Here is a 230,686-nt window from a genome sequence, read left to right on the forward strand (position 1 = left end):
CCGCTGATATTCCTTACTTCCTATCCCGACCAGGAAACCTTTGCACGAGCCCGGCAAGTGGGGCCCTTCGCTTTCCTGGGCAAGCCCTACAACGGGCCCCTGCTGGGCCATAGCATAGAACTGGCTTTGCAGCACTTTGCCACCGCGCTGGGCTTACCGGCCGATGCTTCCGGCAGCCATCTGCCTGATGGCAGCGTGCTGCTGGGGGGCGTGTTCGTGCGGGAAGGCAGCCGGCTGCTGAAAGTCCCCTTCCGGCAGCTGCTGGTTGCCGAAGCCGACCACTCCTACCTACACCTGCACACGGAGGGGCGCAAACACACGGTGCGCAGCAGCCTGCGCGAACTGGAAGAAAAGCTGCCGGCTCGCCAGTTTGTACGCATCCACCGCTCCTACCTGGTGCAAATCAGCCGCATCAGCGCCTACGACTACCACACCGTGACGGTGGGGCCGCACGTGCTGCCCCTGGGCCGCGCCTACCGCGAGGAACTGCTGGGCCACCTGGAACAGTTGCGCTAGCCCGGCCGCGCCCCGCTGCTTCTGCTACTACCCGGCCCCGCAGTCCAACCCCAGCCCGGCCCGAGCGGTACTTGCCGGCCCGTAACCGGTCGTGTGGGCAGCCCGACGGTTGGTCGTTGATATATAGAATATGGTCGTTGAGCTATTTAGCTCACCAGGGGAGCCTCCGGCGCATTAGCCTTGCGCTATGAAAATGCTTGCGACTCATTTGCGCCGGGCCGTGCTGCTGGCGGCCCTGCCCACCGTAGCGCTGGCCCAAACCGCGGGCCGCCCTGCCCCCACCACGCGGCTGAGCGCCGATGGCACGCCCTACCTCATTCGCCTGCCCGAAGCCGGGAGTGCTGCGGCCCGTACCCTGCCCACCACCGGGGCTGCCCTACTGCACCAGCAGTTGGCGCTGGGTGCGGCCGACGAGCTACGGCCCCTGCGCCAGGAAACCGACGCCCTGGGCCAGCGCCACGAGGTATTCCAGCAATACTACCAAGGCGTAAAAGTTGAGCACGGCCGCTATACCATTCACTACCGCCAGGGCCGGCCCGAGCTGCTCACCGGTGAGGTGAAGCACCCCACCTTATCCACCACCCCCGCCCTCGGGGCCGCCGCCGCCCGGCAGCGCGCCGAGGCTGCCGTGGGGGCCACCCGCTACATGTGGCAGGACGCCCAGGCCGAGCAGCAGCTCCGGGCCCTGACCGGCAACCCCCGCGCCACCTACCTGCCCGCCGGCGAGCTGGTGCTGGTGGAAGACTTCCGCCGGCCGGTGGCTGCCCGCCCCCTGGTGTTGGCCTGGAAATTTGATATCTACGCCCAGCAGCCCCTGAGCCGCGCCGATGTATACGTGGACGCGCGCACGGGTGAAATCGTGCTTACGAATGCCACCATCAAGCACGCTACCGGTCCGGCCGCCACGCGTTTCAGTGGTACTCGCACCATCACCACTGAGCAGTTGAGCGGGCCCACCCGCTACCGGCTGGCCCAGCCCACCCGCACCCGCAACGGAGTGAGTGGCAACGGTATCCACACCTACAATTCGGCGGGCACCAATACTTTCGCCACCACCGATTTCATCGATACGGACAACAACTGGACGGCCGCCGAGTACAACAATGCGGCTAAGGACAACGCCGCCCTCGACGCCCACTGGGGCGCGGAAGTCACCTTCGACTACTGGGCCGACGTGCACGGGCGCAACAGCTACGACAACGCCGGCGCCCGCCTCATCAGCTTCGTGCACTACGACAGCTCGCCCGGTGATGGGGTGGGCATGAGCAACGCCTTCTGGAACGGCAGCGTAATGGCCTACGGCGACGGCAGCAGCCTGCGCCCGTTCACCGTGCTGGATGTATGCGGCCACGAAATAGCCCACGCCGTATGCCAGGCCACGGCCAACCTGGTGTACCAAAACGAGTCGGGGGCGCTGAATGAGGGCTTTTCCGACATCTGGGGTGCCTGCATTGAGCGGTACGCCGCTGCCCGCTACGGGCCGCTCCCGGGCAAGTCTACCTGGTTGGTAGGCGAGGAACTGAACGGGGGCGGCGGCCTCCGCTCCATGAGCGACCCCAACGCCGGCTCCTCGCCCGACACGTACGGCGGCACCTTCTGGGTAACCGGCACCTACGACGGCGGGGGCGTGCACTACAACTCCGGGGTGCTCAACCACTGGTTTTACTTACTAAATGAGGGCGGCAGCGGCACTAACGACGTGGGCTTTGCCTACAACGTAACCGGCATCAGCCCCAGCGGCAGCCCGGCCACCCTCAACGACGCCGCCCGCATTGCCTTCCGGGCCGAAAGCCTGTACCTGACGGCCAACGCCACCTTCGCCCAGGCCCGGATAGCCACTATTCAGGCGGCCGTCGATTTGTTTGGGGCCGGCTCCCAGCAGGTGGTGCAGGTGGGCAATGCCTGGGATGCAGTGGGCGTGCGCGACGCCAGCCAGGCCCTCATCATTACCGCCTTCAGCCCCACGCAGGCCGCTGGCAGCTCGGCCGCTACCATCACACTCACGGGCAGCAACTTCACGGGCACCACCGGCGTGAGCTTCAACGGCACTCCTGCCCCGGGCTTCGTGGTGGTAAATAACACGACGCTGACCGTACCCCTGCCCGCCGGAGCCAGCACTGGCAAGATTGTGGTGAGCAAGTCCGGCACCCGGGCCAGCAGCGCCACCGATTTTATCGTCAACACCGGGCCGCTGGTTAGCAGCATCAGCCCGGCCAGCGGCCCGGTAAGCCAACTCATTACTATTACGGGGCAGAACTTTGTAGCCGGGGCCACAACAGTACGCGTGGGGGGTGTGCCGGCTACCAACGTGGTCGTCAGCTCTGCTACCGCGCTAACCGCGACGGTGGGCCTGACTACCCCCGCCGGACCCCAGCCCGTGGTGGTAACCACCGCCCCCGGCGACAGCAACCCTACCGTACTGTACACCGTGGTGGTGCCCGCACCCACGCTCACGGCTTTCACGCCCGCCACCGGCCCCCCGGTGGGCGGCGGTACGTTGCTGGTCACGGGCACCGATTTCGGGAGCAGCCCGCTCACGGTGAGCGTAGCTGGCCAGCCGGCACCGCTGGTTACCGTTGTGTCTTCCACCCTACTTCGCGTGACGCTGCCCCCCGCCACGGCCGGCACTACGGGCCCCGTGGTGGTCACCACGCCCGGTGGTACGGCTACGTCGGCCGGCAGCTACGCCTACCAGGATGTGCTAAGCCTGGCCTACTTTAGCCCGGATGCGGGCACGGCCGGCACCACCGTCACGCTCTACGGCGCTCAGTTAGCCGGCACCACGGATGTGCTGCTCAACGGGGTGGCGGCCACCATCACGGGTCGCACGGCCAACAGTGTGCGCTTCGTGGTACCGGCCGGCGCCCCGGCCACGGGTACTACCACCGTTACCACGCCCACCGGCAGCACCAGCAGCCCCGAGTTCCGGGTGCTGCTGCGCCTGCTCGGCCGGAGCCCGGCCAGCAACGGCCGGGCGGCTCCCCGCGCCAACTCCGGCGTACAGCTCACCTTCTCGGAGCCGGTAACGGCCGCGACGGCCGCCAATGCGCGCGTGTTTTCCAGCCAGCGCGGGGGCCGCAAGGCCGGCACCTGGAGCAGCAGTGGCACTACGTTTAGCTTCGCGGCGGCCGCGGGCACGCCTCAAACCGACTTTCTACCCGGCGAAACGGTGCGCGTGAGTCTTCCCGCTACGGTGCAAAGTGCGGGTGGCGCCACCCTGCCCGCGCAGATGTATCAGTTTACCACGGCTACCGCGGGCACCGGGCGCGGCAACCTCACCGCGGGCACCACTGCTACCAGCGACGGCAACGCTCTGACCACCAACGTGGGAGATATCGACGGCGACGGCGACCTGGACCTGGTGCTGGTATCGGCCGGCGCGCCCTCTATTCAGACCCTGCTGAACGGGGGCGACCAGACGGGCTCCAACACGGGTGTGTTCAGCAACGGCACCCGGTTTTCGACCTCCGTACGTCTCAACGGTAGTACCCTGGGGGATGTGGACGGCGACGGCGACCTGGACCTGCTCGCCACTACTTCCTTTCCGAATGACCTACGGGTATACCTCAACAATGGGCTGGGCGCATTCTCGGCCGGCAGCGTACTGGCCACGGCATTCCGCACGTACGACCTGAGCGTGGGCGACCTGGATGGGGACGGCGACCTGGACGTGGTAACCAACAACAGCAACTTCGCTCTGCTTACCATCTGCCTGAACAACGGCAACGGCATTTTCAGCAGTGGCGGCACCGTAGCCACGGGCCCCAACCCCGGCAACATTGCCCTGGGCGATGTAGACGGCGACGGGGACCTGGACCTGGCCTGTGGCCTTCAGGAAAACGGCGATACCAAGTACGCCGTGGCCATTCACCTGAACGGGGGCGACAATACGGGCCTAAACCAGGGCACCTTCCCCAAGATGCAGCTCGTGCCGGTGCAGGCAGCCAACTGCCGGTCCCTGCTCGGTGATGTGGACGGCGACGGCGACCTGGACCTGCTGGCGGTGGGCGTGAGCGGCGGCCGGGCAAGCCTACGCCTGAACGGGGGCGACAACACCGGCTCCAATACCGGCAACTTTCTGAACGGGGGTAACCTGCTGCTGCCCCCGGCCGCCGCCAACTACTGGAGCGGCAGCCTCGGCGATATGGATGCCGATGGGGACCTGGACCTGGTGCTCCCCAGCATTGCCAGCCGCAGCGTGTACGTGCTGCGCAACGACGGCAACGGCACGTTTGGCAATGCCCTCACCTACCCTTTCACCACTACGTTTGACCCCTACTTTGCGGCCCTGGGCGACTTGGACGGTGACGGCGACCTGGACGTGGTAGCCACTGATGTAAACCGCGCGCCGGTGCATATCCTGCTGAATCACCCTTTATCGGTACCCTTACCGGTGCAGCTGACTACGTTTACGGCCGTCGGGGTTGGGCCCGGCGCTGCCCGCCTGGCCTGGACCACGGCCAGCGAAAAGAACAGTGTCCGCTTTGAGGTGCAGCGCAGCCCCGATGGAGAAACTTTTGCCACCATCGGGACCGTAGCTGGCCAAGGCCACAAAAACAGCCCCACCAGCTACAGCTTTCTGGATACTCATCTTCCCACTACCACACCCCAGCGCCTGGCTTACTACCGCCTGCAGCAGGTTGACGCCGATAACGCCATCCACTATTCTCCCGTCCGAACGGTGGCCCTGCCCCAACCAACGGCCCGCCTCGAACTCGCCCCGAACCCGGCACGGGGCCACGCCACGCTCCGGGGCAGCACCCCCGGTGCGGAGGTGCAGGTATTCGACGCCTTGGGTCGCCTGGTCTTGATGGCCGCGGCAGACAGTACCGGCACTTCCGCGCTGCAACTGCCGGCCGGACTGCCCGGCGGCGTGTACGTGGTAAGGACTTCCGGGCAGAGCCTACGCCTGCTGGTGAAGTAAGCCCGGGCCGGGCGTAACAACCCGGCCAAGCCGTGTGGCCGCGCTTTCTGGCTAAAACCCCAGCCGCTCCCCCTGTTGCGGAAAAACGAAGCGTAGCCTCAGCATATTAGCCGCGGTCAATTGCTGCTCGATCTGAGCTTCGTTCTTGGCTGTGAGCTTGCGGTGCGTGACAACTACGGGTAGGCCGCGCATGGCCGCGGGACCCGCCAGTTGGGTCAACACTGCCAGCTCCTGCAGCAGCAGCCGGGGCGTGAGGTGGCCGAACAGCTGGTTTTCGGGCTGCTCGTTAGGGTACGAGGCTTCGATGAACAGGGCCTTCAGCTGCCCGCGCTGCACCAGCGGTGCTACCACCTGCCACAGCTCCCGCAGCCGTTGGGACTTTTCTACCGCGTCGGCGCCGGTGTCGCCCAGGTAAAGCAGGTAGGAGCTGTGGTGGCGCACCAGGAAAGCCGCGCTTTCGTAGCCCGGGCCGTGGCTGAGCGGGAAAACGCGCACGAACAGCGCAGTGCCCGTTAGCGCCTGTTCGGAGCCGGGCGTCAGGGGCTGGAACTGGTATTTGCCCAGGGCCGGGGCCGCACCACCGGGGCCGAAGTTGGGCCAGGCCTGCCAGTTGAAGTAGCTTTTCTGCAGCGTTTCGAGGCAGCCGGGCAGGCCGTAGAGTAGCTTTCGGGCGTCGTCGGGGGCGTTGAGCAGCAGGCCCACTACGTGGTCGAGGTGCGGGTGCGAAAGGCAGTAGCCCCGGATAGAGTCGCGCAGGATGGTTTCCAAGGGCGCGCGGAAAGCCTGGGCCGCTACGGCCTTGGCTAAGCCGGCGCGCACGGTGCCCGCATCAAGCCCAATGTAGGCGGAAGTGCCGGCCGCCGCCACCAGGTAGCTGGAGAGGTTGCTTTCATCACCCCCGCCCCGCACGCCCAGGGGCACGACGGTGAAAGTGGTTTGGGCAATGGCCGGCTGGGTTAGCAGCCACAGCATCAGATAAATCCAACCAGTTCGTTTGTATTTCATGGCTGGTTCCTAGCTGTAATGTTATATGGCAGACTCTTCAACTCCTGTTTGGCCTCGCGGTGCCCAGCACCAGCAGCTTTGCCAAACCAGAAGGCTGCCCAACGGTCGGAGGCCGCCACGCCTTCACCAGACAGATAGCACAAGCCTAAGTTGTATTGCGCCTTCCTATCTCCATTTCGGGCTGCTTTCCGGTACCAGTACACAGCCTGAACGAAATTCTCTAGAACACCCAAGCCCTGCATATAGCAGTAGCCCAAGTCGCGCTGAGCATCTGCATCTCCAGCCTCGGCAGCCCAACGGAACCATGATACCGCCAACGGCAGGTCCTGCTCAATGCCCTCTCCCTCTCGTAGGCTAAATCCGACGTTGTAGGCCGCGTCGATGTGCCCTTGTTCCGCTGCCTGCAGAAAATACTGGTATGCTTGGTGCAAATTGATGGGTACTCCTCTACCGTGTTCGTAGCAAGTTCCTAAGTAGAATAATGCGCGGTCATGCCCCTGCTTCGCTGCTGTTTCCCAATAATGCAGCACCTTTCCCCATTCCACCGGGCGAGGCCGCTGGCGACCAAAAGCCAGTCGGTAGCCAAGCCGAAACAAGGCATCAGCGTCCCCAGCATCAGCCTGTTTTTGCAGAAAGCGGGTAGTTTCCATTATCCTTCCTGTTTAGCCCGCTCCCATTCCGCCTTCGTGAGTTCAAAGCGAACCTCACCGCTGCCAGTGCGGCCGGTTTCCTGCCAGCCCTGGCGGCGGTAGAAGGCTTCGGCGCGGGTACCGGGGGCGGTGCTCAGCCAGACGGTTTCGGGAGTTTGCAGGAAGTACCAGTCGAGCATGAGTTGCTGCAGTCGTTTGCCAATACCGCGCTGGTCGAAATCGGGGTGCACGAACAGGGCCCAGATGCTGTGGTCCTGCAGATCGGCAATGGCAAAGCCGACTACCGCCCCGTCTACCTCGCACACCCAGCCGTGGCCCCGGCGCGTGAGGTAATCGAGGCAGTGCGCCTCGGTGACAAGGGCGCGGTTGCGCAGCACGTTTTCGCGCACGGCAAAGCGCACCGTCATCAGTTGGGGAATGTCCTCGGGCCGGGCGTCGCGAAAATGCATGGCAGTTGCTAGCGGAAGTTGTAGGGGTAGCCGATTTCCTGCAGGTCGTTTTCCAGCTGATTCCAGTCTTCCAGCGGGTCGATGAAGGCCTGCACCAGCTCGCGCGTCAGAGGCTCGTGCTGGTAGATGCGGGCCACGTCGGCGGCGTCAATCGGGTCCCGGTCGGTATCTTCAATGAAGTACTCGTTGGCCCAGTCGGCGTAGGTTTCGGGCTGGCCGTCGAAGATGAACAGCAGCTCCTCGGAGCCGTCGTCCTCGTCCTCCACGACGCCCGTTTGCCAGCCGTGGGCCGGCGTATACCACAGGCAGAACGTGGTGCCCAGAGAATTTACCGGCTCCCCAAACATAAACTCCTCAAAGGCCTCGGGCAGGCCGCGCGTCACCTGGGCTTTATCGGGCTGGTCGTATTCCTGCAAAAGCCCGTTGATGCAGCAGCCTTCGGGCCGAAACAGCACCAGCAGCTGGTCCCCTTCCCCGTCGTTCATCTCAAAAAGCTGCTCCTGGGCGTCCCAGAGCGGGTCGTAGGTAAAGTAGCGGTATTCCGGGTCCTGGGAGTTGATGGCGTCGAGTACGGCCAAGGCCTGACAAAGGCGCTGCAGAGCAGGCGCGGCGGGCAGGGCGGCGTAGTTTTGGGTGGAGAGCATGGCAGCAGCTAGGACGTAGAAGGACGGGGGTGAAATCCCGCATACGGGCCCCGGGCGCAAATTGCCGATTGGCGGCTCCCCGTGCAAGCCGCAAGCCGAACCATACCTTTTTCCGGCGGTGGCCGTATCTGTGCCCGATTGTCTTTTTTGTCGGACCTTGCAGTTGGTTTTATAACCCCAGGAGGCGCTACGCTGAAATTCCCACGGCTTTGCTCTACTCCTTTTCGTATGTCTATTTCTCCCCGCCGGAGCCGCGTTGCCGTTAGCGCGTTGTTTTTTCTTAGTGGACTGTGCTTTGCCAGCTGGGCCTCCCGCATTCCCGATATCCGTCTGCAGCTGGGCCTCTCCGAAGGGCAACTGGGCCAGCTGCTGTTGGCTATGCCCCTGGGGTCCCTGCTGGCCTTGCCCCTGGCCGGCTGGCTTACTGATACCTACGGCAGCCGCCGCGTGGTGCAGCTGGCCTCGGCCCTCTACGCGCTGGCCCTGCCCCTGCTGGGCTGGGCCCCCACTACCTGGACGCTGGCCGCGGCCCTGGTGCTGTTTGGCAGCGGCGGCAACCTGCTCAACATTGCCGTAAATGCCCAGGCCCTGGAAGTGCAAAAAAGCTACGGCACCCAGGTAATTATGGGCTCTTTCCACGGGCTGTGGAGCCTGGCTGGCTTTCTGGGTGGCATCATTGCTACGTGGCTGGTGGGCTGGCACCAGCCGCCCCTGATTCACTTTGCGGGCATCAGCGCGGCGCTGCTCGTACTGCTGCTGGTCGTGCGGGGCGCCTTGCCTCAGCCTACGGGGCACGCCAGCGGCACCGGTCTGGTGCTGCGCATGCCCGATGGGCAACTGCTGCGCCTGGGCCTTATTGCCTTGTTCGGATTGCTCTGCGAAGGCTGCATGTTTGACTGGAGCGGGGTGTACTTTCAGAAGGTAGTGCAGGCCGACAAAGCCTGGGTGACCAGCGGTTACGTGGCCTTCATGAGCACCATGGCCCTGGGCCGCTTTGGCTCCGATTTTCTGACCAGCCACTTGGGCGTGGCCCGCGTGCTGCAGCTCAGCAGCGCCCTTATCTGCCTGGGGCTGCTCACGGCGGTGCTGTTTCCGAGTTTGCCCACGGCCCTGCTGGGCTTTCTGCTGGTGGGCTTCGGCACCTCGTCGGTTATTCCGCTCACCTACAGCGCGGCGGGCCGCGTGGAGGGCATTTCGCCGGGCGTGGCCCTGGCCCTGGTTTCTACGGTAGGCTTCTTCGGCTTCTTGGCTGGTCCTCCCCTGATTGGCCTGCTGGCGCAGATTTCCAGTTTGCGCCTGTCCTTTGCCTTTGTAGCCTTGATGGGTGCGGCCATTGGCGTGCTGGCTTTCTGGATGCCCGGCAGCCAGAAGGAGCCCGCCGGGCACTCCGCCCCGGAGCCGCAGCCCCTGGCCGAAGCAGTGGCGAAGTAGACATTTAGCGTTCAGCTAGCCTTAAGCCCCCATAACCATACCAATGCAAAAAAGCCGGCCCCAAATCAGGGAGCCGGCTTTTTTGCATTGGTATGGTTATGGGGGCTTACTTTTTCAGGTAGCCCACCATCAGCTTGGCCGCTTTTTCGGCGGCGCGCTGCCGGCCCAGCTTCTCCCGGATTTCGGCGTAGCCCTTTTTCTGCTGGGCAATGAAGGCTTCATCTTCCGTTACTTTCTTGAGCTCGATAACCAGGTTGCGGGCATTGAAGTCGCCCTGAATCAGCTCCTTCACCACTTCTCGGCCGGCTACTAGGTTCACCAGGGAAATATACTTCACCTTGATAAGCGCCTTGCTGATGGTGTAGGACACGGCACTGGTGCGGTAGCAAACCACCTGGGGCACATCAAACAGGGCCGTTTCGAGGGTGGCGGTGCCGCTGGTAACCAAGGCCGCTTTAGCGTGGGAGAGCAGGTCGTAGGTCTGGTCGAAGATGATGCGCACGTTGTTGCGCTCGAAGTGGGCGTAGTAGTTTGGGTCCAGGTTATCTACGCCGGCCACGAGGAACTGGTAGTTGAGGAAAGGCGGGATGATGGCCGTCATTTCGTACAGCATCTCCTCAATTTCCTGCTTGCGGGAGCCGGGCAACACCGCAATAATAGGCCGCTCCGGGTCGAGGTGGTTGCGCTGGAAAAAGTCGGGGCTGGGCACGTGCTCGGCTACGGCGTCGGCGGTGGGGTTGCCGATGTAGTCGACCTTGTAGTCGAAGCGCTGATAGAACTCTTCCTCGAAGGGCAGAATCACGAACATCTTATCTACTACTTTCTTCACCTGGTGCACCCGCCCCTGGTTCCAGGCCCAAATCTTGGGCGAAATGTAGTAGAACACCTTGATGCCATTGGCCTTGGCAAACTTGGCGATGCGCATGTTGAAGCCGGCGTAGTCGACCAGAATCACCACGTCGGGCTTCCAGGCCAGCAGGTCGCGCTGGCACTCTTTCAGGTAGCCCCGGAACTTGAGCAAACTGGTAGCGGCCTCCCAGAATCCCATAATGGCCATTTCCTGGTAGTGGTGCACCAGTTCCCCGCCGGCGGCCTGCATCTGGTCGCCGCCCCAGCACCGGAAGGTGGCCGCGGCGTCCTGCTGCTGCAAGGCCTGCATGAGGTGCGCCGCGTGAAAATCCCCGGACCGTTCGCCCGCTATCAGGTAGTACTTCATGGTTGGATTTAAGAATTAAGCATCAAGAAATAAGAATTGCCGGCCATGAGAGTTGGCTTTCCACTTCCGGCAGCCAATTCTTCATTCCTCATTCTTAATTCTTAATTGACTACTCCCCGTAGTACTCTACGAAATTGCGGGGTGTCTCGTACAGCTTGATGCAATGTAGCTGGGCTGTGGTAATGCGCGGCAGCTCCCGCACCAGAATATCCCAGAAAGCCAAGACCAGGTTTTCGGTGCTGGCCAGCTTGCCCGACATGAAGGGCACGTCGAGGTTCAGGTTTTTGTGGTCGACCTGGGAGATGATGTGCTCCCGAATCAGGGTACTGAGGGCTTTTAGATCAACGACGAACCCGGTTTCCGGGCTGGGCTGGCCTTTCACCGTCACAATAAGGTCGAAGTTGTGGCCGTGCCAGTTGGTGTTGGCGCACGGGCCGAACACTTCTTTGTTGCGCTCCTCGCTCCAGGCGGGATTGTAGAGCTTATGGGCGGCGTTGAAGTGTTCCTGTCGGCTGACGTAAATCATTGGGGTGCTGGGATCTTGGGGTCCTGGGGTCTTGGATGTGCTGGCTCAAGCTCCCGGAAGAACATCAACCAAGATCCTAAGCCCCCAAGACCCTAAGACCCTTGTTTTCGCAGCAAATATACGAAGAACGGTACGCCGAACAGGGCCGTGACAATGCCCACGGGTACGCCGGCCGGCGGATACAGGAGGCGGGCCAGCAGGTCGCAGCCGAGCAGAAAGCCCCCGCCCAGCAACGCGCACACCAGTAGGTTCCACCGGCCCGTGGCCCCCAGCAGCCAGCGCGTGACGTGCGGAATCATCAGCCCCACAAACCCAATGGGGCCGCACAAGGCTACTACGCAGCCCGTTAGCGCCGAGGCCGTGACCACCAGCAGCCAGCGCAGGCGCACTACCGGCACCCCCAGGGCGGCGGCCCGCTCTTCTCCCAGCAACAAAATGGCCACGTCCTTCTGCAGAAAAGCAAAAACGACCAGCGTAGCCACCAGGGCCACCGCCGGGTAGGGCAGCAAATTCCAGCCGGCCCGTTCGAAGCTGCCCATGGCCCAGAAGGTGACGGTGCGCAGCTTGTCGGGGGTGTCGGACAGAAACGTGAGCAAGCCCCCCAAAGCTGTAGCCAGGGAGCCAACGGCCACGCCGCTGAGCAGCAAAGGGGCGGGCCGCAGCTGGCCCCGATCCATGCCCAGGGCCAGTACCACCAACGTGGTGCCCAGGGCACCTAGCAGCGCCGCCACCGGTGGCAGGTACACGCCGGCCCAGGTAAGCGTAGGCAGCAGGGCAAAGCAGAGTACCGCGCCCAGGCCCCCGCCCGAGGCCGTACCCAGCAGGTAAGGGTCGGCCAGGGCGTTGCTCACCATGGTTTGCATGAGGTAGCCGCTCACGGCCAGGCCCGCCCCGGCCAGCACGGCCAGCAGCAGCCGCGGCAGCCGCAGCTCCACCAGCACCAGCTGGGCAGGCTCCGTGGGGTCGTAGTGGTGCAGCACGCGGCGCATCAGCTCAAAGTCGATGGCAAAGGAGCCTACGCGCAGGCCCAGCACCAGCAGCCCTAGCAGCAGGCCCACGCTTAGCCCCAGCCAGAGCCCGGCCCGGGCGGGCTTCATGGCTGCGCCGGCTGCCGCAGCAGCCCCTGCAGCTCCCGCACCGACTCCACCACCCGGGGCCCAGGCCGTTCCATCAGGTTGCCCGTCACGGCAAACACCCGCTTGGTCTGGTAGGCGTTGATGCGACGCAGCTCGGGGTAGGCCTTGAAAAACGTGCTGTCCAGCTGCCCGAAGCGCCCACCCAGCAACACATCGGGGTTGAGGCGCAGGATATACTCGCGGGTGAGGGCCGGGTAGGGCTGCGCAAACACTTCCTGCAACGCATTCTGCCCCCCGGCCAGCCGTATTTTATCGGTAAACAGCGTATTCTGCCCGTACACGTAGATGGGGTCCTGCCAGGTAATAGCCAGCACCCGCGGAGCGGGCCCGGGAGTTGGCGGCGTTTTCTGCAGAGCAGCCAGGGCCGTGCGCAGGGAGTCCGTCAGGTGCCGGGCCTGGGCGGTGCGGCCCAGCAGCTGGCCTAGTTGCTGCATGCCCCGGAATACGTCCTCCACAGTAGTATACCGCTGAAAATATACCGGCACGCCCAGCTGCTGCAGGCGCGCGGCGTCGTCCTGGGACGTAATGCCCTCCACGGTAAACACCACATCGGGGTGCAGGGCTACCAGCTTTTCCAAGTCCAGGGGGTAGCTATTGACTACAGGCTTGTGGGCCACGGCGCGGGGAAAGTCGCAGACCTGAGTGCGGGCAACGATGGTCGCAGTATCAGCCACGGCGTACAGCATTTCCGTCATGGAAGGTGCCAGGGCCATAATGCGGCGGGGCTGCACCGGCAGCTGCAGGCGGTGGCCCAGGTCATCGGTTACCCAGTGGGTGGTGGCCGGCAGTTGGGCAGCCGCCGCGGGCTGGGAAGAAGCGGGTTGGTCGGATTGGCAGGCCAGGAGCCCGCCCCCGAGTACTACGGAGAGCAGTAAGCTTACGGAAAAGCGCATGCGGGCAAAGATAGACCACAGATGCAACGGATGCATGAACGGATAGAACGGAAGGATACGGTTCCGGTACCCCCCGATCTGCTCTGCGCGAATACCGTTAACTAAAGCCTTGCAATTTGGGGGAAGGCCGGCGCGGCAACTGGCACTTGCCCCGTCATTTGTTTTCCGGCGGTCAACCATCCGTACTTGGCCGGCCGCTGGCAGCCCGACTCACAACCTGCTGCCAACCGCTAATTCCGGCTACCTTTGCCGTAAACGTACTACTCTATGATCGTCGTCACTGGTGCGGCCGGCTTTATTGCCAGCTGCCTCGTCACCCGCCTGAATGCGGCCAACTTCCATGATATCGTGGTAGTGGACAACTTTTCCGTGGAGCGCAAGCTCGCCAATCTCCAGGGCAAGCACCTGCGGGAATACGTCGACCGGGGCGAGTTTTTCGGCTGGCTTGACCTGAACCACGAGCAGGTAGAGTTCATCTTCCACCTCGGGGCCCGCACTGATACCACGGAGCAGGATTATGCCGTGCTGGATTTGCTCAACCTCAACTACTCCAAGCGGATGTGGGAGGCGTGTTGCCGCTACCAGCTGCCCCTGGTGTACGCCTCCTCGGCGGCCACCTACGGCTCCGGCACGCTGGGCTACTCCGACCAGGACGAGGCCCTGCTTCCCCTCTACCGTCCCCTGAACCCCTACGGCGAGTCGAAGAATAACTTTGATAACTGGGCCGTGCAGCAGGCAGAAAAGCCTTTTTTCTGGGCCGGGCTGAAGTTTTTCAATGTATACGGGCCCAACGAGTACCACAAGGGGCGCATGGCCTCCGTCATTCTGCACGCCTTCGAGCAGATCCGGCGCACGGGCTCCATGGAGCTTTTCCGCTCCCACAACCCCGCCTACACCGACGGCGGCCAGATGCGGGACTTCATCTATGTAAAGGATGTGGTGGAGGTTTGCTTTTTTCTGATGCAGCACCGCCAGCACTCCGGCATTTACAACCTGGGCACGGGTGAGGCCCGCACCTTCCTGGACCTGGCCCTAAATACCTTTGCCGCCCTCGACCAGCCCGCCGACATCCGGTTTAAGGACACGCCCGAAGACATCCGTGACAAGTACCAATACTTCACCGAGGCGGATATGCGCAAGCTGCGCAGTATCGGCTACGAGCGGCCCTTCACCCGCCTGGAGGATGGCATCGACGATTACGTGCGTAACTACCTGATGCCGGGCGCTTACCTGTAGCACTGGGGCTGGTTTGTAGCCGTAATCTTACACATCGGGGCTAATCTCCTGATTTTCCGACTCCTGCCGCTGCCGCTGGAAAATACAGTAAGCCTGAAAGCCCCCTGGTGCCGCGCATCAGGGGGCTTTCAGGCTTACTGTATTACCTTATAACCGCGTAGGCTGCCTGACCTGGCTACGCCCGGTCCCTACGGCCGTCGACCATTTCTTTTAGCCTTTCTACTTTTTCTGGCAGTGCAACGCAGCGTTATTACGATTCTGGGCGGAGGGTTTTCCGGTTCGGCGCTGGCGGTGCACCTGGCTCACCTGCCAGGGCAGTACACCGCCGACGTGCATCTGGTAGAACCCCGGTCAGCCCTGGGCCCGGGGCTGGCGTACAGTGGCGAGCGGCCCGAGTATCTGCTGAATGTACGGGCCTGTTCTCTTAGCCTGCTGGCCCAGGAGCCCGGCCATTTCACAGCGTGGCTCAGCCAGAACGGGGTGCAGAAGGCGGCGCAACAGTTTTTTCCGCGTCAGCTCTACGGGCAGTACGTGCAGGAAACCGTGGCGCCGCTGCTTACGGGACCGGCGGCCAATGGCCTGCGCTTTTTCCGCCATGCCACCTCGGCTACGGCCGTACGACCCCTCGCCAATGAACAAGCGGCGCAGGTAGAGCTAGCCGATGGGCAGCGCATTCTCAGTAACCACGTGGTGCTGGCTTTGGGCAACTTCCCGCCCCTGCCACCTACCCAGATGCCCGAGCAGCCCCCGGGTTTTCATCCCAACCCCTGGGCCCCCGGGGCCTTGGCTACTATTGCGCCCACCGACTCCGTGCTGCTGATTGGCTCTGGGCTTACCGCTGTGGATGTGCTGCTTGGGCTGCGGGCAACCGGTCATCAGGGTCCGCTTACGGTAGTTTCCGGCCACGGCCACTGGCCAGCGGCGCATCTGGGCCCGCAGGCGCCGTATCCGAGTTTTTACCACCATTCCTTGCAGAACCTTACTACCGTAAGCCAAGTGCTGACCGCCGTGCGACAGGAAATCCGGCAGGCAGCCCGCGCGGGTATCGATTGGCGCCCCGTGCTGGATTCCCTGCGCCCAGACCTAGGCCGTATTTGGGCGGCCTGGCCGCCGGAAGAACAAAGCCGGTTTCTGCGGCACCTAGCCTCACTCTGGACCACCGTGCGGCACCGCAGCCCACCCCAGAATGCTGCTTTTATAGCGGGGATGCTGAGCAGTGGGCAGCTCCGGCAGCATGTTGGCCGCGTCCAACACCTGGAGCCCGCTGCCGAGGGCCTGCGGGTGCACACCCGGCATGCGGGCCAGCTCACCACGCTCTTCGCCCGTCACGTTATAGCGTGTACCGGGCCGCTGCTGGATTATACCCGCATCCCGGATCCGCTGATTGTGCAGATGCGTACCGAAGGGCTTTTGCTCCCCGATGCTCTGCGGCTGGGAATTCTCACCAACGAGCATGGGGCGCTGCTCCAGCGCCACGGGGCTGCCTCGCCGATGTTATTTACCCTGGGTGCCAGCCGGCGGCCCCAGTCGTTTGAGTCGACGGCTGTGCCGGAGCTGCGCCAGCAGGCCGCAGACCTGGCCCTTCACCTGGCTGCTTTACTGCCCGCGGCCTGAAAAGCAGCGGGCCCAATTGCCAAGGGAATGGGCCCGCTAAGGGAGTCTTTTGATAGATTACGCGGCCAAATCTTCGTCCGCGTACAGGGGTACCACGGGCCTTTCGGGAGCAGCCGGCAGTGTGTTGGTGTCCTCGTTGGTATGGTGGCGGCGCAGGGCCCGCATCAGGAGGTAGCGGTAACGCTCCGCATCCGCCAGCGCGGTTTCTACCGCCCGCACCGCGTCGTCGTAGGTCACAACCGGCACCGACTCGGCGGCATCACCCGTTGGATACGACAAATAAAGAACTGGAGCGTCGATGTATTCGGCAGGTGCTTTCATGGGAGGAATTTGAGCGTCAAAAAAGCGTTTCAGATGTTCTCCTGGTAAACAGCTACGGCCCTCATTTCATTCCGAAAGAGCGCTGAATTTACGTACCCATAGGCAAATTAAACATTCTGTTTATCAGCACATTACTTGATCCGCCTTACTACTTTAACCCTCTATCCTTTGCTGCTTGATCAGCCCGGAATCTGCAGTACAATTTTCCCAAACTGCAGCCCCTGATCCATGCGGCGCAGGGCTTGTTCGCCCTCAGCCAACGGCAGGATTTCGTCGATAGCCGGAACGATGCGGTGGTGCTCCACCAGGGCCACCATCTGCGCGAAGTCGGCCTCGGTACCCATTGTCGACCCCAGGATGGAAAGCTGCTTCCAGAAAATCTTGGCCGGGGGCACCTGGGGAATGGCCCCGTGCGTGCCGCCATAGAAAACAAGGCGCCCCCCGGGGGCAGCAGCGTCTAGCAGGTGGTTGAACCCCGGGCCGGCAGCGCTGTCCACTAGCACGTCGAAGGCCCCGCCTGCTTGCTGGGTGAGCTGGGCCGGCCACTTCTCGGCGGTATAGCTGATGCCCCCTTCAGCGCCGAGAGCTACGGCCTTGGCAATCTTCTCGGCTGAGCTGGACGTGACCCACACGCGGGCACCCGCCGCTACGGCCATTTGCAAAGCCAGCAGGGCCACGCCCCCTCCCACCCCGTTGATGAGCACCCGCTCCCCAGCCTGCAGCCCAGCCCGCGTAAACAAGGCCCGGTAGGCCGTAACGCCACCCAAGGGCAAAGCCGCCGCCTGCTCGAAAGACAAATGAGTGGGCTTAGGATGCACGGATGCGGCCGACACGCACACATACTCGGCAAAGGTGCCGTTGTGCGGCAGCCCCAGGATAGTAAAGCTGCGGCCCTGAGCTGCCGGGTTATTGCCCCACTGCTGCCCCGGATTAATCAATACCTCCCGCCCAAGCAACTGAGCATCAACACCTGCACCTACAGCTGAGATGATGCCGGCCCCGTCGGAGCCGAGGATAATCGGAAACTTTACCCCGGCGTACTGCCCTTTCTGAATCCAGACGTCGCGGTGGTTGAGGGCGGCAGCCCGCAGGTGCACCTGTACTTCGCCGGGGGCGGGCTGGGGCGTGGCGGTTTCAGAAAGCTGGAGGGGCTGCTCCAGCCCGTTGAGAATCAATGCGTGCATGTGGGTGGGACTTGGTGACGCGGCACAGGCCGAACTGGGCGCCAAATTCAGTAAAAAACCCGACAGCCTAGGCGCTCAGAAACCGACTCTTCAGCTCGGGTGTGGGCAACAGGCAGGCTGCTTGCCGGCCAAACCACCGGTACCGGTTGCGCGCAACCCAGCGGTAGGCGGCATCGCGCCAGGCCCGGGGTACTACCACACCGGCCCCCAGCAGCGGCCAGAGCCCACTCAGGTGCCGGGCAATCTGCAGCACGGCCGTGGAGTGGGTGTACACTTGTCCTGCTTCTACCAGCACCACCGAGTCAGGGTCAAGAGTGGTGGGTAGCGTAACTCCCTGGGCCCGCAGCAAAGCCTGTCCTTCCGCCGATTGCAGGGCCGCAAAGTGGAAGTACCCCCGGGAATCGTGCCGGATAACGAACTGCACAAAGCCGTTGCACAAGTTGCAGACGCCATCGAAGAGAATAACTGCGGAGGATTTTTGCATGTTGAATCAAGCTGGCGGTGACGACTGCGCACGGGCGCTGCGGCCCTGCATACGCAGGAGCAAAGGGTTGGATACGGCCGCGCCCCGGCTAGAGAAAAGGCAACTTACGACCTCCTTGCCCCTAGGTGCACCAGCAAACCATTACCCAGTACCAAGGGTTTTCGCTCGACGAATAAAGCTGAACAGTACAGAGCCAAAGGCGGAGTCAAAAGTAGATTATGAACAACTTTTCCTGAACAGATGCAGTATTCCTGCTCTAACCTGTTCTTTCTATTTCTAATACCAACTCGCCTTTTCCATGAAAAAGTCACTTTTCCTGGCCGCTGTACTGGCCGCTACCAGCCTGGGCTTCAGCTCGTGCTCCAGCACCAACCCCGACTCGACCACGACGAATTCTGACATGAACTCGACCTCGGGCAGCTCCACTTCCGGCACCTCAACGGACGGAACCACTTCGGGCTCTACTACCACCGGAACCACTTCGGGTACCAGCACGTCAGGTAGCACCACCACGGGCACCAGCACCTCGGGAAGCACCACTACGGGCACTACCTCGGGTAGCACTACCACGGGTACCACCAGCGGCTCTACCACTACGGGCACCACTACCGGCACACCTAACTAATAGCGCCGGTGCCCTTGTGGTAGCATAACGAACATCTGCGAAAGCGGAGAGGCTCTACTTACACGCAGTAGATGGCCTTTCCGCTTTCCGTTTTTCTGGCAAGTAACGCCTTGCGGCAGCCGAAGCATGCGTCGACTTTTACCTGCCCTCCAAAATCCTTTTGAACTGGACCTGCGGGCCCTGGCCCTGTTGCGCATCGGTACCGGGGCCGTGGTCCTCACGGACCTGATCATCCGCAGCACTGATCTGGTGGCGCACTACACCAACCTGGGCGTACTGCCCTTGCACGTACTCTACCAGTATGGCTGGAACCCTTACGTGTTTTCCCTGCATACCAGCAGTGGCTTGTGGCAGGTGCAGGCCCTGTTGTTTGCTTTAGCGGCCCTTACCGCCGCCGCCCTGGTGCTGGGCTACAAAACGCGCTGGGCCACGGCTATTTCCTGGCTGCTGCTGATTTCGCTGCAAAACCGCAACCCCCTCATTGTGCAGGGCGGCGACGACCTGTTGCGGATGCTCTTGTTCTGGGGCTTTTTTCTGCCGTGGGGCCGCGTGTATTCTCTTGACAGCCGCAAACAAGCAGCCCCTAGTTCTTACCGGTATTTCAGTATGGTTACGGTGGCCTACGTGGTGCAGCTGGCCTTGGTATACTGGTGCACGGCCCTGCTCAAGAATAGCCCTGAGTGGACGCAGGATGGCACGGCTATCTACTACGCCCTCAGCCTTGATCAAATTCTGATGCCGCTGGGGCGCCTGTTGTACCCACACGCCGAGCTGCTGCGCGGGCTAACGTTCCTGACGTACTACACTGAGCTGCTGTTGCCGTTTCTGCTGTTTCTACCCTTCCGTATCACGTGGTGGCGCCTGCTATTTGTGGGCGTGCTGTACGCATTTCACCTGGGCATCAGCCTCACGCTCTTTGTGGGGCTGTTTTACCTGATCAACATGGCCTCAGTGCTAGGGCTGCTCCCCGCGCATGTGCTTGGTAAACTGGCTGCTTGGCTGCACCCGCGCTGGGCGCAGCTGGCGGCGCGCACGCACACCTGGCGCCGCAGTTGGGTTACCTGGCTCCCAGTGCGCATAAACGTGCACGTGCAGTGGTACCCGGGCAGCCGGCGCCTGTTGCGCGCCGGGCGTGAGGCAGCTGTAGGCGCTTTGCTGGTGTATATCTGCTGGTGGAACCTAGATACGCTCCCGCAGTTCCGCTGGAAAATGACCGAGCCTATGCGCTGGTTTGGCTATATGTTTCGCGTCGATCAGCGCTGGGGCATGTTTGCGCCGGCCGTCTTCAAAGATGACGGCTGGTTTATCCTGGACGGTACTACCACCGCTGGCCAGCACCTCGATCTAAACCGCGAAGGCCAGCCGGTAGAGGCCACCAAACCGGCCTCGGTGGTTGCCCTGTTCAAGAACGACCGATGGCGCAAGTATTCGGAGAATTACCTATTTGTGGCGAATAGCTATATGCGGCCTTACTATTGCAATTACTTACTCCGCATCTGGCACGAAAACCCGGCGCACCCGCCCCTGCGGCAGCTGGAAGTCGTGTACATGAAGGAAGTGACCTTGCCCAACTACCGGGTTGCGCCGCCCGTGCGGGAAGTGCTGTGCACCTGCGCTCCGGCGCCGCGCCCCTAGCTTAGGCCGGCAACAAATCCTGAAACCAAAAGCCTACCTCCTCCGCTCCTTGGGCAAGAGCGGGATACGTGCGCCGCACCCGCTCTCCCAATCGAAAGGCAATGGGCTCCGGGAAATAAGGTGCGTCGAAAACAAAGGAATGGTACTCTCCATTCTCCCCGCAGGGGTCGACGCCCGGGGGCAGGTCGCGCACAAAATCCCGGTCCAGGAGCCGGCCGCAGAACGACTCTCCCAATAGCTGCTCGTTTACGCACACCACGATGGCCTGAAAGCCTGCCTGCCAGAATTCCTCCAGCAACTCCAGGGAGGGACGCTGCCAAAGCGGAAACACCGCCTGCAGCCCTACCAGCTGTAGCTGCCGCTCCCGGTAAGCGCGCAAATCCTCCAGAAAAATATCCCCAAACGCGGCGTGCGTAATGCCCTGGGCCTGCAATGGGGCCAAGGTATCGCGCATCCACGATTCGTAGATGGCCATGTCGGGCATGTCAGGCAGGCAAAGCTGGGTGAGAGGCAGGCCGAGATGGCGAGCCTGGGTGGCCAGCAGCTCGACGCGCACCCCATGCATGGCCACCCGCTGGTGGGGCGCCGACACGCTGGTGAGCAGGTCGGTGACCTGGTAGTCAGGATCTTGCCGGAGGTAGTGCAGGGCCAGGGCCGCATCTTTTCCCCCGCTCCAGTTCATCAGCGTACGGTGTGCCATGGCGCAAAGCTACGCCCGGAGTAGCCTTTCGGAAGAAGTTGCGTATAGCACAGGGTAACCTTTCCCGGCATTCAACCTCTTTCCCTTATGAAACGACTTTCAGCCCTGCTGCTCACCGTGGCGGCCACAGCCTCTCTCGCGGCCTGCGACTACAACAACACCCCTGGCAAAGACCCGCAGGCCAGCCAGGATTTCACGGAGGCGCCCCCGGCCCGTAAGATGGAAACCGAGCGGGACAGCATCAACGGCCAGCAGGAGGCCCACACGCCCATTGGCACCGGCTCGGCCGCCGACCAGAAGACCTCGGCCGATGCCGCTCTGGAAGGCTCACCCAGCAACCCCAATTCCCCGGCCACAACTCTGCCTAAGGAGTCAGCGCAGCAGCGCGGCGCGGCCCGCGAGGAGTAGTCTACCTTACGTCCTACGCTTATTTGCACTGCCCGTCAGGCCATTGGCCTGGCGGGCAGTGCGCGTTTGGGAGCGGGCCCCAGGCCATCGGCCGCTCCCGGCAGCCCCGGGTACCGCCGAGCTTCCGGCGTTGTGGATTTGGCAAATATTCGGCCGCTTCGGGAGAATAAGCGCAATAAATATTTGGTTTTATTAATAATATCAATAGATTGAAAATCATTGTTTTACATAGATCATATTTCCAAATTGTTAAGAAACTATTAGGCTAGCCTACTTAACAATTTGTTCATGACCTTTGCGGCGAAATTCCGGGGAAGTGCCCTGGATAAATAAAAAAGCTCCCCTTATGAAAAACAGACTCCTTCTGTTTTTACTGCTCGGCTTTGTGCTTTTCACGAGCAGCCCGCCCGTCTTAGCCCAAGGCGTAACTACCGCCGCCATGAAAGGCATTGTGCTGGACGCCAAAGGCCAGCCTTTGCCCGGCGCTACGGTGGTAGCCACCCACCTGCCCTCTGGCACCCAGTACGGCACCGCCACCCGCGAAAATGGCCAGTACGACCTGCTCAACATGCGCGTGGGTGGCCCCTACGAGCTGAAAGCCTCGTTTGTGGGCGCCCAGACCTACACGGCGACGGGCATTCAGCTGGCTTTGGGCAAGACCTTTGAAAGCCGCATTACCCTGGCCGACAACACCCAGGCCCTGGGCGAGGTAGTGGTGCGCGGCAACCGCGACGGGCAGATCAACAAGGACCGGACGGGGGCTTCTACCAACGTTAACAACACCGCCATCCGGACGCTGCCTTCCATCAGCCGCTCCCAGGAAGACTTTACCCGCCTCACGCCGCAAAGCAGCGGCCTGAGCTTCGGGGGGCGCAACACGCTCTACAATAACTTCTCCCTCGACGGCTCCATCTTCAACAACTCTTTCGGGCTGGATGCGCCCACGCCCGGTGGTCAAACCAACTCCCAGCCCGTCAGCCTCGACGCCATTGAGCAACTGGAAGTGAGCCTGGCCCCCTACGATGTGCGCCAGGGCGGCTTTACGGGTGCCGGCATCAATGCCGTAACCAAGAGCGGCACCAACGACTTTAAGGGCACCGTGTACTCCTACTTCCGCAACGAAAGCCTGATTGGCAAGAAAGTGGGCGACGTGGAGCTGCGCAACCCCGACCTGAAGTTCAACCAGTCGGGCTTTGCCCTGGGCGGGCCGCTGGTGAAGAACAAGCTGTTTTTCTTCACCAACGCCGAGCTTACCCGGCGGGATGACCCGGGCCTGACGTTCCGGCCCGCTACCAGCGAAGCCGAGGCCCAGGCGGCCCTCAACGGCCAGGCCCCGGGCGTGAGCCGGGTACTGGAAAGTGACCTGCAAAGCATCCGCCAGCGCCTGATCGACGTGTACGGCTACGACCCGGGCACCTACCGCGACTTTGTATATGCGACGCGCAGCGACAAATTCCTGGTGAAGCTGGACTGGAACATTACCCCCAAGAACACCTTCTCGCTGCGCTACAACTACCTGAAAAGCTCCCGTGAGCAGGGCCCCCACCCCATTGCCATTGCGCCGTCGTCGCGGGTGCAGGGCGTGAACACGCTGCAGTACGCCAACTCGGGCTACACCATCAACAACAATCTGAACTCGGTGGTGGGTGAGCTGAACTCCCGCATCGGGGAAAAGCTCAGCAACAAGGCCCAGCTCAGCTTCTCGGCCTTCCGCGACTTCCGCGACCTGCCCGCCGCCAAGCTATTTCCGCAGATTGACATCACCAAGAACGGCACCACCTACGTGAGCGTGGGCACCGAGCAGTTTTCGGCCGAAAACGTGCTGGACCAGAACATCCTGCAATTCACCGACAACCTGAGCTACTTTGTGGGCGCCCACGTGCTGACGGGCGGCGTCACCTACGAGCAGTTCAAGTTCGTGAATGCGTTTAACCTGCAGCGCTTCGGCTACCCCTTCTTCGGGGGCCTGGACGTAGCCCGCTTTTTTGAGGTGACGGACCCCAACAACCCTGATTTTGTGGACCTGAACGCCATTGCCACGGCCGGCGGCCAGAAGCGGGTGAAGTCGGTAGACGTAAATGTGGGCCAGCTGGGCTTCTACGCCCAGGACGAGTGGAGCCTGACCCCGAAGTTTAAGCTGACGCTGGGCGTGCGGGCCGACATGCCCATCTACAACACCACGGTAGCCCAGAACGAGCAGGTGCTGAATGCCCCTCTGCTGGATGCCAGCGGCCAGCCCGCCAAAGTAGACGTAACGCAGTTCCCGAGCAGCAAGCCCCTCTGGTCGCCCCGCCTGGGCTTCAACTACTCCGCCGGCGAGGGTGAGTACACCACGCAGGTACGTGGGGGCACGGGCATCTTCACCGGCCGCATCCCGTTTGTGTGGATCAGCAACCAGGCTTCTAACTCCCAGTTCGACCCCGGCTACACGTTCCAGATCAACGGTACGGCCAAGGACTTCAAGTTCCCGCAGGTGTGGCGCTCCAACCTGGCCATTGACCAGCAGCTGCCCGGCGGCCTGGTAGCCACCGTGGAAGCCATTTACTCGAAAGACCGCAACGCCGCCATTCACCGCAACTACAACCTGGTAACGCCCACGGAGCAAGCCGCCGGCGCCGACAACCGCCAGATTTACCCGGCCGCCGGCCCGCGCATTACGCCCGGCTTCTCCGGCCCCGACGGGCAGTTCAGCTTCCTCGACGCGGGCGTGATTGTGCTGGAAAATACCAATAAAGGCTACCAGTACTCGCTCACGGGTCAGCTGAAGAAGGACTTTGCCAACGGCCTGTACCTGATGGGGGCCTACACCTTCTCCCGGGCCAAGGACGTGACCTCCAACCCCGGCGAAATTGCGGCCGATGCCTTTCAGCGCAACCCCGTGATTGGCAACGCGAATGCGCCCATGCTGGCCTACAGCGACTTTGGCCTCCAGCACCGCGTAATTGCGGCGGCGGGCAAACGCTTCAGCTACGCCCAGGACAAGCTGGCCACTACCCTCAGCTTCTTCTTTGAAGCGGCCCAGGGCAACCGCTTCTCCTACACCTACGCCGGTGATATGAACCGCGACGGTATCTTCGGCAACGACCTCGTGTTTGTGCCGGCCGCGCAAAGCCAGATTACCCTCGTCGACATCACCAACAGCCAGGGCGACGTGCTGGTATCGGCCGCCCAGCAGTGGCAGCAGCTCGATGCCTACATTCAGCAGGACAAGTACCTGAGCGAGCGGCGCGGCCAGTACGCCGAGCGCAACGGCAGCCTGAGCCCCTGGTACACCCAGCTGGACATGAAGGTGCTGCAGGATTTCTCGCTGACGGCCCTGAAAAAGAAGCACACCTTCCAGCTGAGCCTGGACGTGCAGAACCTGGGCAACCTGCTCAACTCCGACTGGGGTGTGCGCCAGAACGTGGCCAACAACCGCCCCATCGAGTTTGTGGCCTACCAGGGCAACACGCCCACTTACCAGTTTCGGGGCGGTAGCCAGACGTTCCTCAACAACACCGACCTCAACAGCCGGTGGCGCGCCCAGCTTGGGCTGCGCTATATCCTGGACTAGCGTTTTTTGCTAAGAGCTGGTGGCTGTTAGCCCCAGGCTTCAAGTGCCAAGAGAAAAAGCCCCGCAGCAAGTTGCTGCGGGGCTTTTTCTGGTCTGTAGTTGATGGAATGAGCGACTGTGAAGCAGCTGTCTGCCCTTTACTTCTGCGCAGCAGCCCAGGCATCCATCTTGCGCTCCAGCACGGCCAGGGGCATCACGCCATCCTTGAGCAGCTCGTCGTGGAAGTTGCTTAGGCTGAACTTGCTGCCCAGCTGCTTTTCGTAGCGGCTGCGCAGCTCCCGAATTTTGAGCTGCCCTATTTTGTAGCTGAGTGCCTGCCCGGGAATAGCCATGTACCGCTCAATTTCGGCCGTGGCTCCATCTTCGCTGATGGCCTCGTTGGCGAGCATGTACTCAATGGCCTGCTCGCGCGTCATGTTCTTGGTGTGCATGCCCACGTCTACCACCAGGCGCACGGCGCGGTGCATTTCGTCGCCGAGGGCGCCCATGCGTTGGTAGGGGTCGGTGTAGAGGCCCAGCTCTTTGCCCAGGCTTTCGGTGTACAGGGCCCAGCCTTCGCCCATGGCGCCGTACCAGGCAAAGCGGCGGAACTTGGGCAGACTTTCATTTTCCTGCTGCAACGACGTCTGGTAGTGGTGGCCCGGAATGGCTTCGTGCAGGAACAGGGACTCCATGCCCGAGGTCACGTTGAACTTGGTGGCATCCACGATGGGCACGTAGAAAATGCCGGGGCGGGTGCCGTCGGGGCTGCCCTGGTTGTACTCGGCCGAGGCCGAGGCGGCGCGGAAAGCTTCCGTCTGCCGGATTTCAAACGGCGTTTTGGGGGTGCGCCCGAACATCTTTTTCAGATTGGGGTCAATCTTGGCCTGAATAGCCCGGAAAGCGTCCAGCACCTCTTTCGGGGTTTTGTAGGGCATGAGCTTGGGGTCGGCTTTCAGCTGGGCGAAAAACGCCTTCAGGTCGCCCTTGAAGCCTACCTGCTGCTTTACCTGCTCCATTTCCGTGCGGATGCGGGCCACTTCCTTCAACCCCGTCTGATAAATCTCCTCGGGCGTTTTCTTGGTAGTGGTCCAGTATTTCACCAGGTAGCGGTAGGTGTCGGGCCCCTCGGGAATAGCCGCAATGCCGGTGCTGGTGCGGGCCTTGGGCAGGTATTCCTTCTCCAGGAAATCGGCCAGCTTCTGGTAGGTGGGCGAGAGCTGGGTGAGGATAGCCTCCTGGTACGCCGACGACAGCTGCTTGCGCTCGGCTACCGTGAATTCCTTGGGAAAGCGGTTGATGGGGCCGTAGAACAGGCTTTTGGCAGCATCCTTCACCACCAGGTCGCGCATCTGCGGTATCATTTTCACTACCAGGGCTTTGGGCAGCACCACGCCGGTGCGCATGCCTAGGCGAAAATTGCTGATGGCCGTATCGGCCCAGGCCGGAAACTGCCGCACGCGGCCAAGCCAGTTTTCGTAGTCTTTTACCGTCTTGAAGGGTTGCACGCCCTCACCCGAGCCGTACTGGCCCAGCGTGAGCGGCAAGCCCCAGAACTGCTGAAACGGTAGCATCCAGGCGTTCAGCTTGAGGCCCGCCAGCCGGCTCTGCATCTCGTACTCGAAGATATCGTAGCTGATCTGGTCGTTGGCCGAGAGGCTGGCCCGGTCGAACTTGTGCAGCTGATCCAGGTAGCTTTGGTAGGTGGTGCGCTGCTTTTCGCGGAAGGCGCGGGTGCCGTCGTTGGGCAGCTGGTCGTTGTAGCGGTTGTCGCCCTGAGAGGTGGCATCCAGCGGGTAGAGTTTGGCATTTTCCTCCCAGTAGCTGTCGAACAGCTTGTTGAGGTCTTGCACAGCTGCGGTGGCAGTGCTGCCTTCAGCTTGGGTTTCGGCTGATTTCTGGGGGGAACAGCCCACCAGCAGGGCCCCGGCCACCACGGTGGCCCAGGTTAGATGCTTCATTGGCGCAGAAAGAAAATAGGTAAATGGATGGTCGGGCAAGCTAGCAGAAATTCCGGCGCCAAGCATGGCCTGGTGCGACTATGCCGGGGGTCGGGTACGGGGCAAAGCGCGTTACCGGATTGAAGAACACCGGCTAGCAAGCAGGGCTGCTTTGAAGCCCTGAAGCAGCCTTGGTTGCCGGCAGTAAAAACTACGTATGCTTTTATACCAGGCCGTTTGCGCTACCCCACCGAAATAGCGGCAGCTTTTCCGGCCCACTCTCCCAACCCAAACCGTATACGCCGGTTATAGAGCCTTCATCATCCTTCTAACACCACATACTTTATGAATTCCATTGCTGGCAAAATTGCCCTCGTCACGGGCGCAGGGAAAGGCATTGGGCGCGCCGTAGCGCTGGCCCTGGCCCAGGAGGGGGCCCACGTGGCCTTGCTGGCCCGCACCGAAACCGACTTGCAGGCCGTAGCCGAAGAAATCCGCCGCCTGGGCGGAAAAGTTGCACTGACCGCCGCCGACGTGGCCGACCGCGCTGCCGTAGACGCCGCCGTGCAGCACTTCACCGCCGAACTTGGCCCCATCGACATTCTCATCAACAACGCCGGCATTGGCACCTTCGCCAAGTTTCTCGACATGGACCCTGCCGAGTGGGAACACATCATTCAGGTGAACTTGCTGGGCACGTATTACGTGACGCGGGCCGTGCTGCCCGGCATGATAGAGCGCCAGCTCGGCGACATTATCAACATTTCCTCCACGGCCGGGCAGCGCGGCGCGGCCACAACCAGCGCCTACAGCGCCTCCAAGTTTGGGGTGCTGGGCCTTACCGAGTCGCTCATGCAGGAGGTGCGCAAGCACAACATCCGCGTGTCGGCTCTCACGCCCAGCACCATTGCCACGCCCCTGGCCCTCGACAACAAGCTCACCGACGGCAACCCCGACAAAGTAGCCCAGCCCGAAGACCTGGCTGAGCTGATCGTGGCTCAGCTAAAACTCAACCGCCGGGTTTTCATCAAGGAAGCCGGCATGTGGAGCACCAACCCGTAGTGGGGAATGTGTGATTGAGTAATTAGTGTCATCCTGAACGCAGTGAAGGACCTTAGCACGGCTGGACGAATCGTTAGTTTCGATTTCGTTCTACCGTGCTAAGGTCCTTCACTGCGTTCAGGATGACACGCCTTTTGCATGCACCCCACACTTACAGCCTTACCGCACCACGCCGTCGGGGCCGATGCGGAAGATAACGTCGCTCTTGGCGGGGGCTTTTTTAACCATGGTGCCGAAGGCCCCGCGCTTTTCGAAGGCGGCAATTACCTCATCCTCGACGGGGGTACGCTTCACGGCCGAGTTGCTGGCCCAGAACTCGGGGTTGTACTTCACGCTCCGGATGGCATCCAGGTCCCGGTCGTCGAGGCTGGGGCGCTCATAGGCCAGCGCAGTGGGCGTGGTGGAGGTGTCGTAGAAGAAGGTAAAGGCCTGCACTTCCACCGGAATGGGTGCCTTACCGGGCTGGGTGAGGTCGGCCGTCACGTTCATTTTGAAGAACGAGAGGGGCGCTACGGCGTCGGGCGTGGCGGGCTCCTGAAACGACATATCAATCTGGCGCAGGGCGTTGCGGAATTTCTGGCTGGGGTTGGTAGACGTGAGCGTGACGTTGGGCGAGGCCGTCTGGAAACGCACCACGCGGTAGGTGTCGGTATCAATCCAGATAGTGCCCTCGGAGCGGTATTTCACCTCGGGCCGGGTTTCGTACTTGATTTCGGCCACGCCACCCTTCGTGGAGTCGGCTCCGGACACAATGCCCTTGATTTCGACCAAGTAGTTCTGGAACGTGTTGGGGCTAAGCAAGGCTAGGGAGTTCACAGAATCAACCGAGAAAAGGCCGTAGGAGCGCGTAAACACCGAAAAGTTGCTGAAGTTGGTGGCGGCCTGCACGCCGGCGTAGCGGCCCTGGGCTAGCGTGGTCCCCTCGATGCGGGAAGAGTTGGACTTCACGTTCCAGATAACTTCCTGCAGCTCGCTGGGCTGCCCGCTCACCCGCGTTACCTGCCGGTAAAAGGCTTTGCCGTAGAACTTCTGGCGGTTGTCGCGCAGGAGCTTGCGGTAGGCGCGGTCTACCAGCTGAAATGCGTAGCTGCCCACTTTCACCTCGGGCAAGGTAATGGAAGCCGTCTGCAGCTCAATGACTAGGGGCGCGGCGGCGCTGGTCACGCGCACCGTGTCTTTCTGGTGGCTGAGCTCGGAAACGACTAAGGTGCGGGGTAAGGAGGGCACGTTGAGCGAGAACTCGCCGTTTTCGTTGCTGGCCGTGCCCAGCGTGGTGCCGCTCACCCCAATGCTGACGAAGGGCAGCGGCTCGCGCGTGTCTTTGTCGATGACGGTGCCACGCAAGGTTTGAGCAAATGAGCTACTGGCAACGAGTAACAGCGCCAACAACAACGCGTATGGCAAGCGAAACAGCGGAAGGAAGCGGAAGGAAGTAGCCAAAGCAATACAAGGTTTGAATCGGTGCGCCAGTTAAACAAGCTAACGAAGTTACGGCCATTCTAGTCAGTGTAGCTTCGGACTTAGCCCGAAAACGGCGCTTCCCTACATGAGCGTAACCTTTGTCAGCAAACAGTAATCGTGCCGCTCCGCTTCATCATAGATGAGTGACTGGCGCAGCCTCCGAACTTTTAGCGGACCTCCGCGCTCCTCCAGCTCGGATGCTTTAAATAATCCAGCAGCTTAGGCAGTAGCCTCTGTAATGCGTTGCCGCCCGGCACCTCCACAAACCGATAGGCTCCCCACGCCAGTAGCATGACAAATGCCAGAGCCAGAAAAACCGGTATGTAGCCTGGCAAATGCCCTTGCAGAAGCAGAATGCCTACTCCTACATTATGAAGCAGGTACAGAGAATACGTAAGCTTACCCAAGGTAGCCCAGATACGTGGCCCCGGCAGGGCAATACGTTTTCGTGAGCTGAGTAGCAGCAGCAGGCCCACACCGAAAAATAGCGCTACGGCAATAGCCAGTTGAAAGGGCTCCGGGTCGTGGTGGTAGATCTGCATCCGAAAACCCTCCGACCGCAGACTTCGAATTGCTAGGCCCCCAGCCAGTAGCATGGCGGTGTAGAGTAAGGCCGGTGCTCCGGCCCGCTTTTCATACAGGTACAGGAGCATGCCCAGGATAACATAGGGGCTATAGCCCGGGAACAACAAATGCTTAAACAAGCCATTTGGAGGTTCAGGTCCTGCTACCATCGTCACGGCTAGCCACCCAAAAATCAAGGGTAGCAGATAAGACCACAGGCGGCACCCAATCACCATGGCGACAAGAAAATAAAAGGCCAGCTCCACCGTCAGAGTCCAGAAAACCCCATTCAGGGAAGTCTGACCAAAAAATTCCTGGAGCATCGTCAGATTTACTAGCAGAAGTTTGGTGGTAGGCACGGGGGAGATGCTGGTGGTGCCCCAAAGTCGCAGACCAGCAAATGTTAGCAAGCAGCTAAGCCAATAAACTGGGTAAAGGCGCGCTGCCCTGGCAACGACAAATTCCCGCAAGGACTTATGCCGGGCCGATTTCAGGATCATGTACCCACTGATCATGAAGAAGATATCAACGGTGATGTAGCCGTAGCGAATGACTTTGCTGAACGCCCCGATTGGGGGGCCGATATGCAGGATTCTTGGGCAGGAATACACAAAATGAAACAACACAACAGCTAAAGCAGTCGTGAAGCGTATCATGTCAACCCCTGGCAAATAGCCGGATCTTGAGTACTCAGAACCAGCGACAATACTTTTCATAAAAATGATGTAGTAACAGCTTATGAAGCATTTGGTAAGCTCTGGTAGCGGGCCAGGGCCTCCAGGCAGAAAGCCGTGGTCAGTTCCTCGGAGCCCCAGCCCCGCAGCCGTTTGCGCCCACCGTAGTACAGGCGCCAGCGGGGCCATTCCCCGGCTGGCTGCTGCTGGGCCAGCAGAAACTCGATGGCGGCAGCTAATTCCGGCGGGTAGCTGCCCCAGGAAAGCAGGGCGCAGGCGGCCAGGGCCGTATCGAGTACCGTTTCGCCCAGGCGCCCATCGGGCTGGGCGGCCGCGCAAATGCGCGCGGTTACGCTGGACCGGGCCGGCGCCAGCCCGGTAGCCCCGTTGTGGTAAGCCCGCCCAAAGAAGTAGTAGACCGAGTACACATTCAGGTACCACTTATCACAGCTGGCTTCGCGGCCTTCTGCGATGATGCGCAGCAGATAGGCCTCCACCGCCCGGGTTTCGGCCCTTTCCCCGAGGTAGTACAGCACGTTGGCATTCACCACGGCATCTACATCCTGGCGGGCCGCTTCGGCCCGCCAGAAGAGTACACTCTGCCGCACCGACAGCAGCTGGGGCAAGGTAAGGCGCCAGTAGGGGCCGTAAGCTACCGGGCGCAGGCGAGGTATCAGCCAGGTATAAAAGAGGCCTTCCCGATTGCGGTTTGCCAGCAGCAGCGGGATATTCGTCGGCTTGGGACAGTCAATGCCGCGGGCTTGCAGCAGGGCGGAAATACAGGCGGTATCGTCGAGGTCAGGGGGGGAAAAGGCGTAAAAGGGGTGCCAGCCAGGAAAGTGCTGCCATACCCCGCCCCGCTGCATCTGGTACTGTAAAAACCTGGTAGCCCGCGTCAGCATTTCCTCCGCCCTTGGCTCACCAGCCACGTATAGCAGGCAATTGCTCACCAGCACGGTCGGGAACAAGCTGGGGTCGGGCAGGCAATAACCAGCTTGCATAGCCTCGTCGGGCGAGATATACGCGCAGAACTCCCCGTGCGGGTACTGGTGCTGGTGCAGGTAGTCCAGCGCCCGGTCGATGCCCACCGCCAGGCGGCGTTTTACGTCAGCTGAGGTGCGGCCAGATGCGTCCATTCTACCTCCAGGGTAACGAGTTGGCGGATAATCTGCTGATAATTTTTCTCCAGGCTGGGCGGGGCCTGCACCGAAAGCTGCGCGGGGGCATCTTCCCAGCCCAACATCGCCACCGGCTGAATAAGGTTTACGTCGTAGATAGATGCTCTCACCAAGTAGTCCCCAGCCGTGAGCGGGCAGCGCAGGATGCGGGCGTGCAGCGTATGCCGCCCGGCAGGCAGCTGCAGCGCCTGGGTGGTGTAGCCGCCAGTGATGCAGATCGAGCCGTCGTTGGTGTAAATCAGGAAAGACCAGGCTACCCCGGGCAGGGCTTGCAAGGAATTATACGTCAGCTGCACCCGGATTTCTTCGTCGGGCTCAACGGGCCCGCCCTGCGGGCCCGTGAAGGTAACGCCCTCAATAACAGCCGGGCGGCTGGCAGTAGGCGTCAGGCGCCCGGGGCCGCTTCGGGCGCCCGAGCCAAACTGTTGGGCGAAATAATGGTCCAATGCTTCGGTAGCGCCTCCCTGGAAGGCTACCCGGCCTTTTTCGAGCACCAGGCCGCGCTGGCAAACGGCCTGCACGTGGTGGGCGGCGTGCGAAACCAGAATAATGGAACCACCCCGGGCCAGGTAGCCCATCATATGGTTCAGGCACTTGCGCTGGAAATTGAAGTCGCCCACGGCCAGCACCTCGTCTACCAGCAGGATGTCGGGGTTGAGGTGGGCCGCCACCGCGTAGGCCAGGCGCGCCGACATGCCGGAGCTGTAGAACTGCACGGGCATCTCAATGGCGTCGCCCAGTTCGGTGAAGGCAATGATTTCGGGCAGCAGGGGCAGCACCTGGCTGCGGGTAAAGCCCAGCAGGGCCGCCCGCACGAAGATATTTTCCCGGCCCGACAACGTGGGGTCAAGCCCGACGCCCAGCTCAATGAGGGCCCCTACCCGGCCGCGCACCTGAATCCGGCCCGCATCGGGCTTCATCAGCCCGTTGAGCATCTTGAGCAAGGTGCTCTTGCCGGCTCCGTTGGTGCCCAGAATAGCCAGCGCTTCGCCGGCCCGCAGCTCAAATGTCACATCCTGCAGGCTCCAGAACTCGTGCCGGCGCAGGCCGGTGGCTGCGGCCTTAGCCCGGGGCCAGAGCTCGGACCCTATATCCAACAGCCCGTACCAGAGCGCGGTGCGTAAATGGCGGCTAAACTTTTTGGACAGGCCTTGGACGGATAGAACAACGGACGCAGACATAACAGAAACAAAGAAGATGGCTATACCGGCGCAGTACAGCTAACAGGCAGAGTGGCCAGGGCCCGAAAATGGTCGGAAGGGAAATACTGGGCGGGCTCCAGGGGGGCAGCCGCGCGCAGGCGAGGGTGCGGCAGCAATACTTCTACCAGCACTTGCTGGACCAGGCGGCGGGTTAAGAAGGCCCCGATGCAGTGGTGGGCGCCGCCGCCAAAAGCCAGATGCCGCTGGGCCGGACGCTGCATATCCAACTCATCGGGCCGGTCGAATACCTCTGGGGCCCGGTTAGCGGAGCATAAGCTCAAAAGCACTACCGTGCCCGCCGGCAGCCGTTGCCCACCTAGTTCAACCGCTTCCGTGGTAACACGGTGCAGCAGCATTTCGGGGGGGTCGAGGCGCAGGCATTCCTCGATAAAGCGGGGTAACAGCTCCGCCGACGCCCGCAGCTCTGCCGCCAAAGCCGGGTGCATCAGCAGCTGCCGCATGGCACTGCTAAGCATGGCACTGGTGGTAGCGATACTGGCCAACCAGAGCAGCCGCAGCAGCTTTACCACGGCCTCGGTGGTAAGCGTCCCCTCCGCCAGCTGCCGCAACAGGTGGGCGGTTACCCCAGGCTGGCCCACCGCAGGGTGGTTCTGCAGCCACTGGGTGAGCACCTGTGCCACCCGATCAATGTAGCTAAGCTGATAAACATAGCCGGCCTGCTCTTCCTGAAGTGAGGCTATTACCGCCGCTGGCAAGCCAAGGAGTTGGTTAGCTACGGCTTGTGCCAAAGGCATAGCCAAGGATGTCACAAAATCAAACGACGGCTCTTGTTCCAAAGCGGCGAGGTGCTGGCGCGTCCACTGCACAGCGTAGCCGGTGAGGTCTTGCAGGGCCGCCGGCGTAAAGAACCCTTGCATCTGCTTGCGCATGAGCCCGTGGTAAGGCGGGTCGGCCCCCAGCAACGCTGCTTCGAACTGCGCATGCACCTGGCTGGAGAACTGATGAGGCTCCTTGAGAATGGTATCCACCAACGAGTAGTCGAGCACCAGCCAGGCGTTGTAGTTCGGCAGGAAGTAGAGTGGGGCTGCCCGGCGCAGGTAAGCCAGCACCGGAGACGGGTCCGTCAGGTAATGGGTGCTACCTAGGTCGAGCTGTTCAGCATAAACCTGCGGGGTGAAAGATATTGGAGCGCCCCCCAAGCCCGTGCGGCGTAACTGGCGGCAGGCCTGCTGAACCATGGCAGCTTCCGGCTGTCCTTGTTGCATGGACTCTATAAGGCGTGGTGGCTGCGGCAGGCGGCGTAAGGTTTTGGTGAGCTGGCTTTTTAAAAAGGAATGTCCCACGTACACCCAATTGGAAAACCCTGCCGCCGACGTTACCTGCAATTGAGTATGGCTGTAGGTTGGGCTAGCCAGCATGTCGTACCAATAACTGGCAGGCAGTACTGTACCGCGAGGAATCAATATTTCCCGGAAAGCACAATAGAAATCCACCCGCAGCGGCTCGGGGCGTATGTGCTGCAAATGCTCCCACATTTTTGCTTGATGTGGAGCTATCAGCGGGGTGTGGTAAGGCCAGGTTGGGCTGCCGGGCATTACCTGAGCCTGCACTCCTTGGGTACGCAGGTAGCGTAGGGCGGCCTCTTTATCATTTTGGTGGCAGAGGGCCATGATTTTTTCTGGACCTGACTCATAAATAGGCAGCAGGGGCACCGGGCAAGCAGCTAAGACTGGAGCAGCGGCAGCCATACCCAGCAGAATAAGCAGCGGAATATAAGTGGGAGGGCCAGTCTTGTTGACCTGCGTTAGGGCGCAGTTGATCCGTACGGCATCTTTAAGGCTTAGTCCGCCCGCGGCATACACCGCTGCTACCTCCCCCTGGCTCTGCCCTAGCGTGGCCGTCGGCACAATTCCCTTTGACCGCAACAGGGCACATAGGCCCAGTTGGCTAGCCAGAATGTGGTAAACTATTTCGTGCTCGGGCAAGGCGTTGGGCTCCAACGGTACTTTCTCGAAGCCCGCCAGAATAGTTTCGTTGGCGAATTCCCGGTGGTACTCATCAATTTCCTGGATAGTAGCCCGGAATACGGGTTCCTGAGCATACAGCTCCTTTCCCATGCCCGGCCAGTTTTCATAACGCCCGGCAAACAGAAAGAGGCTGGTTTCTGGGGGAGCCTCAAACCAGCTTGCAACCCGAGTGGCTGCCTTGCGGGGCTGGCGCAGGGCCTGGTAGGCAAGATGGGCGAAACGAGGCAGGGCCATGAGAAAAGATGAAAAAGCAAGAAAAGCACATTGGTGGTGGCCGCTACATGCGGGCAATAAGGTGGGGCCGGGCCACCCGGTACACCAGCCAGCTAACCAACAGCAGCGCGCCTGAGCCCAGCAATACGTAGTTAAACCCCAGGGTTGGCAGCAGGCCCTCGCCCAGCAGCCAACGCCGGGTAGTAGCCAGCAGCGGCGCTACAGGGTTGAGGCGCAGCCAGCTCGCCAAATGAACTGGGGGCGTATACACCACGGGCGTCACCAGAAACCATAGATTCAGCGCAATGGCCAGAGCATTCGACAGATCGGTGTAGAGCAGGCCCACGGGTGCCAGCAGCCAGCCCAGAGCCAGCCCAAACAGCAGCAGCGCCCCCACCCCCACGGGCACCAGCAGCAGCGTGGGCGACCAAGTCAGGCCAAACAAGGGCAAAACCAGCACCAGCAGCAGCAAGCGCACTACCTGGTTGAAAACGACCACGCCCATGCCCGCTACCAGAAAGGCCTCGTGGGGTACGCGCACCTTCGCCAACGTAGCCTTTACAGCTGTGAGCTGTTGCAGGGGGCACTGTACTGCCTCCACAAAGCCCTGCCACAGAAACACCCCGGCCATGACGAAGACAGGATATGGCACACTCAGTTCCTGCTGCGAAACAATGCGGGCCCTGCCCAGAAACGTCCAGACCAACCCCACTACGATGGGTGGAATCAGCATCCAGGCGTAGCCCAGCACGCTCTGGCGCACCTGCACTTTGAGGTTGCGCACAAACAGCTGGCGGCTTACGGGCAGGATCACGCGCAGGTCGCGGCGCAGGTCGCGCAAAAATGCCCGGGGCGTGGCTACGGCGGAAGCAGAGGTGTAGATAGTTTCTTGCATTCTACTTCAGGGTAACGACTTTAGTGGGCCGGAGCCGAATGATTAGAATCGGAAATTTACGGTGCTCCGCACAGATTCTGGTACACCCCTGCTATACTAGCCTTCTTTTTTACTGTTCATGCCTCCTGCTTCATCCCGCCTACGCACTTGGTTTCCGCAGCTTTCGGGGCTGGCCCGGGCCCAGGAATGGTGGGAATACAAGCTGGCGCCCATTCTGGCTACGGCCTACGCCACTACCCTGGTCACGGCGGCCCCGCTTGGCCGCTTACCCACGGGCCTGCTGTTTCTGCTGGCCTCCTTGATTGTGGGCGCCACCTACGTGAGCCTGCTCAACGATTTCACCGACCGCGCCGAGGACCAGGCCGCTGGCAAGCCCAACCGCCTGGCCGCCGCCTCCCCCGGGCTGGTGCGCGCGTTGTTTAGCCTGTGCCTGGGTAGCGGACTGCTTTTCGGTTGGTACGCGGCACGTTTAAGCTCTCTGGCTGCGCTGTTGTATTTAGGTGCCTGGGTGGCCTACACGCTCTACTCCCTCCCCCCTTTCCGGTGGAAAACCCGGGGCGCCCTGGGCCTGCTGGCTGATGCAGCCGGGGCGCACCTGTTTCCGCAGCTCTTTACGGTGGCGCTGGTCAGTGCCTGGCTAGGGCGGGCAGTGCCCCTACCCTGGCTGCTGCTGGTGGGCGTCTGGTCTCTGGCTTGTGGCGGGCGCAACATCATCTGGCACCAGTTGCACGATGAGGCAAACGATGTCCGGACGCAAACGGCCACGTTTGTAGTTCGCTGGGGTGCGCGATGGGCCCGCCATTTGGCCGAAAGAATCTTGTTTCCGGTGGAGGTTGTGGCCTTTGCAGGGCTGCTCTGGCTGGGGCAGGCTCCGTTGGCCTGGCTGGCGCTGCTGGTATATGGCGGGCTGGTGTGGTTCCGGTTGCGCCAGTGGGGCATTGTACCCGTGGTGGCGGCCCCCCGCGCCAAGTACCAGCTGTGGCTTAATGAGTATTACGAAGGGCTATATCCGCTGGCCATGCTGCTCACCGCAGCCTGGCCGCTGCGTGCGGTCGGCGCGGGCCTCCTGATCGTGCATGGGTTGCTGTTTTCCCAGCGCCTCCGGCAAACGGCACTAACGCTCTGGGCAGGGGCCCTCACATTGGGTGCCCGGCTGCGGCGGGTTTGGCGGCTGCGCTAGCCGGCCGGCATCAGCTACAGGCTTTCTGAAGCCAGCTCGTCGGGCCGGAAGCGGTTGCGCAGAAACAGCCAGAGCATGGTGGCTCCGTGGTAGCTGCTTTGCAGCGGAGCCAGGGCAAAGGCCTTTTGTATGGAGAGGCGCACCTGCCCGGAGTGCCCGCCGCGCTTCCACAGCAAGTGGGCAAAATTGAGATGATGCGTAGCTAACTGGCGCTGCAGTAGCCGCCGCTCGGCCAGCGTTACTTGTCCGGCAAACCGCTCGGCCAGCAGCATCCCGTCGTGCAGGCCCAGGCGCTCTATGACTTCCAGGTTTTCCCGGCCATCGTACACGTTGTCGCGCTGCATACACTTCACCCACGAGGGCTGCAGCGTGAAAGCCGCCTTACAAGGCCGGTTCATCACCATATCCAGTATCAGGCACCAGTCGTCGGCAATCAGCATGCGCTCATTCCAGTTGCTCACCATGGAGCTACGACGAATAACCAGGGCCGAAGACGGCGCCGGGCACGTTTCCAGGAACAGGCGGCGTACCAGCGTCGGGCTCAGCAGCCACCACTCCCCGGCTGGCTGGCGCATATACCGGCGCCACCAGCTTTGTGTGGCCAACTGGCTCAGGTGGCTAGGGTTACGAGAATCGCGGTGGTGATTCAGAAATACAAAATCGAGCTGGTGCTGCACCAGGCAGTTGATGCTCTTAGCCAGAAAGTCGGGCTCCCAGGTATCATCGGAGTCCAGGGAAGCAATAAACTCCCCCCGGGCATACTGCAGCCCTTTGTTACGGGCCGCTGCCTGCCGCTGGTTGGCTTGGTAGTAGTACTCCACTTCCGGGTAGCCGGCTAATAGTTCCCGGGTATTGTCCGTCGAGCCATCATCTACCACAATTAGCTGTATAGCCGGGTACGTTTGCGCCCGCACGCTGGCCAAGGCTTTTACTAGTAAGGCCGACCGATTATAGGTAGGAATAATAACGGAAACCAGGGGGTGATGCATATCAGCACTAAAGATAGCTATACCAACACCCGCTCGCGCAACAGGCAATCAGCAAAATACCGGGCCGGATGCGGCACCGTCTGCTGCCGGGCGTATGCGGCCGCCCGCTGGCCCATGGCGCCCCAGTGCTCCCGGTGGTCCCAGGCGCGTTCCAGGGCTTCATCCAATGCCTCGGGGGTAGCCGCCGCCGCCAGAAATCCGGTTTCGTTATCCAGCACCAGCTCGGCATTCCCCCCGGCGGCCGTAATGATGGCGGGCCGGCCACAAAGCATGGCTTCTACCAGGGCCAGGGGCAGTCCCTCGCTGCGCGAGGGCAGCACCAGGGCGTGGTGCGTGGCCCACACCTGCGAAATATCGGCCACCTGCCCGCCCAGCGTGAGGTTGCGTACCCCCAGCATGGCGGCCATTTCCTCTATGGCCAGCCGGTCGGGGCCACTCCCAAAGAGCGTGACGTGCACGGGCCGCTCCTGCCAGTGCGGCTGGGCCAGCACGCGCAGCAGAATATCCTGGCCTTTGTCGAGCAGGTTGAGACGGGCTACGCAGGCCAGGCGCAGTACCTCGCCCCCGGGAAAGGGCAACTCGCCCTGAAAGGGCACCTGAAACGGGTTGCGGATAACCTGGGCCTGGGGCAGCTCAAAGCCCAGCTGCCACTGCGTGAGCTGGCGGTTGTGCTCCGAAACGAAGTAGCAGCGCAGAGCCCCACGGTACACCTCCTGAGCTTGGTGCCGCTGGTGCGCAGGCGGAAAAAAGAAGTCAATGGCTTTCTGACACACCAACACGTAGGGCACGTTCTGGGCCAGGCACTCCGCGGCAAATTCCACCCCATCGAAGTTGCAACCCTGCGACACCACCACCAGGCTTGGCTGAAACCGGGTGAGGGCCTGGCGTATCACCTGGCAGCCGTAGGCGCGCAGGGTAGTCTGGCGCGACGTGGGCAGCAAGCGGTTGGTGAGGCGCGTGCCCCAGGAAGGCGTAGCTTCCAGATCGATAACGGGGCACCCCGCAGCCTGCAGGCGCTTTACGGTGCCGTGCTGGTTGTCGACGGTGGTTTTGAGTACCCGTACCTGGTGTCCCTGCCCCAGCAGCTCCAGCGCGGCCCCCGACCAGAGCTCTTCGCTGCCGCCCCAGGCATCGGAGCAGGAGCTGATGACCAGCAGGCGCAGTACTTCTTTTTCTTTCACAAGGCAGAGGGAAAAACTATAGGTCCCAGGCAGACAGCTGCTGAGCTTGCGCGGTCCTGGCCGACCAAAAATAAAGAATTATGTGCTCACCTTTACGCCAAACTACGAAAGCAACCATGCAGACCGGGAGAGTAACAAGAAACGGAGGGTATGGGCGCCGGGCGCTTTGGCTGCTGCTGCTGCTGGCAAGCTGTACTACGACTACCCAACCGCCAGCCACCGCCGAGCTGCGCCTGGCCTTCGGCTCCTGCAACCGCCAGGACCTGCCCCAGCCGCTCTGGGACGATATTGCGGCCGACAAGCCTCAAGTCTGGATCTGGCTGGGCGATAATATTTACGGGGACTCCGACGACCCCCAGGTGCTGCGCCAGAAGTACGAAACCCAGTTCACCCAGCCCGGCTACCGCCACCTGCGCGAGCAGGGCACCCACGTCATTGGCACCTGGGACGACCACGACTATGGCCGCAACGACGGGAACAAGCATTACCCCTTCAAGGCCCAGAACCAGCAGCTAGCCCTCGACTTCCTGGAGGAGCCGGCCGCCAGTGCGCGCCGCCGACAGGAGGGTATTTATGCCGCCTACGAATACCCGGTGGGCCGCCGGAAAGTGAAAGTCATCCTGCTCGACGACCGGTATTTCCAAGACACGCTCTACCGCGACAAAGCCCTGGTCTACCACCCCAATCTCACCGGCGACATTCTGGGGGAAGCCCAGTGGCAGTGGCTGGAGCAGCAGCTGCGCGGCTCCACGGCCGATGTTCATATCCTGGCTTCGGGCATCCAGTTTCTGCCCCAGGAGCACCGCTACGAGAAGTGGAGCAACTTCCCCCGAGCCCGTCAGCGCCTGCTGGATTTGCTGGCGGCCACCAAGCCTAGCGGCGTGCTGCTCATCAGCGGGGACCGGCACATTGGGGAAATGTCGCGGCTCACGCTGCCGGGGCTGCTCCAGCCCATTTACGAGGTGACGTCCAGCGGCCTCACCCACCCGGCCACCCAAAACCAGGGGGAACCTAACCAGCTCCGGGTGGGACCACTGGTGAATCAAAAGCACTACGGTTTGTTCCGGTTTCGGGCGCAGGGCCGACAACTGCGGGTGTCGGCCGAGTTAAAAGGAGAAGAAGGCCAAGTGTTCTACGTGCAGGATATCCAGTTGCAGTAGTTTTTGGTTGCTGGTTCAGATCGTCATGCAGAGCGGAGCGAAGCATCTCGCTAGGGTAGTAAAATCAGTTGCCATTACAACATCAGCACGCGAGATGCTTCGCCCCGCTCTGCATGACGGTCTGAGGCTCTTTTCAACAGCTTCTTTCTGAGACCAGCAACCGGAAACGAGAAACTAGAAACCAGCAACTATAAACCAGCAAGGCTAACTTCGCAGCTCACGCTATTTCTGCCGCCGCTTGCCCTTGCTCCGTTTTCTTTCGCTCCTGCTTCTGGCTTTTGCGCTGCTGCGCCCCACCGACACGCTGGCTCAGCGCCGGAAAGCCACCCCTGCCAAGCCTAAACCCGCGGCCCCGGTGGCCGCTAAGCCCGCTAAGCTGCCGTTGCCCTTCGCCGCCCAGCTCAGCCAGTCGCGGTGGGTTGACTCGGTGATGCTTACGCTCACGCCCGACCAGCGCGTGGCCCAGCTGTTTATGGTGGCCGCCTACTCCAACCGCCAGCGCATCGATGAGGACTCGGTGTCGGCTCTGATTCAGCAGTACGGCATTGGGGGGCTGATCTTCTTCCAGGGCGGGCCGGTGCGCCAGAGTCGCCTGCTCAACCGCTATCAGAGTCAGTCCCGGGTGCCGCTGCTGGTGGCCATGGATGCCGAGTGGGGCGTGGGCATGCGCCTGGATAGCGTGGTGCGCTTCCCGTTTCAGATGAGCCTGGGCGGCATCCAGGAAAACCAGCTCCTCTACGACATGGGCACCGAGGTGGCGCGGCAGTTCCGCCGCCTGGGCATGCACGTGAACTTCGCCCCGGTGGTCGACATCAACAACAACGCCGCCAACCCCGTCATCGGCTTCCGCAGCTGGGGCGAGGACCGCGCGAACGTGACCGAGAAAAGCTACCAGTACATGAAGGGCATGCAGGACGCGGGCGTGCTGGCCGTGGCCAAGCACTTCCCCGGCCACGGCGACACCGACACCGACTCCCACCTGGCCCTGCCCCTGGTGCGCGTAGATGAGCGTCGCCTCGATACCCTGGAAATGTACCCCTTCCGCAGCCTGATGCAGCGCGGCCTGGGTGGGCTGATGATTGCCCACCTCAACATCCCGGCCCTCGACAGCACCGGCACGCCCTCCACCCTCTCACGCCCCATCGTTACGGACCTGGTGCAGCGCAAGCTGGGCTTCGAGGGCGTCATCTTCACCGATGCCATGAACATGAAGGGCGTCATCAGCAAATACCCGCCCGGCGAGGCCGATGTGCGCGCCCTGCTGGCCGGCAACGACGTGCTGGAGTTCAGCAAGAACATTCCGCTGGCTATTCAGATGGTGCGGGCCGCCATTACCCGGGGCGAGCTAACCCAGGCTGACATCGACCGGCGCTGCCGCAAGGTGCTGGCCCTGAAACAGTGGGCCGGACTAGATAAGTACCGCCCTATTGAGCTGCGCAACCTTACCCAGGACCTGAACCCGGCCCACGCCCAATACCTCAGCCGTCACCTTTCCGAGCTGAGCGTGACCTTACTGCGCAACCAGAAAAACCTGCTCCCCCTCCCCCGCCTCGACACGTTACGGCTGGCCACGCTTACCATCGGCACCAAGGACACCACCGACTTCCAGCGCATGGTAGCCGACTATGCCCCGGTGCGGCACTTCTGGCTACCCGCCACGCCCACGCTGGATGAGCTGGCCCAGATGCGCGAAACCCTGCGGCCCTACAACACCATCTTGGTAGGGCTGAACAACCTGGGCCGCCTGCCGGCCACCAACTTCGGGGTGACGGCGGAAACCAACGTGCTGCTGCGGGAGCTGGGCGCGGCCCGGCAGCGGATGGTGGTGTGCGTGTTTGGCTCGGCCTACGCCGTGGCCAAGGTGCGCGACCTGGACCGCGCCGACGCCGTGATTGTGGCCTACCAGGAAAGCCGCAACGCCCAGGAAAAGGCCGCGGAGCTGATCTTTGGTAGCTTCGGCGCGCAGGGCAAGCTCCCCGTTACGGTTTCCGACCGGTACAGCTACGGCAAAGGCCTGCGCACCCAGCCCGGGCAGCGGCTGCGCTTCGGGGCGCCCGAAGACGTGCAGATGGATGCCCGCCTGGAAGCCCGCGTGGACTCGGTGATGGCGCAGGCCCTGGCTGCCCGCGCTACGCCGGGCGCGCAGGTGCTTATTGCCCGGCGCGGCACGGTAGTACTGCGCAAAAGCTACGGCACCCACATCTTCGCGGAGCCTGGCAAAGCCGCCCGCCCGGTGCGCAACACCGACCTCTACGACCTGGCTTCTTTAACGAAAGTAGCGGCCGCTCTGCCCGCCCTGATGAAGCTGCAGGACGAAGGCAAGTTCAGCCCCGACAAAACCCTGGGTGAGTATTTCCCCGAGCTTCAGAAAACCAACAAGGCTAACCTGAAGCTGCGCGACGTGCTCACCCACCAGGCCGGCCTGAAAGCCTGGATTCCTTTCTGGAAAGACTACGTGAACAAGCAGGGCCAGCTCCGGCGCCGGTATTTCCGGCAGGATTCGTCGCGGCGCTTCCCCTTGGAGGTGGCTACCGGCGTGTGGGCGCGACGCACCCTGCCCGCCCGGCTGGTAAAGACCATTGGCGAATCGGAGCTGAACGCCAAGCCGGGCTATGTGTACTCCGACTTGTCGTTTTACCTCTACCCCCTGCTGGTGCAGCGCCTCACCGGCAAGCCCTTCGACCAGTACCTGCGGGAGGAAATCTACCAGCCTCTGGGCGCTACCACCCTGGGCTTCAACCCCACCAACCGCTTCCCCCTCAGCCGCCTCGTGCCCACGGAGTACGACTCCCTGTTCCGGCGTCAGCTGCTGCACGGGACCGTGGACGACGAGGGCGCGGCGTTGCTAGGTGGCGTTTCGGGCCACGCGGGCTTGTTCGGCTCGGCTACGGATTTGGCCAAGCTGGTGCAGCTTTACGCTAACGGCGGGCAGTTTGGGGGGCAGCAGCTCCTCAAGAAGGAAACCCTGACCGAATACACGCGCTGCCAGTTCTGCCCCCAGAACCGCCGCGCCCTGGGCTTCGACCGCCCTGCCTCACCGCCCGCCGGCAACACCGCCCACGATGCCAGCGCCAGCTCCTTTGGCCACTCCGGCTTCACGGGCACCTATTTCTGGGTAGACCCCGAGCGGGAGCTGGTGTACATCTTCCTTTCCAACCGCGTGAACCCCTCGCGCCGCAACAACAAGCTCTCCGATCTGAACGTGCGCACGCAAATTCTGCAGCTGGCTATTGAGGCGGTGCGGAAGTAGCGTTTCGCGCAGGGTTTCGCAGTGTTAGCGTATTGCGGCACGCACGTTAACCACCACGCACCTCGCCTCTTCAACGGTACTCAAGAGCCCATAGCCCAGCACAAAAACCCAAGCAGGCATCTTACTTTTCTACAATTATCAGCCCCATCCCAACAGCCCTTCAACCCACCCTTTCACCGAAGGCACAGCGAAGGCATCCCGAACACAGGCCGAAAGCCGCCTATCGGGAAAGTACCATATCACATACTCATGCTATTGATAGCCGGCCGGTGACCGGGTAAGTTTGCCGCTGTATCCTGTCTGCTGCTGTATGTCTTTACCTTGCACTCCTCTTTTTGCCTGGCCCCGTTCGTTTAAGTTTCAAAAATCGGCGGCGGCGCTGTCAGTAGCAGTTGCTTTGGCCCTCAGCGGCTGCGGCTGGTTTGGGGAAAGCGAAGAAAACCTGCCGCATTTCAAGCTCACCGAATTCCAGAAGCAGTGGGCCGCCCCGTACCAAAAGGGGGCCGAGTGGAAATTCCGCAGCCAGCAGACGGGATATGTGCGCACGTACGTGGTAGAGCAGTACAAACACCAGGAGCATAAAATGGGCCCCGGTGGCTGGACGCTGGAGAAAACCCACTACCGGGAGGAAATTGATGCCCTGCTGGTGCGCAAGGACTCGACTTTTGTGCTTCCCGGGGCGTTTCTGTACACGTTTGCGCTGACTGCCCAGGTAGACGAAGGATACTCCGGCTACTCGCACAGCGCCGGTTACTCCAATATCGGCCAGTGTAAAGTGCAAGGCTTTGGGGTAAGCATGTCCTTGCCGCTGCGGGAGCTGGAAACGGGCCAGCTGGCACTCTCGCCGCCCTACTCGCTGCTGCCCCAACTCACCCTGAATGGGCGCACCTACCAGCGGGTTATTTCCCGCATACCCACTACGCCAATGCCCGACGCCGGCCGTCAAGTACTCTATACCCAAGCCGAGGGCGTTTTGCAGTTTGAAGAGTTGGGCCAGGTGTGGGTGCGCGAATAACCCGGCGTGCCCGGCACTGGTACGAAAAGACCAGCTCGGGGTAGTACTACGGCACCGGCACAAACTAGCCATTTTCTGCTTAGCTTGAGGCACTCCTCCCACCTCACCTGCCCTACCCGATGCTAGGAATGATGATGCAGGAGCCCTTGCGCATAGCCGGGCTCATCGAACACGCCGCCAAATGGCACGCCGACACCGAAATTGTGACGCGCCTGGTAGAGGGCGGCATCCACCGCTACACCTACGCCGCTGCTCACCTGCGCAGCCAGCAGCTGGCCAACGCCCTTAAGGCGCTGGGCGTGCAGTGGGGCGACCGGGTGGGCACCCTGGCCTGGAACACCCACCGCCACTTCGAGCTGTACTACGGCGTGTCGGGCATGGGGGCGGTGTGCCACACCATCAACCCGCGCCTGTTCCCGGAGCAGCTGGTATACATCATCAACCACGCCGAGGACCGGCTCATCTTCTTCGACCTTACCTTTCTGCCCCTAGTCGAAAAGCTGGCCCCGCACTGCCCGCTGGTGGAGGGCTGGATCTTGCTGACGGACCGCGCCCACATGCCCGAGGCCACCACGCTGCCCGGCGGAGTGCGCTGCTATGAAGACCTGCTGGCGGCCCAGCCGGCCGAGTTTGCCTGGCCGGTGTTTGATGAGCACATGGCCTCCTCGCTGTGCTACACCTCCGGCACCACCGACCAGCCCAAGGGCGTGCTTTACTCCCACCGCTCTACCCTGCTGCACTCCTACGCCGCCGCGTTGCCCGACTGCTTTAACTGCTCGGCGCGGGACGTGATTCTGCCCGTGGTGCCCATGTTCCACGTCAATGCCTGGGGCATACCGTACCTGGCGCCCATGATTGGGGCCAAGCTGGTGCTGCCAGGCCCCGGGCTGGATGCGGCCAGCTTGTTCGAGCTATTTGAAAACGAGGGCGTCACGTTCTCGGCGGGCGTGCCCACCATCTGGTTTGGGCTGCTCACGTTTATGCGCGAGAAGAAAGCCCGGTTCAGCTCCCTGCGCCAGATGATTGTGGGCGGCGCTTCCTGTCCGCCGGCTTTGCTCAAGGCCTTTGACGAGGAGCTGGGCGTAACCATTCGCCATGCCTGGGGCATGACGGAAACCTCCCCCCTGGGTACCGTGTGCACCCTCAAGCCCCAGCAGCTGAGCCTGAGCCCCGACGAGCAGTTTGCCATTCAAACCAAGCAAGGCCGCGTCATCTTCGGGGTGGACATGAAGATTGTAGACGACGAAGGCCAGGACCTGCCCCACGACGGCGTGGCCTTCGGCGACCTGCTCGTGCGGGGCCCCTTCATCGTGGCCGACTACTTCCGGAGCGGGAAGCTGGGTGAGCTGACGCCCCAGGGCTGGTTTCGCACCGGCGACGTGGCCACCATCGACCCGGCGGGGTTCATGCAGATTACGGACCGCTCGAAGGACGTTATTAAGTCGGGTGGGGAGTGGATTTCGAGCATCGAGCTGGAAAACCTGGCCGTAGGGCATCCGGCCGTGGCCGAAGCCGCCGTGATTGGGGTGCCGCACAGCAAATGGAGTGAGCGGCCCCTGCTGGTGGTGGTCCGCAAGCCCGGCCAGGACGTATCGGCCCAGGAGCTGCTGGCGTTCTACGAAGGCAAAGTGGCGAGCTGGTGGACGCCCGACGCGGTGGAATTTGTGGACCAGCTGCCGCACACCGCCACCGGTAAGCTCCTCAAGACCCAGCTCCGCCAGGATTTTGCGGGCTACACGCTGGGCGAATAGTTTTTTTTAAGAACGCGTCATGCTGAGCTTGTCGGAGCATCTCTACTGCTTCGTTCGCACGAAATCGTTCAGTAGAGATGCTTCCACAGGCTCAGCATGACATTCGGTTTTTGCTAGGCCTGACGGCCTTATGCAGCTGTGCTGTTACTCCTGCGCTTTCATCTTCTCCTCGATCATGCGCTGGAGCTCCGGCAGGTTTTCCTGCACCCGGCGCTGGCCCAGCTGCATGCCCGACTGGAGCAGCAAATTCTGCTTGCTCACATACTTCTGCCCGGTACTCGACTGGTAGAACTTGGTAAGTTCCTTGAGCTCTTTCTCCGTGAACTCGCGGGCGTAGAGCTGCACCATCTCATCCTTGAGTGAGGCCCAGCTCATGTACTTGGCCATGAAGGCGCGCATCTCGGGCTCTACTTTCTTAAGGTTGGGGTTTTGCTCCACCTGCAGGGTCAGCATCTGGTCGATGGCCTGATTGGTGGTTTTCTCGGACTGCATCACTTCCAGCAGGCTTTCGGCCGCCTTGCGCTGGCTCGCCGATACGGGGGCCGCCGTTGCGGGCGCAGCCGGGGCCGCGGTAGTATTCTGGGCCTGTATGGCCGGGGCCGTGAGCAACAGCGTAGCAACTACCAATACGCCGCCCCGAAGAGCAGCCGAAAAATCAAACGAAGCCATAAAACAACGATGGGCGTGAACGAAGGTATCAGCCTCGAAGGTCCGAAAAATAACCCGGATGCGTCCGTCGGCTACAGCTTCACTACAATGCGCCGCTGGTATAAGAGCCAGAGCACCCCGTACCAGATAAGCGCGCACACCACCGCACCGGCCAGCGAGGCCACGTAGGGGGAGCTGAAATACGGCACGATAAACTGCCCATACAACCAGTCCTTCATAGCTACGGGGCTGCCACTGGGCCCAGCTACCGTCCAAATATTGAAAGTACGCGCTACCAGCGTGGAGCCCACAAACACGAGCAGGGCATTTACGCCCGCTACTTGCGCCCACGCCAGCCCACGCCGCCAGCCCTGCACGTCGCAGAGCCAGTAGAGCGTAGCCAGCAGGGCCAGCGCGAGCCCGCCCACAAACAGCACGAAGGAGCTGGTCCACAGCGCCTTGTTGATGGGAAACCACAGGTTCCAGAGCAGGCCCAGGGCCGTGAGCAGCACCGCATCCACAAACAACCAGGCTACCTTGGCGGCCGGCTCCACATCCTTGCGGCGCAGCCACTGCCCGGCCAGCACGCCCAGCAGCCCAGTGCCCACAGCGGGCAGGGTGCCCAGCAGGCCTTCGGGGTCCCAGGTGCGGCTGTACTGCCAGAGGTGGTTTTCGGTGAAGACGAGCCGGTCGAGCCAGGCGCCGAGGTTGGTTTCGGGCTCCAGGTTGGCCGGGCCGTGGCCGGGCACGGGCACCAGCTGCATCAGCACGTTATAGCCAATCAGCAGCGCGGCCACTAGCCAGAGCTGCTGCCGGCGCGAAGTATACAGGAACAGGGTGCCGCATATTCCAAACACCAGCCCAATGCGCTGCAGCACGCCCGGCAGCCGTACGGTGCTGAACTCGAAATAAGGCAGCAGCGTCACCAGAATGCCCACCGCAATCAGCAGGCCAGCCCGGCGCCATACCCCAACCACTGCCGCCCGGCGCCGCTCCGGCTCCTGCCGGCTGCGGTCCAGAGCATAAACCGCCGACACGCCCACAATGAACAGGAAAAACGGAAACACCAGGTCGGCCACCGTGCAGCCGTTCCACTTGGCATGCTCCAGCGGCTCGTAGATGTGGCCCCAGTCGCCGGGGTGGTTTACGAGCAGCATCGTCAGCACCGTCAGGCCCCGGAACACGTCGAGGGAAAGCAAGCGGGCGGAGGAAGCCTCTACCAGCGGCTCGGTACCGGTAGTCTGGAAGGCAGCTTGGGTAGTACCGTTCATAGCGAAGCTGGCGGGCAGCACTTGCTACCCAGACCGCACTAAGCTAGCTAAACGGTGGTATTTATAGCTTTTAGCCCGCTTATTTCCCAAACAGCCGCCCGAAGAAGCCCCGCTTTTTCGGCTTTTCCTTCACCTTGACTTTGGTAGGGCCAGCCTGATTTCCTGGCAGCGGGCGGGCCGGGCGGGCGGCAGTAGCTACGGGCTTCTCCGGAAGCGTCTCGGGCAGGGGCGGCGTGGCCGTAGGCGGCTCCTGCGTTATAGCCTCGGGCTGCGGACTCAGGGTGGTCACGCGGGCTGGGCGGCTTTCGTTGTGCAGCCGGTCTACAGCCGTGATGTAGTAGGCATACTCCTGCCCGGCGCGGGCGGCCGTATCCTGCAGCTGCTGCACTTGCCCGGCGCGGTGGCGCACCAGGGCTACAATGTGGCGCGGGTCGTCGGGGCCGGGCGTTTCGCCTTCGGCAAAGCGGTACACCACAAAGTAGCGGGCCTCGTCCCCGTCGGCGGCGGGCGGGCCAGCCTGCCAGCTCAGCCTCACGGGGCCACCGGCGCGGGTGATAAGCACGTTCTGCGCGGACCGGGGCGGCACGGCATCCATCCAGGGCATGGCCGGCACCAGGGCCGGGTAGCGGAACAGGTTCAGGCGCAGGGAATCGGTGGTGTGCAGGGGGTTAGCCATGAGCGAGCGGGCCGAGAAAAACAAGCTGCCACTCACGTCGGTGGGGTACGCACGGTTCATCCGGATCTGCCGGGGCAGCTCGCGGGGGTTGCGCCAGGTGGTGTCGCCGCGGGTATTTTCCAGCATGCGGTACATGCCGTGCCCAATGTAGAGGTGGCGGTCGAAGTGGTTGCGGGCCCACCAGTCAAGGATAGTGGCGTAGGGCACCAGCTTGAAGTTGGAGCTCCAGTACAATTGGGGCACTACGTAGTCAATCCAGCCCTGCTGCAGCCAAAGACGGGTATCGGCATAAAGATTGGCGTAGCTGGGCTGGCCGGCGCGGGTGTCGGAGCCCTCCGGGTGGGCCGACTTGTTCATCCAGACCCCAAATGGGGAGATACCAAACTTCACCCAGCGCTTGGTGTGCCGGATAGAGTCGTGCAGGCTCTCAATCAGCAGGTTGACGTTCTGGCGCCGCCAGTCGGCCAACGCCAGGTTTTGGGGGTTGTAGCGGGCGTAGGCATCCTCGTCGTGGATTTTCTGGCCCGGCTCGGGGTACGGGTAGAAGTAGTCGTCGAAGTGAATACCGTCCACGTCGTAGCGGCGCACCACGTCCAGAATCACCTGGGTGATGTAGGCGCGCACTTCGGGCAGGCCGGGGTTATAGAGCAGCTTGCCGGCGTAGCGAATAAACCACTCGGGGTGCTGCTTGAACTGGTGGTTGGAAGCCAGCCGCCGGGTCACCGAGTCGAGGGAGGCCCGGTAGGGGTTAAACCAGGCGTGAAACTCCATGCCCCGCTCGTGGGCTTCCTCGATGAGGAAGGGCAGCGGGTCGTAGGCGGGTGAAGGCGCCCGGCCTTGCTGGCCCGTCAGCCACTTGCTCCAGGGTTCCAGCTCGCTCTGGTAAAAGGCGTCGGAGGCGGGGCGCACCTGCACAAATACGGCGTTGATGCCGGCCTGCTGGCCTTTATCCAGCATGCGGCGGTACTCGCGGCGCTGCTGTTCGGGCGTGAGGGTGCGGGAGCTGGGCCAGTCGATATTTTCTACGGTGGCTATCCAGATGCCGCGCAGCTCGCGCTTGGGCGGCACGGCGTCCTGGGCTACGGCCGGGGCCCCGCAGGCCGACAGCAGCAGCATGATAACCAAACCCCCAACAACAGCCCTACCCGCAGCAAAAAATTGAAACATCAGCACCAGAAACGAGAAATCAGCCCCGAAATTACGCAGCCCAGGCCAGAAGCACCGGGGTTTCTTTCGGGGTAAGGCCGCGGCAGCCTGGTTATAACGCCGAGAAGGGCAAGTCCAGCAGTCCAAACTCGCCCCAGCGGGCATAGTCGTAGTGCCACCACTCGCCGGGGTAGTTCTGAAAGCCGTGCGCCTGCATGGTAGTCAGCAGCAGGGTCCGGTGCCGGCGTACCAAGGAAGACACGGGCTCAAAGCTGGTATGCGCGGCCGGGCTCAGCGCGTCGAAATCGGTGGGCATGGGCAGAGGCTGGCCGGTGCTCAGCTCCACCAGCCCGACATCCACGGCGCAGCCCCGGTTGTGGCGGGAGCCGCGCCAGGGCGGGGCCGCGTAGTGCTCATCTTGCACCGCTTGGTAAAGAGCCACCGTGGCCGAATAAGGCCGGTAAGCATCATAAACTACCAAGCCTACGTCCTGCCGGCGCAGGGCCTGCTGCACCTGGCCCAGGGCTTCAGCGGCCGGCTGGCGCAGATAGGCGGCCGGTTGTGGGTAGAGCGGGCGCCCCAGCAGATTGTGCGGGGTAGCATACCGGATGTCCAGGCGCAGACCGGGTACTATGGCGGGCAGGCTGAGCAAAGCTTGCTCGGGGTGGGCGCGCACCAGCTCGCGGTAGCGGGCGGGGCTGCGCAGCACTACTAGGCCGTAATCATCGGCAGGCGCTTCGCGGGGAATACTCATGGTCGGGCCTGTTCGTAGCGGGGATGCCAGTACGCGCTGACGTGGCGGCGACGGCGCGGGGAGGTGCGGGTAAGCTCATGGGCATACACCAACTGACCCAACCGGCGCAAAAAGGGAAAACCCAGGGTATCATAGTCGTAGTGGTCATCGTTGAGCACTTCGTCGTGGTTGACGTACACCACGGCGGCCAGCAGAAACTCTACGCCGCTTATCGTATCGACGATGCAGGCATTATCGAGCAGAAACCCGTAGGCCTGCCCGATTTTGTTGTAGATGCGCACGCCGGGGGGCAAGGCAGCCGGGGGCCCGCCCACCAGCAAAAACTTGGCGTAGTTATCCGGGTACGCGGCCGAGTCGTAGCGGGGCCACTGACTTTGGCGGGGCAGCAGGTGCAGGTACTTGCGCAGGAAGGCGTAGTCGTCGGGCATCAGGCCAAAGCGGCGGGCGGGCGGCACAGCGGCCGGATACAGCAGGCTCTTGAGCAGATGCTGCTGGTCACGGACCGGGAAGGCATTTTTAGCGCCAAAATCAAAAGGCTGACGCACCAGCGTGTCGCCCTGGTAATACCCCGCGCCCACCTGCTGGTGGCGTGCCCGCAGCGGGGGCAGCGGAGCCGTATTAACCAGAGCTGGGTGCCGTTGGCTTACCGCGGTGCCGGCGCTGTCCACAAAAAACGTGAAGGGGTTGGTATGGCGGGAGCCGGGCTCCTGGTCGCCCACGGAAAGCCGATGAACCAGGCGCGTCCGGCGGGATGTGCGGGGCTGCAGTGCCGCGTTCAGGTACTGCTGCCCCAAAAACTCATAGAGGCGGTTGTAGGCGTCATTGTCACTCACCAGCAGCACTTTCCGGATGTAGTGCCCGAGCGTAGGCCGCCCGCCCGGCGCAGTACTATCGGCCACCACTCGCGTTTGACCGGCAAAGGCCGAGTCAATCTGCAGTGGGGTTTCGCGGCCCGGCCCCCCTAAGGGCACCCGCTTCATGCCTCCCAGGGGCCGCTGGCCCAGGCGTAGGGCTTCCAGCGTGAGGGCGGCGGCGGCCAGCTTCACCGTGCTGGCCGGGTAGATGTATTCCCCGGGGCGCCCCCGGAAGGTGAAAGTGCGGAAATGAGGCCTGCCGCGCCGGTCGCGGCGTACTCGGGTGTAGTACACCTGCACCCGATGCTGGGCCGGGGCCTGGAGCACGGTGCGCACGGCCGCGGCCGTATCCTGCCGCAGCAGGCGGCGCAGGGGGTTACCAGGCTGGGCCCGGGCCGCTGCAGCCGAACACATCATGCCCCAAAGCAAGATTACCAACCTCCTGTAAAGAAAAAACGTCCGCATAGCGACCCGAAGATACTGGCTTCGGATTGCTATGCGGACGTTGCTCGGAGAGATGGGGCCTTAGTCGCCTACGCCGCCGCGGGTGAGGTCGTTGTGGGGTTTGGGCTCCTCGCCCCCTTCCATGCCGTTGGTTTGCTCGGCGTTGCCGTAGCCGCCGCGGATGCCGTCTCCGTCGCCCATGTTTTCCTGGGTGCTGGTGGTAGCTTCGGGGTTGCCGGAGGCGTTCTGGTCCTGATCGGGGCCGGGAATTACGCCGCCGGTGCTGGCTTGCGGGTTCTGCGCGGCCTCGGGGCTCTGGTGCTTGTCGTGGTCGGAGGGCTGCTGTTGTTGGCTCATGGTGGGATTCGTTAGGGAAAGTGGAAAGAAAGGTTAGAGGGTTACCTGACCGGTTGCGCCCCCCGATACGCCGGTGCCGCTGCTGGCCGTCCCTCCCCCGATGGGGCCTTCGGCCTCGGGGCTGACGTTTTTGCCCTGGATGGGCTTGCCGCCCTCGGTGCCGCCGCTGCCGGAGTTATCATCGGCGTTGAGGCCTCGCAAGGCTTCAGGGCTGCCGGCGCCCTGGCGGCCTTCGGGCTGAAAGTTGCGGGCCCGCTCTTCGTTCTCGGTTTCCGAGTCGAGCGGGCCGGTGGGATGCTGCGAAGTAGCCATAACAGAAAAGTCAGAAGTGAAACAGAACGCTACGGGCTATACGGCCGGCCCGGCCGACGGTTGGCCGGCTCAGGCTTTTGCGTATCTTGCTCAGCTATTCTTTCCGCCTATTCACGCCTGCTCGTATCATGTCAGCGCCTACCAATTCGGGAGCCGATTTCACTGCCCAAAAAACCACGGAGGAGCTTTTGTTCCTGGCCCGCAACCCTTCCCTGTACCACCAGAGCCTGGTCGACTCGGCCCGCCGCGAGCTGCAGCGGCGCGGACAGCTGCCCGCCCCCGAAGGCCCCGCCGAACCAATGCTGCCCCTCGATGGCTGGGAGGATGAGCCCGACGCAGTGTACAGCTGGCCCCGCCTAGTGCTGGGCGGTGTGGCCACCCTGGCCGTAGCCGGCGGCTTGTGGTGGGCGGCCCGCGGCAACGCACCTGCCCCCACCCCCGCGGCCGAGTCATCCGGACCGCCGGTGCTGGTATCGGTGGAAACCCATCAGATACCGGCTTTTACGGCGGAAGTAGAGTCTGACCTGAAAACGCTGAAACGGCAGCTGCCCAACCAGGAGCGGCGCGACACCACCGCCACCCGCAAATACTTGCTGCTGGCCCGCCGCTTCTGGACCGCCGAGCATCAGACTGCGTACTTCCTCGAGCACCTGCCCCAGGTAGCGGCCGACTCCACCCTGACCGGGCAGGCCGAGCTTATCGACCAGGAGTGGCACCGCCTCACCAGCGTGCTGGTGTACAACCACAAGCTGCGCCCCGTGATGACGGAGCGGCTGGCGCTGATGCGCGATATTGCCCACCGCCGCATGGAGGCCCTTATTCTGCTGAAGGGCCGCTACAGCCAGGGCCTGCCCCTGGGCGGCAAGGAGCTACAGGCCACCCTGCAACCAGTGCCCAACCTGCTGGCCGAGCTGCAGGGCCAGGAGGCCACTATCGAAGGCGGCCAGTTGGGCGGGTAGCCAACATCTGGCGCACGCGCAGGTTATCAGGCCATGGCTGACCTCCCTCCCGACCCGCCTTCCCTGGCCGAGGTGCTGGCGCAGAAAACCGACGCCGAACTGCTGTACCTGGCCCAGCACGCGCACCGCTACCCCCCGGAGCTAGGCCAAGGCGCCGTGCGCGAGCTGCAGCGCCGGGAGCTGATTCCCGACGAGCTGCCCTCCCCCCGCCGCGCCCCGCAACCAGCGGCCGACGAGCCGACGGAATCCTGGGCGCATCTGCTGGGCCAGGTGGCGGCGGGCGTATTACGGCCGCGCCCGGGCTATTTCGTCACGCCCATTCTGCTAGTGGCCAACCTGGCGGTGTTTCTGCTGATGGCCGCCAGCGGCGTAAATGTATGGGAGCCTCGGGGCGCCGAGCTGGCCGCCTGGGGGTCGAACTTTTCGCCCCTGGTGCCCACCCAGCCCTGGCGCCTGCTTTCCTGCCTGTTTGTGCACGCCGGCCCGGCGCATCTGCTGCTGAACCTGGGTGCCCTCCTGTTACTGGGTTTGCTGGCCGAAGGCAAAGTGGGCTCGGGGCGCTGGGGGCTGGCGTACCTAGTGAGTGGCCTGGGTGGTAGCCTGGCTAGTTTGTGGTGGCACACCCGAGGCATCAACTCAGTGGGAGCTTCGGGGGCTATTTTTGGGTTGTATGGCCTGCTGCTGGCATTGCTCCTGACCCGCGCCCTGCCCGTCACCCGCGAAGACCGGGGCGGCATTATTGGGCTCCTGCTGTATTTTGCCCTGGGCAGCCTGGTGGGGGGCCTCGAAGGCGCCAACACCGACAACGCCGCCCACATCGGCGGTATGTTGACGGGAATTTTCGTGGGCTTGGTGCTTAGCTTCAGCCGGTCGAAGCCTTCGTCTCATTCGCCTTCGAACTAAGGCTCTAGGTTAGGCGCTTTGCTTTCCGTAAACTACTACCCCTCAGCGGGCTGAATGCTGCTGGTTCATTTTCCGTCCCATTTCCATGACCACTACTTCGCCCACCAACGACGATGCTCCGCAGCCCGACAAACGTCCCTCGCGCCTGCGACGCGCGGCGCAGGCCGTCAGCCGGGCCGCCCGCCTGCCCTTCGATGGGCTGGGCTACCTGTACCGCACGGGCCAGGAAAATAAGCACTTCACCCTGCCGGTGCTCAACGGTGCCTTTGGCGACCAGCTGGCCGCCCGCCACGACCCGCGCGCCATCCGCCTGAGCTTCCGCCGCCACGATGCTGACGTAGCCGTGGCTGACTTGCGCCTTTCCGCGGAGCGCCATAAAACGGTGGTATTCCTGCACGGCCTGATGGGCGACGAGTACATCTGGCAAACCGGGCCCGAGCCAGCCGTGCGCTACGGCCCGCGCCTGCAGCAGGAGCAGCCGGTACACTGCCTCTACGTGCGCTACAACACCGGCCTGCACATTTCCGAAAACGGCCGCGCCCTCCACCACCTGCTTGCGGAGCTGGTGGCCACCTACCCCGCGGCTACCCGGGAGCTGGTGCTGGTGGGCCACAGCATGGGCGGGCTGGTTGTCCGCTCGGCCGGGCACTTCGCTGCAATGAAGAATGAGGAGTCAGGAATGAGGAACGCAGCCAGCGCGCTTCCCCAACCCGAAACCCGAAACCCAAAACCTGAAACTGAAAATTGGCCCCAGCGGCTGAAGTCGGTTTTTCTGCTGGGCGTGCCCAACGACGGGTCGTTTCTGGAGCAGAACAGCCACCTCACGTCCACCATCCTGCGCAAAATCAACCTGCGGCCCACGCGCTTTATCAGCGGGCTGCTCGATAGGCGCAGCAACGGCATCAAGGACCTGCGCCACGCCCGGCTGGTCGACGAGGACTGGCTCAGCCCGCACGCCGACGACCTGCTGCCCCCGCGCACCGTGGTGCCGCCCCTGCCCGGCGTACACTACCACGTGCTGGTGGCCTCCGTGCTGAAATCCGTGGGCTCGGCCCTGGCCGACTACTTCGGCGACGGATTGGTGGGCACCGGCAGTGCCCGCGGCACCGTCTTCGGCGACCCTGCCCTGCCCCTGGACATCTACGTGAGCACCCGAACCTTCGCCCAGCAGCACCACGGCACCTTGCTGGCCAACGAGGAGGTGTACCAGTACCTGCGGGCGCAGGTATAAGACCATTGTAAAAACAACGCCCCACCAGCGCAGGCTGGCGGGGCGTTGCTCAAAAATCTTCTCATAGCCCGGGCCGGGCAGGCGGGCAGATAGGCACCAGTATCCGTGTTGCGCTAGTGCTTTACTACACGCTTGACTACCAGGCCCTCGCGGGTGTGCAACTGTAGCAGGTACAGGCCAGCGGGCAGGTCCGCGAGGCTTATTTGCTGGCTGATGCGGCCCTGCTGCACAGGCAGTACAATGGTGCGCAGCACCTGGCCCAGGGCGTTGGTGATGGTGGCTGCTACGCTTGCCTGCTCCCGCAGCCCGGCCACTGCAACGGTCATGTAGCCGCTGGTAGGGTTGGGATACAAAGAGGTAGCTGCTTCCAGGCCCGTAGCGCGGCGGGCGGCCAGCGCAACGAAATTGGCATAGGTTTCCACGGAGTAGTTCTCGTAGCGCTCTTGCTCGGGGTTATACTCCTGGGTTAGCTTGCGGCGCAGCTGGTTGGTGGCTGTGTAAGCGAGCAGGTAGCGGTAGGAGTCTACAATTTGCCAGCTGTTGTCTATCCACTCATCTTCCTGTTCCAGCGTGGGGTTTCCGTAATCATCGTTGGTGTTGATGTAGCGGCCCTCATTCACCCATACGTTGGGGGCCGTCATCACCTGGTGCACCACCGTTGTGCTGCCGTTGGGCTCATACGTGAGCGTGTAACGCTCGTCGCCTTGCCAGGTCCCAGACGTGGCATCCCAGGTCTGCTGTTCGTAGTAAGAAGGGCTAAGCTCCTCCCAGTTATGCCAGGCAATGTTGCGGATCCGCTCGTCGTTCACGTACTTCTGCAACTCACCGTCCCAGTCCTCAAAAAGCAGGTCCGTCCACTGGTTGGCGGCGCTGAACGAGTAGGTCTGTCGGCTATCGGGCAGCCAGGCGTTGGTTTCCAGGTCGAAGTCTTCGAACACCTGGCTGGTGAGCAGGCCAGCGGGGTTATACGTGTTGGTAGTTCGGTAGCTGCCGTTAGTTTCCCAGGCGCCATCTACCCACTGCTGGTACGTGTAGAGCGTTTCGTTTCCCTGGGCGTCGTATGTTGTCTGCGAGCGGGAGCTATTGATGTAGGCCGTACCATCCCAACCCTGGTAGCTGCTTTCTGTCTCGTCGCCCCGGGAGTTGTAAGTGACCTGGTAGCGTCCGTTAATGGTGTTGGTGGCCGAATCGGTGTACACTTCCTGCGTCACCAAGCCCTGGGCGTTGTAGGTATAGCTGGTGATTTGTCCGGATACCCAGGCACGGTCCTCTTCGTCCCAATAGTGACGAATAGCCCGCCCCGGCAGGCTTACTGATGCCGTTCGCTGGTGGCGGGTGGCTTTCTGCGTGCCCCGCTGGCTGGCTTGGCGGTCAGGATGCCGCGCCTCCCGGCGAAAAAGCTTGTTGACCAATTCATCCCGCGACAGTTGCTGTGCGTGGCTGGGGCTGGCGGCCGCTAGTGCGGCAATCAGACAGGAAAAGAGTAATAGGTGCTTCATAAGTGACTAAAAATTGGTAAAAGGATCCGATCCTGTAATGTATAACACAGCCCGCACACTAGCCATTGCATCCTCCATTATTCATCCAAAATCCTGTTAATGAAGACATAAACGTTAGCTCCACGCCCAACATCAGCCTACGGCTTCTTCCCCTTACGGACACGCACCCGGCAGAAGCGCTGTTGAGGCAATCAAAGAAAAGGCCCACAACGGAGTGTTGTGGGCCTTTATCTTGGCTGTTTTGGCGAAAAGTGGTGGGCCTACCGGCGGGTTTGGCCTGCCCAGTCTGCTGCACGTACCGGCTAGCCTACCTTCAGTTCCCCAAACCCAGCCGGTATCACCACCTGCGGCAGCGTCAGGCCGGTTTCGAGGGTGGCGGGAGTAGCTTCGGCAGTCTGCCCATCTACCACAAGCGTATCGACGGCGGAGGGCAGGCCGTGCAGCACCACGCGGTAGGTGGTGTAGGTGGGCTGGTAGTCGCCTTCGATTTCCTGCTGCACGGTTAGCCCCTGGGCGGAGCCGACGACGCGGAAGCGGCGGGTGGTACGCTGGCCCTGCTCGTAGCCGTAGCCTTCGCCCCCGTCGTCGTAGAGTACGCTCTGCTCTTCGCCTTCGGTGTAGTACACGTGCAGGGTGAGCTGCTCCACTACTTGCTCGCCCACATACTGCATCACGGGGTACATGGGTACCACGGCCCCGGCGCGCACAAACAGCGGAATCCGGTCGAGGCCGGCGCTGGCCCACACTTCGGCGCCCCCGGTCTTGGGCTCGTCGGTCCAGTAGTAGAACCACTCCCCGCGCGGCAGGTACATCCAGCGGCCATCGGCCCCGGCCTGAGTGATGGGGCACACCAGCAGATGGTCGCCGAGGCTGAACTCGGCCATGCGCAGGTAGGTATCGGTGTCGGTCTGGTCGAGGAAAGCCAGGGGGCGCAACATGGGCGTGCCTTCCGTGACGTACTGCCAAAAAGTGGTGTACATGTAGGGCAGCAGGCGGTAGCGCAGCTCAATAAAGGACTTAGCCAGCTCCATGTACTGCTCCCCGAACGACCAGGGCTCCTGGTCGCCGTGGTCGCCGGAGCTGTGGGTGCGGAAGAACGGGTGAAAGGCGCCCAGCGCTACCCAGCGCACGTACAGCTCCCCGTCGGGCGTATCGATAAAGCCGCCGATGTCGGAGCCGATAAAGCTGAAGCCCGAGATGCTCAGGCGCTGGCACTGGATGTTGGCCAGCCAAAGGTGCTCCCAGGAGGCAATGTTGTCGCCGGTCCAGCCGGAGGAGTAGCGCTGCCCGCCGCTGTAGGTGCTGCGCGTGATGGTGAAAGGCCGGTTGGGATAGGCAAAGCGCTTCACGCCGTCGTTGGTGGCGCGGGCCATCTGCATCCCATAGATGTTGTGGGCCTTTTTGTGGGTAGCGGGCTGCCCGTCGTAGTCGAAGCGCACGTCGTCGGGGAAGGTGCCTTTCTCGAACACGGCGGGCTCGTTCATGTCGTTCCACACGCCCTTCACGCCGGTTTCCTGGATGAGGCCCTTAAACAGGCCGGCCCACCACTCACGCACGTCGGGGCGGGTGAAGTCGGGGAAGTTGCAGAGACCGGGCCACACGGAGCCTTTCATCAGGGGCCCGTCGCCGCGGCGGCAGAAGTAGTCCTTTTCCAGCGCCTCGGTGTACACCGAGTAGTCAGGGTCAATCTTGATGCCGGGGTCGATGATAACAATGGTCTTGAAGCCGTCCTCGGCCAGCTCCCGCACCATGCGCTGGGGCTCAGGAAAGTGCTGGGGGCTCCAGGTAAAGCACCGGAAGCCGTCCATGTAGTCGATGTCGAGGTAGATGGCGTCGCAGGGAATTTGCCGGTCGCGGAAGCCCTGGGTTATCTGCTTTACGTTGCTCTCGGGGAAGTAGCTCCACTTGCACTGGTGGTAGCCCAGGGCCCAGAGCGGGGGCAGCTCGGGCGTGCCCGTGAGGCGGGTGTACTCCTGGGTGACTTCGAGCAGCGTGGGGCCGTAGATGAAGTAGTAGTTCATTTCCCCGCCCATGGCCCAGAAGCTGGTCACGTCGGCGCGCTCGGCGGCAAAGTCGAAGTACGACTTAAAGGTGTTGTCGAAGAAGATGCCGTGGGCAATCTTCTGGTGCAGTTCCAGGTAAAACGGAATGTTCTTGTAGAGCGGGTCGGAGCCCTTCACGTAGCCGTACGTGTCGGTGCCCCAGTTGCTGTAGCGCTTGCCGCGCAGGTTCATGTTGTCGGGCTTGTCACCGAGACCGTAGTAGTGCACGCCGCTTTGCACCTGCTTGCTCATCTTCACGATGTCGTTGCCGGTTTCGTACTCGTACTCCCAGTGGAAGCCCTTTTCGTCGGCGGAAAGCAGCGTACCCGAGCGGTCCAGGATGCGCACCCCGGCGTTTTCCTTGCTGATGGTGCAGATCAGCCGCTCGGTGGTGATGCGGAAATGGTCGGGCTTTTCCTTGAATTCCAGGAACTCCAGCTCCCGGCGGGCCTGCTCGGCCGGAATGGCGTAGCTGAAGTCGGGGGCAAAGCCCCCATCGGCGGCGTAGCGGAAGCGCAGAATTTTGTCGGTAACTACATACAGAGCGAGCTGCACGCCATTGTCGCAGCGGAACAGGAAGCCTGAATCGGTGCTTTGGCAAGAAATAACCCGGCCGGGGAAGTGCTCCTGCTTCCGCGCCGCCAGGTCGTTGATCATGTAGTTGTTATCCTGGATATTATCAGCCATTGCGGAAAGGTGCGAAACAGAAAAAAGGTCGGAGCGGGCCTAGAGCGGCCAACTTTATCGTGCAAGGTAAAAACGATTAAGAGGATTTTTCGCTAACATTCGCCGTAGCTTGCGTAAAGCACGCGACAAGCTCCTCCGTTGGGGTTTTTCCTTCGTCTATTTTCACCGTTCCAGCCATGGGAACCCCGAATTTGAAAGTCTTACTGTTGGGCTGGGATGAGCCGCTTCCGGATGCGGAGGCTCCCACTCCCCAGGCGCTTGCCCAGGCCTTGGTCCCCCAGACCGACGTTACCGTACTCATGCCCCACCTGTCGGCCGAGGCGGCCCCCTTCCCGGCTTCGGCCAACGTAACCAGCCTGGGCAACCTGACGGCCGCCGAAGTACAGGCCGCAGTGGCGGCCATGCGCCAGGCCACCCCCGGCCGCACGGCCTGGAATGCCCCCGCTGCACCCTACACCGGCTCCAGCCAGGACGCCGGCCCCGGGCTGGATGAGCAGGCGGCCCCGCTGCCGGCCCCAGTTCAGCCAGCGGAGGCAGAAACGGCGACGGACGTAACGGTTCCTGCGTTGCTGCTGCCCGATGCCTTCGAAATTGAGGGGGCGGAGCCCAGCGCGGCCGAAGCCGCGGCGCTCAGCCAGGCCGAGGATAATTTAACATTGGACCAAGCCCCAGAAGCCACCCCGGAAAACATTCCGGAAACAACCGAGGAAATCAGCCTGGGGCCCAAGCTGGCCGCTGCGGCCGAGCGTGCCTCCACCGACGACGCCCTGGCTATTCTGCGCAACGAGGCCGGCGCCCCCGGCGACCTTAACTTCCGAGTGATTCAGTACGCGCGGTTTGCTACCCCGCTGGCGGCCGGCAAACAGTTTGAGGTCATCTACGCTACCGACTGGCCTACCTGGCTGGCGGCGCTGGAAATCCGGCAGCGTACGGGCCGCCCCCTGGTGTTACAATTGCACTCCCTGGCTCAGGACCGCGCTTCGGCCGACGACCGGGGCTGGATCCAGGCCCTGGAGCGCCTGGCCCTGCGCCGCGCCGATGTTGTGCTGGTGAATTCCGAAGAACTCTGCCACCGCGTGCGGGCCATCTATAAACTACCTTTGCGCCGTATGCGCGTGCAGCCAGACCCGGCCGACGCTACCGAAGTAGCCCGGATTGTGCAGGCGGCCCTGACTGAGCTGGCTGGTTCCGCGACCTGATTTTTTGCTTATGACCCCCGAACACACTTTTGATGCTGAGCTGGAACTGGATGGTGAAAGCGGCGGCGTCTACGTTCTCATCCCATTCAGCGTGCCCGATACGTACGGGGTACGCGGCCCGCTCCCGGTAAATGCCACCATCGATGGGTTTCCCTACCGGGGCAGCCTCACTCCCCTCGGCGACGGCGCGCACGCGCTGCTCGTACAAAAGCAGATCCGCAACGCCATCGGCAAAACCTGGACGCAGTCGGTGCACGTAACCCTTTCCCGCGACACCGAGGAGCGGAGCGTGGAAGTGCCCGATGACCTGGCCGCAGCCCTCTCCCGTGCCGGCCTGCGCCAGCGCTTCGACGAGCTTTCCTTCACTCACCGCAAAGAGTTTGTGCAGGGCATTGAGCGCTCTAAGAAGTACGAGACCCGCCTGCGCCGCATTTCCGATGCCGTGGAGCGCATAGCCGCGGGCCGCAAGCCGTAAGCAACGCTCTTTCAAAATCAAGGCGCGGGCACTATGACATCAAGGATGATGTCATAGTGCCCGCGCCTTGATTTTGAAAGAGCGCCTAGGGTAGTCGCTGGAGTACCAGCACCGTGCGGTTGGTCACATACAAGCTCAGCTTGTTTACGCCGTCTTCCTGGAAGGTCTCGTACACGTAGCTATTGTCTACGCGCTGGAAGCCGCCAAACGCCGCATCGTCGGAGTTGAGGATGATGCGGTAACGGCCAGCGGTGGGCACAAAGAAGCGGTAGTCGGGCACGCTGCGGTCTACGTGGAAGCTGAAGACGAATACCAGCCCACCCCGCTCAAAAATCATGACCTGGTTGGTGGCATCGATGTTCAGTTCCTGGGCCGGGGCGGCAGCCAGCAGGCGCTGGGTGCGGGCCGTGGTGACCATAGCCTTGTCGAAGGCCTGCAGGTACTGGTACTTCAGGTCGGGGTTGTCGGCCAGGCTCCACTGGCGGCGGGCGTAGTGGTGGCTCCAGTTGTTGCCGGCCCGTGGGAAATCTACCCACTCGGGGTGGCCAAACTCGTTGCCGATAAAGTTGAGGTAGGCCTCTCCTCCCAGCGCCAGGGTGCTGAGCCGGATCAGCTTGTGCAGGGCCATGCCCCGGGCCACAACGGGGTCGGGGTCGTCTTTGTGCATGTGGGTGTAGATGGACGCATCCATCAGCCAGTGGGCCAGGGTTTTGTCGCCCACCAGGGCCTGGTCGTGGCTTTCGGCGTAGGCCACGGTTTTCTCGCCGGCGCGGCGGTTGGTGAGGGTCCACCACAGGTCGCGCAGGTTCCAGTCCTCGTCGCGGGTGTGTTTGAGCAGCTTGATCCAGTAATCGGGGATGCCCATGCCCAGGCGGTAGTCGAAGCCCACGCCACCTTCGGCTACCGGGCGGCACAGGCCGGGCAGGCCGCTCATATCCTCGGCAATGAGTAGGGCGCTGCGCTTTAGCTCGCGCACCAGCGTGGCGGCCAACTGCAGGTACAGAATAGCGTCTTCGTCGGCATCGGGGCCGAAGTACTGGTCATAGTGCCCAAAGGCTACGCCCTCGCCGTGGTGCTGGTAGAGCATGCTGGTTACGCCATCAAACCGGAACCCGTCGAAGTGGAACTCCTCCAGCCAGTAGCGCAGGTTGCTGAGCAGGAACTGCTGCACCTCGGGCCGGCCGTAGTTGAACAGCTTAGAGTCCCAGCCAGGGTGGTTGCCGCGGCTGCCTTTGTGGAAATACTGCCCGCCCGAGCCATCAAAGTCCGCCAGTCCTTCGGCTTCGTTTTTCACTGCGTGGGAGTGCACCACGTCCAGCAGCACGGCCAAGCCCCGGTTGTGGGCTTCGTTAATGAGGAATTTCAGGTCCTCGGGCGTGCCGAAACGGGAAGAAGCCGCAAAGAAGTTGGCTACGTGGTAGCCGAAAGAGCCGTAGTAAGGGTGCTCCATTACGGCCATCAGCTGCACGCAGTTGTAGCCCAGGGCCTGCACGCGCGGCAAGATGGTTTCGGCAAACTCGCGGTACGAGCCCAGGCGACCTTCCTCCGTGGCCATGCCCACGTGGCACTCATAAATGAACGGCTCCCGCACCACATTGGGAATGCGAAACTTCTGGTCGGTCCAGGCGAAGGGCTCGGCCCGCCACACCTGGGCGGCAAAGTCCTTGGTTTCCTCGTCCTGCACGGCCCGGCGCAGGGTGGCCGGCAGGCGGTCTTTGCCGCTCTGGCTGGTGCGCACGTGTACTTTGTAGCGGCTGCCGTGGGTGAGGCGGCCCGCGTAGTCTTTATCGGCCAGGAAGGTTTCCCACACTCCATCGGCGCGCCGCTGCAGAGGCGTGGCGCTCCGGTCCCACTGGTTAAAGTCGCCTACCAAAGACAGGGCCTCGGCGGCCGGAGCCCACTCGCGGTACCAGTGGCCCCGGCGCCGCGCATCGTAGTTGAGGCCGAGCTGCTGGTGGGCCGATGCGAACTTGCTAAGGGAGCCGTACTGCTGCTTGATTTCGGCCAGGCGGGCCTGCAGGCGTTCCTGTCGCGCCAGCAGCACCGGTTCATAGGGGGCCAGCCAGGGGTCGTTTTCGACGAGCGTCAGGTGCGGCGTTTCGGAAGCGGCGGTGGTTGAATTGAGCGACATAGCAGTAAGGGTTTGGCCCAAAGCTACGAGGCCCGGCGAATTATGAGGAGTTTCTGCGCTTTATATCTCCAAAGGCTACTGCCGACCTTCACCGACCGACCCAGGGCAGGCCGCTACCCAAGGCATCTGGCGTCTGTGACGTTGATACTGGTTCGCAGCCGGGCCTGTATCTTCGCTTACCATGAAACGACACGCCCTGCCCCTGCTGCTGGCTTCCTTGCTGGCCTGCACTACCGCGCCCCCCGCTACCACCTCTGCTCCCACCCCACCGCCAGCTGTACCCGTGGCGGCTGCGGCGCCTGTAGTTACCGGTAAGGCCATGGTGGTTTCGGCCCACCCCGAGGCTTCCCGCATCGGCGTAGAAATTCTGCGAAAGGGCGGCAATGCCTACGATGCGGCCGTGGCAGTACAGTTTGCGCTGGCGGTGGCCTTGCCGGTGGCCGGCAACATTGGCGGGGGTGGCTTCCTCCTCTACCGCGCCGCCGATGGGCAGGAAGGCGCGCTGGACTTTCGCGAAACGGCCCCCGTGGCGGCTTCCCGCGACATGTACCTTGATGCGCAGGGCAACGTGGTACCGGGCCGCAGCACGCTCGGCCACCTGGCCGTAGGCGTGCCTGGCACCGTAGCCGGCATGGTGGAATTGCACAAGAAGCTGGGCCGCCTCCCCTGGCAGGACGTGGTGCAGCCTGCCATCAACCTGGCCACGCTGGGCGTGAAGCTGACGCCGAAAGAAGCCGCTGCCCTCAATGGCAACCAGGCCGCATTCCGGGAACTCAACGCCGGCCATTTGCCGGCCTACGTAAAGCCCCAGGGCGAGTGGCAGGCCGGAGAAGTTATCTACTACCCCGAGTTGGCGGCGGCCCTCACCCGTATCCGTGACCGGGGCCGGGCCGGGTTTTACGAGGGCGAAACGGCCAGCCACATCGTGGCCGAAATGCAGCGGGGCAAAGGCCTCATCACCCGGCAGGACTTGGTTAGCTACCGCGCCAAGTGGCGCACGCCCCTGCACGGCCGTTACCGGGGCCACGAGGTGCTCACGTTTCCGCCACCCAGCTCCGGCGGCGTGGCCCTGTTGCAGATGCTGCAGATGCTGGAGCCCTACAACCTGCAAGCTGCGGGCTGGCACTCCCTGCAGGCTACGCATTGGATTACGGAAGCCCAGCGCCGGGTGTACGCCGACCGCGCTACCTACCTTGGCGACCCCGACTTTGGCCACGTGCCGGTAGCCCAGCTACTGGAGGCCGGCTACAACCGCCAGCGGATGGCTTCTACCCTGTCCTACCGCGCCACGCCCAGCACGGCCGTAACGGCCGGCGCGGGTTTGCCGGGCTATGAGTCGGACCAGACCACGCACTATAGCATTGTGGATGCCCAGGGCAATGCCGTGAGCTGCACCACCACCCTGAACGGGGCCTACGGCAGCAAGGTAGTAGTGGCCGGCAGCGGCTTCCTGCTCAACAACGAAATGGACGACTTCAGCAGCAAGCCCGGCACGCCCAACGCCTACGGGCTGGTGGGCGGCACGGCCAACGCCATTCAGCCCGGCAAGCGCATGCTTTCCTCCATGACGCCGACCATCCTCACCAAAAGCGGCAAGCTTGTGCTAGTGACGGGCACACCGGGCGGCAGCACCATCATCACCTCGGTACTGCAAAGCATCCTGCACGTGCTCGACTATGGGATGAACGCCCAGCAGGCCGTGGCGGCCCCACGCCTGCACCACCAGTGGCTCCCCGACCAGATTGAAGTAGAAGAAGGGGCCCTATCACCCACCGTTCAGGATTCGCTCCGGGCCCGCGGCTACGTGCTGAACCCGCGCGGGGGCTGGGGCCGGGTAGATATCATCCGGGTACTGCACAACGGCCAGCTCGAAGGCGGCGCCGACCCGCGCGGCGACGACTCAGCCCAGGGGTATTGATTTAGAGCCACATTGGCCTACTGACAAACGAAAAGCCGCCCTTATCAAGAGCGGCTTTTCGTTTGTTAGCTGTTTGGCTACGACATTTTCATGTTGCCGGCGGCCGTGACCAGCAGCTGGCCGAGGTGGCGGAGCTGGTCGCCGAAGCCGTCGTGCAGGTTGGCGGCGGAGCGGGAAGCTTCTTCGCCCAGGAGCTGCAGGGTATGCGCGGCGGCCAGCTTGTCGCCGTTTTGCAGCTGGCTGCGCAGAGCTTCTACGTTGGTATTGAGGCCACCGGAGCTGGTATGCTGCCAGGCATCCAGGGCTTCCATGATTTCGGAGCCGTTCAGGTGGCCGTGGTTGATGCTATTGCCGAAGGCATTGTTGGCGGCTTCGAGGCGGCCGGCGTGGTTGTTGGCGTGGTCCATATGGCGGGAAAATGCAGAAAGCGTACGAGGAATAGGTTTCCTGTGCTTTACGCCGGCGCGGCGCGGGCTGTTGCCCCCGAGCTCAGCTTTTCTGGGTAACGCTGGTGCAGCGGCAGTTCGTAGCCCTATCTTGCCCTTTCACCCGAGCTCCCCAACCCATGCTTTCCTGTATCCGTCGCGCCCTGCCGTTGTTGCCGTTTCTGCTGCTCCCGCTACTGCCGGGGGCCCTGGCCCAGCGGGCAGGCAGCGGCCCACCCACCCAGGACCCGTTCGGGCAAAAGGAAGCCGCGGTGCCGGTGCGCAGCCTGGGCAACTACCAGAGCCATAGCTATACCAATGGCATCATAACCATCAAAAGCAACACAGGTGCTACGTTGCGTGTGCGGCCTTGGGTTGAAGGCGTCGTACGGGTCGAGTTCTTTCCTTTGGGCCAGCCCGTGCAGGAAATTACGTCGGTGAGTGTAGTGCAGTCACCGGTGCCACCTGCCCCCGAGGCGGCACGGGCCGTTCAGCGCCTAACCGGCTCGTCCAACAGCGGCGCGTTGCGCAATGAAGCCAATGCATTAGTATGGGCGCTGCCTGAAAGCTTTGGCACCTCTTACGCTACCGTCACCATTCAGAAAAACCCGCTTCGCGTCAGCTACCAGCGTGGCTCAGAAACCCTGATAGCCGAGGCGGGCGGCGCGTTTGAGCAGCTGACGCCCACCGACGGCACGGGTGTTTCCTTCCGCCTCGCCCCCGATGAGCACCTTTACGGCACCGGCTCCCGCGCCCTGCCCCTGGACCGGCGCGGGCGCAAACTTACCCTTTACAACGAGGCCCACTACGGCTACCAGAACGGCGAGCCAACCCTGAACGTGAGCTTGCCCACCGTTGTCAGCAGCCGGGGGTACATGCTATTTTTCGACAACCACGCCCCCGGCACCCTGGACCTGGGCGCCACGGAAAAGAACACCCTTGAATATCGGGCCGAAGGGCTCCGAAACTTGGCTTACTACCTCATTACCGGCGACTCCTACGCCGAAATCCTGAGCCGCTACACCGCCCTCACGGGCCGGCAGCCCCTGCCCCCGCGCTGGGCCCTGGGCCTGGTGCAAAGCCGCTTCGGGTATCAGTCGGAGCCGGAAATGTACCAGGTAGCCCGCCGGATGCGCCAGGCCGATTTCCCCCTGGATGCCTTGGTGCTGGACCTCTACTGGTTTGGGGGCACCACCCGGCAGGGCGACTTTCAGTGGGTGCAGCCCAACTTCCCCAACCCGCGCCGCCTGCTACACCGCCTCGACTCGGCCGGGGTGAAAACCGTGCTCATCACCGAGCCTTACATCATGCGCACCTCCCGCCACGATGCCCTGGTGCGCAATCAGGGTCTGGTGGGTCGAGACCAAAATGGGCAGCCCTACACGGTTGAGTCGTTTTGGGCGGGGCCGGCTACGCTGGTGGATATGTTCCGGCCCGCGGCCCGGCAGTGGCTCTGGCAGCAATACGATCGGCTCAAGCAGGACGGGGTGGGCGGCTGGTGGAGCGACCTGGGGGAGCCCGAGAATCAGCCTGCCGACATGCACTACGATGCCGGCTCCACCCGCCAGATTCACAACGCCTACGGGCAGGCCTGGGCGGGTATCCTGAGTGAAGGCTACGCCCGCCAGTACCCGCAGGAGCGACTGTTCAACCTGGGCCGCTCGGGCTGGGCGGGCATGCAGCGCCACTCCCTGTTTCCGTGGTCGGGGGATGTGAGCCGGTCCTGGAGCGGGCTGCAGGCGCAGATACCCATCATGCTGAGCATGGGCCTGGGCGGGGTGGGCTACATGCACTCCGACGCGGGCGGCTTTGCCGGCAGCATCCCCGACCCTGAGCTGTACACCCGCTGGCTGCAGCTGGCCAGCCTCGGCCCCGTGCTGCGCCCCCACGGCTCCGGGGTGCCACCCGAGCCGTATTGGTACCCCGAGCCTTACCGGAGTGCCGTGCGCCGCTTCACGCACCTGCGCTACGAGCTGCTGCCCTACCTCTACACCCTGGCCTGGGAAAACAGCCAGACCGGGGCCCCGCTTACCCGGCCAATGAATTTCGGGGAGACGCAGCTGGTAGCCTCGGGCCTGCTGGAGCCCGACGACACAACCACTCCCCCGCTGGATTGGAGCTGGCAGACAGATGCCTCCTCGGCCTGGGGCCGGGAACGGCGCCTGGTTCGGCAGCGGCAGGCCTTTGCGCGCAGCAACCAGCCGCATTTCACCAACGTCAATGACCAGTTTCTGCTGGGCTCCAACCTGCTGGTAGCTCCCGTGTTGCAGCCCGGGCAGCGCCGCCGCAACGTGGTGCTGCCGGCTGGCAACTGGGTGGATTTCGACACTCACCAGACCCTGCCCGGCAACCAGACGGTGGGCCGCAACGCCCCGCTGGCGCGCATTCCGCTGCTGGTGCGGGCCGGGGCCATTCTGCCCCTGGCACCCTACGTGCCCACCACCGCCCGCTACCGCACCGATACCCTGCGGGTGCGCTACTACGCCGACCCCAGCGTGCGCGAATCCAGCTTCACGATGTACGAGGACGACGGGAAGTCCAGGGAGGTAGCGGAGCAGTTTCAGCTGCTGGCTTTCGAAGGCAGCACCAGCACCACGGGCACGAGCCTGCGCGTGGCCGTGCGCGGCACCTACCCCGGCGCCCCAATTAGTCGCACCGTAGAGCTGCTCATTCCGCGCGTCGCCGCGGCTCCTGCGGCTATCCAGCTAAATCAAGCCGCTTTATCGGCTACTGACTGGCAGTATGAAGAAGCCACGCACGCGCTACGGGTACGTTTCCCGCTCGGTGCCCAGCCGGTGCAGCTCACAGTGCCCGGGCTGCAGCTCGATGTTACACCCGCCGCCGACCTTATCCCCGAAGTAGTAGAACTGCAGACACCCTCCAACCGCACCTTTGGGAGCAGCACCCAACTCAATTATGCGCTGTATCAGCCTGGCCACTATGTTTTGACGATTCGCAACAGCCAGGGAGAGCTGGTGAAAACGTTGCCGCTGGCAGCGGAAGCCGGCCCCCACCAAGCACCTTGGAACGGCGACGATGCCCAGGGCCACCCGGTGCCCGGCGGGGTGTACTGGGCCGAGCTGCTGGGCCAGCACCAACGCCTCGTGCTGGTGCGTTGAGGAGTTAGGACAGACTGCTCGGTGTGCTTTCGAGCCTGCGAAACCGCCTTCCAGGCTTATTCGGCTATGCTTTTGTCGGCCACTACGTCAAATGCCAGCTGGAAGTCGTTGCGGATGGCGTAGGAGCCGAGATTCTGGAAAAAGCTGCTGGAATTGTGGTTGACGCCAAACAGGGTGCGGTCGAGGCGGGCAGTGCCGGTGATGCGCAGGCGGCCAGCGGGCAGGCGCTCTACCAGCAGCGGGAACTGCACGAGCCGGGTGATGCCGTGCAAAGTAAGCTGGCCGCGGGCTGTTCCCTTTTGCACATCTTTCAGCACGAAAACCGCCGTTGGATATTTTTCTACATCAAAGAAATCGGCACCGCGCAGGTGCTCGGCCAGCTGTTCTTGCTCCTGCGCCAGGGTGCGCATGTCAAACTCGAAGCGGCCGTTGCGCGGGGTGCGGCCGTCGTATTCAAAGGTACCCCGCCGCAACAGCACGGTGCCCGTGGGTGCATAGGTACCTACCTCGGCATAGCCCGTCCAAGTGATGCGGCTCGCGGCGGAATTGACTTGGTAAGTGGAAGCGGCGGGCCGGGCCGCCGCCAGCGTGAGGGTGAGCAGGAAGGCAAGAAAGCGTTTCATAGTAATAGCAGGAAAAGGTGGGCGCAAAACTTTTACTCACGCCCGGTGCAGTAGAGAATTTAGGAGAGGAAATGGCACAACCCGCGGGCGGCTTCAGCGCACGGTTGCTTCGGTTTCAATCAGGCCCATGCCCTTGTAGAGCTTGCCGGCTTTGTCTTTGGCGAGAATGTACCAGAGGGCGTCGCCGCCGTAGAGGCGCTGGGCGCTGTCGGCGTAGCGGTAGTTTTTGGCGAAGGTGTAGGTGCGGCCGGGCATCAGGCGGCCATCCGGGCAGCCGAACAGTTCCGCAAACTCGGCGGGCGTTTCGCGCATGTTGGCCTGCCAGCCCGCCTCGCTATACCAGATAAAGCTGCCACACTCTACTATTTGCAGCTCGCCCACCTCCGAGCGCACGAAGGTGCTGTGCTTCCACACGTAGGCCCCGGGCTTGTCGGGGTTGGGCTCGGGGTAGTTGGGATTGGGCGTGTGCCAGAGCGTGAGGCCTACCGGCACCTGCCGTAGCTTGTCGGGCAAGGCGCGGCGGTGGTCGGTCCAGGCACTGGGTGTCTGGGCTTGCAGGAACGTGATAGGTGCGGCGGCCAGGGCTGCCAGCAGAAGCAAGGTTTTCATGGGCCAATCGGGGGTAGAATGAACGACCCAAAGGTGACGGGCTCCTCCTCCGCAAACGCCCCATTTTTGTCCCTGGGGCGTCCCACATTATGCAATGGGACGCCTTTTTGGCTTTATTCGCCTTGGTTGGCAACCGCGCCGGGTTGGGCCGGAAAGTCACGCGGGGCCACGCCGGTATACTGCTTGAAAATTCGGTTGAAGGTAGTTTTGGAGTTGAACCCGCTTTCGAAGGCAATGCCCAGAAGCGTCAGGCGGTGCACATCGGGCCCGGCCAGGCGGCGCTTTACTTCCTCCACCCGGTACTGATTTACTACTTCATTAAACGACTGACCCAGCCCGTGCCGGATGGTGGAAGAAACTAGCCGGGGCGCCAGTCCGGTGTGCTGGGCCAGTTCGGTCAGGGTCAGCGTCGGATTCAAGTAAAGGCGCTCCTGCTCCAGAGCTTGCCGGATGCAGGCCAGCGCCGCCGCATCAACCGTGGTGAGGGGAGTATCCGGGTTGGAAACACCAGGCGCAATGCGCGGCCCGGCCGTGAGCGTGGGTTGTTCAGTTTCCGGCTCGGGCTCAAACGACACCGCCTGCATGTCGGCCTGCCGCAGCCCCACCACGCCCACCAGAAACAGCACCACCCCCAGCAGCTCCGTGGAGTAGTCGTATTGGTAGTACAGCCCCAGAAACTCCCGCATCACCAGCTCCCCCAGCCACTGCAGGCCTACCACGCCCACCAGCACCAGCAGCACACGCAGCCACTGCAGCCGCAGCTGGGAGGTTTCGGAGAAGTTGTCGGCCAGCCACCGCCGGTAGACCCGCAGCCGCCGCAAGCACAGCCCCAAGTAAAGAAGCAGCGAAATCCAGGTTCCTATAAACTCCAGGCGGTAGGTATAGGGCCGGTGCACGTGCTGCCAGAACCAGTTTCGGTACTCGTAGTCCTGCCCGCGCAGCCACCAGTAGAGAGCGGCCTGCGCCAGCACCGGCCCAAAGTGCCACAAGTGGCGGGACTGAAACCGGAAGTCGTGGTTGACGAGACTGCGCACGTAGAAGTACAGCAGCGGCCCGAAGGCGAAGGAGTAGTAGATGGGCGCGAAATACCAGTCGGGATTCTGGCTGTAGATAGTGCCCACGCGGAAAAAGCCATCCAGCAGCCAAAGCGCAATGCTAAGCATCAGCAAAGCCAGGAAGCGGTTGGACGCACGGTTGGTGGGAGCCGCCGCCAGCAGCCCCGCCGCCAGTAGCGCCTGGGCTACCACGGCCAGCAGTCCGAGTACGAGGGGCGTAAAAGGTATCTGCATGGGCGGAGAGGAAGCTCAACGGGTTCGTGCCCCAAAATACTGTTTTCTATTGGCCAGCCGGTTCTCCGATGGGGCTCCTTCTACCCACACGGGGCCGCCAGGGCTGGTATCTTTGCTACCCCCATCTGCCCCCACCATGACTGCCAAACTTCGTGAATGGCTTCGCCGCTACCTGCCCGCCGAGGTTCTATCGGTGGTTGCCACGCTGGTGGGGGCAGGCCTGGCCTGGCGTCTGGCCCCCGGGCAGGAGTGGTGGGCGGCGCTGGCCGCTACCTGGGCGGGCAACGTGGCCTATTTCGGCTGGCTGCTGGGCCAGGATATGCGCCTGGCCCGTCGGCAGCTGCAGGCCCGGGGGCGGGGCTACACCCTGCGCAGCTTCGGCCGCAACGTGCAGGCCCTGGTCGTGGAGTTTGGGCTGGCGGAACTGCTGGATTCGCTGCTCATCCGGCCCGCGCTGATGGTGTGGCTGCCCCGCTGGCTAGGCCACCGCGCCGGGGGCATTCTGCTGGCCAAGTTTCTGGCCGACGTCACGTTTTACTTACCCGCCATTATCAGCTACGAGTTCAGCAAGAAGCGCCTGCGCCGGTTCGACGACGAGTAGTTGCTGCTGCAGCCCACCGCACCTCGGCTATCTACCTGGCTACCTGCATTCTGCTTCCGAAACTTACTTATGTGCCGGCGGTTTAATGCCGAGCTTGTTATGGTTGAGCTTACCGTGTTAAGCCAAGGCTATTATTAGAAAAATTCAATAAATATCATTTGAAAATCATCCAACCCAACATAAGCCGAATATTAATTTAATCTTATATAAATCAGCATTATTCGTATAATAAAGCCTTATATCTTAACAAAAGGGCAGAATTCTACCGGTTTTATTTCATCGATTCGATTTAAGTTTTTACTTTACTGCTTTCCTTACCACACCGTTCAGCTTTCCGCGCTCTTGTTTTAGTTTTATTATGACCGATGAAGAAAGGATTACCAGAAAAATAGCCGAAATAGCCGCCACCGCCGACCAATATCCCGCCGTAGTTATCATTCATCATGTACCCACGCAAACCGTGCGCTACCTCTCAGAGTGGGGGTTGGAGCTGCTGGGCGCTAGCCTGGAGGAGCTAACGGCTCTGGGCCCGGCTTTCTCGCCCACGTATTTCAACGCGGTGGAGTCAGATGAGTACATGGCGCGGGTTTTTCAGCTTATGTACCAGCACGAAGCTCCCGCGGTGCATACCTTCTACCAGGAAGTGCGCACCACCGAGCGGGCTGGCTGGAGCTATTACCTTACCTCCATACGCCGCCTGCTGGCAGACGACGGGGGTAATCCGCTGCTGGTGATGGGGCTGGCTATTCCGCTGCACCCCGAAAACCACTTTTCCACCAAAGTGCAGCGCCTGATTGAGGAAAACCAGTTTCTGCGCCAGCACAACGCCATATATGCTACCCTCTCTAAGCGGGAGCGGAGCGTGCTGCGCCTGCTGGCCCTGGGCCACAGCGCCCCGGAAATAGCCGACGAGCTGAACATTTCGGAGCAAACGGCCGCTACTCACCGCCGCAATGTGCGCCAAAAGCTGGGGGCCAACACGGTCTTTAAGCTGAGCCAGTACGCCCGGGCTTTCGACCTGATTTAACGGCCCAACGGCTGCTTTGCCCGACTACCGTTGGGCCGGGGACGGTGTGCCTAGTGCACTGCGTGCCCGTGAAGTTCCCGTAGCCTCGTCTTGTTCCCATTTCTTATCTCATTCCCGCCATTCCGGCGCTTTATGTCCGATTCCGTTACTTCCCCTCCTTTGCTGGTGCCGGCTCCCAGCCAGCAGCCTATTTCCCACCTGCAGCAGCGGCGCATCGACGAGGCGGTGGCCGAAATAGCCCAAACGGCCGACCTACATCCGGGCGTTATCATCGTAGCCAACCTGCTCATCGACCGGGTAGAGTACATGTCGAAACGGGGGCTGCATGAACTGCGCACCACCCTGGACGAACTTCGGGCCCTGGGCCCGGGCTACTGGGAAAAGTATTTTAATCCCGCCGATGCCGCGGACCTCCTGCCCAAGGTGTACGCCATGATTCAGAACCCGGACCCCTGGGCCTCCGTGAGTATCTTTCAGCAGGTGCGCAGCGCCCCGGACGGCAGCTACGTGTGGCACCTGAGCGCCACGCGGGTGCTGCTGCGCGACGAGAGTACCGGGCAGCCGCTGCTGCTGGTAACTTCCTCCGTGCCCATCGACCCGCTGCACCACGTCACGCACAAGGTGAGCCGGCTGCTGGAGGAAAATAACTTCCTGCGCCTGAACGGGCGCCGCTTCGCGACCCTCTCCAGGCGCGAGCGTGACGTGCTGCGCCTGGTAGCCCTGGGCCACAGCGCCCCTGAAATAGCCGACGAGCTGAACATTTCAGAGCAAACGGCCGCCACCCACCGCCGCAACGTGCGCCAAAAGCTGGAAGCTAGCACGGCCTTCGAACTAAGCCAGTACGCCCGGGCCTTCGACCTGATCTAAAGCATTATGGGGTAGTGGACTAGGCAAAATTACCTACTTCCGGGTATTGTCCCTGGCAGGGAAGAGGCGGACCTTCGAGGCTTTGTTTCACCTCTTTCTTCTAACCTATGCAAATTATTACCCGAATACGCTCATACAGTTGGGTTGGGCTACTGTCATTTTTACTACTGCCCAGCCTGTTGGTAGCACATGCCGAGGTGCCAAAGACACCGGGGGTGCACCGGGTTGCGGCCCCAACTATTTCCTCGTTTACGCCCAGCAGTGGCGCCGCTCAGACCACTGTGGAAGTAACCGGGACTAACCTGAATAATATTTCCGGTATTGCCATCAACGGCGTTGCTTACACGGGTCCTTTCATCACGGATGGCACCGGCAACTACGTTTCATTTAGCGTGCCGAACGGCGCTACCACGGGCCGTATTACCATAACCACCTCGGGGGGTACGGCTACGTCCGCCACTGATTTTGTGGTAGAGGCTTCCGGCGCGCCGGCTATTGCCGATTTATCGCCAACCAGCGGCTCCGTAGGCACCCAATTTATCATCACGGGCACCAATTTGGCCAGCGTCGACCAAGTACTGTTCGGTGGGGAGCTTTCCGCTACGTTCACCCACGATTCGCCTACCCAACTTACCGTTACGGTACCAGCCAGCCTTGTCCCTGGTACCTACGATGTTACCATAAGCGGCCCTAATGGCTCTGAAACGGCTTTTAGCGGTTTCACGGTGACCAATGCCAGCCACTCCATAACTTCCGTAAATCCCACCAGCGGATCCGTGGGCACCAACATCAGCATTTTTGGAACGGGCTTCGTGGGGTCTACGGCCGTGTACTTTAATGGCATATCGGCGAACTTCAGCGTAGAAAGCGACGAAGGAATTACGGCGCAGGTGCCCACTGGTGCCACCACTGGCCCTATCACTATAGCTACTCCCAGCGGCACCGCTACCAGCCCCAGCAACTTCACGGTAACGGTGCGGGCCACTCCCACGATCAGCAACGTGACGCCAGCCAGTGGGCCCGTAGGTACACAAATCATTATCACCGGCACCAACCTGAACACTATCCAGCAGGTGCTTTTCATTCCTGGCACAACGGCTAGCTTCACTATCAATTCTGCTACCCAGATTACGGCCACTGTACCTGCCTCACTTACGCCAGGAAATAAAACCCTTATTCTGAATGGTTCGCAGGGTTTTGCCCAAGCTTCGGGTGGTTTCACTGTTACGGCGGCCAGTACGCCGGCTATCAGCAACTTCTCCCCGCAAAGTGGTCCGGCTCAGAGTAACGTGACTTTGTCCGGCTCAGGGTTCACGGGGGCTACGGCCGTAAAGTTCAACGGCGTAGATGCGCTTTTCTTCAACGTGGTGAATGACGGACAGATTTCCGCTACTGTACCTACCGGTACTTCCAGCGGCCCGATTACGGTAACGACCCCCAACGGCACGGCCACCAGCAGCATTAACTTCACGGTAGTAGGCGACCCGGTGGTCTATTCCCTTTCGCCCGAGGAAGGACCCGTTGGCGAGACGGTTGTCATCACGGGCGAAAACTTCACGACGGGTTCGTTCGTGACTTTTGGTAATGCCGTGTTGGCCTCCCGCGTGGTTAATTCCTCCACCAAGATTACGGCAACGGTGCCGGCCGGCGCTACCACCGGGCCCGTGGGCGTAAACACCGGCGGTACGACGGGCTTTAGCCCCGGGGTATTCACCGTCACCCCCACTCCTGCGCCTACGTTCACCTTTTTCAGCTCGGGCAGTTCCGGACCATTACTGGGCCGCATCAGCCTAACGGGCACCAACCTCAAGGGCGCAACCTTGATTACCTTCAGTGGCACCAGCAACAACACCGTAGCTGGTCCCTTTACTACATCCCCCGACGGCACTACCCTCAGCAACGTGCAGGTACCGCTGGGCGCTGTAACAGGCCCCGTTACCATCACCACGGCCGGCGGCACCAGCAACAGCCAGACCTACACAGTTATTCGGGACCTGGTTATCAGCGGCCCTGGTACGTACGGTATAGACCAGGGGACTTACCGCACGGTAACTATCCGGAATGGCGGTACGGGTATGACGCTGAATGGCACCACTATCGAACAATCATTCACGGTTGAAAACGGTGGGCGCGTAGAACTGATGACGGGTGAGAACACGCCCATCAGCGGCCCTGGCACCTTTGAAGTGCAGGCTGGTGGCATTCTGGAAATCTATTATGATGGTATCTATAAGACCGGCGCGAAAGGCGTCATCCAGACGGCTAACCGTATCTTCTCCACGGATGCCATTTACGAGTTTGAGAGCATCGGTGACCAAAGCACCTTCACCGGCACCGGCCTGCCTTCTACTGTCCGCACCCTCAGCATCAGTTCCGGAGAATCAGTTATTCTTAGCCAGCCGGTATCTATTCGTCGGGAGCTGCGCCTGAACTCCGGCACCCTGGATCTGCGCGACAACCGCCTGACATTGCTCAGCGACGCGACGGGTACCGCCCTGATTGTGAGTAACGGGGGGACTCTGGAAAATAATGGCGTAACGCTTGAAATTCCGGCTACTGTTCAGCGCTACATTGACCCCAGCCAGAACGCCGGCCTGGGCTACCGCCACCTGAGCGCGCCCGTCAGCGCCGCTACCGTGGCCGACTTTGGCAGCGGCGGCACCACGCCTAAGGTGAATGCAGAATACAACACCTCCCCTACCCCCGGCAAAGCCAACCCCTTCCCCACCGTCTTCGGCTACGACCAGTCGCGGCTGGCTTCAGCCACCAATGATTTGTCGGCGTTCAGCAAGGGCTGGGTTTCGCCAGAGTCTTTGGCAGAAGCGCTGCCCGTGGGCCGGGGCTACTCCGTAAATACCCCGGCTGGCCAGACCCTGAAATTTGAGGGCAAGCCCAACGATGGCACCAAAACGCTGACGCTGGCCCGCAACGCCGGCGCTACCGCCGATGACGCCGGCTGGCACCTGGTGGGCAACCTCTACCCTTCTCCACTCGACTGGAGCAAGGTAGCCGCCGCCGACCGCCCCAACCTGGACGCCGCCATGTACGTGTTTGAAAGCACCAGCCGCTACGGCGGCGAGTACCGCACCTACGCCAACGGCGTGGGCGACAACCCGCTGATTGGCCTGGGCCAGGGCTTCTTCGTGCGCGTGAGCAAGGGCCAGACCAGCGGCTCGCTCACCTTCCGCAACACCCAGCGCGTAACCAGCTACGCCACCCAGGCGCCCGTGCGCCGCGGCTCCGACGACCTACGCCCCCTGGTGAAGCTGACGCTGGGCACGGCCCAGGGTGCCAGCCAGGATGCCCTCTACCTCTATGCCGAAGAAGGAGCTACCACGGGTCTGGATGCCAGCTTCGACGCAGCCAAGCTGCGCAACACCTCGGGCCTGAACCTGGCGGCGCTGACCACTGCAGGAGAAGAGCTAGCCATTCAGGGCCTGCCTACTCTGGCCGGCGAAGCACGCATTCCGCTGCTGGTACAGGTGCCTGCCTCGGGTACCTACTCGGTACGGGCTCCACAGTTGGCCAACCTAGCGGCCGGTACCAAAGTGTATCTGGAGGATGCCACCACCGGCCAGCGCACGGACCTGCAGGCCACCAATGCCGCCTATAGCTTCCAGGCCGATAAAGCGCAAACCTTCACTGGCCGCTTCTGGCTGAACGTAGGCGCTGCCACCCCGCTGGCTACCCGTGGTGGGGCTTTGGCCGCTACCCTGGCCGTATACCCTAACCCCGCACACGGGCAGGCTACGGTGCTGCTGTCCGCGGGCAGCAAGGCTGCCACGCTCACCCTGCACGATGCCCTCGGCCGGGCAGTGCGCTCCGCCAAGCTGCCCGCGGGTGGTGGCGCGGCTCCGGTAAGTCTCACGGGTCTGCCCGCCGGCGTTTACCTGCTTCAGGTACAGGCGGGTGCCGAACAGGCCACGCGTCGCCTGGTGGTGGAGTAACCCGGCCCTACCTACGGGGCTGCTGCCGTGCTATTCACGTCGGTAGCCCCGTTCAGTGGCCGACCGGGCTGCCTTGTTTTCTTCCCTAGTAACTCTTCATTTTGCGCATGCTACGTCACTTACTTCGCGGCCTATTCGTTGCCGCTTTGCTCTTATCCGTTCAAACAGCCTGGGCCCAGGGTGAGCCGCCGGAAGGAGGTCCGGAGCCCGATAGCCCCACCGATGTACCCATTGATGGGGGCGCCTCTTTGCTGCTGGCCGCTGGGGTGGGTATGGGCTTACGGCATTTGCGCCGTGGCAAAGCCCAGTAACCATCCCTCAAGTGCCCTGCGGCGGCCCCGCACTGCCGGGTTTGCAGCCACCCTAAAAAACAATTCCTGAAAAAGCCCCGCATGCCAGGCATGCGGGGCTTTTATTTGCAGCAAGCAAATTCATGGTTACAAGCCCCTGCTATTGGGGCAGCGCCTTATCTTCTCCGCATGAAGTCACCAGCCTTGCCTGTACTTACGCTGGAGTCGTTTCCGCAGGGGCGGGCGCGGCGGCCCTGGTACCTGGAGCGGCTGGCCCAGCACGTGGCCAACTTCCCCGGCGTCAGCCAGCCCCACGCCCACGACTTTTACCTGCTGCTCTACGTCACCCGCGGCCACGGCACCCACACCATCGACCTGGTCACCTACGACCTGCAGCCCGGGGCGCTGTTTTTCATGACGCCGGGGCAGGTACACCACTGGCAGCTGCCCTACGATGCCCAGGGCTACGTGGTGCTGTTTGAGGCCGACTTCTATCTATACCGCTACCCGGGGGGCCGGCTGTTTGAGTACCCTTTTTTCGACCACCGCCAGCCCCCGGTGCTGTATCTGCCCGAGGCGGAAACCCACATTCCCTGGCTGATGGAGCGCATGTGGCAGGAAAACACCCAGCCCGCCCCGGCCCAGGATGACGTTTTTCGCTCTTACCTGCACATTTGCCTGGAGCTGGCCGCTCGGCAATACCCAGCCGCGCCAGCCACCTTCTCGCCCGAAGAGCCCCTGCACGCACAAACCCTGCTGCGGGCTTTCGGGAGTCTTATCAACCAGCACTTTCGCACCAGCCGGGAAGTACAGCATTACGCCGACCAGCTGCACGTTTCCCCCAACCATCTGAACGCGCTGTGCCGCCGCCACCTGGGCAAAACGGCCAGTGCCCTGGTGCAGGAGCGCGTACTGCTGGAAGCCCGCCGCCTGCTGCGCCACTTCCCGGCCACCATTGCCCAGGTGGCCGACGCCCTGGGCTTTGAGGATGCCTCCTACTTCAGCCGCTACTTTCGCAAGCACAGTGCCCAGACCCCGGAGGCATTTCGCCAGCAACCGTGAGGTGCCGGCCGCGTTGATTTGTGCTAGACAAACCCGCGAATTGCCCTTACCTGGCCGACCTGCGTAGAGTAATTTTGTTTACTGCTATTCTTGCAGCTTTCTTATGGAAACTACTGATTCTACGGTCCTGGCTATTCTGCAGCAACGCTGCCCGCGCTGCCACCAAGGGCCACTTTTCTCGCATTCAGCCATCAGCACCAAGTTCACTGAAATGCCCGAGCACTGCCCCGTGTGCGGACAGGCCTACGAGCCTGAGCCCGGCTTTTACTGGGGTGCCATGTACATCAGCTTCGTGTTTTCGACGGGCATTATGCTGGTGATAGGCTTCGCGGTGTACTTTCTGCTGAACGACCCCGACACCTGGGTGTACATCCTGAGCGTGGCCGTAGCGTCGTTGCTGTTCATGCCATTTTCCCTGCGCTATTCCCGCACCCTCATGCTTTACTTGTTTGGCGGGGTGCGCTACGATGCCGCGCGGGCCCGTACCAAAAGCTAAGCGGCGCCACCCGGAGCTGACGGAAAAAGCGGTATGTTTCGCCATGTACCGCTTTGCCCTATTCTCTCTGGTCGGCTTACTCAGCCTGCTGGCCTCCTGCCAATCTGCCTACGACAACATCACCGACTGCGCCCCGGCTGCTCCCCCGCAGTACACCATCCGGCACCCGCAGTGGGCCGATTCGGCCAGCATCTACGAGGTCAATATCCGGCAGTACACGCCGGAGGGCACGTTTCGGGCGTTTGAGCAGCATCTGCCGCGCCTGCAGCAAATGGGCGTGGGCATTCTGTGGCTGATGCCGGTGCAGCCCATCGGGCAGCTAAACCGCAAAGGCACCCTGGGCAGCCAGTACTCCATCCAGGACTACCGCGCCGTGAACCCCGAATTTGGGACGATGGAGGACCTGCGCCACCTGGTGGGCGAGGCCCATAAGCGCGGCATGCACGTAATTCTCGACTGGGTAGCCAACCACACCAGTTGGGACAGCCAGCTGGCCCGGCAGCACCCCGAGTGGTTTACCAAGGGCCCGCAAGGGCAGTTCGTGCCGCCCGTCGCTGATTGGCAGGACGTCATCGACCTCGATTACTCCAAGCCAGAGCTGCGCCGCTACATGCAGGAAAGCATGGCGTACTGGGTGCAAGAGGCCGACTTCGACGGCTTCCGCTGCGACGTAGCCGGCCTGGTGCCCATGGATTTCTGGGTGCAGACGCGCCAGCTCCTGGAAAAGCGGAAGCCCGTGTTCATGCTGGCCGAGTGGGACGAGCTGCACAGCCCGCCCTTCCTCAAGAAAGACGAGTTTGACCCCAACACCGGTATGCTGGAAAAGGCCTTTGATGCCACCTACGCCCTGCGCATGCGTTACCTGCTCGACAGCATCAGCCGGGGCCGGCAGCCGCTGGCCGCCCTGGATGCCTACCGCGCCGTGGAGCGGAGCCGCTACCCGGCCAGCGCCTACCTGATGTATTTCACCAGCAGCCACGACATCAACAGCTGGGACGGCACCGAGTACGAGCGACTGGGCAAGGATGCCCTGCCCCAGGCCGTGCTCACCGCGCTTTTGCCCGGCATTCCCATGGTGTACAGCGGCCAGGAAGCAGCCCTGAAAAAGCGGCTGCGCTTTTTCGACAAAGACACTATTCCGTGGCGGGATTATCCGCTGCAGGACTTCTATACCAAGCTGCTCCAATTAAAAAAGCGCCATCCCGCCCTGCGCAATGGCGACGCCTGCAGCCAGTTTGCGAAGCTGGAAGACGGCAGCCCGAAAGTGTATGCCTTCCTGCGCCGCAAGGCCAAAGCCGCCGTGCTCACGGCCGTGAACTTCGACAGCCAACCCCACGAGCTGGCCTTGGGCATCGTGGCCCCGGGCGTGTACCGGGAGCTGTTCAGCGGACAGGTATTGCGCCTGGGTGCGGGCTCGAAGCTGCTGGTGCCCCCACACGGCTACCGCGTGTATGAGCGCCTCCCCGACCCGCCGCGGCAGGGCCTGTGGTAGCTGGTAAGGCGGCCGCCAATAACCCCGGTGGCTGCGGGTCGTTCAAACCTAGCAAACACCTTTGCTATGTCTGCCCCAGAACCCCTGCACCCGCACAGCCACCTGTTCCAAGTTCGTCACCCGGAGTGGGCGGCCAATGCCACCATTTATGAAGTAAACCTCCGCCAATTCTCGCCGGAGGGTACCTTTCGAGCCTTCGCGGAGCACCTGCCCCGGCTGGCGGCCATGGGCGTGAGCATCGTGTGGCTGATGCCCGTACATCCCATCGGCGAAGTCAACCGCAAGGGCACGCTGGGCAGCCAGTACGCCGTGCGGGATTATCTGGGGGTGAATCCGGAGTTTGGCACCCTCGACGACTTACGCCATTTGGTGCAAAAGGCCCACGCCCTGGGGCTCAAAGTTTTGCTGGACTGGGTGGCCAACCACACCAGCTGGGACAACCCGCTGGTAGCCCAGCACCCGGAATGGTACCAGCACGATGCCCGGGGCCAACTGGTGCCGCCCGTGCCCGACTGGACCGACGTGGTAGCCTTCGACTACGCCCAGCCGGGACTGCGCCGCTACATGACGGACGCTCTACTTTACTGGGTGCGCGAGGCGGATATCGACGGGTACCGCTGCGACGTGGCCGGGCTGGTGCCCACGGATTTCTGGGACGAAGCGCGCCTGGAGCTGGATGAAGTAAAGCCCCTGTTTATGCTGGCCGAGTGGGACGAGTTATACCCCAGCGGGGGCCTGAGCTGGGCGGAGTTCAACTCCGATACCAAGCTGCTGGAACGGGCTTTCAACATGACCTTCGGCCTGCGCCTGCATTATTTACTCGACCACATTGCCGAAGACAAGAACGCGCTCAGCGACATTGACATCTACCTCGCGGCCGAGCGGGCTAAGTATCCGCCTTCGGTGTACCTGATGCACTTCACCAGCAACCACGACGTGAACAGCTGGGATGGTACCGAGTACGAGCGGCTGGGGCCAATGGCGCTGCCCTTTGCCGTGCTTACGGTGCTGCTGCCCGGCATGCCCCTGGTGTACACCGGCCAGGAAGCGGCCCTCAACAAGCGGCTGGCGTTCTTCGACCGGGACCCGGTAGACTGGCAGGAATATCCCCTCCAGGACTTTTACACGCGCCTGCTGCAGCTCAAGCGCCGCCACCCGGCCCTGCGCAACGGCGACCCGACCAGCCGCTTCCTGCGCCTGGAAACCGCTCCAGAGCTGTATGGCTTCCTGCGCCGGAAGGATGCAGCAGCAGTACTTTGCGTTGTCAATGCTGCTCCGGCTGAGCGCACCTTGGTTTTACCCGAATTAGCCGCCGGCACTTGGCTGGATGTATTCAGCGAACAGCAGCTGGAGCTGCGCGCCGGGGACGTAGTAGCAATTCCCGCCCAAGGCTGGCGGGTGCTGGAGCAGGCCCCGTAGTGGGGCCAAATCAGTAACCGGTAATTCCCGGCCAATGAGGCGCTTACCTCCAACTGCGCCATTGTACAAATTTTTGCCTTGACATATATTGATATGTATATTTTTGATTTATCTTCCTCTAAAAGTGTACTTTTGCTTTTCCTTGGGAGCTTACCCCGAAGCTATGCAGCGACAAACAATAACAAATCCAACCAGAGTATACCCCTCCCGGCGGCTCCGTAAGCCCTGGCTGATCGGGCTACTGCTGCTGGTTGGTATGGGCATAACGCTGGTACTTGATTACGACATTGACCAGACCGTAACGGCCGAAGACGAACAGTATATTCAGCTGTACCTGCAGGGTATTCCCTCGGGCCCGGCCTCGGCGCAAACCTACGAGCAGCAGCTAGCCCTGATCAAAGCAGCGCAAAACGTGGTGCTCACGCACTCCGCTACGGGGGTGGCCATTGCCCTGGGTCAGCCCCGGGAACCCAAGGACGTGTACACGTCTCACCTGGGTTTGTGCTACGACCGCAGCCGGGTGCTGGAGAAGATATTTATGAAGCTGGGTTACCAGACCCGGCACGTAACCCTCTTTGCCGATGTGCCCGCTTTATCAAAGCTCCAGGAGCTGACTACCGCGGGCGTGCCCAGTCATGCTATTACGGAAGTTCTCACCAAAAAGGGCTGGCTGGCCGTTGACTCCAACCACCGCTGGGTAGCCATTGACGCGCAAAGCCAGCCCTACTCCATGGAGAACCTGCAGGCTAAGCTCCGCGAAGGGAAAGCCAGCGTCTGGCTTACGCAGCCGGAGCACGACTACCAGCAGTTCTATTCGAAGCCCTGCACGTTTATTTATGGTCTGTACTCCCGCCACGGCCAGTTTTACCCTCCCTACACTCCTGGCATTCCCGATTATAACCTGCGGGAGCTTCTCTACAACTTCTAAGCTGGTTGGACTGCTGCGCCTTGCTCCGCTCATGAAAATGCCCTGGGTACTCTCCCAGGGCATTTTTGCATCTGATAGCCGGCCCTGACCAACCGGTCCCAGGCTGTTGCCAGCGGTTTTTGCTATGCAACCTGCAACCTTGAGCGCCGCTCAGGGTCCGTTTATTTTGTTGTTAACTCAATACAATGCGGGCATTTGGCGTTCTTTGCCTGGCCCTGAAACCGACACGCCACCTGCTTCGGGCGGCGCTATTGATGAACCCTTTTTAAGCAGCACCACGTTGCGTACCTATGGCAACTTCCAGTAAACGTACCCGTCCTCGCGCAGCCGCTGAAACCACTGCGCCTGCTCTCTCACATGCCGATCAACTACAGGCGCTCCACACGCGGGAGGAAGGCAAAACTGTTATGTACAAACAGGATGCCTGGGGGCACATTGAAACCCGTTTCGTTCGAACTCAGAATGTGGCAGCTTGGGAAGCCAAAGGCTTCTTTGTACGCTAGCCGGTCCCACTCTACTTTCTTTTTTATCCAAAGCCCCTACCCCTGGTTGGGGCTTTTTCTATGCCCATCGTTTCAGCCAGCACAGCCACTCTGCCGCTCGCACTTAGACTCTGAGGCAATTGGCGACTTTTTTTACACTTTTTATAAAAATTTTTAGCAGGTCGTATTGATAACTTTAAGTTATAACTAATAACAACAGGTTATTTTACAGGAATTCTGTTTGCCAGCTATAGTCTCTCACTGGTTTAGGGTGGCGTGAAAACTGAATCTGCACGACGAGGAACTGTAAAAAGCCTGAATAAGGGCTATTGAAGTCAATTATTGTTGTCGTGCAGCCATGATTCTGAAAATGACTGCCTGACTTCGAACACGGCTGAATCGGCAGGTTTGGGTATAAAGTTTAGTTATGAAAAGTAGGTCTGACACGTACCCTTTTCAGGGCTTAAAGAGGCATTTCTCAGGGTCTTGGGCCCGGAAACGGCTTGTATTTCAAAAGAATCCTCCTCTACATTTGTCGCACTACTCTTCTACAAAACAGAGAAGATGGGATGTACGCAAAGCAGAAACGAACCTGGCTTTGCTACGCATCGGTACGCTGGGATAACCCTGAAAACCGATGAAGGCTTCGTCCTATTAAAGCAAGTTGCTATGAACCTCACTGGCCCTTCTGCTGCTTATTTCGCCACTCCCGAGTTGGTAGAGCGGTGTTGTTGCGGCGCAACTGCTGTGTTCGTCAGCCAGGGAGCCGCATAACTGCCAGCATACCGGCACACCGCTTCCTGACCCAGGTAAGCCACCTTCCCGACAAGCATGGGGTGTCCGGCTGCAGGGTGGCCTAAGCCAAGCTGGATTGCACTTTTTCCAGGCGGCTACTTATAGCCCGGATTACCGACACGCTGTTTCCTACTAAGGTCTGTAACTGGAAAATCCGTCCACTACCTTCCTCTGGGTTTACGGCTGCGACCTGTACTTGCCGCAGCCTACCAGACGGAAAACCGGCCCTTTAGCGCCTCTGGAGCGCACCGATGAGCAAGCCCTTAGCCTGGTAATTGTTCTATTTTCTCAGCCACGGGCATCGGCCTGCTGACTGCTTGCGCTTTACGCCCTCATACCGCCTTTCCCTTGCCCTATGCAAGCCGAAAGCTACATGGGAGTAGGTAGGCTCAGCGGCAGCGCAAGCCAAATCCTTTCATTCCCGAACACCTGATAATTCAAAGTATCCGGTAACCCGGCATACCAGGCTTACTCGCGAAAACTCAGTTAGGGTTTGCGCGGAGCCCTGCGCATGGCAACAGGCAGCGCATGCTTCGGCTGACCCTATCACACCCTTCCTCTCTTCTTTTCATGAACTACTCTCTACTTCCTATTGTGCTGGCACTGGGTACCGTTGGGGCGCCGTCGGCAAGCAGCGCTCCACGGCCAGGTCACTACCTGGTTGCGGTAACGCCTGTAACCGGAAAGGTGCTCGACGAAAATGGCCAGGCCCTACCCGGCGTGACGGTGCGGGTAAAAGGCACTGCTACGGGTACTACCACGGCTGAGAACGGGGAGTTCAGCCTCAGTGAAACCCCAGAAAACGCCACGCTTATCTTTTCCTTTATCGGCTATAAGTCCCAGGAAGTCAAAGCCGGGCAAGCTGGCAGCCTGACGGTGCGCCTGGTGCCGGACCAGGGCCAGCTAAACGAAGTGGTAGTGGTGGGCTACGGCACCCAGCAGCGCAAAAACCTGACGGGCTCCATCGTGAAGGTTGACCCCACCGATACCAAAGAGCTACCCGTGGGCAGCTTCGACGCGCAGCTCCAGGGCAAAGTGTCGGGGGTGCAGATTTCTTCCAACTCCGGGGTGCCGGGCGGGGCCGTGAACGTGCGGGTGCGCGGGGCCACCACCATCAACGGCTCCAACACGCCGCTATATGTGGTGGACGGTGTATTTATGAACAACAACAGCCTGCAAACCATCAGCACCGGGGGAAAAGCCTCGTCGCCCATTGCCGACCTAAATCCGGCCGACATTGAAAACGTGGAGGTGCTCAAGGATGCCGACGCCACGGCCCTATACGGGGCCCGGGGCGCCAACGGAGTTATCCTCATCACCACCAAGCGCGGCAGCTACAACCAAAAGCCGCGGGTGAGCTTGAACGTGTCGCAGGGCTGGGCCAAGGCGGCCAAGCTCTGGGACCTGGCTACCGGGCCGGAACATGCCCAACTCGTCAACGAAAACTGGCTGAATACCACTGGATCTACCCCGCACACCTACGAAAACCGGCCCTACCGCCCCGTTTCGGAGGGTGGCCGCGGGCTACCGGAAGAGCAACCAACCTACGACCGGTTGGGGCAGATATTTCGCACGGCCCGTCTGCAGAACTACGACCTGGCCGTGACCGGGGGCAGCAGCAGCACCCGCTACTACATTGGCGGAGGTTATACCAAGCAGGAGTCTATTCTGCGGCCCATCGACTTTCAGCGCGCCAGCTTCAAGGTGAACCTTGATCAGCAGATTTCCGACCGGGTGCAGATTGGCGTCAGTAACTCCTTTTCGCGCACGTACCGCAACGAAGGGCGCGCCGGGGACGGCCCCGCGGGCGGCTTGCTGCAGGCCGCTTTGCACACGCCCACTCTGCTTTCGCCCTACGATGCCAACGGGCGGCTGGTAGGCCGCGCCAGCTTCGACAACGTGGAGCTGCTCATCAACAACTACGACGTCAACTCCACTAGCCTGCGCTACATCGGCAACTTGTACGGCGATGTACAGCTGCTGCCCACTCTGAAGTTTCGCACCAGCTTCGGCGTGGACTACAACAACTACGACGAAGAGGAATACTGGAACACGCTGCTGATTGCGGGAGCTGGCGTAGGCGGCCTAGCGACGTCGAGCATCACGCAGTACACCTCCCTGCTCAACGAAAACACGCTCAACTACCGGCAGCAGTTTGGCAAGCACGGCCTGGGGCTGCTCCTGGGCCAGGGCCTGCAGAGCGACACAAACGGCCGCACCTTTGCCCAAGGCACGGGCTTCCCCAACAATGCCTTTAAGGAAATATCGGCCGCTTCCGTCACGAGCAGTACCCGGAACTGGTCGGGCTACCGGCTAGCCTCCTTTTTCGGCCGGGCAGACTACAACTTCGACGACCGGTACCTGCTGAACGTGAGCTTCCGGGCCGATGGCTCCTCCCGCTTCGGCAAGAAAAATCAGTGGGGCTACTTCCCGAGCGTGGGCGCCGCCTGGCGCGTGAAGCAGGAAAGCTTTCTGCGTGACGTGCCCGTGCTCAGCGACCTGAAGCTGCGGGCTTCGTATGGGCTGACGGGCAACCAGAACGGCATCGGCAACTTCGCGGCCCGGGGCCTGTGGAACGGTGGGGCCAACTACCTGGGCGCGGCCGGCATTGCACCCCAGCAGCTGGCCAATGCCGACCTGAAATGGGAGCAAACCTCCCAGGCCAACGTGGGCGTGGACGTAGCTTTCTGGGACGGACGCGTGGCCCTGGAATTCAACGCGTACTACAAGTACACCAAGAACGGCCTGATTCAGCTCACGAAGCCCGCCACCACCGGTTTCCCCTACTACTGGGCTAATGCCGTGGAAGTGAGCAACAAGGGGGTGGAGTTTGCCCTCAACACCGTGAACGTGCGGCAGGCCGATTTCAGCTGGAATACCAGCTTCAACATTGCCAGCAACGCCAACAACATCGAAAAGCTGGCCACGCCCACCAAATTCGGCAGCCGCGACCTGATTCTGCAGCAGGAAGGCCACCCCCTGTACTCGTTCTGGGTGTACAAGCAGCTGGAGGTAGATCCAGAAACGGGCAACGCCGTGTACGATGACGTGAACCGCGACGGGAAGATTACGGCCGCCGACCGGCAAATTGTGGGCAGCATCTGGCCCAAGTTCTTTGGCGGCCTGAACAACACCTTCACGTACCGGGGCTTCGACGCCAGTGTGCTGGTGGCCTTCCAGTACGGCAATAAGGTGTACAACCACAACCGCTTCTTTGGGGAAGGCGGCGGGGCCCGCGACGAAGCCCGCGTCATCTTCGCCAGCAACCTGGACCGCTGGCAGCGGCCTGGCGACCAAACTGACGTGCCCCGCCCCGATGGCATCAACGTGAACAACTACCTCGATGGGGGCAGCCGCTGGCTGGAAGACGGCTCGTTCATTCGGCTGCGCAACGTGAGTGTGGGCTACACCCTGCCCGAGCGCCTTACCCGGGGCCTGCACGGCAGCTCCATTCGGGTGTACGCCCAGGGCACCAACCTGGCCTTGCTCACCAACTACTCCGGCCTCGACCCCGAGTCGGCGGCCAGCAGCGACGCCAACCAGCAGGGCATCGACCTGGGCACTCCCCCGCAGCCGCGCAGCCTGCAGATAGGCATCAGCGCTACTTTCTAACTCTTTCTTCGGAAGGCTTCTGCCGCGCGTTACCGCCCAGCATTCCGGAACCAAAAAACCAGAAACCAGCATCATCATGTCTACCGCCTACTTAAAAACCGTCGCTTTTTTCGCTTCCATAGCCGTAGCCTTCAGCGTATCGGCGTGCGCGGACTTTCTGGATGTAGAGCCCCGCGAATCCATTGCCGATGACCTAACCGTGACCGACCAGAAGTCGGCGGCGACGGCCCTGAACGGGGTGTACAGCGCCCTGGCCAGCGGCGGCTACTACGGCACCAGCTTCCAGAGCATCGGCTACCTCACCGGCGACAACGTGCAGTGGACGGGCACCCAGTCGCAGGTGCAGGAGTTCATCAACCACAACGTGCGGGCCGATAACTCGACTATCAGCACCGTGTGGTCGGCCATTTACGTGACCATCAACCGCGCCAACCACGTCATCAGCAAAGTGCCCGCCGTGACGGACCCGCTGCTGACGGAGGCCCTGCGCAATCAGTACGTGGGCGAGGCTTACTTCCTGCGCGCCCTGGCTTATTTCGACCTAGCCCGCACCTTCGGCGGGGTGCCCATTATCACGGAGCCTACCTTATCGGCTACGGCTAACCAGGGCATACCGCGGGCTACTCAGGCGGAAACCTACGCCCAGGTGCTCCGCGACCTGGAAACCGCCGAGCCGCTGCTGCCCAACCCGGCCACCGTAGCTACCAACGACCGGTACCGGGCCACCCGCAAAACGGTGTGGGCCCTGAAAGCCCGGCTATACCTGTACCAGCAGAACTGGGCCCTGGCCGAGGAATACGCCACCCGCCTCATCAGCGACAACGCTAACTACCAGCTGGTAGCGCCCTTCAACGCCTGGTTTACGGGCAACGTGCGCGGCACCCGCGAATCGGTGTTTGAGCTGTTCTACAACGGTACTACCGAAGTGAACGGCCACCGCGGGCAGTGGCAGCCCACCGTGAACGGCGGCACCCGCCAATGGGCCCCCAACCAAGCCCTGGTTTCGTTGCTGACCACGGAGCCCAACAATGCCGCCAATGGACGTAGCGCGCTGATTGCCGCCGTGAACAATACCACCTGGTACGGCAACCTCTACTACCGCAGCCCCGGCTCCGACCCCAGCTACATTTTCCGCATTGCCGAGCTGTACTTGATTCGGGCGGAAGCCCTGGCCCAGCAAGGCAAGCTCCCCGAGGCTCTGGCCGACCTGAACGCGGTGCGCGGCCGGGCCGGGCTGGAAGCCAGCCCGGCCGCCACTCCGGAGGAAGTGCTGCTCGCCATTGAGCAAGAGCGGAGACTGGAGTTTGCCCTGGAGCCCCACCGCTGGTTTGACCTAGTTCGCACGGGCCGCGCCACGGCGCTTTTCAAAGACCCGCTGGATGTCAACGCTCCGCTGCCCAGCTTCCGCTTGGTGCTGCCTATTCCTATCAGCCAGCTCCAGGTAGATGCGGCCCTGAAACAGAACGAGGGCTACTAGGCCGCTATTAGAATTCTATTCAGAACGTCATGCTGAGCGAAGTCGAAGCATCTCTACCGAACGATTTAGCTTGAACGAAGCGGTAGAGATGCTTCGGCTCCGCGGACGCCAGATGAAGCATGACAATTCCCAAACACAGGAATTGAATTTTCTGCTACCTCACACCACTACTCCCATGAGCACAACCCTTTCACCCGCCGCGCCGGCCTCCGTAGCTGGCTTGCCCATAACAGCGCCCTCTCCAACCGCCGAGGCGCCGTGGTCGGAGTTCGAAAAAGCGGTGTTCCGCCTGGCCTTCCTGTACTTTTTCCTACAGATACTGCCCCTCGACTGGAAATACTACCGCGACGTAGCCGCCAACTGGCACGGCTTTTCGTTCGGGGACATTTTCCGGCTGGCGCATTACTCCCCCCGCGTTTTCAACGGGCCCGACTCCTTCGTGAACTGGGCCGTGGTGGCACTGGTAGCTGTGGTGGGCGCCATCATCTGGAGCTTTTTTGACCGTCAGCGCACGGAATACAACACGCTTTACTACTGGTTGCGCGTGCTGGTGCGCTACCGGCTGGCGGCGGCCCTGCTGGCCTACGGCTTCCTGAAGTTCTTTCCGCTGCAAGCCCCGGCACCTTCGCTCAGCCACCTGAACACGCATTACGGGGACCTGAGCAACTGGAAGATTTTTGCCCTGAGCCTGGGCATTGTGCCTTCCTACCAGTCATTTCTGGGGCTGGTGGAAATTACGGCGGCCCTGCTCCTACTCAACCGCCGCACCGCCAGCATTGGGGCCTTCCTGAGCTTGTCGTTTCTAGGCAACGTGTTTCTTTCCAACCTGGCTTATGAGGGCGGCGAGTACGTGTACAGCTTCTACCTGATTGCGCTGGGTTTGCTGGTGCTTTGGTACGATGCCCGCCGCGTGAACGACCTGCTCACGCTGGAGCGCCCGGCCACTCCCAACCGCTTTCGGCTGCGGCTGCCCGAGACCTGGCAGCGCACCACGCGACAGGGGCTGAAATGGGGCTTCGTGCTGCTGTTTGTGGGTGTGTATGGCACGAAAACTTACGCAGCTTACCAGCGCGGCTCCTACCACTACCCCGCCGCGACGGGCCTGGCTAATGTGGCCGGCCTCTACAACGTGCGCGAATTCCGGCTGGCCGGCCAGGTACGCCCTTACTCGGCCACCGACCCAGAACGCTGGCAGGATGTGGTGCTGGAAAAGTGGAATACACTCAGCATCCGCTCGAACCAGCCCGTGGTGCTCGACCACAGCAACACCGAAGCCATTCACGCCCAGGACGCCGACCGCAACTTCGAGTATGCCGGGGCGGCCGGCCGCCACTACTACGCCTACCAGCTCAGCCCCGATGGGCAGACGCTGACTTTGCAAAACCGCAACCCGCTGGAAGGCCCAGGCAAGCTAACCCTGCGCCTCACCCGCCCCGACGCCCGCACCCTCACGCTCAGGGGCACCGACGAGCAGGGCCGCGACCTGCAGGTGGTGCTGGAAAAGCGCGACAAGAAATACCTGCTCGAGGAAGCCACCAAAACCGGCCGCCGCGGAGGCCTGAAGCTCTAGGTTCTCTTCACCTGAAACGACTACTGCTATGTCTACTACTTCTTTCACCGTCGCGCCGGCCCCCGACACCCTGATAGCCCCAGCCACCCGCTCCGGGTACGCGCCGCCCACTAAAGCTACTGCCAACCGCCAGCCCTGGAAACCCTGGCAGCGCGTACTTTTCAGAGTAGCCTTCCCATTTTTCGTGCTCATGTCCTTGCCCAGCGACCTGGGCTGGTACAAGAACCTATTCACCATCGACTGGCTGCACGGACATTACCGCGACGTGTACGACATTGCCCGGTTCTCGCCCACGTTCTTTCTGCGGGGCGGAGCCGAAGACGGCACGCCGGCCTTGCTGGGCTACGACAAGTGGTTTATTGCCCTGGGCATTTCGCTGGTCATTGGGCTGATCTGGACGCTGCTTTCCCGCAAAAAGGAAGAATACGAGGTGCTTTATTACTGGCTGCGCGTGATTGTACGCTTCCGGGCCGGCATCGGCATCATCGGGTTCGGCTTCACCAAGGTATTTCCCACCCAGATGCCCTACCCGTCCCTTGGCCTCCTCAACAGTGACTTTGGCGACATGACGGCCCAGAAAATCTTCTGGCTGCAAATCGGTATCGTGCCCTGGTACCAAGTGTTTACGGGCGTGGTGGAAGTGCTGGCCGGGGCAATGCTGTTTTTCCGGCGCACCACCTTCCTGGGCGCGGCCCTGCTGCTGGGAGCCCTGGGCGACATTGTGTTCGTAAACTTTGCCTACGACGGTGGCGTGCACGTGTACAGCTCCTACTTTGTGCTGTTGGCAGCCTTTCTGATGGTGCAGGACATTCCCAACCTCTACAACCTCCTCATTCGGGAGCAGTACACCGTGCCCCAGCACTACCACCCTACGTTCCGGGAATCCTGGCTGCGCTTTACCCGCCTGGGACTGAAGGTGGCTACTTTCGGCATCTTTCTGGTGTACCTGACTTACCTCGAATACCTCAACTTCACCTTCGACCCCTACAAGCAGCCGGCCCAGAAAGGAATTACTGAGCTGCGCGGACTTTACAACGTGGCCGAGTTTCGCCTCAACGGGCAGGTGCTGCCTTACACCCCGCTCGACAGTGTGCGCTGGCAGCAGGCCACCTTCGAGAAGTGGACTAGTTTTACCTATAAAGTAAACCGGCCGCACAAGCTCGACCTCTCCAACGGCGGCGGCGCGGCCATGCGCGACATCAACCGCACCTTTGAAACTACGGGCCTCGCGGGCGGGCAGCGCGTATTTTACTATGATGCTGACCCGCAAACCCGCACGCTCTACCTGCAAAGCAAAGTGCGCACCGGCAAAGACGAGCGAGGCCGCCGCCGGGAGCAGGAAAAAGCAACGGCCCAGGTGCGGGGCAGCAGCATCCCGGCTAGCCACAGCAATGGCTACGGCGGCGACTATGGGGGCAGCTACGTAGGCGGCAAAGAGGCCCAACAGCAGGCGCAATACCAGGCTTCTCTGGCCAGCTGGATCAGCCTGGAGGCCCAGGACCGCATCGGCGACGAAACCCAAAAAATCGACGCCCGGGCCCTGAGCACGCGGCGGCAGCGGGGCATCAAAGCCGAGCAGAAACCCGAGCAGCGTGACCGAATGACGCTAACTTACCGCACCACCGACGGGGGCCGGCATGTGGTGCTGCGCGGCCTCAACGAGCGGAAAGATTCCCTCTACGTCGTGCTGGAGCGCGTAGATCGAAAATACACCTTGTCGGAATCGACGCTGTCGGCCGGCCAATACTAAAAGCTGATGCGTAATCCTGAGTATGATGCGGTAGTGGTGGGCTCGGGCCCGAACGGGCTGGCGGCGGCCATTGTGCTGCAGCAGGCTGGCTTGTCGGTGCTCTTGCTTGAAGGCAAGGACCAGCTGGGCGGCGGCCTACGCACGGCCGAGCTGACTTTGCCCGGCTTCCACCACGACATCTGCTCAGCCATTCACCCGCTGGCGGCAGCCTCGCCCTATTTCCAGACCTTGCCCCTGGCTCAATACGGGCTGGAGTACATTACCCCGCCGGTAGCCGCCGCGCACCCGTTTGACGACGGTACGGCTGCCATGGTGGTCAACTCCCTGGCCGACACGGCCCATAGCCTGGGCGTTGATGAGCAGGCCTACCAGCAGCTGTTGGCGCCCGTAGTAGCCAGCTGGCCTCGCATTGCCAACGATGTGCTGGCCCCGCTGCGCTTTCCGAAGCATCCGCTGGATCTGGCCCGGTTTGGTTTCTCGGCCCTGCAGCCCGCTACGCTGCTCGCCAACCGTTTCCAGACCCGGGAAGCGCGCGGGCTGCTGGCGGGCATGGCGGCCCACGCCATTCAGCCGCTGCAAAATCTGACGACCTCCGCTATTGGCCTGGTGCTGCTGGCGGCGGCCCACCGCAAGGGCTGGCCTTTGCCCAAAGGCGGCTCTCAGTCTATTGCCAATGCCCTGGCTGCCTACTTCAGGGCCCTGGGTGGGCAGATAGAAACCGGCACCTTCGTCCGGTCGCTGGCACAGCTGCCGGACGCCAAGGCCGTGCTGCTGGATGTGACGCCGGCCCAACTCCTGCAAATGGCCGGGCACAAGCTCTCGGGCATTTATGAGTGGCAGCTGCGGCGCTACCGCTACGGCATGGGCGTGTTCAAGGTAGACTGGGCACTGGATGCTCCCATTCCCTTTACAGCTGAGGGCTGCCGCGAGGCCGGGACGGTGCACCTGGGCGGTACCCTGGAAGAAATTGCGGCCAGTGAAAAGGCGGCTGCCGGCGGCGCCCACCCCGACAAGCCCTTTGTGCTGCTGGCCCAGCAAAGCCTCTTCGATGCTACCCGCGCCCCGGCCGGCCAGCACACGGCCTGGGCCTACTGCCACGTGCCCAACGGCTCGACCCAGGACATGACCACGGCCATTGAGTTGCAGATTGAGCGGTTTGCCCCGGGGTTCCGGGAGCGAATTATCGGCCGCCACACCTTCAATACCGCGCAAATGGAAGCGCACAACCCCAACTACGTGGGTGGCGACATCAACGGCGGTCTGCTCGACCTCACCCAGCTCTTTACCCGGCCAGCCTTGCGGGCTTCGCCCTACCGCACGTCCCAGACGGGGCTGTACCTGTGCTCCTCGGCCACCCCGCCCGGCGGGGGCGTGCACGGCATGTGTGGGTACCACGCCGCCAGTCGCGCCCTGCGGGACATCTTCCACCTGGCTCCGCCCCCACTCTACCAGGAAAGCGCCGCCCCGGCGCTACCCCACCGTTAACCTCTCTCATTTGCTTTCGACGCCTCTTTTCTATGTCAACTGCCGTTAAATCTGTTCCTGTTAAAGCCACGTTCACCCTGCACGAAGATTGGGTAGTAGTGGTGCTAGGCGCCCTGCTGATTGGGCTTTCCCTGTCGGGCCTGCCGTTTGCTGTGCCGGTGTTCAACTGGGATACCGCCGCCGACTTGACCGGCAAAGTGCTTAGCCCCGCCAATCTGCTGCTGATATTAACCCAGTTTGGGTACCTGGCAGCAGTAGCGGCCGTGGGCGCCTGGCTTACCAACCGGCCGTTGCAGCAGTACGCGCTTGGCTTTCCCACGGTGTATTTGCTTACCCTGGTGGCCCTGGTAGCGGCGGGTAGCAAAACGGCGCGTAACCTGGGGTTAGAGGCCGTTATTTTCAGCTTGCTGGCCGGGCTGCTCATCGGCAACCTCTTCCGCCTGCCCGACTGGCTGCGGACCACGCTCACGACGGAGCTGTTCGTGAAAATCGGGCTGGTGCTGCTGGGCACCAACGTCATCTTCACCGATATTCTGAAGGCTGGCTCCCTGGGACTGGTGCAGGCGCTGGTGGTGGTGCTGTCGGTGTGGTACTTCGCGTTTTGGCTGTGCCGCAAGCTGAGGGTGGATGAGGAGCTGACGATGATGATTGCCAGCGCCGTATCCATCTGCGGGGTGTCGGCGGCCATTGCTACCTCGGGCGCCATCAAGGGCGATGGCAAGAAGCTGTCCTACGTCATTTCCCTGGTGCTCATCACCGCCATTCCGATGATGCTGCTCATGCCCTACGCGGCGCACTGGCTGGGCCTCTCCCAGGAAGTAACGGGGGCCTGGCTGGGGGGCAGCATCGATACCACCGGCGCGGTAGTGGCCTCCGGTACGCTGGTGGGCGAAGAGGCCCTGAAAATCAGCACCATCGTGAAGTTTTCGCAGAATGTGCTGCTGGGCGCGGCCGCCTTTGCCATTTCCATGTACTGGACCTACACCAGCCACCCCAACGCCGCCGAGCCCGATACCAAACCAACGCTGGGCGTGATTTGGGAGCGGTTTCCCAAGTTCGTGCTGGGGTTTGTGGCCGCTTCCCTGCTATTCTCCTTCGTGCTTTCGCCCGAAACCACGGAGGCCGTGAAGGGTGGGCTGAAAAGCGCCCAGGGCCTTTGGTTTGCCCTGGCTTTTACCAGCATCGGACTGGAAACCAACTTCAAAGACTTGTTTAAGCACGAAAACAAGAAGCCGCTCTACGCCTTCCTCCTGGCCCAAACCTTCAATATCTTCATCACGCTACTCATTGCTTCCCTGCTATTCCGGTAGCAGGCGGTGCTTTCTTTCCTTAGCCTAACTTTTCAGCTGTGTCCACCCGCCGCTTTGCCATTCTTACTTGCATGGATGCCCGCCTCGACCCCACGCGCCTGCTGGGGGTGCCCGAAGGCAGTGCCCACGTCCTGCGCAACGCCGGGGGCCGCGTCACCGACGAAACCCTGCAGGCCCTCCTCCTTTCGCATCAGGTGCTGGGCACCCGCGAGTGGTTTCTCATCCAGCACACCGATTGCGGCATGCGCCTCTCGGATGAAATGCTAGCCGCTGCTCTATCCGACAAGGCCCCGGTTATCGTTACGGGGGCACCCGCATCCTTCCCCGAGCTGCGCCAGGCCGTGGTCGAGGACCTGGCGCGGGTGCACCGCCACCCCCACCTCCCGGTTGGCGTGCGGGTGTTTGGGTACGTTTTCGATGTGCGCCACAACCAGCTCTTGGAAGTGCGGCCCATCCGGGTTGCCCGGGCGTCCGCTTCCCCTAGCAGCGCTTCCTGATGGCTAACTCCCAGAAGCTTGATCTGCTCATGCTGGCTGCCCACCCCGATGATGCCGAGCTAGGCTGCGCGGGCACCCTGCTGCGCTATGCGGCTGCCGGGCGGAAAGTAGGCGTGGTTGACTTGACCCGGGGCGAGCTGGGTTCCCGCGGCTCGGCTGAGCTGCGCGACGAGGAAGCCGCCGAAGCTGCCCGCATTCTGGGTTTGCACGTGCGCGAGAACCTGCGCATGCGCGACGGTTTTTTTCGCAACGATGAAGAGCATCAGCGGCGCATCATTGAGGTAATTCGCCGCTTCCGGCCCGAGCTGATTCTTACCAATCCCAACATCGACCGGCACCCCGACCACGGCCGCGCCGCCGACCTGGTGCATGACGCTGCCTTCCTGGCGGGTTTACCCAAAGTCCAGACCCAATGGGAAGGCGAGCCGCAGGCGCCCTGGCGGCCCCGGCTCCTGCTTCAGGCCATCCACAACAGCTACGTCCGGCCGGATATTGTGGTAGAATATTTCCGCCTTCTGGGAGCAGAAGCTGGCGGCCCTCACGGCCTTCCGCAGCCAGTTTTACCACCCGGAGTACCAGTCGGAGGAAATCAGCACCTACATATCCACCCCCGACTTTCTGGGCGTGCTGGCCGCCCGCAACCGGGAGTTGGGCAGCTACATTGGGGTGCAGTTTGCGGAAGGCTACACCAGCCGGCGCCCCCTGGGCCTTGATGACTTGTTTTTGCTGCGCTAAGCCCGCAATGACGTGGTCAGGCCGTAGTGGGAGTTTGAACCCCGGCTTAGCGGTACAGCCTTAAAGCAGTGCGCGCCCGAACCATAATGCGGCCACGGTGCCGGCCCCCGCCAGGGTATTCAGCAGGTTTACTACATTGTTGGACAGGATGCCCCGCCGCTCTAGCGTGGCACCCAGCACCGAATCCGTCAGGTTGCCTACCGTGCCGGCCACCGGCAGCCACCACAGCCAGGGGCCGTAGCCCGCCGCTAAGCAGTAAATGGCCGCCAGCACCACGCTCCCTGCGGCTCCCAGGGCCGTGCCTTCCAGGCTCACCACCCCATTCTCGCCCCGCGTGTCGGGCCGAAAAGTGAGGATGTTCACGTACCGGGTGCCGTACACGTTGCCCAACTCCGAAGCCAGGGTATCGGCCGTAGCGGCGGCAAAGCTACCCGCCAGCATGAGTAAGCCCAGGGTGGCAAACGCCGGAAACAGCCAGCTCAAGAGCCCCAGCAGCCCGGCCACGCCGGCGTTGGCCAGCACCTGCCCGGCCGTGCGCCGGCCGCGGTTTTCTTCGGCCAACCCCAGTCGGCGTTTATCGGCTACCCGCCAGGCGGAGGCTGCCGTGCCCAGAGCAAAAAACAGCGCCAGCAAGCCCAGCCCGAGGTATCCGGCACCCAGAAAAATAAGCAGGCCCACGGCCCCACCCGTCCAGACGGCGGCGCCCGTGAGCTTGCGGGCCCGGTAGCTGTAGCTCATGCCCAGGCCCAGCAGCACAAGCACCGGAACCAGCTGAAAAAGTACGGTCATGGCCGGAAGATACGGCGGCCGAGCGAAGACGCTAGGTAAACGCTGCGCTGCCGAAAACCTCGGCAGCCACCCATACAAAACCGGCACGGAGTACCGGCTGGTTGTCTCAGCCGATACCCCGTGCCGGTAGCACAGTTCACTGGTTATTGCCAGCCGCCGCCCAGGGCCCGGTACACGTTCACCGAGGCGTTGAGCTGCTGCATCTTGGTTTCAATCAAATCAAACTTTGATTCCAGGGCGTCGCGCTGGGTGAAGAGGACTTCGGTGTAGTCGGCGCGGGCCGAATTGAACAGGCTGTTGGAGATATTAATGGAGGTGTTCAACGCCTGTACTTCCCGAGCCTTAGCCTTGTAGCTGTTCTGTAGGTTGCTGATGTTGGCCAGCTGGTTGGCAACTTCGATGTAGCCATTCAGGATGGTCCGCTCGTAGTTGTACACGGCCTGGGTTTGCCGCGCGTTGGCCGAGTAGTACAGGGCCTTGATGCCGTTCTTGTTGATGAGCGGAGCCGCCACATTGCCCGCCAGCATGATCAGCATCGACTCCGGCGCATTCAGCAGCAGCCCGGGCTTCAAGGCCTGCAGCCCAAGCCCCGCATCAATGCTCAGGCGCGGGTAGAAGTTGGCGCGGGCCACCTGTACATCGAGCTTGGCGGCCGTCAGGTTCTGCTCGGCCTGCCGGATGTCGGGGCGGTTTTGCAGGAGCTGGGCCGGCACGCCGGTTTGCACGACCTTGGGCACCAGGTCGGTAAAGTTCTGCGCGTTGCGCGCTACCGGCTGCGGGTAGCGCCCCACCAGGAAGTTGATGCGGTTTTCCGTTTCCGTAATGCGCTGCTGAATCAGGTACTGGCGGCTGGTGGTGTTCTGCACTTGGGCCTCGAAGCGCTGCACGGCCAGCTCCGTCACCCGGGCCGCATCTTTCTGCAGGCGCACGGCCTTCAGCGCATTGGTCTGAATGCCGATGTTCTGCTGCAGAATGGCCAACTGGTTATCGAGGGCCAGCAGCTCGTAGTACGAGGTAGCAATTTCCGCTACCAGGTTGGTCACGGTGAAGTTCCGCCCTTCCACCGATGCCAGGTAGCGGTTGGTAGCCGCCTGTTTAGCGGTGCGCAGCTTGTGCCAGATGTCCACTTCCCAGGAGGCAAACGCCCCGGCCTGGAAGTTCGTCAGTGGGTCGGGGGTGGGCTTTTCGTGGATGGGTACGTTTTCCTCCGTGGCACCCTGCAGGGTGTAGCGGCCCACCCGGTCGGCGGCGGCCTGCACGCCCAGGCCTACCGTAGGCAGGTACTCGCCCTTGCGGGCGCGCACTTCCTGCCGGGCAATGTCAATTTCCTGCTGGGTGATGTTCAGCTCCTGGTTGCGTTGCAGGGCCGTGTCAATGAGGGCAACGAGGTTGGGGTCGGTGAAGAACTCCCGCCACCGCACCTTGCCGGTGTTGCTGGCCGAGTCCGGGGCGGCGCCCGTGAAGCTCACGGGCACCGCACGGTTTTCCTTTTTTACGGCCAGCTGGGGCGTTTTGCAGGCTCCTACCGCGAGGGCCAGGCCTGCTGCGCCCAGGTAGTTATACAAGCGTTTCTTAAGCATAAGGCTCCATTTCTTCCAGTTGCACGCGGGGCTCTACGCCTTCGAGGATGGGGGCTTCGTTTTCGTCCCGAATCAGTTTGCTGTTGCCGGCCAGCGTGCCGAAGAAGTAGTACAGGCCGGGGATGATGATTACCCCGAACACGGTGCCGAACAGCATGCCGCCCAGGGCCGAGGAGCCAATGGTACGGTTGCCGATTGCTCCCGCGCCGGTAGCTACCACCAGCGGAATCAGGCCGGCAATAAATGCGAAGGACGTCATCAGGATGGGGCGGAAACGTACCCGCGCGCCTTCAATGGCCGCGTCGCGGACGCTCATGCCTTCCTCGTGCTTCAGGGCCGCGAATTCCACAATCAGTACCGCGTTTTTCCCCAGCAACCCGACGAGCATGACCAGGCCCACCTGGGCGTAGATGTCGTTGGCCAAGCCAAATATCTTAATGAACAGGAAGGACCCGAACACGCCCGCTACGAGAGAGAAGATAACGGCCAGCGGCAGCAGGAAGCTTTCATACTGCGCGGCCAGCACCAGGTACACGAACACCAGCACGACCAGGAAAATGATGGTCGACTCGTTGCCGCGGCCTACTTCGTCCTTCGACAAGCCGCCCCAGTCGATGTCGTAGCCGTGGGGCAGGTCCTGGGCCACTTCCTGCACCGCCTTGATGGCCTCGCCCGAGCTGAAGCCGGGAGCTGCGCCGCCGCGGATGGAGGCCGTGGTGTACATGTTGTAGCGGTTGATTTCGTTGGCACCCTGGGTCTTCACAATCTTCATGAAGGCCGAGAAGGGCACCATTTCGCCTTTGTCGTTTTTGGCCCACATGTTCAGCACGTCTTCGGGCAGCTTGCGGTACTCCGGCGAGGCCTGCACAAACACCTTGAAGAAGCGCTGGTACTTGATGAAGCCCAGCTCGTAGGTGGAGCCTACCAGCACCGACAGGGTGTTCATGGCGTTGCCGATGCTCACGCCCTTCTGCATGGCCAGGTCGTTGTCAATCTTGAGCTCGTACTGCGGATAGTTGGCCGAGAAGAAAGTAAATAGGCCGGTTAGCTCCTTGCGCTTCTTGAGCTTGGCCATAAACTCGGCATTCACTTTTTCCAGGGCTTTGTAGTCGCCGGAGTTGGTTTTGTCGAGCAGTTGGAGCTGGAAGCCGCCCGCCGCGCCGTAGCCAGGTACTGCTGGTGGCTCGAAGAACTCGATGGTCGCGCCCGGAATTTCGTGGGCCTTTTCCTCCAGCTTTTCGATAATTTCAGCAATGGACTCCTTGCGCTCTGACCACGGCTTCAGGTCAAGCAGCAAGGTACCGGCGTTGGAGCCGCGGCCTTCGGTGAGTACTTCGTAGCCCGCCAGCGAGGAAATATTGGCCACGCCGGGAATGTCCTTGGCTAGGCCCGCGAGGCGCTGCGACACGGCGTTGGTTTGCTCCAGCGTGGTGCCCGGCGGGGTTTGCACGATGGCGTAAATCAGGCCCTGGTCTTCGCTCGGGATAAAGCCCGCCGGCAGCTTGGCCGTAATGGCCCAGATGCCCAGCCCAAAAGCAATGAGCATTACAAAGGTGACCACGCGGTTTGCCACAATGCGCTGCAGCAGACCGGTATAGGCGTTGGTAAGCTTTTCGAAGCCGCGGTTAAACCAGTCGAAGAAACGCTGCAGGGGCGTCTGCTTCTTGGGCTGGCCGTGGTGGTTTTTCAGGATCATGGCGCAGAGCACCGGCGTCAAAGTCAGCGCCACCAGACCCGAAATCACAATAGCCGTGGCCATGGTGATGGAGAACTGCCGGTAGAAAATGCCCACCGGGCCGCTCATGAACGACACCGGGATGAACACGGCCGTCATCATGATGGTGATGCCGATGATGGCCCCGCTGATTTCGCCCACCACGAGGCGCACCGCGTTGTAGGGCGAAAGATGCTCCTCCTCCATCTTGGCGTGCACGGCCTCAATCACCACAATGGCGTTGTCCACCACAATGCCAATCGAAAGCACCAGGGCAAACAGCGTAATCATGTTGATGGTGAGCCCAAAGGCCTGCATGGCCATAAAGGATCCTACCAACGACACGGGCACGGCCAGGGCCGGGATGAGCGTGGAGCGCCAGTCGCCGAGGAATAGGAACACCACCAGGGCCACCAGGATGAAGGCGTCGCGCAGGGTGTGGATTACGTTCTCAATCGAGGCGTCGAGGAAGTTCGACACGTCGTAGGTGATTTTGTAGTCCATGCCGGGCGGGAAGCTCGTTTTCTTGAGCTCCTCCAGCTTGGCCTTCACTTCTTTAATTACGTCCGAGGCGTTGGAGCCGTAGGTTTGCTTGAGCACAATAGCCGCCGAGGGATACTGGTTCAGGTTGGAGTAGATGTCGTAGTATTCCGAGCCCAGTTCCACGTTGGCCACGTCGCGCAGGTGCAGGCTTTCCCCGTTGGAATTGGCCCGCAGAATCACGTTTTTATACTGCTCCACGTCGTTGAAGCGGCCCTGGTAGCTGAGCACGTACTCCAGGGACTGGGCGCTTTTGCCATCGGCCCGGCCGATACGACCCGGGGAGCCAATCACGCTCTGCTCTTCCAGGGCCTTCATCACGTCGTCGACGGAGATATTGTAGGCGCGCATCCGGTCGGGCTTGAGCCACACGCGCATGGCGTACTGCCGGCTGCCCAGGATGCTGGCGCGGCCAATGCCGTTGAGGCGCTGCAGCTCGGGTATCATGTTCACCCCGGCAAAGTTGAACAGGTACTTCATGTCCGTGTTTTTGTCTTTCGAGTACAAGTTCACGTACATCAGCATGTTGGGCACCACGCGGTTCACAATCACGCCCTCGCGCTGCACCAGCAGCGGCAGGCGGTTGAGCACCTGCGCAATGCGGGTATTCACGTTCACCACGGCCTGGTCGGGGTTGGTGCCCAGGTTGAACACGATTTGAATGTTGGCCTCGCCGGCCGATACGGCGTCGGAGGTCATGTACTTCATGCCGGGCACGCCGTTTACGGCCTGCTCCAGCGGAATCAGCACCGACTCGGTCAGTACCTTGGCGCTAGCCCCGGGGTACGAGGCACTCACCATCACCAGCGGGGGCGAGATTTCCGGGAACTGCGAGGTAGGCAGCTGGAAGATGGCCAGCGCGCCCATCAGCAGGATGGACACCGAGATGACGATGGCAAAAACCGGCCGTCGAATGAATTTACTGAACATAGAATGGCTGTTCTTTTCGTGGAAAAGGTCATGCCGAGCGGAGCCGGAGCACGTCTGTCTCAGGCTACCTCAATCGGGAAAACAAGGCGAGGGAAATGCGTTGGCTTCGCGCAGCACGAAAGGCTACTTCAGGCTGTGTCCTACTCGGCAGATACTTTCAGGTGCGAGATGACACCCTGCGGGGCGGTAAACGTGGAGGCTATTTTGTCGCCGTCCTTCACTTTGCGCAGGCCTTCGAGCATAATCCGGTCGTTGGCCGTGATGCCGGATTTGATGACGTACAGGTCGGGCATTTCCGAGGCAATGCCGATTTCCTGCTGGTGCACCACGTTGTCTTTGCCCACCACAAACACGTACTTCTTCTCCAGCACCTCAAAGGTGGCTTTCTGCGGAATGATGAGGGCGTTTTTCAGGGGCACCGTCATCAGCACCGAGCCCGTTTCGCCGTTGCGCAGCAGGCCTTTAGGATTCGGGAAAGTGGCCCGGAAGGCAATGTTGCCGGTTTCGTTGTTGAAGTCGGCCTCAATGGTTTGCACCACGCCGGTCTGGTCAAATTCCTCGTTGTTGGCCATGCGCAGGCGCACGTGCGCGGCCTTGTCGCTGGCTTTGGCGTGGGCCTGGTAGGCCAGATACTCGGCCTCAGGCACGTTGTAGTACACCCACATCTTGCTGTTATCCGACAAGGTGGTGAGCAGGTCGCCCTCGTCTACCAGGGAGCCTAGCCGGGCCTGGAAATGGTCCATGATGCCGGTAAACGGCGCCCGGATGGTGGTGAATCCCAGGTGGGTCTTAGCTAGGTCAACTTCCGCTCGGGCCTTGTCCAGCTTCGCTTCCGAGAGGGCCAGCTCGTTGCTGGACACGACGTTGCCGCTGGCCAGCTTTTTCGTGTTCTGGTACTCGATGCTCACGTATTTGGCCTCGGCCTCGGCTTTCTTCAGCTCGGCCTGGTAGAGCAGCGGCATGATCTGGAACATGAGCTGCCCCTGCTGCACGCGCTGTCCTTCGTCCACGAAGATTTTCTGGAGGTAGCCTTTCTCCAACGCCCGCACCTCAATGTGCTGGAAGGCGTGAATCTGGGCCACGTACTCCTTGGTGATGGTCGTATCCTGCTGCAGCGGACTGGTTACCAGATACTTTACCTTTTCTTCTTTGGCCTCATGCTTCTCGGCGCAGCTACTCGCCCCGTACACGATACCCACGCTCATGAGCGTGAGCAGAAATCTTCTTTTCATAAAGCGCAGTAAGTGCCTTCCAATGTGAACGGCACAAAACAACCCCCAGACCCATGAAGACCGGATGAAGCCTCTTATTTTCTACTATTTGTCGGTTTACCGCGAAGAATTCTAGCCGCGCCTACTTAGTAGCCGCCGTCTTACCGGGCTTGAATACTAGCCGAAAGGCCTGCAAAGCCGCCGGATGATAAATAGTGGCGTGGGTTTCTTCCGGCATGGCCTTGTAGTGCCAGGTAAGCGCCGGCCGGGCACTTTTTAGGCCTGCCGTAAAGCGGCGTGTAGTGGGTGCCCCCAGGGCATCCTTACTGAAAGCCACATACAGCGTCTTGGCTGGCCCTGTGTAGCTGCTCAGTCGGCTACCGGCCTGCTCGGCTAGGCTGCCGTTGTTCCACCACACGCTCGGGTCGAAGGCCAGGTAGGTGTCAAACAGGTCGGGCTCCAGCAAGCACGTTTCCACCACGAACAAGCCCGCCAGTGACTCGCCTACAATGGCGGTTTCCTGGGTAGTGCGGTAGCGTTGGCGGATGGCCGGCATCAGCTCGGTGCGGATAAACTTGCGGAAGGCGGCCGACCCGCCCACGCGCGGGGCTATTTTCAGGTCTTCCGCGTTTGTCGTCGGCCCGGTCATATCACGCCGGCGCGCGGTATTCTCGATGCCCACCAGGATGAAGGGGCGCATGGTGCCGTTGCCGGTGCCCACCTGCACCAGGCCGGCCACGTGCAGGAAGTCCTCGGCCATTCCCCCGTCGGGCATGTACAGCACCGGGAGTCGCGAGGTAGCGGAATCGGTGTAGGCCGCGGGCAAATACACGTTGATGCGGCGCGTTTCTCCCAGCGTAGCCGATTCTAGTGTAAACGTCTGCCCAATGGCCAGCGGCGCGGCGGGTGCCTGGGCATAAGCAGCAAGGCTACCGATTACACTCAGCAGGAGCAGTATCAGCGGCGACCGAAAAAGCAGATGGTGCATCAGGCAGGCTTTAAAAAGGAAATGTATCAGAAACAGGTTGCTGAACGTCGGTTCGGCTTACCTATCCAGCAAGTTAGCTGATGATAACCAGCACGAGTGGGCAATACGAACCTGTCGTGGCTGCCGTTCAATGGAAAGGAACAGGAAAAACTGCTTAGCGGGTCCGGCTTTTTCTCTGGATAGGCTCCTTCACCCCACCTTTCGTTAGCCTTAGGCCATCTACTTTTCCGCGCTTGTTGATCAGAAACTCCACGGTTCGGTCGGGCTTATCCGGTCGAAAAAACTTCCGCCCAGACTCCGGCACCAAGGGCGTGTTCAGGTCCTGCAAATAGAGCTGACCGTTGGCATAGCGGATAGTTACGCTGCTATACTGCCCCGCCAGCGCCGCCAACTGCTCCGGCGCCACGCTGATGGCCCGGTGGACGTAGGGCAACTCCACGTCTTTGCCAAATAAGATGCCCGCCAGCCCGTAGCTGATCCAGTTTGACTCGGCCTCGTTGTTAGACAGCACCGTCACCAGAATATCATCCTCCGGGTACCGGTCCCAGGTAGTCATGGCCCCAAAAAAGCCCCCGCTGTGCGTGAGCAGGGCATGGCCGTGGTTGTAGTACGGATTCACGAACAAGCCATAGCCATACCGGTCGAGAAAGCCGTTGCCCGCAAACCGTTGATTGTGGGGCGTGGCCATGAGGGCCTTGGAGGCTTCCGAGAGCAGTTGCGTGCCGCGCAGCGCCTGGTCCAGCCGGGCCAGGTCGCCCACAGTGGAGTACAGCCCGTCGTGCCCCACGTTCAGGCCCCAGTTGATGTAGGGGTTCTTGACGAAGCTCTCCCCTTCCTGGTAATACAAGCGGGCCAGTTGGGGAACCAGGACGGTGTTGCTGTTCAGGCCGGTACTGGTCATGCCAGCCACATCCAGGATATGGCGCTGCAGGTATTCGCCATACGGGAGGCCCGAGGCCTTTTCAATAATCTGCCCCAGCAGGTAGTACCCCACGTTGCTGTAGCCTACCCGCGCGCCCGGGGCAAACTGCACGGGCAGGCGCTGGATTACGGCCAGGGCAGAGTCGCGGGAAACGTTCGTATAATCCAGGTACTGCGCTTCAAAGTCGAGGGCCAGGCCCGCGGTATGCGTCAGCAGCTGGTGCAGGGAAATAGCGCCGCCGTTGGGGAAGCCGGGGAAAAACTTACTGAGCTTATCGGTAAGCTGTAACTGGTCCCGCTCCGCCAACTGCAGAATAGCCAACGCCGTGAAGGTTTTGGTAATGGAGGCCAGGGCAAACTTGGTATCTACGGTGTTGGGCGTGGCCCATTCGTAGTCGGCCAAGCCGTATGCCTGCTGTAGCAGCACCGAGTCGTGGCGGGTAATGAGCACCACCCCGGCAAAGTGGTTGACGGCAGCCTGCGCCTGCATGTAGGCGGCTAGCCGTGGCTGCACCGTGGGCTGCGCTGACGCTTTATTGAGACCCAGCCACCAGCCGAGCATCAGGCACCAGAGGAGCTGCTTCATTTCGGTAGCGCGCAATTTCCGATGATTTTAAGCAGTACCTGCTCGAACTGTTGCAACTCGGCCTCCGTCAGGCCCGCCAGGGCCGTGCGCTGGTTAAGCCGTATGGTGTCGCGCAGCTGAGCCAGAATATCTCTGCCCTGAACCGTAATTCGCAAGGCAAACTTGCGGCGGTCCGTGTCGTGCAGGTGCCGGGTGAGCAGGTTCTTTTTAATCAGCAGATCAATGATGCGGGTAATCGAGGCTTTGTCCTTGAATACCCGCTCCGCCAGTTGGTGCTGACTAAGCTCCGGGTGCTTATCCAGCACAATCAACGTCAGGGCCTGGTCTACGGTCAGGTCGCTCATCACGGCATCAACGTTGTGTTGGCAAAGCCTACGGTAGGTTTTGATGGCTTGCTCAAGGGTATACAGCAGGCTTTGCGTGGGGGTATCAACTAACATAGCATCTTGTTTGATACAATAATAGTTGATATATCAACTAAGTAGATCTTCCCTAACTTCTTTTTCTTTTTTCTCAGACATTTCCCTTTATAAATCAGCAAATTATCAGTAAGCAAAACACCCTTAGTTGCTTCACTTAAGTTTATGCTTTCCTGTAGGCAAGGCTGTAGCTGTTGTAATGCACGAAAAAGCCCCGCCAAATAAGCGGGGCCTTCTTGAAACTTGTTGGGCTTCAACCAACACTAAGTTAGCGCAGGGCAGCGGCTACGGTAGTAGCCAGTGGTGTGGTGGGGCGCCCAATCAGCCGCGAGAGTTGCCGGCTTTCATCAAACAGGGCCCCATGAGCGGCGGCCACATCCCAACCGGCAATGGCCTGCGCCAGACCTTCGGGCAGCCCAAATCCAGCCAGGGCGGCCGCATAATCGGCTCGGGGCAGGTCGCGGTACGGCAGGTCGCGGCCCGTCTGACGGGATACTTCCGCCGCCAGCTCGGCCAGCGTGAAGGAGTCGTCGCCGGCCAATTCATACGTTTTGCCTTCGTGGCCGGGGCTCGTCAGCACAGCTACTGCCGCCGCGGCAAAGTCGGCGCGGGCGGCTGCCGAAATTTTACCCTCCTGGGCGCTGCCAATAAATGCGCCGCCTGCCAGGGCGCCGGCAATAGAGTTGGTGTAGTTTTCGGTGTACCAGCCATTGCGCAGCAGCGTGTAGGGAATCCCAGCGCTTTTCAGGGTTTCTTCGGTAGCGCGGTGCTCATCGGCCAAGCTCAACTCCGAGACGTCGGCGTGCAACAGGCTGGTGTACACAATATGTTTTACCCCATTCTGGCGGGCCGCCTCAATTACGTTGCGGTGCTGAGCGGCGCGCTGGCCTATTTCGCTGGAGGAAATCAGCAGCAAAGTGTCGACGCCGGCGAGGGCCGCCGCAAGGGTTTCGGGCCGGCTGTAGTCGGCTTCCCGGACGGCAACCCCCAGGTCGGTGGCCTTGGCGGGCGTACGCACCAGGGCTACTAGCTGGTCGGTGGGTACTTGGGATTTGAGCTGCTCAACAACGAGGCGGCCGAGCTGGCCAGTGGCGGTGGTAATGGCAATGAGCATGATACGGTAGCTAAGAAGTGATGGAAAAGCCAAAATTACTTCCTATACTTACCAAAAGTAAGTACGCACAGAAAGGTTAGTATGAAAAAAGTGAAAATAGTTTCGGGAGCCGGGCAGGAAGGGTTATCGGGAAAACTGCTGCGCGGGGACTTGCTTTCCGCCGCCTGCCCCTCCCGCATCATTCTGAAGCACATGACCAGCCGCTGGGGCGTGTTGGTATTGATTTCTCTGGAAGGAAATACCCGTCGCTTCAGTGAGCTGCGCCGCCTGATCGGGGGCGTTAGTGAGCGGATGCTGGCCCAGACGCTGCAGTGGCTGGAAGCCGATGGCCTGGTGAAGCGCGTAGCGTACGAGGTGGTGCCCCCGCACGTGGAGTACAGCCTCACGCCCCTAGGTCAGGAAGCAGCCGCCAAAGTCCGGGATTTGGCCGACTGGATTGAAGGCAGCTTACCCAGCCTGATGCAGCACTGGCCTGCAGGGATGCTGACCGAGGCGGAAGAGTAGCCTTCCGCATCCCCTACCGCAGCCCGCTCCCACGTGACGGCTACGCCGAAAAACCAGGGAGCGTTCATTGCAGTCAATAGCCTGCAATGAACGCTCCGGGCGGCTCTACTATTCAGCGCCGTTTTGCGCCGGTCCTTAAACTCCTGCTTTTCCACCGGTTGGTCGTTTAGCAGGAGTTGAGGCCCATGCCCACCCTGTGGGCCGAGTGCCCTGCTCCCGGGTCGGGCCGAGTTGCGGAACTGGCGGCGTTGTTTCGGCGGGCTTGTTGGCGCAGCTGGTCAGCCGCAAGTAGCCCGAGCACAGGACAATGAGAAAAAAACGGGAAGTCGTGTATCGTCGCGTTGAGGGGCGCCCAAGCCGTGAAACCAGCCGGCTCAGGCTCGCTGATGCCCAAGGCCGCTACTTTTAGGGCAGGAGTGAATTATGCAAGATTATGGGAAGATTCCGTACCAACCCGGGCCGGATCAGTTCGTTCCTTTGTTGCGTGAGCTTACGTGCTGCCTAGGCAGTTTAGACAGCTTTACGGCCACGCTACCTTTCTTATGGAACCTGCCACCAAAACAGAAACCCTCGATATCGAAGGCATGACCTGCGCCTCTTGCGCGGCCTTCGTGGAAAAGTCGCTTAGCCGCACGCCCGGCGTACAGCGCGCCGTGGTAAACTTTGCCACGGAAAAAGCCACCATTGATTACCTGCCCACGCAAGCCAGCCCCGCCAGCCTGAAGGAAGCCGTGATTAGTGCCGGCTACGGCGTGACGGAGCGTGCCCCCGCTACCAGTGCCACCGACCGCCAGGCGGAAATCGACCGGCAGAAGGCCCAGGCCTATCAAAAGCTCAAACGCCGCTTCTGGGTGGCGCTGGGGCTGGCCGCCCTCATCATGCCGCTGAGCATGCTTATGCTCTGGCCCGCTATAATGGCCCGCATCAACATGCAGGCACTGAACTACGGCCTGCTCATCCTCACGCTGCCGGTACTGCTGTACAGCGGGCGTGAGTTCTACTCCTCAGCCTGGAACAGCTTCCGGCACCGGGCCGCCAACATGGATACGCTTATTGCGGTGGGCACCGGGGCTGCTTTCTTCTACAGTGTGGCTGCTACCGTCGTACCGGGCTGGTTTATGCGCCAGGGCATTATGCCGGAGGTGTACTACGACACCACGGCCACCATCATTGTCCTCATTCTGCTGGGCAAGGTGCTCGAAATGCGCGCCAAGACGCAGACTTCCGCCGTCATGAAAGCCCTGCTGGGCCTGCAGGCCAAAACTGCCCGCCTCGTGCGGCCCGGCGGGGAGGAAGTAGACATTCCACTGGAGCAAGTGCAGCTGGGGGATATTCTCCTGGTACGCCCCGGCGAGAAAGTAGCTACCGATGGCGTGGTGGAAGACGGGCGCTCCTCCGTGGACGAGGCGATGCTGACGGGGGAAAGCCTGCCCGTGGAAAAAAAAGCCGGTGACGCCGTATTCGGTGCTACGCTCAACAAAACCGGCTCCTTCCGATTCCGCGTAACCAAAGTAGGCGCCGATACCCTGCTGGCACAGATTGTAAAACTGGTGGAAGACGCTCAGGGCAGCCGTGCCCCCATTCAGCGACTGGCCGATAAAGTCAGCGCCATTTTTGTGCCTACGGTGGTCGTTATTGCCCTCCTCACGTTTGTACTCTGGTTTGACCTGGCGCCAGTGGCTACGCGCCTGCCGCTGGCTTTGGTCAACTTTGTGGCGGTGCTCATCATTGCCTGCCCTTGCGCGCTGGGGCTGGCTACGCCCACCGCCATCATGGTAGGCACGGGCAAAGGCGCCGAGCACGGAGTGCTCATCCGCAACGCCGAAGCCCTGGAAAAAGCCTACCAGGTCAACACCGTGCTGCTCGATAAAACCGGCACCATCACCCGCGGTGAGCCGGCCGTAACCGACGTGGTGGCCCCCGGTCAGGATGCCAGCCGGCTGCTCCAGCTGGTAGCGGCGGTAGAGCGCCAGAGTGAGCACCCACTGGCGGCGGCCGTGGTGCGCCACGCGCAGGCGGGCTCGGCTGTGCTCCTGGCCGCCACGGGCTTCCAGGCTTTGGAAGGCAAAGGCGCCAGCGCTACGGTCGACGGCCAGGTGGTGCTTATCGGCAACCAACGCTTGTTGCACGAAGCAGCTATACCCCTCCCATCTGAACTGTCGGCCCAGGCCGAGCAGCTATTAACGCAAGCGAAAACGGTGCTGTACGTGGCCGTGGATGGCCTGGCCGTAGCTCTGATCGGGGTGGCCGATACCGTGCGCGAAACTTCGGCCGCTGCCATCCAGCGGCTGCAGCGGCAAGGCATTGAGGTAGTGATGATGACCGGAGACAACCCACACACGGCCGCCCAGGTGGCCCGGCAGGTGGGCATCACCCGGTACTTTGCCGAAGTACTGCCCCGGGACAAAGCCAGCAAAGTGCAGGAGCTGCAGCAGGAAGGGCGTGTGGTGGCCATGGTAGGTGACGGCATCAACGATGCGCCCGCCCTGGCCCAGGCCGACATCGGGCTGGCCATTGGCACGGGCACCGATGTGGCGCTGGAAGCCGCAGGCATCACGCTCATGCGCTCCGATTTGCAGGGGGTGGTAACGGCCATTGAGCTCAGCCGGCAAACCATCCGCGTTATCCGGCAGAATCTGTTTTTTGCTTTTATCTACAATGCGCTGGGTATTCCCATAGCGGCGGGCCTTCTCTACCCATTCTTCGGCCTGCTGCTTTCGCCCATGCTGGCAGCCGCCGCCATGGCCCTAAGCTCGGTGTCGGTGCTGACAAATTCCCTGCGCCTGCGTGCTTTTTCTCCCTCTCATTCTTAGCGCCACATGGATATACCCGAAATCCTGGTCACCGCGACCGGAATAACCCTGGCCGCGTTGGTGGTCTGGTACTTCTTCTTTTCCACTCGCCCAAAGGCCCGGGCTCAGGCCGCCTCGGGCGGGGTGCAGGCAGTAACCATCATGGTAAAAGGTGGCTATACTCCCGAGACAATCGAGGTAGAATGCGGCAAACCCGTGCAGTTAAGCTTCTACCGCGCCGAAGAAAACGGCTGCTCGGAGGAAGTGTTATTTCCCGACTTTAACCTTCGCCGTGAGCTGCCGGCTTACCAGACCACGCTGATTGAGTTGCGACCTGAGAAAGCCGGCAGCTACGAGTTTACCTGCGGTATGGGCATGCTCCGGGGCCGGCTGATAGCTAGGTGAGCGGTGGCCGAGCACTGCCAGTGCGTCGTGCCTTCGCCCTTCGTGCACGCAAAGAGTAGCCAACAGCCCCTGCGGTAATTACGGCACCCCTATGAGACGCTACTGCTTACCGGGCTGACCTAAGTTTCCTAATAACCTATCAGAGGTTGGTTTGAGCTGACACTGGAGCTGGCGCCAACGGCCGCCCGGGTTGGGCCCATCGGCGGGGCAATAAGCAACAATGGTTATTTTGATACCTTGCACAAAATAAAAAACCCTCCTGGCAGCGCGCCAGGAGGGTTTTTAGTGATTCCGCTGGGATTCGAACCCAGGACCCATACATTAAAAGTGTATTGCTCTACCAGCTGAGCTACAGAATCATTTACTTTGCAACCGGCGTTGGTTATTCGCTGATTGTGGCACAAAAGTAGAGGGCCTTGCCGTATCCTGCAAACGTTTTGCTCAAAAAACTGTACTTTTTTTTTCTTTTTTGTCTTCTTTTGAGCCAACCAGTTCTGGCCCAAAAAGATAGACAACTCCTGCAAAAAGCCGATTCCCTGTTTGAGTTGGGCTTGCCGGTCCAATCGTATTCGCATTATCGGAACCTGCAGCGGCAAAATCAGCTTGCCAGCACGCGGCAGCTGCTTCGCATGGCCTACATCCAGGAGCAGCGCGGGCAGTATCCGGCGGCGCTTTACTACTTATCGGTGCTGCAGCACCGGCGCCCCAGCACCGCTACCTGGTATAAAATGACCGAACTGGCGCAGGCCAATCGTTTGGAAGGCTACAGCGCGTCGTGGCAGCAGGCGGCCCGGGTCAGTGTGCAGCGCTACTACACCTACTTACTGCAGGCCGTGCTGACGGTAGCCGTAGCTACTGGCACCGTGCTGCTGTGGCGGCTGCTGAAGCGGCGACCAGTGGCTTCGGGCTGGTGGGTTGCTTTCGGATGCTTTCTGCTGCTGGCGGAGGGTATCGTCAACCTACTGGGGCCGGAGCAGGTGGGGCTGGTATGCCGGCCCCGGGCCGCCATCATGAGTGGGCCGGGAGCGGGTGCCACGTGGCTGACCGTAGCCGCTGCCGGCGACCGGCTGGCGGTGGAGGGCACCCAGGATATCTGGTATAAAGTACGCTGGCGGGGGCGCCAGGCGTATATCCGGCAGCGCAACCTGCTGGTGGTGGAATAGCCAGCGGCAGCAGGTTGCGCATCGGGCTACTTCAAGGGGGAGTTTTTCTCTTTGCGGAAGTGGCTCAACACCAGCTTATCGGCCAGGCCCGGCAGCAGCTTGTTCACCCATACCGTAAGCTTGCCCTGAGTGGTAAGTACCAAGTCGCGACGACGCTGCTGCACGGCGCGCAACAGATGGCCGGCTACTTCCTCGCTGCTCATGATGTTGCCCTCATCCAGCGGCGACTCGCCCTGCTGCGTGCCGTCGGCGGCCAGGGCCACGTTCCGGATGTTGGAGGCGGTGAAGCCGGGGCAGGCCACCAGCACGTGCACGCCCTGGGGCAGCAGCTCCGTGCGCAACGCTTCCAGGAAGCCCTGCATGGCGAACTTAGACGCCGAGTAGCCCGTGCGGCCCGGCAACCCCCGGTAGCCGGCAATGCTGCTCACCCCCACGATAGAGCCTTTGGTAGCCAGAATATGGGGCAGCGCGAACTTGGTGGTATAAACAGTGCCGAAAAAGTTGGTTTGCATGAGCTGGCGAATAACCTCCAGGTCGGCATCCTGAAACAGGGCCCGCATGGAAATGCCCGCGTTGTTCAGCAGCACATCCAGTCGGCCGAAAGCCGCTACGGTTTCGGCTACAACCCGCTGCGAATCAGCCTCGCTGCCTACATCGGCCCGAACGGTGCGGTATTCGATACCTAAGTTTTGCAGCTCAGCGGCCGTTTCGCGCAGGCGCGCTTCGTTGCGACCCGTGATAACCACTTTGGCGCCTGCCTGCCCAAAAACCACGGCGCAGGCCCGCCCGATGCCCGACGTACCGCCGGTAATAAGCACTACTTTTCCTTTCATGAGCACAAAGCTATAGGAAGATGCGAAGGGCACTGATATGGTGGGCAAACGGAAAAACACTTTACACAGGCGCTTGCCTCTCTCTTCACGGCTCATCGACGCAGGCTCCAGCCTGATAGGCGCTGATTTTGCGGTAAACCGCCCGCCCGGCCAGCTTATCTTATGCAGCTCCGGGCATTATCCGCTAATTTTGTCCCCGTGAGGAAATCCGTTAAAAACATTCCCGCGGAGCTGCTCCGCGAAGTCGAAATTACCGACATGGTGGCCGAGGGCAAGTGCCTGGTGCGCCGCGAGAACCTGGTCATCTTTGTGACGCAAGTAGCCCCCGGCGACGTGGTGGACCTGCGCGTGACCAAGGCCAAAAAGAACTTCCTGGAAGCTGTGCCCACGCACTTTCATAAGTATTCCGCTTTACGCGTAACGCCCTTCTGCGAGCATTTCGGCACCTGCGGGGGCTGCAAGTGGCAGCACCTGGGCTACGATACCCAGCTCAAGTTCAAGCACCAGCAGGTGGCCGACACCCTGCAGCGCATCGGCAAAGTAGCCCTGCCCGAAATCCTGCCGATTCAGCCTTCGCCCGACCAGACGTATTACCGCAACAAGCTGGAGTACACCTTCAGCCACAACGGCTGGCTCACCAACGAGCAGATCAACAGCGGCCACAATTACGAGCGGCGCGTCCTGGGCTTCCACACCCCCGGCCGCTTCGATAAGATTCTCGACATCAACCACTGCTGGCTGCAGCCCGACCCCAGCAACCAGATCCGGCTGGCCGTGCGCGACTACGCCCTGGAGCACGAGCTGCCCTTCAACAACCTCGTGACCCAGGAAGGCTTCCTGCGCAACCTCATCATCCGCACGGCCAACACCGGCGACCTGATGGTGATTCTGCAGTGCTACTACGCCCACGACGCGCTGTTTCCGCTGCTGGATTTCCTGCACGAGCGGTTCCCGCAAATCACCTCCCTCAACTACGTGCTCAACGACAAGGGCAACGAAACCTTCCACGACCTGGAGGTGGTGTGCTACCGGGGCGAGCCGCACATTCACGAGGAAATGGAAGGCCTGCGCTTCCGCGTCGGCCCAAAATCCTTCTACCAGACCAACTCCGACGGGGCCTTCAACCTCTACAAAATCACCCGCGACTTCGCCCAGCTCACCGGCTCGGAGCTAGTCTATGACCTCTACACCGGGGCCGGCACCATCGCTAACTTCGTGGCCCGGCAGGCCCGGCACGTGGTGGGCGTGGAGTATGTGGAATCGGCCGTGAAGGACGCCTACATCAACTCCGAAATCAACGGCACCACCAACACCGAGTTCTACGCCGGCGACATGAAGGACGTGCTCAACGCCGAGTTCATCCAAAAGCACGGCCGCCCCGACGTGGTCATCACCGACCCGCCCCGCGCCGGCATGCACCCCGACGTAGTGGCCCGCCTGCTCGAAATGCGCGCCCCCCGCATCGTCTACGTCAGCTGCAACCCCGGCACCCAGGCCCGCGACCTGGAGCTGCTGGACGAAGCCTACAAAGTGGTAAAAGTGCAGCCCGTGGACATGTTCCCCCACACCCACCACGTGGAGAATGTGGTGCTGCTGGAGCTGCGGTAGTGTAACTGATTATGAATAGCTACTCCCTTGCTTCTTTCTCAGCCTTTATTACAGGCTGGATAGCTATGCAAGTATCTTTTTTGATAGGGATATATTGTTTTACAGATTATTCTCTGGGAAAAGACATATTATGGTTTGCCTGCCTCTCTTGGTTTGTGAGTTTGGCTTACAATGTCTTTTGCATACAGTTGCCCAGAAAATATATTAAGATTCTGCATAATAGACTAAGCCTCTTCCAGTTTGCTTTAGCTATGTGCATATATGGGTTAACAATATTTATTATATCGTTCTTCACTATCATTTTTCGAAATTATTCAGAGGCTGATATGCAGCACCTAAACTTCATATTAATATCTGCCGCAGCAATTAACGGACTCGTCTATGGCACGGCTTTCTACTCATTGTGGAAGCCTGTCAGACTAACATAAAGCTCATTCCATGGACTACACCAACGACCCCGAACTGAACGGCAAATACCTAGGCACCATCACCAAGGACTTTGCTACCGTTTCCGATACACTGAGCGAAGCTTCCTCGCAGATCCGCAAGCGGGATATTTCCAAGTATCCCATCTTTGTGTTTGCCCGCCAGGAGGTGCCCCTGGGCGGCCTGCTCATCAACGCCGACGAGCTGAACCTGGAGTGGCACGTATTCGCCAGCTACCTGGAGCTGTTCGTGCAGCAGGGCATCGTGGGCCAGGACGGCATCGAAGCCTTCCAAAACACCTACCGTGACGCCAACGAGTATTGCTGCCTGTTCGTGCTCGACGAGGAGTTCACCAACTTCGTCTACATCCCCTACCCGGAAGACTGACCACTGATTACACGGATTTTTCGCGGATTTCACAGATTTTGTGGTCTACGCTCGTCCGCTTTCCTCAACTACTCTGTAACGCAGAAAGGCTTGCCAGTTGGCAAGCCTTTCTTGTTTTCGATCAGCCACAAAATCCGTGAAATCCGCGAAAAATCCGTGAAATCAGTGGTCGAAGTGGTTGAAGCCCTGGGCGCGGAGCGGAACGGGCTGGCCGGCTTTGGTGATGAGGTTAGCCCCTTCGCTCTTGTCCACCATGTGGCCGATGATGGTGATATCGGGGTGGTTCTTGATCTTGTCGTGGGCCGACAAGGGCACGGTGAAAAGCAGCTCGTAGTCCTCGCCGCCGTTGAGCATGCACATGATGGGGTCGAGGTTGAACTCCTCAGCTACTTCCAGCGTGGGGTTGGCAATGGGCAGGTTTTCGGTGAACACGCGGGCCCCGGTGCCGCTGGCGGCGCACAGGTGCAGGACTTCGGAGGCCAGCCCGTCGGAAATGTCAATCATGCTGGTGGGCACCACGCCCAGGTCGCGCAGCTCGTGCACCACATCCATGCGGGCTTCGGGGCGAAGCTGGCGCTGCAGCACGTAGGGGTATTTGCTGAGCTCCGGCTGCGTTTCGGGGTCGGCCTGCCAGGCTTGCTTTTCGCGCTCCAACACCTGCAGGCCCAGGTAGGCCCCGCCCAGGTCGCCGGTCACGCAGAGCAAATCATTGGGGCCAGCGCCACTGCGACGCACGGCCTTGCCGGCTTCGGCGGTGCCCAGGGCCGTGATGCCGATGGTCAGCCCGCTACGGCTGCCGGTGGTGTCGCCACCCACCAGGTCTACGTTGTAGGCCTCGCAGGCTAGTCGAATGCCTTCGTAGAGTTCCTCTACGGCCTCCACCGAGAAGCGGGACGGCACACTCAGGGCCACCACAATCTGGGTAGGCAGGGCGTTCATGGCCGCTACATCCGACACGTTTACGGCCACCGCTTTGTAGCCTAAGTGCTTTAAAGGACAGAAGGTGAGGTCGAAGTGCACCCCTTCCACCAGTAGGTCGGTGCTGACGACTACCTCCTGCCCGGCCGTAGGCGCCAGGATAGCCGCATCGTCGCCGATGCCCAGAATGGTGCTGGGCTGATGGAGCTGCACGGTTTGTTGGATTCGCCGAATCAGGCCAAACTCACCTACTTTATCTAAGGGCGTCACGTCGCTCATGGTACTGCGTATTATGATAAGGAACATCAGCCGCAGCTTGATATGCCGCAACGCTGTTTCGAGGCAAAGATAGCGGGCTTCAGGGCTACACGCAGTGCTGCCATAAAACACGGTGCCGCTCCCTGTTTCAGGAAGCGGCACCGTGTTTAGCAGCCAAGCTGTAAAGCAAGCTTGGCTTTGGCAATTGCAGTAACTGGCGGTTATTTAATCACCAGCTCTTTGTACACCGTGATTTGGCCATCGGTGCTGGTGCACTGCACAAAGTACAGGCCGGCTTTCAGCTTCGATACGTCCAGGGTCAGGTTAGCATCCGCTTGGTTGCGGGGCTGCACCGAAATGCGCTGGCCTAGGTTGTTGAGGACCGTAATACGGCCCACCTTCACGTTACGGAGCGAAATCGTCACCTTGCCGCCCTGAGCAGGGTTGGGGTAGATGCTGATGCCCGTGTTGAATTTGTCGAGCGTTTTCAGCGTGGTGCTGTACGTGCCTAGGTCGAAGTCGTACTCGTGGGAACCCAGGCGGGAGTAGTCCTGACCACCGGGGTTGCTGGAACCATCCGGACCGTTGAAGGCCGTAGAGTACATCATCCAGGTATCGGCGATGTTGTAACCGCCGGGGTTGCGGGTGGGCGGGTTGGAGCCGGGTACGTTCTGGGGCAAGGGGTTGGTGAAGGCCCCACCCGATACGTTGGGCCGACGAACGATGGACTGGTTGGCCGAGGTAACGTATACTTTGGGCGTGCCATCCTCCTTAACCCCATCGGCTTCCTTGTTGGCGCCGCTCCAGTTGCCGTCACCCGTGCCAGCCGCATTCAGGGGGTTTTCCCCAATTACGCCAATCAGGTCTACAATTACGCCTGCCCCTACGCCGGCCGTGCCGCTAGGGTAGCGCACCAGGGCAATGGCGTCGTTGCCGTTGAAGAAAGCCACACCACCCGTTTTGATGGTGTTGGGGCCGCTGACCTGGTAGGCCGCGCTCAGCTGATCCGCCACGGTGAGAATATCCGAAAGGCTAGCCGTCAGGTTAGCGTACACGAATACTTCGCCGGGCAGCAGCACGTTTTCGCCGCTGCTGCGCATCAGGCGTTCTTCTTCGGTTACCGAAGTCGAGCCATTGGAGTAACGGCGTACAGAATAGGCATTCAGATTAACGGTAGATTTCGTAGGATTGAAGATTTCTACCGTCCGCTCATTACCGGTTGATTTGATGGGGTTCGTTTCGGGATAAGCAAAGGTGTTCTGATGGGCGCCTTCGTTATACTCCGAAAAGAACAACTCATTAGCCTGCCCAAACGACGTTGACGCCGCAAGCAGTAAGGCTGAAAGTACTGCGTAATGTTTTTTCATGGAGCAATGGATGAATGTACAAACCGGCTCAAAGATACGGTCGGTTTCTGGTTTCTCCCCGTTTGAAATCGGGATAATACAAAGACCAAACTATACGCTAACAGGAATTTCTGTATACTACCCCGTTGACAGTTGCATTTGCTAACGAACGTTCGGAATCTTATCTTTGTTTACCCAGCAGCCCTATGGAAACAGCCGCCACTCCTCTCTCGCGCAAGGCCCAAATCGACCAGGTCGCCACCGACTTGTTTCGGCGGCGCGGCTTTGCCGCTACCAGCATGCGGGAACTGGCCGCTGCCCTGGGCATAGAGGCCGGCAGCATTTACTCCCACATCCGCTCCAAGGAAGAAATCCTGCACCGCATCTGCTTTGGCCTGGCCGAGTCATTTATGGGCGGCCTGCGCGCTGCCCAAACCGAGTTGCCCGCTACTCCCGCCGGGCAGCTGCGCCGCGCCATCGAAAACCACGTGCGCGTGCTGATTCAGGATACGGCGGCGTCGACGGTCTTTCTGCACGAGTGGCGCCACCTCAGCGAGCCGGCCCTCACGGAGTTTCAGCACCTGCGGCAGCAGTACGAGGCCGAGTTTCGGGAGCTGATTGCCCAGGGTGTACAAACCGGCGCCCTGTACACCCCCGACCCCGCGTTTGCGGCACTGACCTTGCTGGCCAGCTTGAACTGGTTGCCCAGCTGGTACCGCCCCGATGGCCCTCTCACGGCCGACCAGATTGCTCAGCGTTTAACCGATCAGCTTCTCGACGGTTTAGCTTATTAGTTTCCTTTCTCTCACGCTTCCATCCCCACCCAGTTATGTACGGCTCCGTCAGCACCCACGACATTCCCGCCCAGGCATCTACCGGCCTCGAAAACGAAGACCCGCAGCTGCTGGCCGAATTTGAAGCCCGCATAGCCCGGGGCGAGAAGATTGAGCCCGACGACTACATGCCGGCGCTCTACCGCAAGCAGCTCATTCGCATGATTGAGCAGCACGCGCACTCCGAAATCATCGGGTCGCTGCCGGAGGGCACCTGGATTACCCGGGCGCCGGGCTTCCGCCGCAAAATGGCCCAGATGGCCAAGGTGCAGGACGAAGTAGGCCACGCGCAGCTGCTGTACTCGGCGGCCGAGACGCTGGGCAAGTCGCGGGAGGAAATGCTTACGGACCTCATCACGGGGAAAAGCAAGTACTCCAACGTCTTCAACTACCCCACGCCTACCTGGGCCGACTCCAACGTCATTTCCTGGCTGATCGACGCTGGCGCCATTGTCAACCAAATGGCCAATGCCCGGGGGTCTTATGGTCCCTATTGCCGGGCCCTGGAGCGGATTTGCGCCGAGGAAAGCTTCCACCTGAAGTATGGTCACGATGCCGTAGTGCACATGGCGACCGGCACGCCTGTTCAGCGCCGCATGATGCAGGAGGCTTTGAACCGCTGGTGGCCCCCGATCATGACGTTTTTTGGCCCCGCCGACAAAGCCAGCCAGCACACCGAGATTTTGATGCGCTGGAAGGTGAAAATGGCGTCGAACGACGACTGCCGCCAGCAGTTCCTGGACATGTACGTGCCCAAGATCCTGGAAATCGGGCTGACCATTCCGGACCCCAACCTGCGCAAAAACGAAGAAACCGGAAAGTGGGAATACACGGAGCCCGACTGGGAAGAGCTGCGCCGCGTCATCAACGGCGACGGGCCCTGCAACCAGGAGCGCCTGGCCGTGCGCCGGGCCGCCGAGGAAAACGGGGCCTGGGTGCGCCGGGCTCTGCAAGCCAAGCGCCAGGCGCCCAAGGCTGTACGCCCGCTGGCTTAATTTAATTAAGAATGAAGAATTAAGAATTAGGAATGGGGAGGTAGGCCGGCGTATTGCGCTGGGCGAAATTTCTCAATTCTTAATTCTTAATTCTTAATTACTCCCCGATGCTTTCTTCCCTCGACCCGCGCATTGCCCGCCTGGCCCTCCCCGATGCGCCCGCTGCCCTGCAGCCCAAAGCAGCCTTCGACCAGTTTGAAACCTACGAAGTCTTTCACCAGAAGAAGGACGGAGCCCCTTTCAGCTACGTAGGCCCGGTGCACGCCCCTTCGGCCGATGTAGCCTTTCTCTTTGCCAAAGAGCAGTACAGCCGCCGCGCGGCCTGCTCCGGCATGTGGGTAGTGCCCACCAGTGCCATCAGCCTTACCCGCTACGTGGGCGACCAGGAATCGGTGTACGACGTGGTGCCGACTCCCGCCCCGGAGGCTCCCGGTGTCCCGGCCGAGTCGGAAGACTACCTGATCTTTCACCTTAAGAAACGCGGAAAAGCGCACACGCACGTAGGAGCAGTGCAGGCCACGTCGGCAGCTGACGCCCTGGAGCAGGCGAAACGGGCTTTCGGCGAGCAGCGCCCCGTGGTGAATGTGTGGGTAATGCGCCGCGCCGACGTACTCACCTCGGAGCTGGAAGACCGCGACATCTGGAGCACTACCCCGGAGAAAAAGTACCGCGACGCCATTGCTTATAAAGTGCAGGACCGCATTGACCGGTTCAAGCAGGAGCATTCCTGAGTTCGTATTCTCTTCCCGGCTTCTGCTTCCTTTAAAAAGTTAGGCTCCGCTGCTACCATCCATGATTGACCCCAAAAAAGACCTGCTTTACCGGCTGGCCGACGACCAGCTGATCCTGGGCCACCGCAACTCTGAGTGGAATGGCTTAGGCCCTATTCTGGAAGAGGACATTGCCTTTTCTTCCATGGCCCAGGACAAGCTTGGCCACGCCCTGCAACTGTATTCCTTGCTCCACGAACTGGGCGAAGCCGAGCCCGACACGGTGGCCTTCACCCGCAATGCGGGCCAGTTTCACTGCTGCCAGCTGGTGGAGCTGCCGATTGGGGATTACGCCTTTTCGCTGATGCGGCACTTTCTCTTCGACCATGCCGAGCTGTTACGCTTCGAAGCCCTCACGGCTAGTTCTTACGAACCGTTGGCCCAGGTGGCGCGCAAGCTGAAAGGCGAGCTGAAATACCACGTGCTGCACGCCAATACCTGGATCCGGCAGCTGGGCACCAGCACCGACGAGGCTATTGAAAAGCTGCAGGCTGCCCTCGACCTGACGCTGCCCTACGCCTTGGCTTTGTTTGAGAAAACGGAAGCGGAACCGGCAATTATTGCCGAAGGCATTTTCATTGGCGAAGATGCGCTGCGGCAGCAATGGCTGGAGAACATCAGCCGCGTGCTCAGCCAGACGGCTCTGGAGTTGCCCGACGTTACGACCATCAGCCCCGTAGAAGGCGGCCGCCACGGAGTACACACGGAGTTTTTGCAGCCCCTGCTGGATGAAATGGCTGAAGTATTCCGGCTCGACCCCACCGCCGACTGGTAGGTTGGCTTGCAAGCATCGTCTTTCATCTCTCCTACTCATCCCGAACCGCCTTTGCTCCGCATGACTGAAGCTACCATTCTCTCCTGGCTTGATGAGGTAAAGGACCCCGAGATTCCCGTGGTTTCGCTAGTGGACCTGGGCGTAATCCGGCGCGTGCAGATTGCACCGGATGGGCACGTATCGGTTTGGATGACGCCTACCTTTTCGGGGTGCCCGGCGATGGACTACATGCGGCGAGACGTGGAACGCGTGTTGCGCGAGCATGGCGTGGCAAACCACACCGTTTCCATGTCCTTGGAGGAAGCCTGGAGCAGCAACGACGTGACGGAGCGCGGCCGGCAGGCCCTGCGGGAGTTTCGTCTTTCGCCCCCTCCCCCGCACCAGGGCATCATCGACCTGGATATCCTGGAGTACGCCGAGTGCCCCCACTGCGGCTCGCACAATACGGAGCTTCGTTCGCCGTTTGGCCCTACGTTGTGCCGGGCCCTGCACTACTGCCTCGACTGCCGGCAGGGGTTCGAGCAATTTAAGCCGGTATAGCGCAACTCCCGGCGAGCAAGGCTTGTTTTCGCCGGAATTGTTGTTAGTTAGCGCACTCCTATTTCTTGTCGTATGACCTCTAAATATTCTTTTTGGCTAGCCTTTCTGCTGGTAGTCGTAGCCGCCGCCTGCAACCGCACGCCCAAGCCCCTGGATCCGGCTTCTGCCAAAGCTGTCAAGCTGCAGCTTGATGTGCTGCAGGACACCGTAGCCAGCCGCTGGAGCGAAATGATAGCCAGTGACGATGCCAAGCTTAGCGCCACGCGCCAGGTGCTGCGGGCTCTGGCCGAGCAGCCGGGCACCAACCGCCCCCAGGTACAACAGCTTAGTCAGGCCAATGACCGCCTGGTTCGGCGGCGCTACAACCAGCAGAGCATGCGGGAATCGGCGCTTATCGATGCCTATGATGCCGCGCAGGACTCGGTTCTCCGGGCCGTATACGCCGTAGCTTCGCCCGCCGCCGGCCAGCCCGATGAGTTCATCCGCAACCTCACGGAAGGCATCCAGCAGTACGACGATGCCGTATTGGGCTACCGTGTACGCTACGACCAGGCAGCCAAGCATTTCAACGACTACCTCCAGCTACACCGGGCAGAGCTTGCCGAACTGGGTGGCAAATACGCCAAGTTGGAGCCACTACCGCTCTTTACTATTCAACTGTAAGCAAACTGTTCTGCGGTCGGAATAGATAAGCTGCTTTGCGTATGCAACGCAAAGCAGCCCGCACGGCTCTTCATTTCAAGAGCCCATCTATTTTAACTGCTTATGCGCTTCTTCAATACCCTTCGCCTTACGCCGGGCGTGCTGGTAGCCGCCGGGGCTATGCTGGTTTTGCCCGGCTGTGCCCACGACACTGTGACGCCTGAGTGCACTACTCTCGCCACCGCCCGCGACTTAACCGGCTTGGATGGCTGCCGAATGGTTCTGGAGTTGGCCGATGGCTCCCGCCTGGAGCCATCAGGAGAAATCTGGCAGAACTTCCCCGCGAAAGATGGGGAGCAGGTGTTCGTCAGTTACGAAACAGAGTCCCGCGTGAGCATCTGCATGGTAGGCCCATCGGTCCGGGTTACCTGCATCCGAGCCGCTGCGGCTACTACCAATTAATTACCTGCGCTTTTTCTCACTCACTCACCAAAAAAGCCCCATGCATTGCATGGGGCTTTCTTTTACTGGTTAACCGCAGCCTCGTTACAGCTTGGCCATTTCGTCGCGCACGAAGTCGGCCAGGGTGCGCAGGTAGTCGGTGCTAAAGTCGAAGCGGATGCCAGCGGCGGCATAAATCTCGCCGATGGGAGCCGTGTAGCCCAGGGCCAGGGCGCGCTTATAGGCCTCCAGTGCTTGCCCCGGGTTCTGGCGGAAGTTCCGCCACACGGCAATAGCACCCAGTTGGGCCATAGCGTATTCGATGTAGTAAAAGGGCACTTCGTAGAGGTGCAGCTGCTTTTGCCACAAGTAAGGCTTGTATCCCTCCAGTCCTTTCCAGCTCACGGTGCGCTGGTTGAACTCATCGAAGATGTCGGTCCAGCACTGGTGGCGCTCCGCCTCGGTATGCTGCGGGTTTTCGTACACCCAATGCTGAAACTTATCAATGGTGGCAACCCAGGGAAATGTTTCGAGCACACTTTCCAGGTGGGTCTTTTTGGCCCGGCGTAGCTCTTCGGCATCGGGAAAGAACACGTCCCAGTGGTCCATGCTCATCAGCTCCATGCTCATTGAAGCCAGCTCGGCTACTTCGGACGGGGGGTGCTTATCGGCGGAAAGCGGCAGGCGGCGGGTAAGAAAACTATGCACCGCGTGGCCGCCCTCGTGCAGCATGGTTACCACGTCGCGCAAGGAGCTGGTGGCATTCATAAAAATGAACGGCACCCCGGTTTCATCCAAGGGGTAGTTATAGCCCCCGGGTGCCTTGCCTTTCCGGCTTTCCAGGTCCAGGTTGCCCATTTGCCGCATAGTGCGCAGGCAGTCGGCCAGGAAAGGGTCGAGGCGCTCAAACACCGTCACGGTTTTTTCCAGCAGCTCCTCGCCCGTAGCAAAGGGCCGCAGCGGCGCTTTCCCCGATACGTCTACATCCAAGTCCCAGGGGCGCAGCTCCGCTAAGGCCAGGTCCTGCCGCCGCTCCAGGTCGAGGTCATCGATGAGCGGCACTACCGTTTCGCGAATGGCCTGGTGAAAGTCGCGGCAATCCTGCGGGCTGTAGTCGAAGCGGCCCAACGCGGCAAACATGTAGTCGCGGAAGTTGGGGAAGCCGGCATTCCGGGCCATCTGATGACGCAGCTGCACGAGTTCGGTAAACAGTGCGTCCAGGTGCTGGGCATCCTGCAGGCGGCGCTCCTGAATAGCGCGGTAGGCTTCTTCCCGCAGGGCCCGGTTCGGGTTTTTCAGCTGGTCGGCCGCCCGGGGTAAGGTCATTTCCTCGCCGTGCAGCGTTACCGTCATGGCCCCCACGGTGGCGGCGTACTGCTGCTGCTTGGTGCTGATTTCGGTTTTCACCGGAATGTTAGCCTCCCGGTAAATCTCGAGGGCTTGGCGGACCGAGCGCACAAATACCCGGTAGCGGGCCGCATCGAGTTCGGGCAGAAACTCCGACGCCATCATTTTCTCGTTGAGAGCGTGGTCGTAGGGCGCTACCTGGGGCTCAATTTCACTTACAAAGAACTGAAAGGCCTCGGCGCGCTCCTGATCCTGAGTATCACAGGTCATGCGGATATAGCGCCAAGCCATATCCTCGCTAAGCACACTTTCCAGCTCGGAGCGGTCGAGCAGCCAGCGTTCCAGCTCGGCGGCGGAATGAATAGCCCGGTCACGTAACTCGATAAAATAAGCTTCCAGCCCTGCCCAGTCCCCTACTTGAAAATCTTCGGGCAAATAATGGCGGGGCGGGCGCTGCGTGTCGGTAGCCAGCGCAGTTTCGACGAAAGTATCCATCTAGAAAAGTACTAAAAATGCTAAGCTCGGCCTAGCCGATTTCAATTACGACGTCGCTGGTGAGGGGATGACCAACGCATACCAAGACATAACCTTGCTTCATTTCGGCGTCGGACAGCCCTTCCCGCTCATCTAAATGAACTTTCCCGCTTAGGCATTTGCCGCGGCAGGCGGTGCACAATCCGGCCTGGCAGCTATACGGCAAATCGATGTCGAGGTCCAGGGCAGCTTCCAGAATTGTTTGCTGCGGGGTTACTTCAAACTGGTATTCCGAGCCCTCGTAGTTGATGGTGACGTTGCGCGTGACAATTTTGCCGTCGTCGTCAGAAGAGACGTCGCCGTGGCCATTGGGCTGAGCGGCGGCGGCTTCCATGGTTTCGGCCGCGGCCACGAAGCTTTCCCGGCGAATTCGCTCGGCGGGCACGCCCAACAGCTCCAGCGCCGCCTTGGCCTCGGCCATCATACCCTCGGGCCCGCAGAGGAAATACTCGGCCTGCGCGGCCGGAATCTGGCGCTGCTCCAGGATGCGCAGCAAAGTAGTGCGGTTGAGGCGGCCGGTGTGCTGGTGGGCGGCCGGTCCCTGCGTGGGTTGGCTGTACACGTGCTCTACCTGCAGGCGGCCGGCATACTGCTGCTCCAGCTGGCGCAGCTGCTGGCCAAAAATGACGGACGCCTCGTTGCGGTTACCGTACACCAGCAGCACCTGGCTTTGGGGTTCTTCCCGCAGCACCGCTTTCAGGATGCTCATGAGGGGGGTGATGCCGCTGCCGGCCCCCACCAAGACAATAGAGCGGGCCAACTGGGGCTGGGGCTGCAGGGTGAAGTTGCCGAGGGGCGCCATCACCTCCAGCTGTTGCCCGACGCGCACGGTGTCGAGCAAGTAGTTGCTCACCAGCCCACCCGAAACCCGTTTCACCGTCACAGCCAGCCGGGGCGCTTCCCCGGGGGTGCTGCTGAGCGAGTAGGCCCGCCGCTCCTTTTTACCTCCCGGGCCGCAGGGTAGAATCAGCGTCAGAAACTGACCGGGCTGACAGGCTACCGGCTGCCGGTCGGCGCGTTCGAAGTGAATGGTAGCGGCATCGGAGGTTTCCTGGGTGATTTCAACGACGTTGAGCGTGAGGTATGGGGAGCTCATTCAGGCAAGTAAACGGGTGGTAAATGGAAATTTAGCTGATTGCTCCGGGGAGCATTACGGGGTGCAAATTACGTGAATCCGGCGGGTACGTTTTAGCTTGCGTACACCTTTCGGGTATACGATTTTCCCTCTCCCTCCGGTTTACTGCTTTTCATGACTTCGCTTGCTTTAGTACTGCGCCAGCACCAGGCCGAATTTGCCCCCGTGCTGCCCGTTGATTTAAGTGCCCCAACCGTAGCCCGGCTGGATTTTTCGGCTGCTAACCCCCGGCTTACAACGGCCGATTTGGGAGATACCGCTGCCTTTGAAGCGCTGGTAGAACAGCTTCTGGAACAGCAGCAGGCCGCTATCGGGGTAGGCGGTTATTTGGAGCACCGGGTAATCTACCGGCGAAGTCCCGGTTTGTTTGGCGATGCAACCCAACCTGCCCGTTCCCTGCACCTGGGCGTAGACGTATGGCTGCGGGCCGGCACGCCCGTGATGGCGCCGTTGGCAGCCGTAGTGCATAGTGCCCAGGACAATGCCGGCTTCGGCGACTATGGCCCCACCGTAATACTGGAGCATGAGCTGGCCGGTACCACCTTTTACACCCTGTATGGTCACCTTACGCGCCGCGAAACCGCCCTGCTGCGGCCCGGTATGGTGATTGAGAAGGGCGGCACCTTCGCCGAAGTAGGCCCAGCCCCCGAAAATGGCGACTGGCCCCCGCACCTGCACTTCCAGATTATTGCCGACCTGCAAGGCCGCGTAGGCGACTTCCCTGGGGTGGCCGCACCGGAAGAGAAAGCGCAGTGGGCCGCCCTCTGCCCCGACCCTAACCTGATTTTGCAGAGTAGCCACCTGTAGGCTAAACCACGGATTCGGGCGGATTTATCGGATGACCCGGATTTTGTAATTGGCGTGAATAAGCTCGGGTTGAAAAATAAAAGGGCTTGCCTTTCGGCAAGCCCTTTTTAATCGTCTCCATAATCCGGATTAACCAAAAAATCCGCCCGAACCCGTGGTTCTAGTCGAACTTGATGGCTACTACGGGCTTGATGCGCGAAATGAGGTAGGTAGGCAGCAACACGGCCAGCAACGACATCAGGAAGGTGGCCACATTCAGCAGGACAATGATGAGCGGGTCCCAATGAATGGGTACCCGGTCCATGTAGTAATTCTCGGGGTCCAGCGGGATAAGGTGAAAGAAGTACTGAATGGCACAGAAGCCTAGCCCGGCCAGGTTGCCGTAGAAAATGCCGCGGAGTGCCAGATTCAGCCCCCGGAAGAAAAACATGCTCCGAATCTGGTTGTCGGTGGCCCCAATAGCCTTGAGGACGCCAATCATGTTGGTGCGCTCCAGAATCATAATGAAGATGGTAGCGACCATGTTGAAGGTGGCCACGAATACAATCAGCAGCAGGAAGATGACCACGTTGCGGTTGAGTAGCTGCAGCCAGTCGAACAGCTGGGCGTATTCATCCGTGATTTTGTCAAGCTTGAGGTCATAGCGCAGGTTTTCGTACAAGTCGTCGGCTACGGGGTCGAGCTGCTTGAAGTCCTTGAGTACTACTTCCATGCCACCCACCAGCGTATCGGGCCAGGCATTCAGCTCCCGAATCTGGCGGATGTCGCCGATGATGTACACCTCGTCAAATTCGTCAAGGCCGGTCTGGTAGATGCCGCTGACCACAAACCGCCGCACGCGGGGCGGGTTCTGAATAAAGTAGAACAGCGCGTCGTCGCCCACTTTCAGGCGCAGCTTGTCGGCCACCTTGCGCGAAAGCAGCACCTGGTCGGAGGCGGCTGTATCGGGAAACGAGATAAACTTCCCTTCCACCAGGTTCTGGCGCATCAGCGAGGGGCTTTGCCGCTCGTCAATGCCTTTCAGCACCACACCCAGCACTTCTTCGCGGGTTTTGATGATGGCCGTTTTGCGCGCAAAGGGCTGCGTCGACTGTACCTGCGGAAACCGCTTCAGGTCGTTGAGCAGCTGCACGTTGCCGATGGGCTCCACCTCCAGGGAGTTGTTGTTGTCGTACTTGCTGATGGTCAGGTGCGACCCGAACGAAAAGATCTTGCTTTGGATTTCGTTGCGGAAGCCTTCCAGGATAGCAAACGACACAATCATGACGGCAACCCCCAGCGCTATGCTGACAATGGCTATTTTTGTCACCGTCGAGGTAAAAGACCCCGCGTCGGCGCCATCAATTTTGTGGGATATATACCTGGAGACGTTCACTGGCGTAAAGCTACACGTCTACGTTCAGTTTTCTAGCTTCGTTGTGCATGCCTCTCGCCCTTTTTGCTGGACTCCTCGGCTTTACTTTCCTGCTTACCGACTGCAGCCGCACGGCTACTTCTGCAAGCACCTCTTCCTCAACCGTTAGCTCCCCCGCTACTGTCGCCCCCCAGGTTCGTACTTCGCCCCCACAAATACTTACTGACGAGCCGGTAAAGGCCCCAGTGGTGGTAGGCGCGGGCCAATTCGACAAGTACCTGCCTTTGCTGAAAGGCAAGCGCGTGGGCTTGGTTGTGAACCAGACGGCGCGCGTTGGCCGGGCCTACCTGGTTGATACGCTCCTCACTAAAGGAGTTGACGTAACCGTGATTTTTGCCCCGGAGCATGGGTTCCGCGGAGAAGCAGCGGATGGCGCTACCATCAAAGACGGCAAGGACGCCCGCAGCGGCCGGCCGGTTCGCAGCCTCTACGGCGCCACCAAGAAGCCCACGGCGGAAATGCTGCAGAACGTAGACGTGCTGGTCTTTGATATTCAGGACGTAGGCACGCGCTTCTACACGTTTATCAGCACCATGCACTATGTGATGGAAGCGGCGGCCGAACAAAACAAAGAAGTGCTGGTGCTGGACCGCCCCAACCCCAACGGCTGGTACGTGGACGGGCCGGTGCTGGAGCCCCAGCACAAATCCTTCGTGGGCATGCACCCCATCCCCATCGTCCACGGCCTGACGGTAGGTGAGCTAGCCCAGATGATCAACGGAGAAAAGTGGTTGGCGGGTGGCCGCCAGTGCCGCCTCACGGTGGTACCGGTGCAGGGCTACACCCACGCCACGCGCTACGAGCTGCCAGTGCGCCCCTCTCCCAACCTGCCCAATGCCCACGCCGTGGCCTTGTACCCCACGATCTGCCTGTTCGAGGGTACCGATGTGAGCGTGGGCCGCGGTACGGACTCCCCGTTTGAAGTAATTGGGGCACCCACCCAGCCCGCTACGCGCCCCTTCAGCTTCACACCCCGGCCCAACGCCGGCTCGCCCACCCCGCCACAGAACGGCCAGCTGTGCTACGGCGAAGACCTGCGCCAGACCGGCAATGACGTAGGGTTTACCCTGAAGTACCTGCTTGACTATTACCGCCAGAGCACGGCCAAGGACAAGTTTTTCGGCAAGTATTTCGAGCAGCTCAGCGGCACCAGCACTCTACGCCAGCAGGTTGTAGCCGGCAAGTCGGAGCAGGAAATCCGGGCTTCTTGGGAGCCTGCGCTGGGCCAGTACAAGGCCTTACGCAAGAAGTATCTGTTATATCCTGATTTCAACTGAACCGTGAATGCCTTTAGCCAGCAGCAGCCCTATCCTTGTTGCATCTACAGGCGCCTTACTTTTTGACCTACTCTATGCTTCGAATTGTTTTTATGGGTACGCCCGAGTTTGCGGTGCCCACGCTCGAAACTCTGCTCGCGTGGCCGGGTTGCCAGGTGGTGGCCGTCATTACGGCGCCGGATAAGCCAGCGGGCCGGGGTCGGCAGCTCCAGGAGTCGGCGGTGAAGCAGACGGCGGTGCGCCACGCCCTGCCCGTGCTCCAGCCTACCAACCTAAAGTCCCCGGAGTTTCAGGCGGAGCTGCGCAGCTACGCGGCCGATTTGCAGGTGGTGGTAGCCTTTCGGATGCTGCCCGAAGCGGTTTGGAATATGCCGCGCCTGGGCTCCATCAACATTCACGCTTCGCTGCTGCCCCAGTACCGCGGCGCGGCTCCTATCAACTGGGCCCTTATTCACGGCGATACGCAGACGGGCGTGACGAGCTTTTTCCTGCAGCACGAAATTGATACCGGCAACCTCATCTACCAGGATGCCGTGGACATTGCCGCGGAAGATGACTTCGGCACCTTATATGAAAAGCTGAAGGCGGCTGGCGCGGCGCTGGCCCTGCGCTCAGTGCAGGCCATAGCAGCCGGCCAGGCGCCCAGCATTCCCCAACCGGCACTGGCGGAATTGCGGCCAGCGCCAAAGCTGCAAAAAGAAACCGGTCGGCTGGATTTTCAGCAGTCGGCGCCGGCGCTGGCCAACCTGGTACGGGGACTTTCCCCGGTGCCCACGGCCTTTACCCAGCTGCCCGACGGCCGCACGCTGAAGGTGTTCAAGGCCCAACCCCTCGACGATGAGGAAGCCAGCGGGCCCGATGCCAGCCAGCCCGGCCGCTGGTATACCGATGGCCGCACCTACCTCCGCCTCCAAACCGCCAATGGCCTGCTCGACTTGCTGGATGTGCAGCTGGAAGGCAAAAAGCGGATGCCGGTGCCGGACTTCCTGCGTGGTATCAACACCTCGCAGGTTTTTGGAGTATGACTATTACGCCGTCTTGGTTTATGCTCGGCCGGCGCACCTCATTTTTTCTTTTCTAGCCTGATGACTGCACTCGTAGTAGCCGTGGCGGACAATGGCGTGATAGGCGGCGATAACCGTCTGCTCTGGCATTTGCCCCTGGATTTAAAGCATTTCAAACAGCTCACCCAGGGCCACCCCGTGGTCATGGGGCGCCGCACGTTTGAAAGCATTGGCAAGCCCTTGCCCAACCGCACCAACATCGTTATTACGCGCCAGGCCGGCTGGCAGGCCACAGGCTGCGAAACCGCCAACTCGGTGCTGGAAGCCCTGGAAATGGCCTCGAAGCTCGATGAAGAGGTGTTTGTAATCGGGGGCGGCGAGATATACCGGCAGGCCCTGCCCGCCGCCGATGTGGTTTACCTCACGGAAGTGCACCACGAGGTAGAAGGCGACGTAACCTTCCCCGACCTCACGCCCGGCGAGTGGCGGGAAGAAAACCGGGAGCGGCACGAGCCCGACGAAAAGCACGCCTACGCATTCAGCTTCGTCACGCTGCGCCGCCGCTAGCTGAGCTACGCTGCTGGCTACCACTGCACCTTTCCTTTTCTGAGTCCGGTAGAAACAAACAACGGCCGCTTATTCAGCGGCCGTTGTTTGTTTCTACCGGACTCAGTGGTTGCCTAGCGCAGCAGCACCAGCTTACCCCAGTCCTTCTTGAAGGCCTTGTCGCCGTCGGTACGGCGGTGGTCAAACTGAGTGGTCTTATCCATTAGTACGCGGTAGAGGTAGGTACCATTGGCCAGTTTGTCGCCAAACTCATCGGTGCCATCCCAGGCGTACTCGGTCACGTTGTTGCCGATGTGCAAGGGCCCGAGCTCCGCCATAGATATTTCCCGGACCACTTTGCCGGTCAGGGACATGATCTGGATTTTCATGTCCCGGGGCATTTCGGCACCCGTCATCGTGAACACGAAGCGCGTCTTGCTGGTCACTGGGTTCGGGAAGGGGTACACGTTGGTGATGGTTGAGGCATTTACTACCTCAAACGTCACTTCGTACCGCTCCGTGGAGGCCTTGGTGCCCGTTACGTCCTTGCCCTGCACCTGCAGCTTGTAGATGCCATCATCCAGCTTTTCGGGGCGGTAATCAATCTGCGCCTGTCCTTTGGCGGCATCGGCCTTGAACGTAATGGCCGGGCTGTTCATGTCGATTGGCTCGGCAAAGGTTCCGCCCGGGCGCAGCAGCAGCACCTCGAAGTTGCTGGCCTGCATGGTGCGGCGCGTATCATCATCGTGCAATACGGCTGTGATGATGGGCGTCGGCGACACGATGTCTCCGTTCAGAATGTGCTGGCCATCGAAGGCCACATCAAGCGTAGGCGGCAGGTTTTTGTCGGGGGCGTTGAAAGCCACCTCCAGCTCATTGTTGAAGTAATACAGCTCCGGCTGCAACTGGGGGTTTACCACCACCTTCACCGTGGTAGCCCCGGTAAAGTCGGCCACATCTACTTTGAACAGGTAGGTTACCGTGGCGTCGGCCTTCAACGCCGCTTCCGACTCCAACTCCATGGTGCGCACCACGCTGCCATTCTTAATGGTCGCCACGGCTTTTACCTTCTCGGCGAAGTCCACCATCGACGCATTCTGGAACACGACGGGTAGCTGCACCAGGCCGGTTTCAGCCTGCTTATCCAGGTTGTCGTAGCTGCCCGCGGCGGCCAGGTCCCGGCGCACAATACCTTCGGGAATACCTGTGTAGGTGAGCAGCCATTGCTTGAGCTGGGGCGCCTGGCGGTTGGCCTCATCCTTCAGCTCCATCTGCAGCTGCAGGTAAGGGTACTGCTCAGCCGAAATAGTGCTCAGGTCGGTGGCGCTGGCTGTTACGCCGCTGCGCACCACTTCCGTGGTGCCGTCCTTTTTCAGGCCAATAACATTGAAGGTGGCGCTGCTGGTCTCGGTTTGCTTGAGCGTGTAGTAGAGTGTGCCCCAGGTTTTGGCCGGGCCGATGCGGGTAGAGGTAATCTGCCCGGCGCTGCCGTTGGTTTGCAGGTTTTTGGTGATGACCAGCACCTGATTGGTACGAGGCGTGGTGCTGGCCAGATCGGGGCCGGCTTCCTGGGCCTGCCCGGCCGTCAGGCCCTGCTGCCCAATCAGCACGAATGGGTCCCCATCTTTGAGGTCATCGATAACCTTGGAGCCCAAGCGGTTGAAGGCCGCTTTCAGATCAGCCGAAAACGTGGAGAACCGCACCCGATTCAGCGACACCACGGCCACGTAGTAGCCCTTAGGCACGTTGTTGAGCAGCGTCAGGAGCTGCGCCTGCTTGGCCGCGGCATTGATGTTGACGGAAGCATTCTGCGCGAAATGGTAGTAGCGCGACGACTCCAGCCCGCACGTCTGGTAAGGGCCGCCGGCTATGTCGCTCACGAAGGACAATGTACGGGGGTTATACACCACCACCAGCAGGTTCGGTAGGTTGGTACCGCAGTCCGCACTCGACACTGGGTCGTTGCCCAGCTGCGCGCCGTAGGCCGCGTTGTAGGTAATGCCGTTGCCGGTGCCCCCGCCAGCGGTGCGCAGCGTCAACGGTAGCTGGCTGCTCTCAAACTTCCACTCCATGCCGGGGCGCGAAAGACTCAGGCCAGTAATATCGTCGCGGTCGAACTGCCCGTAGTGACTTTGCGACCAGCCCCCGGGACTGTCCGGAATCACCCGGAACGAGCTGGTAGACCAGCCCCCTTCTTCATCGACGGCGGGCGTCTGGAAGCGCATGCGCCAGTAGTACACCACGCTGTCCTGGCCAGCGGCGGGAGCCGGCAGCGTGGGCCGCCAATCGGGCGTGACGCTGGCCGTAACCGTCGCCTGCAGGCGGGCCGGGCTGTTAAACGTGGGCACCGTGTCCAGCTCCATTTCGTAGACGCGGCTGGTCGCCAACGGATTGTTGTTCTGTCCGATCAGGTGTACACTCTGCGAAGACACAATGGCAAACTCGCCCGGCGAAAGCAGCGTGATACCGCCCTGCAGGAAGTTGTAAGTCAGCGTAGCCTGGTTGTTGTTCTCGTTGAGCTCGGCCAGTTGGTTGGCGGCATCCACGGCCACCGTGAAGGTGTTTTGCCCGAAGACGTTGCCCGTATTGTCGAAGTTGAACGTGAGCAGCGTATCCCGGCCGATGGAAGGCGCAGTGATAGTAAGTACGTCGTTGGGGCGGCTGCTGGAAGCCGGATAGGCCCGCGTTACGGTTACGGTCACCGGGTCGGTCGTCCACTTGCCCAGGTTACCCGTGCCCACCTGCACGCGGAAGCTGGCGGAGTTGGCATCTACCTTGGTTTGCCCGGCTCCGGGCAGCAGCTTCACCTGCGTATCACTGGTGTAGTAATCGGGCTTTTCCGGGGCGTAGAGGTGTACCAGCGGGTCGCCCTGCCAGATGGTATTCATCACCAGGGACGTGGAGTGCGGGTCGTTGGGGAACTTGGCCAGCACGCGTTCAGCCACTTCCCGGAACACCACCGGTACGGGTTTACCATACCACTTGGGGTCGTTGAACAAAGCCCGGTACATGTTATTGCAGTAGTAGTCGAGCTGGTTTTCGTAGCCAAAATCCGAGTCAGCCAGGAAGCCGATGGCGCCTTTCTGCGGGGCCAGCAACCAGTTTTCGCCCACGGAAGTAGTGCCGGCAATAAAGGAATTGCCCCCGGCGCACCCATTGATGAGAAACACCGGATACTTGCCCTGGTTGTTGTAGCCATTCACCGGGTCGTTGGGGTTGCCCAGGTTCAGGTCGTACTCCGTGGGGGAGCCGTGGCCAAAGTAGGTAATCAGCGAGAGGCCAGCATTCAGCTCATCGGCAATGTTGACGTTCACCGGGGTTTTGCCAATGGTCGTGCGAGTGATGGTGCGCACCACTTTCCCCCCGAACAGGGGACGTTCCGCCAGCGCCTTGTAGTCGTCTACGTAGCCCCGAAACTGCAGAAACTGCGCTTCGTCCTCGCCCCCGGAGAGGTGCAGGATGTTCTTGCGCCAGGGCTCATTGCCCAGTTGCTCGTACTCTTTCAGCTTAGCCAGGTAGTTGGCCACTTCCTGGGACGTGCGCGCCGGTATGCGGCCCGTGGGTATTTCAGCCAGGTAAGAGCCGGTTTCCCAGTTAGCAGAAAAGAAGATATCAGAGGCAGCCCGCGTAGAAGCTGGCACCAGGTTTTTTTCGGGCAAGCGGGCCTCGTACTGGCGGTACTGCACGTTGCCGGGGCCGTTAGGCACGTTGCCCCGCTCCCCGGTTTGCAGGCCACGGCCGAGCAGCAGCAGGTTGCGGTCGGCGCGGGGAGCTTCGGCCAGCAGCCACTTCACAAAACGCCGAACACCCAGCGGCGAGCTTTCACCATAGTGGTGCAGGTCGTAGAGCTGCTGGGCCGTGACCACCAGCGTATCCTGCTTGCCACCGGCCACCGAGGCCCGGTACTCAGCGTAGGCCCGCACGGGGTTGGTTACGTCGGTAGCCGCTTTCATTAGCGTGGGGTGGCTGATGATGATAAAGCCAGCCTTAGCTGCTTCGATGGCCCGGAAGGAAACCTGGCGGGCCGGCAGCGGAACCTGGGGGCGGTTACTATCGGCAATCAGGAGCTTGCGCGTCTGACCATCGGCCGAGGGAAATACGAACCCACGCTTGTTCTCGCCCAGCGACACGCCCGTGATGCGCTGCACGGCGTAGGGGTCGGTGATATCGTAGCCCCGGGCTGTGGCCGGAATGGAGTCCAGGGCGTAGTACGCCGGGCCGGCCAGAGTGGAGTCGTTCTGAAAGGTAATGGCGCGGGCCTTGCCCCAGCGCGAAACCTGCGGGTAGCGCAACCGGAAATAAGCAATGCGGAACCGGTCACTGGGCTCAGCCACGATATCGTGGATGGCAAAGTTCACATCGAGCTTGCCATTGGTCCCTATCTCACTGGAGTTGATATCGTAGGTGGTGCCGGCCGTAGCAAAGGCCTTGTACGACAAGGAGCCCAGGGCCCGGGGCGTAGTGCCCTTGCCCTGCGGAATTACCGTAAAATCGGTAACGTGATTGTAGCGGGAGCTGCCCACTACCACAATATCCAGCTGCGGTAAGGGCCCCGTGCGCACCAAGTTCCGGATGCTGTCCATGGTCTGGGTTTCCTTGGGGTAGCCCGCGTGGAACTGGCCCGAGAGGTAGGCTTCGCCGGTTTCGGCCCAGGCCTGGAAGGACAGGACGCTGTTGTCGCCCGCCAGGTAATCGTGCGTGTACATCGTCATCCGCGTCTGGATGCGGTACGGATGCGCGGCCACGGTTGCCTCCACGGCGGGCTCGGCCATGCGCTTGCCCAGGGTGCCGGCCTTCCAGGTCAGGAAGTAAGCCGCCGTATCCGTAAACATGCTGTAGAGAGCGTGGGGCTGGTCGCCTTTCTTTTTATACAGGGGCCGGTCGAGCTGGCCGTCGTTGCGCTGGCCGAAGAACTCGATGAAGGTGGTAGCATCGAGCGTAGTCTGGCTACCACCTACGTAGATGGGCACCTCCTTGCCCCGGCGCCAGAGCTGAAACTCCTCGGGCTTTACCCCGGAGATGCCCGCCTTGGTTAGGTAATCGTTGTCGAGCCGGTAGATACCGTCGCGGGCAATCCTGATTTTATAGTAAGGCTGCCCACTGACAATCCACTCGTTGCCGTAGGTCCCGGACTGAGCCAGCAGTGGCCCCGCCGGCAGCAGCAGGCACAGCAGCAGCAGCCAGGAGCCCCAGTTTAGCCGGGCTTTTGTGTAGGAGTTATCCATCGTATAAAACGTTGTCGTTTACTTAAAAAGAAAATGCCGCGGCCCTTGGTTTTAGCACTTAGTGAAACCCGTAGCCCAGCGACACAATAATGGAGTTGGTTTTGGCCTGCTCCACCGCCAGGCGCGACAAGGCCACGTCCAGGCGCAGGCCGCTGGCCGTGAAGCCCACGCCCAGGCTGGGCTGGGCCCGCCAGCTTTCTTTGGTAGAAGTGGTTCCTTCTATTTTCTGAAAGTTGCTGACCCCGGCCCGGAGAAACGCCACGTTGTTGTAGCCGATTTCCAGCCCCAGCTTGGGGTCGATGCTCACAAAGCTGGTGGAAACGGCCGTGTTGCGCTGCCCGTCGGTGGTCATTTCCAGGTCGGTGGCCACCAGGGCCGTGAACTGCCCCGGCAGCTTCACGTTGTAGGCGGCCCCCAGCACAAAACGGGGCAGGGTAATTTCCGAGCTGCTTTTCGGAATCGATAGGGTGTCGTTGGTGCTTTCCCGAAACTTGTCGGAGTTGATAGACCAAGCGGTGATGGTGGTGGTAATGTCGCGGGCCATCAGCCCTAGGCGCCAGTTGCCGCGCTGGTACTGGGCCCCGGCATCAAAGCCAAACCCCCAGGCCGTGGCAAAGCTGCCCACGTTGCGGTACACAATTTTGCCGCTGCCACCCAGCGTAAGGCCTTCAGGACCCAGCTTGCGGGCGTAGGAAAGCAGCAAGGCGTAGTCGGCCACCGAGAAGTAACTGATGCGGCTGTAATCGATTTGCCCGTATTCATTCACCAAAGCCCGGGTGTCGGCAATGTCGTCTACCCCCAGGCGGATGATGCTGGCCCCGATAGCGCTTTTCTCGTCCAGAGGCATGGCAAAGGCCGCGTAGTCGTTTTTGACGATGCCGGAAAACAGCTCCGAGTGCATGAGCACGGCATCATACTTGGCCTTCTGATTCAGGAGGCCCGCCGGGTTCCAGTAGCCGGCCGTGGCATCCTGGGCCAGGCTCACCTGGGTATTGCCCATGCCCAGGGCGCGGCCTCCCACCCCAATGTTCAAAAACTCATTGGCGTATTTGGGCGTGTTGTCGGTGCTCTGGGCCAGGGCAGCCGACGTGAGGCCCAAACCCAGGCCCATGGCTCCCAGCAAGCGGGAAAAACGGAAGAAGTGCTTCATACGCGGAATAACAATTCGGGGAACGGAGTGGCTGGCTAACGCAAAGGTCCACTGAATAGTGCACGGAATATATCGGTTTTCGACCAAGTATCCTCCGGGCTCGACCAGCCGGAAATACCTACGCGCCAGCCCTGCCAATCAGACTTCAAAGCTCCGCAAAAAGTGCCAATTCTGGCCAGAAAAAGGCCCCACCGAAAAACATAAAAATATTTTCACCTAGTACCTTGCGTTGCATAGTACCTTTCAATATCTTTGTCTCATTCTTCATCCACTACCACGCATCCCTCCTATGAAAGTAGAGAACACCCAAGTGCAGATGCGGAAGGGCATTCTAGAGTTTTGCATTCTGGAAATCATTGCCCGGGGCGAGGTCTACGCTTCCGACATGCTAGAAGAGCTGACGGCAGCCCGTATGATTGTGGTAGAGGGCACCCTCTATCCCTTGCTCACCCGCCTTAAGAACGCCGGCTTGCTGGATTATACCTGGAAGGAGTCGGTTTCCGGCCCGCCCCGCAAGTACTACACCCTCACGGACGTAGGGCAGGAATTCCTGCACCAGCTGCGCCTCACCTGGGAGGAAATCGAGGAGTCCATCCAGATCATCCGCTCCCAGCCTTCCACCCCTACCCCCGCCGCCGAGTAACGGCCGGCAGTTTCTGACCAGTACTTCCTGAACCGCAGCACCAGATGAAAAAGAACATCAGTATCAACCTGCAGGGCCTGATCTTCCACATTGAAGAAGATGGCTACGAAGTCCTCGGCCGCTACCTGGCCGAAGTACGGGCGCACTTCTCCGGCTACCCCGGCCACGAGGAAATTGTGGCCGACATTGAGGGCCGCATTGCCGAGCTGTTCGCCGCCCGCCTTTCTGCCACCAAGCAAGTCATTACGCTCAGCGACGTGGAAGAAATGACCGCCAAGATGGGCCGCGTCAGCGAGTTTCAGTCGGCCGATGAGCTAGACGAGGATGAACTGGAGCAGGCCGTAGCCACGGGCCGCATGCCCCAGGCCGCGCCGGCAGCCGGCACGGGTACCACTACCGCTGATGCCGAGCCCCGCCGCCTCTACCGCGACATGGCCAATCGCAAAATTGCCGGGGTAGCCGCCGGTATTGCCCGCTACTTCAGCGTGAACCCGCTGTGGGTGCGCCTGGGTTTCCTGGCCCTGCTCTTCATCAAGCCGCTGGTAGGCAGTGTTATCGATTTCGACGACAACATTGTGCGCTTCGAAGGCTTCGACCTCGGCGGGCTGTCAGTCCTCACCTACATTATCCTTTGGATTGCCCTGCCGAAAAAGTACGACGGCACCCCAGCCGAAGAAGACCCAACTTTCAAGAAGCTGTACCGCGACACCGATACGGGCAAAATAGGCGGGGTATCGGCCGGTCTGGCCGCCTACTTCAAAACGGACGTGGTGGTGTTCCGCCTGCTGTTCGTGCTAGGTGTCTTCGCCGGAGGCTTCGCCATTCCGCTCTATATCGTGCTCTGGATTCTACTGCCGGAGGCCAAAACGGCCTCCGACAGACTCCGGATGCGGGGCGACGCCGTTACCCTCTCGGGCATCGACTCTTCTGTACGCAACCAGGCCGCTGATGGCAGCTCGACGCGCCCGGTAGGCACTTTCCTGGAAGAGTTTTTCCGCAACCTGCGCCCCCTGTTCAGCGTGCTGGGTACCCTGCTGCGCGTTGCCGCCGCCTTTTTCCTGATCCTCATTGGCTTCTCCCTGCTTATCGGCACCATCATCATGCTGGGTGCCGGCCTGGGCATCTTCACCTCCGAGCAGTTTGAAATAGACGGCGTAGCGGCGGCCACGGTCCTGGGCGACCTGCCCGGCTGGTTCCTGCTCAGCGCCTTTCTCTCAGCCTTTATTCCGGCCCTGGCCATGCTGCTGGCGGGCGTTGGCCTGCTGCTGCGACGGTCCATCCTGAGCCGCACGGCTTCGCTTACCCTGCTGGGCCTCTGGCTGCTAGGCGTGGTTGGCTCGGTAATGGGTGGCGTGCACATCAGCCGCAACTTCCAGCGCGAAGGCGAGCAAACCCAGGATGTATCGTTTCCGCAGCTGAATGCCCGCACGGTGCGGCTGGAACTGCGCGACCTGGAAGAAGGCAAGTGGACGGGCTCGGTGCTGCAAGTGGCCGATAGCGGCCAGGTAATCAGTGTGCTACGTGAAGCCAGCGCCCGGGGCGTGACGGAGGAAGAAGCGGCCCGCACGGCTGGTTCCAGCGTCTCGTACCAGATGCGCAGCCTCAACGACTCTACCCTGATATTCGACAACCACTTCCGCATTGCGGCTGGCTCGCCCCTGCGCGACCAAGAGTTGATGCTGACCCTACGCCTGCCCCGCGACCGGCGCTACCGCATGAGCCGCGACTTTGCTCACTGGCTGGGCAGCGAGTTTTTCGTGGGTGACGACATCCCCGAGGATGTGGAGAACCGCACTTTCCAGCTGCGCGGCAACAAACTGGAGTGCATTGGCTGCCCGCCCGGCACCAAAACCGACGAGGATAATGACAACGATGACGACTTCGACATCGATGTGGACTCAGACGGCGAATCCATCAACATCGACCTGGGCAGCCCCGATTTCGACACCGACCTGGACGCCTACGGCGACGGCCGCCGGACCTTCAACGTGGATGATTTCAACAGCATTGAAGCCAGCGGAGCCTACCGCATTGTAGTACGCCGCGGCGACAGCTACCAGATTGAAGCCGCCGGGGAGGAGCGCGACCTGCGCCAGCTGCGCATCGAAACCGTGGGCGACGGGCTGCGCATCCGGTCCGAGCGCGACGGATTGTTCGGATTTTCCGGCACTAAGGAGCCTATCCTGGTGCGGGTGCAGCTGCCGGAGCTCGTCCACCTCGACCTTAGCGGCGCCTGCCGCGCCGATGTGTCGGGCTTCCAGGGCAAAGCCTTGCAGGTAGAGCAGAGCGGGGCCAGCATGGTGAAGCTGGATGTGAACGTGCCGCGACTGGAGCTGGATCTGAGCGGGGCCTGCAATACGGCGGTGCGCGGAGAAGCGTCGGAGCTGGATGTTGAAGGCTCGGGCGTGTGCAAAATTGAAGCCCTGCGCCTGCAAACCAACCGCGCCACCATCGACCTGTCGGGCGCCAGCCGGGCCCGGGTGCGGGTAGCCGAGAAACTCCGCGCCGAGGTAACGGGCTCCAGCCACGTCGACTACGCCGGCAACCCTACCAGCGTGCAGAAAGACGAGTCGGGCGGCTCCCGGGTGCGGGCCATCAGCTCCGCCAGCAGCGAGGAAACATCGGACTCAGACGAGGAATAACATCGAGCACACTTACTGGTTTACCAGATAAGCAGCTGACGTTCCGCTCTTTCGGGCACGTATAAATCAGCTGCGACGGGGCTTTGAAAAAAAAGAAGCGGGACAGGCAACTAACCGTACCTGTCCCGCCTCTATACAAGCGGTGAATATGAGGTAAGAGGGGTTTATTTGGTGAGTGAGTGATGCCCCTGAGGAAGCCCTTTGGCCTGACCCTGCTGCAACAGGAAGGCAAAGGCTTCCTCATACTCGTTTCGAATCTTGCCATCCAGAATGGCTTCCAGCACGGCTTCCTTCAGCTCGCCCACTTCCCGGGAAGGCTTCAGCCCAAACGTCTGCATAATCACTTCCCCGGTAATCACGGGCTTGAAGTTGCGTAGGTGGTCTTTCTCCTCTACCTCCTTCAGCTTTTCCTCCACCCGCTCGAAGTTGCGCAGGTAGCGCGCCACGCGCTGGTGGTCTTTGCTGGTGATATCAGCCTTGCAGAGGAGCATCAGCCGATCTATTTCGTCGCCGGCCTCGAAGAGCAGACGGCGCACGGCGGAGTCCGTTACGGTTTCCTTTACCAGGGCAATGGGCCGCAGGTGCAGGCGCACCAGCTTCTGTACCTGGCGCATTTCTTCCCCCAGCGGCAATTTCAAATCGGTGAAGATGGCAGGCGTCCAGCGGGCGCCTTTGTCTTCGTGGCCGTGGAAGGTCCAGCCTACCCGGGGGTCGAAGCGCTTGGTGGCGGGCTTAGCAATGTCGTGCAGAATAGCAGCCCAGCGCAGCCACAGGTCGCCGCCAGCTTCGGCCACGTTGTCGAGCACCTGCAGGGTGTGGTAGAAATTGTCTTTGTGGGCGTGCTGCCCGCGCTTTTCCACGCCCTGCAGCTGGGCCATGCGCGGAAAAATCAGCTGAAGCAGCCCCGAGCTAAACAGCAGCTTGAAGCCGTAGCTAGGCTTGGGAGCCAGAATCAGCTTGTTCAGCTCGTCGGTTATCCGCTCCTGCGACACAATCTTGATGCGCTCCTTGTTGCGGGCAATGGCATCGAAGGTATCGGGCTCGATATCGAAGTTGAGCTGGGCGGCAAAGCGCACGGCCCGCATCATGCGCAGCGGGTCGTCGGAAAAAGTAATGTCGGGGTCGAGGGGCGTGCGGATGATTTTACGGCGCAGGTCGCCTATGCCGTCGTAGCGGTCTACGAGGGCCCCAAAGTCTTCGGGATTGAGGCTCAGGCCCAGGGCGTTGATGGTAAAGTCGCGGCGGGCCAGGTCTTCTTCCAGGGTGCCGGCTTCCACCTCAGGCTTGCGGCTCTCGGCCCGGTAGCTTTCTTTGCGGGCGCCCACAAACTCAATTTCCACCTCCGGGGTGGGGAGCATGGCCGTGCCGAAGTTCTTGAATACCGTCACGCGGGGCCGGGAAGGCAGCCGCTGCCCCACGGCCTGGGCCAGCCGGATACCGTCGCCCACGCACACCACGTCCACATCTTTGCTGGGGCGCTCCAGGGCCAGGTCGCGCACGAAGCCCCCAATCACGTAGGCGGGGTAGCCCAGCGCACCGGCCGCGTCGGCAATGGTATGGAACAAGGGTAACTCGGGAAGCTGGGGAAGTTTCATGCGCGGTGCCGTAAGCCAAACAAGCTGCAAAGGTAACGGCTGCCCAGGTACTTCCACTGCTCTGCCACGCCTTCTGGCTACCGGCCTAGTCGCGCAGCACCGTCAGGGTGCCATCGGCTTCTACCCGCACCACGCGCGAAGGCGCAGCCGACTTCGTATCATCCTGCCGCCAGTTTGCCACGTAATCCACGGCCCGCACCAGCTCCGGGCTCACCTCCTTATACATAGCAGCGGCGGGCTCCCCACTGAAGTTGGCCGAAGTAGCGACCAGTCCGTGGCCCAGGCGCCGCACAATTTTGTGGGTAAACTCGTCCTGGGAGATGCGCAGGCCAATGGTGCCGTCGGGGGCCTGCAGGCTGGGGGCTACCTGGGAGCTGGCCGGCACCACGTAGGTAGTGGGGCGGGTTTCGGCGGCCAGCAGCTCCGGCAGGTTGGCCGGCACCACGGCCGCGTAGCGGGCAAACATCTGCTCGTCGGCCACCAGAATCAGGCAGGGCTTACCGGACGGCCGTTTTTTCAGCGCATACAGCCGGTCTATCACCCGCGGGAGCTCGGCGTCGCAGCCCAGGCCCCACACGGTGTCGGTGGGATACAGAATGATTTGCTGCAGCAACAAGGCATCCACGGCCGCGTCTACTTCCTGGCGAAAAAAATTACTCATGGTGGGCTGTTAGTTTATGAGAAAGGTAGGCCAGAATATCCCCGGTACCGCGGCTGTAGCAGACCTCAGCCGGCTACGGCTGCAGTGTCTGCTAGGCGGCCGACTCCGGAATACTCTGGCACAGCTCTACCAGTACGCCCGCGGCCGACTTCGGGTGCACAAAACACACCAGCTTATTGTCGGCCCCGCGCTTGGGCTCCTCGTTCAGGAGGGTAAAGCCCTCTGCCCGGAGCCGCGCCATTTCCGCCCGAATGTCGTCTACCTCAAACGCCACGTGGTGAATTCCTTCGGGTTTCTTTTCCAGAAAACGGGTGATGGCGCTGCTCGGGCTGGTGCCGGCCAGCAGCTCAATCTTGGAGCCGCCCACCTGGAAAAATACTGTATCCACGGCTTCGCTGGCCACGTGTTCCCGCTTATATGGCGCTACGCCCAGCAGGCGCGTGTACAGCTCGGTGGCGGCGGCCAGGTCGTGAACGGCCAGGCCCAGGTGTTCCAGATTGGTGAGCATAAGCAGGGTGCGAAAAATGAGGTGGCGCTAGGTAGCCAACCTTGTTTGGATTGTGTCTATTTTTGTAGCGTAAAAGTAAACCTCCTTCCCGGTTTGGCTGTTTCAATGGAGAATAATTCTCCACTGGCTACCTTTGCCGGTGAATTTCATCCGACGCCCCAAGCACCATGCTGAAGCTGCCAATTTACCTTGATAACAACGCGACTACGCCGCTGGACCCGCGCGTGTTGGAAGCCATGCTCCCGTACTTCACCGAGCATTTCGGCAACGCGGCCTCCCGCAACCACCCCTTTGGCTGGCAGGCGGAGGAAGCCGTAGACTATGCCCGCGAGCAGATTGCCGCCCTCATCAACTGCGACCCCAAGGAAATTATCTTCACTTCGGGCGCTACGGAGTCGGATAACTTGGCCATTAAGGGCGTATATGAGATGTATGCCCAGAAAGGCAACCACATCATCACAGCCACCACGGAGCACAAAGCCGTGCTGGATACGTGCAAGCACCTCGAGAAGCAGGGTGCCCGCGTAACCTATCTGCCCGTGGACGCGGAAGGCCTCATCAGCTTGGCCGAGCTGGAAGCCGCCATGACGCCCCAGACCATTCTGGTGGCCATCATGTACGGCAACAATGAAACCGGCACGATTCAGCCCATCCGCGAAATTGCCGCCATTGCCCACAAGCACGGCGCCCTGTTCATGACCGATGGCACCCAAGCCGTGGGCAAAATCCCGGTAGACGTGCTGGCCGATGGCATCGACCTGATGGCCTTTACCGGCCACAAGTTCTACGGCCCCAAGGGCATTGGCGCCCTGTACGTGCGCCGCAAGAACCCCCGCGTGAAAGTTACCGCCCAGATGGACGGTGGCGGCCACGAGCGGGGCATGCGCTCCGGCACGCTCAACGTACCCGGCATTGTGGGCCTGGGCAAGGCTTGCGAGCTGGCCCGCCTGGAAATGGCTGCCGACACCGCCCGTCTCAGCGCCATGCGCGACCGGCTGGAAAAAGAGTTGCTCACGCTGGAAGAAAGCTACGTGAACGGCTCGGTTACGCACCGTCTGCCCCACGTCACCAACATCTCCTTCAAGTACGTGGAAGGCGAAGGCCTGATGATGGGCGTGAAGGACTTGGCGGTATCGTCGGGCTCGGCCTGTACGTCGGCCTCGCTGGAGCCTTCGTACGTACTCAAGGCCCTGGGCCTGAGCGACGACCTGGCGCACTCTTCCCTACGCTTCGGCCTGAGCCGCTTTACCACCGATGAGCAGATCGACTACGCCATCGGCCACGTAAAAGAAGCGGTAACCAAGCTCCGTGAAATGTCTCCCCTGTGGGAAATGTTCAAGGAAGGCATCGACCTCAACTCTATTGAGTGGGCTGAACATTAATTTTTAGCGCTTAGAATTGAAAACCAGGAATGTTACCTTGGTTTTCGCTCTAGGTTCTGAGTTCTAAAATCTGACTTCTAATTTCATCAAAGCCATGGCTTACTCCGATAAGGTAATCGACCATTACAGCAACCCCCGCAACGTGGGCACGCTGGACAAAAGCAAGAAGAACGTAGGCACCGGCCTCGTAGGCGCCCCTGAGTGCGGCGACGTGATGCGCCTGCAGATTGAGGTAGACGAAGCTACCAACACCATCACCGACGCCAAATTCAAAACCTTCGGCTGCGGCTCGGCCATTGCGTCGTCGTCGCTGGCGACAGAGTGGCTGAAAGGCAAGACGGTAGATGAGGCGCTGGCCATCGATAACATGGAGATTGTGGAAGAACTGGCGCTGCCGCCCGTGAAAATCCACTGCTCGGTACTGGCCGAAGACGCCATTAAGTCGGCCATCAACGACTACCGCGTGAAAAACGGCCTGCCGGAGCTGGAAATAGCCAAGTCGCACCACTAATAGAACTGAGAAACTAGAAGTGAGAAGTTAGCCTCCATGTATCGGGGTTGACTTCTCACTTCTCAGTTCGAACCTCTCACTTCTACATAAATGGAAGTTTCCCAGGACGTGCACGTCGAGAGTGCGCGCATTCAGCGGCAGATTGAAGAGCATCTGGGTTTGGGTCCCGGCGGCTTGCTGTTTGAATTCCGGCAGCTGGAGCGGGGGCAGGTACGGCTGGATCTGATTACCGTGAATCCGCGCCACCACCAGAGCTTCCTGTTTCGCTACGAGGTAGGCTACGACCGGCTCGATGCCCTGCGCAAAATGCTGGCCTACGTGCAAAGTGCCCGCGACGTGGAAAGCTCCTACACTATTCAGTGGCGGGCCCGCGGCGACAAGGAACTGCACACCTCCTACTTCCGCGCCCACAACCCCTACGAAGCGCTGGACAAGCTGTACTACGGCCGCGACCAAACCACGCTTACCGTATTCAGCGTAGTACTGAATCCAAGTAGTTAGGAGTTAGAAGCGTAGGAGCCAGCATAGATGAACTGTTGTTCAACTCGAAGCTAGCTCCTTTCTCCTCCCTCCTTTCTTCTCTCTCCTTCCCCAAATGCCATGATTACCGTTTCTGATAAAGCCAAAGAAAAAGTAGCGCACCTGATGGCCGATGCCCAGCTCGACGACACCTATCGTCTGCGGGCTTCCGTGGCCGGGGGCGGCTGCTCGGGCCTGAGCTACAAGCTCGACTTCGACAACGAAGTGAAGCCCATGGACCAGGAGTTTGAAGACAAGGGCGTACGCGTGGTAGTGGACATGAAAAGCTTCCTCTACCTGGCGGGCACCCAGCTTGACTTCTCCGATGGCCTCAACGGCAAAGGCTTCTTCTTCGACAACCCCAACGCCTCCCGCACCTGCGGCTGCGGTGAGAGTTTCTCGGTCTAGACTGCCGACGTTTCCCGTTTGCAACGAAAAAGCTACCCCAAAAGGGTGGCTTTTTCGTTGCCCCCGAACTACCCTCTCCCCCTGTTCAACGCTTGAGTAGCTGGATAAGTAGTGCCTGGGAAATTGCGCCGTCATGTTGAGCCTGTGGAAGTATGACTACACGATTACCTATTCTCCACTAGGTGCCCACACCATAGAAGACCACTTCTCAAACCAACACCCAACAAAAAAGGCCTCCCGAAAACCGGGAGGCCTTTTTTATTTGATGGCACGTAGCGCTAGTTGGTTTTGACCAGCTTGTGCGTGGAGCGAAGCTGAGCGCCCTGAAGCACCAGCACGTAGCTACCCTGGGGCAGCTGCCGCAGATCCAGCTGCTGCGAAGCCGGTACCATGGCGCGGTACACCTCACGGCCGGCCAGGTCCGTTACAATGGCTTGTACTGCGCCAGCGTGTTCAGGCAGCTGCAGGTAGAGTGTGCTGGCTACCGGGTTGGGATAGATACCCGCCAACAGCTTACCGCCCTGTACCGTGCGTACTTCGGAAAGGTGCGCGGTACCATCCTGGTCTACCTGACGCAAGCGGTAGTACGATACCCCTGACAACGGCTTGGCATCGGCAAAGCGGTAGGTGCTGCGAGCAGTGGTGCTACCCTGACCGTTCACGCGGCCTACCTGAGTAAAGTGCACCCCATCGGCGGAGCGCTCTACTTCGAACCGGGCGCTGTTGCGCTCAGAAGCCGTAGCCCACTGCACTTGTACCTGGGCTCCCTCCCGGGCGGCCGAGAAGGCCGTCAGCTGAACGGGCAGGGGATTGACGTTGATGGATGCATCCGTGCTGGCCAGCACAAAGTCGCTGAAGGACGTGAATGGATCCGAGGTAACGGTAGTAGCCGTAGTCTCCGACTGCCCAATGTTTTCCCAGGCCCCACCGTTGTGGGATTTGCCAATCACGAGCGAGGTAGCATTGGGGGTGTTTACCCCGTCCTCCTGCGCTTCATAGGACAACTTGATAGTTCCTTCAAACTCCCCGGCAAGCGGCTCCGTGGCGGGCGTAACCGTGAAATAACGCTCCTTCGAAACCCGCGTCAGCCCCCCGCTCAACGTCTGGTTGCTGGGCGCACCATCGTGTTGGGTAGCGGTGTAGATGGCAGCGTTAGTCTGCGTGGAAATGTTGAGCGTCAGCGGACGATACTCTGCGGCCATACCGATAGGGAAGCTAACCGATTTGGGAGTGCCGGGTACAACCGCTGCCACTTCGCGCTTCAGGGGGCCTTCCACAAAGCTGGCGGAGCTGGCATCGTTTACCGTTGCCGTCGGTGCCAGGGTAAGCGGGTTGGTCTCACTCGTCAGGAGGTTGCCTTTGAGCAGGCTAAGCGTACCGTTGATCCGAACCGGCGTTTGCAGCAGAACGCTAGCTGTTGTGTTCACCTGTAGGGTAGAGCTAGAGCCCAGGAACGAAGTCCCAGCCGTTGTACCCAGTTCTGTACCGCTGATGGTCTGTTGAACAGGCCCGGTAAAGACAAGCTTTGCGGTGCTGTTCAACGTGAAGCCCCCGTTAATAACCAGATTACCGCTCAGATTCAGTTCTGCCAGACTATTGGCAAAAGAAGTACCCGTTTCAATAGTCAGATTGCCGTTCACGGCTATGGGCGTACCTCCCGATGCACTGTATCCTCCATTAGTGGATACAGCAAATGTGAGGTTACCAAACTTACGTCCCTGCAGAGCCGGCGTGTACGCAATGTTACCGCCCACCGATGGTGACTTAAAGATGAAGGTACCACTCTCGGTACCGGGTACCCCAGCGAGGTTCTCTGTAAACACGCCACTACTTGCCGTCGTGCCATGCAGGTACGTACCGCCATTGTAGATGAAAACGGTTTCATTGCTCCCGTTTGGTTCCAGGTTTGCGGCTGAGCCTCCCCCACCTTTGTTGGAAAAGGTGCCGTTGTTGAAAATGGCTAATGCCGTCTCACCCGAAGTGGAGCGCTGCAACGTCAGGGCTGACGTCAGCGTGTTGCTGGCGGGAATTTCAAACTCAATGGCGGCTCCGCTGCCTGGGTTGATAATCAACGACTGTAGGGTAACGGCAGCAGCGGTGAAGCCCGGGGTGGTACCAAGACTAACAGTGTAAGCACCCGATACCGAACTGTGGTCGAGCAGCACGTCGCTCGAGCTGCCGGGCACTGTATTCGTCGACCAGTTAGCGGGGTTAAAGAAACCACCATCGTTGCCCAGGCCCGTCCAGGTAACGAACGTACGCGTTACGGCAGTGCCCGTTACGTTGAGCACATACGGATTCTCGTCGCTGTCATCGTTGACGATGCTGATAGCACCCGTGAAGGTACCGGTGGCCGTGGGGGTGAAAGCAACCCCGAGCGTAGCTGAGCTGAACGGCGCAATAGAAGTGGGCAGAACGCCTACTGGGCTAAATACCCCACCCGAAGAAGTGATACTCCCAATAGTCAGGGTAGTACCGCCCTTGTTTTCAATCGTAAACGACACCGTGTTCCGGGTGCTTACCGGCGTATTCGCAAAGGTGTAGGGCGTGGGGTTATTGCTGACGATGGACGTAGTCCCATCGGTAAGGTTGATTTCAGCCGGAGACACATTCAGCGTACCCGTTACGGCCACCAGTTGCTGGGGCGAGGTACCGCTGCTGTTGACCACGTTGCCCGTAAGCAGCCCAACGGTGCCGCTACCACTTAGCCGTACGTAGATGGGCGTTGGGTTTACGGTTCCTCCTACCGGTACCAGTGAAATGCTATTGGCATCAGCAGTGACATTCGTGAAAGCTACATCATCGGAAACCTGAAAACCGGCCGGGGCCTGCACTTTTAAAGGAATATTCCCCAGGCTCGTTCCGCTCACTGAATAAGTGGCGTAGGTGGCTGAGGGCGTATTCTGAATAGTAGTGCCAACGGCAAGTGGACCATTTGTGGTTACGTTGACGGTGCCGGGCACAGGAGTAGGGGCGCAGATAACGGCTACATTATCCAGCCGCCAGGGAGACGTGGTGGCACTGGTTTTCTCGAAGCGAATCCACACCTGTGCCTCCGTAGAGTAGGCAGATAGGTCAACCGTGTACTTGATATAACTGGTACTCGTGTTATCCAGGGTGAACGTCCCGCCCGTTGCCACTGCATACGTCCCGTTCTGACCAGTGGTCGACACCTTCACTTCGAAGGTTTTGGGGGTTGCATTCGTCGTCCGGGTCAGGTAGAAGCTCACGGATGCTGGGTAGTTCAGCTCCGGGGTCGTGAGGGTGCCATTGTTGGAGTTGAATTCTGCTGCCCCGGCCGAACCGTTATAGGTGCTTGACGTAGTGCGCGTAACGCCGGTAGCCAACCAGCCGGTCGGCGGGAAAGGCGTAGTATCAAATCCTTGTGACAAGCAGGAAGAATAGCCGGCGGGCAACACGCTTCCGGTCACCGTCACACTGGCCGACTTAGCCCCCGACACGTTAGTCAGGGTTTCCATCACGTCCCCGTTGGTGGCGGTAGCGGCCGCCTTAATCCGGACGTAAATGGTAGATGCGCCCGTCTGGGGTGCCTCTACCGTGTTACTGAACCCGCTGCCGGAAGTCAAGGAAACCTCGTAGTTGGAGTTAACCGGTACCGATACCGTAATGGGCGCCGATAGGTTGGTGGGCGTGAGCGTATAGCTCTGCTCAGCTGAAACAACGCCTACGGACGTAGCAAACCCCGTGAGCGAGGTAGGCGAGGCCACCAGGTTAGGAGGCAGAGCCGTTGTCGTGAACGTCGTTGAGCCCAGCGGGGTTTGCAGGTAGTTTTCGAAACCGGCGGTGCTGCTTTCGTTGTAGGCATACACCTCGGCTACGTAGTTGGTACCAGCCGTCAGGCCGGTTACGGCGGCGCTAGTGCCGGTGCCGTTCAGCACCACAAAGTTACCGGTGCCGGTGGTAGCACCGCTCCCGAAGGCCAGGTTGGCGGTGTAAGCGGTTTTATCGGTGGGCGCCACGGCCGTGGTCGTAGCGGCCCGCACCACCAGGAGGCGCTTGGCGCCGTTGCCGCTGCCTACCGTCAGGGTTACGGCTACTTGTGTGGGCGTGCCGGCGCTTACCGTCGGGGCCGTGGTAGGCTCAGCTACCACGGTGCCGGTTACGGCTTTCGTTTGCTCCGCAGCGCCCGTGGAGTTCAGCGTCACGTTGCCGGCTACGGTACCGCTGCCGGCGCCGCTCAGGCGCACGTACACCGGCACGCTGGTGAGGGTACCGCTGCCAAAGGCAATGCTCGTGGAAGAGCCAAAGCCCGAGCCGCTCGACTGGGAAACCTCGTAGCCCGTGGGGGCTTGCACCGCTACGTTGGCCGTGAGGTTGGTGGCACTTACCGTGAACGACTGTTCAGCCGAAGGTGAGCTGGCTACCGTGTTAAAAGCTGTGAGAGCAGCCGCCGAAACAGTAATGGCGGGAGTAGCGGCCCCCGAGCCAGTGGTTACGTCCAGCTTCACGGGTGAGGCCTGCAGGTTGGGTACATTGTCTTCGGCTACCACGTACACATCGTAAGCCGTACTGGCCGAGAGGCCCCCAACTACCGTAGTGGCAGCCGTGTTGGCCGTGGGATTGATGAAGTTGCCGCTGGCCAGGGGCGTACCACCGGCCGCTTTTACCTGGGCCGCCGTGGGAGCCGTAGCACCGTCGGCCAGCACCAGGTAATAGGTCTTGCCTACTTCGTTGATGGTTGAGCTAAGCGTAAAACCCGTGCCCGTAGGAGCACTCGTTGATGGGGAGCCTGTGGCGAAAGAGGGTGGAGTAGTATCGGAACCGCCACAAGGATTGGCCGTCGTACCTGAGTTGCGGGGCCCCGCAGCAGCAGCTGTGAAGTCTACAGAGTTTTTGTCCGTGTCCGTGCAGCCTCCACTCCCCCTAAAAATTGCATTTGTTGCGCTAGGAGCAGGTGCAGCGGCAGTACCTTCAAAGGTAGTTGCTGTCCCAAATCCTACTCGATCTATGAGTGTAGTACCATTTAACAAGTCAACACGGCCATTTGCCGCGGCCATACTTACACTGCCTGTTCCAGATGCGGGTGTCGTTTTATCTGGGGTTGGAAGGGCTGTGAAGCCAGAGGTAGCCCCAGCAAGCTGAATCAGATAATACTTTCCAGCTGAAATAGTACCTGATAAGGTAACTGTCCCCCCTGCTCCCCCTGCAGAAGAGAAATAGGCTATGCTGTAGTTTGTCAGGTCTATATCACTTGTACTCTTGTTGAACAATTCTACATAATCGTTTCTGTAAGTGGCCCCACTATTTCCACCCGCGCCATATACTTGGCTGATAACAACTGTAGTACTCTGCGCCCACCCCAACAATGGAAGCAGTAGCAGCACAAGGGCCATAAAGAAGCCCCGGCCATAGGGTGGCGGGGCTACCCTGGGATGAGTAGAGGGTGTCATCATGAGGAGGTGTGTATGAGAGGTTTAGGAAATGCGCACAATCGGAGAGTCCAAATATACAGGTCCCCGGGTACTTCTGGTACTTTTGCCAGGGTTACTGAATTATTACCAGATTAAGCTAATTTAATAAAAAAGGCCTCCCGAATACCGGGAGGCCTTTTTTAGGGCAGAAAAAATCTGGGCTTATTGTTTCACCACCTTCTGGGTCCACTGCTGGCCACCTTGCTCCACGCGCACCAGGTAGGTGCCCCGCTGCAGGCTGCTCAACTCCAGGTTGCCATCTACCCCCAGGGTGCGGGTCAGCAGCACGCGGCCGGTTAGGTCCAGTACCTGCACTTTGGCGTTTTGCATGGGCACCGGCAGCTTCACCGTGAGGTTGTTCTGGGCCGGGTTGGGGTACACGCTCAGGGAGCCACCGCCATTCACTACCGATTTCACGTCGGAGTAAGCAGTTTGGCCATCGAAGTCAACTTGCTTGAGGCGGTAGTACGAGGTACCCGTCAGCGGATTGGCATCCGTAGCCGCGTACTCGTGGCGGCTCGACGTGGTGCCGTTGCCCTCTACCGTCGTAAACGTCTGGAAGTTCACCCCGTCGGCCGAGCGCTGCACTTCGAAGCCTTTGTTGTTTTTCTCCGAAGCCGTTACCCAGGTCAGTTTCACCTGCTTGCCCTGCAGCTTAGCCGAGAAGGCCGTCAGCGTTACGGGCAGCGGCTGGCCATCAATGCCTACCCCTTCAATTTCTTCCGCCGTGGTGGGCGTCAGGTAGTTTTCCGAGGTCTGCGTGATGAAGCCCGTGGTGGGGTCGATGTTGTTGAACTCGAACACGTAGAAGTAGTAAGCTTTTGTGGGCTCAAAGTTTTCAACGGTTACCGAGTTGTTAGCGCCGGCATACACGGAGAAGTAACCCGGTGCCAACTGCGGACCCGTACCATAAATGGAGTTGTTGGTCTGGTAAGACGTACCATCTACCGGCTGGCGGTTAGCGGGCAACAGCGGGTTTTCGCTGGCAACCACCAGGTGGCCTTCGCCCTGCCCGGCTACATTACCGGTGAAGGTAATGGTGATGTTTCGGCCACTGCGCGTCAGCAGGAAGGGGCGCTCGGCCGTGGGCTGCACGTCGATGGAGCGGCCCGCCAGCGTACCGTTGTTGGCGAAGTTCTGCGCAGTGGTAATTTCGAAGTCCGTGCTCTGGTAGCGCAACGTGTTGGAAGCCTGGCCCAAGTACGTAGGCGAGTAGCGCACATACAGGGTAGCATTTACACTGTACGTGGTGCTGCTAGGCGTGAACACTACGCTGCTGGAGAAGTTAATGCCGTCGGTGGATACCTGGAACTGAGGCGTAGCCGAAGGGTTCTGGGGCGAAGGCGTAGGTGCCGAAATCGTGATGGTAATGGGCTGACGCACCCGGTCGGCTACGAGGTTCAGTGCCTGCGTGGGCGAGTTTTCGTAGATCACCACGATGCCGGAAGTATTGTAGGCATTGGCCAGCTGCACCTGCGGACGGCTGGTGCCCGATACCGGGAAGGTCACAGGGTTGGCCGGGTCGCTGGTGTGAGTAATTACCGTGGCATCTTCGCGGGCGGAGGGCGGCAGGTAGCGAATGTACACCGTCGTTACCGTCAGGTCGTTGCCGGAGTTGCGCGGAATCAGCAGCGAGTTGCCCGTTGCGCCGTTCAGTGCATCAAGGCCAGCAGCCGAGAGGGCCACCTGGAAGTAGATCGGAGCATTTACCGTTACGCCTTCCAGCAGGTTAGTACCCGAGAGCTGGTAGGTCTGAATGGCCGAAGGCACACCCGGCACGGTAGAGAACAAGCTCAGTACGCCCGAAGCGTTGATAGCCGAGTTGCCACCCAAACCATTGGCCGTGATGTTAAGCGTACCGGTAATGGTGGTATTGGTGCCGCTTACACCCGAGCCCACAATGCTCCCGCTGAAGGCACCAGCGTTAGTGCCCACCAGGCGCACCTGGATTTCCTGGGTTACGTTGCCGCTGGCATCCGTAGTCAGGGTGATAGGCGTGTTGTTGTACGTGCCTACGCCCGTCAGGCGGAAGCGAATGTTCGTAGCCGAAGGCGTCAGCGTTACCGTGGAGTTAGGTGCCAAACCCGTAGCCGTTACAATGGTCGTCAGCGTAGCCGAGCCGTTGGTAGAGACCGTGCCAAAGTTCAGCGGGTTTACGCTAAAGCTAATAGCCGTTACAGCTGCTGCCTGGCCGTTGCCACTCACTGCCACGTTCTCCGTTACCGTGCCCGAGCCATTAGGCGTAGAAACAACAATGTTCTCCGAAATATTGGTCTGCTGAGTAGGGGCAAACTGTACGTAGATGGTTACCGGGTCATTTACCAGCGTGCTTCCCGTACGGCTAAGCGTAATAGGCGTGCTGGTGAACGTAGTCCCGTTGACGCTGATGCGGAAGTTAGTCGAGGGCGTAACCGTAACGTTGCCCGTGAGGTTGGCGGCTGAGATGTTGAACGACTGCGTGGCCGAGGTTTCGCCGATACGGGTAGGGCTAAACGACAGAGCGGTTGGGTTGATAGTCAGCCGGGGCGTAGCGGCAATGCCCGTGCCCGTCAGCCCAAACGTGCGGGTAAGTGAGCCAGCAGTAAGCACTAGGTTGGCAGCACGGGAGCCCACTGCACTAGGTGCAAAGCGTACGTATACTGGAAAACCGCCTGTAGCCTTAGCTTCGGCAGCCGTCACGGTCACCGTGTTGGTAAAGGTCACATTGTCGCGGCTAACCTGAAAGTCGCCGTTGTTGGTGCCCGTCAGCGAAACCACTACGTTAGCCGTCAGGCTGTTGCTGCCCTTTACCGTAAGGATTACAATGTCCTCCGGATCGGTAGTATCATAAATACGCTGGGTGGTCTGCCCAACTTCGGTATCAACAAAGTCAGGGTTGTCTGAATTAATGCCGGAGCCAGCAATGCTCTGCGCAAAGCTCAGGGAAGGCAAAACGAACAGCGCCAGCATGAACACCCAAATAACCGACCAGGCAGTGCGGCGTTGGGGGCGAGTGTATGAATTTTTCATATGAGTAAGTAAAAAGTTTTACGGTGAAAAGACAACCAATTGATTGTCAGTGTTTAGCAAGCCAGGTTGATGTTCATCAAACCTGCTCCTTGTACGCAGTAGCTAAGGGTCAGTTCAATAATTTTTTTGACATTGCATATAATTTTTCTATACATCTATTTGTTCGCATATTTATTTGATTTATGTTAGTAGGTCTGTTCTTTAGGGAAAGCCGGACCGATAATTTGGCCCTGCCCGGGTCTACAGATTTCGTGCCCAAATGATTCCCAGGATCATTCAACTATACGAATTGTTATCTTTTCCGGATTTCAGGCTGCTTTGCTTCCGGATGCCTGCCTCTGCGGCTCTCCGGTGAACTTATGCTTGTTATTCAGTTAGCGCCATGTGAATGAAAACGGCTACTCTGGTGCTTTGTACCTCACTCCGGGTAGCTTTTGCTTTTCATAAAGCGGAATGTTTTCTTGGTTTTCTACAACCATAACCCAAATTGTCGTTGCAGGTTGCAAACCGGTGGCTGGGTGAAATAATATGGGCTGCTTATTCCCAGAGTGGATAGTGCTCCAGTTGTACTTCCTGCTCGAAAAAGATACGGGTGCTTTCCTCGAAAGAGCGGGTGAAGTCGGACACATAAAAATGATGGGCCGGGACGCCTTCTTTGGCTGGGGCCGCCAGCTGCTGCGCATTCAGGTACTGGCGCACGTGCTCGGCTACTACGTCGGAGGCATCTAACACTTCTACCCTTCCCTGATAAAAGGCCGCAATCTGCTGCTTGATTAACGGGTAGTGGGTGCAGGCCAGCACCAACGCCTCAATGCCCTCGAGTACGGGACTCGATAGGTAGGTTTCAATGATGTTGCGGGAAATAGAGTTGTTGAAGAAGCCCTCCTCCACCATCGGGGCCAGCAGCGGCGTAGCCAGGCTGCGCAGCTCTACGCCCGCGTCCAGGTCGTCTATCTTTTTGCGGTACACGTTGCTGTTCACCGTTTGCTTGGTGCCAATGAGGCCCACGGTGCGCCCGGCATACGCCTTTCCCACGTAGGCCACAATGGGGTCAATTACGTTCAGGACCCGGGCTTTGGAGCCTACGTATTCCTTCACCAGCTCATAAGCCGCCGCCGAGGCCGAGTTGCAGGCAATAAGAATCACCTTGCACTGTTGCTTGAGCAGCAGGTCGCAGATCTTCACGGAGTAGGCCTGAATGGCGGCCGTGCTTTTGTCACCATAGGGCAGGTGGGCCGTGTCGCCGAAGTACACCAGCCTTTCCTGCGGGAGCAGCTTGTTGACGGCCCGGGCCACGGTGAGGCCCCCAATGCCACTATCGAAAACCCCAATGGGGCGAGAAGCCAGGGAGGAAGAAGCTGCTGTACCCATATTGAGCGCAAAGGTAAATCGTTTTTACTGGGTTATGGCGCTGTGGTGCGGTATTCCCCTGTGGGCCTTCCCTACTCCGGGTAGGCAGGTCAGAAATATTCTTCCTATATAGTAGGCTCTAACTGCCGCTTTCCCCTGATTCCTATGAGTACGGTTTTGCATGAAATCGACCAGGCCCTGGCTTCTTTCGATGCTACCCGCGGCCGGCCCGTAGCCATTGAGCTGGGCGAACGGAAATACACCCAGCTAATTCTCGACGTGGCCCACCTGCACCAGGCTGGCGGCGACCTGACCACTAATACGGGCCGCCCCCTGGCGTACCGGGGCCTCGAAATCCTGCGCGACGAGCTGAACGTGGACCGGGTGCGGGTTATCTAGACCGCAGATAGCACCGATTTTTCGAATAAGACAGTCGGCTCCATACTCAAAGCAGGAAGTTGCGTCTTAGTCTGTACGTTTATCTGGAGCGCCATTTTTCTGACCGTTTCTTCGGGTTGCTAGCTGGTTATTCTTCCGTGCCAACTACAAAATCCGCGGAATCCGTTAAAATCCGTGCCCATCCGTGGTCTACCTTTGCGGTATGAACCTGCTTTCCGCTGAAAACCTTTCGAAGAATTATGCCGACCGGTGGCTTTTCCGGGACCTGAACTTTGGTTTGCAGCAAGGCCAGCGCGTGGCCTTCGTGGGCATCAACGGTACCGGCAAAACCACGCTCATGAAAATCCTAGCTGGCCTGGAGCAGCCCGATACCGGCCTGGTGAGCACGCGCAAAGGCATTCGGGTTACCTATCTGGGCCAGCAGCCCGTGTTCGATGAAAGCCTGACGGTGGAGGAAACCATCTTCGCCAGCCAGAACGACACGCTGCGCGCCATTCAGGAGTACGAGCACGTCGTCAACGACCCCGACCACAAAGCCGACGACCTGCAGCGCGTGCTGGAACGCATGGATTCCCTGAACGCCTGGGACTACGAGGCCCAGGTGCAGCAGATTCTGGGCCGCCTGGGCATCCTGGGCGAGCTGCTCACGCGCAACGTGAGCATGCTCTCGGGTGGGCAGCGCAAGCGCGTGGCCTTGGCCCGGGTGCTCATTGAGGAGCCCGACGTGCTGCTGCTCGACGAGCCCACCAACCACTTGGACCTGGCTACTATTGAGTGGCTGGAAAACCGCCTCTCCTCCCCCAGCCTCACCCTGCTGATGGTGACCCACGACCGGTATTTCCTCGACAGTGTGGCCAACGAAATTGTGGAGCTGGACAAGGGCCAGGTGTACCGCTACCAGGGCAACTACGCCTACTTCGTGGAGAAGAAAGCCGACCGCGAAATGCGGGAGTCGGTGGAAGTGGAAAAGGCGCGGCAGCTGTTCAAGAAAGAGCTGGAGTGGATGCGCCGTATGCCCCAGGCCCGCGGCACCAAGCAGAAAGCCCGTATCGACGCGTTTTACGTAACCAAGGAAAAGGCCAGCACCAACCTGAGCAAGCAGCAGGTGGAGCTGAGCGTGAAAACCACCCGCCAGGGCGGTAAAATCATTGAAGCCAGCCACCTCAACAAGAAGTTCGGCGACAACGTGGTGCTGGATGACTTCAGCTACGTATTCAAGAAAAAGGACCGGATTGGCCTTGTTGGGCCCAACGGCGCCGGCAAGTCTACCCTGCTGAACATGCTCACGGGCAAGCTTCAGCCCGACTCTGGCACCATTGAGGTGGGCCAGACCACCGTGTTTGGCTACTACACCCAGACGGAGCTGGAATTCGACCCCTCACAGCGCGTTATCGACATTGTGAAAGAAGTAGCCGAGGTAGTGGAGCTGGCCAACGGCGACGTGCTGACGGCCAGCCAGTTTCTGAGCTTGTTTCTGTTTCCGCCGGCCCAGCAGTATACGCTGGTAAGCAAGCTGAGTGGGGGCGAGAAGCGCCGCCTGCAGTTGCTGCGCGTGCTCATCAAAAACCCCAACTTCCTGATTCTTGACGAGCCCACCAACGACCTGGACCTGGGCACGCTTAACATTCTGGAAGATTTCCTGCTGCACTTCAGCGGCTGCCTGCTCATCGTCAGCCACGACCGGTACTTCCTGGACCAGCTGGCCGAGCACCTGTTTGTGCTGGAACCTGGCGGGGCCGTGCTCAACTTCCCCGGCAACTACACCGACTACCGCGGCTACCTGGCCGAGCGGGAAACGGAAGCGGCGCTGGAAGCTGCCGAGCAGGAAGCCAAAGCCGCCCGGGCTGCGGCCAAGGTGGCGGTAGCCGCCCCGGCCACCCCAGCCCCCGCGCCCAAGCCCGCCGAGGTGCCCAAGCGCAAGGCCACGTTTGCCGAGAAGAAGGAATACGAAACCCTGGAAAAGGAAATCGGGCAACTGGAAGTTCGCAAGCAGGAGCTGATTGAGAAGCTCAACTCCGGCTCCGGCTCCCACCAGGAGCTGGCCGACTGGGCCGCCGAGCTCAAGCGCACCGAAAACACCATCGACGACAAGGGCATGCGCTGGCTGGAACTGGCCGAGCTGGTGTAGCCCGCGAACTGCCTCATACAGCAAAGAAGCCTCCTCTGCGCGCAGGGGAGGCTTCTTTGTTGGTTATTGGTCTTGTTGTAAAGCGGCCGGCAGAGTGGCCTGGCCTAGTTCATCTACCGGGAAAGGCCAGCTGCGGACCACGGCGCTTACCGGAATAGGCGCGAAGATGTGCGGAAAGTATGCCTGTCGGCCCGCTGCCCACTCACGCTCTACCCGTACCTGGGCGACTGTTAGCGCGGCTTCGTCTATTTCCAGCAGCACCGCTTCCGGGCTGTTCCGGTAATGGCGGCGGGCAGTTTCCAACACCTGGCTTAGTTCCGAAGCGTGGATAAAGCCCTCCGCCGCTAGGTCGGGGCTGGCAAAGAAGCCGGTGCGTTGCGCGGCCGCCCAATCGGTGGGCTGGGCTATGCGGTAGAGCATGGTTGACTTGTTAAATGGTTTAGTTGTTGAATGACTAACTGGCTGAACCGTCGGGTCGTTTCTGGCCCTAATACAACCAGTCAGCCATGCAACAAGCCAACCATGCAACCATTTTCTAAGCCTGCCACACTTCCTGCTGCACGGCTTTGCCCACCGTCAGCACCAGGCGGGTGGGGTTGGGCACGAGCGTGAGGCGGGCTTCCTTGCCGGAATACTTTTCCGAATCAATCCAGACGCCCTCTTTGGGCGAGGGCGTAGCGCTGGTAGAGGCGGGCAGGTAAGCGGTGGGCAGCAGCACATCCGTATCCGAAACGAGGTCGGTGTGTACTTTTTCCAGGGCCGCTTCCAGGAAGGCCCCGTATTCATCGTTGAAGTCGTCTTCCAGGTCGTGCAGCTCCTCTTCTACGTCGTCGTAGCGGGCGTCGTCGTAGGTGAGCTTTTGCAGTTCTTGCTTTTTCTCAATCAGGGCCACCAGGGCACGGTTGAGGTCCTCCTTATTCATATCTCCTCAGGGGTAATAGGTGATGCAGTGGGGTAAAGGTGCGCAGGATTCAGGAATTTCTGAATCCGGGAAGGTGCAAAATAGCCCGCTCCCCGGTACGATTCAACCGAATCCCGTATTTTTACTCCTAATCTACCCTTCCATTATCCACCCGACCTTACCCCCACCCTTCCTGATGGAAACCATGACTTCGCCTGCAGTGCAGGCTCACCCCGCCCACGATTTTTTGCCCCTGAATGGCACCGACCACCTGGAGTTTTACGTGGGCAACGCCAAGCAGTCGGCCTACTACTACCAGGCGGCTTTCGGCTTCGAGCTCGTGGCTTACTCCGGTCCCGAAACCGGGGTGCGCGACCGGGCTTCCTACGTACTGCAGCAAAACAAAATCCGCCTCGTCCTCACCACCTCCCTCCTCCCCGACTCCGACATTACCCGCCACGTGGCCAAGCACGGCGACGGCGTGAAGGTGATGGCCCTGTGGGTGGACGATGCCCGCAAATCCTTCGAGGAAACCACCAAGCGCGGCGCCCGGCCCGCTTTCGAGCCCTACACCATTGAAGACGCCCATGGCTCTGTGACCCTGGCCGGCATCTACACTTACGGCGAAACCATCCACACCTTCGTGGAGCGTAGCAACTATACCGGCCCCTTTCTGCCCGGCTACGTCGCCAAAACCAGCAATGTGCCCCAGGGTACGCCCGTGGGGTTGCAGTACGTGGACCACTGCGTGGGCAACGTAGGCTGGGGCCAGATGAATGAGTGGGTGAAGTTCTACGAGGACGTGATGGGATTCAAGCTGCTCATCACCTTCGACGACGACGACATCAGCACCGAGTACTCGGCTTTGATGAGCAAGGTGGTGAGCAACGGCAACGGCTACGTGAAGTTTCCCATCAACGAGCCCGCCGAAGGCAAGAAGAAAAGCCAGATTGAAGAGTACCTCGACTTCTACCACGATGCCGGTGTGCAGCACATTGCCATCATCACCCACGACATCCGCACCACGGTAGCCGAGCTGCGCCGTCGCGGCGTGGAGTTCCTCACCGTGCCCGGCACCTACTACGATGATCTGCTGGAGCGCGTGGGCGCCATCGACGAGGAGCTGGAAAGCATCAAGGAGCTGAACCTGCTGGTGGACCGCGACGAAGAAGGCTACCTCCTGCAGATTTTCACCAAGCCGGTGGAAGACCGCCCCACCGTGTTCTTTGAAATCATCCAGCGCAAAGGCGCCAAGTCGTTCGGCAAAGGCAACTTCAAAGCTTTATTCGAAGCCATTGAGCGGGAGCAGGCTCTGCGCGGTAACCTGTAAGCACCCAACTTTTTGTGGGCTTGCTTCTAAAACCAGAAAAGCCCCAGCCATAACGGCTGGGGCTTTTCTGGTTTTAGGTGTTCATGGCTTTACTTAGAACCAACCAGAATGCCCTGCACAAAATAGTTGCCGGTTTCGGTGCGCAGGTTATACACGGCGGGAGCTGTTCCGGCCGGCTGGCGGTCGGTGAGGGCGGTTACCGCCAGCGCATCCGGCCGCAGTTGCAGCAGCTCATCGGTGGTTTGCAGGGCGTCGGCGCGGCGGGTTTCCCGATTTGCCAATACCAGAGGATGGTTTGGGGTGAGCACCAGCTCTACGGAAGCAGGCGCAGGCATCGGCTCGGCACTCGTGCTGGCATAAATAGCCGGAGTACCAATGGTGAGCTGGACCAGGGGATAAGCCGCCTCCGTGTGTTCATCGAGGCGTAGTACGCGCGTAGGGGCTACCTTTCCAATTGTGGCATCGTAGCCCAGCACCACGTCGCCGGGGCGAATGGAGGCTATGGGTGCCTGTTTTCCGTTGGGCAGTGTTACCGCTGCCATAGCCGGAAAACAGGTGGCCAGCTCGCATTGGAAGGGCTTGTCGTAGGCCTGCTGCAGCTGGCAGTACTCCTGGTTCAGGTCGTACACAGAGCTCGTGAATTCGAGCAGGTTCTGTACCATGAGCAGCATCTGCTGCTGACCGCCGGCCAGGGGCACAATGTTTACTTTCTCGTCTTCCCGCTTAATAGCATCGGTGTAGTGAATGGCGGCCAGCTCTTTCTGGAAGGGGGCCGCCTGCGCTTTCAGCTGGGTTTTCGTTGCAGCCCACGCCGAGGCAAACTGCGGCAGATACTTGCGCATCAACTCCTGACGTCGTAGAATAAACTGACGGTTTTGCTCGTACACCCGCTTTTGGCCGCTGCAGTCCCCTTCTTTGGCCGCTGGCAGCCGCTGGGCCTGCTGGCTATTCTTCAGCACTTCCATTTCCGTATACAAAGCGGTGCTGAGGTGCTGCAGGGAAGACGGCTTCTGCATACCCGTGGCAAAGGTTTCATTCATGGCGCTGAAGGCTTCCATAGCCGCCGCCGTAACGAGCGGCGCTGGCGGCGCGGTGTTCGAAGAGCCGGCAATGGTTTTCATTTTGGCTTCGTTTACCCCGTGCTTGCGCATGAGCTGCTCCGTGTAGGCATCTTGCTCGGCTTGCGACTTTTTCTGCCAGGCTTTCTGAAAAGCGGGGTCGCGCATCTGCTGCATGAACTCGGCCTGGGCTGCCTGAAATCCGGGGTCGGCGGTCATGCGCTGCTGCACCGAGCCGGGGGCGGCCATTTGCTGCTGCAGAAACTGCGCCTTTTCCGCGTCACTCATGCTCGCCAGCTTGGCCTGAAAGGCGGGGTCCTGCATGCGCTGGGCTAGCTGCACAGCCTGGGCATTGTGGCCGGGCATGGCCCCACCCTGCTGCTGCAGGTACGCCAGCTTCTGCTGGTCGGTCATTTTCTCGATGCCATCGGCAGCTGCCTGGGCCCCGAAGTTCTGCATGGCCGCTTCGTCGCGGCTCTGGCCGGCGGTGCGGGCCGAGGTGATGGCGACGTTGAACTGGCCCAACTGCTTTTCCAAAGCCGCCAGCTCCGCCGGGCGTTTCAGTGCGCAGCTGAAGGCCGCCGGCGGGGCCGGCACTTTATCGAATAAGGTGGTTACATCGGTCTTGATGGGCTTCTGAGCCAGCGCTACGCCGGCCGCCAGCAGGAATACCGACAGCAAAACCAGAAACATCAGAAGATTGATAGCGCGGTGGGCAGACTGCATGGTGGCGGTAACTGGTAAAAAAGTGATGGGAATACTGCACCCGCACCTAGAAGCAGGGAGTAGCGTTTGCGGCTGCAAGTGCGCCAAAAAACCGCCGCTGGTCAATCACATCATTGAGGAGAAACCCTCGCATATTGATGTGAAAGCGGGCAACACTGCCAATTATTTCCCACTTTGCCGGCCTTAGCGGCGGCACCGGCCGTGCAGGCTTTTGCACAACTTCTTTTTCCTTTGGCTCGTCAATAGCGTTTTTGCAAGCTCCCACCAGTTTATGGCCCTCTCAACCGAACTCCAACACAAAATCAACACCTGGCTGACCGGTAATTACGACGCCGAAACCAAAGCCAACATTCAGCAGCTGCTCGACGCCGACCAGGAAGAAGCCCTGAGCGACGCTTTTTACCGCAATCTGGAGTTTGGCACCGGCGGCCTGCGCGGCATTATGGGTGCGGGCTCCAACCGCATGAACCGCTACACTCTGGGCATGGCGGCGCAGGGCCTCAGCAACTACCTCGTGCAGCAGTTTCCCGGCCAGGAAATCAAGGTGGCCGTAGCCCACGACTCGCGCAACAACAGCCCCGAGTTTGCCCGACTCGTGTCGGATATTTTCTCGGCCAATGGCATCACCGTATACCTATTTGAGGCGTTGCGGCCCACGCCGGAGCTGTCATTTGCCATTCGTCACCTGGGCTGCCAGAGCGGCTGCGTGGTGACGGCCTCCCACAACCCCAAAGAGTACAACGGCTTTAAAGTGTACTGGAACGATGGGGCCCAGGTAGTAGCCCCACACGACAAGAACATTATTACCGAAGTCAACGCCATTCAGAGCGTCGATGATGTGCGCTTCCAGGCCGATGCTTCCCGCATTCACCACATCGGGGCGGAGCTGGATGCCGCCTACCTGGCCAAGGTAAAAGAGCTGAGCATCAACCCCGAGGCCATTCAGCGCCAGCACGACCTGAAAATTGTGTACACGCCCCTGCACGGCACGGGCATCACCTTGGTGCCCCAGGCACTGGCCCAGCTGGGCTTCACCAACGTGCATATTGTGCAGGAGCAGGCCACGCCCGATGGCAACTTCCCCACGGTGCTGTCGCCCAACCCCGAGGAAAAAGTAGCCATGCAGCTGGCCCTCGACCAAGCCAAAACCCTGGATGCCGACTTGGTGCTGGCCACCGACCCCGACTCTGACCGCGTAGGCATGGCCGTGAAAGACAACCACGGCGAGTGGGTGCTGGTGAACGGCAACCAAACGGCGGCGCTGCTCACCCACTACCTGCTCTCGGCCCGCGCCCGCGCCGGCAAAATGACCGAGCAGGACTTCATCGTGTACACCATCGTAACCAGCGACGTGCTGGGTGATATTGCCAGCCGCCACGGCGTGAAGGCCTACCAGACGCTGACGGGCTTCAAGTACATTGCCGGCATCATCCGGGACCTGGAAGGCCAGCAAACCTACATCGGCGGCGGCGAGGAAAGCTACGGCTACATGATTGGTGACTTCGTGCGCGACAAGGATGCTATATCGGCCTGCGCCCTCATCGCCGAAATGGCGGCTGTAGCCAAAGACCAGGGCCACACCCTTTACCAGGAAATGCAGCGCATGTACGCCACTTACGGCCTCTACAAAGAGCACCTGATTTCGCTGACCAAGAAGGGCCAGCGCGGAGCCGAGGAAATCCAGGAAATGATGCGCGAGCTGCGGGCCAACCCGCCCCGCACCATTGCCGGCTTGCCCGTAACGGAGCTGCGCGACTACGGCCAAGGCATCATTCGCAACCTGCACACCGGCGAGCAGCTGCCTACTGGCCTGGAAAGCTCCAACGTGCTCCAATTTATCCTCGAAGATGGCAGCAAGATTTCGGCCCGCCCCTCCGGCACTGAGCCCAAAATCAAGTTCTATTTCAGCGTAAAGCAGCCCTTGGCTTCCGTGGTGGATTTCGACCTGGCCAACCGCCGCGCCGACGAGAAGATTCAAGCCATCATTGCGGACATGCAGCTGCAGTAATTCCGCTGATTCACTTAACATTACGAAAGCCGCCGCACGAGTTGTGGCGGCTTTTGTCGTTGTAAGGCAACGCTATATCTACCCCTATTCCAGCCTCTTTAATCAGCGAATGAACCGTAAGAAGCCCGCCACCTTTACCTTAACGTCGCCCAACTACTTTTCCATGGCCCTGTTTCTGGGCATGGGGGTTTTCTGTTTTTATCACCAACTGACGCCCCTGGCAATAGGCAGCGTACTGCTGGCGGTAGTGGCTGGCACCAGCGCTAAAACACTGACCTTGGATAGCCACCACCGGCACTACCGGGTGGGGAGCCAGCTGCTCGGCCTCAATTTCGGGGCGTGGCAGGTACTGCCGCCCACGCAACGCATGGTCGTGCGGTATTTCTCCGACTTCATTGTTTCTTCCGGCGAAGGTGGCGGGCTGGAATACGACCAAGACAGCCGATACACTATTCTTCTATCGGTACCCGGCAGTCAGCAGGCTGCCATTGTCACAAGCACCCGTAAGTACGACCATGCGGTCCGAATCGGCTGCTTTCTGGGCCGGGCGCTGGGCGTGGAAGTAGTCGGCTTCAACCAACACAAACAGCAGAAGGTGCTACTGGAAGCCGAATCACAGGACGCTTAATTTTCTAGAACACGAAACTAAACGACGCCTGATAAAGCAGTCCGCGCAGGTCGCGGCTGCGCTTGTAGAGCGGAATAAAGTAGCTGGCTTTGTTATCGAGCAGTACGTGGCGCGTTTTGAGCAGCTCCAGGCCCAGGCCCAAGTTTAGGTTTGGAATAAACTCGTTGCGCTGGTCGTCATTGCGGTTGAGGATGAAGCCCCCCACCTGGTAACTGGTGTACAGGTTGAGGTAACGCCGGCGCCCCCGCCCGAAGTTGTGGGGATAAAAGTCCTGGCCAAAATTGATGACAAACAGCTCATTCACGAAAGCTGAGTCGGTTTTATTGGAAGTAGTGGGCTTATACACGCCCAGGTTGAAGTAGCTTTTCCCGCGCGTGAAGTGGTATTTGATGGCGTAGCCGCGGTAAGCCGTGCTGGTGAGGCCCGGCTTCGGGTTGTCGAGGCGCAGGTAGCCGTACTCAACGCCCGGCATGTTCACGAAGGAAATCTTGTGGTTGCCATTGGGGAAGCTTACCTCATCATAGAGACGCACCACCACATAGGCCAGCGAGTCGTGGGCCTGGTAGCTGGTTATCTCGCGGCGCAACGTGCGCAGGCGAGTTTCGGCGGCCGTTGCCTGTTGCTGTAAGGCCGGGCGGTCGGCGGCGGCTAAGGTGCCAGCCAGCTGGTCTTCCAGCCGGCGCAGGAGCGCAGCCTCAGTGGCCACCTCGTCGGCAAGCTGCTGGCGGTGCGCCGTCAGGTCCTGGGCATTCAGGTTGTTCTCATGCTGGTAGCCCAGCCGATCTGCCACTGAGTCCAGGGCAGGGAGCAGCTGGCGGGGCAAAGTAAACTCGGCCTGCAGCTGGCTGGGGCTTTCTTCTTGCTTGATTACCTGCCGGGCCCGGCGCCGGATGAAGTCGCGAAGCTGAGCTTTGCTTTCTGGCAAGCGGGTAGTAGCCAGTGTGAGGCGTTTTTGAACCGGATATGAACCGTTTTCCTGGCTCTGTGCCCGTAAGGGAGTCATGGCCAGTAGCCCCAGCAGGAGCGTAAGCAGGCCAACGAAGAAAGTAGTGGTTGCTTGCATGGCAGCGCAGTAAGGATATCAACTGAGGCTGATGATCAGCATCTAGCCCGCAAATTGGCAGTAGCCGCCAGCAGCAACCATCCCAGAATTAGTTGCCGCAGGACATTACAACCCCATGTTTAGCGCTACCAACCGCAATCAATTATCTTTAAATAAGCAGATTACCGAATATTCCATTAGACTTCTGATTTCCTTCCTTATGATACGGCAAAAGCACACCAGGCGCATTGGCTCAAGCCAGCAAACAGCTATTCCGGCCAGATGTGGGCAGTCGGTCCGGGTGGTTTATACATCAGTCCGGGGATTATCCTGCTCCCGCGCCATCCGCCGGTGCTTCCCCACCCCAATAATCTGGGCCGAGTAAATGCCCCGATGACCGGAGAACAGGTAGGCTACCACGCAGGCCAGCCCCAGGTACGCAGCGGCGCCGGCCCCAAACAGCTCCAGGCCCATAAGGGTGCAAGCCAGCGGTGTATTAGCCGCGCCCGCGAAAACGGCTACGAAGCCCATAGCCGTGAGCAGGGCCACTGGCAGCGGTAGCACCAGGGCCAGCGCGCTGCCCAGAGTAGCCCCGATGAAAAACAGCGGCGTTACCTCCCCGCCTTTAAAGCCGCTGCCCAGCGTGAGGGCCGTGAGAGCGAGCTTCCAGGCGAAATCGGTGAGGGCAGCGGGCGCACGGAATGCCTCTACAATAACCGGAATACCTAACCCCTGGTAGCGGGTTGTGCCAAAGGCCCAGAGGATGAGCAGCAACAGCCCCCCGCCTACTACGGGCCGCAACGGCGCATACTGAAGGCGGGCAAACTGCTGACTTATCCAATGCGTGAATGTAGCGAAGGAGCGGGCCGCCAGGCCAAACAGGACCCCAACCAGCAGCGTGCAACCGAAGCCCAGCGGCGTGAGGGGTAGATTAGTCAGCTGCGGATAGGCCGTGTGCCCCACGCCCCAGCCGCGGGTTACCAAGTCAGCGCTGACGGCGGCCAGAAAGGCTGGCAGCACGGCATCGTAGCGCATGGAGCCCAGCAGAAATACTTCCAGCCCGAAGACGGCCCCGGCCAGAGGTGTGCCAAACACAGAAGCAAAGCCCGCGCTCATGCCGGCAATTAGCAGCAGGCGTCGCTCCGGGGGTGGCAGCCGGAGTAGCTTGGTAAGCTGATCGGCCAAGGCCCCACCCATCTGCACGGCCGTGCCCTCCCGCCCCGCCGACCCGCCCACCAGGTGCGTCAGTAGGGTGCTGCCCAGCACCAGGGGCACCATGCGTAGGGGCAAGACAGTGCGGGGCGAATGGATTTCTTCGAGGATGAGGTTGTTGCCGCGCCCGGCCCTTTCTCCCCAGTAATGATATGCCAACCCAATTACCAAGCCTGCTACGGGCAGCAGCCCGATTACCCACGGATGCGTTTCCCGCCAGTGCGTAACCCAATCCAACGACACCAGGAAGAACGCCGATGCCGAGCCCGCCAGCACGCCTACCCCCCCCCCAATCAGGACCCAGCGCAGCAACAGAATAGCTACCGCTGAGGCACCAGCCAAGCGCATAGAAGCCAAATATCGGCGAAAAGCAAAAAGGAAACGGGCCATAGTGCGCAGTGTAGGATGAAGCACTCCGGCCAGGTTTGCCTGGCCGGTTTCGTAGGAATCATCAGCGCAGAGCAACTGGCCCCGGCGGTTCGCGGTGGAAATCCATCACCGTACGCGGGGCGAAGATACGCAGCCGGCCCAACTCCTATACAAGGCTTGTGCCTTACGGAGCGTCCGGGGTGGGTATTGGCTAGGCTTTTCGCTCCCGCCGGGTACCTAAAATGAGGAGAACCAGCAGCAGAAATGCCGTGATGCCCAGCCCCCACCACGTGATGCCGGGTAGGCCGCGGTAGTAGGGCATGGTAGTCGGGTAGCGCCCCAGCAAGCTTAGCCCCGAAAACAGCAGAAACGCCACGGCTAACAGGGCAATAATCGTTCTGGAGACCAGCTGGTCGGCCTTGCGCAAAAGCAACAGGTAGCCGCTCAGCTCCACCTTCACGCGCAAATCACCCCGGGAGACCTTGCGCATGATCTGGCGGATGTCGGCCGGAAAGGTCTGCAGCAAGGCCAGCAACTGGGTGCCGGTGTACTCGGCTTCGCTGAGGATGTTCTCGGGCGAGTACTGCTCGGCAATGATGCGCGCCCCGTAGGGCCGCACAAACTCAAAGGTATTGAACCGGGGGTGCAGCACTTTGCCAATGCCTTCCAGAATCACTAGCGCCCGCAGAATCAGGAACACCGCGCCGGGCACCTGCAGCTTGTACTTGTAGATGACTTCTTGCAAGGCATCGGCCAGGTCGCTCATGCTCATGTCCTGCACATCGAGTGTGGAGAAGTCCTCAATCAGGTCGCTTAGGTCCGACTCGAAGGCGCGCATGTCGGGAATGTCGCTGGTCAGGGCCAGGCGACGGAAGCTTAGGGCCATGCCCCGGGCATCTTGCCGGGCCATGCCAATGAACACGCCCGCAAAAGCATATTTCTGCTGCTTAGTGAGCTTGCCCACCATGCCAAAGTCGATGAGCACGATGGTGCCATCGGGGCGCACCAGCACGTTGCCGGGGTGAGGGTCGGCGTGAAAGCGGCCAAACTCGAATATCTGGGTGAGGTAGATATCCATGCCGGTTTCGGCCACTTTTTCCGAGTTCAAGCCCCAGGCCTGCAGCTGGGCCTTGTCGGTAATCTTGCAGCCGGCCACAAACTCAATCACCAGCACTTTGGTGGTGCTGACTTCCCGGAAGGGCTTGGGAATGTAGAAGCTTTCGTACTGCTCATAGAGCTTGCGAAACTGCTCCAAGTTGCGGGCCTCGGAGGTGTAGTCCATTTCCCGGGTCATGCTCCGCTCAAAAGCATCCACGATGTCTTCGGGGTTGGCCAAGCCCTGCTTGCGCAGGAAGCCGCTGGTCAGGCGCACCAGCTCGTGCAGCAAGCTAAGGTCAGTGCGCACTTTTTCCTGCACATCGGGGCGCTGTACTTTCACTACCACTTCTTCCCCGGTAAGCAGCTTGGCTTTGTGCACCTGCCCAATGCTGGCCGAGCCCAGGGGCACTTCCTCAAAATCACTGAACAGGTTTTCCAAGGGCTGCCCCAGCTCCTGCTCGATGATCTGCCGGGCCAGCGCCACCGGGAAGGGGGGCACATTGCTTTGCAGCTTCTCAAACTCGTCAATCAGCGGCTGCGGCAACAGGTCGGCGCGGTTGCTCAGGGCCTGGGCCAGCTTGATGAAGGTGGGTCCCAGCTCCTCGATGATCATCCGAATCCGCTCCCAGCGCGTGGTTTCAAACACGGGGCGCTCGGCGTGTTGCCAGGTCAGGCGACGCTTGCTGGATACCAGGCGCCGCAGGGCCGTACTGGTTACTACGTCTTCGAAGCCGTAGCGCACCAGCACTTCCACTACCTGCCGGATGCGGCCCAGATTGGATATCGTATTTTTAAACATGCCAGGAGGAAGGGCAGAAGAGAATCAGAACTGCAAAGTACGGCGTTGGCCCGACCCCACAACAGCAAAGCCAGCACCACTAGGGGCGCTGGCTTTGCTTAGGTTTCTCCCACCCCAGGCGGGAGGCTTAAAACTACGAGGCCGACGACGTGCTGTCGGCTTCGCTCTTGGCGGCACCGGCTTTGGCAGCGGCTGATTTCTGCGTTTTGCCAGCGGCGGCGCTGGTTTTGTCGGCGGCTTTTTTCACCGTGCCAGCCGCTTTGCTGGTAGCGCTGCTGGCGGCGGGCTTGGCCGGAGTTGCTTTCTTGCTGGCCGGAGCCGCCGGAGCCGAAGCAGCCTTGGTGCCTTTCACGCTGCGCTTCAGGTCTTCCAGGTCGGCGTTGGGAGCTACGCCCACGCCTTTCAGCACCTTGGCGGCTACGCCCGAAATCTGCTTTTCAAACTCCTTGCGCTTGGTATCGGCGTTTTTCTTCAGGTCGTCCATGATTTTGCGGCCTTCCTGTTCCGACAGCTTGCTGTCCTGCACCAGCTTGTCGATAGTGGTTTGCACCCGGTCGGTGGTGAGCGAAACAAAGCCAACGCCAGCGTTGATGACTTTTTTAAACAGGTCTTCCATGGGACTGAAGGGTTAGGGAAAGAGGAAAATGAACAACCACGGCAGCGGCCAGGCACATCCGAAATAGTATGCAAGCCTACTACTTTGCAAACCTACGAAAAGAAGGCTATATAGTTGGAAGTGAGTAGAAAGATTTTTTCTGCTACAACTTAAATCCTCAATCCTTCTCTTAGGATTGGGCCCGCATGCGCCCCAGCTGGGCCGCTCCCCTGCGGCTGGCGGTGCGGCGGGCAGCTTGCAGCGTAGCCCCCGCCGCCGCCTGCGCCGCCCAGATACCGCGCACAAAGCCGGCCGCATCGTCGAGGGCCTGGCGCGCCTCGGGCAGCACGCGCCAGAACAAATGCCACCAGTGCACCAAGCCCTGGAAAGCCTGTAGCGTGACGGGCACGCCGGCCCGGCGGGCTTTTTCCACAAAATTTAAACCGTCATCGCAGAGTACTTCGGCATCGGAGAGCTGAATAAGCAAGGGGGGCAAACCGTGCAGCTCGGCCTGGCCTGGCGAAACCAAGGGGTGCGTAAGGGGCGTAGCGCCGGCGTAGTGCGTGCCCCAGTCGCGGATCTGCAGGGCTTCCAGCAACTGGGTTTCCTCCTGGCACACCTCGCGCAAGACCCGCTCCGGCAATACCAGATCCGTCCAGGGCGAAAGGCCAATAATGGCGGCGGGCTGAGCTTCGCCGGCTTCGCGCAAGCTCAATGCCAGGGCCAGGGCCAGCCCGCCCCCGGCGGAGTCTCCTGCCACGATGATGTTTTCGGCGGGGTATCCTTGGCCGCGCAGCCAGCGGTAGGCCACCAGGGCATCTTCCAGGGCGGCTGGGAACGGGTATTCCGGGGCTTTGCGGTAATCAATGGTGAAAGCCGGCAGGCCACAGCGCTGGGCCAAGGTTCCAATCAAACTGCGGTGCGTGTTTAACGACCCCAGCACGTAGCCGCCCCCGTGCAGGTACAGGAGTGCCCGGCTGTTATCGGCCTGGGCCGGGCGCAGCCACTCCGCGGCCATACCATCCACGTCGACGTCCTCCAGAAAAACGTTCCAGGGCATAAACTGCAGCAGCGAGCTGAACTCAGCAGCCAGGCGGACGTTGGCCAGCCGCGGGCGTGAAGTGGCCAGCGCCGGCGTAGCCGCGGCTAGCAGCTGCTTGAGCAGCAAGTGTTGGGGGGAAGGCATGCAAACGGGGAATTTTGCCGGGCGAAGCGGGCAGCTGCCGGGCTGGAAAAGCAGAAGAAGGGCGGAAGCAGCGCGGGCTGCGTCAAAAAATACGCATTTACCGGCAGTTTCTGGTTGCTATACGCAATCAGATCTTTTGGGTATGGCCACCAAGGCCGTTGTGGCTAAGGCTTCGTGCCCAGCGGTGCTTTTTTGGGGGCTTTTTTTCCGAGCTGATGCCCGCGGTAACCGCGAATGGCAATGGGAATCCAACCCAGAATAGGAATGAAAAACGCCAGCGTGAATGGATTCCGCCAAACCATGCGCCACCACGCTCCCGGGGCGCTGAGGTTCAGGCGGAAGTCGCGGCGGCCGTGGCGCACGTACTGCCGCTCAAACTCCTGAAACAGCGCCGGCCAGGCCCAGGGCAGGAAAAACGGAAAGTACTGGCGGTTTTCTTTCATACGCTGCCACAGCTCCCGCCACTGGTAGGGCTGCTGGCCATGGGCCTGTACGGCGGCATCCAGCTCTACCTGCATGCGTTGGCGCACTTGCTCGCTCAAAGCCAAGTAGTCTTCCCGGGTAAGGTCTTCCGGAGCTTTGTCCGTAAGCTCGTAGGGGCGGATGCGCTGGCCCAGGACAAAGGTGAGCTTGGCCGGAAACGCCATGTAGAAGCACCAGGGCTGCAGCAGCACTAGTAGGATGATGGGCCCGAGGGGCAGGAAGGGAATACCAATCTTCTTGCTCAGGTTGTTGATCCAGTCCCAGCTATAGGCGTACGGATTCAGGTATTCGCCGTTGATGGTGTAGAACGGCACGATATCGGTGCGGTGCTGGATGCCTAGGCGCACGATACTGGTAGCCAGGCGCTGCAGCTGGTACTTCCGGTTGAACCCTTTCCCGATGCCGGGCACCCCTTCGGGGTAGAGCATCAGGTTGTGGTCCTGGTAGTACATCATGGTTTCGAAGTTGAGCGTGGTGGCGTCTACGCACCCGCACTTCTTCCAGAAGTCCTTTACTAGGAAGGGGTTCATGAGCACCGACTGCGAGAGCAAGGGCGCCGACAGGGGCCGGGGCAGGTCGCTGGGCACGCGCAGCTCGCGCAACAGGTGCGCCAGGGCCACCATGGCATCCCAGGGAAAGGCCATACCCGAGTGGTTGGAGGCAAAGATGAGCGGCCGCTCGGGGTTATTAGGCTGCGGAAAATCCTCGAAGCCCACCAGCTTGGAACGAAACCACACCCGGTCGAGCAGTTGTAGAATGTTTTCGTCCAGGGTACGGGCAAACTCCTCGTCGAAATAATCGGAGTAAATGTGCTGATTAGCCTGAATGGCGGGCGGCGGCTGGGGCAGCGTAGTAGAAGAGGCCGTGGGCATCGGGCAGTCAGGGGCAGACGAAGGTGGGCAGGTAAGGTAGCGAAATTGCCGAAAGCGGCCTAGCGCCATTAGATCTGCCGCTTGAGCCGGATAGTGGCCGTGTATAGCTCTCCATCGGGGCGGCGCACCACTAGCAGGAGCTGACGGCCATCCGAAGAATGCAGCATGCGGCTGATCTGAGTTAGCGAAAAGACGCTGGCCGGCAGCAGATTGATGGACACAAGCTGGTCGCCGGGCACCAGCTTGGCCTGCGCAGCGGGCGAATTGGGCTGCACTTTCAGCACAATATAATTGCGGTAGTCCTCGCCGGTGGCCAGCAGCTCCAGGCCACACATGTCGTGCTCAAACGGGTCCTTAAACAGCTCGTTCGGCTTCAGCAGCAAGCGGTTGTGCGGATAGTCGATTACCACCGTGAAGCGTTTGAGCAGTTCAAACCCCAGGTTACCGTTGCGTTCAGAGTTGGTTCGCTGATGCACCTCGGCGTTATCGGGGAATGACGTGAGCAGGTTGGCAATCCGGTACCGCCCAAGTTCCAGGGTTTGCACCCGTCCCAGGTAGCCGTTGATGAAGCCACTGAGCCCCCGCCCCAGTTGGGAGCGAAGCCGTTGCGCGGGTAGCTGCAAGCGGGCATCTGAGCCAGTTTCCACGGACAAGGCGTGCCCGGCCCCAGTGTCGAGCACCAGCTTCAGGGGCAGCTGTAGGGAATCGGCGAAGGTGACGGCTGTTGTCACGTACGATTTGCTGCCTTCCATGGACAACGGCAGCATGGCCCACCGACGGCTCCGCGGGGCCCGGTAGCGCGTGGGCTCATAGGCTATCAGTCGCGACTCCGTCGGGCGTACTTCTACTACGAGGCTATGAAAGATATCGGCGCCCAGAATACCGTGTATGGGCATGCCTACGTAGCTGGAGAGGTCCAGCACATCATCCGACAGCACCATCAGCGACATGCTCGGCGCTACAATACCGTCCAGTTCCGCCCGCACATCGTTAGAAATATAGGCTTCCAGGGCGGCTTCCTCCCCTACACCTACTACCCGAAACCGCTGCCCGACTTTTAAGCCTAGCTCGGCCTGCAGGCCGGGGTCGGTAAGCAGACTCACGCCCACCCCGGTATCGAGCATAAAGTTGAAAGGACCTTTGCCGTTTAAGCGCACTTTCACAATCATCAGATTGCGCTGCATCTCAAATGGCACTATAACGTGGCGAGCCCGGGGATTAACCAGCTTAAACAAATTGGCCTGCTGCCCAACCACAGGGACGGTCAGAACCCCGGATAAAAGCACGCAGGCCAGCAGGCGGGAAAGCCATGCTTGCCAGAACAGTGGGCGAAGCAACCAACAGGTGAACATTTCGGAGGGGACATGCGGGTCGGGTAATATAGCAAAAAAAGCAGTTCCGCGCAGCCCTCTCCCCTCGAATTATTCAGGCAGTACCCATTGATTCTCTGGATCGTACCAGAGCTGGCCGGCCTCAATGCGCAGGGGAGCCGGCACGTTGTTGTGGTACAGCTGCCCGGTACCCAGGCCCTGGGGCATACCCTGCGTGGGTTGCTGGGCGGTGTACTGGCTGATGGCATTTAGGCCCACGTTTGATTCCAGGGCGGAAGTAAGCCACCAGCCCAGCTCCTGTTGCCGGGCCAAGGCTATCCAGTGACTAGTGGCAGCTAAGCCTCCCAGCAGAGTTGGCTTCAGAACCAGATAAGCCGGGCGCACCGTTTCCAGAAGCTCGGTTTGCCGGATTTTGTCGGTAAGGTTGATCAGTTCCTCGTCGAGGGCAATGGGTACGGGCGAGCTTTGGCAGAGGGAAGCCATCGCCGGCCATTGGCCGGGCTGAATGGGCTGCTCAATGGAATGCAGGGAGAATTCAGCCAACTGCTGCAGCTTGCTCAGGGCCTCTGCCGGGCGGAACGCGCCGTTAGCATCTACCCGCAGCGTAAGCTCTGCGGGGCTGGCCTCCCGCCGAATCAGCCGGAGCAGCTCCAGCTCCGTGGCGAAGTCGATGCCCCCGATTTTCAGCTTTAGGCAGGTGTACCCCTCCGTCAGTTTCTTCCGGATCTGCGCGCGCATAAACTCCGCATCCCCCATCCAGACCAGCCCGTTGATGGAAATACCCGCTTCGCCCCGGCTAAAGGGGGTATCGAACAGCTGGCGCTGCCCACCCTGCTGCCAGTCCAGCAGGGCGGTTTCCAGGCCAAAGCGCAGGGCCGGCCATTCGGGCTCCACCAGCTTTTCTACCACCGCTTCCAGCGCGGCTCCAAAGGACTGCGCGTTGAACTCCTGGCAGAGCTGCTGCAGACGAGCTTCGAAACCGGGGCCATAATCGGGGCTCAGGCCGGCCAGCGGAGCAGCCTCTCCTAGCCCCGTGCGCCCGGGCTGCGCGTCATCGGAGAGGTGCAGGTACCAGGCCAAGTGCTCGGTGAGGGCGCCCCGGGAGGTGCGGGCCGGAAAGTTGAAGCGCAGGGCGCGCTGGGAGTAATGCAGGTACAGAGCCATAAACAGCAAAACAAAAACCGGAAACCAAGAGGCGCAAAGGTAGCCCGCCAAGCTGGGCCGCAGCGGCAGTAAAACCCCGGCTGGCGTTTCTGAGTTAGACCACCGTACTTACGGCCTTTCCATGCCTGCTGCCATGCCCGAGCTTGCTTTCTCTTCTGCCTTGTCGTCGGCTGCCCTGGCCACCCGCTATACCCAGGTGCGGCAGCAAACCGAGGCCATCTGCCGCCCCCTCTTGCCCGAGGACACTGTGGTACAGCCCATGCTCGATGTGAGTCCGCCGAAGTGGCACCTGGCTCACACTACCTGGTTTTTCGAGACATTTCTGCTGCAGGAATACCAGCCCGGCTACGTGGTGCACCACCCCGATTACGCCTTCCTGTTCAACTCCTACTATAACTCCCTGGGGTCCCGGGTAAACCGGGCCGACCGGGGTACCCTCTCCCGCCCTGCGCTGGCCGATGTGTATGCCTACCGCGCCGCCGTGGATGCCGCTGTGCAGTTGCTGCTCGATGCCCAGGCCGATGCGCTGCCAGCTTCTTTCTACGAGCTTTTTGAGCTGGGCCTCCAGCACGAGCAGCAGCACCAGGAGCTCCTGCTTACCGACATCAAATACATCCTCAGCACCAGCCCGCTGGCACCTGCCTACCAGCCGGCCAAGGCCGCTGCGGCTGCCCCGGCTCCACCAGTCACGTGGCTGGCCGTGCCGGGCGGCGTGCATACCCTGGGCCTGCAGGAGGAAGGCTTCAGCTTCGACAATGAGCTGCCCGCCCACCCGGTGTACGTAGCCGACTTTGAGCTGCAGAATCGACTCGTAACCAATGCCGAGTACCTGGAGTTTGTGGAGGCCGGCGGCTACCAGGATTTCCGGTTCTGGATGGGCGAGGGCTGGGACCTGGCGCAGCGGGAGAAGTGGCAGGCGCCGCTCTACTGGGTGTCGGGCCCGGCTGGCTGGCAGCGCTTCACGCTCCAGGGGCTGCATCCCTTGGAACTGGCGGCTCCCGTTACACACCTCAGCTTTTACGAGGCCGATGCCTACGCCCAGTGGGCCGGGGCCCGCCTGCCCACGGAGGCCGAGTGGGAAATTGCCGCCCGGTATTTTCAGCCCGATGTAGCCGAGGGCAACTTCCAGGAATCCGGCCTGTATGATACCCGCCCGCTGGCACCCACCGCCGACCCTATCCGCTGTCACCAGCTGCTGGGCGACGCCTGGGAGTGGACGTACTCGGCCTATCACGCCTACCCCGGCTACGTGCGGGCCGCCGGGGCCCTGGGCGAGTACAACGGCAAGTTTATGGTGAACCAGCTGGTGCTGCGCGGGGGCTCCTGCGCCACCCCGGCCAGCCATATTCGCCTGAGCTACCGCAACTTTTTTCACGCCGACAAGCGCTGGCAGTTCACGGGGCTGCGTCTGGCCCGTTAGCCGCGTAGTTTCTTTTCTTTCTCGCCCCTCCCCTGCTTTCCTTTATGCCTACTTCTGTTTCTGCTCCTTCTACTGCTCTTTCCGCATCTGCCCAGGCCCCAAGCGCAACGACGGCCCTGGCCGCGCACGTGCGGGAAGGGCTGAGCCGCCAACCCAAAACGCTGTCTTCGATGTACTTCTACGACGACGAGGGTAGTCGGCTTTTTCAGCAGATTATGCAGCTGCCTGAATATTACCCCACTCGCACCGAAATGGCCATTTTTACTGGCCAGGGGGCAGCTATAGGCAAGACATTGGCTTCCCGTCCGGGACAGCCGTTCCGGCTGGTAGAACTGGGGGCCGGCGACGGCAGCAAAACCAAGGTGCTGCTGCAGGAGCTGTTGGCCCAGGGTGCCGAATTTACCTATGCGCCCGTGGATATTTCGGGCGGGGCCCTGGCGGGACTGGCCCAAAGCCTCAGCCAGGAGCTGCCCCAGCTGCGCGTGGAGCCCATTGAGGCCGACTATTTTTCGGCGCTGTCGGGCCTGCAGACCCACGAGCCCAAAGTAGTGCTGTTTCTGGGCTCCAACATTGGCAACTTCCTGCCCGCCGACCGCCAAGACTTCCTGCAGCAGCTGGCCAGCCACCTCACCCCCGCGGACCGCCTCCTCATCGGGTTTGACCTGCAGAAGGACCCGCGCATCATCCGGGCGGCCTACGACGACAGCCAGGGCGTGACGGCGGCGTTTAACCTGAACCTGCTGCACCGCTTCAACCGGGAGCTGGGCGCCGACTTCGACCTGACGGCCTGGGAGCATTACACCGACTACGACCCGCTGAGCGGAGCCGTGCGCTCCTTCCTGGTGAGCCGCCGCGCCCAAACCGTGCAGTTTCCGGAAGCAGATTTCGCCTGTCGTTTCGCAGCCTGGGAGGTTATTCACACCGAGAATTCCTACAAGTTTTCCCGGCCCCAGATTGAGGCAATGGCCCGGGCGGCTGGTTTGCGAGTGCAGCATTTTTTCACCGACGAGCGGCAGTACTTTGCAGATGTGGTGCTGGCGCCAGCTGCTGAATAGCTACTTTTCGGCGGTAACGCTAACCTTGCTCGTCTTGTCTTCTTCCCTTATCAGCCTTGCCTCGGGCTACGTGCCTTTTCCGGCTCCGGCAACCGTAGCACAACAACTGCCCGGCCTTCTCGCCCAGCCGGGGGCTTATGCCAGTCCCGTAGCCGGCCTGCCGGAGCTGCGCGCTGCCCTGGTTCAGCGCTTTCCTGCGGTTTCGCCGGAGCAGGTCGTCATTACGCCCGGTGCCAAAGCGGCGTTGTTTTCCCTTTTTTGCACAACGTTGCAGCCTGGCGACGAGGTGCTACTGCTCACGCCCAGCTGGTTTGGCTTCGACGAGCTGGTGCGGCTGGCCGGCGGCACTCTTCGCACGCTGGCGCTATCGGCCGAGGATGGATACGCCCTGGACCCTGCGGCCTTGGCCGCAACCCTCACGCCCCGCACGCGCGTTGTTCTGTTCTCCAACCCCAACAACCCCACGGGCCGCATCTACTCCGCTCCTGAGTTGGCTACCCTGCTGGCCGTGCTGGCTGCGCGGCCCGACGTGCTGGTGGTGAGCGACGAAATCTACGAGCGGGTATCGTTTGGGCAGCCGGTGCCCTCTCTGCTTGGTTTTCCGGACCCCGCCCAACGGCACGTCGTCATCCATGGCTTTTCGAAGTCGTTGGCGCTGGTGGGCTGGGGCATTGGCTACCTCGTTGCGCCCTTGGCAATTGCCCAGGCCTGCGCGCAGTGGCAGGGTAAGACAGCCGCCGCCCCAGCCGTGCCCAGCCAACTGGCGGCCCTAGTTGCTACCCAAGCTGCCGATACCATCGGGGCAGAGCTGCTCCGCTTGCTAACCCCGCGTCGTGAGCAGCTCCAGCAGGGCCTCACGCGACTGGGCCTGCCTTACGTGCCCACGGCGGGCACGTACTATATATTCGCTGATTTTCGGGCTTTCCTGCGCCCTGGCCTGACCCTAACCGAAGCCTCGGGCATGCTGGTAGAGCAACTCCGCGCCGGCGGGGTAGAAGTAGTAGACGGGGCCACCTGCCACGCCCCGGGCTATGCCCGATTGTCCTTCGCAGCCTCGGAGGCGGAGCTTACCGAAGCCTTAGCCAGGATCGGCACCGTACTTGAGCAGATTCGGCAGAGCTGAGGGCCGGGGCAGTTGCGGGTTGTACCTTTGCCCCTGCTTTTCCCGCTTCCCATGTCCTTTGCCTCCCTCCGCCCGCATTTCAAACCTACGCTTTTACTAGCTTACCCGGTGGTTATCAGCCAACTGGGCCACGTCCTGGTAAACGTGTGCGACAGCGTGGTGGTAGGCCAGCTAGGCACCATTCCGCTGGCGGCCGTATCCCTGGGCGTAAGCGTCAGCACTGTCGTGCTGGTGTTTGGCCTAGGCTTGTCGATGGGCATTACGCCGCTGGTAGCTGCCGCCGACGGGCAGCGCAACGTGGCCCGTATTGGTCAACTGCTGGTCAATGGTGTACTGCTGTGTACTCTCACGGGCGTGCTCCTGGCGCTATTTGGCTTGGTAGTTCCCTGGCTGCTTCAGTTTCTGCAGCAGCCGGCAGCCGTGGTGGCGCTGGCTGCCCCCTGGGTACGCATCATGTTTTTGTCGCTGCTGCCGCTCATGGTCTTTCAGGGGTTCCGCCAGTTTGCGGAAGGTCTGGGGCTTACCCGGCAGGCCATGTACCTTTCCGTGCTGGCCAACGTGCTCAACGCCCTGCTTTGCTACGCTTTGGTTTTCGGCAACTGGGGCGCGCCCAAAATGGGCATGATCGGCTCGGCCTGGGCTACTCTGATTGCCCGCATCCTCATGGCTACACTGATGGGCGTGTATGTGCTGCGGGCTCCCCGGCTGCAGCAGTACCGCACCGGGGCCTGGCGCGCCTCCCAGGAAGTACTTGGCAAACTTGCAAACCTCGGCGCACCCATCGGCGTGCAGATGATGTTTGAGGTAGGCGCATTTAGCATGTCGGCTATTATGATTGGCTGGCTGGGCGCTACGGCGCTGGCCGCGCACCAGATTGCCATCAACGTTGCCTCCGTCACGTATATGGCGGCCAGCGGCATTGCGGCGGCGGCCACCATTCGGGTAGGGCGGCAGCGGGGACTGGGCCAGGCCTTGGGCAGCCGGCAGGCCGGGTACACAGCGTACCTGCTCACGTTTGCCTTTATGTGCAGCATGGGCCTGATGCTTATTCTGGGCCGCTCGTTTATTCCTACGCTCTACAACCACAACCCGGCCGTGGTAAGTCAGGCGGCTACGCTGCTGTTCATTGCGGCCCTGTTTCAGGTGTCGGATGGGCTGCAGGTAGTGGGGCTGGGGGCGCTGCGGGGGCTGGAAGATGTGAAGTGGCCTTCGGTGGTGGCCCTGTTGGCTTACTGGGCGGTGGCCCTACCTCTGGGCTATGTCCTGGGTTTTGTATTTAATCTAGGTGCAATAGGTGTATGGACGGGACTACTCACGGGCCTTACCTTGGTTGCGGGGGTATTGCTGTGGCGTTTCAACCGCTTTAGCGCCGTACCAATGAACGAACCAGCGCCCGTGTTGCGTTAGCCCGGAAACAGACTTATTCCGCTGTTCCTGCTATGGTGCTTTCCTTGATTTCTTTGCTGCCGCTGTGGCTGGGCTTGCCCAGCCCAGTCACAGCGGTACCCGTGCACTCTCCCCCCGCCCCTGTCCTGGCTTGGTCGGCGAGCCGGCCGCTGAGTTGGGCCGACTTCCAAGCCCGGCCTGGTGCGCCGGTCACCCTCGCGGCCCTCACCTCTGCCAACATCGACGTGAAAGTGGGCTGCTCGGATTTCAAGTTTTCTGCTGCCGTGAAGGCCGTGTTTACCCCCACTGAGTCCTGGGTGCGCGAGCCGGGTAAGGCTAGCGCCCAGTTGCTCCGCCACGAGCAGGTGCACTTCGACCTGACCGAAGTACACGCCCGGCAGATGCGCCAGAAGCTGGCCTTAATGCAATTCGACTGCGACAAGCTCCAACCTGCGCTGAATAACTACACCAAAGTGGCTTTCCTGGCCTGGCAGCGCGAAGAGGCCCGCTACGATCAGGAAACCAACCACGGCCTGAATGCCGCCCGCCAACAGCAATGGGAAACTGCCGTGCAGCAGCGCCTCGAGAAGCTCAGTGCCTACGCGTTGCCGGAATAAGCGCTTGGCATGGCCCGGCTCCAGCGTGTAGCTTGCGGTCAAAAGTTAGGAATATGGCAGATGCAGCACCGCCCCTGAGTTGGGCTGAGTTTGAGCGCGTGGACCTGCGCGTAGGCACCATCCTCGAAGCGCGGGAGTTTCCGCAGGCCCGCAAGCCCGCGTATCAGCTCCTGATAGACTTAGGGCCCGAAATAGGCCAGAAGCGCTCCAGCGCCCAGATTACCCTGCGTTATCAACCCCACGAGTTAGTGGGTCGCCAGGTGGTGTGCGTAGTGAACTTTCCACCCCGGCAGATTGGGCCATTTATGTCGGAGGTGCTCGTAACGGGCTTCTCTGCTGCTGATGGGGCCATTGTGCTCATCAGCCCCGATGCCCCCGTGCCCAACGGGCAGCGCCTGCACTAGCGCCGGCGGTAGGCCGGAGAAGCCTGATTTGGGGCACTAAGCGGGCCGTAGCGGGCGCGGCGGACCTCCAGCGAATCCAGCACCAGCTTGTACACTTCCTCCAGATCCTTGTCGTGGATGGTGTAGTAGCGGTAGCTTTTGGCGAATGCCGAGTCGCTCACCCCCTGTCGGCGCAAAAGGCTGTCCTTGTACTGCAGAAACAACGCCTGCGCCGAGTCGCTGGTCAGCCGCGACGCATCTACCCGCACCTCTGCCAGGTGAATCTCCGTCAGCAGGTGGGCCATTTCAGGTTTGGGCACCAACGGCGTAGGAGGCGCTATTTCTTCGGGACGCTGGCAGGCAGCCAGCAGCGTGAGGGCCACGCCAGCACAAGCGGAAATCAGTTTCACGCGGCAAAGTTAGGAAGATGCGTTAGTTTAGCCGGAATGAAGGCCCCAGAAGCCACTCCCTTGCAGCAGCTCATCCGTAAGCTGCGTCACTTCGAGATTCGCATTCGGCACGCCGTGGACGCGCAGCTGCAGGGCAACTTCCATTCCGTTTTCAAGGGCACGGGGCTGGAATTCGACGACGTGCGCCTCTACCAGTACGGCGACGAGGTGCGCGCCATCGACTGGGCCGTGTCGAGCAAAGGCCACGGCACCTTCGTCAAAACCTACAAAGAAGAGCGCGAACAGCAGGTGTTGCTGCTCCTGGACGTGAGTGCCTCGCAGCGGGTGGGCGCGGTGGGCCGGCAGAAGCTGGACGTGGGCCGCGAAATCTGCGGGCTGCTGGCCCTCACGGCCACCCGTCAGGATGCCCAGCTCGGCATCTTGGCCTTTTCCGACCAGAAAGAGCTGTACCTGCCCCCCGGCAAGGGCATCCGCCACGCCTACGCCCTCATCAAGGGCCTGTTCGACCTCACGCCCCGCTCCCCCCATACGGCCGTGGCGGCGGGCATCAAGCAGGCGCTGTCCCTGGTAAAGCGCCGCAGCCTCGTCATTCTGCTTTCCGATTTTATTGACACCGGCTACGAGCGGGAGCTGACGATGCTGGCGCGCAAGCACGACCTGATTGTGGTGCAGCTGCTCGACCAGCGCGAGCGGGAGTTTCCGCCCCTGGGCATTGTGCCCCTGCTCGACCAGGAATCTGGCCGCACGATGTGGGTAAATACCTCTTCGGCCGCTTTCCGGGCCCGCTACCGCGCTACCTACGAGCAGAACCGGGAGCAGATTGGGCAGATCTGCCGCCGCCACCGCACGGAGTTTGTCTCCATTGCCACCGATGCCGACTACGTGCCGCAGCTGGTAAACCTGTTTCGGCGCCGCAACCAACGCAGCCGTGGGTAGCCGCCATATCCTGTTAGGTGTGCTGACCATGCTGGCGCAGACGGCGCTGGGGCAATCCGCGCAACCCGTGGGCCGGTTTCGCCAGCCCACTACGCAGGTAGGCGCAGTGGTAGAGTACGAGCTGACGTTTCGGCATGCCCCGACCCTGGAGGTTATCTTCCCGGACTCCAGCGCCGACTTCAAGCCATTTGAGTACGTAGGGCACCAGTACTCGCCTACCCGCACCCGCCAGGGCCAGAGCCTGGACCGCGCCGTATACCGCCTGCGTACCTTCGACCTAGCCCCCGAGCAGCAGCTTAGCCTGCCCGTGCTGGTGTTGCGGGGCCGCGACTCCCTGGTAGTACGCACTGCACCAGCGGCCGTGCGTTTACGGTTTCTGGCCCCCACTGTCGACGCCGATCAGCCTCCCGTGCTGCGGGCTACCACAGGACTGGCACCGGTAGAAACCCGGTTTAACTATCCGTACTGGCTGGCGGCTATTGGGGCGGTGCTGGGGTTGACGGGGGCTTTGGTGCTGGTATTCCGGCGGCGCCTGCGCCTGCGCTATCAGCGCTACAAGCTGCGGAAAAACCACGCGTATTTTCTGGCGCAGTACGCCCGGCACATCGAGCGGTTTGCGTTGTCCCGCTCCATCACCAATATGGAGCGTGCCATTACACTCTGGAAAAACTACCTCACCCGCCTCGAGGACAGCAACCTCAACTCCCTTACTACCCGCGAAATAGAAAGCCACTACCAGCATCACCCGGCCGTGAGTCAGGCCCTGCGCGTGGCCGACCGCGTCATCTATGGCAACCTGCTGGACGAGGATGAGTCGCCGGAAATTGACCTAGCCTTCGAGCAGCTGCGGGACTTTGCGGAAGAGCGGTACCAGCGGGCCGCGGCAGGAGTACAACTCTCCTGAGCAACACCCTGGCCTACCCGCAGCGGCAAACCGTGTGCTCCAACGCTCAGAACAGCTCCGCGGGATTCCGGCGCGGGCGCTTAGCTTTGCCGGACACTACCTTCCCATTCTTACTCTGTACCGGGCACATGCTGACTTTGCTGGACGGGCTGCGCTATTCCACACTTACCGGGTATTCCTGGGAGTGGCCGCGCGTGCTGCTGCTGCTTCCGGCCCTGCCGCTGCTGTTTGCCCTGCGCTGGCTGCTGGCCCACCGCCGCCGCCAGCGCCTGGGCGTGGCCTTTGTAGCTGGCCAGGTGCGCACCGACTGGTCGGCGGTGCTGCGCTTTCTACCCGATGTGGTGTTGCTGGCCAGTCTGGCCTTTGCCCTACTGGCCCTGGCCCGCCCCCAGCGCACCGACGAGCGAGTGGTGCAGACCGGGGAAGGCATTGACATCCTGCTGGTGCTGGACGTATCGGGGTCCATGGAATTGGAAGACCTGCGGCCCAACCGCCTCGAGGCGGCCAAGCGCGTGGCCCGTGAGTTTGTGGCCGGCCGCGCCGGGGACCGGATTGGCGTGGTGGTATTTGCCGGCGACGCCTACTCCCTCACCCCGCTTACCACCGACTACGACCTGCTGCTCGAAAACCTGGCTGAGCTGCGGCTGGGCATGATAGCCAACGACGGCACCGCCATTGGAACCGCCTTAGGCGTGGCTACCAACCGCCTGCGCGAATCCAAAAGCCGCACAAAAGTCTGCATTCTGCTTTCCGACGGGGAAAATACCGCGGGCAACCTCGACCCGTTGCTGGCCGCGCAACTCGCCCATGCCTACGGGCTGCGGCTCTATACCATTGGCATTGGGCAGGACGGCGCCATTCCCTTTGGCAAAGATGAGCTGGGCCGCCCCCGCTACGTGGAAACCCGCCTCAACGAGGGCACCATGCGCCAGCTGGCCGCGGCCGGCGGGGGCCAGTTCTTTCGCGCCACCGACAACGAAGCCTTACGGGAAGTTTTCGGTCAGATCAACCGCCTGGAAAAGTCCGAAATCAAGCAAACCCGCTTCCGCAACACCACCGATTACTACCGCTACTACCTAGCCTGGAGCCTGGGCCTGTGGCTGCTGTGGCTGGGACTCAAAAACACTTTCCTCACCAACTCGCTTGAAGACTGATGTTGATGTGGTTGAATGTGCTGATGTGAGAAATGTAGTAAATGTGCTAATAAAGGCTAATAATCAGCACATTTCTCACATTAGCACATTGGCAAAGCGGAGCACATTCAACTCACATTAGCGAAGCGCAGCACATTAAGAAAATATGTCCATAGCTGAGAACATCCGATTTTTTGAAGAGCAGCTGGCTGGCACCGGCGCCCGGCTGGTAGTGGTTACCAAAACCCACCCGGTAGAGCGCCTGCAGGAAGCCTACGAGGCCGGAGCCCGCATCTTCGGCGAAAACCGGGTGCAGGAAATGACCGCCAAGCAACCCGAGCTGCCCGCCGACGTGGAGTGGCACCTTATCGGGCACCTGCAAACCAACAAGGTCAAATACATTGCGCCCTTCGTCCACACCGTGCAAAGCCTTGACAGCCTGAAGCTGCTGGAGGAACTGGAAAAGCAGGCCGCCAAACACAACCGCGTTATCGATGCCCTGCTGCAGTTTCATATTGCCGAGGAATACACTAAAACCGGCCTTACCCTGCCGGAAGCGGAGGAAATGCTGACCTCCGCCACCTACCAGGCGCTGCGCCACGTGCGCATCACCGGCGTGATGGGCGTGGCTACGTTCACTCAGGACGAGGCCCAGCTCCGCCGCGAGTTTCAGACGCTGCGCGGCTACTTCGGGCAGCTGCGCACCCGGTACTTTGCCGAGCAGCCCAGCTTCCGGGAAATTTCCATGGGCATGAGCTCCGACTATGCCCTGGCCTTGCAGGAAGGCAGCACCTTCATTCGGGTTGGCAGCGCTATTTTTGGGGCCCGGGGGTAAGTGGGTTAGATGGGTGGTTGCGCTTGTTGGCCAAATATCCAGCTGTATGCACTATCCCCGAAAGCACTACCAAGTTGAACTGCCGCCCGAACAGCAGGCTACTTCGCCATTTCATCGTTCAACAACTTAACCATGCAACTAACTGCCCGCGTAATTCTTCAGCTGGCCGCCGTGCTGGGTTTGCTCAGTGTAGGCATCGGCGCGTTTGCCGCCCACGGCCTGCACGACATGCTCCAGCGCACCAACCGCCTCGACACGTTTGAAACCGCCGTGCGCTACCAATTCTACCATACGCTGGCCCTGGTGGCGGTGGGCGTGCTGCTGGCGGCCCGACCCGAGCTGCAGGGCCTGGGCCGCACCGCCGGGCTATGGCTGGGAGGCATTGTGCTTTTCAGCGGCTCCTTGTATTTGCTCTGCTTTACGGGCTACACCAAGCTGGGTGCCGTCACGCCCATCGGCGGGCTGCTGTTCATTGCGGGCTGGATCAGTCTGCTACTGGTTGCCCGCCAGCTGTAGCCAACCTACTCGGGCTGCACTTGCCCGCCGATGATTACCTGCCGCACGGGGTTTTCGCCCAGCCAGTAGGGTAGCTCCTCGTAGCTACGCACGTTCAGCACTAGCACGTCGGCGCGCTTGCCGGGCTCCAGGGAGCCGCAGTCGTGCTGGCGGTTGATGGCCCAGGCGGCGTTGATGGTCACAGCGGCCAGCGCCTCGCGCGGGGTGAAGCCCATGTTCAGGCACGCCACCGACTGTGCCAGCCACAGGTTTTTGCTGGGGCAGGAACCGGGGTTGAAATCGGTGCTGAGGGCCACGGGCACGCCCTGCTCAATGAGCTGCCGGCCGGGGGCGTATTGCTGCTGCCGCAGAAACAAGGGCACCAGGGGCAGCAGCACGGCTACCGTGCGGGCCTGCGCGGCTACCCGCGCCGCGTCGGCGGCCGATAGGTAGTCGCAGTGGTCTACGCTCACGGCGCCCAGCTCGGCGGCCATGGCGCTGCCGCCCAGGTCGTGGAGCTGCTCGGCGTGGATTTTCAGCTGAAACCCTAACTCTTTAGCTCGCTGCAGGTAGTGGCGCGAATCAGCTACGCTGAAAGCGCCTTCCTCGCAGAAAATATCTACGAACTCGGCTTCCCCGCGCAGTTCCGGCAACACCTCATCCACCAAAAGATCAAGATAATCGGCGGGGCGCCCTTTGTACTCGGGTGGTACCACATGCGCGCCCAAAAACGTAGGCACCACCCGCACGGCCTGCTGCCGGCCCGCTTCCCGGGCTACTCGGACCAAGCGCAGTTCCGTGTCGCGGTCGAGGCCGTAGCCGCTCTTGGCTTCCAGCGTGGTAACGCCATACCGCCGGAACCCTTCCAGCTGGTGCAGGGCGCCGGCCAGCAGTTCCTCTTCCGAAGCGGCCCGGGTGGCGCGCACCGTGCTCAGAATTCCGCCTCCCGAGGCCAGAATATCGAGGTAGGACTCACCGCGGAGTTTGCGCTGAAACTCGTGCGCCCGGTTGCCGGCGAATACCAGGTGCGTATGACACTCTACCAGCCCGGGCATTACCACGCCGCCGCCAGCATCCAGCACCTGCGTTTCGGGGCCGATGAGGCTGACTGACAGGCTGGCCATGGGGCCGTAGGCCTCAATTTTATCGTCGGTACAAGCCAGATACGCATCCTCAACCAATTCCCAATCCTGGAGAAACGAGCCCCGGAGCGGACCACTGCCGGCGCTGCGCATGGTGAGCAATTGACCACAGTTTTGGATAAGCAGCGTGCAGGGCATACGGCGGGGTTTATGTAAAAAATCAGGGCCTTTTTTGGACTCAACCGCTAATACACGGATATTTCGAGTGCGGAATGCTGTGGTCCATAGCCTACTACCGCTAAGAAAAGGCGATGGGGCCGATCAAAGGTATTGTTGTTTTTAGCCTGCATAGTCATGATGAACACGTCTACACGCATTTTTTCCGGCCTGCTGTTTTCATTGCTAAGTGCTGGCCTGGCACATGCTCAGCTGCCCACCCAAAGCTTTGCCGTGAGCCGTAGCTGCACGGCGGGCTCGGGTACGGGCTCGGTGCTGCAAAGCATCAATGTGGATGGCTCCCTTTCCACCATCGGGCCGGTACAGGTCGTGAATGGTGACAACACCACGACCCCGCTTATTGTGAATGCGCTGGGCTACGATGAGGACAACACCTCGGTACTCTACGCCCTGGATGTGCCCCAGCAAGTCACGGCGGCTAACTTTGCCACGCCGCCCTCGCTCTACCGCATTGCCCTGGCCACGGGCACGGCCACGCCCCTGGGCAGCGTAACGCCCCCACCCCAGCCTCCTACGGGCACCTCTATTTTTAATCCCGCTTACCGCGTTACCCTGAACTTCATCGGCGACGGCGAAGAGGATGCGGATAACCAGTCCCTGTACTACGTGGGCGGAGTGAGCTTTCGGTTGAACCTATTGGGGGCGCCGGGTTCGCGCATCAACGATTTTCACTTCTATGTCGGCACCATCCAGCTCAACCAAACCACGGTACCGTTCAATGCGGCCCCTACCTGGCGCGAGCTGAACATCAGCGACCCGGCCACTACCGCCGTGATAAACGCTTACAAAGCCCAGATTGAAAGCTACTTGGCGGCGGGTGCCACGGGTGAGGCCCCCGAAGGGGGCATACAAGACTGGGTGTATATCCCATCTACGGGCAAACTGGTTAGCTACCTGGGCAAAGACGACCAGTTTCTGACTATTGCCAACCCGGCCACGGCGCCCGTAGCCACAACTGTTACCGTGGCTACGCCGGTGCCCACCATCGAGAACGTGGGCGCCATGTTTCGCGACCGACTCAATCAGGTGTACACCGTGGATGCAGATAACGGCGAAATTCACCGCATCGACTGCATTACGGGCAACTTCACGGGCTCAACGTTCGGCACGGCTTTTGGCTGCTCGCGCGGGGATGCCATGTCGTTTGCTGGTGCTATTCCCCTCCCGGTCACGCTCACCAGCTTCACGGCCCGGCGTCAAAGTGCCGGTGTGGTCTTGAACTGGTCGACGGCAATGGAGGAAGGCGTTTCCCTGTTTCAGGTAGAGCGCAGCCAGGACGGCCGCCAGTGGACCACGCTGCGGCGCGTGCCAGCTACCAACGCCACCCGTGGTCATCGGTATACTTTCACCGACGGCACCCCGGCCCCGGGCCAGACCTACTACCGCCTGGCCATCCTCGACGCCGATGGCACCCTCACTTACTCCGAGATTCGTCAGCTCAACCTGGGCGGGGTGGCTTCTATGCGGGCTTACCCATTGCCAGCCCACCACTCCCTTACCGTGGAGCTGGGCACGCAGCCTCAGAGCCCGCTGGAACTCATCAACCAGCTGGGCCAGGTGGTGCGTAAGCAGACCGCCGCGGGAGCCACCGTGGAGTTTTCTACCGCCGGGCTGCCGGCCGGAGTGTACTTTCTGCGCACCCGCGCCGACGGGCAGCCGCTCACCCAACGGGTGCTCATCCACTAAGCATGCTGCCTGAGCCCCCCGTTCCGCTAATTCTGACGCTTACGCTGGATGCCGCAGCCCAGGCATTCTTCGACCGGCTGCGGCAACAGCATTTTCCCCCGGAACGCAATTATCTGGCGGCGCACCTTACGCTTTTTCATCACCTTTCCAGCCCCGAGCTTCCCAACCTCCTCGAGCAGCTGCGGGAAGAAGCTCACCAAACACCGCCGTTGCCCCTCACCGTAGCCAGCCTGTTGTTTATAGGCCAGGGCGTAGCGTACCGCTGTGAAAACGAGCAGCTGCTGAACCTGCATCGGCGGCTGCAGCGCAGCTGGGGGCCGACGCTTACGCCCCAGGACCGGCAACCCCTGCGCCCGCACGTGACGGTTCAGAACAAGGTAGCGGCCCCCAGGGCCCGGGCGCTGTACGAGCAGCTCAGCGCCGATTTTACTTCGTTCCAGGCTACAGGCCAGGGCCTGCACTTGTGGGCTTACCGGGGCGGCCCCTGGGAAAGCCTCGCCGAGTTTGCGTTTGAAGGGCCAGCAGGCTAGCAGTAAGCGTCATTCCTTAGCAGAAGAATACGCGTTCTGCGCAATCAGGGCTTACGCCGCTTGGGCGTGATGGTGTGCGTCAGGTCTTTAAACTGAGTCAGCGTATTTTCTACCTCAGCCTGCGCTATTCCTACCATCGACACGGCCGTGTTGCCAATAACCGACACCTGCTGGTACACCAATACCCGCTGCCCGTTGAGCTGGGCAAAGCCTTCCGTTTCGTAGGTTAAAAGGTCGTTTACTTTGGCCGATGACAGCTTCCGCACGGTGTAGCCCCGCAGCGCGGGGTAGCGCTGCAGCATTTGCTGACTGATGTCGGCGAGGGTAATACCCAGGTTATAGTCGGCCAGGCGCACGGCTACCGTGGGCGTATTTTCGGCCCGCGGCTGCCCCTTGGGCGTGTAATACAGGGTGCCGGCCTCCGCTTGGGCAAACTGGAAAGGGGTTTTGTCCTCGTCGAACTGGAAGATGGTGGCCGATTGGGAGTTGCTATCTGCGTTTTTCTGGTAGCGGGCCCCCAGCATACTGCGCCGCAACGCAGTGGCGGTAGCCGTATCGGAAGCCGGGTAGCGGGCTTCCAGCAGCACGGCAAAGGTGGAGTCGCCAAACAAAACCTGCGTGGTTTCCTGCGTGCCCGACTGCCGCACCCGCGCCAGTCGGCCCGGGTAGGAGCCCGCCGACACGTCCTGCAGCTCCAGCACCTGCCCACCCCGGGCCGCAAACCGGGTGGCCGTGAAGCTCCCGGCCTGCCGGTAGTAGTTGCCCCCCTGCCCGTCGAACACCTGCAGCACCGCCGCCCCACTGCGTAGGCCCGTCAGGCCCGGGGCCGGGGTAAAGCCTGCGGGGGGTACCAGCCATACGTGCGTGCCGGCTACCGGTTGTGCCCCCGCTGCCTGCTGCGCCTGCGCGGGCATCAGCCCACCGCCTACCAGCCAAACCGCTACGCTTACTCCAATAAATGCTCTCATGCGTAGTATTTACCACGGGTGTCTACCCGATTGTGTTCACCACGTTGGATTGAGCTTTTGTCTATCCCGCCTCAACCTGGTATTCCCGCAAATATGGTGGGGTTCGGTAGTTTTGCTACTGCCCCGCCGAAGTCTTTTTTCGGGGCCGCCACTTCCCTAACCTGCTTTGCCGATGAAAGCCTTGCTGCTGATTGATATTCAACCCGATTTTCTGCCCGGCGGCCGGCTGGCCGTACCCGAGGGCGACGCCATTATTCCGCTGGCCAATGCCCTGCAGCCTTATTTTCCGCTGGTAGTAGCTACCCAGGACTGGCACCCGGCCACCCACCAGAGCTTTGCCAGTCAGCACGCGGGGCAGGTGCCCTTCGCGCAGATTGACTTGCACGGCCTGGAGCAGGTGCTCTGGCCCGACCACTGCGTGCAGGGCAGCAGCGGGGCCGAGCTGGCTCCCACCCTCGACTCCAGCCGCGTGGAGGTTATCTTTCGCAAAGGCACCGACGTCACCATCGACTCCTACAGCGCCTTCTACGACAATGGCCACCGCAAAAGCACCGGACTGGCCGACTACTTGCGCGGCCGCGGCGTGCGGGAAGTGTACGTAGCCGGCTTAGCCGCCGACTACTGCGTGTACTTCACGGCCAAGGATGCGCTGCAGGAAGGCTTCGACACGTTCGTGATTGAAGATGCTACCCGGCCCATTTCTCCGGAAGGCTTTGCACGGGCGAAGGAGGACCTGCGCCAGCGCGGTGGCCACCTCATTACTTCCGCACATGTGCTGGCCGCCCCGGTCGTTTAACCGAGTTCCGGGTACCTTCTGGTCTTTTCCGCCGCGCCTTGGTTTTTATGGTATTTCCCGGCACCGTCAGCATCATCATTCCCACCTACAATGAGGCGGCTCACATTGGGGAGCTGCTGGCGTATCTGGGGGCGGCCGGGGCGGTAGCTCCCGCGGTGGAAATTCTGGTAGCCGACGCCCACAGCCCCGATGACACCGCGCCCGTAGCTGCTGCCGCGGGCGCCCGGGTGGTGCCCTGCCCCCGGAAAGGGCGGGCTGCCCAGCTCAACCACGGGGCCCGGCACGCTACAGGGGCAGTGCTTTACTTCCTGCACGCCGACACCTTGCCTCCCCCCGACTTCCTGACCCGGCTCCGGCAGGCAGTCGGGCAAGACGGTGCGGGCAGCGGCTGCTTCCGGCTGCGCTTCAACCACCCGCACTGGTTTCTGCGCCTCAGCGCCTGGTGCACCCGCTTCGACAACGACCTATTGCGCTTTGGCGACCAGAGCTTGTTTGTGCGGCAGGACGTTTTCTGGCGGGCCGGGGGCTTCAACGAGCAGTTGCTGGTCTTGGAAGACCAGGAAATCATTGGGCGGCTGCGGCGACACGGCCGGTTCTGTCTCCTGCCCTCGGCCGTCACCACCTCGGCCCGCAAGTACCTGGAAAACGGCATATTCCGGCTGCAGGCCATCTTCGGGCTACTTTGCCTGCTCTACCACCTGGGCGTTTCGCAGGCCGGGCTGGTGCGCGTCTACCGCAGGCTTATTCGCCAAGGCAAGGTATAGGCTGGCCTCAAGCTCAACCCATAAAAAAAGCAGCCTGCCTTGGAAGGCAAGCTGCTTTTCTTGTAGGCTCCGAAGAAGCCTAGCGCGAACTAAGCGCGACGTACTTTCACGGCGTTCAAGCCTTTGCGGCCTTCCTGCACGTCAAATTCTACTTTGTCGTTGTCACGGATTTCGTCGATCAGACCGGTCACGTGCACGAAGATGTCTTCGCCGGTTTGGTCGTTTTTGATGAAACCGAAGCCTTTGGTTTCGTTGAAGAATTTTACAGTTCCCGTCTGCATGGTAAATGGAAGTGAAAAAAGGTAGTCAGTTAAGCAAATGTCAGCGGAACCCTACCAACATTCAGCACGCGAATCGGGAGTAGTGGTACGAAGCAAATTGCCATAAACGTGGTAAAGGTAAGATTTTTTTTAAGGTTGCATCGATTGGGCGCTTAACGAGGAAAAATTACTCTCGGCACCCGCCCGGGACAAGGCTAGCAGAGCCGTGCGCAAGCTCGTCGCTAACACTACGTCGGTAATTCCACGGGTGCCAGCCCGGCCGCAGTCCGCAGCAGATCGGGGTTGGCGGAGCCCGCACGCAGGCTTCCGGAAATAGCTAAAACGGGCCTCAAAACAGCTGGCAAACCGGACCGCCAACCAAGGGAGCAACGGTAGATACTGTACAGCTTGGCTAAACAATCCTCATCTTTTCCCGCTTTCCCCCGTATTTCGTGAGTCTCTTCCTGAATTCTGCATGACAACGACCGAACCTACTGACTCCGCTACCGCTGATGTGGTGCTGATTGGCGCCGGCATTATGAGCGCCACGCTGGGAATGATGCTCAAGGAGCTCCAGCCTGATCTTACCATTGCTATTTATGAGCGCCTGGATGTGGCTGCGGCCGAAAGCTCCGACGCCTGGAACAATGCCGGCACCGGGCACTCAGCCTTCTGCGAGCTGAACTACACCCCCGAAAAGCCCGACGGCAGCATCGACATCAGCAAGGCCATCAAAATAGCCGAGCAGTTTGAGGAGTCGAAGCAGTTCTGGTCATACCTGGCCGAAACCTACCAGGTGAAAGAGTTGACGCGCTTCATCAACCACATTCCGCACCTGAGCTTTGTGTGGGGCGAGAAAAACGTGGAGTTTCTGCGCAAGCGTCACGCCGCCCTCACTCAGTCGCCGCTGTTTCAGGGCATGGAGTACACCCAGGACCGGGAAACGCTGGAAAGCTGGATGCCGCTGGTAATGCACGGCCGCGACCCGCAACAGCCCGTAGCCGCCACCCGCATGGACCTGGGCACCGATGTGAACTTTGGCTCCCTTACCCGGGGCATGTTCACGCTGCTGCAGCAGAAGCCCGGCGTCACGGTCAACTTCCACCACGATGTGGACAAGCTCAAGCAGAAGGAAGACGGCCTCTGGCGCATTAAGGCTAAAGACCTGACTACCGGCGAAGTCAAAAAAATCCGGGCGCCGTTTGTGTTTATTGGCGCCGGTGGCGGCTCCTTGCCCCTGCTCATCAAATCGGGCATTCCGGAAGGCTCGGGCTTCGGTGGCTTCCCCGTGAGTGGGCAGTGGCTGAAGTGCGTGAATCCCGCTGTTATTGCCCAGCACCACGCCAAAGTGTACGGCAAAGCGGCCGTGGGCTCCCCCCCTATGTCGGTGCCCCACCTTGATACCCGCGTCATCAACGGCAAGCAGGAACTGCTATTTGGCCCGTATGCGGGCTTCAGCACCAAGTTCCTCAAGCAAGGTTCTTACTTGGACCTGCCCCTGTCGGTGAAGCTGAGCAACATGCGGCCCATGATTATTGCCGGTCTCAAAAACCTGCCGCTCACCAAGTACCTCATCAACCAGGTAGCCCAGTCGCCGGAAGACCGGCTGGCGGCCCTGTGCGAGTACCTGCCCGAAGCCAAGGCCCAGGACTGGCAGCTGGAAATTGCGGGCCAGCGGGTGCAGGTTATCAAGAAAGACGCAAAGGAAGGCGGCATCCTGGAGTTTGGCACTGAAGTGGTAGCCGCCAAGGACGGCTCCATTGCCGCGCTGCTGGGCGCTTCGCCCGGGGCTTCCACGGCCGTCAGCATCATGATTAATCTTATTCAGCGGTGCTTTCCCGCGCAGTCGGCCACGCCGGCATGGCAAGGCAAGTTCCGGCAGATGCTTCCCTCCTTCGGCCACCACCTGAACGAGGAGCCTCAACTGCTGGCCGAGCTGCGCGCCCACACCAGCCAGGTATTGGGTCTCACAGAAACCGCCCCAACCTCGCACTAATACCGACGTCAATACACTGTTGCAAAGCCACGCTACCGACACCCGGAGCGTGGCTTTTTGCTGTCTGTCCCGAGCTGTTTTGCGTTTGGGTTTGATGCCTTGCAAAGCCTGCCTACTTTTGCGGCGCCAGCGGGCTGGCCTATTCGGTTTCGGCCCGCAGATTCTTTCGACTCATTTTCGCGCGTCTCGGGCGCTCCTCTCAGCCATTTGCCTATGAACCCATTAGCCAGCGTCCGTCAGTTTAATCAGAGCATTTGGTTGGATTACATCCGGCGCAACATTTTAGTGAACGGGGAGCTGGCGCGCCTGCTCGCTGAGGACGGCCTGCGCGGGGTCACCTCCAACCCGGCCATCTTCGAGAAGGCCATCGGCGGCAGCGCTGACTACGACGCGGCCATTCAGGCCCTGGCTTTGCAGGGCCGCTCGGCCGAGCAGATCTACGAGCAGTTAGCCATCGAAGACGTGCAGCACGCCTGCGACCTGCTGCGCCCGCTCTACGATGCCCCCGACAGTGGCGGTGACGGCTACGTGAGCCTGGAAGTGTCCCCCACCCTCATCCACGACACAGAGGGCACGGTTGCCGAAGGCCTGCGCTTCTGGCACGCCGTGAACCGGCCCAACGTGATGATCAAGGTGCCCGCCACCATCGAAGGCCTGCCCGCCATCCGCCAGCTCATTGCCCACGGGGTGAACGTGAACGTGACGCTGATCTTCGGCCTGGAGCGCTATCAGGCCGTGGCCGAAGCCTACCTGCTGGGCCTGGAGGACCGCGCTGCCGCGGGCCAGCCGCTCGCGCGCATCGACTCGGTGGCCAGCTTCTTCTTATCGCGCATCGATGTGCTGCTGGACCCGCAGCTCGAGCAGCTGGCCCAGCAGGGCGGCGAGCAAGGGGCCACGGCCGCTGCAGCCGTGGGCCAGGTGGCCCTGGCCAGCGCCAAGCAAGCGTATCAGCTCTACAAAGGCATCTTCGCCGGCCCGCGCTGGCAGGCTTTGCAGCAGCAGGGGGCGGCCGTGCAGCGGCTCTTGTGGGCCAGCACGGGCAACAAGAACCCGAAGTACGACAACCTGAAGTACGTCGAGCACCTGATCGGGCCTGAAACGGTGAACACCATTCCCGTGGAAACGCTGGACCTCTACCGCGTGGGCGGCCAGCCGCAGAGCCGGCTGGAAGAAGGCACCGCCGAGGCGGCCGCCGTGCTGGCCAGCCTGCCGACCCTGGGCATCGACCTCACGCAGGTGGCCCAGCAGCTGGAAGACGAAGGGGGACAGAAGTTCAAGGAGCCGTTTGCCAAGCTGCTGGCCGTGCTGGAAGCCAAGCGCCAGCAGGCCCACGCCGCCGCGCCTGTGGCCGCCGAGCTGCAGCTGGGTCAGTACCAGGCCGAGGTTGATGCCCGCGTAGCCGCCTTCAACGCACAGGATTTCACTGCCGGCTTCTGGAACAAGCAGGCTGAGCTGTGGGTAGCCGATGCTACTGCTCAGCAGAGTGTGCGCTCCTTCATGGGCTGGCTGCGCGTGGCCGAGACCATGGTAGGAGCCGTGCCCGAAATCGAGCAGTTTGTGCACGAGGTAAAAGCGGCTGGGTTCAAGCACGTGGTGGTGATGGGCATGGGCGGCAGCAGCATGACGCCCATCGTCTTCAAGCAGGCGTTTGCCAGCCAGGCCAACGGGCTGCCGATGTCGGTGCTGGACACCACCAACCCCGGCTCGGTGCGCGAGATTGAAGAAGCCGTACCGCTGGCTGAGACGCTGTTCGTCGTAGCCAGCAAATCGGGCACTACGGCCGAGCCCCTGGCCTTCGGCGACTACTTCTACGCGCGTATGAAGGAGCTGAAGGGCGAGCGGGCCGGCGAAAACTTCGTGGCCATTACCGACCCGGGTTCCAAGTTTGTGACCCAGGCCACGGCCGAAGGCTACCGCCGCATCTTCCTGAATTTCCCTGAGGTAGGTGGCCGCTTCTCGGCCCTGTCCTACTTCGGCTTGGTACCGGCTGCCCTGTATGGCCTGCCCATCGGCGAAATTCTGGCGGGTGCTATTGGCATGATGCGTGCCTGCGGTGCTTACGGCCCCGTGGCGCACAACCCCGGCCTGGAGCTGGGTGTGGCCCTGGGCTTACTGGCCCAGCACGGCCGCGACAAGCTCACGCTGGTAGTACCCGACTCACTCAGCGACCTGGGCCTGTGGCTGGAACAGCTCATTGCCGAAAGCACCGGCAAGGAAGGAAAAGGCATACTACCCCTGGCTGGCGAGCCGCTGACCTCCATAAGCTCTTACGGCACCGACCGCGTGTTTGTGTACGTGGGTTATCAGGGTCAGCCCGACGCCGTAAATGAGCAGCACTTGGCTGCCTTGGAAGCGGCTGGCCACCCCATCGTACGCATTCTGATGAATGATGCGCGCGACCTGGGCGCCGAGTTCTTCCGCTGGGAAGTAGCCACGGCCGTGTCCAGCGCCGTGCTGCGCATCAACCCCTTCGACCAGCCCAACGTGCAGGCCGCCAAAACCGCCACCGACCAACTGATGAAAGTGGTAGTAGAGCAGGGCCAGCTGCCGCAAACCAGCCAGCCTATTGTGCAGGAAAACGGCACGGACTACTACACCGCCGCGCCGGGCCGCAACGCCGAGGAAGTCCTCAAAAGCTTCTTCGGGCAAGCCAACGCCGGTGACTTCCTGTGCATCCAGGCCTACCTGATGGAAACGCCTGCGCTGAACGAAGAGCTGCAGCAGGTGCGGGCCCTGGTACAGGAGCAGCTGCACATTGCTACGGCTTCGGGTTACGGCCCCCGCTTTCTACACTCTACCGGCCAGTACCACAAAGGCGGCCCCGACACCGGCCTGTACCTGCAGCTAACCACCGACCACGCCCAGGACCTGCCCCTGCCCGGGCGGCCCTACACGTTTGGCACCTTCCAGAATGCCCAGGCAGCCGGCGACCTGCAGGCCCTCCAGGATTATAAGCGCCGTACCCTGCGCGTGCATTTCAGCGGCAACCCCACCCAGGGCGTAGCGGCTCTGCTCTCGCAACTACGGACCGTGCTGGCCAAGTAGTCTGTTTGACAAAGTCATAAGTAAGCCAAGGGCTGATCATCACATGATGATCAGCCCTTGGTCGTTCTGAGCAGCATGCAAAGCTGAAACAAGCCTGAGAAACTAAACCAGCGTCTGTACGCTGCCTGGAGTAGCGCGCTTATTTCGTCGGCAGAAATATTTCGGCCAGCATGCAGCGGACACTGCCGCCGCCAATGGTTTCGATGGTCGGAATGGACAGCGGCAGCAGCTCACAATAGTGCGCCAGCGTAGTGCGCTGGGCAGGCGTAAATGCCTCAAAAGCACTTTGCGACATAGCCAGCAGCTCGCGGCCCCGGGTGGGCTGCAGGGTAAGCACGTTGCCGGCAAACCGGGAAACCTGCTCCAGGGAAATAGTAATGATTTGGTGCCCGGTGGCCGTGAGAGAATCGACCACGGCGGCCCGCTCCGTGGCATCCCGGATGCTGTCCAGGCAGACCACTGCAAACCGGGCGCCGAGGCCCATCATCACGTTGGTATGGTAGATTTCCTGGCCCTGAGCATCCTGCGCGTGAAAGACCACGGCGCGGTAGCCCAACTGGTCGGCCACTTGCCGGAACAGGGCCGCATCAGTGCGGGGCGAGAGGCAGGCGTAGGCCACGCGGTGTATGTGGTCGAAAATGATACTGCCCGTACCTTCCAGAAAACGCCCCTGCTGCTCTGCCCCCGACAAATCAACGACTTCCCGGATCTGAAACTGCTGGGCCAGCGCCGCCAGAATATCAGGGCGCCGCTCAGCCCGGCGGTTGGGCGCGCACATGGGGTAGAGCAGCACGCGCCCGTCGGGGTGAAGCGTAAGCCAGTTGTTGGGGAATACGGCGTCGGGGGTGTGCGGCTCGGGGGTATCGTCGAATACCACTACCGTCATATCGTGGGCACGCAGCTGCGCCGCCATAGCATCGAACTCGGCAAACGCCCTGGTCTGCACTTCCTCCGCCGACAAGCCGCCAATGGTTTGCTGGAAGTGGTTGGATAAAGCGGTTTCGGCATTAAACGCGAAACGGGTGGGCCTCACCAGAAAAACGGCACGAGCAGACTGCATACGAAGGGGGTAAAGGGTGGCGGCGCAAAGAAACAACCCGCGCCGGACAAGTATTCCGCGCTGCCGGCATCACCCACATTGCAGGCTTTACGCTGCGGTATAGCTACCTGATTCACATCAAGATGTGATTTACGCGAACGGCCGGCTCACGTCCTTTGTGCTGCGGTAGAAACACCCCGACGCCCGAGGGGCCGTCCTCCGCCCATCCACTCTTTCTGCGCTATGAAAATGACGTTATCAAATGGCAAAGTTGCCATCATTGGAGCTGGTCCATCGGGGCTGGCCGCTGCCAAATCGGCTTTGGAGGAAGGCTTGGAGCCCGTGCTTTTCGAGCAAAGCGGCCACCTGGGCGGACAGTGGAACCAGGGTGCCCCTCACAGTGGCGTGTGGGCCGCTATGCACACGAATACCAGCGCCATCAACACCCGCTTTTCCGACTTTCCCCACCAAGCCGGGATTTCGCTGTTTCCCCACCACCAAGAGATTCTGGCTTACCTCGAAAGCTACGCGGATCATTTTAACCTGCTCCCCTACCTGCGCCTGCACACGCGCATCAACAACGTAGCCCGCGGCCCAAAAGGACAATACATCGTGTGGTCGGTGAACGAGCGGGAGGAACAGCGGGCCGAGCTGTTTCAGCACGTTGTTGTGGCTTCCGGCCGCTACAACAAGCCCCACTACGCTCCCCTGCCCGGTCTGGCCGAGTTTGGCGGCCGGGTGCTACACTCTTTTCACTACCGCCAAAGCACCGACTTTGCGGGCCAGCGGGTCCTGGTAGTGGGCAACAGCATCAGCGGCCTGGAAATTGCGAGTGAGCTGGGCCAGAACCCCGCGGTGCAGGTGCTGTCGTCCTGTCGCAAGCCCCGCTATATCCTCAAAAAACAGCTGCACGGCCGCCCCACCGACTGCGTAGCATTTACGCGGGCAGCCGTATACACGAGCCGCACGCTGCCCCCGGCTCAGATGGCAGAAGGCCTGAAACAGCTTATTCTGAGCACCTGCGGCCACCCCGCCGACTTTGGCGCTCCGCGCCCGCACGAGAACCTGCTGCTGGCGGGTATCTCCATGAACGACCAATACCTGGACTTGGTACAAAAAGGGCGCATTTCCGCCCGCGGGGGCGTGGCTTACTTCACCGCCAACAGCGTGGTTTTCCAGGATGGCCGGGCCGAACCCATTGATGCCGTTATCCTCGCTACGGGCTTCGACGTGAACTTGCCTTTCCTGAGCCAAGACATCCGGGACACCCTGCAGGCCGGCACCGACCATATCGACCTGTACCACCACACGTTTCATCCTTGTTTGCCCAATCTGGCCTTTATTGGCATGTTTCCGCAAACGGGGCCTTATTTTCCCGTGGTAGAGTTGCAGGCCCGCTGGATAGCCGCTTGCTGGAGCGGAGCCCGCCCCCTGCCTGGCCGCGAGCAAATGGAGGCAGGCCTGGCGGAGTTTCGCTCGTTTAAGCAGAGTCGCTACGAAACTACCCTGCACGAAATGGCCACGCAGCTAGCCGCCGATGCCGGCGTGGCCCCCTCGCTGGAGCGCTACCCCGAGCTGGCCCGGGAACTGCTGTTTGGTCCGCTCACGCCGGCGCAGTTCCGATTGGAAGGCCACGGGGCTTTGCCCGGCGCCCTAGCCGATTACCTGCAGTGTCTCGAGCAGATTGGCACCTACGCCGGTCTACCGCTCGCAGAACCCCAATACCAGCAGTTACAACAACTCCTGGAGGCTCTGCCCCAGGAAACTACCCTCCACCTGCTGAGCAAAGAGCTGGAAACACAAGCTGAACCAGCACTTTAAACACGCAGGTTTACCTGATTACCGGCTGCCGGTTGCCAGCTGTAACCTAAAAGGCCGCTTAGCAGATACAGCAGGCTACAGCTGCTTTGTCAGCAGCAAACCGCCATACGAGTAGCCATTGGCATTCAGTCCCTGCATCGGCACCAGCGAAACGCCCGTGCGCCCGGTGGTTTTATGGAGCTGAGGGACCACAACGCCCATGGTAGCACCCACGGCATAGCCCACCAGATTGTCGGAAAGAAAGTGTTTGCCCGCCTCCATGCGGTAGTAGGCTACAGCTGCCGGCACTAGCGCAGCCGCGCCCCACACAAACGGCTCGGCCGGCGAGTCGGGGTTGAAGTCGTGGAAAACCTTGGCCGCAAAGAAAGTGGCCGTGGCCGTGTGTGCCGTATGGCCCGCAAAAAACGAGTTGGTGGCAATGCGGCTGCTGCGTTTGTTCTCCGGCCCCTCGGTGCCATAGAGAAAGGGCCGGTAGCGCGTTACGGTACCTACCGACATGGTAAATACCGCGTCGGTAGCCAGCATCGTTTGCAGGTAAAGGGCCGCCACCTGTCCGTAGCGGCCGCGGGCGTTATCGTTCAGCACCAACAACCCCGGCGCCACCAGCAGGGAGCCGTAGCACAGCGCGTCGCTGTTCAGCTGCGCCTGGTCACTGTAGTTGCCGGCCACAAACCGGTCGAATTTGGGCACGTCGTTTTTGTTGAGGGCGGCGAGCTGCTGCTGGGAAAGACCGTTTTTCTGCTGTACCAAATACAGCCCCAGGCCGCTCACGGCCCCCAGCCCCACCGTAATGGGCGCATCTACCACAAAGCGCGTGCGATACGGAGACTCGGCCTGCTGGGCCTTGGCAACGGGGGCAGCGGAAACCCCAAGGGAAACACTCAGAACAAGAGAGGCAATACGCTTCATAGGCAGGGGAAATGAAGCTCATCAAACGGGCGGGGCCGGAATTTGGTTAGCTTACCCGGGCTCTGCTACGCTAAGCCAAGCACGCGCCGCGGCCATCAGGGCGGGGCTGATAAAGCGCATAGGAATGCGGGTGCTGCCAGCCTGCACGTGGGAGGTATACTGGGTAGACCAGAGAAATGCGCTGGAATGCACCGGCCCGATAGCGGCCCAGGGAATAAGCAAAGGCGGGTGCCCCACCCGAAACAGGACGATGGGCTGCAACCCCAGGCCTTCCGGCGTCACCACTGCCAGCAGCGCGTGGCTATAATGCACGAAGCCCAGGCTGACCTGGGTTACGGCTAGCTGTTCGCCGGGCGGCAAACCCGTCACCGCAAAGTGGCGGGCCAAGGGCTGCCAGGCTAACTGAGCCAGCAGCGCTACTACCAGGCACCAGAAGGCCGCAAAGCCCAGTAAGAACGTCGGAACTAGCCAGATAAGATGATAGGACATGCTCTTCCCTACGCAAAAAGTACCTGGACCGACCGAAGCCTGTACTACGGCCACAAAAAAAAGAAGCATGCCAGGTGGCATGCTTCTTTGCTTCCAGTAGGAAGTAGGCGGTAATTAAGCGCGACGCACTTTTACAGCGCTCAGGCCTTTACGGCCTTCTTCTACCTCGAACTCAACTTTATCGTTGTCGCGAATTTCGTCGATCAGACCTGTTACGTGAACGAATACGTCCTGGCCGGTGGCAGAATCGTTGATGAAACCAAAACCTTTGGTCTCATTGAAGAATTTTACTGTTCCTGTTGACATGATGCTTTAGGAAAGAAATGAAAAAATAGCAACTGGCAACGAAACTCTACGATTACTCAACACGCGAACCAATGGTAGTGACACGAGGCAATTTGCCTTAAACAGTGTAAACGTACGCCTTTTTTTTGACCAGCAAAGCATTAGCTGCTATATAAGTCCAGCGGCCGTTCACGATAAGCCCAACGACTCGCCTCCGGTTTAGGTTCAAGCGGCTTGCATTTTACGGCAGCTCCGTCCCCACTTAGGCGGGGTGAGGTTAGGTTTATTCCGGAAAAAGCGACGTGCATCCCGCACCAGGGCGGTTTTTGGTCTTCACTGTGGAGTTTGCCGGAAATGGTAATTTTACCGGCCCGCGGCCTCGGAGCCAGCGCCGGCCGGCCTGTTTTGCTTGTTTTATCTTTTGCTTTTTTTCCTCATGATTGAATTGCAGCCCTTCACGGAAGCCGACTTTCCGCAGCTCATTGCCTGGATAGATAACGAACGGCTGCTGAAGGAATGGTCGGGCGGGCTGTTTTCCTTTCCCCTCACTGCCGAAAAGCTGCACTGGTACATCGAAGGCACCAACGACCCGCAGCACTCCGATGCCTTTGTGTATAAGGCCGTAGATACCAGTACGGGCCAGACTATCGGGCACATTTCCCTGGGCAGCCTCAGCGAAACCAACAAGGCAGCGCGCCTGACCCGCGTGCTGGTCGGCGACGCGGCGCGCGGGCGCGGCTACTGCCAGGCCATGATTAAGGCCGCGCTGGCCATTGGCTTTGATGAGCTAAAGCTGCACCGCATCAGCCTGGGCGTATACGATTTCAACCAGTCGGCTATTGGGTGCTACAAGCGCGCGGGCTTTCAGCAGGAAGGCATTCTGCGCGACGTGGTCCGGTACGAGGATGGCTACTGGTCGCTGGTAGAAATGGGGATTCTGGAGCCGGAGTGGCGCCAGCGGCAGGTCGCTGCACAGCAGTAAACGGGAGGCAGGTCAGGTGCTTCTGTCCTGCCAGCCTGGCCGCTCCGGGAAGCATCCCCATGGCCGGACTTGGATAACTTTCCCGAAGCAGAACAGTACTACCCTCTTCCGGGTTGAGCACCGGGCCTTGGTTGCCCGCGTACTTTGCCCCATCCGTTCAGCGCCTGTTCCTTTCAGCCCATGACCTCCGTAGCCCCCGATCAAACGCCTTTGCCAGCTGGCAGCCCCACTGCTTCCCCCCTTATTGTGCTGGCCGGGGCGACCGGCGCCCTGGGCTTGCTGATTGCGCATCACCTGCGCCAGCGCGGGGTCCATGTGCGGGCCCTGGTACGGCCCGGAGCCGGCACCAGGGCCGAGGCTGCTTCCCTGCAGCTCCAAGGGATAGACGTGCGTGAAGTGAATTACGACAGCGTAGCGGACCTAACTGAGGCATGCGCTGGCGCCGCCTGCGTGGTATCGGCCTTATCGGGACTGCGCGAAGTGATTGTGGAAGCGCAGTCGCGCCTGCTGGAGGCGGCCGTAGCGGCGGGCGTCCCCCGCTTTATTCCGTCGGACTTTTCCGCCGACTTCACCCGCCTGCCTGAGGGCAGCAACCGCAACTTCGATTTGCGCCGGGAGTTTCAGCGGCGGCTGGATGCGGCCCCTATTCAGGCGACGTCCATCCTCAACGGCATGTTTATGGAGCTGCTGAAAGGCCAGGCTCCCGTGGTGCTCCAGGGTCCGCGCCGGATTCTGTACTGGGGCAGCGCCGACCAGCCGCTGGATTTCACGACCATGGTAAACACCGCCGAGTTTACCGCCGCCGCCGCCCTCGACCCTACCACGCCCCGCTACCTGCGCGTTGCGGGCGACGTGGCCAGCCCGCGCGAGTTGCAGGCCGCCGCTCAGGCCGCTACGGGCAAGCCTTTCAAGCTGCTGCGCCCCGGGGGCCTCGGCGCTTTTGGCGTCGTCATCAAGCTCACCAAGGCGCTGGCACCTGCCCCTAACGAGGTGTTTCCACCCTGGCAGGGCATGCAGTACATGCACAACATGTTTAGCGGCCAGGCTAAGCTTCACCCCCTCGACAACGCCCGCTACCCCGGCATCCGCTGGACGTCGGTGCGGGAGCTGCTCACCGCCAGCCAGGGCCGAAGCTGATTTGTTCCCACCAACGCGCAACGGGCGGACCGCACATCCGCCGGGCGTGGCAGGTACGGATTGTCTTTTCCTGACGAAGGCGCTGCAACCAATGGAACCGGGATGCTCAGGGCTGGAGCCGCGGCCACCGCAGGAACAGGCCCCGGGAGTCTTCGGTTTGCAGGTCCAGCTGGCGGGGTTTGGACAGGCGGGGCGGGGCCGCTGCCAGGGGCTGCAGGGAACCATCGGCGGCTACCAGCGCCAGGTTCTGGTAGGCAATGAAAATCACCACCTGGTCGCCGGTCTGATAATAACGCAGAAAGGATTGTAAATCGGCCTGGGGCTTTTCTACCCGCAGGGTGGGCAGCACGGGCCGCCCCCGCCGTACGAGCGTGACCTCGGCGTGCCGAAACCGGTAGACGGCGGCCGGACAGCCGGGCGCCGGCAACACGCGCAGCGTAACGGGCCGGGCCAGCGCCCTGGCATCGGCCGGCATTTCTACGCCATCCTGAAACAGCTTCAGGGTGGGCAACGCGCAGGGTGCCTGGGCCGTGGCCGTAGCGGCCCCAAACAGCAGCGGCAGAAACAGGACGTTGTGCATACGCCTACAAGGTAGCCACCTTGGTGCCATTTAGCTGCCCGCCTGCGATTCAGCGGAAAAATGCCGGGGCGGTGGCAGCACGCGCAGGGCGTAGTTCACGAGTTCGGGCCGGGCGCTGCTAAGGCCTTACCCGCGGGGTAGCCACATCGGCTCCGGCCACAGCCAGGCGCAGGCAGAAAACAGGCAGCAGCGTTACAGGGGTAAAAAGCAGCTTTTCCAGGGTGGTAGTGGCCACCAGATTGCCCAGCGTATTCAGCAGAAAAAGCCCCGTCATCAACCACAGCGCCCCTTTCAGCAGAAGCCGCGGCACGCGCAACCGCACCCGCCCCGATGCCACGCTTACTACCGCCAGCATCAGCAGGTTCAGGCTTATCGATAGGGTTTCAAACAACAGCATCTGGCTGGGGCTTTTCAGCCGACCACCCCACACAATGCCGTAGGGAACCACGCCCGTGAGCACCAGCAGGTGAAACACCACCATCAGGGTAAGGATAACGAGGATGCCGTTGGCGGCCACCCGGGCCGAAAGGAGGTGCTTCATAGTCAACAATGCGGCGAATGGTAAGGCCCGTGCGCGTCGTATCTGCTGTGGCGGGTCTTGGGGGCTTTATTTCCCCAGGGTTTGCAAGTAGTGGGCGGGAATGGACAATCCTTGCAAGTGGTTCGTCATGGCCAGCAGAATGAGCAGGGCCACTACCACCCCGGCACCCCCAATGCCCAGCGCGTGCCGGCGCGCCCGCCGAGCCCCGAAGATGGGAGTACCTTTCTGGTAGTGCAGGCTGGCCACATGCAGGAACACCGCCACCACGGCCAGAAAGTAATACGGCACGAAAAACAGCGTAAACGGAAAGGTGTTGAGGCCCGCCGCCGCAAAGTACAGGTTGGTATCCAGGTTGAACAAGGCCCGGCCACTCAGCACCGCGCCTGTATGCACCAGCAGGAAAAACGCCAGGTACAGGCCCGAAAATAGCTGCACCCGGGCGGCCAGGGGCTGGGGCGGCAGCTGCCGGCTCCGCCAAGCCAGGCGCAGGCCCGTCCCGATCTGCCCGGCCACGGCCAGCAGCAGGGCCGCCTCCCCCACCGGGTGCCGGTACACCGTGCGCAGGGTGTTCATCGTCGCCAGGTGCGCCGGAATGCTCCACAGCGCTACCAGGTGGTTGGCCAGATGCACGAAAATGAACCCGGCCAGTAGCAGGCCCGTCCAGTAGTGGTAGATTTTCAGTGTCGAGGGCATCGTGCAACAGGAAGGAATGCAGCGGCAATAGTAGCCCATCCTGGCATCAACTCCTCGGGTTTTCCGGCGCTTTACTTTCCTTAAACAAACTGCGCCACCCCAGAAACCAGGGCGGCGCGGTATGGGGGCGGTAGAGTGGCACCCGACATCTGAAAAAAAGCCCCGAACACCCGGCCTTGTCAAGTCTAGCAGGGCGCCCGGGGCTTATTGGCCAGGCTATGAGGGATGCGCTAGCAGACAGCGCCGCCGGCTACTCCGTCGCGGACGACTGCTGGAACTGCTTCAGGATTTCCTGCTCGGCGCGGGTATGGTTGGCCCGGTACTCGGCGTGCTGGGCCTCGGTGCGCTCGGAGCCCAGGCTGGCCAGGTGCTCCCGCAGCTTATCGGCCGGCCAGTCCTGCCCGTAGGAAGGGGTACCCGGCTGCTGCCGCCACGACTCGTGCAAGGTACCGCCGTCCACGGCGTCGAAGCCCAGCTCGTCGACCACGGCCATTACCTTCTGCTTGGCGGCGGCATCGTCGGAGGCTACGGGCAGGGAGATGCGGCCGGGGGTGCCGGCGGGCTGGCCCTTCTCCACAATGTGGTGGGCGTAGATGTTGTTGAACACCTTCACCACCGGGCGGCCCAGGCGCTGCTGCACCCACTCGCTCTCGGTGAGCGGGCCGTGTTCCAGCTCGTCAATGCGGCCGTCGCGCAGCACGGGGTAGTAGTTACTGGTGTCGATGATGGGCGTTTCCCGGGGCACGCTGGCCAGCAGGTCCTGGGGCAGGTCGGGAATGTTCTTGAGCGGGATGGTTACCACAATGAGGTCGGTGCCGTGCTGGGCGGCTTCCTCGGCCGTTACGGCCTTGGCACCGGTTTTCTGCTCCACCTCTTTTAGAGTTTCGGGTCCGCGGGAGTTGGCAATGTATACCGTGTGGCCGAGGTCCGTCAGCCGCACGGCCAGGGCGCTGCCGATGTGGCCGGCGCCAATGATTCCGATGTTCATAGGTTCAGTTGTTTCGAATGCCGGCGGGGTGCCGGCGCTGGGTTATCTTACTAAACAGCGGAGGTGAGGGTTTTGCTTTTTCCCGGCAGCGGTGAAGGTCAGTCGCCCGGGCAGCCGGGCCGGAGAACTGCGCCCGGGCCGCCAGGGTTACTGCGCAGCCGGACGGTGCCACCGGGCCCACGCGTAACGGCCCAAGCTCAGCAGCACCAGCAGCCACAGCAGCAGAATGAGCGTACCCACCACCCAGTTGGCGCGCTTCGATATGGGCGTGGTAGCGGCGCGGTGCCGCGCCTCCCGAAGCACCCCCGCCGGCACTAACCGGATGCTGAGCGCAATGCCGGCGGGTACCAGCACCAGATCATCCAGGTAGCCCAGCACGGGAATGAAATCGGGAATCAGGTCGATGGGGCTGGCGGCGTAGGCCAGCGTGACCAGCATGACCAGGCGGGCGTACCACGGGGTACGTGGGTCGCGGGCGGCGTAGTAGAGGGCTACTAATTCGCTTTTGAGGGCGCGGGCACGATTTCGGAGGCTAGACCACATGCCCTCCATACGGCCGTAATATGTTTGGGGTGCTGTATTAGCTGTAGAGCTTAAAGTGACACAGGCACTTTAAGACACACCGCCGCCGGAGCGGGGCTCGGGCGGCGTTAAATACAAGAATCAACCGTTATCTACAATAAAGTATTGAGCCAATAAGCATTGGCAACCACTGTATCGTGGTCGACAATAATCAGGGGCTCAGGATCGAATTGATAATTTGATTCAAACCTCGTCCCTTCTTCTACCATCACGACTTGCTTCCCTAGCAGCTTAGACACACTGGACAAATAGCGCATCAGTTGCAAATGGTCTTCAGGTTGCTTGAATTCTCTTGGATCAATGTCTCCGTCTATTTCATCCTCGCCTCGGAAGAAGCAGTTGACTTTGACGTCGCCTACCGAAATGCTTGCAAAAGGCCAGCCGTTTAATTGATTATCGTCCCAACATTGCAAAACTGCTGCTAAATCTATTTTATCGTGTTCCTGCTCGTATGCATCTCGGAACATAACCTTGTAGGTAGCATTAACAAAGTTAACCCACCTCTCCCAGTCACCACGGTTAGTATCTAACACATAGGTATCCGGCAAGGAGCCGTTAGGAGTGTAGATGTACTTCTTTACTTCCTCCCAGCTTAAATCTGCTACGTTGATTTGCATACCTGGTGGTCGAGGCTGGTGAGCCGTACGGCTAGAGCGCTGCCGATGTGGCCCGCGCCGATGATTCCGATGTTCATGGGTTGTGTTGTTTGGTTCGTGCGCCGGAAATGTGCAGGCGCAGGGTGGTAAACAACAGAAGTGTGGGTTTGGGTTTTTTCTTTGTTGAAGAAGGGCCAGAACGAGCAACGCCGCCGGAGTAGGGTTCGGGCGGCGTTAATAATTAGACATTTGAAGTTATTAATAAGGGAGTGATTTTAAAATAAATAATATGACATACAGATCAAATACACACCAAATTATCAAACATCTTGTTCAACGCCTATCACAAACATATCACCTCTCATCAAAAAAGAAATCTTACACATAATAGTTTTGTCTATCCAATTTTTTTCATTTTCAATTTTACCAATTTCATTAAATATTTTAAAAGCAGGACCAAAAACAGATAGTCTTTTTGCAATTTTGTTTTCATTAAAAAACATTCTATCCTTTGCCAGCCTAAGTTATAACGAACAAAAACTATTTCATAATCATTTATATTTTCACTCCACCTCCAATCCTCTCTCCAAGAAGAGAGAGTACCGTATGAATTTTTGATATCCTCAAATTTAACCCCAACTACATTACTACTTCTAATGGCTTCAGCAAATTTAATTAATTTGTTAAGCTTTTCATTTTCTATTTCTTCCTTTGACTTAGGAGCATCACAGTTTGATATGGCAGTTATTTTATTAATATTTGATTGGTTGCTTGATTGATTTGTTTTTACAGATCCATTGCCTTTTATTAAATCTACCACAAAGAAAAATACAAATAGAAATACAATAATCACAACTATGGACGCAGGAATTAAAAACGATGTTTCACCATCAGGATTTAACACGTAACGATCAGCACCACTACCACCTATCACATTATTATTAACAAAGACAAGCAACACTATCAAAATAGCATTCCTGTAAAAATGCATTTTATTAGTCATCATAACTTTCTGTATACTCGATGTTATCTATCCTTACAACGACAATAATTCCTCTCTTTCTCAAAGTGACATTTAAACTTTGAGAAAGGGAATCTTCGCCCCGCGCTCCTGGGCTACCTGCTGGGCCAACTCGTAGCCGGCGTCGGCGTGGCGGAAGACGCCCATGCCGGGGTCGGTGGTGAGCACGCGGCGCAGGCGCTCGGCCTTTTCGGGGGTGCCGGTGGCCACGATGACCATGCCGGAGTGCGTGCTGTTGCCGATGCCCACGCCGCCGCCGTTGTGCAGGCTCACCCAGTCGGCGCCGGAGGCCGTGTTAGCCAGGGCGTTGAGCAGGGGCCAGTCGGCTACGGCGTCGGAGCCGTCCTTCATGCCCTCGGTTTCGCGGTTGGGCGAGGCCACGGAGCCGCAGTCGAGGTGGTCCCGGCCGATGACGATGGGGGCCGAGACTTCGCCGCGGGCCACCAGGTCGTTGATGACCAAGCCGAACTTTTCCCGCTCGCCGTAGCCCAGCCAGCACACGCGGGCGGGCAGGCCGATGAAGGGCACCTTGGCCTGAGCCTTCTCAATCCAGCGGGCCAGCATCTTGTTGTCGGGGAAGGTTTCGAGCAGGGCGCGGTCGATGCGCAGGATGTCCTGCGGGTCGCCGGAGAGGGCGGCCCAGCGGAAAGGGCCTTTGCCCTCGCAGAACAGCGGGCGGATGTAGCCGGGCACGAAGCCGGGGTAGAGAAACTGCCCGTTTTCGTCGCGCACCTTGAGGCCGCCTTTTTCGGCCTGGCCGCGCAGGTTGTTGCCGTAATCGAGGGCCACGGCCCCGCCGGCCTGCATGTCGATGATGGCCTGGCAGTGCTTCACGATGGAGGCCAGGGCCAGGCGCTTGAACTCCTCGGGGTTGCTCTTGCGCAGCGCCAGCACTTCATCAATGTCACCCTCGGGGATGTAGTCCATCAGGTCATGGGCCGAGGTCTGGTCGGTTACCACGTCGGCCTTGAAGCCGCGGGCCAGCAGCTCGGGCAGCACGGTGGCGGCGTTGCCGGTGAGACCGATGCTCCAGCCTTTGCGCTCCTGCTTGTACTGCTCGCACAGCTCCAGGGCGTGGTTTAGGTCGCGGGCCTGCTCGTCCACGTAGCCTTCGCGCACCTTCTGCTGCACGCGGGCGTCGATGGGCTCGATGACCAGGCACACGCCGTCGTTCATGCTCACGGCCAGCGGCTGCGCCCCCGACATGCCGCCCAGGCCGGCCGTCACGGTAACGGTGCCGGCCAGGGTGCCGCCGAAGTGCTTGTCGGCCACGGCGGCCAGGGTTTCGTAGGTGCCCTGCAGAATACCCTGAGTAGCAATGTAAATCCAGGAGCCGGCCGTCATCTGCCCGTACATCATCAGGCCGAGGCGGTCCAGCTCATCAAAATACTCCTGGGTGCTCCAGGCGGGCACGAGGTTGCTATTGGCAATGAGCACGCGCGGGGCGTGGGCCCAGGTGCGCAGCACGCCCACGGCCTTGCCGCTCTGCACCAGCAGGGTTTCGTCGGCTTCCAGCTCCTTCAGGCTCTTCACGATGGTCTGGAACTCCTTCCAGTTGCGGGCCGCGCGGCCGGCGCCGCCGTACACAATCAGCTCGTCGTACACCAGCGACACGGCCGGGTCGAGGTTGTTTTCGAGCATGCGCAGGGCGGCTTCGGCTTCCCAGGTTTTGCAGCGCAGCTCGGGGCCGTGCTGGGCCCGCACGGTTTCCGTGGGCTTGTACTCGTAGTACATGGGCCGGGTGGCGGGCTGGTCGGTGGTGGACTGGGAGGTGGCTTCGAGGTTGAGCTCGGGGGTTTCGAGGGCAGCGGGTGTTGAATGCGGGGCCATGGGTGGGGCGGAGTTTGGGGACGTGGGTGGAGCGGCGAATATAGGAGTTTCGGGGGCGAAGATGCGGAGGCCCGCCGGGGTTAATGAAGCCTTTTTTGACGAGTCGGCGAAGGTGGCGCGGCCGGGCGGTGGGAGCTTCGGCCGGGAGCCAGGGCGCGGGCTAAGGGCCAGCTTGCCAAATTTTTCCGCGCAAATTCTGGCTGCCTTGCCCGCATCGGCAGTATAACCGCTGGCTGCGCGGCTTTACCACCGCCCAGCCCCGTTTCCTGATTTTCCATCTCAACCAACTCATTTCATGAAAAAGCTTCTTTTCCTGGCGCTGGCTGCCGCTTCGTTTACCCTGGCCTCCTGCGAAGGCAATGGCACTGGCTCGGAGCGCGGCGCGGGTGACCAAACCACCACCATGGCCACCAGCTCGCCCAGCGAGCAAACCGAGGCCGCCAACGCCACCGACTCCAGCGCGGCCCCTATGAGCTCCGACACCGCGGCTACCACGACACCTTAGCTTTCAACGTATTACCGAGCAAAAGCCTCTTGCCAGCAAGGGGCTTTTTTGTGCCTGGTGGGCAAGGAAGAGGGACGTTGCCAGCATTCCGCGACTTCTCCTGACCGGCCTGTTGCTGGCTTAAAAATCAGACAACCACGGCCCGCGCTCCTGCGCAGGTTTACTTGGCAAGTACGCCCTCTGGTGAGCAAACACTCGTTCGGATAAGGACCAACTGGCCGCGGCGAGTTTTCATACGCTACGCATACAACCCGGCGCACTTATATCGCACGCTGATTACAGTGTTATTTATTTGATTTACAGTAATTAACCTACCTCTTACTCTCCGTAACCTGGTGAGGTAAACACGCTTCTGTCACAAGATGCCTGCTTACGCCAGACAAAGGGTCAGGCTAGGCTTGGAATTCTTTTGATTTTTTATCGATATATCCCATTGGCGCACTGTTTATTTATATACCTTGACAAATAATAGCATAATACTTATAAAATATAGTCTACCCGGGGTTTATCCTCCTGTCTATTCCAAAGTTAATTGCCTACTCCAGGCCGCTGGCAAAACCCGACTTTCCTTTAGTTGATTTTGCGCCTAGTAGCCCTCTCATTTCAGCCTTACTGTCGGCTTTCTGATGCGCTAAGGCGCTTTTTTACCCTGGCGCTAGGCACGCTGTGGTCGGCTTTTTCTGAGGCCGGCTCAATCGGCCTGCGACTATGCCCTGGCACCTGCTGAGGCCCTCCTCCCCCGCTGCTCCCCTACCACCATAACCCACCAAACCTCTCTACCATGGGTAAAACCCTACAGAACCCGCTGCGCCGGCTGCTACCGGCGTGGCTTGCGGGGCCGCATATGCCCCGGACTCAGGCCCTGAAAGCCGCCGCGCTTTCGGTCTTGAGCATCACCCTGGCTACGGCCCCGGCCCGCAGCCAGATTGTAGCTGTGGGCTCCGGCAGCTACACCACCCAGTTTCCGGGTACCGATGCCGCCGGCCGCAACGCTGTGCCCACCGGCTCCCCCCTACTGAGTGGCGTGGCTGCTACCAAGCCGGTGCCTACGAATGAGTGGTGGTCGGGCAAGCTGCGCAACAACCACACGAACAACATCTTCAACTACCCGCTCACACTGCGCACGCACGAAACGGGCTTGGTGGTGAACTACATTATCCCGCCCGCCAGCACCACCGAGTACCGCCAGCCCAACAGCGACGTAATGGCCGTGACGGTGGGCGTGCAGAGCCTGAACGCCACCGCCGCCACCGTGTCGGACTACTCCGACTGGACCGTGACCATGAACTGGCACAGCGGCTCCAACGACTTCAACGCCACCGTGGGTATGGGCATGCCCTTTGTGTACCTGACCAAGGGGGCCGCCGACGTGGCCACGGTGAAAGTGGCCGTAGGCACCGTCACCATCAACGGAGAGATGCTGCTGATCAAGGACTCCTACAACGGAGCCGATTACGCCGTGTATGCCCCCGTAGGGTCCACATGGACCAACAACGCGGGCACCTATACGTCTACGCTGAATGGCAAGACCTACTGGTCCATTGCCTTGCTGAACCCAACGGCCCCGGATGCCCTGGCCGCTGCCAACGCCTACAAGCAGTACGCCTACGTATTTCCGGCCAGCACCAAAGTAGACTGGGTGTTTACGGAAAGCACCTCCGTAGTGAAAACCACGTTCACCGTGACGCCCTCCGTGAAGGAAGGCACCAACGGGGTGGTGCTGCAGGGGCTGCTCCCTCACCAGTGGGGCTACATGGCCGCCGGCTCGGCTCAGCCCGCCGGGCAGATTTACCCCTCAGTGCGGGGCCAATTAAAGATGCTGGCCGGCAACGTGTTTTCCACGGCGTACACCTTCCACGGCATCTTGCCCACCCTGCCCTACCTCGACAACTACAGCACCGGCTTTAGCCCGGTGAAGCTGAACGACAAGGTGCAGGCCCTGCAAAACAATGGCCTGGCCGAGTGGACTGACTCCTACAACGAGGGGCAGGAAATGAACAAGCTGATTCAGACGGCCCGCATTGCCGATGAAACTGGTAATACCGCCGCCCGTGACCAGATCCTGACCACCATCAAAAACCGGTTGCAAGACTGGCTGTCGGCGGAAAGCGGGGAAAACGCCTTTGTGTTTTACTACAACTCCACCTGGTCGACGCTGTTCGGGTATCCCGCCGGCCACCACCAGGACGACAACATCAATGACCACCACTTTCACTGGGGCTATTTCATTCACGCCGCGGCCTTCCTGGAGCAATACCAGCCCGGCTGGGCCGGCCAGTGGGGGGCTATGGTGAACATGCTCGTGCGTGACGCCGCCAACCCCAGCCGCACCGACACCCAGTTTCCCTTCCTGCGCAACTTCGACCCCTACGCCGGCCACTCCTGGGCTGATGGCTTCGCCAGCTCACCCATGGGCAACAACCAGGAGTCAACCTCGGAAAGCATGCAGTTCAACTCGTCCCTGATTCACTGGGGCGCCATCACGGGCAACAAGGCCACCCGCGACCTGGGCATCTACCTCTACGCCACCGAGCAGGCTGCTATTGAGGAGTACTGGTTTGACGTGAATGACCGCACCTTCCAGCCCAACTACGCCTACAGCGCCACTGGTCGCGTGTGGGGCGCGGGCTACGACGCCGGCACCTTCTGGACCCAGGACATCCGCGCCGTGTACGGCATTCAGCTTTATCCTATGCACGGCGGCTCACTGTACCTCGGTCAGAACCACGCCTACGTGCAGAAGCTCTGGACGGAAATCACCCAGAACACGGGCATTCTGCAGAATGAGGTGAATGCCAATACCTGGCACGACCTGCTCTGGGAATACCTAGCGTTTATCGACCCGGTGAAGGCCATTCAACTCTACGACGGCTTCCCGAACCGCCCAATCAAGTTCGGGGTTTCGGATGCGCAGACGTACTACTGGCTGCACGCCATGAACGCCCTGGGTCGGGTAGATGCCTCCGTGACGGCCAACAACCCGGAGGCCGTAGTCTTCAACAAGGCCGGCGTGAAAACCTATGTGGCGCACAATTACACCAACGCCGCTATTACGGTGAACTTCTCGGATGGCTACGTGCTGAACGTACCGGCCCGCAAGCTGGCTACCAGCAAGGATGTGGCCGTAGCGGGTACGCTTACGGCCAACGCCACCGAAGTAGCCGCCAATGGCAGCGTGACGCTGAGCGTGGCTACTACTGGCTCGGGCGTAACAGGAGTAGAGTTCTTCGATGGCAGCACGTCGTTGGGCACCGTAACCACCGCGCCCTACACCAAAACGGCAGCCAACTTACCCGTGGCTATTCACAACTTCTACGCGAAGGTGTACGCTGGTTCGCTTTTTAAAGTCACCAACATTGCCGCGGTGCAGGTGGGCAAGCAAACCTCCTACACGGGTACGCCGCAGGCCGTGCCCGGCACCATTGAGGCGGGCAAGTACGACACCTACGCCGGCGGACTGGGCCAGGGAATTGCCTACAACGACGCCAGCGCCTCCAACCAGGCCACCTTCGAGCCCGCGCCCACCGTGGCCTTCCGGCCCAATGAATACGTGGACGCCGTGAGTGACGCAGCCGAAGGCACGACCGTAGGCTGGGTGGATGCCGGCGAATGGCTGGAATACACCATCAACGTGGCTACGGCTGGCACGCACACGCTGGCGTTGCGCTACGCCGCCGGCAACTCCACCGGTGGCGGGCCCTTCTCCCTGTCGGTTGATGGCACCAACATCAGCGGCGACCAGACCGTGACGACTACCGGGGACTGGGGCGCCTGGGGCACGAAAACCATTACCGGCCTGAATTTGCCGGCCGGGGAACATGTGCTGCGCCTGAGCTTCACCCAGGGTGGCCTGAACGTCGGCCGCATGACGTTTACCTATACCGGTACCTCAACGAACACGCCGCCCACGGTGAGCCTAACTTCGCCTGCAAACAGCGCCTCCTTCACGGCTCCGGCTAGCATTACCATTAACGCCAACGCGGCCGATGCCAATGGTACGGTAAGCAAAGTGGAGTTCTTCCAGGGTGCGACCAAGCTCGGTGAAGACCTGACTAGCCCTTACTCTTACACGTGGACGGGCGTAGGTGCTGGCACGTACTCTCTCACGGCCAAAGCCACGGACAACGCCGGCGCGGCCACCACCTCCTCGGCCGTGAGCGTGACGGTGACGGCAGCACCCACGGCCCAGGCCATTCCCGGCACGATTGAAGCGGAAAGCTACACGGCGCAGCAGGGCACGGACAAGGAAGCCACGACCGACACGGGCGGAGGCCAGAACGTAGACTGGTACGAAACCGGTGACTGGCTCGATTACTCGGTCAACGTGGCCGCCGCCGGCCAGTACACAGTGGGCTTCCGCGTGGCCTCGGCCAACGGCGGGGCCACCCTGCAGCTGCGCAATAGTGGTGGTACGGTGCTGGGCTCCATCAACGTGGGCAACACAGGCGGCTGGCAGAACTGGCAGACCATCAGCACCAACGTAACCTTACCAGCCGGGGTGCAGACCCTGCGCCTCTACGCCTCCGCCTCTACCGGCACGAATGTGAACTGGCTCAGCTTCACGGCTGTGACCACGAACACGCCGCCTACCGTGAGCCTAACCTCGCCTGCTGCTGGCGCGACGTTCACGGCCCCGGCTTCGATTACCATCAATGCCAACGCGGCTGATGCCAACGGCACCGTCAGCTCCGTGGCGTTCTACAACGGCACGACCTTGCTTGGCACCGACACGTCCTCGCCCTACTCCTACACCTGGACGGGTGTTGCGGCCGGCACCTACTCACTCACAGCCCGTGCAACGGACAATGCTGGGGCTGTAACAACTTCCTCGGCCGTGAGCGTGACGGTAAGCAATGCGCCGAGTGGGCAGACCATTCCCGGCACCATTCAGGCCGAAAGCTACGCGGCTATGCTCGGTATCCAGACCGAAACGACCACAGACACGGGTGGCGGCCTGAACGTGGGCTACATCGAAACCGGGGACTGGATGGACTACGCTGTGAACGTGACTACGGCTGGCCAGTACAGCGTGGGCTTCCGTCTGGCCAGCGAACCGGGTGGCGGCGCTCTGCAGCTGCGCAACAGCGCCGGCTCGGTACTGGGCAGCGTAACGGTTGGGGCTACCGGCGGCTGGCAGAGTTGGCAGACCATCAGCACCAACGTGACCTTGCCCGCTGGCGCCCAGACCCTACGCGTGTACGCCACGGCCGGGGGCCTGAATGTGAACTGGGTGTCCTTCACGGCCCAGACCACCAACACCCCGCCCACCGTGAGCCTAACCTCGCCCACCAGCGGGGCCAGCTTCACGGCGCCAGCCAGCATCACGATTAGTGCTAACGCGGCTGATGCCAACGGTACCGTCAGCTCGGTAGCCTTCTACAACGGCACGACCCTGCTCGGCACCGACACGAGTGCACCGTATTCTTACCCCTGGACCGGCGTGGCCGCCGGCACTTACTCTATCACGGCCCGCGCCACCGACAATGGCGGCGCGGTAACGACTTCCTCAGCCGTGAGCGTGACGGTAGGCAATGCCTCCACCGGCGGCTACTGCGCCGTGACCTCGGACTTCAGCTACGGAGCTGTGAGCAGCGCCGGCAACGTGACCATCACCTTCCACCCGCTCGGGGCTACGGCCGGGGGCAACCTGGCCATCCTCTACCTGCGCCAGGGCACAAGTGGGGCCTACCCCGGCTACACGATGACCAAGAACGCGGCCGGGGACTTCACCTACTCGCTGCCCGTGGCCAATGGCACGCTCGTCAACCTGTACTTCACCTACCAGGTGGGCGCCGGCGGGCCCGAGCGCAACAACGCCGCTACGCCTTTCTCCTACACCGTGGGCACCGCCTGCACCCTGCAGGCCCGCACCGGAACCGCCCTGGCAACCAATACCTCCTCGGCTTCGACAGCTGAGCTGCACGTAGCGCCCACGCCCAGCCTGGGCGATGCCACGGTGCATTTCCGGTTGCCACAAGCCGGTGCTTACACCCTTACGCTCTACGACCTGAACGGACGGCAGCTTCGCACGCTGGCTACGGGCCAGGGCAGCGGTGTTCAGAAAGTAGAATTGAACACCCGTCCTTACCCAGCCGGCGTGTACATGCTGCGCCTCACCTCGGGCCAGCAAACCCTCACGCAACGCCTGGTGGTAAGCCACTAAGTTGCCTTTGGTAACTCCTCGTTAAAAAAGCTCCAGCCGGTATGGCTGGAGCTTTTTGTTTGGGCCAATGTTGGAAATAGCCCCTAGCACCTCCTTTTGCGTAAGGCCTATACAGACCAATTCAGCTGACTCCTATGAAACAAGTAGCCGCTGGCGTGTACCAGCTCACCATCCAACGCTTCGTCAATCTGTACTTTGTAGAAACTGCTACCCCTGGCGAGTGGGTGCTGGTGGATACTGGCCTGCCGGGCTCTGAGAAAGACATTATTGCGGCGGCCGATAAGCTGTTTTACCCCGGCACGCATCCCGAGGCCATTATCCTCACCCACGGCCACATGGACCACTCTGGCTCGGCGCGGGCCCTGGCCGAGCACTGGAAGGTGCCGGTGCTGGCCCACCCACTGGAGCTGCCCTTCCTCCGGGCCGAAGCCGTGTACCCACCCGCCGACCCTACCGTGGATGGGGGCGGCTCCCTGGCTTTCGTAGCGCGGTTTTTCCCGCCCCAGAGCTTTCAACTAAGTGATGTGGTGCAGCCGCTGCCCACCGACTCGGAGGAGGAAGTGCCCTACTTGCCCGGCTGGCGCTGGGTGCACGTACCGGGCCATGCGCCTGGGCAAATAGCCTTGTTCCGGGATGAAGACCGCACCCTGCTCGGGGCCGATGCTTTTGCCACGGCCAACCACGAGTCGGTGCCCGCCCTGCTGCTCCAGATTCCGCAGATCAGCGTGGCGGGTGCCCCCTTCAACTACAACTGGGAGCAGGTGCGCGAGTCGGTAGAAAAATTGGCCGCCTTGCAGCCCTTGGCTATTGGCTGCGGCCACGGCCCGGTTATCACGGGCTCAGCGGCCGCCGAGGGCTTGTCCAAGTTGGCAGCCGATTTCCCGATGCCCGCGCACGGCCGCTACGTGCAGCAGCCCGCCCGCCTCGATGAAGGCGGAGTGCAGCACCTGCCGCCCGCTCCCCACGATGCGCTCCGGAACAAGCTCCAACTCACGGCTGTCGGCCTTGGTGCTTTGGTAGGGGCAGCATTGGTAGTGCAGCGCTATAAAAAGCGCCAGCAGAACAAGTACCCACAGCCTCATTCCCCTGAGCCGAAGCGCCGCCGTACTGAAGAAGTAAAGCGCCCCTACGCCCAGTAAGGTGCTACAAGAATAGAAAGCTACCGACAGGCGCACGAAAAAGCCCCCGCACCGATGTGCGGGGGCTTTTGGTTTTCAGCTTCACCGAAGTCAGCGGTAGCAGTACGGGCGTCGGCTTGCTTGGGCAACCAGCTACTGACGCACGGTGATGCCGCCGTTGGTCGTAACGGCCCGGACGGTAGCTCCGCCGCTGCCTAGGTTGGCGGCTATTTCCTTGCTCATCATCCCGGTTTTGGTGACGGGCAGGGCACCGTTGATGCCGCCCATGTTGGTGCTGGTGTAGAACTTGGCCGAGTAGTTTTTGGGCAGATTCCAGGTGATGCCCCCGTTGGTAGTCGATACGTCGAGACCCGCGCCGGTCCATTTCTCCCCAGCCAGCGTGATGCTGAGGCCACCGTTGGTGGTGTTGCCTTTCACGTTGCCGCCTACCTCATCCAACGAAATTCCTCCGTTCACGGCGTCAAAGGCAATATCCGCCGATACGTGGTCGATGTGGATGCCGCCGTTGATGGTTTTTAGGTTCAGGGCCGTGTGGCGGGGCACAAACACCTCGTAGCTCACGGCCCAGCCATTTTCGCTGCCTTCGGCGCGCAGCTTATTGCCTTTAGTGCTGATGCTGATGCCCTGAGCCGTTTTCTGGGCGACTTCGGCCGAGCGGGCCCAGGCCGATACTTTCGCCCGCACCTTCACCTCGGTACCATCGTAGCCGTGTACGGTGATGCCGCCGTTGGCGCGGCCATCAATGGTGAGCGTAGCGGTACCGGGGCTGGCCATGGTCAGGTCGCGGGTTTCGCAGAACTGCTTCTGGGAGCTGCGGCCATCCCCCTCCTTGCAGGTCAGGGAGAAGTTGGCGGTGGTTTGGGCCGTGGCGGCCGTGGCAACAAGACCCAGCGCGAGGGCGAGGAAAGTGGTTTTCATAGCGAAAAGAGAAAGTAGAACAGGATACGTATGGCCTTCAAGCGCCTTACTTGCCCCATAGATGAGCGGCCCTGGCAAACCGTTGCCTGCTACTTCCCGAAACCGTAAAATTTTATACGAAAGCTTACGTAGATGACTGGCTCAGTAGTGCGGCCACGCCCGTGAGGTAAGCCGTAATGATGGTAGCAGCCAGCCGCGCCGTCTGGTGGTCCCGGTCGTAGAGCGGGTTGAGCTCCACCACCTCAAACAACCGCACGGCTTCGGCCTTACCCGCCAGAAAAGCGGCTTCCGTGGCCTGGCGCGGCGTAAAGCCGTCGGCGCTGGGGGCCGATACGGCGGGCGCATACGCTTCGGCGCACCCGTCTATATCAAAGCTCACAAAGGCTGGCCCGCTGCTGGTAGCCCGGCGCAGGGCACGCGTCATGTACTCCGCCATGCCGTCCTGCTGCACGTGCGCCAGCGGCACAATGTGGGCTTGCTGGGCGTGCAGAAAGTCGATATCCTCCTTGGTGTTCAGGTTGGAGTGCAAGCCGATTTCAGTGAACTGCTTTCCGGCCAGGAACCCTTCCCGCAGCAGTTTCCCAAAGGGCGTACCGCTGCTGATCAGGCCGGGCTTGTCCTTCACATCGGCGTGGGCATCGAGGTTGAGGCCGCCCACAGCTTGCGCCCCGTTGGCATCGAACAAACCGCGCACGGTGCTGTAGGTACCATCGTGGGAGCCGCCCAGCACCACCACGCGCGGGTAGCGGCCCAGTAGCCGGGCCAGCTCCACCCGGATCAGCTGGTGCTTGGCGGCGTGGTCGGCGGAGACGCGCAGGGCCAGGTTGCCCGCGTCGGCGATGCGCAGGTGGTCGAGGCTGACGTTGTGCTCCAGGTTGTAGGTTTTGTGGTAGCGGCGCAGCTCCCGCCGGATGGCATCGGGGGCGCCGGCGGCCCCGGCCCGGCCGCCTTCGAGCACGGTGCCGAAGTCGAGCGGCAGGCCCACGAGGCATACATCGGCCTGGGGCAGGGCGGCAGCGGGTTGAATAAGTTCACGCAGAAAAGTAGGCATAAGCCAAAGGTAGCCGAACGGGCCGCAGCCGGAAAAGCGGCGGATAGCGTAATTTGGCGGGATGAAGCTGCGTATCCTTTTCTCTTTCCTGGCTTTGCTGCTCTTCGCGTCCAGTGCGCGGGCCCAGCAAGCTCCTGCTGCTGCCAAGGCCAGCTTTTTCACCACCTACGAGTACCTCACCTACGCCATCAAAGACCTCAGCAATGGCAGTGAGCCGATGCTGGCCCGGGGTGTGGGCGGCACGCTTACGCTTCGCCCCGACGGCGTCTACCAGAAACGGCTGACGCTGGCCGCCAACGGTACACAGATGCGCTTCGACCAGGATGGGCGCTTCGCGTTTGCTGGCGACCGTATCACCTTCACTTACACCGACAGCAAAGGCCAGCCCCGCACCGACCAAGGGACGTTTGTGCTGCGGAATGGGCTGCTCATTTTAACCGTGCAAGGCTACCCCGCCGGCAACCGGGGCATTTATACGCTGCGGGGAAAATAAAATTGCACTTTGCAATTATTAACCTGACCTTTCCTTAAGAAATACAGTTACTATACAAAGAAACTTCAAAAGTTAAAAATGCTTTTTAATGAACCATAAAGCCCGATAAAGTGCTTCGAGGGAAAACTAACCACCTCGTATGTTTCGCTTATCTACGCTTGCCCCTACTAGTCTTTTTCTCATTTTGATTGCCGCCGGCTGCCTGCGCAAGGAAGATGTAGCACCAGCCAGCTCTGCTACCGCCGTGGCTACCTCGGTCGATGCCACGGCTGCTACCGAGCCCGGCGTGCTTTACACCATTCTGAAGGGCCAGCACTACGCCACCAGCAACCCCGTGCGACTGGTAAGCAAAACCAAGCTCAAGTTCTCGGTGAAGTTCGACAATACCGCCGCTTACAAAACCAAGCTGACCAACAACCAAGCCGACGTAAACAAGCTCTACGGCCTCTCCGACTGCAACTCCCTGCACCAAACCAACAGCGCCCGGTTTGGCTGGCGCTGGTACCAGAACCGCTTGGAGCTGCTGGCCTACTCCTACCGCGCCGGCGTAAACACCACCACCCTGCTCACGGCCATCGACCGCAATAAGTGGTACACCTGCGAGCTGCAGATTACCGATGGCAAGTACACCTTTGTGGTGAACGGCAAAAAAGTGGAGCACAAGCGCAGCTGCACCGGTGCGGCCAAAGGCTACCAGCTCTACCCCTACTTCGGCGGCAACGAAACGGCCCCCCAGAACATTACCCTGCGCCTGCAGGACTTGCCCTAACGCCACAGGCTATGAAGCAACCCAGCGCCCCGGTTTTCAGCGTTACGCGCTGGAAGCCGGGGCGCCGGCGTTTGCGGATGGATGCGTTGCGCCCCGCCGCCCTTTCTGCTAACTTGCGGCCCCTTCGGCCCGCCGGCCGGGTGGCTTACTCATTCACTCAATTACTTATTCACCATAGATGGGACGCGCGTTTGAATTCCGCAAAGGCCGCAAAATGAAGCGCTGGGACCGGATGTCCAAAGATTTCACCCGCATTGGTCGGGAGATTGTCATGGCCGTGAAAGAGTCGGGCCCCAACCCCGACACGAACTCGCGCCTGCGCACGGCTATGCAGAACGCCAAGGGCGTGAACATGCCCAAGGACCGGGTGGAAGCTGCCATCAAGCGCGCCAGCAGCAAGGAGGAAAAAGACTACCAGGAAGTGGTGTATGAGGGCTACGCGCCCCACGGCGTGGCCATTGTGATTGAAACCGCCACCGACAACCCCACCCGCACCGTGGCCAACGTGCGCATGTACTTCAACCGCGGCAACGGCGCCCTGGGCACCGCTGGCTCCTCCGACTACACCTTTACCCGCAAAGGCGTGTTTAAGCTGGCCGCCGAAGGCCTCGACCTCGACGAGCTGGAGCTGGAGCTGATTGACGCCGGCGCCGAAGACGTGTACGCCGACCAGGAAGAGGACGAGCACGGCGCGGTGAAGGACTACATCGTGGTAGAAACTGCCTTCACCGACTTCGGGCAGATGCAGAAGGCCCTGGAAGAAAAACACCTCAACGTAGTATCGGCGCAGCTGCAGCGGGTGCCCAACACCACCGTGCACCTCGAAGGCGAGCAGCTGGAAGAAGTTATGAACCTCATCGAAAAGTTTGAGGAGGACGACGACGTGCAGGCCGTGTACCATACCTTGGGCTAAACCCCATATTCGCGCGGATTTTTCGGGTTTCCCGGATATTGTGGACGATTTTTCCGCTTATTACAAGGCCGCCCCATGTGGGCGGCCTTTACTTTTTGGTTGATAAGCAACGAACCGACGGCAGCTCTCATCTGACTTTTATACCATCTATAGCTTTTCTGCGCACTGACGCACGACCTATGCGAATCCTACTTGCCGCCGTTCTGCTTTTCCTCTCCCTCACGACCACCGCCCAGCAGCAGGAGTTGGCCACCCTGCTCAAGCGCGAAAAAGTGCCCGGCTTGCAGGTGGTGTACTCCAAAAACGGCAAATCTACCGCGTACGCGCTGGGGCAGCGCAAAAGCGGCACCCCGCAGGCACTGACGGGCAAGACCACGTTTCAGGCCGCTTCTCTGGGGAAGGTGGTGCTGGCCTACGTGGCTCTGCGCCTGCACGACCGGGGCATGCTGGCCCTGGATAAGCCCTTGCTCTCCTACGCGCCCTACCCGCGCCTGGCCGTCCAGCCCGGCGTCGATAAAATTACGGCCCGAATGGTGCTGACGCACTCCGCCGGCCTGCCCAACTGGGCTGAAAACCCGCTGGCCGACAGCTGGAAAACTTCCGTCCTGCGCCTGAAATATGCTCCCGACAGCTGCTGGAACTACTCCGGCGAAGGCTACGTGTGGCTGCAGAAAACCCTGGAGCACCTCACCGGCAAGTCGTGGGAAGCCTTGGCCCAACAGGAGGTTTTTGGGCCCCTGAAGATGCGTCATAGCAGCTACGTGTGGCAGCCGGGCTTCGACAAAAACGCCAGCTTCGGCCACGATAATACCGGTAAGGCTACTGAAGTCCGCCGGTTTGCGGAGCCCAACGCGGGCTTCAGCTTGCTTTCCACTGCCGACGATTACAGCCGGTTTGTGCAGGCTCTGCTAGCGGGCACCGGTCTGCAGCCGGCTACCCACCAGCTGCTGCTCCGGCCCGCCAGCGAGGCCAACCGCTGCGGCCGTGCCCTCACCCCCACCGATGCCCACATTGCCTGGGCTTGCGGCGTAGGACTCGTGACAACCAGCCGCGGCCCTGCCCTCTGGCACTGGGGCGACAACGGCGACTTCAAGAACTTCTTCCTGGCTTTTCCCGAGCAGCAGGAAACCCTGGTGCTGTTCACCAACGGCGCCAATGGCCAGCGCCTCACCAACGACGTGCTGCAGTTGTTCTTTAGGCCGGGCGAGTACCGGGCGCTGCAGTGGCTGGCGGAGGAGTAGACGAGTATTTGGTATTAAAGACTCAAAAGAACATCATGCTAAGCGGAGCCGAAGCATCTTTACCGCTTCGCAAGACCATTTGATTACCCCGGTAGAGATGCTTCGGCAAGCTCAGCATGACTTAGAACATATTCCTGAAGCCTGCTTTTTCAAGTCTTATCTACTTAGCTCTTATGTCCTTGATACGCTCACTCGCCCTGCTCCTGCTTCTTCTGCTCCCAGAGCTTCCAGCCTGGGCGAAGGCGGCCGATAACTTGCAAGGCTGCTGGAATCAGCAAGCCAAGCCTCTTCAGACAACCAACCTCGCCCTGCGCTACCACGAAACGCTGGCGCAGCTGGAGCACAGCTTTCAGCCCTGGCAGGCCACCAACTACACCGGCACCGGCCGCGTGTGGAGCACCGCAACCAGCTTTTCGAAAAGTGATACGCTGCGGCAAGAAGCCAAAACCTACTTCTCGCGCACCCAACTCACGCCCGCTACCCTACTATTTCAGGACTATGGCGACGAGCAGCTGACCCGCGTAACGCCCGCAGCTTTTCGGGGGCAGGCCGTGCAGGCGGCGCGTTACACCCCGGCCCTGCTCCTGCACTACTTCCACCAACGCAAACCCAAACCCACGTTGGAAAGCACCCGCACCGAAACCGTGTACCAGGACACGCTCGGCGGCAATAGTGTGCGGCTCTATATTCGAACTGCCGATAACCGCCTAAGCAAGGTAACCGCCCTGAGCCACGACGAGCTGTTCGGGGACGTGCTGACGACCTACAGTTATCAGGATTACGCCTCCGTGGGCCAGCTGGCTTATGCCCGCACCATCGTTATTAGCAAAATCAACGGCAAGCTCACAGATACTGTGCAGGTAGTTGCGGCGGCGCTGGAGCCGGCCGCGCCTACGCTGCTCACGGCACCCGCCGGGTATGCCCTGGCTTCGCCCCCCGTTGTCAAGCCCGAAGTTACCGTAACGCACCACGGCGCGCACCTGCACTTTCTGGAGCTCAAGCACACCGACGACAAAGTGCTGGTGGTGGAGTTCAGCTCGTTTCTGCTGGTGGCCGAGGCGCCGCTGAACAGTGAGAACGGGGAGCTGATTCTGGCCGAAGCCCGCAAGCTGGCCCCGGGCAAGCCCGTGCGCTACTTTGTGGCGGGGCACTACCACCCGCACTACCTGGGCGGCGTGCGGCCCTTTGTGCACCGGGGCGCCACCATCCTCACCACGCCCGCCGATGTGCCCTACGTGCAGTACCTGGCCAAGGCCCCGCACTCCCTGCACCCCGACAGCTTGCAGCTGCACACCCGCCCGCTGCGCACCGAGGAAATAACCACCAGCAAGACCATTGCAGAGGACGGATTTGCGATGCAGATTCACGTCATCGGCAGCAAGTCCCAGCATACCAACGACTATTTGGTGTACTACTTCCCCAATGAAAAGCTGCTGTTTGAGGACGATTTGGTGTGGATAGCGCGGCAGGGACCGAGCCGCAAGGCCAGCGCCCGGCAGGTAGGCTTGTACCAGGCCATCCGCGAACTGAAGCTGCCGGTGGAAACCATTGTGCAGTCGTGGCCGGTGCAGGACTACGGGGTGAAGACCGTTATTCCGTTTCGGGAATTGGAGCAGTCGGTGACGGGCAAGTAACGCAGGCCGGGGCAACAGTTGGTGCCAGCGGGAATTATCGGTAGGTTTAGCTTTCTACACCCTACCTGCCCCACAACCATGCGCACAACTCTTCTCGGCCTCGGCCTGCTGCTGACCCTGTTGGGTAGCTGCTCCTCCCCCACTTCCCAGCCCACCAAAACCACGGCGGCGGCCTCCTCCCTGGCCAGCTACTTTCCCGCCGCCGATTCAGGTGTGCAAACCGGCGGTGTGCAAATCGTCTCCATCACCACGCCCAAGGGCAAGTTCAATGTGTGGACGAAGCGGTTTGGTAATAATCCGCGCATTAAGCTGCTACTGCTCAACGGCGGGCCGGGCGCCACGCACGAGTACTTCGAGTGCATGGAAAGCTTCCTGCCCCAGGAAGGCATCGAGTTCATTTACTACGACCAGCTGGGCTGCGGCAACTCCGACAACCCCAAGGATACGGCCATGTGGAGCCTGCCGCGCTACGTGGAGGAAGTAGAACAAGTACGCCAGGCCCTCAAGCTCGACAAAGACAACTTCTACCTGCTGGGCCACAGCTGGGGCGGCATCCTGGCCGCCGAGTACGCCCTCAAGTACCAGCAGCACCTCAAGGGCCTCGTGATTTCCAACATGATGATGAGCATTCCAGCCTATAACCGGTACGCCGACGAGGTGCTGGCGCCCCAGCTCAAGCCCGAGGTGCTGGCCGAAATCCGCAAGATTGAAGCGGCTAAGGACTTCCAGAACCCGCGCTACATGGAGCTGCTGGAGCCCAACTTCTACGCCCAGCACCTGTGCCGCCTGCCCCAGCTGCCCGAGCCCATGACCCGCTCCCTGGGCAAAACCAACCAGTCGCTCTATGTGACCATGCAGGGCCCCAGCGAGTTTGGCGCCTCCGGTAAGCTCCTGAACTGGGACCGGGTGGCCGACCTGCCCAAGCTCGCGGTGCCCGTACTCAGCATCGGCGGCCGGCACGATACCATGGACCCCGAGCACATGCGCATGGTAGCCCAGAAAGTGCAGCACGGCACCGCCCTCATCTGCCCCGAAGGCTCCCACATGAGTATGTACGACGACCAGGCTACCTACATGCGCGGCCTCACGAAGTGGATGCTGGCCGTGGATAAAGGCGAGCAGCAGGTAAAGCTGTAAATCAACTCCTGCATATTGACAAGGCGTTTTTCAATAGCTGTCATCCTGAGCGAAGCGAAGGACCTCGTCACGGTAGAACAATAATCGTAACAACGGTTTGTTCCGATGTGACAAGGTCCTTCGCTTCGCTCAGGATGACCACTTATTTACCACCTGTGAGTCTTCCGTGACACCGCCTATTTAGAACAAACCTTCCGCTGAAGCGTGGTGCTTGCGGCATTTTCTGTGAGCTTTGTCAAATGTCCGTTCCCTACCACGCCCTCTTCCTGCTAGAAGCCGATACCGCGTTTATTTTCGAAATCAAGCGCCTTGATGTGCAGAGCACCGACCCCGCCGACGTGTACTTCTGGCTGCGCTTCGACAAAGCCACCCAGGCCCTGGAGTTGCTGACGTTTGAGGCCATGAGCGCGGCTGATGGCGAGCAGCGGCGGCAATTTTCCCAAGGCCAGCTGCGGTTTTCGGCCGCTGGCGGCACCTTTACGCCGGCCACAGACGGTCCGGCGCTGGCCCTGCGCCCGCATGCGCCGCCTAAGCTGCCGGCCGCGCTGGAACAGGCCCTGTTCGCGTTTTTTGACAAAGCCGAAAGCCCGGCGTAAGGCTACCCGGCCCCAATGCCGTATCTTTGCAGGCTGCCGACCCTTCTAGGGCCGGCAGCCTGTTTTTTTACCCGTGGGCGCGCACCAGCGGCGCGGCCTCTTCCCGACTCTGCTCTATGGCCACTCGTCTCAACAAATACATCAGCGAAAGCGGCATCTGCTCCCGCCGCGAAGCCGACCGCCACATCGAGCAGGGCAACGTGCTGGTAAACGGCAAGCGCGCCGCCATCGGCGACCAGGTGACGAGCAAGGACCGCGTAGTAGTCAACGGCATTGCCATTGAGCCCCGGGCCGAGGAAGATGCCATCTACATTGCCTACAACAAGCCCCCGGGCATCGTTACCACCACCGATACCAGCATCAAGGACAACATCATCCGGGCCATCAAGCACTCGGTGCGCATTTTCCCCGTAGGCCGCCTGGACAAGGAGTCGCAGGGCCTGATTCTGCTCACCAGCAACGGCGACATCGTCAACAAAATCCTGCGCGCCGGCAACCAGCACGAGAAAGAGTATGTGGTGATGGTGGACAAGCCCCTCAAGGACGACTTCATCGAGGCCATGGCCAACGGGGTGCCTATTCTGGGGGTGATGACGCAGAAGTGCAAGGTGGTGAAGGACACGCCCTACATCTTCCGCATCACCCTCATCCAGGGCATGAACCGCCAGATCCGGCGCATGTGCGAGCATTTCGGCTACGAAGTGGTGCAGCTGGAGCGCATCCGGGTGATGAACATCAGCATCAAAGGCCTGGGCCTGAACGAGTGGCGCGAGCTGACGGAAAAGGAATTGAAAGTGCTGTTTGAGATGCTGGAAAACTCCAGCAGCGCCGACGACGGCTCCGTGCCGCGCCGCCGCAAGAGCGTATCCACGGCCACCCAGTGGGCCGACCGCCCCGGCCGCAAAACCGCCCGCCCCATCACCATGCGCCCCGCCGTGGCCCGCCCCGCCTCCACCGACGACGAAGCCGACGCCCCGCGCAAAACCAAAGCCCGCCCCGCCGGCGCCTGGGTTGACAAGCCTGCTCCCGGCCGCAAGGCAGCCGGCCCGAAAGGCCTGGCTTCGGCAGGCCGGTCGGCGGGCTCGGGCCGGCCAACCAACGCGGTGGGTCCGCGCCCTGGGGCGGCGGCTGGCAAGGCTAGCCGCCCGGCCAGCGCCGCCGGGGGTAAGCGGCAGTCTGCTTCCAAAAGCCTCAACCGCACGCCCAAAGGCAACTCCGGCAACCGCGGTAGCAGCCGCAATGCCTCCACCCGGGGCGGAAAACGGTCCTAGTTTTGCTTTTTGTTATGACCAGCGGGCTGTTCCATCACGGAGCAGCCCGCTATTTTTTTGGGGAAGTGGGAAGAAGTATGCCGTAGGGGCGGGAACAAGCTCCGCTCCTTCTTTACGCTGTGCACAGGCACTTCTTCTCCTGCCTTTAAGAGAAATATTCTTTCTTGAAAAATCAGATAGAATCTCCTGAATATACCCGTT

At 60.9% G+C, this 230,686-nt stretch carries 187 protein-coding genes, 1 tRNA gene, 1 pseudogene and 1 riboswitch (1 of these 190 cut by a window edge); of the genes and pseudogenes, 100 read left to right on the top strand and 89 right to left on the bottom strand.

The features are described from left to right. On the top strand, window positions 1–516 hold the 3' portion of the coding sequence (locus HER32_RS03120) for a LytR/AlgR family response regulator transcription factor (RefSeq protein ID WP_168680462.1). It extends 237 nt beyond the left edge of the window; 516 of the gene's 753 nt are visible here — the last part of the coding sequence; its start codon lies beyond the left edge, outside the window; the stop codon is at window positions 514–516. A gap of 187 nt (window positions 517–703) precedes the next feature. Further along, window positions 704–5,440 carry a M4 family metallopeptidase gene (locus HER32_RS03125; protein ID WP_168680464.1) on the top strand — a complete coding sequence of 1,579 codons (4,737 nt, stop codon included), beginning with the start codon at window positions 704–706 and terminating at the stop codon, window positions 5,438–5,440. Between the two features lie 51 nt (window positions 5,441–5,491). On the opposite strand, the gene HER32_RS03130 is transcribed toward HER32_RS03125, so the two are convergent. The 4 genes from HER32_RS03130 to HER32_RS03145 are packed head-to-tail and all read right to left on the bottom strand — an operon-like array spanning window position 5,492 to window position 8,188. Then, window positions 5,492–6,445 carry an MBL fold metallo-hydrolase gene (locus HER32_RS03130; protein WP_168680466.1) on the bottom strand — a complete coding sequence of 318 codons (954 nt, stop codon included), beginning with the start codon at window positions 6,443–6,445 and terminating at the stop codon, window positions 5,492–5,494. Then, the gene (locus HER32_RS03135) at window positions 6,442–7,095 is read right to left on the bottom strand and encodes a tetratricopeptide repeat protein (protein WP_168680468.1); all 654 of its coding nucleotides are present in this window, start codon (window positions 7,093–7,095) and stop codon (window positions 6,442–6,444) included. Before HER32_RS03135 ends, HER32_RS03130 begins: the two co-directional genes overlap by 4 nt. After that, window positions 7,095–7,544 carry a GNAT family N-acetyltransferase gene (locus tag HER32_RS03140; RefSeq protein ID WP_168680470.1) on the bottom strand — a complete coding sequence of 150 codons (450 nt, stop codon included), beginning with the start codon at window positions 7,542–7,544 and terminating at the stop codon, window positions 7,095–7,097. Before HER32_RS03140 ends, HER32_RS03135 begins: the two co-directional genes overlap by 1 nt. Before the next feature lie 8 nt (window positions 7,545–7,552). After that, window positions 7,553–8,188, bottom strand: coding sequence for a hypothetical protein (locus tag HER32_RS03145; RefSeq protein ID WP_149069125.1), 636 nt, complete (start codon window positions 8,186–8,188; stop codon window positions 7,553–7,555). 228 nt (window positions 8,189–8,416) lie between these two features. On the opposite strand from HER32_RS03145, the gene HER32_RS03150 reads away from it, so the two are divergent. Further along, window positions 8,417–9,619: an MFS transporter gene (locus HER32_RS03150; RefSeq protein ID WP_149069124.1), complete on the top strand. Its 1,203-nt coding sequence runs from the start codon at window positions 8,417–8,419 to the stop codon at window positions 9,617–9,619. 106 nt (window positions 9,620–9,725) lie between these two features. Here the strand turns inward: HER32_RS03150 and lpxB are convergent, their stop codons facing one another. The 4 genes from lpxB to HER32_RS03170 all read right to left on the bottom strand — a co-directional run bounded on the left by lpxB (window position 9,726) and on the right by HER32_RS03170 (window position 13,390). Beyond that, window positions 9,726–10,835, bottom strand: a complete 1,110-nt coding sequence (gene lpxB, locus HER32_RS03155) for a lipid-A-disaccharide synthase (RefSeq protein ID WP_168680472.1) — start codon at window positions 10,833–10,835, stop codon at window positions 9,726–9,728. A 109-nt stretch (window positions 10,836–10,944) separates the two neighbouring features. After that, window positions 10,945–11,361 carry a 6-pyruvoyl trahydropterin synthase family protein gene (locus HER32_RS03160; RefSeq protein WP_149069122.1) on the bottom strand — a complete coding sequence of 139 codons (417 nt, stop codon included), beginning with the start codon at window positions 11,359–11,361 and terminating at the stop codon, window positions 10,945–10,947. A gap of 92 nt (window positions 11,362–11,453) precedes the next feature. Further along, window positions 11,454–12,458, bottom strand: a complete 1,005-nt coding sequence (locus HER32_RS03165) for a FecCD family ABC transporter permease (RefSeq protein WP_168680474.1) — start codon at window positions 12,456–12,458, stop codon at window positions 11,454–11,456. Beyond that, a complete protein-coding gene (locus HER32_RS03170) occupies window positions 12,455–13,390 on the bottom strand; it encodes an ABC transporter substrate-binding protein (RefSeq protein ID WP_232066347.1) in 936 nt (311 codons plus the stop codon). Before HER32_RS03170 ends, HER32_RS03165 begins: the two co-directional genes overlap by 4 nt. Before the next feature lie 267 nt (window positions 13,391–13,657). Between HER32_RS03170 and rfaD the strand changes: the two genes are divergently transcribed. Next, window positions 13,658–14,626 (top strand): ADP-glyceromanno-heptose 6-epimerase, encoded by a 969-nt coding sequence (gene rfaD / locus HER32_RS03175; RefSeq protein WP_168680476.1) that lies wholly within the window; start codon window positions 13,658–13,660, stop codon window positions 14,624–14,626. 234 nt (window positions 14,627–14,860) lie between these two features. After that, a complete protein-coding gene (locus tag HER32_RS03180) occupies window positions 14,861–16,240 on the top strand; it encodes an FAD/NAD(P)-binding protein (protein WP_168680478.1) in 1,380 nt (459 codons plus the stop codon). Between the two features lie 57 nt (window positions 16,241–16,297). Here HER32_RS03180 and HER32_RS03185 read toward each other — a convergent pair whose 3' ends face one another. The 3 genes from HER32_RS03185 to HER32_RS03195 form a co-directional block, all read right to left on the bottom strand. After that, the gene (locus tag HER32_RS03185) at window positions 16,298–16,561 is read right to left on the bottom strand and encodes a hypothetical protein (protein WP_168680480.1); all 264 of its coding nucleotides are present in this window, start codon (window positions 16,559–16,561) and stop codon (window positions 16,298–16,300) included. A gap of 179 nt (window positions 16,562–16,740) precedes the next feature. Beyond that, window positions 16,741–17,745, bottom strand: coding sequence for a zinc-binding dehydrogenase (locus HER32_RS03190; protein WP_168680482.1), 1,005 nt, complete (start codon window positions 17,743–17,745; stop codon window positions 16,741–16,743). A gap of 67 nt (window positions 17,746–17,812) precedes the next feature. After that, entirely contained in the window at window positions 17,813–18,229 is a 417-nt protein-coding gene (locus HER32_RS03195) for a thiol-disulfide oxidoreductase DCC family protein (RefSeq protein ID WP_168680484.1), read from the bottom strand. 298 nt (window positions 18,230–18,527) lie between these two features. Here HER32_RS03195 and HER32_RS03200 point away from each other — a divergent pair, with 298 nt between their 5' ends. After that, entirely contained in the window at window positions 18,528–18,854 is a 327-nt protein-coding gene (locus HER32_RS03200; RefSeq protein WP_168680486.1) for a hypothetical protein, read from the top strand. Window positions 18,855–18,980: 126 nt separating this feature from the next. Further along, window positions 18,981–20,489 (top strand): hypothetical protein, encoded by a 1,509-nt coding sequence (locus HER32_RS03205; RefSeq protein WP_232066349.1) that lies wholly within the window; start codon window positions 18,981–18,983, stop codon window positions 20,487–20,489. Between the two features lies 1 nt (window position 20,490). Here the strand turns inward: HER32_RS03205 and HER32_RS03210 are convergent, their stop codons facing one another. Further along, the gene (locus HER32_RS03210; protein ID WP_232066351.1) at window positions 20,491–21,189 is read right to left on the bottom strand and encodes an adenine nucleotide alpha hydrolase; all 699 of its coding nucleotides are present in this window, start codon (window positions 21,187–21,189) and stop codon (window positions 20,491–20,493) included. A gap of 87 nt (window positions 21,190–21,276) precedes the next feature. Between HER32_RS03210 and HER32_RS03215 the strand changes: the two genes are divergently transcribed. After that, window positions 21,277–21,597 carry a hypothetical protein gene (locus HER32_RS03215; protein WP_168680488.1) on the top strand — a complete coding sequence of 107 codons (321 nt, stop codon included), beginning with the start codon at window positions 21,277–21,279 and terminating at the stop codon, window positions 21,595–21,597. A gap of 346 nt (window positions 21,598–21,943) precedes the next feature. Continuing rightward, window positions 21,944–25,150 (top strand): carboxypeptidase regulatory-like domain-containing protein, encoded by a 3,207-nt coding sequence (locus tag HER32_RS03220; RefSeq protein WP_149069112.1) that lies wholly within the window; start codon window positions 21,944–21,946, stop codon window positions 25,148–25,150. A 137-nt stretch (window positions 25,151–25,287) separates the two neighbouring features. Here HER32_RS03220 and HER32_RS03225 read toward each other — a convergent pair whose 3' ends face one another. After that, the gene (locus HER32_RS03225; protein WP_168680490.1) at window positions 25,288–27,090 is read right to left on the bottom strand and encodes a DUF885 domain-containing protein; all 1,803 of its coding nucleotides are present in this window, start codon (window positions 27,088–27,090) and stop codon (window positions 25,288–25,290) included. A gap of 324 nt (window positions 27,091–27,414) precedes the next feature. Between HER32_RS03225 and HER32_RS03230 the strand changes: the two genes are divergently transcribed. After that, the gene (locus tag HER32_RS03230; protein WP_168680492.1) at window positions 27,415–28,131 is read left to right on the top strand and encodes a 3-ketoacyl-ACP reductase; all 717 of its coding nucleotides are present in this window, start codon (window positions 27,415–27,417) and stop codon (window positions 28,129–28,131) included. Window positions 28,132–28,290: 159 nt separating this feature from the next. On the opposite strand, the gene HER32_RS03235 is transcribed toward HER32_RS03230, so the two are convergent. From HER32_RS03235 to HER32_RS03260, 6 genes are all read right to left on the bottom strand, one after another. After that, window positions 28,291–29,571, bottom strand: coding sequence for a carboxypeptidase-like regulatory domain-containing protein (locus HER32_RS03235; RefSeq protein ID WP_168680494.1), 1,281 nt, complete (start codon window positions 29,569–29,571; stop codon window positions 28,291–28,293). A gap of 188 nt (window positions 29,572–29,759) precedes the next feature. After that, window positions 29,760–30,872 carry an acyltransferase family protein gene (locus HER32_RS03240; RefSeq protein ID WP_168680496.1) on the bottom strand — a complete coding sequence of 371 codons (1,113 nt, stop codon included), beginning with the start codon at window positions 30,870–30,872 and terminating at the stop codon, window positions 29,760–29,762. A gap of 20 nt (window positions 30,873–30,892) precedes the next feature. Further along, window positions 30,893–31,966, bottom strand: a complete 1,074-nt coding sequence (locus HER32_RS03245) for a hypothetical protein (RefSeq protein WP_168680498.1) — start codon at window positions 31,964–31,966, stop codon at window positions 30,893–30,895. Further along, entirely contained in the window at window positions 31,933–33,189 is a 1,257-nt protein-coding gene (locus HER32_RS03250; RefSeq protein WP_168680500.1) for an ABC transporter ATP-binding protein, read from the bottom strand. Before HER32_RS03250 ends, HER32_RS03245 begins: the two co-directional genes overlap by 34 nt. 20 nt (window positions 33,190–33,209) lie before the next feature. Beyond that, window positions 33,210–35,432: a cytochrome P450 gene (locus tag HER32_RS03255; protein ID WP_149069105.1), complete on the bottom strand. Its 2,223-nt coding sequence runs from the start codon at window positions 35,430–35,432 to the stop codon at window positions 33,210–33,212. A gap of 43 nt (window positions 35,433–35,475) precedes the next feature. After that, complete coding sequence (locus HER32_RS03260) at window positions 35,476–36,306, bottom strand: ABC transporter permease (RefSeq protein ID WP_168680502.1); 831 nt, start codon at window positions 36,304–36,306, stop codon at window positions 35,476–35,478. Between the two features lie 118 nt (window positions 36,307–36,424). Between HER32_RS03260 and HER32_RS03265 the strand changes: the two genes are divergently transcribed. Then, window positions 36,425–37,486, top strand: a complete 1,062-nt coding sequence (locus tag HER32_RS03265) for a UbiA family prenyltransferase (RefSeq protein ID WP_168680504.1) — start codon at window positions 36,425–36,427, stop codon at window positions 37,484–37,486. Window positions 37,487–37,500: 14 nt separating this feature from the next. Here HER32_RS03265 and HER32_RS03270 read toward each other — a convergent pair whose 3' ends face one another. Together HER32_RS03270 and HER32_RS03275 are read right to left on the bottom strand one after the other, a co-directional pair. Further along, a complete protein-coding gene (locus tag HER32_RS03270; RefSeq protein WP_168680506.1) occupies window positions 37,501–38,475 on the bottom strand; it encodes a glycosyltransferase family 2 protein in 975 nt (324 codons plus the stop codon). 17 nt (window positions 38,476–38,492) lie between these two features. Continuing rightward, window positions 38,493–39,656, bottom strand: a complete 1,164-nt coding sequence (locus tag HER32_RS03275; protein WP_168680508.1) for a glycosyltransferase family 4 protein — start codon at window positions 39,654–39,656, stop codon at window positions 38,493–38,495. A 116-nt stretch (window positions 39,657–39,772) separates the two neighbouring features. Between HER32_RS03275 and HER32_RS03280 the strand changes: the two genes are divergently transcribed. The 4 genes from HER32_RS03280 to HER32_RS03295 all read left to right on the top strand — a co-directional run bounded on the left by HER32_RS03280 (window position 39,773) and on the right by HER32_RS03295 (window position 46,832). Further along, window positions 39,773–40,816 (top strand): alkaline phosphatase D family protein, encoded by a 1,044-nt coding sequence (locus tag HER32_RS03280; RefSeq protein ID WP_168680509.1) that lies wholly within the window; start codon window positions 39,773–39,775, stop codon window positions 40,814–40,816. Window positions 40,817–41,060: 244 nt separating this feature from the next. After that, on the top strand, window positions 41,061–44,066 hold the full coding sequence (locus HER32_RS03285; protein WP_168680511.1) for a glycoside hydrolase family 3 N-terminal domain-containing protein: 3,006 nt from the start codon (window positions 41,061–41,063) through the stop codon (window positions 44,064–44,066). Between the two features lie 310 nt (window positions 44,067–44,376). Further along, window positions 44,377–45,081 (top strand): hypothetical protein, encoded by a 705-nt coding sequence (locus HER32_RS03290; RefSeq protein ID WP_149069098.1) that lies wholly within the window; start codon window positions 44,377–44,379, stop codon window positions 45,079–45,081. Between the two features lie 119 nt (window positions 45,082–45,200). Beyond that, entirely contained in the window at window positions 45,201–46,832 is a 1,632-nt protein-coding gene (locus tag HER32_RS03295) for a 3-(methylthio)propionyl-CoA ligase (protein WP_197748866.1), read from the top strand. A 144-nt stretch (window positions 46,833–46,976) separates the two neighbouring features. On the opposite strand, the gene HER32_RS03300 is transcribed toward HER32_RS03295, so the two are convergent. The 7 genes from HER32_RS03300 to HER32_RS03330 form a co-directional block, all read right to left on the bottom strand. After that, complete coding sequence (locus HER32_RS03300; RefSeq protein ID WP_168680513.1) at window positions 46,977–47,501, bottom strand: DUF2059 domain-containing protein; 525 nt, start codon at window positions 47,499–47,501, stop codon at window positions 46,977–46,979. Window positions 47,502–47,572: 71 nt separating this feature from the next. Continuing rightward, window positions 47,573–48,751: an acyltransferase family protein gene (locus HER32_RS03305; protein WP_168680515.1), complete on the bottom strand. Its 1,179-nt coding sequence runs from the start codon at window positions 48,749–48,751 to the stop codon at window positions 47,573–47,575. Window positions 48,752–48,830: 79 nt separating this feature from the next. After that, complete coding sequence (locus HER32_RS03310) at window positions 48,831–50,543, bottom strand: glycoside hydrolase family 10 protein (RefSeq protein ID WP_168680517.1); 1,713 nt, start codon at window positions 50,541–50,543, stop codon at window positions 48,831–48,833. Between the two features lie 142 nt (window positions 50,544–50,685). Next, window positions 50,686–51,327: a M15 family metallopeptidase gene (locus HER32_RS03315; protein WP_168680519.1), complete on the bottom strand. Its 642-nt coding sequence runs from the start codon at window positions 51,325–51,327 to the stop codon at window positions 50,686–50,688. After that, entirely contained in the window at window positions 51,324–52,598 is a 1,275-nt protein-coding gene (locus HER32_RS03320) for a serine hydrolase (RefSeq protein ID WP_168680521.1), read from the bottom strand. The genes HER32_RS03315 and HER32_RS03320 overlap by 4 nt, the downstream gene beginning before the upstream one ends. A gap of 108 nt (window positions 52,599–52,706) precedes the next feature. Beyond that, window positions 52,707–52,982, bottom strand: coding sequence for a hypothetical protein (locus HER32_RS03325; RefSeq protein ID WP_168680523.1), 276 nt, complete (start codon window positions 52,980–52,982; stop codon window positions 52,707–52,709). A gap of 33 nt (window positions 52,983–53,015) precedes the next feature. After that, window positions 53,016–53,294 carry a hypothetical protein gene (locus HER32_RS03330; protein WP_168680525.1) on the bottom strand — a complete coding sequence of 93 codons (279 nt, stop codon included), beginning with the start codon at window positions 53,292–53,294 and terminating at the stop codon, window positions 53,016–53,018. Between the two features lie 128 nt (window positions 53,295–53,422). On the opposite strand from HER32_RS03330, the gene HER32_RS03335 reads away from it, so the two are divergent. From HER32_RS03335 to HER32_RS03345, 3 genes are all read left to right on the top strand, one after another. Continuing rightward, complete coding sequence (locus HER32_RS03335; RefSeq protein ID WP_168680527.1) at window positions 53,423–54,253, top strand: hypothetical protein; 831 nt, start codon at window positions 53,423–53,425, stop codon at window positions 54,251–54,253. A gap of 33 nt (window positions 54,254–54,286) precedes the next feature. After that, entirely contained in the window at window positions 54,287–55,156 is an 870-nt protein-coding gene (locus HER32_RS03340; RefSeq protein WP_168680529.1) for a rhomboid family intramembrane serine protease, read from the top strand. Between the two features lie 85 nt (window positions 55,157–55,241). Further along, window positions 55,242–56,387 carry an esterase/lipase family protein gene (locus HER32_RS03345; protein ID WP_168680531.1) on the top strand — a complete coding sequence of 382 codons (1,146 nt, stop codon included), beginning with the start codon at window positions 55,242–55,244 and terminating at the stop codon, window positions 56,385–56,387. Between the two features lie 113 nt (window positions 56,388–56,500). Here HER32_RS03345 and HER32_RS03350 read toward each other — a convergent pair whose 3' ends face one another. Beyond that, the gene (locus HER32_RS03350) at window positions 56,501–57,886 is read right to left on the bottom strand and encodes a T9SS type A sorting domain-containing protein (RefSeq protein ID WP_168680533.1); all 1,386 of its coding nucleotides are present in this window, start codon (window positions 57,884–57,886) and stop codon (window positions 56,501–56,503) included. A gap of 302 nt (window positions 57,887–58,188) precedes the next feature. Further along, window positions 58,189–60,615, bottom strand: coding sequence for a TIM-barrel domain-containing protein (locus HER32_RS03355; RefSeq protein ID WP_232066353.1), 2,427 nt, complete (start codon window positions 60,613–60,615; stop codon window positions 58,189–58,191). A gap of 176 nt (window positions 60,616–60,791) precedes the next feature. Between HER32_RS03355 and HER32_RS03360 the strand changes: the two genes are divergently transcribed. After that, on the top strand, window positions 60,792–61,814 hold the full coding sequence (locus HER32_RS03360) for a glycosyltransferase (protein WP_168680535.1): 1,023 nt from the start codon (window positions 60,792–60,794) through the stop codon (window positions 61,812–61,814). Window positions 61,815–61,824: 10 nt separating this feature from the next. Further along, window positions 61,825–62,289 (top strand): YdeI/OmpD-associated family protein, encoded by a 465-nt coding sequence (locus tag HER32_RS03365; RefSeq protein ID WP_149069085.1) that lies wholly within the window; start codon window positions 61,825–61,827, stop codon window positions 62,287–62,289. A gap of 85 nt (window positions 62,290–62,374) precedes the next feature. Here HER32_RS03365 and HER32_RS03370 read toward each other — a convergent pair whose 3' ends face one another. Beyond that, window positions 62,375–64,420, bottom strand: coding sequence for an alpha-amylase family glycosyl hydrolase (locus tag HER32_RS03370; RefSeq protein ID WP_168680537.1), 2,046 nt, complete (start codon window positions 64,418–64,420; stop codon window positions 62,375–62,377). 181 nt (window positions 64,421–64,601) lie between these two features. Here HER32_RS03370 and ggt point away from each other — a divergent pair, with 181 nt between their 5' ends. Further along, window positions 64,602–66,338 (top strand): gamma-glutamyltransferase, encoded by a 1,737-nt coding sequence (ggt, locus tag HER32_RS03375; RefSeq protein WP_168680539.1) that lies wholly within the window; start codon window positions 64,602–64,604, stop codon window positions 66,336–66,338. A gap of 77 nt (window positions 66,339–66,415) precedes the next feature. Here the strand turns inward: ggt and HER32_RS03380 are convergent, their stop codons facing one another. Then, window positions 66,416–66,745: a hypothetical protein gene (locus HER32_RS03380; RefSeq protein WP_168680541.1), complete on the bottom strand. Its 330-nt coding sequence runs from the start codon at window positions 66,743–66,745 to the stop codon at window positions 66,416–66,418. A gap of 158 nt (window positions 66,746–66,903) precedes the next feature. Here HER32_RS03380 and HER32_RS03385 point away from each other — a divergent pair, with 158 nt between their 5' ends. After that, window positions 66,904–69,882 (top strand): TIM-barrel domain-containing protein, encoded by a 2,979-nt coding sequence (locus tag HER32_RS03385; protein ID WP_168680543.1) that lies wholly within the window; start codon window positions 66,904–66,906, stop codon window positions 69,880–69,882. Between the two features lie 56 nt (window positions 69,883–69,938). On the opposite strand, the gene HER32_RS03390 is transcribed toward HER32_RS03385, so the two are convergent. From HER32_RS03390 to HER32_RS03400, 3 genes are all read right to left on the bottom strand, one after another. After that, on the bottom strand, window positions 69,939–70,505 hold the full coding sequence (locus HER32_RS03390; RefSeq protein WP_168680545.1) for a YceI family protein: 567 nt from the start codon (window positions 70,503–70,505) through the stop codon (window positions 69,939–69,941). Between the two features lie 93 nt (window positions 70,506–70,598). Next, window positions 70,599–71,114, bottom strand: a complete 516-nt coding sequence (locus HER32_RS03395; RefSeq protein ID WP_168680547.1) for a hypothetical protein — start codon at window positions 71,112–71,114, stop codon at window positions 70,599–70,601. A 113-nt stretch (window positions 71,115–71,227) separates the two neighbouring features. After that, window positions 71,228–72,403, bottom strand: a complete 1,176-nt coding sequence (locus HER32_RS03400; RefSeq protein WP_168680549.1) for a helix-turn-helix transcriptional regulator — start codon at window positions 72,401–72,403, stop codon at window positions 71,228–71,230. Window positions 72,404–72,539: 136 nt separating this feature from the next. On the opposite strand from HER32_RS03400, the gene HER32_RS03405 reads away from it, so the two are divergent. The 19 genes from HER32_RS03405 to bshB1 all read left to right on the top strand — a co-directional run bounded on the left by HER32_RS03405 (window position 72,540) and on the right by bshB1 (window position 98,223). Beyond that, entirely contained in the window at window positions 72,540–73,004 is a 465-nt protein-coding gene (locus tag HER32_RS03405; protein WP_168680551.1) for a hypothetical protein, read from the top strand. 358 nt (window positions 73,005–73,362) lie between these two features. Then, the gene (locus HER32_RS03410) at window positions 73,363–74,031 is read left to right on the top strand and encodes a response regulator transcription factor (RefSeq protein ID WP_168680553.1); all 669 of its coding nucleotides are present in this window, start codon (window positions 73,363–73,365) and stop codon (window positions 74,029–74,031) included. A gap of 132 nt (window positions 74,032–74,163) precedes the next feature. Continuing rightward, window positions 74,164–74,898 (top strand): response regulator transcription factor, encoded by a 735-nt coding sequence (locus HER32_RS03415; protein ID WP_168680555.1) that lies wholly within the window; start codon window positions 74,164–74,166, stop codon window positions 74,896–74,898. A 197-nt stretch (window positions 74,899–75,095) separates the two neighbouring features. Then, on the top strand, window positions 75,096–78,845 hold the full coding sequence (locus tag HER32_RS03420) for an IPT/TIG domain-containing protein (protein WP_168680556.1): 3,750 nt from the start codon (window positions 75,096–75,098) through the stop codon (window positions 78,843–78,845). Between the two features lie 146 nt (window positions 78,846–78,991). Next, a complete protein-coding gene (locus HER32_RS03425) occupies window positions 78,992–79,156 on the top strand; it encodes a PID-CTERM protein-sorting domain-containing protein (RefSeq protein ID WP_168680559.1) in 165 nt (54 codons plus the stop codon). 168 nt (window positions 79,157–79,324) lie between these two features. Continuing rightward, on the top strand, window positions 79,325–80,197 hold the full coding sequence (locus tag HER32_RS03430) for an AraC family transcriptional regulator (protein WP_168680561.1): 873 nt from the start codon (window positions 79,325–79,327) through the stop codon (window positions 80,195–80,197). Between the two features lie 103 nt (window positions 80,198–80,300). Continuing rightward, window positions 80,301–80,693, top strand: a complete 393-nt coding sequence (locus tag HER32_RS03435; protein WP_232066354.1) for a DUF983 domain-containing protein — start codon at window positions 80,301–80,303, stop codon at window positions 80,691–80,693. 43 nt (window positions 80,694–80,736) lie between these two features. After that, a complete protein-coding gene (locus tag HER32_RS03440) occupies window positions 80,737–82,185 on the top strand; it encodes an alpha-amylase family glycosyl hydrolase (RefSeq protein WP_168680563.1) in 1,449 nt (482 codons plus the stop codon). A 66-nt stretch (window positions 82,186–82,251) separates the two neighbouring features. Then, window positions 82,252–83,604 (top strand): alpha-amylase family glycosyl hydrolase, encoded by a 1,353-nt coding sequence (locus tag HER32_RS03445; protein ID WP_168680565.1) that lies wholly within the window; start codon window positions 82,252–82,254, stop codon window positions 83,602–83,604. A gap of 163 nt (window positions 83,605–83,767) precedes the next feature. Next, entirely contained in the window at window positions 83,768–84,532 is a 765-nt protein-coding gene (locus HER32_RS03450) for a hypothetical protein (RefSeq protein WP_168680567.1), read from the top strand. Between the two features lie 124 nt (window positions 84,533–84,656). Next, on the top strand, window positions 84,657–84,839 hold the full coding sequence (locus HER32_RS03455; RefSeq protein WP_149069070.1) for a hypothetical protein: 183 nt from the start codon (window positions 84,657–84,659) through the stop codon (window positions 84,837–84,839). Between the two features lie 1,540 nt (window positions 84,840–86,379). Then, on the top strand, window positions 86,380–89,421 hold the full coding sequence (locus HER32_RS03460; protein ID WP_168680569.1) for a SusC/RagA family TonB-linked outer membrane protein: 3,042 nt from the start codon (window positions 86,380–86,382) through the stop codon (window positions 89,419–89,421). Window positions 89,422–89,497: 76 nt separating this feature from the next. Next, a complete protein-coding gene (locus HER32_RS03465; protein ID WP_149069068.1) occupies window positions 89,498–90,898 on the top strand; it encodes a RagB/SusD family nutrient uptake outer membrane protein in 1,401 nt (466 codons plus the stop codon). A 175-nt stretch (window positions 90,899–91,073) separates the two neighbouring features. Continuing rightward, complete coding sequence (locus HER32_RS03470; RefSeq protein WP_232066356.1) at window positions 91,074–92,468, top strand: DoxX family protein; 1,395 nt, start codon at window positions 91,074–91,076, stop codon at window positions 92,466–92,468. A gap of 28 nt (window positions 92,469–92,496) precedes the next feature. Further along, entirely contained in the window at window positions 92,497–94,218 is a 1,722-nt protein-coding gene (locus tag HER32_RS03475; RefSeq protein WP_197748867.1) for a hypothetical protein, read from the top strand. Between the two features lie 6 nt (window positions 94,219–94,224). After that, window positions 94,225–95,703, top strand: a complete 1,479-nt coding sequence (locus tag HER32_RS03480) for a phytoene desaturase family protein (RefSeq protein ID WP_168680571.1) — start codon at window positions 94,225–94,227, stop codon at window positions 95,701–95,703. Between the two features lie 32 nt (window positions 95,704–95,735). Next, on the top strand, window positions 95,736–97,013 hold the full coding sequence (locus HER32_RS03485; RefSeq protein ID WP_168680573.1) for a YeiH family protein: 1,278 nt from the start codon (window positions 95,736–95,738) through the stop codon (window positions 97,011–97,013). A 38-nt stretch (window positions 97,014–97,051) separates the two neighbouring features. Next, window positions 97,052–97,510 carry a beta-class carbonic anhydrase gene (locus HER32_RS03490; protein WP_149069065.1) on the top strand — a complete coding sequence of 153 codons (459 nt, stop codon included), beginning with the start codon at window positions 97,052–97,054 and terminating at the stop codon, window positions 97,508–97,510. Continuing rightward, the gene (gene bshB1, locus HER32_RS03495) at window positions 97,510–98,223 is read left to right on the top strand and encodes a bacillithiol biosynthesis deacetylase BshB1 (RefSeq protein WP_317169652.1); all 714 of its coding nucleotides are present in this window, start codon (window positions 97,510–97,512) and stop codon (window positions 98,221–98,223) included. The genes HER32_RS03490 and bshB1 overlap by 1 nt, the downstream gene beginning before the upstream one ends. Before the next feature lie 82 nt (window positions 98,224–98,305). Here the strand turns inward: bshB1 and HER32_RS03500 are convergent, their stop codons facing one another. From HER32_RS03500 to HER32_RS03535, 8 genes are all read right to left on the bottom strand, one after another. Then, the gene (locus HER32_RS03500) at window positions 98,306–99,034 is read right to left on the bottom strand and encodes a DUF92 domain-containing protein (RefSeq protein ID WP_168680576.1); all 729 of its coding nucleotides are present in this window, start codon (window positions 99,032–99,034) and stop codon (window positions 98,306–98,308) included. Between the two features lie 143 nt (window positions 99,035–99,177). Further along, window positions 99,178–100,614, bottom strand: a complete 1,437-nt coding sequence (locus HER32_RS03505; protein ID WP_168680578.1) for a TolC family protein — start codon at window positions 100,612–100,614, stop codon at window positions 99,178–99,180. Beyond that, complete coding sequence (locus tag HER32_RS03510; RefSeq protein WP_168680580.1) at window positions 100,607–103,798, bottom strand: efflux RND transporter permease subunit; 3,192 nt, start codon at window positions 103,796–103,798, stop codon at window positions 100,607–100,609. The genes HER32_RS03505 and HER32_RS03510 overlap by 8 nt, the downstream gene beginning before the upstream one ends. A gap of 140 nt (window positions 103,799–103,938) precedes the next feature. Beyond that, a complete protein-coding gene (locus tag HER32_RS03515) occupies window positions 103,939–105,030 on the bottom strand; it encodes an efflux RND transporter periplasmic adaptor subunit (RefSeq protein WP_168680582.1) in 1,092 nt (363 codons plus the stop codon). 121 nt (window positions 105,031–105,151) lie between these two features. Beyond that, window positions 105,152–105,997 (bottom strand): alpha/beta hydrolase, encoded by an 846-nt coding sequence (locus HER32_RS03520; protein ID WP_168680584.1) that lies wholly within the window; start codon window positions 105,995–105,997, stop codon window positions 105,152–105,154. 154 nt (window positions 105,998–106,151) lie between these two features. Continuing rightward, the gene (locus HER32_RS03525; protein WP_168680586.1) at window positions 106,152–107,504 is read right to left on the bottom strand and encodes a serine hydrolase; all 1,353 of its coding nucleotides are present in this window, start codon (window positions 107,502–107,504) and stop codon (window positions 106,152–106,154) included. Next, on the bottom strand, window positions 107,501–107,944 hold the full coding sequence (locus HER32_RS03530; RefSeq protein WP_168680588.1) for a MarR family winged helix-turn-helix transcriptional regulator: 444 nt from the start codon (window positions 107,942–107,944) through the stop codon (window positions 107,501–107,503). The genes HER32_RS03525 and HER32_RS03530 overlap by 4 nt, the downstream gene beginning before the upstream one ends. 247 nt (window positions 107,945–108,191) lie before the next feature. Continuing rightward, a complete protein-coding gene (locus tag HER32_RS03535) occupies window positions 108,192–109,037 on the bottom strand; it encodes an SDR family oxidoreductase (RefSeq protein WP_168680590.1) in 846 nt (281 codons plus the stop codon). 81 nt (window positions 109,038–109,118) lie between these two features. Here HER32_RS03535 and HER32_RS03540 point away from each other — a divergent pair, with 81 nt between their 5' ends. The 3 genes from HER32_RS03540 (at window position 109,119) to HER32_RS03550 (ending at window position 112,738) form a co-directional block, all read left to right on the top strand. Next, the gene (locus tag HER32_RS03540; protein ID WP_168680592.1) at window positions 109,119–109,541 is read left to right on the top strand and encodes a winged helix-turn-helix transcriptional regulator; all 423 of its coding nucleotides are present in this window, start codon (window positions 109,119–109,121) and stop codon (window positions 109,539–109,541) included. A gap of 542 nt (window positions 109,542–110,083) precedes the next feature. Continuing rightward, window positions 110,084–112,354, top strand: a complete 2,271-nt coding sequence (locus tag HER32_RS03545) for a heavy metal translocating P-type ATPase (RefSeq protein WP_168680594.1) — start codon at window positions 110,084–110,086, stop codon at window positions 112,352–112,354. 6 nt (window positions 112,355–112,360) lie between these two features. Beyond that, entirely contained in the window at window positions 112,361–112,738 is a 378-nt protein-coding gene (locus HER32_RS03550) for a cupredoxin domain-containing protein (protein WP_149069053.1), read from the top strand. Between the two features lie 286 nt (window positions 112,739–113,024). Here HER32_RS03550 and HER32_RS03555 read toward each other — a convergent pair. Then, window positions 113,025–113,097: transfer RNA gene (locus tag HER32_RS03555), tRNA-Lys, on the bottom strand. Between the two features lie 120 nt (window positions 113,098–113,217). Here HER32_RS03555 and HER32_RS03560 point away from each other — a divergent pair. Continuing rightward, window positions 113,218–113,901 (top strand): hypothetical protein, encoded by a 684-nt coding sequence (locus tag HER32_RS03560; RefSeq protein WP_149069052.1) that lies wholly within the window; start codon window positions 113,218–113,220, stop codon window positions 113,899–113,901. Between the two features lie 26 nt (window positions 113,902–113,927). Here the strand turns inward: HER32_RS03560 and HER32_RS03565 are convergent, their stop codons facing one another. Next, window positions 113,928–114,734 carry an SDR family oxidoreductase gene (locus HER32_RS03565; RefSeq protein WP_197748868.1) on the bottom strand — a complete coding sequence of 269 codons (807 nt, stop codon included), beginning with the start codon at window positions 114,732–114,734 and terminating at the stop codon, window positions 113,928–113,930. A 198-nt stretch (window positions 114,735–114,932) separates the two neighbouring features. Here HER32_RS03565 and rlmD point away from each other — a divergent pair, with 198 nt between their 5' ends. Together rlmD and HER32_RS03575 are read left to right on the top strand one after the other, a co-directional pair. Beyond that, the gene (gene rlmD, locus HER32_RS03570; protein WP_410503890.1) at window positions 114,933–116,342 is read left to right on the top strand and encodes a 23S rRNA (uracil(1939)-C(5))-methyltransferase RlmD; all 1,410 of its coding nucleotides are present in this window, start codon (window positions 114,933–114,935) and stop codon (window positions 116,340–116,342) included. A gap of 438 nt (window positions 116,343–116,780) precedes the next feature. Further along, window positions 116,781–117,155: a hypothetical protein gene (locus HER32_RS03575; protein ID WP_168680596.1), complete on the top strand. Its 375-nt coding sequence runs from the start codon at window positions 116,781–116,783 to the stop codon at window positions 117,153–117,155. A 162-nt stretch (window positions 117,156–117,317) separates the two neighbouring features. Here the strand turns inward: HER32_RS03575 and thiL are convergent, their stop codons facing one another. Both thiL and HER32_RS03585 read right to left on the bottom strand, forming a co-directional pair. Then, a complete protein-coding gene (gene thiL / locus HER32_RS03580) occupies window positions 117,318–118,379 on the bottom strand; it encodes a thiamine-phosphate kinase (protein ID WP_410503891.1) in 1,062 nt (353 codons plus the stop codon). Window positions 118,380–118,552: 173 nt separating this feature from the next. Then, entirely contained in the window at window positions 118,553–119,698 is a 1,146-nt protein-coding gene (locus tag HER32_RS03585) for a T9SS type A sorting domain-containing protein (protein WP_168680597.1), read from the bottom strand. A 185-nt stretch (window positions 119,699–119,883) separates the two neighbouring features. Here HER32_RS03585 and HER32_RS03590 point away from each other — a divergent pair, with 185 nt between their 5' ends. The 7 genes from HER32_RS03590 (at window position 119,884) to HER32_RS03620 (ending at window position 124,694) form a co-directional block, all read left to right on the top strand. Further along, a complete protein-coding gene (locus HER32_RS03590; protein ID WP_168680599.1) occupies window positions 119,884–120,471 on the top strand; it encodes a TetR/AcrR family transcriptional regulator in 588 nt (195 codons plus the stop codon). Window positions 120,472–120,506: 35 nt separating this feature from the next. Then, window positions 120,507–121,505, top strand: a complete 999-nt coding sequence (gene paaA / locus HER32_RS03595) for a 1,2-phenylacetyl-CoA epoxidase subunit PaaA (protein WP_149069047.1) — start codon at window positions 120,507–120,509, stop codon at window positions 121,503–121,505. A 107-nt stretch (window positions 121,506–121,612) separates the two neighbouring features. Then, window positions 121,613–122,236 (top strand): phenylacetic acid degradation b, encoded by a 624-nt coding sequence (locus HER32_RS03600; RefSeq protein ID WP_168680601.1) that lies wholly within the window; start codon window positions 121,613–121,615, stop codon window positions 122,234–122,236. Window positions 122,237–122,297: 61 nt separating this feature from the next. Then, a complete protein-coding gene (gene paaC, locus HER32_RS03605; RefSeq protein WP_168680603.1) occupies window positions 122,298–123,050 on the top strand; it encodes a 1,2-phenylacetyl-CoA epoxidase subunit PaaC in 753 nt (250 codons plus the stop codon). Between the two features lie 60 nt (window positions 123,051–123,110). After that, entirely contained in the window at window positions 123,111–123,590 is a 480-nt protein-coding gene (gene paaD / locus HER32_RS03610; RefSeq protein ID WP_168680605.1) for a 1,2-phenylacetyl-CoA epoxidase subunit PaaD, read from the top strand. A gap of 72 nt (window positions 123,591–123,662) precedes the next feature. Further along, window positions 123,663–124,253 (top strand): hypothetical protein, encoded by a 591-nt coding sequence (locus tag HER32_RS03615; protein ID WP_168680607.1) that lies wholly within the window; start codon window positions 123,663–123,665, stop codon window positions 124,251–124,253. Window positions 124,254–124,355: 102 nt separating this feature from the next. Then, on the top strand, window positions 124,356–124,694 hold the full coding sequence (locus tag HER32_RS03620) for a hypothetical protein (protein ID WP_168680609.1): 339 nt from the start codon (window positions 124,356–124,358) through the stop codon (window positions 124,692–124,694). 84 nt (window positions 124,695–124,778) lie between these two features. Here the strand turns inward: HER32_RS03620 and HER32_RS03625 are convergent, their stop codons facing one another. Together HER32_RS03625 and HER32_RS03630 are read right to left on the bottom strand one after the other, a co-directional pair. After that, window positions 124,779–126,515 (bottom strand): M3 family oligoendopeptidase, encoded by a 1,737-nt coding sequence (locus HER32_RS03625; protein WP_168680611.1) that lies wholly within the window; start codon window positions 126,513–126,515, stop codon window positions 124,779–124,781. A gap of 31 nt (window positions 126,516–126,546) precedes the next feature. Beyond that, window positions 126,547–127,650, bottom strand: a complete 1,104-nt coding sequence (locus HER32_RS03630; protein WP_149069040.1) for a ferredoxin--NADP reductase — start codon at window positions 127,648–127,650, stop codon at window positions 126,547–126,549. Window positions 127,651–127,803: 153 nt separating this feature from the next. Here HER32_RS03630 and HER32_RS03635 point away from each other — a divergent pair, with 153 nt between their 5' ends. Further along, on the top strand, window positions 127,804–128,496 hold the full coding sequence (locus tag HER32_RS03635) for a peptidoglycan DD-metalloendopeptidase family protein (RefSeq protein ID WP_168680613.1): 693 nt from the start codon (window positions 127,804–127,806) through the stop codon (window positions 128,494–128,496). Window positions 128,497–128,656: 160 nt separating this feature from the next. Here the strand turns inward: HER32_RS03635 and HER32_RS03640 are convergent, their stop codons facing one another. Then, window positions 128,657–129,805 (bottom strand): ABC transporter permease, encoded by a 1,149-nt coding sequence (locus HER32_RS03640; protein WP_232066357.1) that lies wholly within the window; start codon window positions 129,803–129,805, stop codon window positions 128,657–128,659. Window positions 129,806–129,918: 113 nt separating this feature from the next. On the opposite strand from HER32_RS03640, the gene HER32_RS03645 reads away from it, so the two are divergent. The 3 genes from HER32_RS03645 to HER32_RS03655 all read left to right on the top strand — a co-directional run bounded on the left by HER32_RS03645 (window position 129,919) and on the right by HER32_RS03655 (window position 132,758). After that, window positions 129,919–131,187, top strand: coding sequence for an exo-beta-N-acetylmuramidase NamZ domain-containing protein (locus HER32_RS03645; RefSeq protein WP_168680615.1), 1,269 nt, complete (start codon window positions 129,919–129,921; stop codon window positions 131,185–131,187). A gap of 74 nt (window positions 131,188–131,261) precedes the next feature. Further along, window positions 131,262–132,212, top strand: a complete 951-nt coding sequence (gene fmt / locus HER32_RS03650) for a methionyl-tRNA formyltransferase (RefSeq protein ID WP_168680616.1) — start codon at window positions 131,262–131,264, stop codon at window positions 132,210–132,212. Between the two features lie 60 nt (window positions 132,213–132,272). Beyond that, on the top strand, window positions 132,273–132,758 hold the full coding sequence (locus HER32_RS03655; protein ID WP_168680618.1) for a dihydrofolate reductase: 486 nt from the start codon (window positions 132,273–132,275) through the stop codon (window positions 132,756–132,758). A gap of 113 nt (window positions 132,759–132,871) precedes the next feature. Here the strand turns inward: HER32_RS03655 and HER32_RS03660 are convergent, their stop codons facing one another. Further along, window positions 132,872–137,962, bottom strand: coding sequence for a C25 family cysteine peptidase (locus HER32_RS03660; protein ID WP_168680620.1), 5,091 nt, complete (start codon window positions 137,960–137,962; stop codon window positions 132,872–132,874). 58 nt (window positions 137,963–138,020) lie between these two features. After that, on the bottom strand, window positions 138,021–139,112 hold the full coding sequence (locus tag HER32_RS03665) for a PorV/PorQ family protein (RefSeq protein ID WP_149069033.1): 1,092 nt from the start codon (window positions 139,110–139,112) through the stop codon (window positions 138,021–138,023). Window positions 139,113–139,401: 289 nt separating this feature from the next. Here HER32_RS03665 and HER32_RS03670 point away from each other — a divergent pair, with 289 nt between their 5' ends. Both HER32_RS03670 and HER32_RS03675 read left to right on the top strand, forming a co-directional pair. Continuing rightward, on the top strand, window positions 139,402–139,755 hold the full coding sequence (locus tag HER32_RS03670) for a PadR family transcriptional regulator (protein ID WP_149069032.1): 354 nt from the start codon (window positions 139,402–139,404) through the stop codon (window positions 139,753–139,755). Between the two features lie 44 nt (window positions 139,756–139,799). Then, a complete protein-coding gene (locus HER32_RS03675; RefSeq protein ID WP_168680622.1) occupies window positions 139,800–142,397 on the top strand; it encodes a PspC domain-containing protein in 2,598 nt (865 codons plus the stop codon). 164 nt (window positions 142,398–142,561) lie between these two features. Here HER32_RS03675 and HER32_RS03680 read toward each other — a convergent pair whose 3' ends face one another. From HER32_RS03680 to mce, 3 genes are all read right to left on the bottom strand, one after another. Next, window positions 142,562–143,992, bottom strand: coding sequence for a CCA tRNA nucleotidyltransferase (locus HER32_RS03680; RefSeq protein ID WP_168680624.1), 1,431 nt, complete (start codon window positions 143,990–143,992; stop codon window positions 142,562–142,564). A gap of 85 nt (window positions 143,993–144,077) precedes the next feature. Continuing rightward, the gene (locus HER32_RS03685; protein WP_168680626.1) at window positions 144,078–144,653 is read right to left on the bottom strand and encodes an L-threonylcarbamoyladenylate synthase; all 576 of its coding nucleotides are present in this window, start codon (window positions 144,651–144,653) and stop codon (window positions 144,078–144,080) included. Between the two features lie 91 nt (window positions 144,654–144,744). Beyond that, window positions 144,745–145,161 carry a methylmalonyl-CoA epimerase gene (mce, locus tag HER32_RS03690; RefSeq protein WP_168680628.1) on the bottom strand — a complete coding sequence of 139 codons (417 nt, stop codon included), beginning with the start codon at window positions 145,159–145,161 and terminating at the stop codon, window positions 144,745–144,747. A gap of 170 nt (window positions 145,162–145,331) precedes the next feature. Between mce and HER32_RS03695 the strand changes: the two genes are divergently transcribed. The 4 genes from HER32_RS03695 (at window position 145,332) to HER32_RS03710 (ending at window position 147,981) form a co-directional block, all read left to right on the top strand. Next, complete coding sequence (locus tag HER32_RS03695) at window positions 145,332–146,543, top strand: IscS subfamily cysteine desulfurase (RefSeq protein ID WP_149069358.1); 1,212 nt, start codon at window positions 145,332–145,334, stop codon at window positions 146,541–146,543. A 94-nt stretch (window positions 146,544–146,637) separates the two neighbouring features. Then, window positions 146,638–147,054: a Fe-S cluster assembly scaffold IscU gene (gene iscU, locus HER32_RS03700; protein ID WP_149069027.1), complete on the top strand. Its 417-nt coding sequence runs from the start codon at window positions 146,638–146,640 to the stop codon at window positions 147,052–147,054. Window positions 147,055–147,144: 90 nt separating this feature from the next. After that, window positions 147,145–147,555: a hypothetical protein gene (locus tag HER32_RS03705; protein WP_149069026.1), complete on the top strand. Its 411-nt coding sequence runs from the start codon at window positions 147,145–147,147 to the stop codon at window positions 147,553–147,555. 99 nt (window positions 147,556–147,654) lie between these two features. Beyond that, entirely contained in the window at window positions 147,655–147,981 is a 327-nt protein-coding gene (locus HER32_RS03710) for a HesB/IscA family protein (RefSeq protein WP_168680630.1), read from the top strand. Window positions 147,982–148,259: 278 nt separating this feature from the next. On the opposite strand, the gene HER32_RS03715 is transcribed toward HER32_RS03710, so the two are convergent. The 4 genes and pseudogenes from HER32_RS03715 to murI form a co-directional block, all read right to left on the bottom strand. Continuing rightward, window positions 148,260–152,648, bottom strand: coding sequence for a choice-of-anchor D domain-containing protein (locus HER32_RS03715; RefSeq protein ID WP_232066358.1), 4,389 nt, complete (start codon window positions 152,646–152,648; stop codon window positions 148,260–148,262). A gap of 294 nt (window positions 152,649–152,942) precedes the next feature. Further along, window positions 152,943–153,395, bottom strand: a pseudogene (locus HER32_RS20390) (lamin tail domain-containing protein); the annotation flags it as partial. A 180-nt stretch (window positions 153,396–153,575) separates the two neighbouring features. Beyond that, window positions 153,576–156,422, bottom strand: a complete 2,847-nt coding sequence (locus tag HER32_RS03720) for a T9SS type A sorting domain-containing protein (protein ID WP_168680633.1) — start codon at window positions 156,420–156,422, stop codon at window positions 153,576–153,578. Window positions 156,423–156,959: 537 nt separating this feature from the next. Continuing rightward, on the bottom strand, window positions 156,960–157,793 hold the full coding sequence (gene murI / locus HER32_RS03725; RefSeq protein WP_168680635.1) for a glutamate racemase: 834 nt from the start codon (window positions 157,791–157,793) through the stop codon (window positions 156,960–156,962). Between the two features lie 144 nt (window positions 157,794–157,937). On the opposite strand from murI, the gene HER32_RS03730 reads away from it, so the two are divergent. Beyond that, complete coding sequence (locus HER32_RS03730; protein WP_149069021.1) at window positions 157,938–158,171, top strand: hypothetical protein; 234 nt, start codon at window positions 157,938–157,940, stop codon at window positions 158,169–158,171. A 202-nt stretch (window positions 158,172–158,373) separates the two neighbouring features. Continuing rightward, window positions 158,374–160,299: an ABC-F family ATP-binding cassette domain-containing protein gene (locus HER32_RS03735; RefSeq protein WP_168680637.1), complete on the top strand. Its 1,926-nt coding sequence runs from the start codon at window positions 158,374–158,376 to the stop codon at window positions 160,297–160,299. 63 nt (window positions 160,300–160,362) lie between these two features. Here HER32_RS03735 and HER32_RS03740 read toward each other — a convergent pair whose 3' ends face one another. Both HER32_RS03740 and HER32_RS03745 read right to left on the bottom strand, forming a co-directional pair. Beyond that, the gene (locus HER32_RS03740; protein ID WP_168680639.1) at window positions 160,363–160,719 is read right to left on the bottom strand and encodes a DUF952 domain-containing protein; all 357 of its coding nucleotides are present in this window, start codon (window positions 160,717–160,719) and stop codon (window positions 160,363–160,365) included. A 115-nt stretch (window positions 160,720–160,834) separates the two neighbouring features. After that, entirely contained in the window at window positions 160,835–161,221 is a 387-nt protein-coding gene (locus tag HER32_RS03745) for a hypothetical protein (RefSeq protein WP_149069017.1), read from the bottom strand. 175 nt (window positions 161,222–161,396) lie between these two features. Here HER32_RS03745 and hppD point away from each other — a divergent pair, with 175 nt between their 5' ends. Next, entirely contained in the window at window positions 161,397–162,530 is a 1,134-nt protein-coding gene (gene hppD, locus HER32_RS03750) for a 4-hydroxyphenylpyruvate dioxygenase (RefSeq protein ID WP_168680641.1), read from the top strand. Between the two features lie 89 nt (window positions 162,531–162,619). On the opposite strand, the gene HER32_RS03755 is transcribed toward hppD, so the two are convergent. Then, a complete protein-coding gene (locus HER32_RS03755) occupies window positions 162,620–164,314 on the bottom strand; it encodes a Hint domain-containing protein (protein WP_168680643.1) in 1,695 nt (564 codons plus the stop codon). 271 nt (window positions 164,315–164,585) lie between these two features. Here HER32_RS03755 and HER32_RS03760 point away from each other — a divergent pair, with 271 nt between their 5' ends. Both HER32_RS03760 and HER32_RS03765 read left to right on the top strand, forming a co-directional pair. Continuing rightward, complete coding sequence (locus HER32_RS03760) at window positions 164,586–166,322, top strand: phospho-sugar mutase (protein ID WP_149069015.1); 1,737 nt, start codon at window positions 164,586–164,588, stop codon at window positions 166,320–166,322. Window positions 166,323–166,431: 109 nt separating this feature from the next. Beyond that, window positions 166,432–166,950 (top strand): hypothetical protein, encoded by a 519-nt coding sequence (locus HER32_RS03765; protein WP_168680645.1) that lies wholly within the window; start codon window positions 166,432–166,434, stop codon window positions 166,948–166,950. Window positions 166,951–166,954: 4 nt separating this feature from the next. Here HER32_RS03765 and HER32_RS03770 read toward each other — a convergent pair whose 3' ends face one another. From HER32_RS03770 to HER32_RS03805, 8 genes are all read right to left on the bottom strand, one after another. Further along, a complete protein-coding gene (locus HER32_RS03770; protein ID WP_168680647.1) occupies window positions 166,955–168,013 on the bottom strand; it encodes a hypothetical protein in 1,059 nt (352 codons plus the stop codon). A gap of 285 nt (window positions 168,014–168,298) precedes the next feature. Further along, on the bottom strand, window positions 168,299–169,552 hold the full coding sequence (locus HER32_RS03775; protein ID WP_168680649.1) for a chloride channel protein: 1,254 nt from the start codon (window positions 169,550–169,552) through the stop codon (window positions 168,299–168,301). Between the two features lie 87 nt (window positions 169,553–169,639). After that, a riboswitch (Fluoride riboswitch) is annotated at window positions 169,640–169,713 on the bottom strand. A gap of 71 nt (window positions 169,714–169,784) precedes the next feature. Further along, window positions 169,785–171,470 (bottom strand): ABC1 kinase family protein, encoded by a 1,686-nt coding sequence (locus HER32_RS03780; RefSeq protein WP_168680651.1) that lies wholly within the window; start codon window positions 171,468–171,470, stop codon window positions 169,785–169,787. A 133-nt stretch (window positions 171,471–171,603) separates the two neighbouring features. Then, window positions 171,604–172,086 carry a phasin family protein gene (locus HER32_RS03785; RefSeq protein WP_168680653.1) on the bottom strand — a complete coding sequence of 161 codons (483 nt, stop codon included), beginning with the start codon at window positions 172,084–172,086 and terminating at the stop codon, window positions 171,604–171,606. 169 nt (window positions 172,087–172,255) lie between these two features. Continuing rightward, entirely contained in the window at window positions 172,256–173,251 is a 996-nt protein-coding gene (locus HER32_RS03790; protein WP_168680655.1) for an alpha/beta hydrolase, read from the bottom strand. Between the two features lie 164 nt (window positions 173,252–173,415). Next, window positions 173,416–174,606 (bottom strand): hypothetical protein, encoded by a 1,191-nt coding sequence (locus HER32_RS03795; RefSeq protein WP_168680657.1) that lies wholly within the window; start codon window positions 174,604–174,606, stop codon window positions 173,416–173,418. A gap of 68 nt (window positions 174,607–174,674) precedes the next feature. Beyond that, window positions 174,675–175,790: an aspartyl protease family protein gene (locus HER32_RS03800; RefSeq protein WP_168680659.1), complete on the bottom strand. Its 1,116-nt coding sequence runs from the start codon at window positions 175,788–175,790 to the stop codon at window positions 174,675–174,677. A gap of 237 nt (window positions 175,791–176,027) precedes the next feature. Continuing rightward, the gene (locus HER32_RS03805) at window positions 176,028–177,101 is read right to left on the bottom strand and encodes an o-succinylbenzoate synthase (protein ID WP_168680661.1); all 1,074 of its coding nucleotides are present in this window, start codon (window positions 177,099–177,101) and stop codon (window positions 176,028–176,030) included. Window positions 177,102–177,234: 133 nt separating this feature from the next. Here HER32_RS03805 and egtB point away from each other — a divergent pair, with 133 nt between their 5' ends. Genes egtB through HER32_RS03835 form a run of 6 tightly spaced genes read left to right on the top strand, consistent with a single transcriptional unit; the run spans window position 177,235 to window position 183,106 of the window. Next, window positions 177,235–178,521: an ergothioneine biosynthesis protein EgtB gene (egtB, locus tag HER32_RS03810; protein ID WP_197748869.1), complete on the top strand. Its 1,287-nt coding sequence runs from the start codon at window positions 177,235–177,237 to the stop codon at window positions 178,519–178,521. Window positions 178,522–178,565: 44 nt separating this feature from the next. Further along, window positions 178,566–179,576: an L-histidine N(alpha)-methyltransferase gene (egtD, locus tag HER32_RS03815; protein ID WP_168680665.1), complete on the top strand. Its 1,011-nt coding sequence runs from the start codon at window positions 178,566–178,568 to the stop codon at window positions 179,574–179,576. Between the two features lie 34 nt (window positions 179,577–179,610). Next, on the top strand, window positions 179,611–180,699 hold the full coding sequence (locus HER32_RS03820; protein ID WP_168680667.1) for a pyridoxal phosphate-dependent aminotransferase: 1,089 nt from the start codon (window positions 179,611–179,613) through the stop codon (window positions 180,697–180,699). A gap of 51 nt (window positions 180,700–180,750) precedes the next feature. Next, window positions 180,751–182,106 carry an MATE family efflux transporter gene (locus HER32_RS03825; RefSeq protein WP_168680669.1) on the top strand — a complete coding sequence of 452 codons (1,356 nt, stop codon included), beginning with the start codon at window positions 180,751–180,753 and terminating at the stop codon, window positions 182,104–182,106. Between the two features lie 32 nt (window positions 182,107–182,138). Further along, window positions 182,139–182,702 carry a DUF922 domain-containing protein gene (locus HER32_RS03830; protein WP_168680671.1) on the top strand — a complete coding sequence of 188 codons (564 nt, stop codon included), beginning with the start codon at window positions 182,139–182,141 and terminating at the stop codon, window positions 182,700–182,702. Window positions 182,703–182,755: 53 nt separating this feature from the next. After that, window positions 182,756–183,106 (top strand): tRNA-binding protein, encoded by a 351-nt coding sequence (locus HER32_RS03835; RefSeq protein ID WP_149069002.1) that lies wholly within the window; start codon window positions 182,756–182,758, stop codon window positions 183,104–183,106. Here the strand turns inward: HER32_RS03835 and HER32_RS03840 are convergent. Beyond that, window positions 183,103–183,495: a DUF4296 domain-containing protein gene (locus HER32_RS03840; RefSeq protein ID WP_149069001.1), complete on the bottom strand. Its 393-nt coding sequence runs from the start codon at window positions 183,493–183,495 to the stop codon at window positions 183,103–183,105. The two genes, HER32_RS03835 and HER32_RS03840, sit on opposite strands and share 4 nt — an antisense overlap. A gap of 36 nt (window positions 183,496–183,531) precedes the next feature. Here HER32_RS03840 and HER32_RS03845 point away from each other — a divergent pair, with 36 nt between their 5' ends. The 5 genes from HER32_RS03845 (at window position 183,532) to HER32_RS03865 (ending at window position 187,819) form a co-directional block, all read left to right on the top strand. Further along, on the top strand, window positions 183,532–184,431 hold the full coding sequence (locus tag HER32_RS03845; RefSeq protein WP_168680673.1) for a DUF58 domain-containing protein: 900 nt from the start codon (window positions 183,532–183,534) through the stop codon (window positions 184,429–184,431). Further along, the gene (locus tag HER32_RS03850) at window positions 184,424–185,335 is read left to right on the top strand and encodes a hypothetical protein (protein ID WP_232066360.1); all 912 of its coding nucleotides are present in this window, start codon (window positions 184,424–184,426) and stop codon (window positions 185,333–185,335) included. Before HER32_RS03845 ends, HER32_RS03850 begins: the two co-directional genes overlap by 8 nt. A 128-nt stretch (window positions 185,336–185,463) precedes the next feature. Continuing rightward, window positions 185,464–186,489, top strand: a complete 1,026-nt coding sequence (locus HER32_RS03855; RefSeq protein WP_168680677.1) for a vWA domain-containing protein — start codon at window positions 185,464–185,466, stop codon at window positions 186,487–186,489. A gap of 145 nt (window positions 186,490–186,634) precedes the next feature. Continuing rightward, complete coding sequence (locus tag HER32_RS03860; RefSeq protein WP_149068997.1) at window positions 186,635–187,303, top strand: YggS family pyridoxal phosphate-dependent enzyme; 669 nt, start codon at window positions 186,635–186,637, stop codon at window positions 187,301–187,303. Window positions 187,304–187,435: 132 nt separating this feature from the next. Further along, the gene (locus HER32_RS03865) at window positions 187,436–187,819 is read left to right on the top strand and encodes a DUF423 domain-containing protein (RefSeq protein ID WP_149068996.1); all 384 of its coding nucleotides are present in this window, start codon (window positions 187,436–187,438) and stop codon (window positions 187,817–187,819) included. Between the two features lie 5 nt (window positions 187,820–187,824). Here HER32_RS03865 and hutI read toward each other — a convergent pair whose 3' ends face one another. Continuing rightward, window positions 187,825–189,078: an imidazolonepropionase gene (hutI, locus tag HER32_RS03870; protein WP_168680679.1), complete on the bottom strand. Its 1,254-nt coding sequence runs from the start codon at window positions 189,076–189,078 to the stop codon at window positions 187,825–187,827. A gap of 156 nt (window positions 189,079–189,234) precedes the next feature. On the opposite strand from hutI, the gene HER32_RS03875 reads away from it, so the two are divergent. Both HER32_RS03875 and HER32_RS03880 read left to right on the top strand, forming a co-directional pair. After that, on the top strand, window positions 189,235–190,803 hold the full coding sequence (locus tag HER32_RS03875; protein WP_168680681.1) for a T9SS type A sorting domain-containing protein: 1,569 nt from the start codon (window positions 189,235–189,237) through the stop codon (window positions 190,801–190,803). Between the two features lie 2 nt (window positions 190,804–190,805). Continuing rightward, window positions 190,806–191,333 carry a 2'-5' RNA ligase family protein gene (locus HER32_RS03880; protein ID WP_168680683.1) on the top strand — a complete coding sequence of 176 codons (528 nt, stop codon included), beginning with the start codon at window positions 190,806–190,808 and terminating at the stop codon, window positions 191,331–191,333. 44 nt (window positions 191,334–191,377) lie between these two features. Here the strand turns inward: HER32_RS03880 and HER32_RS03885 are convergent, their stop codons facing one another. Continuing rightward, complete coding sequence (locus tag HER32_RS03885) at window positions 191,378–192,301, bottom strand: hypothetical protein (RefSeq protein WP_168680685.1); 924 nt, start codon at window positions 192,299–192,301, stop codon at window positions 191,378–191,380. Window positions 192,302–192,473: 172 nt separating this feature from the next. On the opposite strand from HER32_RS03885, the gene pncA reads away from it, so the two are divergent. After that, window positions 192,474–193,097, top strand: coding sequence for a bifunctional nicotinamidase/pyrazinamidase (pncA, locus tag HER32_RS03890; protein WP_168680687.1), 624 nt, complete (start codon window positions 192,474–192,476; stop codon window positions 193,095–193,097). A 47-nt stretch (window positions 193,098–193,144) separates the two neighbouring features. Further along, window positions 193,145–193,861, top strand: a complete 717-nt coding sequence (locus HER32_RS03895; RefSeq protein WP_168680689.1) for a TIGR04283 family arsenosugar biosynthesis glycosyltransferase — start codon at window positions 193,145–193,147, stop codon at window positions 193,859–193,861. A gap of 89 nt (window positions 193,862–193,950) precedes the next feature. Here HER32_RS03895 and HER32_RS03900 read toward each other — a convergent pair whose 3' ends face one another. Further along, entirely contained in the window at window positions 193,951–194,142 is a 192-nt protein-coding gene (locus HER32_RS03900) for a cold-shock protein (protein ID WP_149068989.1), read from the bottom strand. Window positions 194,143–194,596: 454 nt separating this feature from the next. Between HER32_RS03900 and HER32_RS03910 the strand changes: the two genes are divergently transcribed. Continuing rightward, entirely contained in the window at window positions 194,597–196,117 is a 1,521-nt protein-coding gene (locus HER32_RS03910) for a malate:quinone oxidoreductase (protein ID WP_168680691.1), read from the top strand. A gap of 213 nt (window positions 196,118–196,330) precedes the next feature. Further along, window positions 196,331–199,162, top strand: a complete 2,832-nt coding sequence (locus tag HER32_RS03915; RefSeq protein ID WP_168680693.1) for a bifunctional transaldolase/phosoglucose isomerase — start codon at window positions 196,331–196,333, stop codon at window positions 199,160–199,162. A 139-nt stretch (window positions 199,163–199,301) separates the two neighbouring features. Here HER32_RS03915 and ctlX read toward each other — a convergent pair whose 3' ends face one another. Then, complete coding sequence (gene ctlX, locus HER32_RS03920) at window positions 199,302–200,222, bottom strand: citrulline utilization hydrolase CtlX (RefSeq protein WP_168680695.1); 921 nt, start codon at window positions 200,220–200,222, stop codon at window positions 199,302–199,304. A gap of 228 nt (window positions 200,223–200,450) precedes the next feature. Here ctlX and HER32_RS03925 point away from each other — a divergent pair, with 228 nt between their 5' ends. Beyond that, complete coding sequence (locus tag HER32_RS03925) at window positions 200,451–202,022, top strand: flavin-containing monooxygenase (RefSeq protein ID WP_168680697.1); 1,572 nt, start codon at window positions 200,451–200,453, stop codon at window positions 202,020–202,022. 75 nt (window positions 202,023–202,097) lie between these two features. Here HER32_RS03925 and HER32_RS03930 read toward each other — a convergent pair whose 3' ends face one another. From HER32_RS03930 to HER32_RS03940, 3 genes are all read right to left on the bottom strand, one after another. Beyond that, window positions 202,098–202,931 (bottom strand): phosphatase PAP2 family protein, encoded by an 834-nt coding sequence (locus HER32_RS03930; RefSeq protein ID WP_168680699.1) that lies wholly within the window; start codon window positions 202,929–202,931, stop codon window positions 202,098–202,100. A gap of 51 nt (window positions 202,932–202,982) precedes the next feature. Next, entirely contained in the window at window positions 202,983–203,420 is a 438-nt protein-coding gene (locus HER32_RS03935; RefSeq protein WP_168680701.1) for a hypothetical protein, read from the bottom strand. 114 nt (window positions 203,421–203,534) lie between these two features. Beyond that, window positions 203,535–203,726, bottom strand: a complete 192-nt coding sequence (locus tag HER32_RS03940; protein WP_149068982.1) for a cold-shock protein — start codon at window positions 203,724–203,726, stop codon at window positions 203,535–203,537. Between the two features lie 415 nt (window positions 203,727–204,141). Between HER32_RS03940 and HER32_RS03945 the strand changes: the two genes are divergently transcribed. Both HER32_RS03945 and HER32_RS03950 read left to right on the top strand, forming a co-directional pair. Beyond that, window positions 204,142–204,687, top strand: coding sequence for a GNAT family N-acetyltransferase (locus tag HER32_RS03945; RefSeq protein WP_168680702.1), 546 nt, complete (start codon window positions 204,142–204,144; stop codon window positions 204,685–204,687). Between the two features lie 180 nt (window positions 204,688–204,867). Next, window positions 204,868–205,824, top strand: coding sequence for an NmrA family NAD(P)-binding protein (locus HER32_RS03950; RefSeq protein ID WP_149068980.1), 957 nt, complete (start codon window positions 204,868–204,870; stop codon window positions 205,822–205,824). A gap of 106 nt (window positions 205,825–205,930) precedes the next feature. Here HER32_RS03950 and HER32_RS03955 read toward each other — a convergent pair whose 3' ends face one another. The 9 genes from HER32_RS03955 to hutU form a co-directional block, all read right to left on the bottom strand. Then, window positions 205,931–206,404 carry a hypothetical protein gene (locus tag HER32_RS03955; protein WP_149068979.1) on the bottom strand — a complete coding sequence of 158 codons (474 nt, stop codon included), beginning with the start codon at window positions 206,402–206,404 and terminating at the stop codon, window positions 205,931–205,933. A 118-nt stretch (window positions 206,405–206,522) separates the two neighbouring features. After that, window positions 206,523–206,945: a hypothetical protein gene (locus tag HER32_RS03960; RefSeq protein WP_149068978.1), complete on the bottom strand. Its 423-nt coding sequence runs from the start codon at window positions 206,943–206,945 to the stop codon at window positions 206,523–206,525. Between the two features lie 66 nt (window positions 206,946–207,011). Beyond that, window positions 207,012–207,638 (bottom strand): hypothetical protein, encoded by a 627-nt coding sequence (locus HER32_RS03965; RefSeq protein ID WP_149068977.1) that lies wholly within the window; start codon window positions 207,636–207,638, stop codon window positions 207,012–207,014. A gap of 250 nt (window positions 207,639–207,888) precedes the next feature. Next, on the bottom strand, window positions 207,889–208,626 hold the full coding sequence (locus HER32_RS03970; RefSeq protein WP_149068976.1) for an NADPH-dependent F420 reductase: 738 nt from the start codon (window positions 208,624–208,626) through the stop codon (window positions 207,889–207,891). 147 nt (window positions 208,627–208,773) lie between these two features. After that, the gene (locus tag HER32_RS03975) at window positions 208,774–209,169 is read right to left on the bottom strand and encodes a YkvA family protein (protein WP_197748870.1); all 396 of its coding nucleotides are present in this window, start codon (window positions 209,167–209,169) and stop codon (window positions 208,774–208,776) included. Window positions 209,170–209,300: 131 nt separating this feature from the next. Next, a complete protein-coding gene (locus HER32_RS03980) occupies window positions 209,301–209,825 on the bottom strand; it encodes a hypothetical protein (RefSeq protein ID WP_168680704.1) in 525 nt (174 codons plus the stop codon). Further along, a complete protein-coding gene (locus HER32_RS03985) occupies window positions 209,810–209,902 on the bottom strand; it encodes an NAD(P)-binding domain-containing protein (RefSeq protein ID WP_232066362.1) in 93 nt (30 codons plus the stop codon). Before HER32_RS03985 ends, HER32_RS03980 begins: the two co-directional genes overlap by 16 nt. Before the next feature lie 299 nt (window positions 209,903–210,201). Further along, window positions 210,202–210,810, bottom strand: a complete 609-nt coding sequence (locus HER32_RS03990) for a hypothetical protein (RefSeq protein ID WP_168680705.1) — start codon at window positions 210,808–210,810, stop codon at window positions 210,202–210,204. 69 nt (window positions 210,811–210,879) lie between these two features. Then, entirely contained in the window at window positions 210,880–212,655 is a 1,776-nt protein-coding gene (hutU, locus tag HER32_RS03995) for a urocanate hydratase (RefSeq protein WP_232066364.1), read from the bottom strand. Window positions 212,656–212,950: 295 nt separating this feature from the next. Between hutU and HER32_RS04000 the strand changes: the two genes are divergently transcribed. The 3 genes from HER32_RS04000 to HER32_RS04010 all read left to right on the top strand — a co-directional run bounded on the left by HER32_RS04000 (window position 212,951) and on the right by HER32_RS04010 (window position 220,462). Further along, window positions 212,951–213,160, top strand: coding sequence for a hypothetical protein (locus HER32_RS04000; RefSeq protein ID WP_168680706.1), 210 nt, complete (start codon window positions 212,951–212,953; stop codon window positions 213,158–213,160). Window positions 213,161–213,941: 781 nt separating this feature from the next. Then, window positions 213,942–219,323, top strand: a complete 5,382-nt coding sequence (locus HER32_RS04005; RefSeq protein WP_168680707.1) for a carbohydrate-binding protein — start codon at window positions 213,942–213,944, stop codon at window positions 219,321–219,323. Window positions 219,324–219,457: 134 nt separating this feature from the next. Then, window positions 219,458–220,462, top strand: coding sequence for an MBL fold metallo-hydrolase (locus HER32_RS04010; RefSeq protein ID WP_168680708.1), 1,005 nt, complete (start codon window positions 219,458–219,460; stop codon window positions 220,460–220,462). A 132-nt stretch (window positions 220,463–220,594) separates the two neighbouring features. On the opposite strand, the gene HER32_RS04015 is transcribed toward HER32_RS04010, so the two are convergent. Both HER32_RS04015 and HER32_RS04020 read right to left on the bottom strand, forming a co-directional pair. Then, the gene (locus HER32_RS04015; protein ID WP_149068970.1) at window positions 220,595–221,380 is read right to left on the bottom strand and encodes a DUF4097 family beta strand repeat-containing protein; all 786 of its coding nucleotides are present in this window, start codon (window positions 221,378–221,380) and stop codon (window positions 220,595–220,597) included. A 124-nt stretch (window positions 221,381–221,504) separates the two neighbouring features. Next, a complete protein-coding gene (locus HER32_RS04020) occupies window positions 221,505–222,431 on the bottom strand; it encodes an arginase family protein (RefSeq protein ID WP_168680710.1) in 927 nt (308 codons plus the stop codon). Window positions 222,432–222,492: 61 nt separating this feature from the next. On the opposite strand from HER32_RS04020, the gene HER32_RS04025 reads away from it, so the two are divergent. From HER32_RS04025 to rluF, 8 genes are all read left to right on the top strand, one after another. After that, a complete protein-coding gene (locus HER32_RS04025; protein ID WP_168680712.1) occupies window positions 222,493–222,924 on the top strand; it encodes a hypothetical protein in 432 nt (143 codons plus the stop codon). 139 nt (window positions 222,925–223,063) lie between these two features. Beyond that, entirely contained in the window at window positions 223,064–223,693 is a 630-nt protein-coding gene (locus HER32_RS04030; RefSeq protein ID WP_168680714.1) for a hypothetical protein, read from the top strand. Between the two features lie 178 nt (window positions 223,694–223,871). After that, the gene (locus tag HER32_RS04035; protein WP_168680717.1) at window positions 223,872–224,606 is read left to right on the top strand and encodes a YebC/PmpR family DNA-binding transcriptional regulator; all 735 of its coding nucleotides are present in this window, start codon (window positions 223,872–223,874) and stop codon (window positions 224,604–224,606) included. Window positions 224,607–224,785: 179 nt separating this feature from the next. After that, the gene (locus tag HER32_RS04040; RefSeq protein WP_168680719.1) at window positions 224,786–225,847 is read left to right on the top strand and encodes a serine hydrolase domain-containing protein; all 1,062 of its coding nucleotides are present in this window, start codon (window positions 224,786–224,788) and stop codon (window positions 225,845–225,847) included. Between the two features lie 179 nt (window positions 225,848–226,026). Then, window positions 226,027–227,481, top strand: coding sequence for a hypothetical protein (locus HER32_RS04045; RefSeq protein ID WP_168680721.1), 1,455 nt, complete (start codon window positions 226,027–226,029; stop codon window positions 227,479–227,481). 78 nt (window positions 227,482–227,559) lie between these two features. Next, on the top strand, window positions 227,560–228,618 hold the full coding sequence (locus tag HER32_RS04050; RefSeq protein ID WP_168680723.1) for a proline iminopeptidase-family hydrolase: 1,059 nt from the start codon (window positions 227,560–227,562) through the stop codon (window positions 228,616–228,618). Window positions 228,619–228,857: 239 nt separating this feature from the next. Next, on the top strand, window positions 228,858–229,214 hold the full coding sequence (locus HER32_RS04055; protein ID WP_168680725.1) for a hypothetical protein: 357 nt from the start codon (window positions 228,858–228,860) through the stop codon (window positions 229,212–229,214). Window positions 229,215–229,330: 116 nt separating this feature from the next. Beyond that, window positions 229,331–230,485, top strand: a complete 1,155-nt coding sequence (gene rluF, locus HER32_RS04060; RefSeq protein WP_168680732.1) for a 23S rRNA pseudouridine(2604) synthase RluF — start codon at window positions 229,331–229,333, stop codon at window positions 230,483–230,485. Window positions 230,486–230,686 lie beyond the last annotated feature (201 nt).

This window comes from Hymenobacter sp. BT18 (assembly GCF_012273015.1).
Taxonomy (GTDB): Bacteria; Bacteroidota; Bacteroidia; order Cytophagales; family Hymenobacteraceae; genus Hymenobacter; species Hymenobacter lutimineralis.

Excerpts from the sequence above, each read along its gene's own strand:
- HER32_RS03220 (WP_149069112.1), top strand. The coding sequence starts at position 21,944 with ATGAAAAACAGACTCCTTCTGTTTTTACTGCTCGGCTTTGTGCTTTTC.
- HER32_RS03135 (WP_168680468.1), bottom strand. The coding sequence starts at position 7,095 with ATGGAAACTACCCGCTTTCTGCAAAAACAGGCTGATGCTGGGGACGCT.
- paaD (WP_168680605.1), top strand. The coding sequence starts at position 123,111 with ATGACTGAAGCTACCATTCTCTCCTGGCTTGATGAGGTAAAGGACCCC.
- HER32_RS03325 (WP_168680523.1), bottom strand. The coding sequence starts at position 52,982 with ATGAGCCAACAACAGCAGCCCTCCGACCACGACAAGCACCAGAGCCCC.
- HER32_RS04055 (WP_168680725.1), top strand. The coding sequence starts at position 228,858 with ATGTCCGTTCCCTACCACGCCCTCTTCCTGCTAGAAGCCGATACCGCG.
- HER32_RS03625 (WP_168680611.1), bottom strand. The coding sequence starts at position 126,515 with ATGGATACTTTCGTCGAAACTGCGCTGGCTACCGACACGCAGCGCCCG.
- HER32_RS04010 (WP_168680708.1), top strand. The coding sequence starts at position 219,458 with ATGAAACAAGTAGCCGCTGGCGTGTACCAGCTCACCATCCAACGCTTC.
- HER32_RS03445 (WP_168680565.1), top strand. The coding sequence starts at position 82,252 with ATGTCTGCCCCAGAACCCCTGCACCCGCACAGCCACCTGTTCCAAGTT.
- HER32_RS03385 (WP_168680543.1), top strand. The coding sequence starts at position 66,904 with ATGCTTTCCTGTATCCGTCGCGCCCTGCCGTTGTTGCCGTTTCTGCTG.
- HER32_RS03200 (WP_168680486.1), top strand. The coding sequence starts at position 18,528 with ATGAAAAAGTCACTTTTCCTGGCCGCTGTACTGGCCGCTACCAGCCTG.
- HER32_RS03125 (WP_168680464.1), top strand. The coding sequence starts at position 704 with ATGAAAATGCTTGCGACTCATTTGCGCCGGGCCGTGCTGCTGGCGGCC.
- HER32_RS03775 (WP_168680649.1), bottom strand. The coding sequence starts at position 169,552 with ATGCGCTTGGCTGGTGCCTCAGCGGTAGCTATTCTGTTGCTGCGCTGG.
- HER32_RS03825 (WP_168680669.1), top strand. The coding sequence starts at position 180,751 with ATGTCCTTTGCCTCCCTCCGCCCGCATTTCAAACCTACGCTTTTACTA.
- HER32_RS03860 (WP_149068997.1), top strand. The coding sequence starts at position 186,635 with ATGTCCATAGCTGAGAACATCCGATTTTTTGAAGAGCAGCTGGCTGGC.
- HER32_RS03670 (WP_149069032.1), top strand. The coding sequence starts at position 139,402 with ATGAAAGTAGAGAACACCCAAGTGCAGATGCGGAAGGGCATTCTAGAG.
- HER32_RS03185 (WP_168680480.1), bottom strand. The coding sequence starts at position 16,561 with ATGAAAGCACCTGCCGAATACATCGACGCTCCAGTTCTTTATTTGTCG.
- HER32_RS03170 (WP_232066347.1), bottom strand. The coding sequence starts at position 13,390 with ATGCGCTTTTCCGTAAGCTTACTGCTCTCCGTAGTACTCGGGGGCGGG.
- HER32_RS03370 (WP_168680537.1), bottom strand. The coding sequence starts at position 64,420 with ATGTCGCTCAATTCAACCACCGCCGCTTCCGAAACGCCGCACCTGACG.
- HER32_RS03345 (WP_168680531.1), top strand. The coding sequence starts at position 55,242 with ATGACCACTACTTCGCCCACCAACGACGATGCTCCGCAGCCCGACAAA.
- HER32_RS03525 (WP_168680586.1), bottom strand. The coding sequence starts at position 107,504 with ATGAAGCAGCTCCTCTGGTGCCTGATGCTCGGCTGGTGGCTGGGTCTC.
- HER32_RS03600 (WP_168680601.1), top strand. The coding sequence starts at position 121,613 with ATGCTTTCTTCCCTCGACCCGCGCATTGCCCGCCTGGCCCTCCCCGAT.
- HER32_RS03400 (WP_168680549.1), bottom strand. The coding sequence starts at position 72,403 with ATGCAGATACCTTTTACGCCCCTCGTACTCGGACTGCTGGCCGTGGTA.
- HER32_RS03505 (WP_168680578.1), bottom strand. The coding sequence starts at position 100,614 with ATGCTTAAGAAACGCTTGTATAACTACCTGGGCGCAGCAGGCCTGGCC.
- HER32_RS03615 (WP_168680607.1), top strand. The coding sequence starts at position 123,663 with ATGACCTCTAAATATTCTTTTTGGCTAGCCTTTCTGCTGGTAGTCGTA.
- HER32_RS03540 (WP_168680592.1), top strand. The coding sequence starts at position 109,119 with ATGAAAAAAGTGAAAATAGTTTCGGGAGCCGGGCAGGAAGGGTTATCG.
- HER32_RS03865 (WP_149068996.1), top strand. The coding sequence starts at position 187,436 with ATGCAACTAACTGCCCGCGTAATTCTTCAGCTGGCCGCCGTGCTGGGT.
- HER32_RS03965 (WP_149068977.1), bottom strand. The coding sequence starts at position 207,638 with ATGCCCTCGACACTGAAAATCTACCACTACTGGACGGGCCTGCTACTG.
- HER32_RS03240 (WP_168680496.1), bottom strand. The coding sequence starts at position 30,872 with ATGAAAAGTATTGTCGCTGGTTCTGAGTACTCAAGATCCGGCTATTTG.
- HER32_RS03575 (WP_168680596.1), top strand. The coding sequence starts at position 116,781 with ATGGACTACACCAACGACCCCGAACTGAACGGCAAATACCTAGGCACC.
- ctlX (WP_168680695.1), bottom strand. The coding sequence starts at position 200,222 with ATGCAGTCTGCTCGTGCCGTTTTTCTGGTGAGGCCCACCCGTTTCGCG.
- HER32_RS03620 (WP_168680609.1), top strand. The coding sequence starts at position 124,356 with ATGCGCTTCTTCAATACCCTTCGCCTTACGCCGGGCGTGCTGGTAGCC.
- paaA (WP_149069047.1), top strand. The coding sequence starts at position 120,507 with ATGTACGGCTCCGTCAGCACCCACGACATTCCCGCCCAGGCATCTACC.
- HER32_RS04040 (WP_168680719.1), top strand. The coding sequence starts at position 224,786 with ATGCGAATCCTACTTGCCGCCGTTCTGCTTTTCCTCTCCCTCACGACC.
- HER32_RS03705 (WP_149069026.1), top strand. The coding sequence starts at position 147,145 with ATGGAAGTTTCCCAGGACGTGCACGTCGAGAGTGCGCGCATTCAGCGG.
- HER32_RS03305 (WP_168680515.1), bottom strand. The coding sequence starts at position 48,751 with ATGAACGGTACTACCCAAGCTGCCTTCCAGACTACCGGTACCGAGCCG.
- HER32_RS03255 (WP_149069105.1), bottom strand. The coding sequence starts at position 35,432 with ATGGCCCTGCCTCGTTTCGCCCATCTTGCCTACCAGGCCCTGCGCCAG.
- HER32_RS04000 (WP_168680706.1), top strand. The coding sequence starts at position 212,951 with ATGAAAAAGCTTCTTTTCCTGGCGCTGGCTGCCGCTTCGTTTACCCTG.
- HER32_RS04050 (WP_168680723.1), top strand. The coding sequence starts at position 227,560 with ATGCGCACAACTCTTCTCGGCCTCGGCCTGCTGCTGACCCTGTTGGGT.
- HER32_RS03795 (WP_168680657.1), bottom strand. The coding sequence starts at position 174,606 with ATGCCCACGGCCTCTTCTACTACGCTGCCCCAGCCGCCGCCCGCCATT.
- HER32_RS03885 (WP_168680685.1), bottom strand. The coding sequence starts at position 192,301 with ATGAGAGCATTTATTGGAGTAAGCGTAGCGGTTTGGCTGGTAGGCGGT.
- HER32_RS03405 (WP_168680551.1), top strand. The coding sequence starts at position 72,540 with ATGACTGCCAAACTTCGTGAATGGCTTCGCCGCTACCTGCCCGCCGAG.
- HER32_RS03950 (WP_149068980.1), top strand. The coding sequence starts at position 204,868 with ATGACCTCCGTAGCCCCCGATCAAACGCCTTTGCCAGCTGGCAGCCCC.
- HER32_RS03395 (WP_168680547.1), bottom strand. The coding sequence starts at position 71,114 with ATGAAAACCTTGCTTCTGCTGGCAGCCCTGGCCGCCGCACCTATCACG.
- HER32_RS03260 (WP_168680502.1), bottom strand. The coding sequence starts at position 36,306 with ATGCAAGAAACTATCTACACCTCTGCTTCCGCCGTAGCCACGCCCCGG.
- HER32_RS03720 (WP_168680633.1), bottom strand. The coding sequence starts at position 156,422 with ATGAAAAATTCATACACTCGCCCCCAACGCCGCACTGCCTGGTCGGTT.
- HER32_RS03330 (WP_168680525.1), bottom strand. The coding sequence starts at position 53,294 with ATGGCTACTTCGCAGCATCCCACCGGCCCGCTCGACTCGGAAACCGAG.
- pncA (WP_168680687.1), top strand. The coding sequence starts at position 192,474 with ATGAAAGCCTTGCTGCTGATTGATATTCAACCCGATTTTCTGCCCGGC.
- HER32_RS03735 (WP_168680637.1), top strand. The coding sequence starts at position 158,374 with ATGAACCTGCTTTCCGCTGAAAACCTTTCGAAGAATTATGCCGACCGG.
- HER32_RS03475 (WP_197748867.1), top strand. The coding sequence starts at position 92,497 with ATGTCTACTACTTCTTTCACCGTCGCGCCGGCCCCCGACACCCTGATA.
- HER32_RS03435 (WP_232066354.1), top strand. The coding sequence starts at position 80,301 with ATGGAAACTACTGATTCTACGGTCCTGGCTATTCTGCAGCAACGCTGC.
- HER32_RS03210 (WP_232066351.1), bottom strand. The coding sequence starts at position 21,189 with ATGGCACACCGTACGCTGATGAACTGGAGCGGGGGAAAAGATGCGGCC.
- HER32_RS03565 (WP_197748868.1), bottom strand. The coding sequence starts at position 114,734 with ATGAAAGGAAAAGTAGTGCTTATTACCGGCGGTACGTCGGGCATCGGG.
- HER32_RS03915 (WP_168680693.1), top strand. The coding sequence starts at position 196,331 with ATGAACCCATTAGCCAGCGTCCGTCAGTTTAATCAGAGCATTTGGTTG.
- fmt (WP_168680616.1), top strand. The coding sequence starts at position 131,262 with ATGCTTCGAATTGTTTTTATGGGTACGCCCGAGTTTGCGGTGCCCACG.
- HER32_RS03960 (WP_149068978.1), bottom strand. The coding sequence starts at position 206,945 with ATGAAGCACCTCCTTTCGGCCCGGGTGGCCGCCAACGGCATCCTCGTT.
- HER32_RS03990 (WP_168680705.1), bottom strand. The coding sequence starts at position 210,810 with ATGATGACTAATAAAATGCATTTTTACAGGAATGCTATTTTGATAGTG.
- HER32_RS03190 (WP_168680482.1), bottom strand. The coding sequence starts at position 17,745 with ATGCACGCATTGATTCTCAACGGGCTGGAGCAGCCCCTCCAGCTTTCT.
- HER32_RS03480 (WP_168680571.1), top strand. The coding sequence starts at position 94,225 with ATGCGTAATCCTGAGTATGATGCGGTAGTGGTGGGCTCGGGCCCGAAC.
- HER32_RS03150 (WP_149069124.1), top strand. The coding sequence starts at position 8,417 with ATGTCTATTTCTCCCCGCCGGAGCCGCGTTGCCGTTAGCGCGTTGTTT.
- HER32_RS03845 (WP_168680673.1), top strand. The coding sequence starts at position 183,532 with ATGAAGGCCCCAGAAGCCACTCCCTTGCAGCAGCTCATCCGTAAGCTG.
- HER32_RS03205 (WP_232066349.1), top strand. The coding sequence starts at position 18,981 with ATGCGTCGACTTTTACCTGCCCTCCAAAATCCTTTTGAACTGGACCTG.
- egtD (WP_168680665.1), top strand. The coding sequence starts at position 178,566 with ATGCCTACTTCTGTTTCTGCTCCTTCTACTGCTCTTTCCGCATCTGCC.
- HER32_RS03510 (WP_168680580.1), bottom strand. The coding sequence starts at position 103,798 with ATGTTCAGTAAATTCATTCGACGGCCGGTTTTTGCCATCGTCATCTCG.
- HER32_RS03515 (WP_168680582.1), bottom strand. The coding sequence starts at position 105,030 with ATGAAAAGAAGATTTCTGCTCACGCTCATGAGCGTGGGTATCGTGTAC.
- HER32_RS03790 (WP_168680655.1), bottom strand. The coding sequence starts at position 173,251 with ATGCCTTCCCCCCAACACTTGCTGCTCAAGCAGCTGCTAGCCGCGGCT.
- HER32_RS03165 (WP_168680474.1), bottom strand. The coding sequence starts at position 12,458 with ATGAAGCCCGCCCGGGCCGGGCTCTGGCTGGGGCTAAGCGTGGGCCTG.
- HER32_RS03875 (WP_168680681.1), top strand. The coding sequence starts at position 189,235 with ATGATGAACACGTCTACACGCATTTTTTCCGGCCTGCTGTTTTCATTG.
- HER32_RS03685 (WP_168680626.1), bottom strand. The coding sequence starts at position 144,653 with ATGAGTAATTTTTTTCGCCAGGAAGTAGACGCGGCCGTGGATGCCTTG.
- HER32_RS03455 (WP_149069070.1), top strand. The coding sequence starts at position 84,657 with ATGCAACCTGCAACCTTGAGCGCCGCTCAGGGTCCGTTTATTTTGTTG.
- HER32_RS03590 (WP_168680599.1), top strand. The coding sequence starts at position 119,884 with ATGGAAACAGCCGCCACTCCTCTCTCGCGCAAGGCCCAAATCGACCAG.
- HER32_RS04015 (WP_149068970.1), bottom strand. The coding sequence starts at position 221,380 with ATGAAAACCACTTTCCTCGCCCTCGCGCTGGGTCTTGTTGCCACGGCC.
- egtB (WP_197748869.1), top strand. The coding sequence starts at position 177,235 with ATGCCCGAGCTTGCTTTCTCTTCTGCCTTGTCGTCGGCTGCCCTGGCC.
- HER32_RS03805 (WP_168680661.1), bottom strand. The coding sequence starts at position 177,101 with ATGGCTCTGTACCTGCATTACTCCCAGCGCGCCCTGCGCTTCAACTTT.
- HER32_RS03830 (WP_168680671.1), top strand. The coding sequence starts at position 182,139 with ATGGTGCTTTCCTTGATTTCTTTGCTGCCGCTGTGGCTGGGCTTGCCC.
- rfaD (WP_168680476.1), top strand. The coding sequence starts at position 13,658 with ATGATCGTCGTCACTGGTGCGGCCGGCTTTATTGCCAGCTGCCTCGTC.
- HER32_RS03635 (WP_168680613.1), top strand. The coding sequence starts at position 127,804 with ATGACTTCGCTTGCTTTAGTACTGCGCCAGCACCAGGCCGAATTTGCC.
- HER32_RS04005 (WP_168680707.1), top strand. The coding sequence starts at position 213,942 with ATGGGTAAAACCCTACAGAACCCGCTGCGCCGGCTGCTACCGGCGTGG.
- HER32_RS03470 (WP_232066356.1), top strand. The coding sequence starts at position 91,074 with ATGAGCACAACCCTTTCACCCGCCGCGCCGGCCTCCGTAGCTGGCTTG.
- HER32_RS03465 (WP_149069068.1), top strand. The coding sequence starts at position 89,498 with ATGTCTACCGCCTACTTAAAAACCGTCGCTTTTTTCGCTTCCATAGCC.
- bshB1 (WP_317169652.1), top strand. The coding sequence starts at position 97,510 with ATGGCTAACTCCCAGAAGCTTGATCTGCTCATGCTGGCTGCCCACCCC.
- HER32_RS03365 (WP_149069085.1), top strand. The coding sequence starts at position 61,825 with ATGACCCCCGAACACACTTTTGATGCTGAGCTGGAACTGGATGGTGAA.
- HER32_RS03710 (WP_168680630.1), top strand. The coding sequence starts at position 147,655 with ATGATTACCGTTTCTGATAAAGCCAAAGAAAAAGTAGCGCACCTGATG.
- HER32_RS03530 (WP_168680588.1), bottom strand. The coding sequence starts at position 107,944 with ATGTTAGTTGATACCCCCACGCAAAGCCTGCTGTATACCCTTGAGCAA.
- HER32_RS03945 (WP_168680702.1), top strand. The coding sequence starts at position 204,142 with ATGATTGAATTGCAGCCCTTCACGGAAGCCGACTTTCCGCAGCTCATT.
- HER32_RS03665 (WP_149069033.1), bottom strand. The coding sequence starts at position 139,112 with ATGAAGCACTTCTTCCGTTTTTCCCGCTTGCTGGGAGCCATGGGCCTG.
- HER32_RS03485 (WP_168680573.1), top strand. The coding sequence starts at position 95,736 with ATGTCAACTGCCGTTAAATCTGTTCCTGTTAAAGCCACGTTCACCCTG.
- HER32_RS03800 (WP_168680659.1), bottom strand. The coding sequence starts at position 175,790 with ATGCAGCGCAATCTGATGATTGTGAAAGTGCGCTTAAACGGCAAAGGT.
- HER32_RS03415 (WP_168680555.1), top strand. The coding sequence starts at position 74,164 with ATGTCCGATTCCGTTACTTCCCCTCCTTTGCTGGTGCCGGCTCCCAGC.
- HER32_RS03460 (WP_168680569.1), top strand. The coding sequence starts at position 86,380 with ATGAACTACTCTCTACTTCCTATTGTGCTGGCACTGGGTACCGTTGGG.
- HER32_RS03500 (WP_168680576.1), bottom strand. The coding sequence starts at position 99,034 with ATGACCGTACTTTTTCAGCTGGTTCCGGTGCTTGTGCTGCTGGGCCTG.
- HER32_RS03785 (WP_168680653.1), bottom strand. The coding sequence starts at position 172,086 with ATGGAAGACCTGTTTAAAAAAGTCATCAACGCTGGCGTTGGCTTTGTT.
- HER32_RS03770 (WP_168680647.1), bottom strand. The coding sequence starts at position 168,013 with ATGCAAGCAACCACTACTTTCTTCGTTGGCCTGCTTACGCTCCTGCTG.
- HER32_RS03215 (WP_168680488.1), top strand. The coding sequence starts at position 21,277 with ATGAAACGACTTTCAGCCCTGCTGCTCACCGTGGCGGCCACAGCCTCT.
- HER32_RS03130 (WP_168680466.1), bottom strand. The coding sequence starts at position 6,445 with ATGAAATACAAACGAACTGGTTGGATTTATCTGATGCTGTGGCTGCTA.
- HER32_RS03660 (WP_168680620.1), bottom strand. The coding sequence starts at position 137,962 with ATGGATAACTCCTACACAAAAGCCCGGCTAAACTGGGGCTCCTGGCTG.
- HER32_RS04025 (WP_168680712.1), top strand. The coding sequence starts at position 222,493 with ATGAAGCTGCGTATCCTTTTCTCTTTCCTGGCTTTGCTGCTCTTCGCG.
- HER32_RS03380 (WP_168680541.1), bottom strand. The coding sequence starts at position 66,745 with ATGGACCACGCCAACAACCACGCCGGCCGCCTCGAAGCCGCCAACAAT.
- HER32_RS03730 (WP_149069021.1), top strand. The coding sequence starts at position 157,938 with ATGAGTACGGTTTTGCATGAAATCGACCAGGCCCTGGCTTCTTTCGAT.
- iscU (WP_149069027.1), top strand. The coding sequence starts at position 146,638 with ATGGCTTACTCCGATAAGGTAATCGACCATTACAGCAACCCCCGCAAC.
- HER32_RS03740 (WP_168680639.1), bottom strand. The coding sequence starts at position 160,719 with ATGCTCTACCGCATAGCCCAGCCCACCGATTGGGCGGCCGCGCAACGC.
- HER32_RS04035 (WP_168680717.1), top strand. The coding sequence starts at position 223,872 with ATGGGACGCGCGTTTGAATTCCGCAAAGGCCGCAAAATGAAGCGCTGG.
- HER32_RS03160 (WP_149069122.1), bottom strand. The coding sequence starts at position 11,361 with ATGATTTACGTCAGCCGACAGGAACACTTCAACGCCGCCCATAAGCTC.
- HER32_RS03250 (WP_168680500.1), bottom strand. The coding sequence starts at position 33,189 with ATGTCTGCGTCCGTTGTTCTATCCGTCCAAGGCCTGTCCAAAAAGTTT.
- HER32_RS03545 (WP_168680594.1), top strand. The coding sequence starts at position 110,084 with ATGGAACCTGCCACCAAAACAGAAACCCTCGATATCGAAGGCATGACC.
- HER32_RS03355 (WP_232066353.1), bottom strand. The coding sequence starts at position 60,615 with ATGGCTGATAATATCCAGGATAACAACTACATGATCAACGACCTGGCG.
- HER32_RS03745 (WP_149069017.1), bottom strand. The coding sequence starts at position 161,221 with ATGAATAAGGAGGACCTCAACCGTGCCCTGGTGGCCCTGATTGAGAAA.
- HER32_RS03985 (WP_232066362.1), bottom strand. The coding sequence starts at position 209,902 with ATGAACATCGGAATCATCGGCGCGGGCCACATCGGCAGCGCTCTAGCC.
- HER32_RS03295 (WP_197748866.1), top strand. The coding sequence starts at position 45,201 with ATGCTAGGAATGATGATGCAGGAGCCCTTGCGCATAGCCGGGCTCATC.
- HER32_RS03900 (WP_149068989.1), bottom strand. The coding sequence starts at position 194,142 with ATGCAGACGGGAACTGTAAAATTCTTCAACGAAACCAAAGGCTTCGGT.
- HER32_RS03930 (WP_168680699.1), bottom strand. The coding sequence starts at position 202,931 with ATGAAGCGTATTGCCTCTCTTGTTCTGAGTGTTTCCCTTGGGGTTTCC.
- HER32_RS03755 (WP_168680643.1), bottom strand. The coding sequence starts at position 164,314 with ATGCAGTCTGCCCACCGCGCTATCAATCTTCTGATGTTTCTGGTTTTG.
- HER32_RS03310 (WP_168680517.1), bottom strand. The coding sequence starts at position 50,543 with ATGCTGCTGCTGTCGGCCTGCGGGGCCCCGGCCGTAGCCCAGGACGCC.
- HER32_RS03855 (WP_168680677.1), top strand. The coding sequence starts at position 185,464 with ATGCTGACTTTGCTGGACGGGCTGCGCTATTCCACACTTACCGGGTAT.
- HER32_RS03340 (WP_168680529.1), top strand. The coding sequence starts at position 54,287 with ATGGCTGACCTCCCTCCCGACCCGCCTTCCCTGGCCGAGGTGCTGGCG.
- HER32_RS03680 (WP_168680624.1), bottom strand. The coding sequence starts at position 143,992 with ATGAAACTTCCCCAGCTTCCCGAGTTACCCTTGTTCCATACCATTGCC.
- thiL (WP_410503891.1), bottom strand. The coding sequence starts at position 118,379 with ATGTTCCTTATCATAATACGCAGTACCATGAGCGACGTGACGCCCTTA.
- HER32_RS03315 (WP_168680519.1), bottom strand. The coding sequence starts at position 51,327 with ATGAGTATTCCCCGCGAAGCGCCTGCCGATGATTACGGCCTAGTAGTG.
- HER32_RS03895 (WP_168680689.1), top strand. The coding sequence starts at position 193,145 with ATGGTATTTCCCGGCACCGTCAGCATCATCATTCCCACCTACAATGAG.
- HER32_RS03270 (WP_168680506.1), bottom strand. The coding sequence starts at position 38,475 with ATGCATCACCCCCTGGTTTCCGTTATTATTCCTACCTATAATCGGTCG.
- HER32_RS04030 (WP_168680714.1), top strand. The coding sequence starts at position 223,064 with ATGTTTCGCTTATCTACGCTTGCCCCTACTAGTCTTTTTCTCATTTTG.
- rluF (WP_168680732.1), top strand. The coding sequence starts at position 229,331 with ATGGCCACTCGTCTCAACAAATACATCAGCGAAAGCGGCATCTGCTCC.
- HER32_RS03360 (WP_168680535.1), top strand. The coding sequence starts at position 60,792 with ATGGGAACCCCGAATTTGAAAGTCTTACTGTTGGGCTGGGATGAGCCG.
- ggt (WP_168680539.1), top strand. The coding sequence starts at position 64,602 with ATGAAACGACACGCCCTGCCCCTGCTGCTGGCTTCCTTGCTGGCCTGC.
- HER32_RS03145 (WP_149069125.1), bottom strand. The coding sequence starts at position 8,188 with ATGCTCTCCACCCAAAACTACGCCGCCCTGCCCGCCGCGCCTGCTCTG.
- hutI (WP_168680679.1), bottom strand. The coding sequence starts at position 189,078 with ATGCCCTGCACGCTGCTTATCCAAAACTGTGGTCAATTGCTCACCATG.
- HER32_RS03655 (WP_168680618.1), top strand. The coding sequence starts at position 132,273 with ATGACTGCACTCGTAGTAGCCGTGGCGGACAATGGCGTGATAGGCGGC.
- HER32_RS03440 (WP_168680563.1), top strand. The coding sequence starts at position 80,737 with ATGTACCGCTTTGCCCTATTCTCTCTGGTCGGCTTACTCAGCCTGCTG.
- HER32_RS03265 (WP_168680504.1), top strand. The coding sequence starts at position 36,425 with ATGCCTCCTGCTTCATCCCGCCTACGCACTTGGTTTCCGCAGCTTTCG.
- hutU (WP_232066364.1), bottom strand. The coding sequence starts at position 212,655 with ATGGCCCCGCATTCAACACCCGCTGCCCTCGAAACCCCCGAGCTCAAC.
- HER32_RS03940 (WP_149068982.1), bottom strand. The coding sequence starts at position 203,726 with ATGTCAACAGGAACAGTAAAATTCTTCAATGAGACCAAAGGTTTTGGT.
- HER32_RS03765 (WP_168680645.1), top strand. The coding sequence starts at position 166,432 with ATGAACCGTAAGAAGCCCGCCACCTTTACCTTAACGTCGCCCAACTAC.
- HER32_RS03390 (WP_168680545.1), bottom strand. The coding sequence starts at position 70,505 with ATGAAACGCTTTCTTGCCTTCCTGCTCACCCTCACGCTGGCGGCGGCC.
- HER32_RS03280 (WP_168680509.1), top strand. The coding sequence starts at position 39,773 with ATGCAGACCGGGAGAGTAACAAGAAACGGAGGGTATGGGCGCCGGGCG.
- HER32_RS03430 (WP_168680561.1), top strand. The coding sequence starts at position 79,325 with ATGAAGTCACCAGCCTTGCCTGTACTTACGCTGGAGTCGTTTCCGCAG.
- HER32_RS03300 (WP_168680513.1), bottom strand. The coding sequence starts at position 47,501 with ATGGCTTCGTTTGATTTTTCGGCTGCTCTTCGGGGCGGCGTATTGGTA.
- HER32_RS03230 (WP_168680492.1), top strand. The coding sequence starts at position 27,415 with ATGAATTCCATTGCTGGCAAAATTGCCCTCGTCACGGGCGCAGGGAAA.
- HER32_RS03975 (WP_197748870.1), bottom strand. The coding sequence starts at position 209,169 with ATGTGGTCTAGCCTCCGAAATCGTGCCCGCGCCCTCAAAAGCGAATTA.
- HER32_RS03550 (WP_149069053.1), top strand. The coding sequence starts at position 112,361 with ATGGATATACCCGAAATCCTGGTCACCGCGACCGGAATAACCCTGGCC.
- HER32_RS03585 (WP_168680597.1), bottom strand. The coding sequence starts at position 119,698 with ATGAAAAAACATTACGCAGTACTTTCAGCCTTACTGCTTGCGGCGTCA.
- HER32_RS03970 (WP_149068976.1), bottom strand. The coding sequence starts at position 208,626 with ATGAACATCGGAATCATTGGCGCCGGCCACATCGGCAGCGCCCTGGCC.
- HER32_RS03225 (WP_168680490.1), bottom strand. The coding sequence starts at position 27,090 with ATGAAGCATCTAACCTGGGCCACCGTGGTGGCCGGGGCCCTGCTGGTG.
- HER32_RS03520 (WP_168680584.1), bottom strand. The coding sequence starts at position 105,997 with ATGCACCATCTGCTTTTTCGGTCGCCGCTGATACTGCTCCTGCTGAGT.
- HER32_RS03410 (WP_168680553.1), top strand. The coding sequence starts at position 73,363 with ATGACCGATGAAGAAAGGATTACCAGAAAAATAGCCGAAATAGCCGCC.
- paaC (WP_168680603.1), top strand. The coding sequence starts at position 122,298 with ATGATTGACCCCAAAAAAGACCTGCTTTACCGGCTGGCCGACGACCAG.
- HER32_RS03780 (WP_168680651.1), bottom strand. The coding sequence starts at position 171,470 with ATGTTTAAAAATACGATATCCAATCTGGGCCGCATCCGGCAGGTAGTG.
- HER32_RS03350 (WP_168680533.1), bottom strand. The coding sequence starts at position 57,886 with ATGAAGCACCTATTACTCTTTTCCTGTCTGATTGCCGCACTAGCGGCC.
- HER32_RS03880 (WP_168680683.1), top strand. The coding sequence starts at position 190,806 with ATGCTGCCTGAGCCCCCCGTTCCGCTAATTCTGACGCTTACGCTGGAT.
- hppD (WP_168680641.1), top strand. The coding sequence starts at position 161,397 with ATGGAAACCATGACTTCGCCTGCAGTGCAGGCTCACCCCGCCCACGAT.
- HER32_RS03290 (WP_149069098.1), top strand. The coding sequence starts at position 44,377 with ATGTCTTTACCTTGCACTCCTCTTTTTGCCTGGCCCCGTTCGTTTAAG.
- HER32_RS03335 (WP_168680527.1), top strand. The coding sequence starts at position 53,423 with ATGTCAGCGCCTACCAATTCGGGAGCCGATTTCACTGCCCAAAAAACC.
- HER32_RS03630 (WP_149069040.1), bottom strand. The coding sequence starts at position 127,650 with ATGAGCTCCCCATACCTCACGCTCAACGTCGTTGAAATCACCCAGGAA.
- murI (WP_168680635.1), bottom strand. The coding sequence starts at position 157,793 with ATGGGTACAGCAGCTTCTTCCTCCCTGGCTTCTCGCCCCATTGGGGTT.
- HER32_RS03835 (WP_149069002.1), top strand. The coding sequence starts at position 182,756 with ATGGCAGATGCAGCACCGCCCCTGAGTTGGGCTGAGTTTGAGCGCGTG.
- HER32_RS03195 (WP_168680484.1), bottom strand. The coding sequence starts at position 18,229 with ATGCAAAAATCCTCCGCAGTTATTCTCTTCGATGGCGTCTGCAACTTG.
- HER32_RS03450 (WP_168680567.1), top strand. The coding sequence starts at position 83,768 with ATGCAGCGACAAACAATAACAAATCCAACCAGAGTATACCCCTCCCGG.
- HER32_RS03935 (WP_168680701.1), bottom strand. The coding sequence starts at position 203,420 with ATGTCCTATCATCTTATCTGGCTAGTTCCGACGTTCTTACTGGGCTTT.
- HER32_RS03645 (WP_168680615.1), top strand. The coding sequence starts at position 129,919 with ATGCCTCTCGCCCTTTTTGCTGGACTCCTCGGCTTTACTTTCCTGCTT.
- HER32_RS03245 (WP_168680498.1), bottom strand. The coding sequence starts at position 31,966 with ATGGACGCATCTGGCCGCACCTCAGCTGACGTAAAACGCCGCCTGGCG.
- HER32_RS03320 (WP_168680521.1), bottom strand. The coding sequence starts at position 52,598 with ATGATGTGTTCGGCTGCAGCGGCCCGGGCCCAGCCTGGTAACCCCCTG.
- HER32_RS03675 (WP_168680622.1), top strand. The coding sequence starts at position 139,800 with ATGAAAAAGAACATCAGTATCAACCTGCAGGGCCTGATCTTCCACATT.
- HER32_RS03955 (WP_149068979.1), bottom strand. The coding sequence starts at position 206,404 with ATGCACAACGTCCTGTTTCTGCCGCTGCTGTTTGGGGCCGCTACGGCC.
- mce (WP_168680628.1), bottom strand. The coding sequence starts at position 145,161 with ATGCTCACCAATCTGGAACACCTGGGCCTGGCCGTTCACGACCTGGCC.
- HER32_RS03760 (WP_149069015.1), top strand. The coding sequence starts at position 164,586 with ATGGCCCTCTCAACCGAACTCCAACACAAAATCAACACCTGGCTGACC.
- HER32_RS04020 (WP_168680710.1), bottom strand. The coding sequence starts at position 222,431 with ATGCCTACTTTTCTGCGTGAACTTATTCAACCCGCTGCCGCCCTGCCC.
- HER32_RS03925 (WP_168680697.1), top strand. The coding sequence starts at position 200,451 with ATGACGTTATCAAATGGCAAAGTTGCCATCATTGGAGCTGGTCCATCG.
- HER32_RS03140 (WP_168680470.1), bottom strand. The coding sequence starts at position 7,544 with ATGCATTTTCGCGACGCCCGGCCCGAGGACATTCCCCAACTGATGACG.
- HER32_RS03535 (WP_168680590.1), bottom strand. The coding sequence starts at position 109,037 with ATGCTCATTGCCATTACCACCGCCACTGGCCAGCTCGGCCGCCTCGTT.
- HER32_RS03910 (WP_168680691.1), top strand. The coding sequence starts at position 194,597 with ATGACAACGACCGAACCTACTGACTCCGCTACCGCTGATGTGGTGCTG.
- lpxB (WP_168680472.1), bottom strand. The coding sequence starts at position 10,835 with ATGAAGTACTACCTGATAGCGGGCGAACGGTCCGGGGATTTTCACGCG.
- HER32_RS03980 (WP_168680704.1), bottom strand. The coding sequence starts at position 209,825 with ATGCAAATCAACGTAGCAGATTTAAGCTGGGAGGAAGTAAAGAAGTAC.